Origin of the sequence: Roseibium sp. MMSF_3247 (assembly GCF_030733765.1) — a bacterium.
GTDB lineage: Bacteria > Pseudomonadota > Alphaproteobacteria > Rhizobiales > Stappiaceae > Roseibium.
In genome coordinates this window covers 57,003-287,688 of the sequence record NZ_JASHII010000003.1, presented here as the reverse complement: position 1 = coordinate 287,688, position 230,686 = coordinate 57,003, and the positions used below count along the sequence as shown (strand labels likewise).

General features: G+C 56.2%; 203 protein-coding genes, 1 pseudogene and 1 riboswitch (1 of these 205 running past the window's edge). Of the genes and pseudogenes, 108 read left to right on the top strand and 96 right to left on the bottom strand.

Annotation, left to right across the window (positions count from 1 at the left end; all coding sequences use genetic code 11):
* The 6 genes from RBB44_RS11695 to RBB44_RS11670 all read left to right on the top strand — a co-directional run.
* Positions 1-311: the final stretch of a hypothetical protein gene (locus RBB44_RS11695; protein ID WP_306147552.1), read on the top strand. Its footprint begins 1,192 nt before the window's first position; 311 of the gene's 1,503 nt are visible here — the last part of the coding sequence; its start codon lies off the left edge, out of view; the stop codon is at positions 309-311.
* Between the two features lie 156 nt (positions 312-467).
* Complete coding sequence (locus tag RBB44_RS11690; protein ID WP_306147551.1) at positions 468-2,648, top strand: caspase family protein; 2,181 nt, start codon at positions 468-470, stop codon at positions 2,646-2,648.
* Positions 2,649-2,693: 45 nt separating this feature from the next.
* A complete protein-coding gene (locus tag RBB44_RS11685; protein WP_306147550.1) occupies positions 2,694-4,646 on the top strand; it encodes an adenylate/guanylate cyclase domain-containing protein in 1,953 nt (650 codons plus the stop codon).
* A gap of 27 nt (positions 4,647-4,673) precedes the next feature.
* Positions 4,674-5,405 carry a hypothetical protein gene (locus RBB44_RS11680; protein ID WP_306147549.1) on the top strand — a complete coding sequence of 244 codons (732 nt, stop codon included), beginning with the start codon at positions 4,674-4,676 and terminating at the stop codon, positions 5,403-5,405.
* Between the two features lie 27 nt (positions 5,406-5,432).
* A complete protein-coding gene (locus RBB44_RS11675) occupies positions 5,433-7,907 on the top strand; it encodes a PAS-domain containing protein (RefSeq protein ID WP_306147548.1) in 2,475 nt (824 codons plus the stop codon).
* Positions 7,894-9,111 carry an EAL domain-containing protein gene (locus RBB44_RS11670; RefSeq protein ID WP_306147547.1) on the top strand — a complete coding sequence of 406 codons (1,218 nt, stop codon included), beginning with the start codon at positions 7,894-7,896 and terminating at the stop codon, positions 9,109-9,111. Before RBB44_RS11675 ends, RBB44_RS11670 begins: the two co-directional genes overlap by 14 nt.
* Before the next feature lie 15 nt (positions 9,112-9,126).
* Here RBB44_RS11670 and RBB44_RS11665 read toward each other — a convergent pair whose 3' ends face one another.
* The 6 genes from RBB44_RS11665 to RBB44_RS11640 form a co-directional block, all read right to left on the bottom strand.
* Positions 9,127-10,122, bottom strand: a complete 996-nt coding sequence (locus tag RBB44_RS11665) for an ABC transporter ATP-binding protein (protein WP_306147546.1) — start codon at positions 10,120-10,122, stop codon at positions 9,127-9,129.
* Positions 10,119-11,147, bottom strand: coding sequence for a Gfo/Idh/MocA family protein (locus RBB44_RS11660; protein WP_306147545.1), 1,029 nt, complete (start codon positions 11,145-11,147; stop codon positions 10,119-10,121). The genes RBB44_RS11665 and RBB44_RS11660 overlap by 4 nt, the downstream gene beginning before the upstream one ends.
* Positions 11,144-11,983, bottom strand: a complete 840-nt coding sequence (locus RBB44_RS11655) for a carbohydrate ABC transporter permease (protein ID WP_306147544.1) — start codon at positions 11,981-11,983, stop codon at positions 11,144-11,146. The genes RBB44_RS11660 and RBB44_RS11655 overlap by 4 nt, the downstream gene beginning before the upstream one ends.
* A 10-nt stretch (positions 11,984-11,993) precedes the next feature.
* A complete protein-coding gene (locus RBB44_RS11650; RefSeq protein WP_306147543.1) occupies positions 11,994-12,908 on the bottom strand; it encodes a carbohydrate ABC transporter permease in 915 nt (304 codons plus the stop codon).
* A gap of 67 nt (positions 12,909-12,975) precedes the next feature.
* A complete protein-coding gene (locus RBB44_RS11645; RefSeq protein ID WP_306147542.1) occupies positions 12,976-14,229 on the bottom strand; it encodes an ABC transporter substrate-binding protein in 1,254 nt (417 codons plus the stop codon).
* Positions 14,226-15,164, bottom strand: a complete 939-nt coding sequence (locus tag RBB44_RS11640) for an N-acetylmuramic acid 6-phosphate etherase (protein ID WP_306147541.1) — start codon at positions 15,162-15,164, stop codon at positions 14,226-14,228. Before RBB44_RS11640 ends, RBB44_RS11645 begins: the two co-directional genes overlap by 4 nt.
* A gap of 156 nt (positions 15,165-15,320) precedes the next feature.
* Between RBB44_RS11640 and RBB44_RS11635 the strand changes: the two genes are divergently transcribed.
* Genes RBB44_RS11635 through RBB44_RS11615 form a run of 5 tightly spaced genes read left to right on the top strand, consistent with a single transcriptional unit; the run spans position 15,321 to position 19,849 of the window.
* A complete protein-coding gene (locus RBB44_RS11635) occupies positions 15,321-16,199 on the top strand; it encodes a BadF/BadG/BcrA/BcrD ATPase family protein (RefSeq protein ID WP_306147540.1) in 879 nt (292 codons plus the stop codon).
* On the top strand, positions 16,193-16,948 hold the full coding sequence (locus tag RBB44_RS11630) for a GntR family transcriptional regulator (protein ID WP_306147539.1): 756 nt from the start codon (positions 16,193-16,195) through the stop codon (positions 16,946-16,948). The genes RBB44_RS11635 and RBB44_RS11630 overlap by 7 nt, the downstream gene beginning before the upstream one ends.
* Before the next feature lie 31 nt (positions 16,949-16,979).
* Positions 16,980-17,987: an SIS domain-containing protein gene (locus RBB44_RS11625; RefSeq protein ID WP_306147870.1), complete on the top strand. Its 1,008-nt coding sequence runs from the start codon at positions 16,980-16,982 to the stop codon at positions 17,985-17,987.
* Complete coding sequence (gene nagA, locus RBB44_RS11620; protein WP_306147538.1) at positions 17,984-19,123, top strand: N-acetylglucosamine-6-phosphate deacetylase; 1,140 nt, start codon at positions 17,984-17,986, stop codon at positions 19,121-19,123. The genes RBB44_RS11625 and nagA overlap by 4 nt, the downstream gene beginning before the upstream one ends.
* 9 nt (positions 19,124-19,132) lie before the next feature.
* Positions 19,133-19,849, top strand: a complete 717-nt coding sequence (locus RBB44_RS11615; RefSeq protein ID WP_306147537.1) for a copper homeostasis protein CutC — start codon at positions 19,133-19,135, stop codon at positions 19,847-19,849.
* A gap of 17 nt (positions 19,850-19,866) precedes the next feature.
* On the opposite strand, the gene RBB44_RS11610 is transcribed toward RBB44_RS11615, so the two are convergent.
* Positions 19,867-20,355 carry a MarR family winged helix-turn-helix transcriptional regulator gene (locus RBB44_RS11610; protein WP_306147536.1) on the bottom strand — a complete coding sequence of 163 codons (489 nt, stop codon included), beginning with the start codon at positions 20,353-20,355 and terminating at the stop codon, positions 19,867-19,869.
* 86 nt (positions 20,356-20,441) lie between these two features.
* On the opposite strand from RBB44_RS11610, the gene RBB44_RS11605 reads away from it, so the two are divergent.
* Genes RBB44_RS11605 through RBB44_RS11595 form a run of 3 tightly spaced genes read left to right on the top strand, consistent with a single transcriptional unit; the run spans position 20,442 to position 25,162 of the window.
* Positions 20,442-22,217, top strand: coding sequence for an N-acetylglutaminylglutamine amidotransferase (locus RBB44_RS11605; protein ID WP_306147535.1), 1,776 nt, complete (start codon positions 20,442-20,444; stop codon positions 22,215-22,217).
* Positions 22,218-22,220: 3 nt separating this feature from the next.
* Entirely contained in the window at positions 22,221-23,999 is a 1,779-nt protein-coding gene (gene ngg / locus RBB44_RS11600) for an N-acetylglutaminylglutamine synthetase (protein ID WP_306147534.1), read from the top strand.
* Positions 23,996-25,162 carry an osmoprotectant NAGGN system M42 family peptidase gene (locus tag RBB44_RS11595; RefSeq protein ID WP_306147533.1) on the top strand — a complete coding sequence of 389 codons (1,167 nt, stop codon included), beginning with the start codon at positions 23,996-23,998 and terminating at the stop codon, positions 25,160-25,162. Before ngg ends, RBB44_RS11595 begins: the two co-directional genes overlap by 4 nt.
* 22 nt (positions 25,163-25,184) lie before the next feature.
* Here the strand turns inward: RBB44_RS11595 and RBB44_RS11590 are convergent, their stop codons facing one another.
* The 4 genes from RBB44_RS11590 to RBB44_RS11575 are packed head-to-tail and all read right to left on the bottom strand — an operon-like array spanning position 25,185 to position 29,150.
* Entirely contained in the window at positions 25,185-26,021 is an 837-nt protein-coding gene (locus tag RBB44_RS11590) for a heme ABC transporter ATP-binding protein (protein ID WP_306147532.1), read from the bottom strand.
* Entirely contained in the window at positions 26,018-27,151 is a 1,134-nt protein-coding gene (locus tag RBB44_RS11585; RefSeq protein ID WP_306147531.1) for an iron ABC transporter permease, read from the bottom strand. The genes RBB44_RS11590 and RBB44_RS11585 overlap by 4 nt, the downstream gene beginning before the upstream one ends.
* 5 nt (positions 27,152-27,156) lie before the next feature.
* The gene (locus tag RBB44_RS11580; protein ID WP_306147530.1) at positions 27,157-28,041 is read right to left on the bottom strand and encodes a hemin ABC transporter substrate-binding protein; all 885 of its coding nucleotides are present in this window, start codon (positions 28,039-28,041) and stop codon (positions 27,157-27,159) included.
* Entirely contained in the window at positions 28,038-29,150 is a 1,113-nt protein-coding gene (locus RBB44_RS11575; protein ID WP_371932243.1) for a hemin-degrading factor, read from the bottom strand. The genes RBB44_RS11580 and RBB44_RS11575 overlap by 4 nt, the downstream gene beginning before the upstream one ends.
* A 238-nt stretch (positions 29,151-29,388) precedes the next feature.
* On the opposite strand from RBB44_RS11575, the gene RBB44_RS11570 reads away from it, so the two are divergent.
* The 5 genes from RBB44_RS11570 (at position 29,389) to RBB44_RS11550 (ending at position 34,096) form a co-directional block, all read left to right on the top strand.
* Positions 29,389-31,461, top strand: a complete 2,073-nt coding sequence (locus RBB44_RS11570) for a TonB-dependent receptor domain-containing protein (RefSeq protein ID WP_306147529.1) — start codon at positions 29,389-29,391, stop codon at positions 31,459-31,461.
* A gap of 86 nt (positions 31,462-31,547) precedes the next feature.
* Positions 31,548-32,237 (top strand): MotA/TolQ/ExbB proton channel family protein, encoded by a 690-nt coding sequence (locus RBB44_RS11565; RefSeq protein ID WP_306147528.1) that lies wholly within the window; start codon positions 31,548-31,550, stop codon positions 32,235-32,237.
* On the top strand, positions 32,227-32,613 hold the full coding sequence (locus tag RBB44_RS11560) for a biopolymer transporter ExbD (protein WP_306147527.1): 387 nt from the start codon (positions 32,227-32,229) through the stop codon (positions 32,611-32,613). The genes RBB44_RS11565 and RBB44_RS11560 overlap by 11 nt, the downstream gene beginning before the upstream one ends.
* Entirely contained in the window at positions 32,610-33,002 is a 393-nt protein-coding gene (locus tag RBB44_RS11555) for a biopolymer transporter ExbD (protein WP_306147526.1), read from the top strand. The genes RBB44_RS11560 and RBB44_RS11555 overlap by 4 nt, the downstream gene beginning before the upstream one ends.
* Entirely contained in the window at positions 32,999-34,096 is a 1,098-nt protein-coding gene (locus RBB44_RS11550; RefSeq protein WP_306147525.1) for an energy transducer TonB, read from the top strand. The genes RBB44_RS11555 and RBB44_RS11550 overlap by 4 nt, the downstream gene beginning before the upstream one ends.
* A 10-nt stretch (positions 34,097-34,106) precedes the next feature.
* On the opposite strand, the gene RBB44_RS11545 is transcribed toward RBB44_RS11550, so the two are convergent.
* The 10 genes from RBB44_RS11545 to RBB44_RS11500 form a co-directional block, all read right to left on the bottom strand.
* Positions 34,107-35,012, bottom strand: a complete 906-nt coding sequence (locus RBB44_RS11545; protein ID WP_306147524.1) for a crotonase/enoyl-CoA hydratase family protein — start codon at positions 35,010-35,012, stop codon at positions 34,107-34,109.
* Positions 35,013-35,110: 98 nt separating this feature from the next.
* Positions 35,111-35,662, bottom strand: a complete 552-nt coding sequence (locus RBB44_RS11540; RefSeq protein WP_306147523.1) for a TetR/AcrR family transcriptional regulator — start codon at positions 35,660-35,662, stop codon at positions 35,111-35,113.
* Positions 35,663-35,832: 170 nt separating this feature from the next.
* Positions 35,833-36,828: an ABC transporter ATP-binding protein gene (locus RBB44_RS11535; protein ID WP_306147522.1), complete on the bottom strand. Its 996-nt coding sequence runs from the start codon at positions 36,826-36,828 to the stop codon at positions 35,833-35,835.
* Positions 36,825-37,835 carry an ABC transporter ATP-binding protein gene (locus RBB44_RS11530; RefSeq protein WP_306147521.1) on the bottom strand — a complete coding sequence of 337 codons (1,011 nt, stop codon included), beginning with the start codon at positions 37,833-37,835 and terminating at the stop codon, positions 36,825-36,827. The genes RBB44_RS11535 and RBB44_RS11530 overlap by 4 nt, the downstream gene beginning before the upstream one ends.
* Positions 37,836-37,839: 4 nt before the next feature.
* Positions 37,840-38,814: an ABC transporter permease gene (locus RBB44_RS11525; protein ID WP_306147520.1), complete on the bottom strand. Its 975-nt coding sequence runs from the start codon at positions 38,812-38,814 to the stop codon at positions 37,840-37,842.
* A gap of 14 nt (positions 38,815-38,828) precedes the next feature.
* Positions 38,829-39,800 (bottom strand): ABC transporter permease, encoded by a 972-nt coding sequence (locus tag RBB44_RS11520; RefSeq protein ID WP_209174545.1) that lies wholly within the window; start codon positions 39,798-39,800, stop codon positions 38,829-38,831.
* Between the two features lie 220 nt (positions 39,801-40,020).
* Positions 40,021-41,604, bottom strand: coding sequence for an ABC transporter substrate-binding protein (locus RBB44_RS11515; RefSeq protein WP_306147519.1), 1,584 nt, complete (start codon positions 41,602-41,604; stop codon positions 40,021-40,023).
* Positions 41,605-41,950: 346 nt separating this feature from the next.
* On the bottom strand, positions 41,951-45,112 hold the full coding sequence (locus tag RBB44_RS11510) for an efflux RND transporter permease subunit (RefSeq protein WP_306147518.1): 3,162 nt from the start codon (positions 45,110-45,112) through the stop codon (positions 41,951-41,953).
* The gene (locus tag RBB44_RS11505) at positions 45,109-46,242 is read right to left on the bottom strand and encodes an efflux RND transporter periplasmic adaptor subunit (RefSeq protein WP_306147517.1); all 1,134 of its coding nucleotides are present in this window, start codon (positions 46,240-46,242) and stop codon (positions 45,109-45,111) included. The genes RBB44_RS11510 and RBB44_RS11505 overlap by 4 nt, the downstream gene beginning before the upstream one ends.
* A gap of 117 nt (positions 46,243-46,359) precedes the next feature.
* Positions 46,360-47,220, bottom strand: coding sequence for an ABC transporter six-transmembrane domain-containing protein (locus RBB44_RS11500; RefSeq protein ID WP_306147516.1), 861 nt, complete (start codon positions 47,218-47,220; stop codon positions 46,360-46,362).
* Between the two features lie 147 nt (positions 47,221-47,367).
* Here RBB44_RS11500 and RBB44_RS11495 point away from each other — a divergent pair, with 147 nt between their 5' ends.
* Positions 47,368-47,967, top strand: coding sequence for a TetR/AcrR family transcriptional regulator (locus RBB44_RS11495; protein ID WP_306147515.1), 600 nt, complete (start codon positions 47,368-47,370; stop codon positions 47,965-47,967).
* 18 nt (positions 47,968-47,985) lie between these two features.
* Here the strand turns inward: RBB44_RS11495 and RBB44_RS11490 are convergent, their stop codons facing one another.
* Together RBB44_RS11490 and RBB44_RS11485 are read right to left on the bottom strand one after the other, a co-directional pair.
* Positions 47,986-48,777 (bottom strand): creatininase family protein, encoded by a 792-nt coding sequence (locus RBB44_RS11490; protein ID WP_306147514.1) that lies wholly within the window; start codon positions 48,775-48,777, stop codon positions 47,986-47,988.
* 38 nt (positions 48,778-48,815) lie between these two features.
* Positions 48,816-49,205 carry a RidA family protein gene (locus RBB44_RS11485; RefSeq protein WP_371932250.1) on the bottom strand — a complete coding sequence of 130 codons (390 nt, stop codon included), beginning with the start codon at positions 49,203-49,205 and terminating at the stop codon, positions 48,816-48,818.
* A 321-nt stretch (positions 49,206-49,526) separates the two neighbouring features.
* On the opposite strand from RBB44_RS11485, the gene RBB44_RS11480 reads away from it, so the two are divergent.
* The 13 genes from RBB44_RS11480 (at position 49,527) to RBB44_RS11420 (ending at position 65,805) form a co-directional block, all read left to right on the top strand.
* Positions 49,527-50,537: an ABC transporter substrate-binding protein gene (locus RBB44_RS11480; protein WP_209174537.1), complete on the top strand. Its 1,011-nt coding sequence runs from the start codon at positions 49,527-49,529 to the stop codon at positions 50,535-50,537.
* A gap of 57 nt (positions 50,538-50,594) precedes the next feature.
* On the top strand, positions 50,595-51,410 hold the full coding sequence (locus tag RBB44_RS11475; protein WP_306147512.1) for an ABC transporter ATP-binding protein: 816 nt from the start codon (positions 50,595-50,597) through the stop codon (positions 51,408-51,410).
* Between the two features lie 43 nt (positions 51,411-51,453).
* Positions 51,454-52,332: an ABC transporter permease gene (locus RBB44_RS11470; protein ID WP_306147511.1), complete on the top strand. Its 879-nt coding sequence runs from the start codon at positions 51,454-51,456 to the stop codon at positions 52,330-52,332.
* The gene (locus tag RBB44_RS11465; RefSeq protein ID WP_306147510.1) at positions 52,333-53,652 is read left to right on the top strand and encodes a cytosine deaminase; all 1,320 of its coding nucleotides are present in this window, start codon (positions 52,333-52,335) and stop codon (positions 53,650-53,652) included.
* Positions 53,653-53,654: 2 nt separating this feature from the next.
* Complete coding sequence (locus tag RBB44_RS11460) at positions 53,655-55,061, top strand: FAD-binding oxidoreductase (protein ID WP_306147509.1); 1,407 nt, start codon at positions 53,655-53,657, stop codon at positions 55,059-55,061.
* A 63-nt stretch (positions 55,062-55,124) separates the two neighbouring features.
* The gene (locus tag RBB44_RS11455; protein WP_306147508.1) at positions 55,125-55,718 is read left to right on the top strand and encodes an NAD(P)H-dependent oxidoreductase; all 594 of its coding nucleotides are present in this window, start codon (positions 55,125-55,127) and stop codon (positions 55,716-55,718) included.
* Between the two features lie 411 nt (positions 55,719-56,129).
* Positions 56,130-57,188: a putative urea ABC transporter substrate-binding protein gene (locus RBB44_RS11450; protein WP_306147507.1), complete on the top strand. Its 1,059-nt coding sequence runs from the start codon at positions 56,130-56,132 to the stop codon at positions 57,186-57,188.
* Between the two features lie 72 nt (positions 57,189-57,260).
* Entirely contained in the window at positions 57,261-58,082 is an 822-nt protein-coding gene (locus tag RBB44_RS11445; RefSeq protein ID WP_306147506.1) for an ABC transporter permease, read from the top strand.
* Positions 58,079-58,900 (top strand): ATP-binding cassette domain-containing protein, encoded by an 822-nt coding sequence (locus RBB44_RS11440; RefSeq protein WP_306147505.1) that lies wholly within the window; start codon positions 58,079-58,081, stop codon positions 58,898-58,900. Before RBB44_RS11445 ends, RBB44_RS11440 begins: the two co-directional genes overlap by 4 nt.
* 8 nt (positions 58,901-58,908) lie before the next feature.
* On the top strand, positions 58,909-60,147 hold the full coding sequence (locus tag RBB44_RS11435) for an agmatinase family protein (protein WP_306147504.1): 1,239 nt from the start codon (positions 58,909-58,911) through the stop codon (positions 60,145-60,147).
* A 4-nt stretch (positions 60,148-60,151) separates the two neighbouring features.
* Positions 60,152-60,622, top strand: a complete 471-nt coding sequence (locus tag RBB44_RS11430) for a hypothetical protein (protein WP_306147503.1) — start codon at positions 60,152-60,154, stop codon at positions 60,620-60,622.
* Between the two features lie 310 nt (positions 60,623-60,932).
* Positions 60,933-61,238 carry a bacterioferritin-associated ferredoxin gene (locus RBB44_RS11425; protein ID WP_306147502.1) on the top strand — a complete coding sequence of 102 codons (306 nt, stop codon included), beginning with the start codon at positions 60,933-60,935 and terminating at the stop codon, positions 61,236-61,238.
* A 445-nt stretch (positions 61,239-61,683) separates the two neighbouring features.
* A complete protein-coding gene (locus RBB44_RS11420; protein ID WP_306147501.1) occupies positions 61,684-65,805 on the top strand; it encodes a hypothetical protein in 4,122 nt (1,373 codons plus the stop codon).
* Between the two features lie 147 nt (positions 65,806-65,952).
* Here RBB44_RS11420 and dld read toward each other — a convergent pair whose 3' ends face one another.
* The 3 genes from dld to RBB44_RS11405 all read right to left on the bottom strand — a co-directional run bounded on the left by dld (position 65,953) and on the right by RBB44_RS11405 (position 69,845).
* Positions 65,953-67,659, bottom strand: a complete 1,707-nt coding sequence (gene dld / locus RBB44_RS11415) for a D-lactate dehydrogenase (protein WP_306147500.1) — start codon at positions 67,657-67,659, stop codon at positions 65,953-65,955.
* A gap of 42 nt (positions 67,660-67,701) precedes the next feature.
* Positions 67,702-68,859: an alpha-hydroxy acid oxidase gene (locus RBB44_RS11410; protein ID WP_133953089.1), complete on the bottom strand. Its 1,158-nt coding sequence runs from the start codon at positions 68,857-68,859 to the stop codon at positions 67,702-67,704.
* Between the two features lie 335 nt (positions 68,860-69,194).
* On the bottom strand, positions 69,195-69,845 hold the full coding sequence (locus RBB44_RS11405; RefSeq protein WP_306147499.1) for a protein ligase: 651 nt from the start codon (positions 69,843-69,845) through the stop codon (positions 69,195-69,197).
* A gap of 292 nt (positions 69,846-70,137) precedes the next feature.
* On the opposite strand from RBB44_RS11405, the gene RBB44_RS11400 reads away from it, so the two are divergent.
* Complete coding sequence (locus RBB44_RS11400) at positions 70,138-71,559, top strand: amidase family protein (protein WP_306147498.1); 1,422 nt, start codon at positions 70,138-70,140, stop codon at positions 71,557-71,559.
* 89 nt (positions 71,560-71,648) lie between these two features.
* On the opposite strand, the gene RBB44_RS11395 is transcribed toward RBB44_RS11400, so the two are convergent.
* Together RBB44_RS11395 and hydA are read right to left on the bottom strand one after the other, a co-directional pair.
* Positions 71,649-74,168 carry a heavy metal translocating P-type ATPase gene (locus RBB44_RS11395; protein ID WP_306147497.1) on the bottom strand — a complete coding sequence of 840 codons (2,520 nt, stop codon included), beginning with the start codon at positions 74,166-74,168 and terminating at the stop codon, positions 71,649-71,651.
* Between the two features lie 232 nt (positions 74,169-74,400).
* A complete protein-coding gene (gene hydA / locus RBB44_RS11390) occupies positions 74,401-75,783 on the bottom strand; it encodes a dihydropyrimidinase (RefSeq protein WP_306147496.1) in 1,383 nt (460 codons plus the stop codon).
* Between the two features lie 92 nt (positions 75,784-75,875).
* On the opposite strand from hydA, the pseudogene RBB44_RS11385 reads away from it, so the two are divergent.
* The 14 genes and pseudogenes from RBB44_RS11385 to RBB44_RS11320 form a co-directional block, all read left to right on the top strand.
* Positions 75,876-76,067 (top strand): annotated as a pseudogene (locus RBB44_RS11385) (GntR family transcriptional regulator); the annotation flags it as partial.
* Positions 76,068-76,106: 39 nt separating this feature from the next.
* Positions 76,107-76,532 (top strand): GntR family transcriptional regulator, encoded by a 426-nt coding sequence (locus RBB44_RS11380; protein ID WP_306147868.1) that lies wholly within the window; start codon positions 76,107-76,109, stop codon positions 76,530-76,532.
* A 113-nt stretch (positions 76,533-76,645) separates the two neighbouring features.
* A complete protein-coding gene (locus RBB44_RS11375) occupies positions 76,646-77,047 on the top strand; it encodes a VOC family protein (RefSeq protein WP_306147495.1) in 402 nt (133 codons plus the stop codon).
* Positions 77,048-77,101: 54 nt separating this feature from the next.
* Positions 77,102-78,655, top strand: coding sequence for an ABC transporter substrate-binding protein (locus RBB44_RS11370; RefSeq protein WP_306147494.1), 1,554 nt, complete (start codon positions 77,102-77,104; stop codon positions 78,653-78,655).
* Between the two features lie 67 nt (positions 78,656-78,722).
* Complete coding sequence (locus RBB44_RS11365) at positions 78,723-79,688, top strand: ABC transporter permease (RefSeq protein ID WP_306147493.1); 966 nt, start codon at positions 78,723-78,725, stop codon at positions 79,686-79,688.
* A 1-nt stretch (position 79,689) separates the two neighbouring features.
* Positions 79,690-80,565, top strand: a complete 876-nt coding sequence (locus RBB44_RS11360; RefSeq protein WP_306147492.1) for an ABC transporter permease — start codon at positions 79,690-79,692, stop codon at positions 80,563-80,565.
* Positions 80,565-81,554: an ABC transporter ATP-binding protein gene (locus tag RBB44_RS11355; protein WP_306147491.1), complete on the top strand. Its 990-nt coding sequence runs from the start codon at positions 80,565-80,567 to the stop codon at positions 81,552-81,554. Before RBB44_RS11360 ends, RBB44_RS11355 begins: the two co-directional genes overlap by 1 nt.
* Positions 81,551-82,564, top strand: a complete 1,014-nt coding sequence (locus RBB44_RS11350; RefSeq protein WP_306147490.1) for an ABC transporter ATP-binding protein — start codon at positions 81,551-81,553, stop codon at positions 82,562-82,564. Before RBB44_RS11355 ends, RBB44_RS11350 begins: the two co-directional genes overlap by 4 nt.
* Entirely contained in the window at positions 82,561-83,997 is a 1,437-nt protein-coding gene (locus RBB44_RS11345; protein ID WP_306147489.1) for an ABC transporter substrate-binding protein, read from the top strand. The genes RBB44_RS11350 and RBB44_RS11345 overlap by 4 nt, the downstream gene beginning before the upstream one ends.
* The gene (locus RBB44_RS11340; RefSeq protein WP_306147488.1) at positions 83,990-85,429 is read left to right on the top strand and encodes an amidohydrolase family protein; all 1,440 of its coding nucleotides are present in this window, start codon (positions 83,990-83,992) and stop codon (positions 85,427-85,429) included. The genes RBB44_RS11345 and RBB44_RS11340 overlap by 8 nt, the downstream gene beginning before the upstream one ends.
* Complete coding sequence (locus RBB44_RS11335; protein WP_306147487.1) at positions 85,426-86,850, top strand: amidohydrolase family protein; 1,425 nt, start codon at positions 85,426-85,428, stop codon at positions 86,848-86,850. The genes RBB44_RS11340 and RBB44_RS11335 overlap by 4 nt, the downstream gene beginning before the upstream one ends.
* Positions 86,847-87,506 (top strand): aspartate/glutamate racemase family protein, encoded by a 660-nt coding sequence (locus tag RBB44_RS11330; protein WP_306147486.1) that lies wholly within the window; start codon positions 86,847-86,849, stop codon positions 87,504-87,506. The genes RBB44_RS11335 and RBB44_RS11330 overlap by 4 nt, the downstream gene beginning before the upstream one ends.
* Before the next feature lie 17 nt (positions 87,507-87,523).
* On the top strand, positions 87,524-88,447 hold the full coding sequence (locus RBB44_RS11325) for a dihydrodipicolinate synthase family protein (protein WP_306147485.1): 924 nt from the start codon (positions 87,524-87,526) through the stop codon (positions 88,445-88,447).
* A complete protein-coding gene (locus tag RBB44_RS11320) occupies positions 88,447-89,220 on the top strand; it encodes an SDR family oxidoreductase (RefSeq protein ID WP_306147484.1) in 774 nt (257 codons plus the stop codon). Before RBB44_RS11325 ends, RBB44_RS11320 begins: the two co-directional genes overlap by 1 nt.
* Before the next feature lie 162 nt (positions 89,221-89,382).
* Here the strand turns inward: RBB44_RS11320 and RBB44_RS11315 are convergent, their stop codons facing one another.
* The gene (locus tag RBB44_RS11315; RefSeq protein ID WP_306147483.1) at positions 89,383-90,345 is read right to left on the bottom strand and encodes a MurR/RpiR family transcriptional regulator; all 963 of its coding nucleotides are present in this window, start codon (positions 90,343-90,345) and stop codon (positions 89,383-89,385) included.
* Between the two features lie 158 nt (positions 90,346-90,503).
* On the opposite strand from RBB44_RS11315, the gene RBB44_RS11310 reads away from it, so the two are divergent.
* The 7 genes from RBB44_RS11310 to RBB44_RS11280 all read left to right on the top strand — a co-directional run bounded on the left by RBB44_RS11310 (position 90,504) and on the right by RBB44_RS11280 (position 97,314).
* On the top strand, positions 90,504-91,031 hold the full coding sequence (locus RBB44_RS11310) for a TRAP transporter small permease (RefSeq protein ID WP_306147482.1): 528 nt from the start codon (positions 90,504-90,506) through the stop codon (positions 91,029-91,031).
* Positions 91,028-92,311, top strand: a complete 1,284-nt coding sequence (locus RBB44_RS11305) for a TRAP transporter large permease (protein WP_306147481.1) — start codon at positions 91,028-91,030, stop codon at positions 92,309-92,311. The genes RBB44_RS11310 and RBB44_RS11305 overlap by 4 nt, the downstream gene beginning before the upstream one ends.
* 29 nt (positions 92,312-92,340) lie before the next feature.
* Entirely contained in the window at positions 92,341-93,381 is a 1,041-nt protein-coding gene (locus RBB44_RS11300) for a DctP family TRAP transporter solute-binding subunit (RefSeq protein ID WP_306147480.1), read from the top strand.
* 90 nt (positions 93,382-93,471) lie between these two features.
* Positions 93,472-94,938: a M81 family metallopeptidase gene (locus RBB44_RS11295; protein WP_306147479.1), complete on the top strand. Its 1,467-nt coding sequence runs from the start codon at positions 93,472-93,474 to the stop codon at positions 94,936-94,938.
* On the top strand, positions 94,935-95,990 hold the full coding sequence (locus tag RBB44_RS11290; protein WP_306147478.1) for a D-TA family PLP-dependent enzyme: 1,056 nt from the start codon (positions 94,935-94,937) through the stop codon (positions 95,988-95,990). The genes RBB44_RS11295 and RBB44_RS11290 overlap by 4 nt, the downstream gene beginning before the upstream one ends.
* Before the next feature lie 3 nt (positions 95,991-95,993).
* Positions 95,994-96,884: a sugar kinase gene (locus RBB44_RS11285; protein ID WP_306147477.1), complete on the top strand. Its 891-nt coding sequence runs from the start codon at positions 95,994-95,996 to the stop codon at positions 96,882-96,884.
* 22 nt (positions 96,885-96,906) lie between these two features.
* On the top strand, positions 96,907-97,314 hold the full coding sequence (locus tag RBB44_RS11280) for a RidA family protein (RefSeq protein ID WP_209174509.1): 408 nt from the start codon (positions 96,907-96,909) through the stop codon (positions 97,312-97,314).
* Between the two features lie 97 nt (positions 97,315-97,411).
* Here RBB44_RS11280 and RBB44_RS11275 read toward each other — a convergent pair whose 3' ends face one another.
* The 6 genes from RBB44_RS11275 to RBB44_RS11250 are packed head-to-tail and all read right to left on the bottom strand — an operon-like array spanning position 97,412 to position 102,811.
* Positions 97,412-97,789 (bottom strand): carboxymuconolactone decarboxylase family protein, encoded by a 378-nt coding sequence (locus tag RBB44_RS11275; protein ID WP_306147476.1) that lies wholly within the window; start codon positions 97,787-97,789, stop codon positions 97,412-97,414.
* On the bottom strand, positions 97,789-99,240 hold the full coding sequence (locus RBB44_RS11270; RefSeq protein WP_306147475.1) for an aldehyde dehydrogenase family protein: 1,452 nt from the start codon (positions 99,238-99,240) through the stop codon (positions 97,789-97,791). Before RBB44_RS11270 ends, RBB44_RS11275 begins: the two co-directional genes overlap by 1 nt.
* Positions 99,237-99,980, bottom strand: a complete 744-nt coding sequence (locus tag RBB44_RS11265) for a hypothetical protein (protein WP_306147474.1) — start codon at positions 99,978-99,980, stop codon at positions 99,237-99,239. Before RBB44_RS11265 ends, RBB44_RS11270 begins: the two co-directional genes overlap by 4 nt.
* The gene (locus tag RBB44_RS11260) at positions 99,973-100,827 is read right to left on the bottom strand and encodes a hypothetical protein (protein ID WP_306147473.1); all 855 of its coding nucleotides are present in this window, start codon (positions 100,825-100,827) and stop codon (positions 99,973-99,975) included. Before RBB44_RS11260 ends, RBB44_RS11265 begins: the two co-directional genes overlap by 8 nt.
* Positions 100,824-101,906 (bottom strand): aromatic ring-hydroxylating dioxygenase subunit alpha, encoded by a 1,083-nt coding sequence (locus RBB44_RS11255; RefSeq protein WP_306147472.1) that lies wholly within the window; start codon positions 101,904-101,906, stop codon positions 100,824-100,826. The genes RBB44_RS11260 and RBB44_RS11255 overlap by 4 nt, the downstream gene beginning before the upstream one ends.
* Positions 101,903-102,811: a MurR/RpiR family transcriptional regulator gene (locus RBB44_RS11250; RefSeq protein ID WP_008194337.1), complete on the bottom strand. Its 909-nt coding sequence runs from the start codon at positions 102,809-102,811 to the stop codon at positions 101,903-101,905. The genes RBB44_RS11255 and RBB44_RS11250 overlap by 4 nt, the downstream gene beginning before the upstream one ends.
* Positions 102,812-102,887: 76 nt before the next feature.
* On the opposite strand from RBB44_RS11250, the gene RBB44_RS11245 reads away from it, so the two are divergent.
* Genes RBB44_RS11245 through RBB44_RS11220 form a run of 6 tightly spaced genes read left to right on the top strand, consistent with a single transcriptional unit; the run spans position 102,888 to position 111,092 of the window.
* Complete coding sequence (locus RBB44_RS11245) at positions 102,888-105,365, top strand: FAD-dependent oxidoreductase (RefSeq protein ID WP_306147471.1); 2,478 nt, start codon at positions 102,888-102,890, stop codon at positions 105,363-105,365.
* Positions 105,362-106,456 carry an alcohol dehydrogenase family protein gene (locus RBB44_RS11240; RefSeq protein ID WP_306147470.1) on the top strand — a complete coding sequence of 365 codons (1,095 nt, stop codon included), beginning with the start codon at positions 105,362-105,364 and terminating at the stop codon, positions 106,454-106,456. The genes RBB44_RS11245 and RBB44_RS11240 overlap by 4 nt, the downstream gene beginning before the upstream one ends.
* A complete protein-coding gene (locus RBB44_RS11235; protein WP_306147469.1) occupies positions 106,453-107,565 on the top strand; it encodes a mandelate racemase/muconate lactonizing enzyme family protein in 1,113 nt (370 codons plus the stop codon). The genes RBB44_RS11240 and RBB44_RS11235 overlap by 4 nt, the downstream gene beginning before the upstream one ends.
* Positions 107,562-108,677 carry a mandelate racemase/muconate lactonizing enzyme family protein gene (locus RBB44_RS11230; protein WP_306147468.1) on the top strand — a complete coding sequence of 372 codons (1,116 nt, stop codon included), beginning with the start codon at positions 107,562-107,564 and terminating at the stop codon, positions 108,675-108,677. Before RBB44_RS11235 ends, RBB44_RS11230 begins: the two co-directional genes overlap by 4 nt.
* A complete protein-coding gene (locus RBB44_RS11225; RefSeq protein WP_306147467.1) occupies positions 108,674-109,798 on the top strand; it encodes a mandelate racemase/muconate lactonizing enzyme family protein in 1,125 nt (374 codons plus the stop codon). The genes RBB44_RS11230 and RBB44_RS11225 overlap by 4 nt, the downstream gene beginning before the upstream one ends.
* 22 nt (positions 109,799-109,820) lie before the next feature.
* Complete coding sequence (locus RBB44_RS11220; protein ID WP_306147466.1) at positions 109,821-111,092, top strand: aspartate aminotransferase family protein; 1,272 nt, start codon at positions 109,821-109,823, stop codon at positions 111,090-111,092.
* Between the two features lie 65 nt (positions 111,093-111,157).
* Here the strand turns inward: RBB44_RS11220 and RBB44_RS11215 are convergent, their stop codons facing one another.
* From RBB44_RS11215 to RBB44_RS11190, 6 genes are all read right to left on the bottom strand, one after another.
* Positions 111,158-112,213: an iron ABC transporter permease gene (locus tag RBB44_RS11215; RefSeq protein ID WP_306147465.1), complete on the bottom strand. Its 1,056-nt coding sequence runs from the start codon at positions 112,211-112,213 to the stop codon at positions 111,158-111,160.
* Positions 112,214-112,217: 4 nt separating this feature from the next.
* On the bottom strand, positions 112,218-113,153 hold the full coding sequence (locus tag RBB44_RS11210) for an ABC transporter substrate-binding protein (RefSeq protein ID WP_306147464.1): 936 nt from the start codon (positions 113,151-113,153) through the stop codon (positions 112,218-112,220).
* A gap of 3 nt (positions 113,154-113,156) precedes the next feature.
* Positions 113,157-113,951 carry an ABC transporter ATP-binding protein gene (locus RBB44_RS11205; RefSeq protein ID WP_306147463.1) on the bottom strand — a complete coding sequence of 265 codons (795 nt, stop codon included), beginning with the start codon at positions 113,949-113,951 and terminating at the stop codon, positions 113,157-113,159.
* Positions 113,948-114,343 (bottom strand): DUF1636 domain-containing protein, encoded by a 396-nt coding sequence (locus tag RBB44_RS11200; RefSeq protein WP_306147462.1) that lies wholly within the window; start codon positions 114,341-114,343, stop codon positions 113,948-113,950. Before RBB44_RS11200 ends, RBB44_RS11205 begins: the two co-directional genes overlap by 4 nt.
* A gap of 121 nt (positions 114,344-114,464) precedes the next feature.
* Positions 114,465-114,680: riboswitch (cobalamin riboswitch) on the bottom strand.
* A 141-nt stretch (positions 114,681-114,821) separates the two neighbouring features.
* Complete coding sequence (locus tag RBB44_RS11195) at positions 114,822-115,883, bottom strand: ABC transporter ATP-binding protein (protein WP_306147461.1); 1,062 nt, start codon at positions 115,881-115,883, stop codon at positions 114,822-114,824.
* A 28-nt stretch (positions 115,884-115,911) separates the two neighbouring features.
* Positions 115,912-116,691 carry an IclR family transcriptional regulator gene (locus RBB44_RS11190; protein ID WP_306147460.1) on the bottom strand — a complete coding sequence of 260 codons (780 nt, stop codon included), beginning with the start codon at positions 116,689-116,691 and terminating at the stop codon, positions 115,912-115,914.
* Positions 116,692-116,811: 120 nt separating this feature from the next.
* Here RBB44_RS11190 and RBB44_RS11185 point away from each other — a divergent pair, with 120 nt between their 5' ends.
* From RBB44_RS11185 to RBB44_RS11145, 9 genes are all read left to right on the top strand, one after another.
* Positions 116,812-118,074 (top strand): ABC transporter substrate-binding protein, encoded by a 1,263-nt coding sequence (locus tag RBB44_RS11185; protein WP_306147459.1) that lies wholly within the window; start codon positions 116,812-116,814, stop codon positions 118,072-118,074.
* Between the two features lie 102 nt (positions 118,075-118,176).
* On the top strand, positions 118,177-119,088 hold the full coding sequence (locus RBB44_RS11180; protein WP_306147458.1) for a carbohydrate ABC transporter permease: 912 nt from the start codon (positions 118,177-118,179) through the stop codon (positions 119,086-119,088).
* A 1-nt stretch (position 119,089) separates the two neighbouring features.
* On the top strand, positions 119,090-119,938 hold the full coding sequence (locus tag RBB44_RS11175; protein ID WP_306147457.1) for a carbohydrate ABC transporter permease: 849 nt from the start codon (positions 119,090-119,092) through the stop codon (positions 119,936-119,938).
* Complete coding sequence (locus tag RBB44_RS11170) at positions 119,935-122,016, top strand: alpha-galactosidase (protein WP_306147456.1); 2,082 nt, start codon at positions 119,935-119,937, stop codon at positions 122,014-122,016. The genes RBB44_RS11175 and RBB44_RS11170 overlap by 4 nt, the downstream gene beginning before the upstream one ends.
* Before the next feature lie 46 nt (positions 122,017-122,062).
* Positions 122,063-122,827 carry an SDR family NAD(P)-dependent oxidoreductase gene (locus RBB44_RS11165; RefSeq protein ID WP_306147455.1) on the top strand — a complete coding sequence of 255 codons (765 nt, stop codon included), beginning with the start codon at positions 122,063-122,065 and terminating at the stop codon, positions 122,825-122,827.
* A complete protein-coding gene (locus RBB44_RS11160) occupies positions 122,824-123,744 on the top strand; it encodes a 2-dehydro-3-deoxygalactonokinase (protein WP_306147454.1) in 921 nt (306 codons plus the stop codon). The genes RBB44_RS11165 and RBB44_RS11160 overlap by 4 nt, the downstream gene beginning before the upstream one ends.
* Positions 123,741-124,355, top strand: coding sequence for a 2-dehydro-3-deoxy-6-phosphogalactonate aldolase (locus tag RBB44_RS11155; RefSeq protein ID WP_306147453.1), 615 nt, complete (start codon positions 123,741-123,743; stop codon positions 124,353-124,355). Before RBB44_RS11160 ends, RBB44_RS11155 begins: the two co-directional genes overlap by 4 nt.
* A 4-nt stretch (positions 124,356-124,359) precedes the next feature.
* Positions 124,360-125,202 (top strand): SMP-30/gluconolactonase/LRE family protein, encoded by an 843-nt coding sequence (locus RBB44_RS11150; protein WP_306147452.1) that lies wholly within the window; start codon positions 124,360-124,362, stop codon positions 125,200-125,202.
* 8 nt (positions 125,203-125,210) lie between these two features.
* Positions 125,211-127,112 (top strand): beta-galactosidase, encoded by a 1,902-nt coding sequence (locus tag RBB44_RS11145; protein WP_306147451.1) that lies wholly within the window; start codon positions 125,211-125,213, stop codon positions 127,110-127,112.
* A gap of 56 nt (positions 127,113-127,168) precedes the next feature.
* Here the strand turns inward: RBB44_RS11145 and phnF are convergent, their stop codons facing one another.
* Positions 127,169-127,945, bottom strand: coding sequence for a phosphonate metabolism transcriptional regulator PhnF (gene phnF / locus RBB44_RS11140; protein ID WP_306147450.1), 777 nt, complete (start codon positions 127,943-127,945; stop codon positions 127,169-127,171).
* A 1-nt stretch (position 127,946) separates the two neighbouring features.
* Positions 127,947-129,092, bottom strand: a complete 1,146-nt coding sequence (locus RBB44_RS11135) for an alpha-D-ribose 1-methylphosphonate 5-triphosphate diphosphatase (protein WP_306147449.1) — start codon at positions 129,090-129,092, stop codon at positions 127,947-127,949.
* A 123-nt stretch (positions 129,093-129,215) separates the two neighbouring features.
* On the opposite strand from RBB44_RS11135, the gene RBB44_RS11130 reads away from it, so the two are divergent.
* The 3 genes from RBB44_RS11130 to phnE all read left to right on the top strand — a co-directional run bounded on the left by RBB44_RS11130 (position 129,216) and on the right by phnE (position 131,745).
* A complete protein-coding gene (locus RBB44_RS11130) occupies positions 129,216-130,067 on the top strand; it encodes a PhnD/SsuA/transferrin family substrate-binding protein (RefSeq protein WP_209174482.1) in 852 nt (283 codons plus the stop codon).
* Between the two features lie 104 nt (positions 130,068-130,171).
* Positions 130,172-130,948, top strand: coding sequence for a phosphonate ABC transporter ATP-binding protein (locus RBB44_RS11125; RefSeq protein WP_306147448.1), 777 nt, complete (start codon positions 130,172-130,174; stop codon positions 130,946-130,948).
* A complete protein-coding gene (phnE, locus tag RBB44_RS11120; protein WP_306147447.1) occupies positions 130,945-131,745 on the top strand; it encodes a phosphonate ABC transporter, permease protein PhnE in 801 nt (266 codons plus the stop codon). The genes RBB44_RS11125 and phnE overlap by 4 nt, the downstream gene beginning before the upstream one ends.
* Positions 131,746-131,943: 198 nt before the next feature.
* On the opposite strand, the gene RBB44_RS11115 is transcribed toward phnE, so the two are convergent.
* From RBB44_RS11115 to RBB44_RS11090, 6 genes are all read right to left on the bottom strand, one after another.
* Positions 131,944-133,368: a M20 family metallopeptidase gene (locus RBB44_RS11115; protein WP_306147446.1), complete on the bottom strand. Its 1,425-nt coding sequence runs from the start codon at positions 133,366-133,368 to the stop codon at positions 131,944-131,946.
* 91 nt (positions 133,369-133,459) lie between these two features.
* A complete protein-coding gene (locus RBB44_RS11110) occupies positions 133,460-134,458 on the bottom strand; it encodes an ABC transporter ATP-binding protein (protein WP_306147445.1) in 999 nt (332 codons plus the stop codon).
* Entirely contained in the window at positions 134,455-135,429 is a 975-nt protein-coding gene (locus RBB44_RS11105) for an ABC transporter ATP-binding protein (protein WP_306147444.1), read from the bottom strand. The genes RBB44_RS11110 and RBB44_RS11105 overlap by 4 nt, the downstream gene beginning before the upstream one ends.
* Positions 135,426-136,343, bottom strand: a complete 918-nt coding sequence (locus tag RBB44_RS11100) for an ABC transporter permease (RefSeq protein WP_306147443.1) — start codon at positions 136,341-136,343, stop codon at positions 135,426-135,428. The genes RBB44_RS11105 and RBB44_RS11100 overlap by 4 nt, the downstream gene beginning before the upstream one ends.
* Positions 136,340-137,317, bottom strand: a complete 978-nt coding sequence (locus tag RBB44_RS11095; RefSeq protein ID WP_133953187.1) for an ABC transporter permease — start codon at positions 137,315-137,317, stop codon at positions 136,340-136,342. The genes RBB44_RS11100 and RBB44_RS11095 overlap by 4 nt, the downstream gene beginning before the upstream one ends.
* A gap of 61 nt (positions 137,318-137,378) precedes the next feature.
* Positions 137,379-138,962 (bottom strand): ABC transporter substrate-binding protein, encoded by a 1,584-nt coding sequence (locus tag RBB44_RS11090; RefSeq protein ID WP_306147442.1) that lies wholly within the window; start codon positions 138,960-138,962, stop codon positions 137,379-137,381.
* A 171-nt stretch (positions 138,963-139,133) separates the two neighbouring features.
* Here RBB44_RS11090 and RBB44_RS11085 point away from each other — a divergent pair, with 171 nt between their 5' ends.
* A complete protein-coding gene (locus tag RBB44_RS11085; RefSeq protein ID WP_209002789.1) occupies positions 139,134-140,045 on the top strand; it encodes a LysR family transcriptional regulator in 912 nt (303 codons plus the stop codon).
* Positions 140,046-140,103: 58 nt separating this feature from the next.
* Entirely contained in the window at positions 140,104-141,501 is a 1,398-nt protein-coding gene (locus RBB44_RS11080) for a M20 family metallopeptidase (protein WP_306147441.1), read from the top strand.
* Positions 141,502-141,511: 10 nt separating this feature from the next.
* On the opposite strand, the gene RBB44_RS11075 is transcribed toward RBB44_RS11080, so the two are convergent.
* The 5 genes from RBB44_RS11075 to RBB44_RS11055 all read right to left on the bottom strand — a co-directional run bounded on the left by RBB44_RS11075 (position 141,512) and on the right by RBB44_RS11055 (position 147,413).
* Positions 141,512-142,669 (bottom strand): Gfo/Idh/MocA family protein, encoded by a 1,158-nt coding sequence (locus RBB44_RS11075; RefSeq protein ID WP_306147440.1) that lies wholly within the window; start codon positions 142,667-142,669, stop codon positions 141,512-141,514.
* 9 nt (positions 142,670-142,678) lie between these two features.
* Positions 142,679-143,734, bottom strand: a complete 1,056-nt coding sequence (locus RBB44_RS11070) for a sugar phosphate isomerase/epimerase (RefSeq protein ID WP_306147439.1) — start codon at positions 143,732-143,734, stop codon at positions 142,679-142,681.
* A 75-nt stretch (positions 143,735-143,809) separates the two neighbouring features.
* Positions 143,810-144,766, bottom strand: a complete 957-nt coding sequence (locus RBB44_RS11065) for a substrate-binding domain-containing protein (RefSeq protein ID WP_306147438.1) — start codon at positions 144,764-144,766, stop codon at positions 143,810-143,812.
* A 104-nt stretch (positions 144,767-144,870) separates the two neighbouring features.
* Positions 144,871-145,887, bottom strand: a complete 1,017-nt coding sequence (locus RBB44_RS11060) for an ABC transporter permease (protein ID WP_306147437.1) — start codon at positions 145,885-145,887, stop codon at positions 144,871-144,873.
* A 2-nt stretch (positions 145,888-145,889) separates the two neighbouring features.
* Positions 145,890-147,413: a sugar ABC transporter ATP-binding protein gene (locus tag RBB44_RS11055; RefSeq protein WP_306147436.1), complete on the bottom strand. Its 1,524-nt coding sequence runs from the start codon at positions 147,411-147,413 to the stop codon at positions 145,890-145,892.
* 203 nt (positions 147,414-147,616) lie between these two features.
* Here RBB44_RS11055 and RBB44_RS11050 point away from each other — a divergent pair, with 203 nt between their 5' ends.
* Positions 147,617-148,648 (top strand): LacI family DNA-binding transcriptional regulator, encoded by a 1,032-nt coding sequence (locus tag RBB44_RS11050; RefSeq protein ID WP_306147435.1) that lies wholly within the window; start codon positions 147,617-147,619, stop codon positions 148,646-148,648.
* Between the two features lie 82 nt (positions 148,649-148,730).
* Here RBB44_RS11050 and RBB44_RS11045 read toward each other — a convergent pair whose 3' ends face one another.
* The 8 genes from RBB44_RS11045 to RBB44_RS11010 all read right to left on the bottom strand — a co-directional run bounded on the left by RBB44_RS11045 (position 148,731) and on the right by RBB44_RS11010 (position 157,511).
* Positions 148,731-150,248, bottom strand: coding sequence for a mannitol dehydrogenase family protein (locus RBB44_RS11045; RefSeq protein WP_306147434.1), 1,518 nt, complete (start codon positions 150,246-150,248; stop codon positions 148,731-148,733).
* Positions 150,236-151,009 carry an L-iditol 2-dehydrogenase gene (locus RBB44_RS11040; protein ID WP_306147433.1) on the bottom strand — a complete coding sequence of 258 codons (774 nt, stop codon included), beginning with the start codon at positions 151,007-151,009 and terminating at the stop codon, positions 150,236-150,238. Before RBB44_RS11040 ends, RBB44_RS11045 begins: the two co-directional genes overlap by 13 nt.
* On the bottom strand, positions 151,006-152,010 hold the full coding sequence (locus RBB44_RS11035; protein WP_306147432.1) for an ABC transporter ATP-binding protein: 1,005 nt from the start codon (positions 152,008-152,010) through the stop codon (positions 151,006-151,008). Before RBB44_RS11035 ends, RBB44_RS11040 begins: the two co-directional genes overlap by 4 nt.
* Positions 152,011-152,021: 11 nt before the next feature.
* Entirely contained in the window at positions 152,022-152,852 is an 831-nt protein-coding gene (locus RBB44_RS11030; protein WP_306147431.1) for a carbohydrate ABC transporter permease, read from the bottom strand.
* Positions 152,853-152,863: 11 nt separating this feature from the next.
* The gene (locus tag RBB44_RS11025; RefSeq protein WP_306147430.1) at positions 152,864-153,742 is read right to left on the bottom strand and encodes a carbohydrate ABC transporter permease; all 879 of its coding nucleotides are present in this window, start codon (positions 153,740-153,742) and stop codon (positions 152,864-152,866) included.
* A 120-nt stretch (positions 153,743-153,862) separates the two neighbouring features.
* A complete protein-coding gene (locus RBB44_RS11020) occupies positions 153,863-155,167 on the bottom strand; it encodes a sugar ABC transporter substrate-binding protein (protein WP_133953215.1) in 1,305 nt (434 codons plus the stop codon).
* Positions 155,168-155,257: 90 nt separating this feature from the next.
* Positions 155,258-156,289, bottom strand: coding sequence for a LacI family DNA-binding transcriptional regulator (locus RBB44_RS11015; protein ID WP_209174464.1), 1,032 nt, complete (start codon positions 156,287-156,289; stop codon positions 155,258-155,260).
* A 298-nt stretch (positions 156,290-156,587) separates the two neighbouring features.
* Positions 156,588-157,511 (bottom strand): LysR family transcriptional regulator, encoded by a 924-nt coding sequence (locus RBB44_RS11010; RefSeq protein ID WP_306147429.1) that lies wholly within the window; start codon positions 157,509-157,511, stop codon positions 156,588-156,590.
* A 79-nt stretch (positions 157,512-157,590) separates the two neighbouring features.
* Here RBB44_RS11010 and tcuA point away from each other — a divergent pair, with 79 nt between their 5' ends.
* Both tcuA and tcuB read left to right on the top strand, forming a co-directional pair.
* Positions 157,591-158,976 (top strand): FAD-dependent tricarballylate dehydrogenase TcuA, encoded by a 1,386-nt coding sequence (gene tcuA / locus RBB44_RS11005; protein WP_306147428.1) that lies wholly within the window; start codon positions 157,591-157,593, stop codon positions 158,974-158,976.
* Positions 158,966-160,036, top strand: coding sequence for a tricarballylate utilization 4Fe-4S protein TcuB (gene tcuB, locus RBB44_RS11000; protein ID WP_306147427.1), 1,071 nt, complete (start codon positions 158,966-158,968; stop codon positions 160,034-160,036). The genes tcuA and tcuB overlap by 11 nt, the downstream gene beginning before the upstream one ends.
* On the opposite strand, the gene RBB44_RS10995 is transcribed toward tcuB, so the two are convergent.
* The gene (locus RBB44_RS10995; protein WP_306147426.1) at positions 159,999-161,429 is read right to left on the bottom strand and encodes a sensor histidine kinase; all 1,431 of its coding nucleotides are present in this window, start codon (positions 161,427-161,429) and stop codon (positions 159,999-160,001) included. The two genes, tcuB and RBB44_RS10995, sit on opposite strands and share 38 nt — an antisense overlap.
* The gene (locus RBB44_RS10990) at positions 161,429-162,097 is read right to left on the bottom strand and encodes a response regulator transcription factor (protein WP_209174459.1); all 669 of its coding nucleotides are present in this window, start codon (positions 162,095-162,097) and stop codon (positions 161,429-161,431) included. Before RBB44_RS10990 ends, RBB44_RS10995 begins: the two co-directional genes overlap by 1 nt.
* A gap of 133 nt (positions 162,098-162,230) precedes the next feature.
* On the opposite strand from RBB44_RS10990, the gene RBB44_RS10985 reads away from it, so the two are divergent.
* The 4 genes from RBB44_RS10985 to RBB44_RS10970 all read left to right on the top strand — a co-directional run bounded on the left by RBB44_RS10985 (position 162,231) and on the right by RBB44_RS10970 (position 167,686).
* Complete coding sequence (locus RBB44_RS10985) at positions 162,231-163,337, top strand: tricarboxylate transporter (protein ID WP_286183337.1); 1,107 nt, start codon at positions 162,231-162,233, stop codon at positions 163,335-163,337.
* A 74-nt stretch (positions 163,338-163,411) separates the two neighbouring features.
* Positions 163,412-165,439: a tripartite tricarboxylate transporter permease gene (locus RBB44_RS10980; RefSeq protein ID WP_306147425.1), complete on the top strand. Its 2,028-nt coding sequence runs from the start codon at positions 163,412-163,414 to the stop codon at positions 165,437-165,439.
* Positions 165,440-165,571: 132 nt separating this feature from the next.
* Positions 165,572-166,663 carry a 4-oxalomesaconate tautomerase gene (locus RBB44_RS10975; RefSeq protein ID WP_306147424.1) on the top strand — a complete coding sequence of 364 codons (1,092 nt, stop codon included), beginning with the start codon at positions 165,572-165,574 and terminating at the stop codon, positions 166,661-166,663.
* A gap of 54 nt (positions 166,664-166,717) precedes the next feature.
* Positions 166,718-167,686, top strand: coding sequence for a D-2-hydroxyacid dehydrogenase family protein (locus tag RBB44_RS10970; protein ID WP_306147423.1), 969 nt, complete (start codon positions 166,718-166,720; stop codon positions 167,684-167,686).
* A 28-nt stretch (positions 167,687-167,714) separates the two neighbouring features.
* Here RBB44_RS10970 and RBB44_RS10965 read toward each other — a convergent pair whose 3' ends face one another.
* From RBB44_RS10965 to RBB44_RS10930, 8 genes are all read right to left on the bottom strand, one after another.
* Positions 167,715-168,821, bottom strand: coding sequence for an isocitrate/isopropylmalate dehydrogenase family protein (locus tag RBB44_RS10965; RefSeq protein WP_306147422.1), 1,107 nt, complete (start codon positions 168,819-168,821; stop codon positions 167,715-167,717).
* A gap of 12 nt (positions 168,822-168,833) precedes the next feature.
* On the bottom strand, positions 168,834-169,481 hold the full coding sequence (otnC, locus tag RBB44_RS10960; protein ID WP_306147421.1) for a 3-oxo-tetronate 4-phosphate decarboxylase: 648 nt from the start codon (positions 169,479-169,481) through the stop codon (positions 168,834-168,836).
* Positions 169,478-170,722, bottom strand: a complete 1,245-nt coding sequence (gene otnK, locus RBB44_RS10955) for a 3-oxo-tetronate kinase (RefSeq protein ID WP_306147420.1) — start codon at positions 170,720-170,722, stop codon at positions 169,478-169,480. The genes otnC and otnK overlap by 4 nt, the downstream gene beginning before the upstream one ends.
* The gene (locus RBB44_RS10950; RefSeq protein ID WP_306147419.1) at positions 170,719-171,516 is read right to left on the bottom strand and encodes an N-acyl homoserine lactonase family protein; all 798 of its coding nucleotides are present in this window, start codon (positions 171,514-171,516) and stop codon (positions 170,719-170,721) included. The genes otnK and RBB44_RS10950 overlap by 4 nt, the downstream gene beginning before the upstream one ends.
* Positions 171,513-171,803 (bottom strand): putative quinol monooxygenase, encoded by a 291-nt coding sequence (locus RBB44_RS10945; RefSeq protein WP_306147418.1) that lies wholly within the window; start codon positions 171,801-171,803, stop codon positions 171,513-171,515. Before RBB44_RS10945 ends, RBB44_RS10950 begins: the two co-directional genes overlap by 4 nt.
* A 16-nt stretch (positions 171,804-171,819) precedes the next feature.
* Positions 171,820-173,103 (bottom strand): TRAP transporter large permease, encoded by a 1,284-nt coding sequence (locus RBB44_RS10940; protein ID WP_306147417.1) that lies wholly within the window; start codon positions 173,101-173,103, stop codon positions 171,820-171,822.
* Positions 173,100-173,645, bottom strand: coding sequence for a TRAP transporter small permease (locus RBB44_RS10935; protein ID WP_306147416.1), 546 nt, complete (start codon positions 173,643-173,645; stop codon positions 173,100-173,102). Before RBB44_RS10935 ends, RBB44_RS10940 begins: the two co-directional genes overlap by 4 nt.
* A gap of 64 nt (positions 173,646-173,709) precedes the next feature.
* Positions 173,710-174,723, bottom strand: a complete 1,014-nt coding sequence (locus RBB44_RS10930; protein WP_306147415.1) for a TRAP transporter substrate-binding protein — start codon at positions 174,721-174,723, stop codon at positions 173,710-173,712.
* A gap of 174 nt (positions 174,724-174,897) precedes the next feature.
* On the opposite strand from RBB44_RS10930, the gene RBB44_RS10925 reads away from it, so the two are divergent.
* Both RBB44_RS10925 and RBB44_RS10920 read left to right on the top strand, forming a co-directional pair.
* A complete protein-coding gene (locus tag RBB44_RS10925; RefSeq protein ID WP_306147414.1) occupies positions 174,898-175,944 on the top strand; it encodes a Gfo/Idh/MocA family protein in 1,047 nt (348 codons plus the stop codon).
* On the top strand, positions 175,937-176,611 hold the full coding sequence (locus RBB44_RS10920; RefSeq protein WP_133953251.1) for a GntR family transcriptional regulator: 675 nt from the start codon (positions 175,937-175,939) through the stop codon (positions 176,609-176,611). Before RBB44_RS10925 ends, RBB44_RS10920 begins: the two co-directional genes overlap by 8 nt.
* 103 nt (positions 176,612-176,714) lie before the next feature.
* Here RBB44_RS10920 and RBB44_RS10915 read toward each other — a convergent pair whose 3' ends face one another.
* A complete protein-coding gene (locus RBB44_RS10915) occupies positions 176,715-177,554 on the bottom strand; it encodes a LysR family transcriptional regulator (RefSeq protein ID WP_306147413.1) in 840 nt (279 codons plus the stop codon).
* Between the two features lie 119 nt (positions 177,555-177,673).
* On the opposite strand from RBB44_RS10915, the gene RBB44_RS10910 reads away from it, so the two are divergent.
* The 5 genes from RBB44_RS10910 to RBB44_RS10890 are packed head-to-tail and all read left to right on the top strand — an operon-like array spanning position 177,674 to position 182,459.
* Positions 177,674-178,273: an amino acid synthesis family protein gene (locus RBB44_RS10910; RefSeq protein WP_306147412.1), complete on the top strand. Its 600-nt coding sequence runs from the start codon at positions 177,674-177,676 to the stop codon at positions 178,271-178,273.
* The gene (locus tag RBB44_RS10905; protein ID WP_306147411.1) at positions 178,245-179,024 is read left to right on the top strand and encodes an alpha/beta fold hydrolase; all 780 of its coding nucleotides are present in this window, start codon (positions 178,245-178,247) and stop codon (positions 179,022-179,024) included. The genes RBB44_RS10910 and RBB44_RS10905 overlap by 29 nt, the downstream gene beginning before the upstream one ends.
* Positions 179,021-179,944, top strand: a complete 924-nt coding sequence (locus tag RBB44_RS10900) for a flavin reductase family protein (RefSeq protein WP_306147410.1) — start codon at positions 179,021-179,023, stop codon at positions 179,942-179,944. Before RBB44_RS10905 ends, RBB44_RS10900 begins: the two co-directional genes overlap by 4 nt.
* A 2-nt stretch (positions 179,945-179,946) precedes the next feature.
* Positions 179,947-180,981, top strand: coding sequence for an LLM class flavin-dependent oxidoreductase (locus tag RBB44_RS10895; protein WP_306147409.1), 1,035 nt, complete (start codon positions 179,947-179,949; stop codon positions 180,979-180,981).
* Positions 180,982-180,989: 8 nt separating this feature from the next.
* A complete protein-coding gene (locus RBB44_RS10890; protein WP_306147408.1) occupies positions 180,990-182,459 on the top strand; it encodes an aldehyde dehydrogenase in 1,470 nt (489 codons plus the stop codon).
* 55 nt (positions 182,460-182,514) lie between these two features.
* Here RBB44_RS10890 and iolG read toward each other — a convergent pair whose 3' ends face one another.
* The 5 genes from iolG to iolD all read right to left on the bottom strand — a co-directional run bounded on the left by iolG (position 182,515) and on the right by iolD (position 188,150).
* Positions 182,515-183,501: an inositol 2-dehydrogenase gene (iolG, locus tag RBB44_RS10885; RefSeq protein WP_306147407.1), complete on the bottom strand. Its 987-nt coding sequence runs from the start codon at positions 183,499-183,501 to the stop codon at positions 182,515-182,517.
* Between the two features lie 3 nt (positions 183,502-183,504).
* Positions 183,505-184,356, bottom strand: coding sequence for a class II fructose-bisphosphate aldolase (locus tag RBB44_RS10880; RefSeq protein ID WP_306147406.1), 852 nt, complete (start codon positions 184,354-184,356; stop codon positions 183,505-183,507).
* Entirely contained in the window at positions 184,353-185,195 is an 843-nt protein-coding gene (locus tag RBB44_RS10875; RefSeq protein ID WP_306147405.1) for a 5-deoxy-glucuronate isomerase, read from the bottom strand. Before RBB44_RS10875 ends, RBB44_RS10880 begins: the two co-directional genes overlap by 4 nt.
* A gap of 103 nt (positions 185,196-185,298) precedes the next feature.
* Positions 185,299-186,285, bottom strand: a complete 987-nt coding sequence (gene iolC / locus RBB44_RS10870) for a 5-dehydro-2-deoxygluconokinase (protein ID WP_306147404.1) — start codon at positions 186,283-186,285, stop codon at positions 185,299-185,301.
* Positions 186,285-188,150, bottom strand: coding sequence for a 3D-(3,5/4)-trihydroxycyclohexane-1,2-dione acylhydrolase (decyclizing) (gene iolD / locus RBB44_RS10865; protein ID WP_306147403.1), 1,866 nt, complete (start codon positions 188,148-188,150; stop codon positions 186,285-186,287). The genes iolC and iolD overlap by 1 nt, the downstream gene beginning before the upstream one ends.
* Before the next feature lie 143 nt (positions 188,151-188,293).
* Between iolD and RBB44_RS10860 the strand changes: the two genes are divergently transcribed.
* The 3 genes from RBB44_RS10860 to RBB44_RS10850 are packed head-to-tail and all read left to right on the top strand — an operon-like array spanning position 188,294 to position 191,485.
* Positions 188,294-189,397 (top strand): Gfo/Idh/MocA family protein, encoded by a 1,104-nt coding sequence (locus RBB44_RS10860; protein ID WP_306147402.1) that lies wholly within the window; start codon positions 188,294-188,296, stop codon positions 189,395-189,397.
* 25 nt (positions 189,398-189,422) lie between these two features.
* Entirely contained in the window at positions 189,423-190,316 is an 894-nt protein-coding gene (locus RBB44_RS10855) for a TIM barrel protein (protein ID WP_306147401.1), read from the top strand.
* Between the two features lie 11 nt (positions 190,317-190,327).
* On the top strand, positions 190,328-191,485 hold the full coding sequence (locus RBB44_RS10850; protein WP_306147400.1) for a Gfo/Idh/MocA family protein: 1,158 nt from the start codon (positions 190,328-190,330) through the stop codon (positions 191,483-191,485).
* Positions 191,486-191,525: 40 nt separating this feature from the next.
* Here the strand turns inward: RBB44_RS10850 and RBB44_RS10845 are convergent, their stop codons facing one another.
* Positions 191,526-192,527 (bottom strand): LacI family DNA-binding transcriptional regulator, encoded by a 1,002-nt coding sequence (locus tag RBB44_RS10845; protein WP_306147399.1) that lies wholly within the window; start codon positions 192,525-192,527, stop codon positions 191,526-191,528.
* Between the two features lie 184 nt (positions 192,528-192,711).
* Between RBB44_RS10845 and RBB44_RS10840 the strand changes: the two genes are divergently transcribed.
* The 3 genes from RBB44_RS10840 (at position 192,712) to RBB44_RS10830 (ending at position 195,654) form a co-directional block, all read left to right on the top strand.
* Entirely contained in the window at positions 192,712-193,662 is a 951-nt protein-coding gene (locus RBB44_RS10840; RefSeq protein WP_306147398.1) for a sugar ABC transporter substrate-binding protein, read from the top strand.
* Between the two features lie 80 nt (positions 193,663-193,742).
* Entirely contained in the window at positions 193,743-194,864 is a 1,122-nt protein-coding gene (locus tag RBB44_RS10835) for an ABC transporter permease (RefSeq protein ID WP_133953285.1), read from the top strand.
* Positions 194,865-194,895: 31 nt separating this feature from the next.
* Positions 194,896-195,654: an ATP-binding cassette domain-containing protein gene (locus RBB44_RS10830; protein WP_371932249.1), complete on the top strand. Its 759-nt coding sequence runs from the start codon at positions 194,896-194,898 to the stop codon at positions 195,652-195,654.
* 272 nt (positions 195,655-195,926) lie between these two features.
* On the opposite strand, the gene RBB44_RS10825 is transcribed toward RBB44_RS10830, so the two are convergent.
* From RBB44_RS10825 to RBB44_RS10805, 5 genes are all read right to left on the bottom strand, one after another.
* Complete coding sequence (locus tag RBB44_RS10825; protein ID WP_306147396.1) at positions 195,927-196,661, bottom strand: alpha/beta fold hydrolase; 735 nt, start codon at positions 196,659-196,661, stop codon at positions 195,927-195,929.
* A complete protein-coding gene (locus tag RBB44_RS10820) occupies positions 196,658-198,199 on the bottom strand; it encodes an ABC transporter permease subunit (protein WP_306147395.1) in 1,542 nt (513 codons plus the stop codon). Before RBB44_RS10820 ends, RBB44_RS10825 begins: the two co-directional genes overlap by 4 nt.
* Complete coding sequence (locus tag RBB44_RS10815; RefSeq protein WP_306147394.1) at positions 198,196-199,251, bottom strand: glycine betaine/L-proline ABC transporter ATP-binding protein; 1,056 nt, start codon at positions 199,249-199,251, stop codon at positions 198,196-198,198. The genes RBB44_RS10820 and RBB44_RS10815 overlap by 4 nt, the downstream gene beginning before the upstream one ends.
* Before the next feature lie 94 nt (positions 199,252-199,345).
* The gene (locus RBB44_RS10810; RefSeq protein WP_133953293.1) at positions 199,346-200,311 is read right to left on the bottom strand and encodes a glycine betaine ABC transporter substrate-binding protein; all 966 of its coding nucleotides are present in this window, start codon (positions 200,309-200,311) and stop codon (positions 199,346-199,348) included.
* 69 nt (positions 200,312-200,380) lie between these two features.
* A complete protein-coding gene (locus tag RBB44_RS10805) occupies positions 200,381-201,424 on the bottom strand; it encodes a D-cysteine desulfhydrase (RefSeq protein ID WP_306147393.1) in 1,044 nt (347 codons plus the stop codon).
* 107 nt (positions 201,425-201,531) lie between these two features.
* Here RBB44_RS10805 and RBB44_RS10800 point away from each other — a divergent pair, with 107 nt between their 5' ends.
* Positions 201,532-202,467 (top strand): LysR family transcriptional regulator, encoded by a 936-nt coding sequence (locus RBB44_RS10800; RefSeq protein ID WP_306147392.1) that lies wholly within the window; start codon positions 201,532-201,534, stop codon positions 202,465-202,467.
* Between the two features lie 209 nt (positions 202,468-202,676).
* Here RBB44_RS10800 and RBB44_RS10795 read toward each other — a convergent pair whose 3' ends face one another.
* Both RBB44_RS10795 and RBB44_RS10790 read right to left on the bottom strand, forming a co-directional pair.
* Complete coding sequence (locus tag RBB44_RS10795) at positions 202,677-203,675, bottom strand: aldo/keto reductase (RefSeq protein ID WP_306147391.1); 999 nt, start codon at positions 203,673-203,675, stop codon at positions 202,677-202,679.
* An 86-nt stretch (positions 203,676-203,761) separates the two neighbouring features.
* Positions 203,762-204,925, bottom strand: a complete 1,164-nt coding sequence (locus tag RBB44_RS10790) for a mandelate racemase/muconate lactonizing enzyme family protein (RefSeq protein ID WP_306147390.1) — start codon at positions 204,923-204,925, stop codon at positions 203,762-203,764.
* A gap of 148 nt (positions 204,926-205,073) precedes the next feature.
* On the opposite strand from RBB44_RS10790, the gene RBB44_RS10785 reads away from it, so the two are divergent.
* The 5 genes from RBB44_RS10785 (at position 205,074) to RBB44_RS10765 (ending at position 210,753) form a co-directional block, all read left to right on the top strand.
* Complete coding sequence (locus RBB44_RS10785; protein ID WP_306147867.1) at positions 205,074-205,985, top strand: hydroxyacid dehydrogenase; 912 nt, start codon at positions 205,074-205,076, stop codon at positions 205,983-205,985.
* A 107-nt stretch (positions 205,986-206,092) separates the two neighbouring features.
* Positions 206,093-207,043, top strand: a complete 951-nt coding sequence (locus RBB44_RS10780; protein WP_306147389.1) for a tripartite tricarboxylate transporter substrate binding protein — start codon at positions 206,093-206,095, stop codon at positions 207,041-207,043.
* Between the two features lie 75 nt (positions 207,044-207,118).
* Positions 207,119-209,074: a tripartite tricarboxylate transporter permease gene (locus RBB44_RS10775; RefSeq protein WP_306147388.1), complete on the top strand. Its 1,956-nt coding sequence runs from the start codon at positions 207,119-207,121 to the stop codon at positions 209,072-209,074.
* Positions 209,075-209,178: 104 nt separating this feature from the next.
* Positions 209,179-209,355, top strand: coding sequence for a hypothetical protein (locus RBB44_RS10770; RefSeq protein WP_306147387.1), 177 nt, complete (start codon positions 209,179-209,181; stop codon positions 209,353-209,355).
* A gap of 201 nt (positions 209,356-209,556) precedes the next feature.
* Complete coding sequence (locus RBB44_RS10765; protein WP_306147386.1) at positions 209,557-210,753, top strand: hydantoinase/carbamoylase family amidase; 1,197 nt, start codon at positions 209,557-209,559, stop codon at positions 210,751-210,753.
* Positions 210,754-211,126: 373 nt separating this feature from the next.
* Here the strand turns inward: RBB44_RS10765 and RBB44_RS10760 are convergent, their stop codons facing one another.
* On the bottom strand, positions 211,127-211,864 hold the full coding sequence (locus RBB44_RS10760; RefSeq protein WP_306147385.1) for a GntR family transcriptional regulator: 738 nt from the start codon (positions 211,862-211,864) through the stop codon (positions 211,127-211,129).
* A gap of 250 nt (positions 211,865-212,114) precedes the next feature.
* Here RBB44_RS10760 and RBB44_RS10755 point away from each other — a divergent pair, with 250 nt between their 5' ends.
* The 6 genes from RBB44_RS10755 (at position 212,115) to RBB44_RS10730 (ending at position 218,212) form a co-directional block, all read left to right on the top strand.
* Positions 212,115-213,107 carry an ABC transporter ATP-binding protein gene (locus RBB44_RS10755; protein ID WP_306147384.1) on the top strand — a complete coding sequence of 331 codons (993 nt, stop codon included), beginning with the start codon at positions 212,115-212,117 and terminating at the stop codon, positions 213,105-213,107.
* 68 nt (positions 213,108-213,175) lie between these two features.
* Positions 213,176-214,468, top strand: coding sequence for a PotD/PotF family extracellular solute-binding protein (locus tag RBB44_RS10750; RefSeq protein WP_306147383.1), 1,293 nt, complete (start codon positions 213,176-213,178; stop codon positions 214,466-214,468).
* A gap of 69 nt (positions 214,469-214,537) precedes the next feature.
* On the top strand, positions 214,538-215,473 hold the full coding sequence (locus RBB44_RS10745) for an ABC transporter permease (protein ID WP_306147382.1): 936 nt from the start codon (positions 214,538-214,540) through the stop codon (positions 215,471-215,473).
* Positions 215,474-215,476: 3 nt separating this feature from the next.
* Positions 215,477-216,316 (top strand): ABC transporter permease, encoded by an 840-nt coding sequence (locus RBB44_RS10740; protein WP_306147381.1) that lies wholly within the window; start codon positions 215,477-215,479, stop codon positions 216,314-216,316.
* A gap of 13 nt (positions 216,317-216,329) precedes the next feature.
* Complete coding sequence (locus RBB44_RS10735) at positions 216,330-216,992, top strand: aspartate/glutamate racemase family protein (RefSeq protein WP_306147380.1); 663 nt, start codon at positions 216,330-216,332, stop codon at positions 216,990-216,992.
* 446 nt (positions 216,993-217,438) lie between these two features.
* Positions 217,439-218,212 (top strand): hypothetical protein, encoded by a 774-nt coding sequence (locus RBB44_RS10730; protein WP_306147379.1) that lies wholly within the window; start codon positions 217,439-217,441, stop codon positions 218,210-218,212.
* On the opposite strand, the gene RBB44_RS10725 is transcribed toward RBB44_RS10730, so the two are convergent.
* From RBB44_RS10725 to RBB44_RS10695, 7 genes are all read right to left on the bottom strand, one after another.
* Positions 218,209-219,147: a site-specific integrase gene (locus tag RBB44_RS10725; RefSeq protein WP_306147378.1), complete on the bottom strand. Its 939-nt coding sequence runs from the start codon at positions 219,145-219,147 to the stop codon at positions 218,209-218,211. The two genes, RBB44_RS10730 and RBB44_RS10725, sit on opposite strands and share 4 nt — an antisense overlap.
* A 309-nt stretch (positions 219,148-219,456) precedes the next feature.
* Complete coding sequence (gene hisD, locus RBB44_RS10720) at positions 219,457-220,788, bottom strand: histidinol dehydrogenase (RefSeq protein ID WP_306147377.1); 1,332 nt, start codon at positions 220,786-220,788, stop codon at positions 219,457-219,459.
* A 43-nt stretch (positions 220,789-220,831) separates the two neighbouring features.
* Positions 220,832-221,797 carry an ABC transporter permease gene (locus tag RBB44_RS10715; protein WP_306147376.1) on the bottom strand — a complete coding sequence of 322 codons (966 nt, stop codon included), beginning with the start codon at positions 221,795-221,797 and terminating at the stop codon, positions 220,832-220,834.
* Positions 221,794-222,744, bottom strand: coding sequence for an ABC transporter permease (locus tag RBB44_RS10710; RefSeq protein ID WP_306147375.1), 951 nt, complete (start codon positions 222,742-222,744; stop codon positions 221,794-221,796). Before RBB44_RS10710 ends, RBB44_RS10715 begins: the two co-directional genes overlap by 4 nt.
* 12 nt (positions 222,745-222,756) lie before the next feature.
* Complete coding sequence (locus RBB44_RS10705) at positions 222,757-224,244, bottom strand: sugar ABC transporter ATP-binding protein (RefSeq protein ID WP_306147374.1); 1,488 nt, start codon at positions 224,242-224,244, stop codon at positions 222,757-222,759.
* Between the two features lie 150 nt (positions 224,245-224,394).
* Positions 224,395-225,537, bottom strand: coding sequence for a substrate-binding domain-containing protein (locus RBB44_RS10700; protein ID WP_306147373.1), 1,143 nt, complete (start codon positions 225,535-225,537; stop codon positions 224,395-224,397).
* A gap of 62 nt (positions 225,538-225,599) precedes the next feature.
* Positions 225,600-227,462 (bottom strand): thiamine pyrophosphate-binding protein, encoded by a 1,863-nt coding sequence (locus RBB44_RS10695; RefSeq protein ID WP_306147372.1) that lies wholly within the window; start codon positions 227,460-227,462, stop codon positions 225,600-225,602.
* Positions 227,463-227,677: 215 nt separating this feature from the next.
* Between RBB44_RS10695 and RBB44_RS10690 the strand changes: the two genes are divergently transcribed.
* On the top strand, positions 227,678-228,703 hold the full coding sequence (locus RBB44_RS10690; protein WP_306147371.1) for a LacI family DNA-binding transcriptional regulator: 1,026 nt from the start codon (positions 227,678-227,680) through the stop codon (positions 228,701-228,703).
* 299 nt (positions 228,704-229,002) lie between these two features.
* On the opposite strand, the gene RBB44_RS10685 is transcribed toward RBB44_RS10690, so the two are convergent.
* Together RBB44_RS10685 and RBB44_RS10680 are read right to left on the bottom strand one after the other, a co-directional pair.
* Positions 229,003-229,755 carry a DUF6065 family protein gene (locus RBB44_RS10685; protein WP_306147370.1) on the bottom strand — a complete coding sequence of 251 codons (753 nt, stop codon included), beginning with the start codon at positions 229,753-229,755 and terminating at the stop codon, positions 229,003-229,005.
* Positions 229,756-229,919: 164 nt separating this feature from the next.
* Entirely contained in the window at positions 229,920-230,060 is a 141-nt protein-coding gene (locus RBB44_RS10680) for a hypothetical protein (RefSeq protein ID WP_155189197.1), read from the bottom strand.
* Between the last annotated feature and the right edge of the window lie 626 nt (positions 230,061-230,686).

Here is a 230,686-nt window from a genome sequence, read left to right as displayed (position 1 = left end):
ATCCTGTCCTCGTTGATGACCGCGCTGCTCGGCCGGCAGGACGATTCTTTTTGCAGGGCGGAGATTTGTGGCGTCCGGTCCAGGATTGCCGAAACGGCTATGGAGCGGCACTCGCCTTTGCCCGCGTCGACGAATTAAGTCCGACAACGTTTCAGCAGTCGGTTCATGAAACGCTGACACCAGGACCGTTGTGGCCTGGACGCAAATTGCATACTCTGAATAAGGCGGGTGACCTGGAGGTTATTGACGGGTGCGCTTACCATCCAAAATCAGAACTCGCTGCGAAAACGAAAGCGTTTTTCAATAGATAGAGTCCTGAGACAAAGCATGAGCTGTCGGCTCAACACAGTTGGCGGATCGGTTGATGTCGAATTTTAAAAAGGTCGGGCACTGCAGGCGCCTACAATTGACGTTACGTTCTTTCTCATATCAAATTATCGGAACATATCCGTCAACGGAGGCGTGAGATGGCCCTGACATTGCCGGGAAGTCTTTTTAAAAACACCATGTTTCTGGCGTTTGTGCTTGTTCTGACCATATGCGGTTCTGCAGGTGCAAGTGAGCGGCACGCGTTAGTCATTGGTAATGCCGATTATGACAGTAAGACACTGACTGCGTTGAAAAACCCGGCAAATGATGCTGCGCTCGTAGCGGACAGCCTCAGATCCGCCGGGTTTACGGTAGAGCTCGTGTTGAATGCCAACTTGCGCACCATGAAACGCTCGGTCCGGGACTTTTCCGACAAACTGAAAGCAGCGCCGAAGGGCTCCCTGTCGGCATTTTATTATTCTGGGCACGGGTTTGAAGCGGGTGGAAAGAACTATCTAGCGCCGCTTGAAGCGGATTTGCGGGATGAAGTTGATGCTGAGTTCGAGGCTCTTTCAGTCGACTGGGTGCTCACCGCAGTTGAGAGCTCACATGAAGGCGCAAACATCGTCATCCTGGATGCGTGCCGCAACACAGCTCTGACACGCTCTGCGGGCGGGACCGCCGGTGGTTTTTCCCTTCTGACCAGCACACCGCGCGGAAGCTTCATTTCCTTTGCGACAGCCCCTGGAAGTACCGCGACAGACGGAGCTGGATTGAACAGCCCTTACACCGCTGCAATTGCCCGGGAAATGCTTGTTCCTGGCGCGTCGATTGAAACGGTCTTCAAGCGCGTTCGCCAGCAAGTGGTCGAAGCAACGGGCGGTGAACAGGTGCCGTGGGATCACTCATCTTTGACGCAGGATATTGTGCTGCTGCCTGGCGGAACAACGCAGGACACCGGGGCACAATCGGCCGCGCCGCTCAGTGCTGATGCCATTCAGGTCGAACTGCAGTTCTGGAACGATGTGAAGGACTCTGATGACCGCCAGCAGATCCAGGCCTATCTGGACCGGTTCCCGCAAGGAGCGTTCTCTGAAATTGCCAAGGCAAGGCTTGCCCAAATCGGCTCAGGAGCGTCTGGAGACATCGAGCAGCTATTTGCCAAGATCCAGAGCCGGTCGTTGCTGGTCGAAAATCCGCAGCGTCCGCATGAGTTTTACGCCAATGCGCGTCTGCGGGAGATCAAAGGCGATTATCCCAAAGCACGTCAGGATTATCTGAAGTATTTTGCGTTCGGCGAACCGCAAGTCGATCCGCATGTCCGATTCCAGTCGGTGTTGAAAATCCAGGAGGGGCGGGCAGGCGCGCGCGAAGTCTATAATGCCTTTTCGCAAGGCCGGCGCGACCCGACAACACTCTTTGCCGAAATCTTGCTGGAAGAGCGTGAGGAACGCGTTCGTCGGCTCGCCACATTCATTGATGCATATCCGGATTTCACACCTGCCTACTACGCTCTGAGCCAGGATTTTTCTGCGGCGCGGGTTGGTCAGCAATCGCTCGCCGACAAGACGCAGGAACTGGAGCTGTTGCAGAAATTTCAGGAACGCGTCGATGAAGGACGGTTCTTGAGGTACTTCATCGACCAGCAGATGGCGGCCCAATGGCAGGAAGATGCCAAGACACGGTTGGCGGCTTTATCGGTCATGAACACCGCTGCCCTCAGCAATCCGGTTAAAATCAATGCTATGCGCAGCAATCAGGGTTGGATGATCAATCTGGCGATTGCCGACCGTACGCAAGAGATCTTCGTCAAACTGCCGGATCAGGATTTCAAGTCGACCGGTTTCATGGCGAATTCCATGGATCCAACGACTGGCCGGCCGATCGCTTATCCGATGATCGAGCTCCCCGGGAACGCTGGCGAAATGGATATTGCGGTTAAATACACCGACATTCGCGGCGAAGAACAAGGACCGTTCCAGATCAAGTTCAGTCCGGGCCTGGCCCTCATCGCAGGGCAAAAAGATATCTTGGAACGGATGCCGAATGGTTGGCTCAGCTACCGGGACTATGACGGCAAGCGGCTGGTCTATTTCACCCATTTGATCAGTTACCGGTGCGCCATTGATGAAGTGCGTTATGGATTGGATACGGATGCGCCGGATCAGACGTTTGAGATCGGTGCTTGCGATCCTGACAATCCGCATGCAATCCCTTCCAGCGGGCCTGGGTCGACCGTTCATGCGACCATTCCGAAGCCGACGCAGTTCATATCTGTGCAGTTGACTTATGCTGATGGCACGCAATCAGAAGTCCAACGATTTGATGCACCGAACTAAGGTGTTCTCAGCTGTCGACTGGCAAAACACATTTGGCGGCGCACGATGACAACCTCGTCGCCGCCCGGCAGACCTGAAACCAGTTTTCTGGGGCGATGGGGCAGTGCAGTTTGCGCAGCGCTGCTTGCAGTGCTGATTGCGATACCGGTTGCTAGCCGGCTAGACCCGATAGTTGGTGACCTTTCCGTCTTGGAGTTCATGCCCAGCGAGCAAGTCTCCGATACGGATATTGTGATTGTTACGATCACAGAAGATACGTTGGCCTCTTTCCCTTACCGCTCTCCAATAGACCGCAGGTTTCTGGCCGAATTGCTGGTCACACTCGACGCGGCCAAACCGGCAGGGATCGGTGTTGATGTATTGCTGGACAGTCCGAGTGAACCTGAAAAAGACGTCCGGCTGTTTCAGGTTCTCGATGATTTGGCGACCCCTGTTGTACTGGCGACGGTCCCCGCCAGTCTTCTGACAGAAAAACAAGCTGCTTATCTGTCATCTGTGGTGGAACGCCGGCAACCGGGATCTGTGATTTTGCAGAGAGACGATGCAGATGGCATTCTGCGGCATCTGCCAGTCAACGAAGGCGATACACCGCTATTCACCGAGGCACTTGCAAATCAGCGTTTTGAAAAGACACCTTTTGACAACCGGATCCTGTATCCCGCGCTTTCGGCTGATGAGGCGGGGCGGTTCCCTCGCTACCCCGCCCATACCGTCGCTTTGCTTCCTAAAGACTGGTTTTCCGGCAAATATGTTCTGATCGGAACGGATCTTCCGGGCACTGATCGGCATGCGACGCCTTTAGCCTCCGTTCAGGGTGTCGAGGCTGGGGACCTGCCAGGCATCGAGATCCATGCTCATGTGCTGGCGCAATTGTTGTCCGGACGCGCGCTTGCCGTCCCGACCTTTACCCAGTCAATAGGATTGCTTGTCCTTTTCGCCGGCGTTTCGGCTCTTGTTTTTACAATCTTCCGGCAGCCAAAGGTGTTTTTCACAGGTTTCGTAATTTGCCTCAGTTTTTATGGGGTGGTGGCTTGGGGATTGATGCAGGCGAGGGTCGCTTTGCTCCCGGTTCTCGGCCCTGTAACCACAGCATCGGCAAGTGTTTTCCTGCTGGCTCTTGTGCGATGGCGGCAGGACCGGCTGGAGCGTGCGTTCGTGGTGTCGGCTTTTGAGAAATACGTCAGTCCGGAAGTCGTCAGACGTTTGGCTACGGGTGAAGTTGAACTTGCGCTGGGCGGTGAGAAGCGCTTGGTCACGTACGTATTCACAGACCTGGCCGGGTTTACAACCCTGTCAGAGGAGTTGCCACCGGATCGCGTCGCAGAAATCCTGAATGGATATCTGGATGAAGTCTGTGACGTTGTTTTCCGTCACGGGGCAACGCTCGACAAGCTCATTGGTGATGCAGTTGTCTGCTTCCTGGGCGCACCCGAAGACGATCCTTCGCAAGCGAAAAACGCAGTTGCCCTTGCTGTCGAGCTGGATCAAACCGCGGAACGGTATCGGATATCCTTGTTGGAACAGGGTGTGTCGCTGGGCGTGACCCGCATCGGGGCGCATTGCGGCGAAGCGGTGATCGGGAATTTCGGTGGTCACCGTTTCTTCGATTACACCGGGATTGGAGATACGGTGAACACAGCGGCTCGATTGGAAGGCGCCAACAAATATCTTGGCTCTCGCATCTGCGTTAGTCAGACTGTTCTGGACCGGCTTAAAGGGAGTACTGATTTTGTTTTCCGGCCCCTCGGCGAAGTTGTTCTGAAGGGGCGCCAGCAGACCCTTGGCTGTTTCGAACCAAGTCCCAAAAGCGTCTCTGAGGAAATCTGGTTTAAGGATTACATCGCTGCTTACGATCAGCTGAACGAAGATTCAGAGGTTGCAAAAACCCTTTTTGAACGGGTTTTGACTATCAAGTCAGATGACGGGCCGTCCCGGTTTCATTTGGACCGGCTGGAAAAAGGACTGTCCGGTACGAAAGTTGTCTTGTCGGAGAAGTGACGCTTCACCTGAGCCCGAGGAGTGAAGATGGCGAAAAGACTTTGGATTTGCCTGTCGGTATTGGCGATGATGTTGCTGCCAGCACGTGCGGAAATCATTGTTGTCGCGGTCAGTGGCACAGACGAAATCGCGCCTGGAACGAGATTGGCATCTGGGCAGTCGATCAGTTTGCCGGAGGGCGCAAGACTAACGCTTTTATCCCAAGCCGGAGAAATGCAGGTCCTCGAAGGGCCATACTCCGGCGAACCGACGGCAAAGAATGGGACCTCCACTCAAAACACTGACGCTGCGAGTTGGTCGGCGGTCCTTGCGCTTGTCGGCGACCCGGATGCCAGGTCCGACGTCATGGGTGCATCGCGTGTCACCGATGGTGCGTTCATGGTACCGCCAAGCATCTGGCATATCAGCGTCGACAGTTCCGGACCGCGCTGCACCTTGCCGGACACCGTAGCCTTGTGGCGCCGGGATGCAGGGCAGGGCACAGATGTATCTATTCGCAGCAGCGCGGGCCGCCTGACAGATGTCGTTTGGCCGGCGAAGGAGCACATGTTCTCGCTGCCGAACGAATTCGCGGCGGATGGAAGATTGATGGTTTCCATCGACAGTGAGCTCAGGGAACTGACGTTGATCGTTGCGCCGGAAGACCTGCGGCAAGCCGGGCCTGGTGCCGTTTTCACGTGGCTGATGGAGCACAAATGTCAACGCCAGGCGCTGGCGTTGATCGAACGCGTCCATGCTGGGTTGAGCCTGACGGATTGATCGAATGGGGCATTAGGGAGCATGCGGATGAACAGGGACGGACTGCTCGAAAGCGTACTCTCCAGCATGATCCAGGGCGTTGCTGTGTTCGACGAGGAGCTGAAGCTTCTCGCCTGGAACCAGAAGTTCCGCGACATGCGCCATTACCCTGACGAGCTGGTTTTCGAAGGCCAAAGCGTCGAAGCTCTCATTCGTTTTGACGCCGAGCACGGTGAGTTCGGGCCTGGAAAAGTGGACGAGATTGTTCAGTGCTTGATGCAGAAAGTGCGGTGTTTCGAGGAACATGCCTTTGAACGCGCCCGACCGGACGGCAGCTACATGGAGGTCAAGGGCGGACCGTTGCCGGGCGGTGGGTTCGTCAGCACCTATTCCGACATTACCGAACGGGTTGCGGCGCGGCATCAGCTGCTTCGGCAAATGGAAGAGCTGAAAGAGGCGCGTCAGGCCACACTGGACATGATGGAAAAGGCCGAGGCGAACCGCAAGCGAGCTGAGGAGCTTCGGGAAAAGGCCGAAAGTGCCACAAAGGCCAAGGATATATTTCTGGCTGCCATGAGCCACGAAATCCGCACACCCATGAATGGTGTTGTCGGTATGATTGACCTTTTGACCCATACCGATCTCGACGACGATCAGAGGCAAATGGCCTCGACCATTCGGGATTCTGCCTTTGCGCTTCTGACCATCATCAATGACATCCTTGATTTCTCCAAGATCGAGGCTGGCAAGATGGATCTGGAAATGATCCCCATGTCCATCCTTGATGTGGTAGAGGGCGTCGGTGAAACCATGGGGCCGAATGCCTGTGCAAAAGGGCTCGATTTCATCGCCTACTGCGATCCGAGGATCCCGGCTGAAGTTGCAGGAGATCAGGTCCGGCTGCGCCAGATCCTGTTTAACCTCCTCGGCAACGCGGTGAAGTTTACCGAAGCTGGCCAGGTCACGCTGCGGGTCGATTTGCATGAAGTTTCGGAAGGCCACGCTACCGTCCGGTATCAGGTGCAAGATCACGGGATCGGTATGACCCCGGAACAGACGGCAAACCTCTTCCAACCATTTCAGCAGGCCGATGTGTCCACCACCCGCCGGTTTGGCGGCACGGGCCTGGGGCTCACTATTGTGCGGCGCTTGGTTGACATGATGGGGGGAACAATCGACGTGGAGAGTGTTCCAGGGGACGGCAGCACATTCACAGTCACGTTGACACACGAGATCGTAGAAGAGGCAGGTGTCGAAACTGGCCATGATCTGGCGGGAGTGAGGGTTTTGGCACTTGTGCCTGATGACCCAACACGGAGGACTCTTGTTGAGACCTACCTTGGTTGCTCAGGCATTTCCGTTGACGTCGTGAGCGAGCCGGAACTTCTTTTTCAAAGCGCAATTCAGGCGCATGAAAAGTTGGCTCCATATGACACCGTCTTGTTAGGTCTGGGGTATGAGGAAACGGCCCGAGCGGATCTTCGGGAACTTTTCCGCGCCGATGATCATCTCAAGCAGACGCGGTTTTTGCTCGAACGCCGGATGGCCGATCTCGGAACGCCGATAGAGTTGCCGGATACGACGGTGGTGCCATCCACCCCGCTTACCCGCCGAAACTTATTGAATGCTCTTTGTGTTGCGATGGGCCGGGCCTCAACCAGCGCTATCAGACATGCTCCATCTGTTGAGGCGGGCGGATGCGTCGCGCCGAGCGCAGACGAAGCTATGGCAAACGGTGAATTGGTTCTGGTGATTGAGGACAACAAGACAAACCAGGATGTCATCCAGCGGCAGTTGCGGCTTCTTGGCTACCAATGCGAGGTTGCGGAAGACGGTGAGGCTGGGCTGGCAGCGATGCGATCCGGCCGTTTCGGCATTGTCTTGTCTGATGTGCACATGCCGAAGCTCGACGGATTGGAAATGACACGGCAATTCCGTGCGCACCAGACTAATGGATCACCCCGGGTTCCAATCATCGCGATTACCGCCAATGCGCTTCAAGGAGAAGCCGACCGGTGTCTTGAAGCCGGCATGGATGATTTTCTACCCAAACCGCTTGAGATGAAAAAACTCAAGGACATGCTGAAGCGCTGGCTGCCGCACGCAGCGGTCAATCGTGTTGATGTGGTTGCAGAAATTGGCTGCCAAGACGGTGAGGCTGCCGCCGTCGTTTCACCAATAAACACCGCCGCACATGCGCCGATTGATCTGTCGCCGTTGGAAGAGATCTTTGGCGATGACCGCAAAACTATCCATGAGGTTTTGGCTGATTTTGTTGATCCTGCCTGGCATGTTGTTGAAGAAATTGCAGACGCGGTTGAAGCACAGGATGCGGCCGCAGTTGGTGCGGCCGGCCATAAACTCAAATCCTCTGCGCGGGCCGTCGGCGCTAATGAACTCGCTGATCTTAGTCTCAGCCTGGAGAAGGCTGGAAAATCCGACGATTGGGCCGCCATTAACGTGGAGTTTCCAAAGCTTCGGCCAATAATGCAGCAGATTGCGGCCCACATTGCCGACCTTTGACGAGAACTGGACCCCTGATATGGGCATGGCCAAGGTTTTGATCGTCGATGATGACCCGTTCATCACGACCTTAACGACCAAGATACTGACCAGAATTGGATATGACACGGTCCTGTCGGCGGAGGACGGAGCCAAGGGATTGGAGGCTGTGGAAGCCCATGCGCCCGATGTCATTCTCTGCGATCTCAACATGCCGGGCATGGACGGTCTTGAGTTTCTGCGGCACCTAGCCGAACGGGATGCGCCCTGCGCGATCATCCTTGTCAGCGGTGAGGACAAGCGGATCCTGCAAACAGCAACGCAACTCGCTGAGGCGCATCGCCTCAAGGTTCTTGGGGCCATTCAAAAGCCGATCAAACCCGATCCGCTTAAGGCTTTGCTCGACAAGCACGTTGCCCAACAAACAGCTGCGAGACGCGGACCGATTGAAAGTCTTCCGCTTGATACAATCAAAGCTGGGTTGGAGAGCGGAGCGATAGATGTCTTTTTCCAGCCGAAGGTCGCAGTACCGGACCGGAAATTGATAGGTGTTGAAGCATTGGTCCGCTGGCGCGGTGAAAATGGAAAGCTGATCCCACCGATTGCGTTTGTTCCGGTGATTGAGGAACACGGTCTCATTGACGAAATGACGCGTCAGGTGTTCGAAAAGTCGATGGTTACTTCTGCCGCCTGGCAAGAAGAGGGGCTCGACATCAAGGTGGCGGTGAATTTTTCCGTCGATTCCTTGACGCGTTACGAGGTGTTCGATCTGGTCATCGCGGCGATCGCAAAAGAAGGCATCGATCCGCATTCCGTCATCATCGAGGTAACCGAAAGCCGGATTATGGAGGATGTTGCAGCGCCGCTCGAGATCCTTACGCGTTTACGGATGAAGGGCGTCGGACTTGCCATAGACGACTACGGCACCGGCGCTTCGTCAATGCAGCAGTTAAAACGCATCCCGTTCACCGAGCTGAAGATCGACCGGGCGTTCGTTGACGGCGCTCCCCAAGACGAAGAAGCCCGCGCAATGCTCGAATCCAGCGTGTCATTGGCGCAGAAGCTGGGCCTTTCCACGGTCGCTGAAGGTGTCGAAACACAGGCGGAATGGGACCTCATTGCTGAGTTGGGTGTGAACGTTGTTCAGGGCTATTTCATCGCGAAGCCAATGCCATCTGACGAGCTTTTGGTATGGGCACGTCAGAATGGCGATCTCGCCAGCTGATGAAGACCGCTCCGGTTAAGTTTGGCGCATGCCGTTCGCATCGAAGTAGCGGGCCTTCTCTTGCGCAAACCCGAGTGCGACCTGCTGGCCTGCGGGTATGTCATGCTGTCCAAAGAACCGTGCGGTGATCTGTTTGTCGCCAGTCATGGCGATGACATTGGTGTCTCCGCCGAGATGCTCGACATGCTGAACCGTCGCCTTGATCGGGCCTTCTGCGGACAGAACCAGATCTTCCGGCCGTATCCCGAGCGTCCGGGTGTCACCGGGTGTCACGGTTTCTGCTGGCAGGAAGTTCATTGACGGAGACCCAAGGAAACCTGCCACAAACTGGTTGACCGGATTGTTGTAGAGCTCCATCGGGCTGCCGATCTGTTCCACGCGCCCGGCCCGGAGAACCACGATTTTGTCGGCAAGTGTCATTGCTTCGGTCTGGTCATGCGTCACGTAGACGATGGAAGTCCCGAGCTGCTGGTGCAGGTTGGCAATCTCCAGCCGCGTGTTCATCCGCAGTGCGGCATCGAGGTTTGAAAGCGGTTCATCAAACAGGAACAACTTCGGCTGGCGGACAATCGCCCGCCCAATGGCCACACGCTGACGCTGGCCGCCGGAGAGTTCTGATGGATACCGGTCGAGATAGTCTTCCAGATTGAGCATACGGCTTGCTTCCGTAATTCGGCTCGTGATCTCTGCCTTGCTATGGCCTTCCTGCTTCAAGGCAAGAGACATGTTCCCGCGCACGTTGAGATGCGGGTAAAGCGCGTAGCTTTGGAACACCATGGCGATGCCGCGCTTCGAGGGCGGGGTGGTGTTGACGACACTCCCGCCGATGTTCACCTCGCCTGAGCTGGCGTCTTCCAATCCGGCGATAATCCGCAGCAACGTGGATTTGCCGCAACCGGATGGACCGACAAAAACAACAAACTCGCCTTCTTCAACCTCAATGTTGATGTCCTTGAGAACCTCAACAGCGCCAAAGGATTTGTAGACATTTTTGAGAGAAAGAGCGGTCATTGCGCTGTTCCTAAGGTGATCGGTTGGCCCGTGCGGATGCTTTCGTCCGCCGCTAGGCAAATGGCGAGGGATTGAACAGCGTCCTGCATGTGACGCGTCAGGTCGATGTTTTCTGTAATGGCACGCACCATGTAGGCTTGCTCTGCATCACAAAGCTCCTGGTGCCCGGGTTCATCAGGCATATCGATGGACACATCCCCGTCTGGCCGGTGCACCAAAATGCTGCCGACCTTGGTATGGCCGTCGATATCTGCGGAAGCGCCCTTGTTGCCGTCGGTAATGGAGACCGAGCCGTTTGGTGAGACAATGTCTTTCACAAAGAAGGCGGTTTCCGACATCATCGGTCCCCAGCCAGCTTCATACCAGCCAACGGATCCGTCGTCGAAGACCACCTGAAACTGCCCGTAATTGTACATGTCCTCGGCGATTTCATTGGAGAGCCTTACGCCCATGCCATGGACACGAAGCGGTTTGCCGTCGGTGATCTGGCACATGACATCGACATAATGCACACCGCAATCCACGATCGGACTTGTGGTCTGCATTAAGGCCTTGTGGGTTTCCCATTCCGCGCCGGAAGACTGCTGATTGAGATTGAGCCGAAAGACGAAGGGACCACCGAGGCCGCGGGCTTCCTTTATCAGACGGATCCAGGATGGATGGTGACGCAGGATGTAACCAACCACCAATTTGCGGCCTGTCTCTTTCGCCTTGGCAACAACCCGCTCGGCATCGGACACCCTTGTGGCCAAAGGTTTTTCAACGAACACATGCGCACCGGCTTCCATGGCCGCACAAGCATAGTCTGCGTGACTGTCGGAGTAGGTGGCGATCACGACGAGATCTGGTTTTAGTTCCAGTCCTGCTGAGAAGCTTTTCAGGCGCGGGTAGGGCTGCAGCTCCTCAGGAAGCTCGACCTCAGAGCGGTTGACGAGGCCAACGATTTCCACGTCGGGAAGACTGTGAAGAGCAAGCGCGTGGGACAGGCCCATGTTGCCGAGGCCCGCAATGACAGCACGGATCATTTAACTGCTCCAGATGTTAAGCCGCGGATCAACTGGCGAGAGAAGATCACATAGAGGATAAGTACCGGAAGGATTGCCATGGACAGGGCGGAGAGAACCGCGTTCCAGTCGGTTACGAACTGCCCGATAAACACCTGGCTGCCCAGCGTCAGCGTCTTGGTCTCTTCCGCAGGTGCCAAGATCAAGGGGAACCAGAGATCATTCCAGATCGGGATCATGTTGAAAACCGCGACCGTTGCCAAGGCCGGCCGGACCAGCGGCAGCACCAGCCGAAAGAAGATCGTGTATTCGCTGAGGCCATCCACACGAGCAGCATTTTTCAGGTCGTCCGACACCTGGCGCATGAACTCGGTCAGAATGAAGACCGCGAGCGGCAGACCTTGGGCCGTGTACACAAGGATCAGCGCCCAGAGCGTGTTGACCAGCCCGGAGGAGACCATCATTTCAAGGATTGCGACAGTGCCGATCCGGATCGGCACCATGATTCCGAGCGCCAAATAGAGCCCAAGGATCATGTTGCCGCGGAATCGGTATTCGCTGAGGGCAAAGGCGGCCATCGCACCGAAGAGCAAAATGAAGAACAGCGATGCCACGGTGACGATCATTGAGTTCTGGAAGTAGAGAAAGAAATCTCCCTGTTTGATGACCGTCTGGTAGCCGATCATTGAAAAGCTCTCGGCGTTTGGCAGGGCCAGGGGCTCCCGGAAGATGAATTTCCGGCTTTTGAAGCTGTTGATCAGAATAATGAATACTGGGAAGAGCGCGATCAGCGTGTAGAGGATCAACGCGCCGTGCATGGCTGCAGAATTGAACGGATTTGTGCGGGCCTGGCTCATGGTCTTGACCTCACAACTGATACCGGCGGAGCCGGGTCTGAATGCCAAAGAGGTAGACACAGACTCCGACGAGAATGATGGCGAACATGGCACTCGCAACGGCTGCACCCATATGCGGATCGCCGAGCTGAAGCTGGAAGCCGAAGAAAGTCCGGTAGAAGAATGTGCCGAGGATATCGGTCGAGAAATCCGGGCCGGCGAGGGCACCTTGCGAGGCGTAGATCAAGTCGAACGCGTTGAAATTGCCGACAAATGTGAGGATTGAGATGATCCCGATCGATGGCAAGATCAATGGCAGCTTGATTTTCCAAAAGGCGTTCATTCCCGTGATGCCGTCAATCTCACCAGCTTCCAGAATCTCTTCCGGGATGGTTAGAAGCGCTGCGTAGATCAGCATCATGGGGATGCCGACAAACTGCCAGACCGAGATCAGCGACAGGGTTGTCAGCGCATACTCTTCCTTGCCGAGCCAAGGTTGGTACAAGAAACCGAGACCGACAGAACTCAGCATTGTCGGGGCGATGCCCCAGATTGGCGACAGGATGAGTTTCCACGCAAAGCCAACGATCACGAATGAGAGGATGGTCGGGATAAAGATTGCGGAACGATAGAGCGCTGCAAAACGGAGTTTGGGATGAGACAGCATCGCTGCAAGTGCAATCCCGATCGGATTCTGCACCAGCATGTGGATCACGAAGAACCAGACATTGTTGCCGAGTGCATTCCAGAACTGGTCCGCCCAGACCGGATCGCCAAACAGCGTCATGAAGTTTTGCAGGCCGACGAAAATCCGCTCCTGGTCGATCCGGCTGTAGAGCGCCAGACGCAGGGTGTTGAACAGCGGCAAGATCATGATTGTCGTATAGACCAGCACAGCGGGTGCCAGGAAAACGGCAATATGCCAGCGTATGCGGGGGCGGTTCATGCGGCCTCCGGTTCCGATCCGGGTAGCTAGATGGCTACCCGGATTGTTTGATTAGAAGGGGACAGGCTTATTGGTGCGGTGCGTACCAGCTGGATAGGCCTTCCTGAAGCTTCGCTCCTAGCGCCTCTGGTGTCTCGGTCCCCTTGATAGCAGCCACGCTTGCGCCCCAGGTTTCGTTTTCCAGGTTCGGCGTCCCGCGCGACAGGATCTGGTAAGTCGATCGGATGGTGGACTCACACTCTCCGCGCCAGCTTGCAAACTCTTGCGCAAGCGGATCTTCCAGTTCGACAGGTGTTTTCGACAAGGGGAAGAAACCCGGCAGAGCGTTACCGAAGATCGATGCGAATTCGGGGCTGGCAACCCAAGCCAGGAACGTCTTTGCGGCATCGGCATTCGGACTTGCTGCATTGAGACCAATTCCGATGTCCGTGTGATCCGAGATGTAGCAGGTGTCGCCGTCAGCCTTCACAGGTGCCTTGAACGCGCCCATTTCAAAATCAGCCTGTGTGTTGAAGCCTGCAATTTCCCAGCTGCCGGCAGGGTAAATCGCTGCGCGGCCCAGAGTGAACAGGTTTTGGCTGTCGGGGTAGGTTTGTGCCTCGTAGCCGAACCCAAGATAAGGTTGCCATTTGGCAAGCGTTGCGTAAGGGGCAACCCATTGCTCATCGGTCAGTTTCTGCTCGCCCTTGATCAGTGCGAGACGGCCTTCTTCGCCCTTCCAATAGTTTGGGCCAATGTTGTTGTAGCCCATGGTGGCTGCTTCCCACTGGTCATTGGTGCCCATGGCCATCGGGATATAGCTGCCGTCGTCCTTGATCTTATCCAGAACCGCGAAAAACTCGGCTTCCGTGGTTGGAACCTCAAGGCCAAGCTCTTCAAAAGCATCTTTGTTATAGATGAACCCGTGAATGACGGAGGCCATCGGAACGCAGAACGACGCCGAGGCGTCGTCGGTCTGCCAGGCGGACTTTGCAACATCGGAGAAGTTGGACATTGCGTCCAAGTCATCAAGCGCAGAGAGGTGACCGGCTTCGTAAAGTGCGAGGGAGGCATCAAATGGGCGGCAGGTGATCAGGTCGCCCGCGCTGCCAGCTTCGAGTTTTGAATTCAGCGCCGCATTGTATTCGGTCGGAGCCGTCGGCGAGAAAACGACCTTGATGCCAGGATTGTCCTTTTCGAAGGCAGGGATGATCTTGTCCTGCCAAAGTGTAAGATCATCTGTCCGCCAGCTTTCAATTGTCAGCGTGACATCTTCGGCCATCGCGGCAGTTGTCATCAGTGCGGTGCTTGCAAGTGCAATGCCCAGGGTTCTCAATTTCATGATGCTTTCCCCTCTGTTTGAAGAAATGGTTTGTTCTTCCGGGTCTCCGCCCGGATTTGTTCCAGCGCTGGGCGCAGATGCCCGCGAGTTTTTTCTAAAAGATTGAGTGCGTGCTCGATCGAACTCGCGCCAGCGGCCAAAAGGCAGGCTGTCTTGACATTGCCATCCGCTGACTTGAGTGCACCGGCGGCAACTTCATCAGAAGTTCCAGTGATCGTTGTCACCATTCGCACGGCACGATCCCGGAGTTTGATGTTGTCAGCGCGCAAGTTCACCATCATGCCGTCGTAGATGTGACCCAGATTCAGGGCCATCAGTGTCGAAAGCGCATTCAAAGCGATCTTTTGGGCCGTTCCTGCTCCCATGCGGGTCGAACCGGAGACGACTTCGGGTGCGGTTGGCAGATAAATGGCGTGCTTGCTCAATGCAAAAAGCGGCGCGTTCGGGTTGTTGGCCATCGCGATGACCGTCGCGCCGGCTTCTTTTCCAAGACGTGCTGCCTCAAGTGTGTATGGCGTGGAGCCACTGGCAGAGACCACAATAATCGTGTCGTTTTTCGAAAGTGTTGCGAGATCTGCTGCCAAGCTGGCCGTCGCATCTTCCGTGTCGCCCGGCATATGCGCGGATGTGGGAATGCCGCCTGCCATAAGGATTTGGACCTGATGCTCCGGAATGCCGAACGTGCCGCCAAGTTCCATCGCGTCAGCCGCCGCCATCAAGCCTGACGAGCCTGCTGCGACATAGTAGAGGGCTCCGCCGGTGCTTATTGAAGTGGCCATGTCGCAAGCAGCTGCGGCGATGAGTTCCGTTGCTGCAGAGGTTGCCTGAGCGGCCGAGACCTGACCATCAATAAGGATCGCTGCAACGTCCTCTGAAGGACGTGAATCCAACCCAGAAGCAAGATTGTGCAGTTTTTCCGTGGCTGCCTCAGGCACGCGATCCTCCGTAAATTTTCGCTATAATACCTTTATAATACCATTTGTCCAGAAGTTAATCGAAATTAGTGGGTAGGCAGGCGAATCTAAATCCAATTTGGAGTTTGGTATCTCTTTTTATGTTGATTTTATCTAAAGGTATTATATAGGTATTATATGATTGATTTCGCGGATCAGTGGGTTTTGGCGGTTGATGGCGGCGGTACGCGCTGCCGTTTGGCGTTGAGTTCGCCAGCTGCGGATATCCGTGTCGAAGTCGGCTCTGCCAATGTGACAACGGACATTTATGCAGCGCTCTCGGAGATCAACGTTGGATTGAAGGCTCTCGCAGGCAAAGCAGATCTTGCTCCGGGCGAACTTGCCCGTGTTCCCGCCTATTTCGCTTTGGCTGGCTATCAGGCGGACCGAGACCGCGAACGGTTGCTAGACGGTGTTCCGCTTAGGCGCATAAAGGTTGAAGATGATCGGCCGGCAGCATTGCGGGGCGCTCTTGGGCTGCTGGATGGTGCCTTGATCCACAGTGGGACGGGCTCTTTTTTTGGTGTCCAAGCTGATGCAAAGAAGAGATTTTCCGGCGGTTGGGGGGCGGTCCTTGGCGACTTCGGATCGGCGGCATGGTTCGGTAAATCCGCACTGGCTCTCGTACTTGATGCTGAAGATGGCCTTATTGAGCAGACTGTCCTGACCAAGACGTTAAAGGATCGGTATGGGGGAGCCGCTGGAATACTGGCGTTTGCAAACAGAGCAAGGCCTGCTGAATTTGGCGCTCTGGCGCCAGAAGTTCTCTCGCAATCCGATGATCCAATATCTGAGCGCCTGATAGACCAGGCAGCGGTGCATTTTGAGGGAAATCTTCTGCATCTCGGATGGTCAGGGGGAATGCCTGTGTGTTTGACGGGGGGTCTTGCACCTCACCTGGCGCCATTTCTCACCGAACCTGTTCGAAAGAATCTACGCTCAGCAGCCGGGTCGCCGATCGATGGTGCAATTGCCATCGCGCGGGAGTTTGCAAAAGAGGTGCAGGTTGCATGCTGAATGATTTCCTGATGCCTGATCAGTGGTTTTCTCAAAATGCCGGGCCGAGATACGTGCAACTGCGGCATCGACTTGAAGAAGCTATCGAAACCGGGCTGCTTCCGGCCAACAGTTCGTTGCCGCCAGAGCGGGAAATCGCAGAACTAACAGGTTTTTCCCGGGTGACGGTGCGCAAGGCCATTCAGGAAATGGTCAAGGATGGGGCGATCGAGCAGCGCCAGGGCTCTGGCTCTTTTGTTCGGGAAACAACGCAACGGGTTGAGCAGTCCCTTTCCCATCTAACCTCCTTCACTGAGGATATGGCCAACCGCGGCATGCAAACGACTTCCAGATGGCTGGAGCGCGGGGTCTTCATGCCAAATGCGGAAGAGATCGCGACCTTGTCTCTGACACCGGACGATCAAGTGGCGCGCATTTACCGTCTGCGGGAGGCGGGTGGTCAGCCGATGGCATTGGAGCGCGCAGCTCTGCCTCTGGATATTTTGCCCAATCCTCTCGAGGTGGTCACGTCGCTTTACGAGGTGCTTGCAAAGCATGGCCATCGTCCCGTTCGGGCTGTCCAAAAAATCGCCGCCGTCAACCTTGAGCCCACTGACGCTCACCTCTTGAGCGTTCCAGAAGGCACGGCAGGTCTTCGGATCCAGCGAATTTCTTACCTGGAGGGCGGACGGGTCGCGGAATTTACACAATCTATCTATCGCGGAGACGCCTATGACTTTGTTGCAGAGCTCCGGCTGTCTGATCGATGAGGACCCGCCAGTGATATCTCTTCCTACAAAAATGAAACAGGAGATCGCGGAAATTCCCACCGCAGTCGATCGCCTGCTGACATCCGGGGATGCAGATATCAAGCGAATTTCTTCGAAGGTGCGAGACAGCGACCTGCGCTGCCTTCTGTCTGTTGCGCGGGGGTCTTCCGATCATGCTTGCACATATCTAAAGTATGCTGCCGAGTTGCTTCTGGGTCTGCCAATGGCATCTGTCGGGCCATCACTTGCTTCTGTCTACGGATCCAGTCTCAAGGCAGACGACATGCTGTGTTTTTCGGTGTCTCAGTCCGGCAAAAGCCCGGACATCACCCGAATGACCCGGTCCTTGACCAAGTCAGGCGCAACCACGCTGGCCATCACCAACCATCCGGGATCGCCCTTGAGTGAAGCAGCAAGCGCGACTGTTCCGATTCACGCCGGGCCGGAACTGTCAGTCGCTGCGACCAAGACGTTTGTCACATCGCTGGTTGCCGGCCTGTGGTTGCTTGCTGAGCTCAAGGCGGACACGGGCCTCTTGGCTGCAATCCGGAACTTGCCAGCGCATTTGAAGGACGCCGTTGCTTGCGATTGGCGTGAAGCTGCGCCGGAAAATGACATCGGATCATTGTTCACGTTGGGGCGCGGCCCCTCATGGGCTGTTTCCAACGAGGCGGCTCTGAAGTTCAAGGAAACTTGCCAGATCCATGCAGAAAGCTATTCCTCAGCAGAAGTCATGCATGGCCCTGTTTCCATTGTATCCTATGGTTTTCCGGTCATTGTGTTTGCCGCCGCCGATGCCGCCGAGCAAGCGGTTGTTGATGTTGCTGATCAACTGTCGCAGATGGGAGCGGCTGTCTTTGTCAATAGTGAAAAAGCGCAGCGGGCGAATGTCTTGCCTATCGTCCGCACAGATCACTGGCTAACCGATCCGATTGCGTCGATTGTGTCATTCTATGGCTTGGTGGAGCATGTTGCCGCGCTCCAGGGTATCAACCCGGATGCCCCTCGGCATTTGAACAAGGTCACGGAAACCGTATGACACATGCCAGCGTTTTCAAGGCGGCCGCGGTTTTTGACGGGGTCAACCTTCATGAGGGCGCCGCTATCCGGTTTGGCCCGGACGGGGGTGAGTCAATTGGTGCCGGTGATGAGATTTTTAGTGGCGCTAAAGTCATTGATCTTGGTAGTGAGATCATCTCTCCGGGATTCGTTGATCTTCAGGTGAATGGCGGCGGCGGTGTCATGCTCAACGATGATCCAAGTGTTGAAACCGTTCGCCGGATTGCCGAAGCGCATTGGTCTTTGGGCACTCGGGCTTTTTTGCCGACTTTGATCACGGACACGCGTGAAAAAACCAAGGCGGCAATTGCAGCGGTAACTCAGGCTGTCGAGAAATGCGTTCCTGGGGTGGCTGGATTGCATTTGGAAGGGCCGCATTTGTCTGTTGCCCGAAAAGGGGCGCATGATGCTGCCTATATCCGCCCGATGGACGATGAGGACCTCGACTTCCTCTTGGCAGCGGCCCGTTTGCTCCCGGCTCTGCTTTTGACCGTTGCACCGGAAAACACAACTCTCGAGCAGGTTCGACAGCTGAGCCAGGCGGGTGCGCTCGTTTCAATTGGTCATTCGGATGCTGATTATGCAACTGTTCAAGCCTATGCCGCGGCTGGTGCCAAGTGCGTCACACATCTCTTCAATGCGATGAGCCAAATGGGCAACCGGGAGCCCGGTGTCGTTGGGGCGGCTCTTGGGACAGGGGCCTTGTCCGCCGGTCTTATTGCTGATGGGGTCCATGTTCATCCGGAAATGATGCGGATTGCATTATCCGCAAAAAGCGGCCCGCGAGAGGTGTTTCTGGTTAGCGATGCCATGGCGGTTGCCGGAACATCTGAGACTTCGTTCGAGCTGGATGGGCGAAAAATTCTCCGATCAGATGGGAGGCTGACCCTCGAGGACGGGACGTTGGCAGGTGCGGATCTGGATCTATTGACCGCTGTCAGGGTTTTGGTTGACCAGGTTGACATTCCGCTGGCTGATGCCCTGCGTGCCGCTACAAAAACGCCGGCGGAGCTGATTGATGGAAAGCCATTCAACCTTTTGGGCAGGTCTAAAGACAGCTTTATCCGCATCTCCAAGGATCTTCACTCTCTCAGTCCATTGGCCGAAACCGGATAAGCAGATCGCATGTTGCTCGAAGTCTGTGTTGATACGATGGAAGGTGCCAGGGCTGCTGTTCGTGGTGGGGCCGGGCGTATCGAACTCTGCTCTGCTTTGTCTGAAGGCGGACTGACGCCGTCCGCAGGACTGATGCGAGCTGCTGCCCAATTACCTGTTCCGGTCTACGCCATGATCCGTCCGCGTGCCGGTCTCTTTCATTTTTCTGAAAATGAAGAGCAGATCATGGCCAGTGATATTGATCTGGCTAAAGGCTTTGGACTTGCTGGTGTTGTCCTGGGTGCGCAGCGCGGAGATCATACGCTGGACCGGGAGCTGCTGGCACGTTTGTCAGACCGGGCATCCGCTATGGGGCGGACGCTCCACCGTGTGATCGATGTTGTGCCGGACCCGTTTGCCGCGCTGGAAACGGCGATTGATCTGGGGTTCGAGCGGGTTCTCACATCAGGAGGTCAAGCTACGGCTGATGCTGGGCGGGCCGTTATTCAAGAAATGAACGCGACTGCCGGCGGCCGCACGAGCATCATGCCGGGTGCAGGCCTGCGGCCCGACATGGTGGCCAGCATCATCCAGTCGACGGGTGTCACTGAAGTTCATGCATCGTGTTCGGTCATTGTGATAGATGAGGATGCCGGTGGGCTGTTTTGTCCCCCGGGCGGATGCAGGGAAACATCAGAGGATCTCGTCAAGCAAATGGTCGCCGCCATGGGTAATTCTGGCTACTAGAGAACCGCTTTTCACTCTTAAGACGTGATTTCGTTCGTAACCTGGCCGGTGGTGAGAATTGGCGCAGCATCCAGTTTGTGGGCGTTTAGCATTTCAGCTATTTCGGAAATGCTCTCCACCAGTCTGATCTTGTCTTTATCCGTCAGTTTATCGAACTTTGCTTCGAATTCGTCATGAAGAAGCCCGGGCAGCGAGGCGACTGTTTCCTTGCCACGTTCCGTGAGCATGGTGTGAACGATGCGCCGGTCGGAGGGAGATCTGTAACGCTCGATCAGCTTTTTCTCTTCCAGCTTGTCCAGGATTGTCACAACCGTCGCAGAACTTAGGTCTGCATGGTCTGAGAGAACCTTTGTTGTCACCTCTCCCAAATCATTGACGCCCTGTAGAACGACGATCTGCGGAATTGTCAGTCCGGATACTCTCGCAACTTCCCGGGATCGCAGGTCAATGGCCCTGACGATCCGCCGAATGGACTTGAAAATCTGAGCTGCTTCGCTGGCATTCATAATTTTAGCTCTGATCATTTGAACTCTAATGATAAGAAGTCTATATACCTCCTACCAGCGAACTGGAAAGAGGAATTTTTAGATTTATGTGTGGCATTTGCGGTGAAGTTGTTTTCTCGTCAGGGCAAGCCGATACAAGCCGGGTCGACCGAATGGCGCAAGCAATGGCCGCTCGCGGTCCCGATGCGATGGGTGTTACCATGCGCGGACGGGTCGCGTTCGGACACCGGCGTTTGAAAATCATTGATTTGAGTGACCAGGGCGCGCAACCGATGCAAGATCCGGAACTGGGTCTTTCGCTAGTCTTCAATGGTTGCGTCTACAATTATCAAGAGCTGCGGGCGGAGCTGACCGGAAAAGGCTACCGGTTTTTCTCTACCAGTGACACAGAGGTCATTCTGAAGTCATGGAAGGAGTGGGGTCCTGACTGTTTCACAAGATTCCACGGCATGTTTGCCGTTGCCATCCACGAACATGACAGCGGCCGCATTCACTTGGCTCGCGACCGTTTTGGCATCAAGCCCCTTTATGTTTCAGAGGCCGACGGCCGTTTGGCATTCGCCTCGTCGCTTCCGGCACTGCTGAAGGGCGGAAACATCGATCGATCGATCGATAAGGTTGCGCTTCAGCATTACATGAGCTGGCACTCGGTCGTCCCGGCTCCGCGGACCGTTTTGAATGGTGTGCGGAAGTTGGGCCCTGCGACCGTGCGGACATACGAGACAGACGGATCTTTTAAAGATGCAGTCTATTGGGAGCCGGACTTCCGCAAGTCAGAAGAAGATGTAAACCGGTCGGCAGACGACTGGCGCGACCTTGTTCTTGAAGGTTTGCGCAAAGCGGTCCGCCGCCGGATGGTCGCGGACGTCCCGGTCGGCGTCTTGCTGTCAGGCGGGGTCGACTCCAGCTTGATTGTTAGTCTTCTGGCAGAGGAGGGCCAGAAGGATCTCGCGACGTTCTCGATCGGCTTCGAGGAAGCGAATGGAGAAAAGGGCGACGAATTTCAGTATTCGGACCTAATCGCCAATCACTACGGGACTAACCACAACAAGATCTTCATTCCGTCGTCTGAGCTTTTGGACAATCTGCCGGGCGCCATTGGCGCGATGTCGGAGCCGATGGTGTCATATGACAACATCGGATTCTATTTGCTGTCTCGCGAAGTCTCCAAACACATCAAGGTTGTTCAATCGGGGCAGGGCGCGGACGAGGTGTTCGGCGGATATCACTGGTATCCGAAACTGACCGGGTCGAACCAGCCAGTTGCCGACTATGCCGACGCGTTTTTTGACCGGTCCGAAGAACAATTGAACGAAGCAATTTCGCCGGACTATCACTGCGACCGCAATGAGAGTATCGCGTTCGTTGAAAGTCACTTCAGCTTACCAGGTGCTGATGATCCGGTGGACAAGGCTTTGCGCCTCGACACCAATGTCATGCTGGTCGATGATCCGGTGAAGCGCGTTGACAATCACTCCATGGCTTGGGGACTTGAGGCTCGCGTGCCGTTTCTCGACCATGAACTGGTTGAACTGGCAGGGCGCATTCCGTCAGAGCACAAGCTTGCCCAGGACGGCAAAGGCGTTCTGAAGGAAGCTGCGCGTCTTGTCGTACCATCTGAAGTTATCGACCGTCCGAAGGGGTACTTCCCTGTACCCGCGCTCAAATACATTCAGGGTCCCTATCTGGAAATGGTGCGTGAAACGCTAACGAACGGCAAAGCCAAAGGTCGGGGGTTGTTCAACCCGGCCTATCTCGAAAAGCTGTTCGAGAACCCGACACAATACATCACTAAGCTGCGGGGCTCTGAGCTCTGGCAGGTTGCTCTGCTGGAAATGTGGCTGCAGGAGCAGGAGGCCTAACGCGTGTCAGAAAAAACACCGTCCCGGGTCAAGGGGGCACTTGAGCACCGTCTCAAGCGGATGCGGGATCACGGCATGAAACCGGAGTACCGCGCCGATGAGACGGATATGCCTGTCAACCAAACCATCAATTGCGGATGGGGACGTTTGTTGTTCGGAAATACTTTCGCTGAGCCGGAAGCGCTTGTGGAGGCGCTTCGCGATGAGCGCCCGGACAGGCGGGATATCGCGTTTTATGTGCGCGATCCGCATGTGGTGGTTGGGCTTGCGCCTCAGGAGCTGTTCCTCGATCCTTCACATACCTACCGGTTGAACTTATCTACCTACCGATCAGCAAAAGACACTCGGCGGGGCTTCACGGTTCGCCGGTTGTCCTCACGCAGTGACGCGGAGCAAATCAACGCGCTCTATGCGAGCCGGGGCATGGTGCCGGTTTCTGAAGACTTCTTTTGGTCACAGCTTGATCCACGGGAAATCACTGTACTCGTCGCGGAGGAAGATGAAACCGGCAACATCGTCGGGACGGCAATGGGCGTTGATCACCAACGCGCGACAAGTGGTGCGGAGCTCGGGTCATCACTTTGGTGCCTTGCGGTCTCTGCCCAGGCGCGCTTTCCCGGTATCGGAGAAGCGTTGGTCCGCAGGCTCGCCGAAGTGTTTCAGGCGCGGGGCAACCCGCACATGGATCTTTCGGTAATGCACGACAATGACATGGCTATTGCGCTTTACGAAAAGCTCGGCTTTGAACGGGTTCCGGTCTTTACCGTGAAGCTCAAGAACCCGATCAACGAAGCGCTTTACGCGGGGCCCGCGACGGAAGAAAAACTCAATCCTTATGCAACATTGATCGTCAATGAAGCACGCCGCCGTGGGATCAATGCCCAGATCATTGATGCAGAAGGCGGCTTCTTCCGGTTGTCTTACGGCGGCCGATCAGTGCGCTGCCGGGAATCCTTGAGTGAATTTACCACCGCAGTTGCCATGTCGATCTGCGACGACAAGGCTTCTACACGGCGCATCGTGGAGGCCGCAGGTCTGTCCGTTCCGGATCAGATGACAGTGGGCGAGGGCGACTTGAAAGCGTTTTTGCAGCGGCATGGTTCTGTGGTTGTGAAGCCGACCCGTGGTGAGCAAGGCAAGGGCATCGCCATAGGTCTGGAAACGCTTGAAGATGTCGAAGCTGCGATCGATGTTGCCCGAACCTTTTCCAATGAGGTGCTGGTCGAAGAATGCGTTCAAGGATCTGATCTCAGGCTCGTGGTGATTGACTACAAGGTGGTGGCGGCGGCAATCCGCAAACCGGCTGAAATCATGGGCAACGGCAAAAGCACCGTGAGGGATCTCATTCATGCGCAATCCCGCCGGCGTGCGGCCGCTACAGGCGGGGAATCCCGCATTCTGATTGACGAAGAAGCCGAGCGGTGTTTGGCATCAGCCGGTTTGACGCTGGAAGATGTCCTGCCCGACGGGCAGCGTTTGGCGGTCCGACGGACGGCCAATTTGCACACCGGCGGAACTATTCATGATGTTACCGGCGAAACGCACAGCACCTTGATTGAGGCGGCTGTGCGGGCGGCAAAGGCAATTCAGATCCCAGTGACGGGGATTGACCTGATGGTGAAAAGCCCACGGGAGCCGGAGTACAACTTCATTGAAGCCAATGAACGTCCGGGTCTGGCAAATCATGAACCGCAGCCAACGGCTGAACGCTTTGTCGATTTCCTGTTTCCGCTATCCATGCCAAAGCCGGCACGGGATACCTTGCAACGTGAGTTTTCATGACATTGCTTACCATCGATATCGATTATCTGGCCAAGACGCTGAAAAACCTGCTCGGGATCCCGAGCCCGACGGGATACACGGACGAGTTGGCGCGGTTTGTTTCCAAAGAGCTTGAGCGTCTCGGGGTCTTTTATGAGGTGACGCGGCGCGGCGCCATCCGAGCACGTCTGGATGGTGCAAAATCCAAGCCTGCCCGGGCTTTCGTGGCACACTTGGACACCCTCGGTGCCCAAGTTAAAACGCTGAAGGAAAACGGGCGGCTTGAGCTGGTGCCCATCGGTCACTGGTCTGCACGCTTTGCAGAAGGTGCCCGGACGACGATCTTCTCTGAAAGCGGTGCCTACACCGGAACGATCCTGCCATTAAAGGCATCGGGCCATACGTTTAATGAAGGCATCGACAATCTTCCGGTCGGCTGGGATTACGTTGAGCTGAGAGTTGATGCCTATTCGAAATCAGCTGACGACCTGCACCGCCTTGGGATCGACATTGGTGATATCGTTGCCATCGATCCAGCCCCGGAGTTTCTCGAAAACGGCTTCATCGTCTCCCGGCACTTGGACAACAAAGCCGGGGTCGCAGTGATGCTGGCAGCACTCAAGGCCATGGTGGAATCCGAGACGAAGCCGACGGTCGATATTTTTTGGCTGTTCACAATCGCGGAAGAGACAGGGCACGGCGCGACTTCGATTTTGACGCCGGACATTGCATCCCTCGTTGCCATCGACAACGGAACATCCGCACCGGGGCAAAACTCCGATGAATTCGGCGTAACGATTGCGATGGCTGATCAAACCGGTCCGTTTGACTACCATCTGACCCGCAAAATGGCTCAGCTGTGCCGGGACAACGAGATAAAATTCCAAAAGGATGTCTTTCGGTACTATCGGTCTGACGCAGCTTCTGCGATTGAAGCTGGCGCAGATGTGCGCACGGCTCTGATCACCTTCGGCGTTGATGCAAGCCACGGCTACGAGCGGATCCATATGCACGCGCTTCGCTCTCTCGCCGAACTATGTACCGGTTATGCGCTCAGCCCTGTTGAAATCGCACGGGATGCGCGGGAATTCGCGGGAATGAAAGGCTTCACGACACAACCGACCGAAGATGCCGATCAGGACCTTAGCCCGGAAACCGAAGAGCCTGGCGCTGAGGCGTCATAGATTCTGCGCAGGCTTCCACATATCAAACGAGCTCGGCCAATTGAGGGGTCACTTGAAACGTTCCCTCCTTTGACCGGGTGATTGCCAGCGGCATTTCGAAGGTCGGGGTCAGTGTCTTTTCCGAAAAGACACTCTCAAGTGAACCGTGCTGCACCTTCGACCCATTCTTGATGACAAGGATCTTGTCTGCAAAAGCGGCCGTCAGGTTCAGGTCATGCATCACTGCGATTACACCGCCGCCGCGCCGGGCATAGTCTTTTGCAAGTTTCATGATCTGATACTGATGCTTGATATCGAGGCTCGACACCGGCTCATCCAGGAATAGCCAGCGCGGCGTTCCATCTTCCGCGACCGGATCCCAAACCTGGCAGAGTACACGGGCCAATTGCGCCCGTTGTTGTTCACCGCCGGACAAGTCTTGGTAGGTACGGGCCTCAAAACCCGGAAGACCAACAAGGGCCAAGGCTTCGGCAATACGGTGAGCCCGTGCTAGGCGGCCTTGCCTCCGGTCCAGAATGCCGAGGCCAATAACTTCCGAAACGGTGAGCGGAAACGACAGGTGGCTCGCCTGGGGCAAAACCCCTCGTGCCAGCGCTTGAGTTTCCGGCGACAGGCTTGCAACTTCGTGTCCGCCCAACTGAATGCTGCCTGAATAAGGCCGTTCTCCTGTGATGGCCTTTAACAGTGTGGTCTTGCCCGACCCGCTGGGTCCTATGATGGCCAACATCTCTCCAGGGTGCGCACTGAAGGACATATCGTTTACAATGCAGCTGCTACCCAAGGTGATCTGCACGTCCCTGACGTCCAAAGCTTGGGCAGAGGTGAGTAATTCTTCAGCGAGGATTGAAGTGTTGGTCATAAGCCCGTCAATCCTCTGTTCCGCAATAATATCCATAGGAAAAATGGTGCGCCAACAAAGGCGGTGATGATTCCGATCGGCAGTTCTGCAGGGGCAACGATTGTCCGCGCCAGAGTGTCCGCGCCAATCAACAAGATAGCTCCAAGCAGCGCGGCTGCGGGCAGGAGGAATTTGTGATCCGGACCAATCGATAGCCGCAACAGATGTGGCACGACGATCCCGACAAATCCGATCCCCCCGCTTACGGCGACCGATGCACCGGTCGCCGCTGCGACTAGAAGAATGCTGATATTTTTGAGCCGCTGAACCCGGATGCCAATGTGAGCGGCCGCTGCTTCGCCCAGTGTCAGCGCATTGAGGCCTCTGGCAAGGAAGGGTGTCGCCAAGAGCATGGTCAGGATGATCGGTGCAGAGGAAGCCACTTTTTCCCAGTTTGCTCCGGCAAGAGAACCAAGCCCCCAAAACTGCAGATCGCGCAGCTGATTGTCGTCGGCCACATAGACGAGAAGGCCGGTGATCGCACCGGTCAATGCGCCAAGAGCGATGCCGGCGAGCAGGAGTGTGGCAACAGATGTAAAGCCGCCACTTGTGCCAATCCGGTAGAGCAGCAAAGTGTTGATCAGGCCGCCTGCAAACGCGGCAAACGGGATTGCATAGATACCGAGGACCGCCATGGCTGGCGCCAGTGCGGCATTGCCCAAAACAATGAACAGAGCAGCGCCTAAACCAGCGCCGGCAGAGACACCGACAATTCCCGGATCGGCTAGTGGGTTGCGAAACAACCCTTGCATCACTGCACCGGAGACCGCGAGCGCCGCACCGATCAGCGCGCCGAGAGTGATCCTTGGCAACCGAATGTCCATCACAACGATCCAGTCCCGTGCGGACACAATCTCCGGCAACGGTGCAGACGGATCCGCCAGATGGCTCGGGATATGAGGCAGTAGATCAAATACCGGAACCGGGATGGGCCCGGTTGCCAAGCTGCCGATCATCGTTGCGATCAACAGAGCAGCGAGTGCTGCAATCACCCAACGGGCAACGCTTGCCCGGTCTCCGTGTTTCGAGGCTGTGAGCCCAAAAATGGCGGCCAGTCCACCCTCTTGCCGCGGCAAAAACGCATCGGTCATCCCGCCTAACTCCGTATTTCAGAAAGGTTCTGAGCAAGATCCTGGATTGCGTCCGCGGTGCGTGGTCCGAAACCAAGCAGGTAGTCTCCCGGCATTTTTAAGAGACGGTTGGCCTTGCCTGCAGGTGTTTGCGCAAGAGCTGGGTGAGAGAAGAGGTCATCTGCCGACGCGCTGTGATCTCCTTCCCGATCCATCATCAAGACGACGTCCGGCATCGCGCTCAGGATCGCCTCGTCGCTAAGCTGCTTGTAACCGGAGAATTCGCTGACTGCGTTCTTTGCGCCTGCCAGGGTAATAATGCCGTCAGCCGCAGTATCAGCTCCACCAGCCATGATCCGCCCGCCGCGCGTAGACAAAACAAAAAGGACGCGGACGTTTTCATTCCGGCCAGCGGCTTGTTCTTGCGCAGTTTTGAGGTCGGTTTCAATCTTCTGCGTAAGAGCGTTGGCTTTTTTCGGAACGCCAAGGGCCGCACCAACTGTCCGTATTTTGGCTACGATACCTTCTGGCGTGAATTCGTTCGGAATGTTGGCAATTGCGATCCCTGATTTCTCCAAGACGTCAACCGCCTCCTGCGGGCCACTGCCGTCCAGCATTAAAAGCAGATCGGGATCAACGGAGAGGACTCCCTCCGGCGACAGCGCGCGGATGTAACCGATATCGGGCAAATCATGGGCTTCTTGCGGATGAACGCTTGTCGAATCTCTGGCAACAAGACGGCGCTCTTCTCCCAAAGCGAACACCACTTCGGTCACAGATCCTCCGACGGCAACCACCCGTTTCGAGGCCTCGTCCGCAGAGAGTGGATGGATTGTAAGAACAAGTGCGGTCGCAGTAAGGAGCGTCGCGGCCAGGCACTCAAGGTAGAGAGAACGAAGTCTGGTGATCATTCGGCGGCTCCTAACGTGATAGCGTGATCGAGTTTTGGGAGGTTTTCGGCAAGGCCGCGCCAGTCGGATCGTTCGGCATTTTCTTCGCCGCGCACTCCGAAGAACTGGATGATTTGTTGACCGTCGCTGTCATAAGCTTCAATTGAAGTTACATGCCCGATATCTGCGGGTTTTCGAACGGCCCAGACATCATGAATGTGATCGGTTCGAAGATGCAGATGGAACGTCGGGTCCATGATGTTGATCCATGGTCCCTTTTCCAGGACATTTGCGATTTGGCCCGAGTGGATCTGGATGCATCCGCGGTTGCCAACGAAGCACATGATCGGGATTTGCTCTGAGGCTGCCAGGCGCAGCAGAGCTGGAACTGAACCTTTATCGAGTGGCCATGCCCAGCTTTCACCGGCAAGTTCAAAGGCACTTAACCGGTCCAGTTCGAGGTCTTTCAAAATGCCATGGAACTGGTGGGGATCTGTCATGGATTGCCAGCGGTCGCGGAGATGCATCTCCGCGTGAACAGTCGGCAATTTTCGTGAAAAGACCGGAGCCGGCGTGATATCCGGCAAGATCTCTGGCTGTTGATCTGGAAGCGTTAGAAGTGCGACGAGCTGATCCCAAGCGTCTTTGTTTGTGTCTGGCCGAGCATGGATCTTTTGGACCGCATCGCCGTGGGCATCAAAGAATTGCAGGGAACGACGGACATCCTCGCCCTCTCTTTTCTCAACGGCAAATCCGTGGACCCAATTTGCAGGAAACATACGCGTGTCGATTTGCTCTCCCAGCATGAGTGCAGCGCGCTTCCCATTTATGAATTTTTCAAACTCGCCAATTTTCTCATGTACGGCGCTTTCGTTCCGCGTGAGAGCCATAACGGGCCCGACATTTTGAAGCCCGGCAAAAAGATCATCGAACCTCGGATCAATCCGGCTGGTGCCATGACCAACGAAGCTCGCAACCAGTTCAGCTTCGGAAACACCAATGGTCCGAGCCAGATCCCTTTCCCGCATTTTGGATGCGTGCGCACGGGCTTTTCTGATCTCGGCTGCAGTGGGTCGAGAGGCGCTTTCTAAGCCATCTGCCGTCATCTGAATTTCCTCTTTCTTTGCCATAGACGTTCGATCCATCTGGCCCGTCTTGAATGTGGTGGCGTGACTAAGTGTCTGTCTCTGTTTCAAAAATTAGAACCTTTCCAAAGAAGTTCTTTTTCGATTCAGGCTTAGTCTGATACTTGACTCCACTACTCATGTTTTATAGTGAACGCAATACCTGAGTCACTGACTCAAGTTAAAAATGCTGTTTGGCAGACAGCATAAAAGGACGCGAAAACGCGCACTCTTGGAGAAATTTATGGGGCTCAGAAATACCCTTCGCGCCGATCTATTGGGCGGTGTTGCACTGTGGATGTTTGCTTTTGGTGGGGCGGCGTTTGCACAAGATGAAGTGGCAACGCCACTCCAGCGGATCGTGCTTGGAACAGGTGTTGAGAAAGTTGCAATTGACACACCGCAAGCGGTGACGGTTCTGGATCAGGACGCGATTGACAACGAACAGGCCGCGACGATCGGCGAGTTGTTCCGGGATATTCCGGGTGTGACGGTCATCGGCAGTGATCGCATCGGCGGGCAGTCTTTCAACATTCGCGGGATCGGCGATCTTGCGTCGTCCGATGAGTCCAAAATCATTGTGACCGTGGACGGTGCGACCAAGTTTTATGAGCAATACCGGCTCGGGTCCTTCTTCTCCGACCCAGAGCTTTACAAACAGGTTGAGGTGTTGAGAGGTCCTGCCTCATCAACGCTCTATGGTGCGGGCGCACTGGGTGGCGTGATCAACTTCACCACCAAGGATCCGAGCGACTTTCTGAAACCGGAAGATACAGCTGTCTTGCGGCTGAAGGGCATGTACGACTCCAACAAGTGGGGCTTCATGACCTCGGCTGTGGGCGCGGTGCGCCTTTCAGAAAACACCGAGTTTCTGGTCAACGGTATCTTCCGGAAATCGAACGACATTGAGGACGGGCACGGGATTGAAATCCCCGGATCTGCGTTTTCTTCGTTCTCTGGTCTGGCCAAGGTTGTCCACCATTTCGGCGAGGATAAGGAACAGGCTGTCCGCTTGTCTTACCAACGCTGGCAAAGCGACGCCGACGATACCCAATACTCACAAACCAACACTGCGGGTTTCGGTACGATCGATCGGGATATCACTGACCAGACTGTTGTCCTGAACTATGAAAATCCGGCGAGCGACAATCCCTATCTCGACTTGGCTGTGAACCTGTCCTTTTCGGATACACAAGTTGAGCAGAAAAACTCGTCGCTCGGGGCGTTCTCACCATCTCAGCTCTTTGAAGATGGAAAGTACGGTTATCGTACCTGGCAGGGAAAGGTCGAGAACACATTCGAGCATTCTGGATCAGCCTTTGAGAACTTCCTGACTGTCGGGACCCAGCTCTCTTATCAAGAGCGCACGGCACAGACGAGAAGCGGTGCCATCGGATTTCATCCGGAAGGCACAGATACCAAGTTTGGGGTTTACGTACAGGACGAATTCATTTGGCAGGACCGGTTGACCCTCATTCCTGGTGTCCGCGTGGATTCGATCAACCTGTCGCCAGACAGTATGATTGATGGCGCATCGGATCAATCCGAGGTTGCTTTCTCGCCAAAACTTGCTGCGCTTTACAAGTTCAACGACACGTTCTCCATTTTCGGATCGGTTGCCCATACCGAACGTGCCCCGACTTTGGATGAGATGTTCTCCACATCCGGTGCCACAAGCACGTATCCGGGCGGCCGGCTTGCGAGTCTGAATCTTGACAAGGAACAGTCGAACGCCGTTGAAGCCGGGTTTTCCGTATCAGCCTATGATCTCGTTCAGGACGGCGACGGTCTGCAGCTGAAGACCACGGCCTTCTACAACGACCTGAAAGACCTGATTTCGACCAATCCCGACCGGGGCCAGACCACGCCGGTCCGCTACTACGTCAATATCGATGAGGCAGAGATCTATGGTGTCGAGATGGAGGCGGCCTATAACTCCGAGTACGTTTACAGCACCGTCGCCTTCAGCATTGTCCGGGGTGAAGACAAGGCTACCGGCGAAACGCTGACGTCCATTCCGGCTGACACGCTTGCCGTGACGCTGGGCGGACGTGTGCCGCAGTATGATCTTGATTTTGGATGGCGCGGACTTTTTGCAGCCAGCATCGACACAGGCGCGACCGCAGGGCCCTTTGCCGGCTATGCCGTTCACGATGTCTTTGCCAGCTGGAAGCCCCAGGAAGGGCACTTCGCCGGCATGGAGCTGCGGGCGGCGGTCGAGAACATCTTTGACAAGTCTTATCAAAACAATCTGGCCGGCGACAGAGGCCGCGGCCGGACCTTCAAACTCACCCTGAACAAGGAAATCAGCTGGTGAGGTAATTGTTGGCCAGCTCAGCATCTCCGGTCGACGAATTGTTGCGGAAGATGCTGAGCTGGGCTCACTCTAGAAAGGTTGACGGCATGATCTCAGAACTAACACATCAAATCGCATCGTTTCTTCAGCTTGGCGGGCCCGTGGTTACCGTCATTGCTGGATTGTCAGTGATCGCTTTGGCTTTAATCCTGGTCAAAGCGTTTGAGTTTTTGGTTTTGGGTGTCGGGTCGAGCCGCCGTGCCAAGGCAGGGGTAAAGCTTTGGTTGGCACACAGGCCAGGGGACGCACTCGCGGCGATCGGTGTGCCGAAAAGTGCGGCTGACAAGGCCGTCCTGACTGCCTGCAAGCTCCTGGAAAGCCGGAACAGAAAATCGGAAATAGAGGAGCGGATCGGGGTCCAGGCAGCCGGCGACTTGCACCACTTTGCAAAGGGTGTTCGTGCCCTTGAGGCCATTGCACAGGTCGCACCACTCATTGGTCTATTCGGGACGGTGCTTGGCATGATCGAGGCCTTTCAAGCATTGCAATCTGCCGGTAGCAACGTTGACCCATCCGCGCTTGCCGGTGGAATTTGGGTTGCCCTCATGACCACGGCAGCCGGGCTTGCCGTTGCTATGCCCGTGTCGCTGGTTGTGACGTGGTTGGAAGGGCGCCTGGAAGCCGAGCGTGTCGCAATTGAAACACTGACATCCGCGTTGCTTCTGCCCTCGTTGGATCACGGCGTTGAGGAAGCGGACGGTATGCCGGCAGGAGCTGCGCTTTCTTATGCGCGTTGAGCCGCTTCCTAAAAAACACCGTGCAATCTCACTTACGCCTTTGGTGGACGTGATTTTCCTCTTGCTGTTGTTTTTCATGCTGTCATCCACGTTTACCCAGTTTGGGCAATTGGAGATTGGTGCGCCTGCAGCTGCAGGCGGATCGAAGGCCTTGCCAAAGGCGATTTTGACGGTCGAGCCGGACCGTTTGCGTCTCAATGGGACAGTTGTCGCGCAAGACGATCTTGCAGCTGAAGTCTCTGCTCTCACTGAGACCGGCAACGACAACCTTCTTGTTTACATTCAAGGATCGAGCAGCACGCAGCGGCTTGTTACGGTCATGTCGGACTTGAAATCGGTGTCCGGGCTGAACGCTACTGTTGCAGGGCCCAAATGATCACACTGCCCCGGAAATCCGAGAAGCGACCGCTTGAGACCACGATCTCATTGATCAACATCGTGTTTTTGATGCTGATCTTCTTTCTGGTCGCCGGACAATTGGCACCGCCTTTGGACGGGCAAGTCGACCTGGCAAAGTCTGAGAAGGCTCCGCCTTTGCCGCCGCCTGATGCGCTTTACGCTCGGGCCGATGGAATTCTGGTTTATCGAGACGAGGAGATCAGTGCAGAAGCATTTCTGGGGCGCCAGGCCCCGACCGGAGACGGGATTGTGCGTCTGGGCGCAGATGCGGCATTGCCAGCAGATATACTGCTAAACCATGTCGCGGCGCTCTACGCGGCGGGGGCGGTCAAGGTGCTGATTGTCACCCGCAAGGCTGATCCATGAGCTCCTTTCGAAACGCGCTCGGGATTGCGATCTGTGCGTCCCTGGCAATTCATGTCGGCGCGGTCGCCCTGACACTCAACCCAAAGCCGGAGTTGGAGGTTGCCGGGGCCGGCGAATCGATCACGATCACGCTTGGGAACGCCCCCATCAGCACGATCTCGGCAGGTTCAAAGCCGCAAGTCGAAGCGACACTGCCGGCCGAGCCAGCTGTCGAAATGGCAACTCCGGTTCAGTCTGTCCCCGTTTCTGAGGTCGTACAACCGCCTGAACCTGTTTCCGTGCCGGAGATAGAGCCAGCACCGCCAGTTGATACTGCACCAGCAGTAGAGGCCGTTCCGATCGCAGAGGTAAATGGCAACTTTCAAGCGGTGACAGAACAGAAACCAGTTGCTGAAATCACCGATGAGCCTGCTCCCGAAAGGACCCGGGTCAAGGCTGTCGACTTAGAAGCCGAACCGCTACAGAGCGACATTGTGGCGGTTCCTAAGGACCCTGTCAAAGCAGTCCCCGTAAACGGCACGCAGACCAAAAAGGAAGTTGATCCGGTACCCGATGTGGTAACCCCGGCAGAGCAGGCAAAGCCGGTTGAAGCGTCTGAAACCGCTGTTTCACCGCCACGGCGAAAACCTTCGCCGCCAAAGACACAGGTTGCCAAGGCACAAAAAAAACCTGCAAAGCAAGCAGCAAAAAAGCTTGCGAAAGTTAAGCAGGAAAAGGCGCAAACGGCACGCCGGGCAGGTGCGGGGGGGCAATCCAATCGAACGGCGCAAAAGGGTGGATCAGCGCGCAAAGGAAAAGCGAAGGCGGCCGGGAATTCAGAGGTTACCAACTATCCGGCCAAGGTCCATCGCAAGGTATTACGCTCCGTGCGCACACCGCGTAGCCTTGGACGGTTGGCGAAGGACGCTCAGGTCCGTTTCACGGTCAAAGCCAATGGCAGTGTTACTGGCGTGCGCCTGGTCAGATCTTCTGGAAACAAAACGTTCGACCAGGCAGCCCTCAAGTCCGTGCAACGTGCTGCGCCTTATCCCGCGATACCGTCAGCCGCCAAACGCGCCTCTTGGACGTTCACCTTGCCAATTGGAGCACGTTGAACCAGGTCGGCTATCGGGCCCGCAGTTTTTCGTCCATTTCACGGATGAGCGCTCGGGCTTCATCGCCCTCGGGGATTGGGCGGCCGCTGTCACGCCATTCGATTGCCGCCTTGAAACCTTCTGTTTGCGCGTAGCGCCGGAACCACAGGCCTTCCGGATTGTGCCGGGTGATGCCGTCAAAGATCGTTGCTGACATCTGAGCCTGTTCAAGTCCCATTGTCAGCATGATCTGATTGACGACCATCTTGTGCATGGCAAGGTGGCCGGATGGAACGCCTGCGATCCGTGCCGCGAGCGCATTTGTTTTTTCATCCAACTGGACCGACGGACACGAGATGTTTGCCAGTCCCCAGTCGGTAGCCGTTGTGCCTGTGATCAAGTCACCGGTGAACATCAACTGTTTGGCTCGTGCCGGACCAAGTCGGTAAGTCCACATTGCGGTGGTCGGACATCCCCAGACGCGGGTCGGCATATACCCGATGCGGGCATCCTCTGCCATGACCAGCAAATCGCAGCACAGTGCGATGTCGCTGCCACCGGCAACGGCGGAGCCGTGGACTTTGGCAATCGTCGGCTTTCTGCAGCGCCAAAGCGACATGAAGTCTTCTGTGTTCCGCTTCATCACCGCATAATCGACCATCGGATCCCAGGGATCGCTCTCCTGCTGACAGGGGTGGTCGACTTCATTTTCAGCATAGTGTGTCAGATCGTAGCCACCGCAAAAGCCCTTGCCCGCGCCCTCAACAATAACGACATGGACGTCCTTGTTACTCTCAGCCCACTCGACAGCAGCGCGGATTTCCCGGGGGGTGTCATCGTTGATTGCATTGAACCGCTCCGGCCGGTTCAACAGCAGCCTGGCAACACGTTCATTTGCCGGACACAGGTCAATACTCAGTGTCGAAAACGCGGGCATGTAATCCTCCTCCCAAGACCGTAGAGCAGGTTCCATATTTGCAACTGAGATAAAAGCAGTCAACGCTGACTGTTTATTTTGGTTTTGGGTCTAACCGGCTATGTGCGATCTGCAGCCAGCAGGTTTCTGAGGGTCTCGATCCAGTCTTCGATCAACTGATTGCGGAGGGTTTGGTCATTCCTAAGCAGGGAGGAAAGGGTGAGGCCCCGGATAAATTCGATCGTCAAACCGATTGCCTTCTCGGCTCCAGGCTGATCAAGCAGCCCCTCAAAAAGCTGTGTGAGGACGCGATCGCGGTCTGCGATGGCATCTTGTTCTGCAGATCTTAGAGCGGTGCGGAGCGCTGGGTCCGCGCGGGAGGCAATCCAGAGTTCCAGTTCTGCAAGAAAGGAAGGATGCGCGTAGGCGTTGGCCAGGGTGCGTACGGATCTTGTGAGTGGGTCGGCTACATCTTTGAGCTTTTCAGCTTCGCTCCAGACCGCGTTCTCATTGAGTTCAATCAACCGGCTGATCGTCATGGACAACAGATCGGCGTGTGTTGGGAAATGGTGCAGAAACGCGCCACGACTGACACCAGCGCGTTTTTGGACTTCCAAGGTTGTTGTTTTGGAAAGGCCGAGTTCGATGAGAACCTCGACAGCAGCGCACAATATTTTGGTGCGGGTTACCGCACTTCTTTTCTGCTGAAGCGGTTTCTTGGTAGCGGCTTGGTTGTGTGCGTCAGATTGAATGATCAGGCCTTCGTCATTCTGCTTGGAGGTTAGACTAGCTGAAAAACAGCTTAGCTCTCAAGAAAACGGAATGCGAAGGCCTGTGCAAGTTAAGCGGTGCAGAGGTGGCAAGCAACTTTGGCCTTGCCATTGTCGAACTCGCGCACGGCCGGACGTTCCTGACGGCAGCGGTCCTCGGTCAACGTGCACCGGGGATGGAAGCTGCACCCCGAAGGTTTGTTGATCGGATCCGGGATTTCTCCAGACACAATCTCCGCCGTTCGTCCGAACGCGTCGATATGCGGGGCGGCATCCATAAGCATGCGCGTGTAGGGATGACGCGGGTTTTCGAACAGCGAGTCACGGTCCGCAACTTCGACCAGTCGGCCGAGATACAAGACACCAATTTCATCGGCCATGTACCGGATCACGGAAAGATCGTGACTGATGAAGAGATAAGTCAGGCCGAGTTCCCGCTGCAGTGTTTTCATCAGGTTCAAGACCTGACTTTGCACAGACACATCAAGCGCGGATGTCGGTTCGTCGCAGACGATGAATTCCGGATTGGATGCAAGCGCTCGCGCGATCGCAATCCGCTGACGCTGGCCGCCGGAAAACTCGTGCGGGAACTTCTCGCCATCGGATTTCGCGAGACCCACCTGATCAAGCAACTCTGTGACCCGTTTGTCGACTTCGCTTGCTGGCATCAGCTCAAAGGCCCGGATCGGTTCACCGATGATATGACGGACACGCCAGCGCGGGTTGAGCGAGGCGTACGGGCTCTGGAAGATCATCTGGATGCGGCGGCGCATGGCCAGCTTGCGCTTTTGGTCCTTGATGGCGAAAAAATCTTCCCCGTCGATCAAAACCTGGCCGCTGGTTGGTTTTTGCAAACCAACGATCATCCGCCCAATGGTTGATTTACCCGATCCACTCTCACCCACCAAGGCAAAAGTCTTGCCCTTCGGTATGTCGAAATCAACGGTGTCGACTGCCGTCAGAAATCGCTTGGATTCCATCGCCAGCATCCGGTTCAGCCATGGCTTGGACACGTCAAAAACTGCGCCCAGGCTCCGCGCACTGATCAAAGGGGTGTCGCCGGTCATTCAGACGCTCCGGAGATTTCTTTTTCGATTTGTTTGTAGGCCGGGTCGTAGAGCCAGCAGGCGACTTCACTGCCATTCACGGGTTCGAGAACCGGAATGTCATTGAAACAGGCCGAAATGGCTTTGGTGCACCGCTGATTAAACGCGCAACCGTTCGGAATGGCCCGAAGGTTCGGCATGGAGCCGGGGATTTGGCTGAGCGTTTGTAACGATCCGGTTGTCGATGGTGTGGAGGCCATCAAGCCGACAGTGTAGGGGTGCGATGGCGCGCTCAATACGTTCCGGGTCGGCCCTATTTCCGCGATCCGGCCTGCATAAAGAACAGCAACGCGGTCTGTTGTTTCCGCGATCACGCCCATGTCGTGCGTGATCAGAATAACCGCAGTCCCACGTTCCCGGCAGAGGCGCTTGAGCAGCGCCATGATCTGCGCTTGAACGGATACATCAAGCGCTGTCGTTGGTTCGTCCGCAATGATGAGTTCCGGCTCTGCTGCCAGAGCGAGTGAAATCACCACACGCTGGCGCATACCACCAGAGAATTGGTGCGGGTAAGCGTCAATCCGTGTCGCCGCAGCCGGAATGCCCACTTCTTCAAGCAGCGCAATGGCCTTCGCTCGAGCATCGTTTTGCGAAAGGGGCAGGTGGGTGCGGATGGTTTGGATCAGCTGCTGGCCGACCGTCATCAAGGGATTGAGGCTGGTCAGCGGGTCCTGGAAGACCATGGCGATCTTCTTGCCCCGGATGCGGCGCATGCGCTCTTCGGGAAGATTGTCGATGCGCTCACCATCAAGGTGAATTTCACCGCCGCTGATCCGGCCAGGACGATCGATCAGGCCGATGATCGCAGAACCGCACATGGATTTACCGGCGCCGCTCTCACCAACGAGACCCAGGATCTCGCCAGCGCGCACTTCGAACCCGACCCGGTCGACGGGACGCAACACGCCATTGCGGGTTGGAAACTCGACGATGAGGTCGGAGACTTTGAGGAGTGGAGTATCTGACACTGGATTATCGCAATTTCGGGTTCAACACATCGCGCAGCCAGTCGCCGAAAAGGTTCACGGAAAGCGCAAGAGCCAGAAGGGTGAGTGACGGGAACAGCAGGATCCACCATTCACCGGAGAGAATGTACTGCCGGCCGACATTGATCAGCGTGCCAAGAGATGGCTGTGTTTTCGGCGCACCCACTCCGAGGAAGCTCAGAGTTGCTTCTGCAATGATGGCCAGTGCCAGGCTGATCGTCGCGATCACGAGGATCGGTCCTGTGACATTCGGCAGAATGTGGCGGACCATGATGCTCCAGCGCTTAAGGCCTATCAGGTGACCCGCCTGAACATATTCCTTCTGCCGCTCCACCATGGTGGCACCGCGGACGGTCCGGGCAAACTGTACCCACTCAGAAAGACCAATGGAGATGATCAAGACCCAGATGGCCATTTCATCCCGCAGATCCGGCGGGATCAGGCCCTTGCCGATCCCGTAAAGCAGCATGGCAACCATGATGGACGGGAAAGTCATCTGGATGTCGGCAACACGCATGATGATGCCGTCTACCCATCCGCCGACATATCCGGACAGAAGACCAAGGATCACTCCGAGGGTCATCGCAAACAGGACCGCGACCAAGCCTACAAACAAGGAGATGCGCAATCCGAAGAGGATGGTTGAGAAAACGTCGCGACCCTGATCATCGGTACCAAGAAAGAAGTAGTCACCGGTGAAATCGTTGGCTGAGAAGGGCTTTGTAAAGCCGTTCATCAGATTGAGACTGGATGGGTCAAACGGTGTGTAGGGTGACAAAAACGGCGAAAAGATCGCTCCGAGGACAAGCGTAACAAACACGAGTGACGAAACGACGATCACCGGTTTGGACTTGTAGGAGTGCCATATATCGGAATCCATCCAACGTTGCCAGGTTGATGTGGCAACTTTTTCTGTAAACTCCGGGCGGGCGCTTGCGCCCTTGGGGGATTGGGTTTCCATGATGCCTCTTGTCCTCAGTTGCTGCCCACACTGAGACGCGGGTCGATGGTGAAATAGAGCAGGTCGACGATCAGGTTGATGGTCACGAAAATGACGGCAACAAGCAGCAGATACGCTGACATGACCGGGATATCGACAAAGTTCACCGCATTGATGAAGAGAAGGCCAACACCTGGCCACTGGAACACGCTTTCCGTGATGATTGCAAAGGCGACAATCGAACCGAACTGAAGTCCGGTCACGGTAATGACCGGAACCATGGTGTTCTTCATGGCATGACCGAAATTGACAGTCTTCTGGCTCAGTCCGCGGGCCCTTGCAAACCGAATGTAGTCTGTTCTCAAGACCTCAAGCATTTCTGAGCGTACCAGACGCATGATCAAGGTCATCTGATAAAGACCAAGCGTGATCGCCGGCAGGATCATGGACTTCAACCCGTCCACGGTCAGAATAGCGAGGTCGACCCCGAACAAGCTGCGGGTGTCGCCGCGCCCGAAGGAAGGCAGCCAGCCAAGATTAACCGCAAACAGCCAGATCAGGAAAACGCCGATCAAGAAGGTTGGAAGCGAAACACCGATCAGCGAGGCGGTCATAATGAAGTTGGCGACATAGCCATCTCGTCGGATGGCTGTGTAGACCCCCAAAACGAAACCGAGCGATATCGCAATGACGCCTGATAGGAAGGCCAATTCGAGCGTTGCGGGGAGGCGCTCCAGGATGACCTCTCCAACCGGCAAGCCTACACGGTAGGACACGCCGAAATCGCCGGACATGGCTCGTTGGAAGTAGCGGACATATTGAACGATGATCGGATCATTCAGTCCGAGCCGCTCCTCAAGTTCCGCGCGGTCGGCAGCTGTCGCTTCCTGACCGAGCATGTTCTCCACGGGGTCGCCCATGAATTTGAACATGGCAAATGAAACAAAACCGACGGCCATCAGGACTAGAAGTGCCTGGCCGAGGCGGCGAATGATGAATGCGAGCATTTTTCAAGCCAATCGAGAGACTGTGGCGTCCGCGACAGTCTGCTAAGTCTTCCGATAAGGACGTGCTTATACTTGCGCGATGCGCAGAGTCTACCGTTTTTCCACTGTTTCAACAGTGATGCTGGCGGGAAAAGCCGTAAAACTCATTTGGCTGACAAGCTAAAAACATCACCACCGTACCGGATGAACTTCAAACGGTACGGTGGTGAGAGCGCGAGACTTAGTTAAAAGTCAGGAACTTAAAGTGCGGCTGATCTTCCGGCTGTACTGCGAAGTTGATCTTGTCAGCCATGCCCCAGTTCAAGACCTGGTTGTGGATCGGCAGGTACAGGTTTTCAGACTTCACCGTTTCCCAGATTTCAGCAATCGTGGCGTTACGGACTTCCTGATCTGTTTCAGATGCGAGGCTTTTGATTTTCGCATCGAGCTCCGGGTTGGAGTAGCCGGTCGCATTCCAGGAACCGAGCTTGTCGGTTGAGGTGTGCGTCAGGAAGTTGAAGATGTACTCAGAGTCGAACGTCGGAACGCCCCAGCCGAGCATGTAGAAGTCTGTTTCCTTGTTCTGGATCAGCGGGAAGTGCTGTGCCTTCGGCTTTGCGTCCAGGTTAACTTTGACACCGATCTGGCCGAGCATGCCAACGGCAGCCTGACAGATGCCTTCGTCGTTGACATAGCGATCGTTCGGGCAGTTCAGCGTGATGCCGAAACCGTCGCCGTAGCCAGCTTCTTCCATCAATGCCTTTGCTTTCGCAACGTCATACTCCGGATATGCGTCCAGTGCTTCGGTCCAGCCGTTTACGAACGGAGGCATGATCACACCGGTCGGAGCAGACTGATCGCGCATAACGATCTTTTTGATCGCATCACGGTTGAGAGCGATGTTCATCGCTTCACGAACGCGGTTGTCGGCGAGCGGGTTTTTGCCGTCGACCGTGTCGCTTGTCAGGTCGTCAGCGCCCTGGTTCATACCGAAGAAGATTGTCCGGTTCTGAGCTGCAGTGTTGAGCTTCAAGCCGTCGGTCCGCTCAACGATCGGCAAATCCTGCACCGGAACGTCCTGAATCAGGTCAACTTCACCAGACAGAAGAGCGGACACGCGGGTCGCGCCTTCCTGGATCGGTGTGTAGATGATTTCAGTAACTTCCAGCGGGAACTCGCCTTTGCCCCAATAGTTCGGGTTCTGCTTCAGGATTGTTTCGGAATCCTGCTTGCGGCTCTCCAGAACAAATGCGCCGGTTCCGTTGACTGCGCGCACACACGGGTTGTCGCCGCCATTCGCAATGTCTTGCGGTGCTTCACAGCCGTTGTCAGTTGCCCAGCCGGAATCCATGATGAACAGGTTCGTCATGTTGTTCGGCAGAAGCGGGTTCGGGCCATCTGTCTCGAAATGGACAGTGTAATCGTCGACCTTGCGCACATCCTTGATGGAGTTCAGCAACTCTTTCATCGCTGATGTCGGCATCATGGCGCGCTTAAAGGAGAAGACAACGTCGTCAGCAGTGAAGTCTTCGCCGCCATGGAACTTCACACCTTCACGGAGCTTGAATTCCCAAACGGTCGGATCTTCGGTCGGCTCCCAGCTGGTTGCGAGTGCCGGAATGATCTGTGCTTCCATGTCGCGCTGCAGGAGCGGCTCATACATCTGGTGCGCAAGCGTGTGGGTCGGGCCCTCGTTCTGAGCATGCGGGTCCAGAGTGAGAGAGTCGCCAGCACGCGCCCAGCGAAGTGTTTCAGCGTTTACTGCGCTCAGCCCGGCACAAAGGGCCACACTTGCAGCAGTCAATTTCAGGAAAGTCTTCGTCATATTTTTCCCCTTCGGTTGTCACTGGGGCCGTTTCCCGGCGTGATCTTATGATGATCCCCAGTTTGCCTGTACGGACTTACTCGCAAGGTCATAGGTCAGTTGGCATTAAGCGCCAGCCACCCTGCGGCATCCTGGCGGTAACAGACCCCTATGGCTGGTGGGAGTCAAGGGTTAAGTAGATCTACGAAGTGGTTCAAATTATGCATTTTCCGACATGACGCAGCGTCTTTCCTGTTTCCATTGCCGATAGGACCAAGAGTGCATCACAGCCACTTGCGCATCAGCCGTGAAATTGGCTGGGTGCGAACAACTTGAGACACACTCTTGGGTTACTTCTTGAGCTCCCTCAGTAATTTGTTGGCGTGATTGCTTGGCTTTTCGTGAGGCTGCGTTTTGGTCGTCTGAAGCCGTTGGCCGGGCTAAATAGCTTGCGGATGTCATTGCCAATGGACAGCAAAACCGGGATGAGGATGAGGGTGATGAGTGTCGCGAAGACTTCTCCGTATGCGAGGGAGACAGCAGCTGGGATCAAGTAGCGCGCCTGTTCGGACGTCTCGCTCATGAGGGGAACGAGGCCAACTACTGTGGTGGCCGTCGTCAGGAAGATGGCCTGAAAGCGTGCAACGCCGCAGTTGAAGACAGCATCTTCATGCTCGGCTCCTTCCTCGCGCGCCTGCACGTAGTGGGTCATCATCACCAGAGAATCGTTGACCACGACCCCAATCAAGGCGAGCACGCCAAAAAACGACAGCAAAGAAAAGGGCAGATCCATCACTGCGTGCCCGAGTACCGCGCCAACGAAACCAAACGGAATCACGGACATGATGATGACCGGCTTCCAGTAGGATTTCAGCGGCACTGCCATCAGGATATAAATCAAGAGACTGGCGATCAGAAAGGCGCGCAAAAGCCCGCCGCGCATCTCGCCGATTTCCTCCAACTCCCCACCTGCATCGATCTTCAGGCCTGGGTATTTGGCTTCAAGGTCTCGGGAGAACTCTCCAAAGATGGTTTCCGCGACCTCTTCAGGCGCCGCGATATTCCGGTTGATGTCCGCCATGACGGTCGTGATCAAGGAGCCGTTGCGCCTTAGGATTTGGTCCGGAACATAGCTGGGCGTGATCTCAGCGACAGTCGAGAGAGGGATCCACTGGCCTTTGGTGCTTTTGAGCTGCATCTCCATCAGGTCTTCAATGCGATCCCGAGCGGTCAATGCGTTGCGGACGACCACACGGACTTCGGCATCACCCCTTTGGATCCGTTGAGCTTCTCCGCCGCCGAAAGCATATCCGATCTGACGCGCGAGGCTCTCGGACGTAAAGCCCAGCGACTTTGCCTCTGGCCTTAGGCGCAACCGCAGCTCCGGCTGGCCGGTGAGCAGACTGTCCCGGGTGTTGGAAACTCCGCTGATACGGTCAAGCCGGTCACGGACCTCAAGACTTGCGGCCTCCAGCATCTTTTGATCCTTTGCCATAAGGCGGATCCGGAAACCGCCACCAAAGTTTTCAAATGCAGAAAAGGTGATTTCCGAGACGCCTTCCAGAGGAGCAACACGCGACTTCCATGCTTCCAGGATGTCGTTGGTGCTCAGGTAACGGCGGTCGGCAGACGGTATCACTTCCATATAGAGCTCAGCCGTTGTCGCGCCGGTTACAAACGCAAACACATGCGCAACGGCTCCACTGCCATTGGCCGTGATCAGCTCCGGATCCTGGTTGAGCGCCACGGCAGCTTCTTCAAGGAGCGCAACGTTTTTCCGGGTGAGTGCAGCCGGTGCTCTCTGATCCATTTGAAGGGACACCGAGATCACTTGGCCCGGCACGTTCGGGAAGAAAACAGACTTGATCTGACCTTTCGCCATGAGCCCAAAAACCAAGGCCGCCGCGGCAACAAATGTGATGAAAACAGCGTAACGATTTAGAAGTGCCCATTTCAGGATCGGGGTGTAGATACGATCACGGAAGCCCAGCAATCCGGACCTGGCACCTTTTTGAAGCCAGCCCCAACTGCGGGTCATCCTTCCGCTTCTATCATCGGGGATTGGATTTATGTGGGCCAGGTGCGCTGGCAGGATGAGCTTGCTTTCAACAAGGGAAAACAGCAGTGCCAGAATGACAACGCCTGCAAATCCTGAAAGAACCTTGCCCAAGGGGCTCGTGATAAGAAGGAGCGGAAAGAACGCGGCAACTGTGGTCAGCACACCGAAGACAGTTGCAACGGACACTTTTTCCACGCCGACTGCCGTGCCCTTGATCGGATCGGCGAATTTCTTCCGTTGCTCGTGCACACTTTCGCCAACAACCACAGCGTCGTCGACCAAGATACCGAGCACGATGATAAAGCCGAATGTCGTGATGTCATTGAGGGAATAGTCGACCCACCCGCTTGTAGAGACCGCAAAGGCACCAGCCAAAGAAATCGGAATGCCCATTGCGACCCAGAAGGCAAGCCGCACGTTCAGGAACAGCGCGAGCATCAACGCTACCAGGATCAATCCCTGGACAGCGCTGCTGGATAACAGTTGAAGTCGGTCAGATATGTAGTCGCGTGAGTTGCCCCAGATCGCAATCTGGACACTTTCTGGCAAGCTTTCCTGCGTTTTGGCGACAATGGCCTCTGCAGCATCCGAAACCAGCAAAAGATTGTCCTTGCGCCCAATCAGAACCTCCATCCCGACAGAGGGTCTCTGGTTGAAACGTGTCTCGATCGGAGTTTCGTCGAAACCGTCTGTAATTGTCGCGAGCTCACCGAGCGATGTGGTTGTTCCATCTGGCCATGTCGCAACGGGGATCTTTTCGAAGTCGCGAACAGAATAAGCCTGACTGTCTGCGCGCAGGGTGATGTCACCGCCCTCTGTTCTCAGCGTTCCGCCTTGGAAGAAAAGAGACGATTGTTGAATGCGTTCCATGACGTCTGAAATCGTCAAATCATGACGTTGCAGCGCGCCCGGCGTGAATTCGATCGAGATTTCCTGCGTCCGCAGCCCCCAATCATTGACCCTGGTTATTTCAGGGCTTGCCAAGAGATCGGCGCGTAGGTCGCGGGCAGTCTTTTGGAGGGATTTAAGGTCAATGTCTCCGTAGATCTGGATGTAGAGCGCGGGAAGGTCGAAGTCGTTCGTTTCGATCACGGGGCGCCGGGCATCCTTTGGCAAATCGTAGATGCCATCGACTTTCAACCGAACGTCGTCGAGAAGCTTGGTAAGCTTTGTGCCGTCGGTTTTCTGGATCGATATCACTGAGAGGCCCGGCTGAGATTGGGACCTGATCGATTTCACCCCCTCCAGACCCTCGACAGCTTTCTCAACCTTGCGCGTGATCTGCTCATCCACCTGGGCGGTGTGCGCATTTGGCAAGGATGTTGCCACTGTAACCGTGTCGGCCGGGATCTTAGGGAAGCCTTCAATCCGCACGGTGAAGACAGATGTGATGCCGGCGAAGAGGATGAACACCATCAAAAGATTGGCGGCGACAGGGTTACGAATGAACCAGTTTGTGAGCCAAGTCATTTGCCTTGCTCCAGATCCATCGGTGCAACCTTTCGTCCGGGCAAAAACGAGCTCATCGGAAACGCAACGATCCGGAGGCCGGTTTCTTGCGCGAGCTCTTCCGGAGCGGCGACCACGACGTCTCCTATGTCGCGGAAAAGAGGCTGTGCCGCGAAGCGTTGCAGCCGATTGCCGCGATCAACATGCCAAACGAAATCATTCTGGGTGAGAGCGCTTTCGGGAATCCGCAGAGTGTTTCCGATAGCGCGGACGGGCAGGCGCAGCTCCACAAAAGCTCCAGGTAGAATGCGCCCTTCTTCCAACGGCTTTACCTCTAGAAAAAGCTGGTGTTTCCGCGATTGCGGATCCAGGAAGCCGCCGCTTTCTCGAACTCCTGCAGTGCCGATTTTTACGCCACGCTCATCAAAGACGCCCACGGACAGGTCAGACCAGTCCTTGGACAGCAGTGCCCACTCATGTGGGCCCACCGATGCTTGAGTATCCAGCAGGCTGTCGTCCAGGATCTGAAAGAGAACATCCCCTTCATGGACCGTTGCGCCGGGGCTGACGTTGCGCCGGGTCACGATGCCGTCAAAAGGGGCCCGCAGTGTGGTGGAGCGCAGGTCATATTCGGATGCCGCGACGCGCGCTTCTGTTGCTTTCAAGGCGCGATCGGCAACATGAACTTGCGGCAGGTGAACGGCCATTTCCGGGGGTGTTTCTCCGGGTTTGGCTGCCGTCCAGTCCTTCAAAGCGATGCGGTGCTTGTTTTGGGCCTTTCGAAGATCGAGTTTCGAGCTTTCGTAAGCCGATCGTGCATCCGCTACGTTGGCCACGTAAGGGGCATCTTCCAATTGCAGGAGGACGTCCCCCTTTGATACTCGGGATCCGGCGAGAGCGGGGGGCGTTTGATTGCTGACAACACCTGATATGCGGGATCGCAGATCGACTTGCCAACGCGGAGTAACCTCTGCGAACACCGTAACCGCCCCGGTATGAGTGCCAATTTCAGCATTCACTACCGTCACTGGAGGAAGTGGTTGCGGGACTGATGTCAATTTGACATCAGCTGTGTCTTCCAACTCGCTCAACGCCCCGGCCACGGCAAGCAGTGCCATGAAGGCGAGTGCAATCCAGATGCCTTTTCTCATGATTTGCTGGCCTTTTTTAACGCAATTTTCGCGACCGGCTGCGTTGGCATTTTGATAGCTTGGCAGCGCCCGGCCTCCTCGCAGGTGCCAATGCCTGGTGGGGATTGAAACGGGAACTCAGCCAAGGGAAAGGTCTCCGTTTGAGTTGATCCTGCGCGTGATTTCGCTCAATCGGGACCAGCTTTGCAGAGCGATTGGAAGGGTGAGGGCCGCTTCCACAAATTCCCAAGAGTAGCTTGCGATTGAAAAGATGCGTCCTGCGGTGATGCCGGCCAGCCCTGCTGCCTGGTAAAGATTGAAAACTATGAAACCGACCTGAAGCAGGAAAATGCCGCCATAAACAAATGCCTCGGTATCCGAAATTGCGACTTCATGCCGGCGCAGGGCGCGCAGGTGACGGAAGATTCCGAGCCGCTCGCCCCGTGTGAGGACATCCACTTGCTGTTCGCGCTGCTCGTTGAGTTGCCGGTTGACGTTGTAGAAGCGCCTGTGAAAGCAGGCGTAAACCAGAAGCATCCCGGCCAGCACCAACAGCGATGAGAGACCGAGCGACACATCGAAATAGGTCAGAATGGTCAGGCTCACGCTCAGTTGTATGAGCGCTGCGATCAGTTGTGGAGCTTCATGCTCCAAAAAGTCGACCAGTTCGCGGGACATGTCGATCCGGGCATTTCGTCTCGAAACATGCAGCGAGGAGCATCGCTGATGGAGTTCGTCTCCAAGATGCAGCCGTATTGTGCCGTAGGCACGGGTGTCGTAAATCCGGCGTCCGACAGCCAGGAAACAAAGGCCACACAATACGGCCATCATCCAGCCGAGTTCGGAAAGCCGGCCTGCAAGCAAGCCGTCAATCGATATACCGATCAACAACGGGATCAGGGCAATCAGGCAGTTTTCGGCAAATACAATTGTCCAAGTGATTGCAATTTTCGCCCTGAACATCTGGAAGATATAAGCTAGATCAATCGCCATCCGCATTTTACGGTCATTTCCCAAAAGGTGCTCGAATTCAGATTTGAGAGGTCGCTAACAAACAAGTCTGTTTCGAATAAAAAATCGAGTGAACGTTCGTTCGCTGAATTAAATAATCGGATTTTGAAGAAATGCAATGGAGCCGATACAGGAATGAGTGAAAAACCGACCCGGGAAGAGACGACAAATGCGCGGCGGAAACACATCGTGGAGGTCGCAGCTGCGTGTTTTATTGCGAAGGGGTTTCACCAAACCAGCATTCGGGACATCGCGCGCAGCGCCGGGGTTTCCTTAGGAAACATCTATAATCACTTCCCCGGAAAGACTGAGATCATTGCTGAAATTGCGAGCCTCGAAGCGGCGCAAATCGATGCCTTTGGATCGATGTTTGAGAAAAACGGCAAGGATCCGAACAAGGCGCTTGATCAATTCTTGAAAGCATACTTGAAGACCTGCAGCGCCCCCAGCCATGCCGCGTTGACGCTTGAAATTCTAGCAGAAGCCATCCGGCAGCCGGAGATAACGGTCGGTTTCATGGAAAACCGTGAGAAGCTTTTGGCAGGTTTGGAGGGCCTGATCGGCCAACTGAGAAACAGCGAGAGGGCTGAGAGTAATCTTTCGGATCGTGACGCAGCTGAGTTTGTCTTGGATCTGATTGAAGGTGTTGGGATGCGGGTGTTCTTTGAAGAGCGGAAACCTGCAAAGCGGGATCACCAGAAGCTGCATCTGGCAATCAGCAAGCTGTGTAGCTGAGTTGTTGAAGGTCTAACCTTAATCAAAATGCGCCAAGTCAAAGGCATGCACGTCTTGCAACAGTTCAACAAACCCTCTTGCAGCGTGATCCAGCGAGGCTTTGCCCTTTTCTGCGGTCGCGATTGAGGCGTCCCCCACCGTTCCAGCCGGATTGAGATCCTGAGCCTTCCAGCCAAAAGCATGAGGGCCGTGCGCTCGAAGATGCTTGAACATGGAGGCAAAGTCCTCCTGTGCAGATCTAAAGTTCCGAGCCTTGTCCATGTTTACGAGGTCAGGCCGGAGGTGCAGCATGATTGAAGTCTCGACGTCTCCGCCATGGATGCCGAAGGTCAGTTCGTGATCTGAAAACACGCCGTCGGGTTGGCCAAAAGCTGCCCAGGCTGTTCCGACGGCCAGCATATTGTGCCGGACACGCAATTCGCGCGTTAGAATGCCAATCAGGGGAACGTTGCCGCCGTGGGAGTTGACCACAACAACCTTGCGCACGCCAGCTCTGAGGATGCTGTCGCCTAGCTCAAGCCACGCCTGTAAGGCCGTTTCCCAGGTCATTGTCAGTGTGCCGGCGGACGAAATGTGTTCGTTGGATTTGCCGACCGCCTGGATCGGCAAGAAGCTGGCCGGAATATCATTTGGAAGCAGTTCTATGACTCGGCTAATCTGCCCTTCCGCGATCGCGGTGTCGGTATAGACCGGGAGGTGAGGCCCATGCTGCTCGATTGCTGCAACTGGCAGAACGGCTATCCAATCCTTTACGTCAGGATGATCGAAATCCGTTGTTGTCATATCTTGCCAATAGGGTTTCGGCAGCATTATTCGTCTTCCTAATAACTTGTATTTGCTATCTATGCCTAGTCGGCAGCGGCAACGACTTCAATCTCAACCACGAACTCTTCGCGTGCAAATCCGGACACAATCATGAGCGTGGAAGCCGGTGGCGGGTCAGTGATGAATTGGTCTCTGGTTTTCATATAGCCCGGCAAATGTTCTCGGCCGGTTACATAGGCGTTGATGCGCACAATATCCGCCAAAGTCATGCCCGCTGATGCCAGAATTGCCCGAATGTTTTCAAAACAGAGCGCTGTTTGGCCCTCAACGCCGGTCGGTATTTGATCCTCGGCATCAATGCCGAGTTGGCCAGAGGCAAATAGAAGGCGATGCCCAGGTGGAACTTCCACCGCATGGCTGTAGCGTGCAAACGGCGGCCGAATGTCCGGCGGTGTGTGGGTCTTTTTCAATATAATGCTCCGTGAAGAATTGCGCAGGAGCCTATCCCGCGGCCTAGGCAGACGCAATTTCCCGCTCTGCGTAATTTGCAAGCTTCTGCATAAATTGAAAGCATGTCTATTTTTTGAGCTGACAGGCTGTGGGATATATGCAAGTCTATTTTTGCTGACCGGAGCAAACTTCCTGGTAGCAATTTAAGCGGGCCATGATCTTAATATAAAGGCTCACTTCTTGCCTGTTCCGCTCTCAGGGCTTTCGAGCACAGCGGCAGAGCATTCGGCCTGTGGTGGGCGGATTGACCTGCGTGGTGTGTGATGAAAACGGGGAACGCGGAAATGGATTTGTCTCGGAAAATTGGACTTGCAACGCTCGCTGTCATGGCGTCGACAAGTGCGCATGCGCTTGAGAAGGTAACATTCGGTACCAACTGGGTCGCTCAGGCCGAGCACGGCGGATATTATCAGGCTGTTGCCGACGGCACTTACGAAGCCTGCGGGATCGAAGTGGAAATCAAGCCCGGCGGACCTCAGGCGAACAATCGGATTTTGTTGCCTGTCGGCAAGATCGATTTCCTGATGGGCGGCAATATGCTGCAAGCGTTCTCAGCTGTTGAGCAGGGCATTCCGACGACTGTGGTGGCTGCGCACTTCCAAAAAGAGCCGCAAATTCTGATGACCCACCCGGATCAGGGCCTCGACACCTGGGAAAGCCTAAAAGATATCAATCTCCTCATCGGTAAGGGTGGCCTCAATTCCTATTTTCAATGGATGAAAGCTGAGTTCGGCTTCAAGGATGAGCAGGTTCGGCCCTATACCTATAACTCTGCGCCGTTCCTTGCAGACAAGAAGCTTGGCCAGCAGGGCTACATTACCTCTGAGCCCTATGCGATCGAGACCGAAGGCGGATTTGAACCCAACATTTTCCTGATCGCAGACTATGGGTACGACACCTATTCCACCACCGTTGAGACCCGGCTCGATCTCATCGAAACCAAGCCAGAGGTTGTGAAGTGTTTCGTTGATGGGTCTGCCATCGGTTGGGTCAATTTCCTTTATGGAGATAATTCTAAAGCCTTGGAGCTGATCAAAAAAGACAATCCGGGTATGACCGACGGACAGCTGGCGTTCTCCATCGACAAGCTGAAGTCTTACGGTATCGTGGACAGCGGGGATGCGCTCACCATGGGGATTGGTGCGATGACCGACGAGCGCAACAAATCCTTCTTTGAGAAGATGGTCGCTGCCGGTGTGGTGAATGGAGATGTCGATTACACCAAGTCGTACACGCTTCAGTTCGTCAACCAAGGGGTCGGAGTGGACCTCAAGAAAGAACTTGCTGGAAACTGAGGCGGACCTGTTTCGTGTTTCATGGGAATGTTGCAACCATGGCCGGAGATTGATGCAATGACGGCCATGGTAAATACAAATATGCAATCAGATATCGTTTCGAGTTCGCCGATTGTTTCGTTGAAGGGCATTTCAAAAACCTTCTCCAACGGAACGGTAGCGCTCAACAACATGTCGCTCGACATACGCCAAGGGGAATTCGTTTCGCTGCTCGGGCCCTCCGGATGCGGAAAGTCGACGGCCTTGCGGATCATCACCAGCCTGACTAGTCCAACGACGGGCCGGGTTGAATGGCCGCTCGAAGAAAGCAAGCAAAAGGAACATGAACTAAGTTTCGTGTTCCAGGAACCGACGCTGATGCCGTGGGCAACGGTTTTCGGCAATGTCTGGCTGCCCCTCCGCTTGAAGGGTGTTTCCAAAAAAGCGGCGCATGACCGGGTTATGGAAGCCTTGCAGGGGGTCGGGCTGGAGCAATTCGCCGACAGCTACCCGCGCGAGCTGTCTGGCGGCATGAAAATGCGGGTCTCCATCGCCCGTGCGCTTGTCACGAAGCCCAAGTTGCTCTTGATGGATGAGCCCTTTGCTGCGCTTGACGAGATCACACGCTTCAAACTGAACAATGATCTTTTGCGCCTTTGGGAAACCTTTGGATGGACCGTCATCTTCGTTACGCACTCTGTATTTGAGTCTGTCTATCTGTCCAACCGGATCGTGGTGATGGCGGCGCGGCCGGGCCGTGTGGTCAACGATATGGCGATCGACGCGCCTTACCCAAGGGACGAGTCCTTCCGGACATCTCCCGTTTATGCAGGATTTTGCCGGGATGTTTCGGATGCGCTGCATAAGGCAATGATTGTGGGAGATCATCTTTGATGTGTCTGCCCCGATACATACTGAACAAAGGCGGTAGTAGATCATGACACTCGAGATCGCCGACAAGCACGCCATTGCACCTGCCCCGCAGTCTGTTCCACTTGATGCGGAGGAACTCAAACGGGCGCGCGCGGCACGGCGGGAGGCTGTTGGTCGTTGGGTCCTGCCGATCGTTATCCTCGTTTTGTCGGTATATTTCTGGGACAGGCTGTGTGTCTGGAATGAGATACCCCACTATATCCTGCCGCGCCCGGGGCTTGTTTTTGAAACGCTTCTTGCTGATTGGGGCATCTTGAGCATTGCTTTGATCAACACGCTCAAGATCACGTTTGGTGCGCTTTTGATCGCCACGCTCGGTGGGCTTGGTTTGGCGGTCCTCTTCACTCAGTCCAAGTGGATTGAGATTTCGTTTTTTCCGTTCGCTGTCATCTTGCAAGTTACCCCGATCATCGCGATCGCGCCTTTAATCCTCATCTACGTGGATTCAATCACAGCCGGACTTCTGATTTGTGCGTGGATTGTTGCGTTTTTTCCGATCCTTTCCAACACGACTTTGGGCTTGAATTCAGCCGATCACAATCTTCAAAACCTGTTCCGCCTTTATGGCGCGAGCCGGTGGCAAACACTGCGCTTCTTGAGATTGCCTGCATCCATGCCGTACTTTTTGGGCGGTTTGAAAATTGCCGGTGGCTTGTCCTTAATCGGAGCCATTGTTGCCGAATTTGTCGCCGGGTCAGCGGGGTCAGGATCCGGTCTTGCCAACCAAATCCTTGAGGCGAGCTATCGTCTCAACATGCCGCGCATGTTTGCTGCGCTGATCCTGATTTCCGTGACCGGTATATTGATATTCCTTTCCATGAACCTTCTGTCGCATTTGCTTCTGCGCAAGTGGCACGAAAGCGCGTTGAAGCGGGAGATGTAGATGAAGCCGGGGTGGGGCGCCGGGTTTAAAGGGACCGGCATCATCAGAAATGCGACTGTGCCCGTATGTCTTCTGGAGGGTGTGCAGCAAACCTCGGTCTCGGAGCTGACGGCTCGTGATATCGTGTTCGAGAATGGAAAGCTCACACAGATTGCTCCGGCTGGGACGCTGCCGGAAGGCGCGGGCGGCCTTGATCTCGATGGCGGGCTTATCCTGCCGACACTGGTGGATGTTCACACACATCTGGACAAGGGGCATATCTGGCCGCGCGAGCCCAATCCGGACGGGACCTTTCAAGGTGCACTTCAAGCGGTGGGAAGAGACCGGAGCGCTTACTGGTGTGCCGAGGATGTCAGGGCCCGGATGGATTTCTCACTAAAGTGTGCCTACGCCCATGGGACGGGTGCGATCCGCACCCACCTAGACAGTCTTCCCCCACAAGATGACATCACGTGGCCGATCTTTGCGGAAATACGCTCTGAGTGGGCCGGACGAATTGAGCTTCAAGGTGTGTGCCTGTTCGGCATTGACCGGCTGGCCGAAGACAATGGTTACCTTCACAGCATTGCCGATCGTGTTTCAGCTGCCGGCGGGGTCTTGGGGGCTGTTACATACATGGTGCCGGATGTGGATCAGCATCTGGAATCCGTTTTTAAAGCGGCAATGGATCGCGGGCTGGATCTTGATTTTCATGTCGATGAAACGCTTGATCCGGCGGCGGACACTTTACGCCGGATCGCCGAAGTCGCGCTGCGCTTGGGGTTTGATGGCAAGATCCTCTGCGGACACTGCTGCTCCTTGTCGGTGCATTGCGATGACGACATTTCCAGAACTCTGGACCTGGTCGCAAAAGCTGGGATTTCAGTCGTCTCGCTGCCGATGTGCAACATGTATTTGCAGGACCGGACGCAAGGCCGGACACCGCGCAAGCGCGGCGTGACATTGCTGCATGAAATGCGCGCACGCGGCATTCAGGTGTGTGTTGCCTCAGATAACACGCGCGATCCGTTTTATGCCTATGGCGATATGGATCTTGTTGAAGTGTTCACTCAGGCAACCCGTATCCTGCATCTTGATCATCCCGTCGGCGATTGGATCCGCGCGGTTACGGAAACGCCGGCAAATATTACGGGTTTGCCAATTGCTCGAATTGGCGTTGGTGGGCCCGCGGATCTTTTGCTGTTTCATGCGCGGAACTGGAATGAGCTTCTGTCCCGCCCAGCCGGCCCGCGCCGCGTGCTGAGAGCAGGGTGCAGCATTGATCAGACCTTGCCCGACTATCGTGAACTCGATCGACTTCTTCAGAAAGGGACCTCCTGACCATGAGCGCCATTGCCGCTTTGATAGCCGATCTCGATGGGATCAAGATCGAGGACAACCCGCAAATCGTAAAGCAAAAGAGCCGGGACTTTTTCTGGTATTCACCAGTGCTAAAGGCTCAACTTGAAAACGTCACCGGCGATCTGATTGTGACACCTAAGTCCGAGGACGAGGTCATCCGGATCCTCAAGGCGTGTTTTGCGGCTGATGTTCCTGTTACGACACGCGGTGCCGGGACTGGAAACTATGGCCAAGCCATGCCGTTGTCGGGTGGGGTCGTTCTCAACCTTGCGGAAATGACTGCGGTGAAGGAAGTGCGGACCGGATCTGTCGTTGCCGAGGCTGGTGCCATAATAGCGGATATTGATGCGATCACCCGAGCCCAGACCGGACAGGAATTGCGGATGCATCCATCAACTTACCGGACCGCGACGATCGGCGGGTTTATTGCGGGCGGGTCGGGCGGCGTTGGGTCGATCAACTGGGGTGGCTTGAGGGATCTCGGAAACGTCATTCGTTTGCGAGTTGTCACGATGGAGGCTGAGCCGCAGGTTCTTGAAATGACGGGCGATGAACTGCAGAAAGTGATGCACGCCTATGGCACGAACGGCATTATCACCGAAGTCGAGATGTCTTTGACCGCCAGTTACGACTGGGTGGATGTTTTGGTCGGGTTTGACGACTTTATGGATGCGGTGCGGTTTTCAGATGAACTGGCCAATCTGGATGGTTTGCTGACGAAGAACATTGCGCCGATCGCAGCACCAGTTCCTCATGACTATTTCCTCCGGCACCAGAAATTCATCCGTAGGGACCAGTCCGTTGCTGTTTTGATGGTCGCCCCTTTCGCGATGGCTGCATTCGATGCGTTCATGGAGCGGCAGTCCAAGGGGGAGGTGCTCTATCGGTCGGACAAAGCGTCAGACGAAGATCTGAAACGCCTCCCGCCGGCTTACGAGCTTTCGTGGAACCACACGACCTTGCGGGGGCTCCGGGTGGATCCCTCGATCACCTATCTCCAGGTTCTTTATCCATTTCCCAATCAGGTCGAGCTGGTTGGCGAGATGCATGAGATGTTTGGAGATGAGGTTCCGGGCCATCTCGAATACGTGCGGTTTGATGGCAACGTCACATGCTTCGGCCTGCCGATTGTCCGCTATTCCAACGAGGCCCGGCTCGAAGAAATCATCCGTCTTCACGAAGACAATGGCTGCCCGATTTTCAACCCACACCGGTATACGCTTGAAGAGGGGGGGATGAAGCAGACGGATGCAGTCCAGCTCGCTTTCAAAAAGCAGGCCGATCCGAAAGGGTTGCTCAATCCGGGCAAGATGATTGCCTGGGAAAATCCGGATTATGATTTCGAAAGCGGTCAGGTGTTCCTGTTTCCGGGTCTGCAACGGGCCTGACACCAAGTTTCAGTTCAAATGCCGGCCGTGCTCCGGCAAAAAGCGATGTAAAAGGCCAAACGCATGCGCGTTCTCGTGGTTTTCTGTCACCCTTGCGAAGAAAGTTTCAATGCGGCGCTGTGTACAGCTGTTGTCGAGACGCTCGAGGCGGGCGGTCATGACATACGGTTGACGGATCTTTATTCCAAAGGCTTTGACCCTGTCATGAGCGCGCAGGAGCGGCGCGGCTATCATACGCCTCAGGCCAACACCATCCCCGTCGCCGATGATTTGGCAGACATCAAGTGGTGTGAAGCAATTGTCTTTGTCTATCCGACTTGGTGGTTCGGTTTGCCTGCCATGTTGAAAGGGTGGCTGGAGCGAGTCTGGGTGCCGCACGAAACCTTCATCATGCCAACGGACACGAAGGGGCTGCAGCCCAACATGCAGAACATTTCCCGCATCGCGATCGTAACGACCTGCGGGGCCAGTTGGTGGGTGTCCAAGCTGGTGGGCGAACCCGGGCGCAAGACTATCATGCGCGGCATCAAATTGCTTGCCAAACCGGGATGCAAAACCCGGTACTTGGCGCACTACAAGATGGACAGTTCAACACTGGAAAGCCGCACGAATTATATTGAGACGGTCAAAGAAAAGGTTACCGCTTTTCTGAAATGACGCGTTTGCGTCTCTTTCTCTTCTGCCTGTTTCTCGCTCATTGATGCCTGATTTTTAACCGTGCATATGATTTTAGCATTTAGTCCATTGAGGCCATGCGATCTGCAACCTGCCTAATGTGCTGTTTTTATTTATATATCTTAAATTTTACCGTACTTGGCACCGCCCTTGCTTTGTTGTGAATGTGCAGCGCGCCTAGGGATCCGGTCAGATGACGCAGGACCGAGAGGTGCAAGCCGGGCGAGCAGATCGTGAGGATCTCACATAGCCTGGTGACACGGCGGGACAAAAACCCGGGAGACAACTGCACGAGGTTTCGCGCGCGCGAACCTTCCTCCCGGACGTGCGCAAAAAGCCTCATGACGGAAGCCCTCGGGATCTCCAAGGGCCCAAGACAGGAGACGCGCACAGATGCTGAAATCAATCGCCAAGGCTTCCCTGCTAGCTGCAGCGCTTTCAATGCCCCTCTCATTTTCCGCGCAAGCGGAAGTCAAGACTGACTTCAAAGTCTGTTGGTCGATCTATGTTGGCTGGATGCCCTGGGGCTATCTGCAGGACAGCGGCATCATGAAGAAGTGGGCCGATAAATACGGAATTGATGTCGAGATCGTGCAGATCAACGACTATGTGGAATCCATCAACCAATATACTGCGGGTGAATATGATGGCTGCTCCATGACGAACATGGACGCGCTCTCTATCCCGGCAGGCGGTGGTGTCGACACGACGGCGCTGATTGTTGGTGACTACTCCAACGGCAATGATGGGATCATCCTGAAGGACAAGACTGAGCTTGCCGAGATCAAGGGGCAAACGGTCAACCTGGTCGAGCTTTCAGTTTCCCATTACCTGCTCGCGCGGGCTCTTGACACCGTGGGGCTAACCGAGCGGGATCTGACTGTCGTTAACACCTCCGACGCTGACATGATCGCAGCTTATGCAACGCCGGATGTGACGTCTGTTGTCACCTGGAACCCGCTTTTGTCTGAGATCGAAGCGCAGCCCAACGCAACCAAGGTGTTCGACAGTGCCGGGATCCCGGGCGAAATCATCGACATCATGATGGTCAACACGGAAACATTGGCGGACAATCCGGCCTTCGGCAAAGCACTCACCGGTGCCTGGTACGAAGTGATGGATCTCATGGCAGAGGGCGATGAAGCAGCCTTGACCGCGATGGCTGAAGCTTCCGGGACCGACCTTGCGGGCTACAAGGCGCAACTCGCGACAACGAAGATGTTCTACACGCCAGCCGAAGCTGTGGAGTTCGCCAAGTCAGCTGAGCTGCCAAAGACGATGAAATTCGTCGCCGAATTCCTGTTTGACAAGGGCATCCTGGGCGAGGGGGCTCCAAGCCCGGAGTTTGTTGGTGTCTCCTTTGCCGATGGTTCGGTTTATGGCGACAGCAACAACGTGAAACTCCGCTTCGATCCGAGCTTCATGGAAATGGCTGCAAGCGGCTCGCTCTAAGGCCGTCTTAACCTGTCCCGGTTTTTGCCGGGACAGGTTCTCAAGTTCCTCCGTCCGGCTTCGAGACCCTTCATGCGCCTCATAAACCGAACTCCGTCGCGGTTTACCGCTGTTGCCTTGGGACTGCTTCCCTTTGTGGCGACGATCGTGACTTACGCGATTGCCAGTCACTACAGGCGGCTCGACAATCCGGCCGACAAGCTTTTGCCCTCCCTTGAGAGCATGGGGCAGGCGTTCTGGCGGATGGCTGCTGTTCCGGATAGGCGCTCCGGCGATCTGTTGTTGTGGATCGACACTTTCGACAGTCTGATGCGCCTTGGAACCGGAATGGCGGTCTCCACGCTCCTAGCAATCCTCTTTGGGATAGGCATTGGGTTCATTCCGCACATACGAAGTGCTCTTGCCCCTTACCTCGCAACGTTTTCACTCATTCCGCCGATTACGATACTGCCGATCCTTTTCATCACGTTTGGACTTGGAGAGGTGTCGAAGATTGCTCTGATCGTGATCGGGACTGCGCCGGTGATGATCCGTGCGACTGCGCAAGCTGTGCTCGACATACCCCGTGAAATGATCATCAAGGCCGAGACCCTTGGCGCTTCGGTTTGGCAGATGATTACCCGGCTAGTGTTGCCGCAAGTCCTTCCAAAGCTGATCACCGCCTTGCGCCTCGGGCTCGTGCCGGCCTGGATCTTCCTCATTTCTGCAGAGGCGATCGCGTCCACTACGGGTCTTGGTTACCGCATTTTCCTGGTTCGGCGTTATCTCGCGATGGATGTCATCCTTCCATATGTCGTCTGGATCACGCTGCTGGCATTCATACTGGACCGGCTGCTGCTAATCCTGTCCAAGCGGGCCTTCCGCTGGAACCATATGGGAGGTGCCGCTCTATGACCGCCCTTGCAAAACTCTCCGTTCAAGGGTTGTCGAAATACTATGACGGCAACCCCGTCCTGGAGCGGATCGCGCTTGATGTGGATGCCGGATCGTTTTGCACGATCGTGGGCGCGTCCGGTTGCGGCAAATCCACGTTCTTGAGGATGTTGCTTTCTCAGGAGCATCCGACCCATGGAGAAATCCTGCTCGACGGGACGCTGCTGCCCAAGGAGCCAACCCCGGATCGCGGCATCGTTTTCCAAAAATACTCGGTCTTTACCCACCTGAGTGTCGTTGAAAACCTGATCCTGGCCCAGGAGTTTGAACAAGCACCGCGCATTGGCAAACTGTTTGGTGCCCGCCGGAAGGTGGCCATTGAGGAGATTGAAGATGTCCTTGAGCGGATCGGTCTGGCAGCGGCGAGAGATAAATACCCGGCGCAGCTGTCCGGAGGGATGCAGCAGCGTCTCGCCATCGCGCAGGCCTTGATCAAGAAGCCCTCAATTTTGCTGTTGGATGAGCCGTTTGGCGCACTCGACCCCGGTATCCGCCTCGACATGCACGACCTTCTGATTGGTCTTTGGAAAGAGACAGGCATGACGATTTTCATGGTGACCCACGACATCCATGAGGCCTTCAAGCTCGGCACACGGCTGCTCGTTTTCGACAAGATCCGACATGACCCGCAAGCACCAGAAGCCTACGGGGCAACCATCACCTACGACCTTCCACTCTCCGACCAATCCGGCGGCGAGAAAAACGCACCGGCTGATATCGCGAGCACCATCCGATCGGCCCCGAAACCCGACATTCAGATTTCACAAAAGACGCATTGAGGAACGCCATGAGCATCTTTCGTCCAGATGGGCCGTCTACCCGGCAACGCGCAGCCGGAGTATTGGAACGCGCCAAAACCGCACGCCACCACCATCCTGATTTCGACAAGCTCCAGTTGCGCGGCTGGAAGGCAGCGGAAAAAGAGGGACTGCTGCCCTCAGCTGCCTGGGAAAAGGAAAAGGCATGGGCATTGCGCATGGGTCTGACCGGCTCAGACAGTCTCACAGACAAGTCCATTCCAACGTTTGCACGGGGGGAGCTGCCGCACTATGCCGGCATCAACACATTCCTGAAAGCGCCTTACATCGAAGACGTCACGCAGGTTGGTGCCTATGATGCCGCGGTCATCGGAATTCCGTTTGATGGCGGTACCACCTACCGGCCGGGAACCCGGTTCGGCCCGCAAGGCGTCCGTAAAATCTCTGCGCTTTACACGCCTTACAATTACGAGATGGGTGTCGATCTCCGCGAGCAAATGACGCTGTGCGATGTCGGCGATATCTTCACGATCCCCGCCAATATCGAAAAGACCTTCGACCAGATTACCCGGGCCGTGTCGCACGTTGCCTCATCAGGTGCGTTACCGATCATGATTGGCGGCGATCATTCCATCGGCTTCCCGTGTGTTCGAGGCATTGCCCAGTGCACCTCCAAGCGCATCGGCATTGTCCACTTCGACCGGCATATCGATATCCAAGAAAAGGATCTTGATGAACGCATGCACACCACGCCGTGGTTCCATGCAACGGATCTCGTCAATGTGCCTGCGGTCAATCTTGTCCAGATCGGCATCGGCGGCTGGCAAGTCCCGCGTGAAGGTGTCGAAGTTGCCCGCGACCGCAACACCAACATCTTCACGATGCGCGATGTTGAGGAACTTGGTTTGGCGGAAACCGCAGCAAGGGCTTTGGAGCTCGCCTGGAAAGATGCGGACGCCGTCTACATTTCCTTTGATATCGACAGTGTCGACTGCGGATTTGTTCCCGGAACCGGCTGGCCGGAGCCGGGCGGCTTCCTGCCGCGGGAGGCGCTGGAATTGGTTTCCCTCGTTGCCAAGGAAGGCATTTGCGGGCTTGAGGTCGTTGAGGTCTCGCCGCCTTACGATTGCTCCGACATCACCGCGCTATTGGCCACGCGCGTGATCGTCGATGTGCTGGGCACTCTCGTCTCTCACGGCAAGATGGGGTCGCATAAATCCATCATCGACAAGCCGGTTTCGATCCCGGCCGGACCGGACGTGGAGTAACGACATGGGTCACAGCCATTCACATCGCGGCCATCACCACCACCATGATCACGATCATACGCATCCGCACGATCATAATCATGGGGGCCCGGATCATCTGCATTCCCATGTCCACGGGACGTCTGCGTCTGAACGCGCTGAGGAATTGCAAACGCTGTCAGCGAGTTTCATCGACGGTTTCCGGCAAGCCGAGGACAAGACAAGTTATCTCAGGATTGCCGGTATCCCGTTTCAAAAGGAAGGTGCTGACGGCTTAGTGCAGCATCTTGTCGATGCGCAGATCGTCAGCAATTGGCAGATCGGCACTGCCTCGCCTGCCTTCGCGTCGCGCGAACTGGTCTACATGCCGTTCCCCGGTGCCATGGTCGAGCAGCGTGAAACCATGACATTCACGTATGTCTCGCTGACCGAACGGGCGGACATCGATCTGCTAACGTTGTTGTCCCATCGTCTTGAAGCTGGAGCTGGCGAGTAGGCCTCGGTGCAAGATCCGAATTGAGGCCGGTCTCGTGTTCGCCAGAACTCAAGTGATTGCATGATATTGACAAGCAATTCTGCAATCACTTGGGTGAAGCCCGTTCTGGAGTGTTGGTCTCGTTTGCTCTCCAACCAAATGACACCAGCATCTGATGTCCAAGTAGTCTGCCAAACACTCTGAACCATTTGTGCCCCACGGTTAATGCCGGTTATTCATCTTTGATTTCAGAAAACTTGACTCGCAGGCTCCGGATAATAGAGTGCTCCTATAACCTGAAGGCAAAACTCAGATTATAGAGTCCTCAGACATGCTTGTTTGCAGTTGCAACGTTATCTCAAAGTCGGCAGTTGAAAATGTCATCCAGAGCTTGCTTGATGAGGATCAGTGGCAGTTGATCACGCCGGGCCGGGTGTATCACGCCATGAAGAAGCGCGGCCAATGCTGCAGTTGTTTTCCAAACATCATAAATATTATTGTCGCCGAGACTGAAAAGTATCATCGTCAGGCCGAGACACCTGAAGCGGAAATTATCCCGTTTATTGCCAAGATCCGGTCTGAATACGATCGTACCCAAGCGGTTCGGAACCAACTCTCAGATGTGCGCAGCGCTTGATAATTCTTAACAGTTTCCGAGACCCATAAGGACGGTTGAGCTGCCCGTTCTAGGCGCCGCCAATCCTCGTCTTTCGGTTGCTTGACACAATGGCAGTGGCTTTGGGACCTCGTTTTTTCTAAATTCTTGCTGCCGCTGGATTGCAGACGATGATCGCCCGAGCCGAGTATGGGTTTCACGATAATATACGCAACTCGGTGTTTACCTTCCTGATACGTCGGTCCCCGATACTCCTTTACTAGCAAACAGTGATTTGGATGCGGATGGTACACTGTCGGCAAGTGATGTTCCGTGTGCAGTTCGAGCGCAAGGACGTCAGTTTCCGAAAAGGCACCTCAAGTAGGGAAGAGCATTGGATGACGCTTATGACTGAGCGCCAGATAGGGATTTAAAGCGATTTTTTAAAAACCTTAGATACCAACGCCGGGAAGAATTGGAGCTTATTATGACTGCCCTCAATATCAGTCTGACAGAGACACTTACAACCAAGCTCACCAATCCCGGCGCTTATGCGTATGCCGTTTACTTCGCACCAGGAACAGATGGGACAATCCAACCCTTCTGGACAACACTCATCAACAATGGGGTTGTCAATGGAGTGAGCTCTGTCGAAGGGCAGTCAGGATACTCTGCAACACTGGATCTTCCAGAGCCTTATAATGGGGGCAAAGTCTACGTTCTTGTTCAAAGCCAATCACCTACCGCAACGCAGACCGATCTCACAAATATCATCACCAAAGAAAGCGACATAAACTGGGAGAATGCGCAAACCAACCAGTACCGCGTCGACAGTTTTGAAGTGTCCCTGCTTAATCAGACAGGGGATGCTGGAAACCTCACCTCTGTGCAGGGCTTCGGGCTGCCGATGGAGCTCTACATCCCATATGGACAGGACAGTTCCGGGGCACTGATCACGCAGAGCAGAGGGTACGATGTAGACGGCGAGACGATTTTCACGTCAGTTTCGGATATCCACGCAAATGCTGTTGAAAAATTCACAACCGGGCCGCTGGCCGGGACTTATCGCGCTGCGATTTCGCCAGCTGAGGCGGTTGCTCTGGCCGAGCAAAACCAGATTCCGGATGTCTTTTCCCAATCCGACTGGACTGCTTATGTCGACAGCTTGAAAAAAGACACAGGCATTATGCTGTCGGGGTTCTTCAACGGAGCTGCCGATGCCAACGGGATTTATCACAATGGCGGCTTTTTCGGATACGAGCTGGAGTGGTCTGCAACAGATAACGCGTTCTGGCTGAACCCGGTTGCTGAAAGTCATATCAAGGGCTCGATAAAGATCACTGCTGAGCAACTTGCCAACAGCATCTATTCGACCCTCGGCGATGTCGAAATCTATTCAAACCGCGACGATGCAACGCCTTACACAATCCAAGGCGCCTCTAGCGCGGAGATGAACACCGGGGCCAACAATCAATGGGGTGAAGTTCTTACAGAGTTTCTGACGGGGTTTACCGCTGGCTACTACGGTACATCAGGCAAATCGCTCAATTCCAATGTCACCGACAGCATTGATCTGAACAAGAATTGGAATTGGGATCCGACCTACGCCTTCGGCAAAAACCTCTCCGGTGATGCTGCAGTCTTCCAGGATCCGTACGCAGAACTCTTTTTCTTCCAGTCGAATTCATACGGATCCGGTTACTCTGACAATCTGATGAGCGCCTATGCGGAAGGCGGGCCACTCATCCCGGTCTATTACAATGGCGCCAATGTCCAGACGATTGATCTGACCATTTACGATGATAGTGAGACACCGTCCGGGTACACCCAGCCTGTCATTTATAATTACATCGCCCCGCCCGGACACAGCGATCTGTTTCGTGACCAGTTCGATGAAACATCCTATTCGCCTGCTGATTTAAGTAACCTAAAAGGCGCAAACATAAGCCTCAATTTTTTCAATCAAAACATCATATTGAAGGATGATACCCCTGTTGCCCTAAAAGTGTTTGTTGGCAATGAGGACGGTATTCCGACGTTCCGCACGATTGAGTTTCAACCAGGCGCCAACGAAACGCTCTGGCAGAATTGGACGATTACAGAAAACACCACAACGGGAGCATGGGAGGCTCAATCCGGTCCGGCACAGACTGATGGGGCCATGGTCATCTCCAACATGCCCATCGCTGAAAATGGGACGGTTTGGTATCAGCTGGTTATCGGGTCGGGAGATACTGCAAAGACAGTCAATGTCTATGCAGAGACACAGGACAGCCTGTTTCTGAATCCTGCAGTCTCCGGACAAAGTGGCAGCGTCGCAGCTGATGGCCTGGTCATGGTTTCACCGGAAACGTCAACAGCGGACACGATCGTCAATTTTGCTTTGGACTTCCTTTATAGCGGCAGCACGACGTTGCACCCTTCCCTGTTTACCTGGAACTCTAATCAAACCCATCTTTCACAGCTGGCTGAGCCGACCGCGGTAGTTGCCGGTGTCTTGGGCGAAAGTGGTTTCGAGGCAATCGCTGGGCAAACCAGTGTCGATACGAATGCTGTGACAACCAACCAGGCAAGCTTGGTGTTTGGCTGGACCGGGGAGAACCCGAATGCCTCGTCTGGAACAAATGAGTGGTTGAAGAATTACACCAACAAGATCAGCGCGCAAAACCTGGCGCAAATCACCTTTAAGCAGACCGGCAGTCCAGACCTCGCACCGGTCCTCGCCACTGCAGATATCGACGGCCGTTGGAGCACAGATACTGGCAAGGCGCTCGGCAACGGCATCTACACGGTGCTGATGACCGAATACTTCAACACGGACAATCAAGTCGGCAGCCAGATTGGCCGGACGTCGAAGGAACTCACAGTCACGGTTGCTCTGGATGAGTTGTCTCTCGTGCAGTCATCGACCAATGCCGGCTTGACCTTTGAGACCGTGTCAAATCCTGACAGCCAATCCGCCGGCAATTGGGTTGAGTTTACCCTTGGCGCGCAAGGTCCAGCGTCCGGCTCGGCCGTTCTGCTATATGTGGTGGATGCATCTGGCAATTATGTCGGCCGTGATGGTTCAACAGGTGGAGATGTCACCTTGGCGGAGGCCATCCGGGGTGTTCTGGGTGCCGGGCAATCGGGAGCGGCTGCAGCCCAGCAATCTGTTTATCTGGAGATGGGGCAGGAGATCCGCTTCGCCCAACTGACCGGTCAAGACACGGTCGACACCACCGTGGCAGCTGCGTTCCAGGCCGCCGGCGGTGGCGGATATGACATTACCTTCGGTGATGTCACGCTCAGTGCGACAGTCCAAAACACCCTAGATGAAGCAGCGATCCTCGCCGACGCTCAGCGGCAAACCGACATTCCGCTGGTATATCTGGAACAGGGCACACTCCATGATATCACCGCGTCGGGAACCAGCACTTCGCAACATAAGTTCGGTTTTGTACGCGTCGATGTTGGAACCGACGGCAGCTTGAAGATTGACGGAAAAACGCTGGCCGAAGTCCGGGCATTGGGGGCCAAAGCCAAAGACCTTTTGGATGGCGGTTTTGAATATCTCTATTCAGGCTCGGCTGCGACGGCGGCCTTGACTGTATCGGGTGCAACAGGATTCTATGCGCCGATCTTCTTTGCCGACGATGGGTCGCCGTATTTCATCGGTGACAGCACGCTGGATGGCGCTGGCCAGATCCGGATCTTGGGAGAGAACACGTTCGGTCTTGAAAACGGCTCCGGAACAAGCGGGTCTGACGCGGATTATGCAGATCTTGTCATCGCGTTTGACACAGGCCGGAGCGCGACCGGAAACGATTTGGTCGCCGGCAGCGGCAATGATGATATCCTTCTTGGCAGCTCCGCCAACTACGCGCTGAATGGCGGCAACAAACTGGACACTGTTGTCTATAACCGCACGACGGATGACGTGGGACTGTCGGGCACCCGAAGCGGGGTCACAGTTACGGATGGGGATGGCACAGACACGCTGGTCGCGGTTGAATTGGTTGTATTTACTGGCGCGAACGGAACCGGTCAGGACCGGGTTCTGGTCATCAATCCTGACAGTTCAACGGTAACCGGAACCTATGGATTTAACGAGGCGGCTTACCTGAGCAGCCATGCGGATGTTGCAGCAGCTGTTGCAGCAGGTGCGTTTTCAAGTGGTGCGCAACACTATGCGTTGCATGGCAATTCTGAGGCCCGTGCCGCGGACCTTCTGTTCGATGCTGAGTTTTATCTCGCGGACAATGCGGATGTCGCTGCCGCGGTCGCTGCCGGTATTTTTTCCTCGGCTTCAGAGCATTACGAGTTGTTCGGTTCTTCCGAGAACCGGTCCGTCAATCCGCTTTTTGATGCTGAGTATTATTTGGCGCAAAACACCGATGTTGCTCAAGCGATTGTCAACGGTGTGTTCGTCAGCGCTTATCAGCATTTCCTTAATCACGGCGATCAGGAAGGCAGAGCTGCGTCGATCCATTTTGACACTGCCGCGTACCGGACCGAGCAAGGGCTTGATAGCGGCACCAATGCGCTGGAGCATTTCCTGCTAATCGGCCTCCCACAAGGCATTACGGCTCCCACTGCAGCGGATTTCAGTGCTAGCGGGCTGGTTTGACTTATGGGCAACGGGTTCGCGGTTTATTGCCAATTTGCATAAGATACTGATGCTAATGCGCCGGTTTTAAATGATTGAAAAGCCAGTAACAGCTGCGCTTGTGCGGGCTGCGTCGGAGCACTGGAAAATTATCTAGCGTCCCAGTTTTTAGTGGTAGCACTTGCGCCGCGACATCTTTCCAATGCCCGGATTGAGCGTGTTCGTCGGATCGCAACGCATGTAGTGATCAGCCAAGTCCGGCTTGGCCTTGTAAAGATGCCCGACGTTGTGCTCTGCCGGATATTCTGCTCCGCGCTGATCGAGGATTTTCAGCATCTTTTCTTTCAGCGCTTTTGGGTCGTGGCCCTTCTTGACGATGTAATCCTGGTGGAGGACATGGCAGAAGAAATGGCCATAATAGAGTTTGTGTACCAGGCCGTCTTCGATGTCCTTGGGCAATTGTTCAAACCAGTCTCGATCATCGCGGCGTAAGGCGATATCGAGCGCTAGGATGTCCTCAACTTGGTTGGAGTGAACCGCCTGATAGCGAACCGCAGCGCCGGCTGCGGCAAACCTGTGCAAGCCGGCAATTTTGCCCTCTCGAGGGGTGCAGGAGAAGTAGCTGCCTTCTTCTTTCTGAAAGAAGGTTTCCAGAAACGCCTCTGCCTCTGCAACGCCACCATCTCGCATTTTTAGGATGAGATGGTGCTCGTAGTCGTTTCGAAATCTTTCCATGCGATCGGGTAGAACATTCGGCCAGAGTTTGGTCACGACCTGCATGAAGCGATCAGTCAAATTTGAGGGGAGCAGCGGGATTTTCGACAATCGTGCGTCAACCCAACCCTTCATGGCGAAAATGCCCGGTAAGCGGTCCGTGCCCAACTTGTCGATCAGGACCAGGGTATCTTTGCCGTAGTTTTTGGAGATGTCGTAGATCTCCGAGTGCATGTACTCGCCTGACACGGGCAGATTTTCAAATTCCGCCAAGATATGTCGGCGCAGTCTAGTCAGAACCTGTGTGTCGTTGGTTCCGATATAGAAAACGGCTTCTGCTTTGGGCTTTGGATAGGTATCCAGCCGGGCCGCAAAAACTGCGAGCTTGCCTGCGCAACCTGATGCCTCGTGGAGCCGTCTTTTGTCTGCGTTGAAACGAGCCGGGCTTGGGCTATCGATTTCGCGAACCCGGCTGTGATATTCGGTATCGGATGCTTTGAGGTTTGTGTCCTCGATATCTTTATCCGAGTAGTCGCCGGCCTCGAGACGGCTAAGGATTGTTTCCGGATCGTCACCAAGTGAAATGCCAAGGTGATTGACGAGTTCCAGAGTCCCGTCCTCACGGATTTGAGCAAACAGGGCCAATTCCGTATACGAAGGACCGCGTTCGACCAGAGACCCGCCCGAATTGTTGCACACGCCGCCAATAATTGACGCCCCGATGCAGGACGAGCCGATGACTGAATGCGGTTCCCGATCAAGGGGTGCCATCAGCTTTTCCAGGGAGAACAAAGTCGCGCCGGGGAAGCTGACGATCTGCTTACCCCCGTCGATAAGCTGTATCTTGTCCATGCGCTTGGTGCTCAGCACAACGGCTTCGCGGTCATATTCTCCCTTAGGGGTCGACCCCTCGGTCAATCCGGTATTGGCTGCTTGCATGATGACGATCTTGTCGGCTTCAACACAGGCCTTCAAAACATGCCACTGTTCGAGGAGTGTGCCGGGCTGGACCACTGCAAGGGCGGTACCTTCGCCGGACCGGAAGCCTTTACAAAAGCGCTCCATCGACCGCGGGTTTGTGATCACATGCCGGTTGCCGACAATAGCCTTGAGTTTGGCAACCAGCTGCTCGCCGTTTCCCGCAGTTTCACTCGCCTGCATTATCGTCTCCTGAATTCAGGTCCGGTCCGGGTAATCATCTTATCAAGCTGTTTCGCGAAACCGAAGGTTTTCCCGGCTCAGCTGGTCCAGGCTTGTGATACCCATGAGCTTCATGTCCCGTTCGATCTCAGTGCGCAGGTTTCCAAGTGCGCGTTCAACACCTGGCTGCCCAGCTGCCGCGAGGGCGTAAAGATAGAGCCTTCCGCCGGAACAAGCCTTGGCACCAACCGAGAGGGCTTTGAGAACGTGTGTGCCGCGCTGAATGCCGCCCTCACAAATCACATCGATCTTGTCGCCAACCGCATCAACGATCTCGGCCAATTGGTCAAAGGGACTGCGGGAACCGTCCAGTTGCCGGCCGCCATGGTTGGAAACCATGATCCCTGTACAGCCAATATCAACGGCACGTTTGGCATCCTCAACGCTCATGATGCCTTTAAGGGCGAACTGCCCGTTCCACTTTGCACACAATTCTTCCGCATCCTTCCAGTTCATCGACTGGTCCAGCATGGTCGAGAAGTAATTGCCGACAGAAACGGCAACGTTCGTTCCTTCGCTCACGTACCCAGACAAGTGAGGCATGTCGAACTTGGGCTTCGTGTAGAAGTTCCAGGCCCACATGGGATGCATGGCAAAGCTCATCAGCGAGCCGAGTGTGAGTTTTGGAGGTGAGGTGAAGCCGGTTCTGAGGTCGCGCTCGCGGTTGCCGCCGGTGATGGTATCGACCGTGAGGGCCATGACTTCGAAGTTTGCTTCGCGCGCTCTTTCCAAAAGCGCATCATTCAATCCGCGATCTTTATGGAAATAGAACTGGAACATCTTTGGTGTGTTGGCGATTTGGGCAATTTCCTCAACTGTGACGGTCGCCAGTGATGATACACCAAACATTGTGCCGTATTTTGTTGCTGCACGAGCAACGGCCCGCTCACCGTCGTGGTGGAACAACCGCTGCAGCGCCGTTGGCGCGCAGTAAATCGGCATATCGAGTTTTTGTCCCATAACCTCGACACTCATGTCGACATTCTCAACACCTGCGAGCACGTTCGGCACCAGATCACAGGATTCATAAGCCTCTGTGTTCCGCCGGTAGGTCACCTCATCGTCGGCAGCCCCATCGATGTAGTTGAAAATGGGTCCGGGGAGGCGCTTCTTTGCGAGTTTCCGGAAATCTTGAAAATTATGGCAATCGCTCAGTCTCACACCGGAACTCCCCATGTCCTAAATTGGTAATTCATTATTGGTATATTTTTCTTACCAATTTGAATGCATGCATTCAAGGCGACCTTTTGCCTAGAAGTCGAGTTGTGGTGGTTATGGGGCTGTTCTTGATGATGGTTCTTTTGAAAAAGTACTTGTTATCAATATTTTGATTGAATTGGCTCTCAGGTTTCTGGCTATCGCAGCATTGAAAGTGCAAAACATCTTTTCCAAAAATGACGGCTAAATCGAGCCGTAATGCTCCTTTGAACCAACCGCGGCTGCGTCTGAACTGCTGAGGTAGAGCCAATGCTGGTCGTGCTTCGGGGTAAAAGACTCTATGTTTGCGCGTAGAAAGCATCTTTCAGGGCGCTTACGAAGTCAGACTTGTCGTAACCAGCAGGCAGACTTGCATGAGCGTCTGGATCGATCTGTCTGTCTTCTTCCAGTAATCGCAAAAACCGATTGATTGCGGCAATCGCATCAAGAGACACAGGATCAATCAACATGATCGCGTGAGCAAGGACTGCACTGCGGGTTCTGTCCGCCTTTCCGCGGCGGATGCGCATGGCAGTACCAGCGAATTTCCGGCCGTTGAACTGGACGTTGAATTCCCCGTCGCAGAATGCACCCGGTTGCCATCCCCGGCTTGCCCCGTTGCCCAGGGCTTGTTCAATCGGAGAGCATAAGCGATCGTATTCTTTCTTTAGATCAACTGCTTTTCCAGGCTGTGTCGCGTAAACATGGGTCACATTTAAGATGCCCGCGCCCTGAGGTGTGACGTCACCGCCCGTGCTGCGCAAATTGATCGGCCAGCCTTCGTTTTCGAGCTGACGCGAAGCTTCATCGAAGTTTGTTTTGTTGCCGAGGCTTTTGGGGGAGACGAGACACTGTGGGCTTTCCCAAAACCACAAATGCCGGCGATCCGGATTGTGGCTTACGTCATCCAGTAGCTCCATTTCGTGCGCCAAAGCGTCCGCTGCGTTCATGAAGTCGATCAAGTGTTACCCTTCGCTCATTCGAACATTTTGCCGACCATCTGGATCTAACGGAACGCTGATTGGAACACAACTCGAGCGCAATCAACCTGCTGGAAGTTGAATTCGCTAACGTAGGCTTTCAACATCTTCGAGCTATTTCGGCTGCTCACCCCAACAGCTTGGCCATTTGGAACCGTGCACCTACGGTGTTGTTTCAAACGGTTGGCTTCACTACCAATTGGCAAAAGCAGCTTTTCCAACGGATCGGTTGCAAATGTCCGTTGTGAGTGGGAGCCCAAGGATGGCGGAAAAACCAGTCTGGCAATTGAGCGCAAGCGAACTTGTCGCGGAAATCATCAATGGCCAAATCTCGGCTGAAGCGGCCACGGCGGCCACCATCGATCGCATGCGGACCGTGAACGGTCATCTCAATGCCGTCGTCGATGATATGGGCGATGCGGCACTTGAGCGTGCGCGCGCTCTTGATGCGCACATGGAAAGCTCCGGACCGGTCGGGCCGCTTCACGGCGTGCCGGTGACCATCAAGGTCAATGTCGACCAGAAGGACAAGGCAACCACGAATGGCGTGAAAGCATTCTCCGAGGTTATGGCGCCAGATGATGCGCCGTTCGTCAAAAACCTGACCAATGCTGGCGCAATCGTTATCGGCCGGACGAACACGCCGGAATTTTCGTTTAGGGCAACAACGACAAACGACCTGTATGGCCGCACGTTTAGCCCCTGGAACGACTGGGCTTCATCCGGCGGGTCATCCGGTGGCGCATCCACAGCTGTCATGAGCGGGATGGGCCCCATCGCCCACGGCAATGACATCGGCGGCTCTTTGAGGTTTCCCTCTGCAGCCACGGGTGCGGTGACGGTCAAGCCGGGGCTCGGCCGTACACCTGCCTGGAACCCCTCGCAAAGTGCCGAACGCGGTCTGCTTGCGCAACTGATGTCTGTCCAGGGTGTCATTTGCCGGGAGGTGCGGGACGTTCGCCTCGCCATGAAGTCCGCCATCGCATATGACCCGCATGATCCCTGGCAGGTCCCCGTACCATTTGAGGGACCCGCCCTGGACCAGCCAATTCGCGTCGGCTTTACGAAAAACACCTATCAGTTCGAGGCACATCCTGCAGTCACGACAGCCTTGGATGCGGCACGCGATTGTCTGGTTGATGCAGGTTATGACGTCGTTGAGATCGAAACGCCGGACATTGGAGAGATCGGCGAGACCGGATACCGCGCGCTGATGGGCGAGATCAATGTCCTGATGCTGAACGATATCCGGACCTACGGCAGCTCCGAAATCAATCGCATGTTCGACGAGTACTTCGAACTCTTTCCTCCGTTTGAGGGGGAGGAGCTGCTCCGCCAAATGGCGCGGCGCTCGCATTTCATCCGCCAGTGGAACCTCTTGCTTGAGGATTACCCGCTTGTGCTGACCCCATTCCTGCCCTCACCGACCTATGCCTGGAACCGGGATGCGGAGGGCAAGGATGGCATTATGGAAGTGCTCGGCTGCGGGATCTGGTCCTTTGCCATGAATTATATGGGCCTGCCGGCCGGCATCGTGTCGCCCAGCATGCATGACGGACTTCCGGTTGCCGTTCAGATGGTCGGCCGGCGCTTTCGCGAGGACATGATCCTTGACGCACTGGAAGCGATCGAAACGCGCACTGGCATCATGGCGCACAAGCTGTTTGACCGTGAGCGGGCTTAACCAGATCTCATCACATGAAACGCCGGTGAGGCTGGTTCTAATGCTTGACGGGGCACGACTTGGCGCTGCGCCCCGTCTCAATCATCGTTCTATTCCGCTGGCGCGACCTTCAGAGCTCCGGCATTTGCGCTGCTGCTGAAGGCAACCGGCATCTTCGGTGCCCAGGATCTGAGCCGCAGAGCATTGGCGAGGACAAAAACGGAGCTGAGCGCCATCGCGCCTGCTGCGAAAACTGGCGACATGAGAATGCCGAAGGCCGGATACAAAATCCCTGCCGCCACCGGGACCAAGGCCGTGTTGTAGGCAAAGGCCCAGAAGAGGTTTTGCTTGATGTTGCGGATTGTCGCCTTGGAAAGGGCGATCGCGTTCGACACACCGGCGAGCGAGCCGGACACCAAAATGACGTCCGCCGCCTCGATCGCCACATCCGTTCCGGTCCCGATCGCAAGGCCGACATCGGCCTCGGCCAAGGCTGGCGCGTCGTTGATCCCGTCACCGACAAATGCAAGCTGGCCATGCGCGGCCTTCAGCGCTCTGACCGCTTCCAGCTTGCCCTCCGGCAGAACTTCTGCGATGACATCGTCAATGCCAAGCCGGTTTGCAATTGCGTGTGCCGTGCGGCTGTTGTCCCCGGTGATCATTGCAACCTTGAGACCGAGCGCATGCAGGGCGTTTATTGCGGCGGGGGTGGTCGGCTTGATCGGGTCGGACACGGCGATAATGGCGGCAAGCTGGCCGTCCAGCGCGGCATAAAGCGGGGATTTGCCCTCATGGCCAAGACGTTCGGCAATGTCATCAAAGACCGACACATCCTGTCCGAGTTCGGCCATGTACCTGTCCGCGCCGATTTGAACCATTCGCCCACCTGCATTTGCAGCAACACCAATACCGGTCAGGCTTTCGAAATCACGCACAGACGGTAATGCCAGACCTTGTGCTTCGGCGGCTTCCACAATCGCTTGTGCGATCGGGTGTTCCGACTTTGCTTCGACAGCTGCGATATGGGACAGCACCGTTTGAGCATCGAAGCCGTTCGTGACCTCAAGGTCGGTCAGGCTCGGTGCCCCTTCGGTGAGTGTTCCTGTCTTGTCAAAGGCAACGACGCGCACTTCCTTCAAGACCTGCAGGGCTTCGCCCCGGCGGAACAAAACCCCCATTTCGGCGCCCCGTCCTGTCCCGACCATGATTGACGTTGGTGTCGCAAGGCCCATCGCACAGGGGCAAGCGATAATGAGGACGGCAACGGCGTTCACCAGACCAAACGTCAAAGCGGGATCCGGCCCGAACACAATCCAGACACCGAAGGTGAGAAGAGCCAGCGTGATGACTGCCGGCACGAAGTACATGGTGACCTTGTCCACCATCGCCTGGATTGGCAACTTACCGCCTTGAGCCTCTTCTACAAGCTGGATGATTTGGGCAAGCATCGTGTCGGTGCCGACAGCAGTAGCACGAAACACAAGGCTTCCGGTCTGGTTGATCGTCCCGCCGATGACGTTTGCCCCAGGTTCTTTTGAAACCGGTACAGGTTCGCCCGTGATCATGCTCTCGTCGACAAACGTTGCCCCTTCGATCACTTCGCCATCCACCGGGAGTCTTTCGCCGGGACGCACTTCGATGATCTCACCGGCTGCAACGCTGGAGACCTCGACCTCAACAGTCTTGCCGTCCCGCCGGACGCGCGCCGTCTTTGGAGCAAGTTTCACCAGCCGTTGGATTGCTTCTGAGGTGCGTCCCTTGGCCCGCGCCTCCATCCACCGTCCGATCAAAATGAGCGTTACTATGACGGCAGCCGCCTCATAATAGACGTTGACCGTTCCAACGGGCAGAAGGGATGGTGCAAACGTCGCGACCACCGAAAAGAAATAGGCGGCGGCTGTCCCGACAGCCACGAGGCTGTTCATGTCGGGAGCGCCCTTCAAGAGGGCCGGTAGGCCTTGCCGGTAGAAGGACTGGCCTGGACCGAACAGCACCGCACTGGTAAGCGCAAACTGCACCAGCCAGCTGGCCTGAATGCCAATCGTCTGCGCGACCAGGTAATGCATGCCCGGGATCAGATGACTGCCCATCTCAAGGATGAGCACCGGCAAGGTCAGCAGTCCGGCGACCATCACCCGGGTCTTCAGGTGACGCGTTTCATCGTCCCGTTTCGATGCCGTATCTTGCGCGGGATGGTCGTCTTGGCCGATCTGGCGTGCGGATTTGCCGGTCTCTGAGACCGCTGCAATGAGTGTTGCGATATCGACGTTTCCGGTCACTGTTGCTCGTTCTGTGGCAAGGTTCACGCTTGCCGCAGACACGCCTGGAATAGAAAGCAGCGCTTGTTCCACCCGCCGGACGCAACCGGCGCAGGTCATTCCATCAATCGCAAGATGGCTTGTTTGCCTCGGGACCTCGTACCCCAAGCCCTCGATCGTGGCGATCAGAGTTTGGGTTTCAACTGCGCCGTCAAAGCGAACCTGCGCGCGTTCGGTAGCAAGATTGACATTGGCATCCGCAACGCCAGGAACATTTTTCAAGACCTGCTCGACACGGCCAACGCAGGACGCGCAATGCATGCCTTCTATTGGTAGAGATATGGATTTTTGAAAACTGGAATCGGCCGCCATGACGCGCCATCCTTCATCTTTGAATTGGTTATTGAAACCAAGATGGAGCTTCTAGTCGCTGGAAGGTCAAGGTCCGGTTTTCTACATATCCGGCCAGTGGGAGAACATCACTCTGTCGGCGATTGGGTATGATGTTTTTTGTAGCATCGCGGCGTTAGAGGGCTATGCGTTCTGAAAGTTGAACTGAAGCAAACACGATCTTCTTCGGTAACTCTTCGAAAACCTCTACTGATCACCGCACGGCGGTCATGTTCAAAAGCTGGCCGGTTCCGGGCCGTGTTAAAAGCTCGCCATTATCGACGACGATTTCGCCGCGTCTTAGGACTTTCTCCGGATATCCCTTGAGCATTTCGCCGGCAAAGGGGTTATAGCCAACGTTGTCATGCAGCGCGTCGGGGAGTTTGTGTTTCCGTTCCGGATCCCAAATCACAAAGTCTGCGTCTTTGCCGATGCCCAAAGAGCCTTTAGTTTTGAGACCAAAAACTCTCGCGGGCGCTGCCGATGTGAGTTCGACAAACTTGTCCAAACCACCCCGGCCGTTCGACACTATCGCGTCGAACAAGAGAGGCAGGCGCAGCTCCAATCCTGGCTGACCGTTTGCGATTTTCGGGAAGGGGGCATCTGGCCCGTGCCGGAACTTGCCACTTTCATCCATTCGGTAAGGGGCGTGATCGGAGGTTACGAGCTCGAGCTCTTGGCCGAGTGCGGCCCACAGGGCGTCCTGATCTTCTTTCTGTCTTTGCGGCGGGCTGCAGAGGAATTTTGCGCTGTCCGGCCGATCAAGAATCTCTTCAGTTTGAAAGAGGTAATGCGTGCAGGTTTCGGCGTGGATGTTGGCACCGCGTGCTTTTGCCTTGCGGACGATCTCGACACCTTCTTGTGTCGAGATGTGGAAAATCATCACCCGCGCACCGGTGAATTCCGAGAACCGGCACATGCGCTCGATTGCCTCGATTTCCGCAAGCCGCGGGTGAGACTGGGCATGGTACCGCGGCGCGGTTTTGCCCTCCGCTAGAAGGGTGGCTGTGGCATCGCGGATCATGGCGTCGTTTTCCGCATGCACACACACCAGCGCGCCCGCATCCCTTGCCGCGCGTAAAGTGGTGAGGATTTCGCTATCCTGAAGGCGGACCTTGTCATAGGTGGTGAAGATCTTGATAGATCGATGCCCGTTAGCGATGGCTGTCTTCAGATCGCTGACGTTCTCGCCCGACGTATCTGCAACAATCATGTGAAAGGCGTAATCCGTCATCGCCCCAGCAGCGGCAAGTTTGCTGTAGTCGGCCAGGACATCGCGAATGCGCATGCCCGGGTGCTGCGCGGCAAAGGACACTGTGGTTGTTGTGCCGCCATGGAGAGCCGACCGGGTTGCTGTTTCGAAGGTGTCGGCATTCATCACGCCGGCTCCGGACATCTGTTCGATGTGGCAGTGGGTATCCACGCCACCAGGCAAGACAATGCGCCCCCGGGCGTCGATTTCCGTGTTTCCTTTGGGTAAGTTGAGGCCGGTTGCTGCAATACGCCCATTCACAATGGCAATATCACCCTCGGCGTGCCCTAGTGAATCTCCAAGGATACCATTGCGGATCACTGTGTCGTAAACGGGTGGGGTCATGCATCGCTCCTCTTTGCAAAATTAGAATACGCTTGGTATACCAAGGATGCAAACACGACCTGTAAAAGGCGCTATTTAGGTGTAGGAAACTCATGCCGGTACAACAGGCAGCAGAGCCAAATTTAACAGAGCATACCTTGGAGCGGCTTCGCAAGATGATCCTTTGTGGTGATCTCGCGGCTGGTACGCCTTTGCAAGAGCGTGCCTTTGCGGAGCGTCTCGGTGTGTCGCGTACACCGCTCCGGGAAGCGATAACCCGCTTGATCACGGAAGGTCTTGTCACACGGAGCGCGCGGGGAACGCCGACTGTTTCCCGGATTTCGGTGTCCGAAATCGTTGAGATATTGCACGTGCGGCGTTTGTTGGAATGCGAGGCGGCGCGGCAGGCAGCCAGCGTCAACTCGGCCCCCGAGGATTGGTTGAACTTTAAGGCTGCGATCGAGAAATTCCTTGCAAATGATCGACCAGATGCCGTCACTCATGCCGATTTTGATTTTGATTTACACATGCATATTGCTAAAATCGCCGGATCCAAACTGCTGGCAGAGATGATCCAAGGCCTGAAACTTAAAACCCGTATTTTCGATCAGGGGGAGATCCCGTCGCGTTTTGAGCCTGGTGCCCGTGAGCACCTTGAAATTATAGACGCAATTCTTGCTCGCGACCCGGATGCAGCCGAAGCCGCCATGCGTCGGCATATCGAAAATGCCCGCGAAGCGATCCTGGCACACATTCATCGACTTTCCTGACTAAATATTAGTCAAACCCAGTTTTTGACCCGCGCAAGTCTCTTGCGCGGGTTTTTGCTGCATTGACACCTGGAGTTCCATTGGTATACCAATGGTGTTCGAGAGGATTTTTTATGTTGTTTACCCTTGAGATGCCGGCCGCGCCGGAGCTTCAAATCACGTTCTTGTATTTCCATGATGTGCCGCGCGCGCAGGAGTTCTATGAGCGTGTGCTGGGCGCAAGGCTTGCCATCGATCAGGGCTGGTCAAAGATTTATCAGCTGGCCGGCGCAGCTCATGTTGGTCTGGTCGACCAATCGCGCGGTGCCAAGCGGGCAAGTGTCGACAAGCCGGTGCAGATCTGCCTCCGGGTTCCCGATGTTGATGCTTGGCATGATTGGGTGCGGGCCCAAAAGGTTGCAGCGTTGACTGAGCCGCGCGACAGCGCCGAGCTCGGGATCCGAGCGTTCGTTTTCGATGATCCGGAAGGCTATCAGATTGAGATTCAGTCCGTCCTCAAAAAGGCGGCTGCATAACCAGAAGGGCGGTCAACGCCTGTCACCCTACCAGAACCCAGAGGGGACAAAGATATGTCTACAGTTAATACAGCGCTTCGGGCGTTGGCAGCGTCCGTGTGTCTAGCGGCTCTTACAGTTGGGGCGGCCTCGGCCGAAAAGAGCCTGACCATTGGCTTGACCTCGGATGCGACCCACATGGATCCGCAGGCCGGGGAGGAGCTGTCCTCCAACATCATGTTTTATCATATTTACGACCCACTCGTCCGCCGCACGCCGGATCTGACCTTTGAGCCCGGCCTGGCCGAAAGCTGGGAGCTGATTGACGACACGACCTGGCATTTCAAGTTGCGCGACGGCGTCAAGTTCCACGATGGTGACGAGCTGAAGGCCACTGATGTCGTCTACACGCTCAACCGTCTCAAGGAATCTCTGATGGTCAATCTTGCGGCCAATATCGAGAGCTTTAAAGCGATTGACGATCGCACGGTTGAGATCAAGACGCCGGCACCATATGCGGCGCTTCCCAATGATCTTGCAGCGATTTTGATCCTGTCCGAAGACCATGTGAACAAGGTCGGCAACGATGGTCTGGAACAGAATCCGATGGGAACCGGGCCGTACAAACTCGTAGATTGGGTCCGTGAGGACAAGGTCGAGCTCGAGGCCTTTGACGATTACTACATGGGTGAGGCTGAGATCGAGAACGTGACGTTCCGCCCGATAACCAACCCGGCAACCCGGACTGCGGCTCTGCTGACCGGTGAAGTCGATATTGTCCAGGACCTCGCCGTCCGTGATGTTGAGCGCGTCAAGGGCGAAGACGGTTTTGAGGTGGTCACGCGTCCCTCTCTCCTGAATCTCGTCCTTGCGCTCGACATGAGGGAAAACAGCCCGACCATTGACGGTGAAAACCCGATGACAGATCGCCGGGTGCGCGAAGCTATGGCCCGTGCAATCGATGTCACGGCTCTTCAGCGTGCGATCATGGGCGGCCTGTCCACGCCTTCCGAACAGTATGTTCCATCCAGCCATGTGGGATTTGTCGATGGCCTGAACTTCCGCGAAATATACCCCTATGACCTTGAAAAAGCGAAAGCGTTGATGGCGGACGCTGGTGTTAATGGCTTCACCCTGACACTGGACGCAACCAACAACCGTTATGTCAACGATGCCCAAATTGCCCAGGCACTTGCGGGCATGCTCGCCAAAATCGGTGTCAATGTTGAGCTCAACGTGATGCCGAAGTCCAACTTCTGGGGCTACATCCGCGTTCCAACGGAAAATTCCAGCTTCATCATGTCCGGCTGGGACGTACCTTCCGGAGATGCGGGTTCCATGTACGGCGCGCTTTTCTACAGCCGGGATAAGCGCGAAGGCTATGGTCAGGTCAATCGTGGCAGCTATTCCAATGCGGAAGTGGATGCTCTGATCGACAAGGCAGACAGCACGGCCAAGGTTGAAGAGCGGGACGCGCATCTTCAAGAGGCTACCAAGATCCTTATGCGCGAAATCCCGATGATCCCGGTTCACTACGAACAGGACATTTACGGTGCGCGCGACGGGGTCGAGTTCACCCCGCGCACGGACAAATTCTTGTGGGCCTACGACATGGATGTTGCCCAATAAAACGCAGCTGCGGGGTGCTTGTTGCATCCCGCATCTTCTCTAGGGGAATTGGGGGAGGTCCGCCAACGTGCTGGGCTATATCATCAAGCGGCTCATTCAGATGCTGATAGTGCTCTGGGCCGTGTCTATCATCGTGTTTTTGATGATGAGTTTCACCGGCGACCCGGTGTTCATGGTTGTGCCGATTGACGCGACCGATGCCGAGATCGAACAGGCCCGCCGTATTCTCGGGCTCGATCGCTCGCTGCCGGAACAGTATCTTATTTTTGTGAAGAACATGCTCCAGGGAGACTTCGGCCGCTCCTACGTCTTTCGTGAACCGGCTCTCGACCTGATCCTGGAGCGCTTACCCGCGACCCTCGAATTGGTGCTCGTTGCCATGGCGATGTCGGCGCTTGTCGCCATCCCTCTGGGGGTATTTGCCGGGGCGAATCCGGGCCGGTTTTCCAGCCGATCGATCATGTCTGGGTCGCTGCTCGGGATTTCCTTGCCGAGCTTCTGGGTCGGCATGATGCTGATCTTCCTGTTTGCGGTGAAGTGGCGGATTTTCCCGTCTTCCGGGCGCGGTGACACTGAAGCGTTCCTTGGTGTGCAATGGTCCATTCTGACTGCCGATGGGTGGGGCCATGTGATCTTGCCGTCTCTGACGCTGTCTCTTGCGACCATGGCGATGTTGTTGCGCATCACTCGCGCCGGCATGATGGAAGTGACCCGGCAGGACTACATGAAATTCGCAAGGGCCAAGGGTGTCTCCCGGCGTGGTGTTCTTTATGGGCACGGTCTGCGCAATGCCCTGATCCCGGTTGTGACGATATTCGGGATTCAGCTGGGCGATCTGATTGCCTTTGCCACCATCACGGAGACCATTTTTGCCTGGCCGGGTCTCGGCAAACTCCTAATCGATTCCATCTACCGTGCGGACCGCCCGGTAATCGTTGTCTACCTGATGCTGGTGGCGGTGATATTCGTGGTGATCAATCTCATTGTCGACATCGTCTACACGCTGATCGACCCGCGCATCACGGTGAAATGACATGATGACCGCGTTTTTCTCCTCCGAGTTTTTTTCAAATTACCGCCGCAACGCATCGGCAATCGCTGGAAGCCTGATCCTTGTCTGCTTCTTTGTCATCGTCCTGTTTGGGCCGTTTCTGGTGGCGCAGGATCCTTATGATATCGCAGCTCTGGATCTGATGGACAGTTACAAACCCCCGGCCTGGCTGCCGGGTGGAGATCCCCGTTTCCTGCTCGGCACGGATGGTCAGGGAAGGGACGTTCTGGCAGCGATCTTCTATGGCACACGCATCTCCGTGATGATTGGTGTCACCGCGATGGTGTGTTCGCTGATGCTCGGGACGTTGGTTGGCCTGCTGGCCGGTTATTTCGGCGGACGCGTGGATGCTTTCATGATGCGGGTGGCCGACATACAGCTGTCCTTTCCGTCCATGCTGATCGCCTTGTTCCTGATGTCCGCATTCGGCACCGGCATCGACAAGGTCCTGATCGCCCTGACGGCGGTTGGCTGGGTGGTCTATGCACGGACGGTCCGTGGGCAAACCCTCTCGGAAGTTGGCCGCGAGTACGTGCAAGCTGCCCGGGTGTCCGGACTGCGCGACGGCAAGATCATTGGCCGTCATATTCTCCCAAACGTGACGACACCTTTGATTGTTGTTGCCACCGTTCAGGTCGGCACATTCATCCTGATTGAAGCGAGCCTGTCGTTTCTGGGGGTCGGCGTACCCATCACCCAGCCGTCCCTCGGTCTCCTGATCAAAAATGGTTTTGATGTTCTGTTTTCAGGGCTCTGGTGGGTTTCCGTATTCCCGGGACTGTTCATCATGGCTCTGGTGTTCGGCATCAATCTGTTCGGCGACTTTCTGCGTGACGAACTCAACCCGAGGCTGAAGTGATGGAACACACGCAAGAACCACTTCTCAAGGTCGCGGATCTGCGGACGCACTTCCACACCTTTGCCGGAACGGTAAAGGCCGTTGACGGCGTTTCGTTCCAGATCGGCAAGGGCGAAATCATGGGTCTCGTCGGCGAATCTGGTGGCGGCAAATCCGTGGTCGGGTTTTCCATACTCGGTCTGATTGATCCGCCTGGCCGGATCGAAAGCGGGCAGATCGCGTTTGACGGCGAAAATCTGGCCGGGGCTTCGGAAGACCGGTTGCGTCAGATCCGGGGCAAGGAGATCGCAATGATCTTCCAGGATCCGATGACGTCGCTCAATCCGCTGCACACCATCGGCCGGCAAATGGACGAAATGCTGCGCCTTCATACGGACCTGGACAAGTCCGCGCGCCGCAAGCGCTGCATTCAGATGCTCGAGGATGTGGGGATCAGTCAGGCCGCCGACCGCCTGTCTTCCTATCCGCACCAGTTTTCAGGGGGCATGCGCCAGCGGGTGGTGATCGCGATTGCCATGCTCGCCGAACCGCGTCTGATCGTTGCCGATGAGCCGACGACTGCGCTGGATGTCACCATACAGGCCCAAATCCTGAAGCTGATCAAGCGACAGGTGCGCGAGCGTGGAGCGTCGATGATCCTTGTGACCCACGATCTGGCCGTTGTCGCCGAAATGGCGGACCACATCACGGTGCTCTATTGCGGCAAGGTCGTTGAACGCGGCCCGACCCGCGCGGTCATCGATACGCCGCGGCACCCATATACAGCAGGCCTGATTGCGTCGATTCCGGATCCATCGGATCGCAAGCACCGGCTGGATCAGATCCCCGGAGCCGTTCCCGACATTCGCAAACTGCCGAGAGGCTGTAATTTCCAGGACCGGTGCCCACGGGCACAGGCGCGCTGCGCAGAGATCGAGCCGGTTTTGGCAGAGCAGGACAAGGACCGGTTAACCGCCTGTCATTTTCCAGTCGAAGGAGAACCGGCATGACGGCGATGTTGCAAGTCAAAGGCCTTGAGCAGCGGTTCGATATTGGCGGCGGGCTTCTGGACCGGCTGAAATTTGAGAAAGGCCGGTTGCGCGCACCCAAGCGGGTGGTTCATGCGGTCAATGGCGTGTCTTTTGAAGTGAAGGAAGGCGAGGTGCTTGCTCTTGTCGGGGAGTCTGGTTGTGGCAAGTCGACGGTCGCCAAGACCATCGCCCGCATTCACACGCCGACAGCTGGAACCGTCAGTATTGAAGGCGAAGACATCCAAGACCTGTCACCAAAGGAGCTGCTGCCGGTTCGCTCGAAAATGCAGATGATCTTTCAGGATCCCTATGCGTCCTTGAACCCGCGGCAGAAGGTCCGCGACATCGTTGCAGAACCGCTAGCCGAACAAACCGGCAGCTGGGCCCAAGCGCATGCACGAACGGAAGAGCTGTTGGCGCGTGTGGGGCTCAACGCCGAGCACGCGGGACGCTATCCTCACCAATTCTCCGGCGGTCAGCGCCAGCGGATTGGCATTGCCCGGGCTCTGTCGGTTAATCCGAAGTTGATTATTGCGGATGAACCCGTCTCTGCGCTTGATGTGTCCATCCAGGCGCAGATCCTTAACTTGATGATGGATCTCCGGGATGAATTTGGGCTGGCCTATCTGTTCATCAGTCACGACCTGAGTGTCGTCCATCACATCGCCGACAGGGTCGCGGTGATGTATCTGGGGTTTATTGTTGAAACAGCCCCTCGCGACCGAATTTTTTCAGCCCCCAGTCATCCCTACACACGTGCGCTCCTGTCGGCGGCACCGTCCCTAGATCCCGACGAAAAGCCGACCCAGCTGGATCTGAAAGGGGAAGTGCCGTCCGCACTGTCTTTGCCGTCCGGATGTTGCTTTCGGACGCGCTGTCCGTTTGCCTGGGAGCGGTGTGCTGCCGAACGCCCGGTCTTGACGGAAAATGGGGCCGGGCAGCAGATCGCCTGTCATCTGATTGATGAGCCTGCGCGGGACGTGGCATGAGCGTGACGATTCTCCAGGCCCGCACCCCCTTGGGCGATCCTCACGACTGTACGGACGCAGCCGACGAGTTGAGCGTATTGGGCGCAATTTACGACACCTTGGTGCGACGTGAGGGAACAAAGTTTGTTCCTGGTCTTGCAGAGTGCTGGCAAGTGTCCGGCGGCGGACGCATCTGGCGGTTTTTCCTTCGCAGCGGCGTGACCTTCCACGATGGAACGGAATGCGATGCCGCCGCCGTTCAGGCCTCGCTTGAACGGATGGCGCGGGAGGACAAGGGCTACACGCTCGGCTCACCAGCCGTTTGGCGCCAATATCTTGAAGGGGCGGTGTATGCGGCGTCTGGTCTTGCTCTTACCGTCACACTTGCTGAGCCCATGGCGGACTTTTGTGATGTCTTGGTTCAAGCGTTTGTTGTTGCCCCAAGTGCATTTGAGGCATTGGATGCCGGCGACCGAAGCGCCCATTGCGGCACCGGTCCTTTCCGGCTTGCGGGGCGCTCGGAAGACACGCTGGTGCTGGAGGTATCTGGTGTGCGTCACTGGCCCAAGCCGCAAAACACGTCCCTTTGTATCGTCCGCGAGCCCGACGCTGACAAGCGTTTGGCGGCTGTTGCGGCGGGCGAGGCACTGATGGCCGCAGCCATCCCCCCTCATGCAGAAAGGCACGGTGTTGCGCTTCACACCTACCGGGCGCCGGTCGCGATCATCTATCTCTTGAATGCTGAAAAGGGACCCTTGCGCGATCCGAGAGTGCGCAAGGCACTGAGCCTTGCGGTTGACCGGGACGCTGTCGTTCAGGGCGTTCTTGGAGGCGCGGGCGAACCGCTCCATGGGTTTGTCAGTCCCGCGCACTTTGGAGCGGATGCTGCACAACGTGTGCCGCACGATCCGGATACTGCCCGCCAATTGCTCTGTGATGCCGGATACAAAGATGGACTGGAGCTTGCCGTTGATTGTCCGACACGCCTGCCGGATGAGGCGCAAATCCTGACAGACGTGTTGGCCGAACAGCTCGCCAATGTCAGGATCCAGTTGTGCGTTCATATCCATGAAGATCGTGAAGCTTATGCCCACATGGTCCGGCGCAAGGAAATCCGGGATCTATGCGTGTTTGATTCCAGTCCGATGTCCATATTCCGGGTGCTCTATGAGAAGATCGACAGCCGGATTGCCGGGGCCTGGTGGCAGGGATACCGCAACACTGCTGTTGAAGCTTTAATCGACCGGGGACGCGAGACCGAAAATTCTGCGGAACGCGAGACAATTTACCGGGAGGCGTTCCGTCTTCTTCAACAAGACCCGGCGTGGCTGACACTCTACAATCCACTGCGTGCCGTTGCATTTTCCAGAGATTTCAAGGGGTTTTCCATGCCGGTTGATGGTGTACCAGACTTGCGCGCACTTCCCCGTTTGACAGGAGCCGCGCATGGCTGACCTCTTAATCCTTGGTGGCACCGTAATCCCGGTCGACCCGGAGCGCCGGATCATTGACGACGGGGCAATCGCGATTGAGGACGGCAAGATCCTTGCCGTTGGCACGCGCGAAGAGGTGACGTCGCAACATGATGCGCCCCGGACAATCGATGCAACGGGAAAGGTCATCATTCCCGGCTTGATTGACGTGCACGCCCATGCCGGACATGCGCTCATCAAGACCATGTCCATGCATGACGGTGATGCCTGGGAGGCACTGTGCGGAGAAGTCTATACAACCGGCTCGACCCCTGAGTTCTGGAATGCCGAGGCGCGCCTTGCCGTACTGGAACGCATCCGTTTTGGGGTAACCTGCGGTGTGTCGCTTCTCGGGGGCGGCGATACAATCATGCGGACCGACACGCCGGAGTATGGTGATGCCCATATGGAAGGCGTGTGCGCGCTCGGCGGACGCACGGTCATGGCTGTCGGCCCAACCCGTGCGCCACACCCGTTGGTGTATTCCGATGGCGGTAAAGACCCGCATCCGGTGGATTTTGATACGCAGCTTGGAACCAGCCTCGACCTGCTGTCCCGATGGCATGGCGCAGACACCGGGCGTCTCAACGTTGCGCTGCTTTATCCGGTACTGCGGGACGAACACGAAAACACAATGCCTGTTGATGTTTATGTGACGGCCTGCAAACAATCGCAGCGCGTTGCACAGGCTGCACGGGAAGCCGATGTCGTCTTTACTCAGGACGGGCATCAGGGCGGGTCCATCCGAAGGGCTCAGAAACTCGGGCTTTTGGGTGAGAATGCGCTGCTGTCCCATGCAGTCAACCTGCATGACGACGAGGTTTTTCTATGTGCGGATACCGGAACAAAAATCGCCCATAATCCATCGGCCGTTGCCTCCATCATGGGCCGATGTCCGGCAATCGAATTGATGGATCAAGGTGTGACCGTCGCGCTGGGCTCTGACGCAACCGCACCAGACCGGTCCTCGGACATGTTCCGCCACATGCAACAGGCGATGCACTATCATCGCCGCCATTTCCGCGACCCAAGTGTGCTTCCACCGGGCCGGGCACTAGAAATGGCAACGATAGAAGGCGCGCGGGCGCTTGGACTTGAAGACCGGATCGGATCGCTTGAACCCGGTAAGGATGCCGATATCGTGCTGGTGGATATGCGCCGTCCGCATCTTTATCCGCCGAACATGTCGGCACATCGGCTGGTCTGTTTTGCAAACGGCAACGATGTTGACACGGTGCTGGTTCGGGGCGAAGTCGTTCTTGAAGCTGGAAAGGCCACCAAGGCTTGCGAGGAGGCGATCTTGCGGGATGCTGCCCTGGAGGCCGAGCGCATGATCGACCGGACAAACAGCACATCCGCGCTGACTGTCCCGAAGGGCTTTTGGTCCTCACAACGCTACGGAGCAAGCGCATGAGCGTGACGGTTATCCGCAAGGCTTCTTGGGTGGTTCGGTGGGAAGGCGGCAAGCATGTCTACGGGCGGGACCTGGACGTCGCCTTTGACAACAGCGGGCTCCTGCATGTGGGGCCTGTGTGGCAAGGCGCTGCGGATCTTGAAGTGGATGGGCGCAATCGGCTTATCATGCCGGGTTTGGTCAATATACATTGCCATTCCGGAGACGAGCCGCTCGCGAAGGGGCTTTTCGATGACACCGGAACACCGCAGCTTTGGGGCAATGCCCTTTACGAGTTCTCGACCCTGATCGACTCGGATGCCGATGCGAAGGCCGCGTGTCAGACCTTGATGCTGTCGGAACTTCTCGCCTCGGGCGTGACCTCCTGCCTCGACATAGCGGGTGATCATCCCCGTTGGCTCGGCATTGCCGCGGAAAGCGGCCTCAGGGTCTGGCTTGCTCCTGGATTCCGTCAGGCCCGCTGGCGTCTGGCGGACGAAAAGGCGCTGAACTATGAGTGGGATGAAGCCGCAGGAGAATCCGCACGCGATGAAGCCCTGTCGGTTCTCGACCGAGTGACAGAGGACGGAAGTGGCCGGTTGACCGGCGTGGTGGCACCGTCCCAGATCGATACGTGCCATCCGGATTTTCTGGTCCGGGCTCTAGATGAAGCCAGATCCCGCAAATTGCGGCTGACGGTTCACGCTGCCCAAACGATGGCGGAGGTCACGGAACTCTATCGCCGCCATGGCAAGGGGCCCGTTTCCTTGCTGCAGGAAATCGGTGTTCTTGGCCCGGATGTGATCGTGGGGCATGGCATCTGTCTGGATCATCATACCCTGACCCGCGCGCGGACGGCAACGGACCTTGAAACGCTGGCGGCGACAGGGACTAATATTGCTCATTGCCCTGTGACTTTCGCACGCTCCGGACAGGGTATGGAAAGTCTCGGCCGGTACTTGAGAGCAGGGGTCAATGTGGGAATCGGAACCGACACCATTCCGTTCAACATGCTCGAGGAAATGCGCGAGGCCATAATTCAGTCGCGGTGCCGGTCCGGCGATTTCGCGGACATCAATACGGCCGAGGTGTTCCATGCAGCAACTGTTCGCGGTGCACAGGCGCTTGGTCGAAGTGATCTTGGCCGGTTGTTCCCCGGAGCCGCGGCTGATGTTGTTTCCGTCGACCTAACGATTCCATCGATGCGGCCGGTGCACGATCCCTTGCGCAGCCTGATTTATGCAGGGGCTGAGCGGGCAGTTCGGGATGTCTGGGTTGCCGGCCGGCATGTGCTGGACAATGGTAAGCCTATAGGGCTCGATACTGCCGGGGCATTGGCCGAGATTGATGCGGCACAAGCGCGGGCGATCAGGGTCGCGGAGAATACAAAAGGGCGCAGTTTTGATGCAATCGCGCCCCGGTGCCTGGAGATGCCCGCATGACCATTTATGTGATCAATCCCAACAGTTCAGAACATGTCACAGACGGGATTTATGATGCCATTGCTCCAATGTTTCAGATATCACCGGTTCCGATTTCCTGCCTCACCCTCAAGGAGGGTCCTCCAGGGATTGAAACGCAGGCACATGTCGATGGCGTTGTTGGTCCCCTCCTGAAGCTCGCCAGCGGCTTACAAGGAGACGCATCTGCTTTTGTGGTTGCTTGTTTCTCAGACCCCGGTCTGGCGGCGCTTCGGGAGGCGCAGACCGTACCGGTTCTTGGCATTGCGGAAAGCGCCTATCTCCAGGCCATGATGCTTGGTCAACGTTTTGGGATCTTGTCTCTGGGCCGTGCTTCCATTCAGCGGCATATACGGTATCTCGGGGCTCTTGGCGTTCGGGACCGGCTGGCCGCAGATCTGCCGCTCGGGCTTGGTGTTCTGGATCTCGCGGATGCGGACAGAACCATCGCCCGATTGGCAGAGGTTGGCGGAAAGCTGAGAGATCAGTTTGGCGCCGATGTCCTCATCACGGGATGTGCGGGGATGGTGCAATATCGAACACTGCTTGAAGAAAAGACAGGTTTGCCGGTTGTCGATCCGTGCCAGGCAGCAACAGCTGCCGCGATCGGTCAACTTGCGCTGAGAACCTGCGCATAAAAAGGGGAGGATCGGGCATGACCCGACTGACGGAAGAGGCGCAGGGCGTCTACGTGATCGCTGTGACGCCGTTCAACGATAATGGCGCTCTCGATTTGGAAAGTGTCGACCGGATGGTGGATTTCTATCTGGAGGCCGGTGCGACTGGATTGACGGCGCTGGGCATGATGGGAGAGGCGCCCAAGCTGACAACAGCGGAGTCCCTTGAGGTTGTTGAAAGGATCCTTGCTCGTTTGAACGGGCGTATCCCTTTGGTCGTAGGCGTTTCGGCACCAGGGTTCGCTCAGATGGCGGAACTCAGCAAAGCGTCGATGGATGCTGGTGCAGGCGGGGTGATGATTGCGCCGCCTGGCAACCTCAAGACCGATGCCCAGATCGTCACATATTACACTCAGGCAGCGGAATTCATTGGCGATGTGCCGTTTGTCTTGCAGGATTTCCCGTTGGCAACGGGGGTGCATATTCCGGTAAGCGCCATTGCCAGGATCGTGCAAAACGTCCCAACCTGTGTGTGCCTCAAACATGAGGACTGGCCGGGTCTGGAAAAGATCTCCGCGCTCCGTGCGGAAGGAACGCTGACCCGGCGGATCTCCATCCTGTGCGGCAATGGCGGTTTGTTCCTGCCGGAGGAAATGGACCGTGGAGCAGACGGCGCTATGACCGGCTTTTGTTATCCAGAAATGATGCGGGACGTTGTGCGCTATACGCACGCCGGAGACGCTGCGCGGGCGCGCGACCTTTTCAACGCTTATTTGCCGCTGGCCCGTTACGAGCAGCAGCCGGGTCTTGGCCTGGCCGTGCGGAAATACGTGCTTGCCAAGCGGGGTGTGATTGGCAGCGCTGCCTTGCGGCGGCCAGGTGCCGGGCTCACCAAAGCGGCGCAGGCCGAAGTCGATGCGCTCTTGGCGCGTCAAGAAGAAAGACTGAAGGAACTAAACTGATGGATCTTGGGATCAAAGGAAAACGGGCGCTTGTTCTTGGTGCTAGCCGTGGTTTGGGGGCCGCCATTGCGAAGAGCCTGGCGGCAGAAGGCGCCGATGTGATCGCCGCGGCCCGGAATGCGGATGCGATCACAGAGTGGGCAAAGACGACAGATGGCTCTGTCACGGCTCAAAAGCTGGACGTGTCGAATGCCGCTGAAGTCGATGCGGTACTGGACAGCCTGCTGGAAGCTGGAAACATAGATATTCTGGTGAATAATGCGGGTGGCCCACCTCCGGGACGCAGCACGGATCCGGCGCGTGCCGACTGGATGGCACATTTCGAGACCATGGTCGCCAACCTGATCCATATTGCCAACCGGTGTCTGCCGGGCATGGAAGAAGCCGGCTGGGGCCGGATCGTGACAATCTCCTCGTCCGGTGTTGAGCAGCCGATCCCGAACCTGGTCCTGTCCAATGGCCTTCGGTCGGCGCTTGTCGGCTGGTCCAAGACACTGTCCACCGAAGTCGCGTCGAAAGGGATCACCGTCAATATCGCAATGCCCGGGCGCATTCATACGACCCGTGTCGATGAATTGGATGCAGCGGCGGCCAAACGCCTTGGCAAGAGCGTCGAGGACGTTGCAACACAGTCGGCAGCCGCCATACCGGCAGGGCGTTATGGCCGGCCGGATGAATTTGCGGATGTCGTCACCTTCCTCTGTTCAGAGCGTGCGTCCTATGTGACGGGCAGCAAGATCCGGATTGACGGCGGCAGCATTCGCGGGATTTAGAACGTTTGGTTATTGGTTGATATCTCAGTTGCCCGCGGCTGATTGGGAGCGCATTTAGGTACGCGTTCCCAATGTCAGCTACGGGGACGAAAGCTTCAGCTCCAGTTGCGCCTTGCTGAAGACACCTTGCAGATCTCCAGAAGCGAAACGCCAGACCGTGCCTTAGTCACCCAGTGGTTGTGGTCCGGTACGGCCGTGATAGGCGGTGAGGGAGGCGCGGATACGGCGGAGGTTTTCTTTCGTCGTGTCCGCAGACTCCTGCGCCACTGCGGTCGCCAATGCATCGATCACCACCAAATGGACATATCGCGAAGCTGTCGGTTTGAAGATCGCGCGATCCTCGGGGACGTCGATGAGGATCGGGATTTTGGCTGCGGCTGCGAGCCGGGTTCCCGATCTTGTAATGCAGATGGTAGTCGCGCCATAACCATTTGCAATTTCTGCAGCTCCGACAATGGCATCTGCCTCACCGCTGGCCGAGACCAGAAAGAGCGTATCTCCCGGACCGAGCGTTGCGGCCCGCATCTGGAGCAGATAGCTGTCACTTACATGGAAGGACGGAATACCAAGGCGGAAAAACCGGTTTGCCGCTTCTTGCGTGATCATGGACGAGCCGCCGCCGATGCCGGCAAAGAGGATTTGCCTTGTATTCAGGATAACCTCCTTGGCTGCATCCAGCATGTCCGTCTCGACTTGCTTCCGAAGAGTGTCGACAGAGGCATAAAGCGCGCCGATCACCTGGTCGATGGCCGTGTTGGTGTCTGGAACGTCGGGTATTGTGTTCACGCTCATGTATTGTGCGCTCACAGCCAGGTTCTGCACCAGGCGCAGCTTGAAGTCCCGGAAACCTGAACATCCCAGACTGCGGCAGAACCGAATGACCGTCGGTTTGCTGACCTCACAGTGATCGGCCAAATCACCGATTGTCATGTTGCTGATCGCATCAAGGTGGTTCTTGACATAGGTCGCGACCCTTTGCTCCTGGGCAGCAAAGTTCCCATCCAGATTGTTCAGTGCGGACAGCACGTCAAAAACACCCGGTCCGCCTTTTTGAGGAGGTCGCATGGGAGCGTCGACCGCATCAGGTGTTTCAGTTTCAAGTGTAACTTCAGGGTCATTTGTCATGAAACTAAGTTACATATCTCTGTCTAAACAATCAAGAAACTCTGAATAATCAAGCGAAACGAAACTAGAATTGTAACTAAATTTCATTTTAGCGTTGATTCTGAGGTCTTTCGATGTCATAAACGTAACTGAGTTACAGGCCGCACTCTGGGAGGAAGATGTTGGTTCAGGATTGGGCAGCCATAACAAGCGAGCGGGTGAACAAGGTTGTTGAGTTTGTTGTTGCGGGTTTGATGCTCGCGCTTGTGCTCGACGTCTGGCTTGGCGTCGCCGACCGCTACTATTTACGCTGGCAGTTGCCCTGGCCGGAAACGCTGGCCCGCTATCTGATGATCTGGGCAGCGATGCTCGCTGTGTCCTCCGGCATCGCACGGCGCGATCATATTGGACTCACGGCCTTTGTCATGATCTTTCCGGTTTCCGTCAGGCGTCTGGTGCTGATCGCGGTTGATCTGCTGTCGCTGGCGCTCTTCCTCTATGTCGCCTGGTATGGAATTGCCTTTGCCCAAAGCGGTGCTCCACGGCACGCCATGATCTTTGGCATGAGTCTGGCGCCCTTCTATGCGGCGATTCCCGTCTCCGCGGCGCTGTGTTCGGTTCAGCTTGTTCTCGTGCTGTTGCGGGACCTCGGTGGTCATCTCGATAAACCCGTGTTTTCCGAACCTGTATTGGAGGACGGCCAATGATCGTCGCCATCTCATTTGTCGTTCTGATCCTTTTTGGCATGCCGATCGGATTTGCCATTGGTCTTGCCGGTGTCATCGGTCTGATCGATGTGGGCGGCGGCTCGTTCCTGGCGATTGGGCCGAGCAAAATCTTCAACGGACTGAACATCTTTCCGTTCCTTGCCATGCCGTTTTTCATTCTGGCCGGTGAGATCATGAACGGGACGGGCATAACAACCCGTTTGGTGAAACTCGCTCAGGTCCTGGTTGGTCGCTTTCGCGGTGGTCTTGCCCACACGAACATGCTGGCATCCGTCTTCTTTGCCGGTCTGACCGGATCTGCAACCGCTGATGCCGCTGCGTTCGGGCGGACGCTCGTGCCGGCCATGGTCAAGGAAGGTTACAAGCGGGACTACGCCTGCGCTGTCACAGCCGCCGGCTCGATCATTGGCCCAACCATTCCGCCATCCGGTCTGATGGTGGTCTATGGTTCCCTTATGGGGGTCTCGATCGCGGGGCTGTTTGCGGCTGGCATCCTTCCGGGCCTCGTGATCTGCGCCGTTTGCATGGGCGTCATCGTAGTCGGGGGCAAGCGGGAAAACCTGCCGCAAGCCTTGCGCGGGGCCAGCCTCAAGGAAGTCTGGCAGACATTCGTCTCCTCCCTGACGGCGCTCGCCATGCCGGTTATCATCCTTGGCGGAATTCTTGGCGGTATCGTTACGCCGACAGAGGCAGCTTCCATTGCCGTTGCCTACGCGCTCTTCATTGGTGCGATCGTCTACCGCACGCTGACCTTCAAGAATTTCTATTCGATGCTGGTCCGCACTGCACGGATCACTGGTGTCATCTTCGTCATCATCGCCTTTGCCAGCGTGCTGGGCTGGTGGATGAGCTTTGAACGTATTCCGCAACTCATGGCGGAGACGGTCCTGAGCCTTTCAGGCAACCGCTATGCCGTCATCGCCATCATCATCTGTCTTTTGCTGGTTGTCGGCATGGTCATGGATATCACCGCAATCCTGATCATCCTTGCGCCAGTGCTTGTGCCTTTGACCGAGCAGGTTGGTCTCGAGCCGATCCACGCCGGAATCATCTTCGTTCTTGCGCTGAACATTTCGCTGATGACGCCGCCCGTCGGCGCCTGTCTGTTTGTTCTTTCCTCCGTGACCGGAGAACGCCTGGAACGCATCTCGGTGAAGTTGATGCCGTTCCTGATCGCCGAGGTCGCCATTCTCTTCATCTTCGCTTTCTGGGAGGACGCCGCCCTGCTCCTGCCCAGACTCCTTGGCTTTGCCAACTAACCAAAACAAACACCAGAGAGGGTAATCACATGAAACGGACTGCACTATCTGCGGCGCTTGCCGCCACCTTGATCGCCAGCACCGCCTATGCGGACGGAGGCGTCATTCGCTTCGGTCACGACAACAAGACCGACCCGTTTGAAAATCCGGCTCATGCTTGCACTGCCGTCTTTGACAACCTCGTCACCTCCGGCACCAACGGCAGTGTTTCTGTCGAAGTCTTCGGCTCCAACCAGCTTGGTTCGGCAGCGGAACATGTTCAGCAGGTGCGTGATGGCCTGCTTCAGGCGACGCTGACGTCTACGGGCGCGCTTGCCAGCTATTATCCGCGCATTGATGTTCTGAACCTGCCGTTCGCCTTCAACGGCAATGCTGCGACCTATGAAGTCTTCGACGGAGATTTCGGTAAGGCGCTTGCCGCAGACATCGAGGCTGAACTCGGTGATGTTGTAGTGCTCGGTTTCCCCGACACTGGCGGTTTCTTTGCCGTTACGAACTCGCAGCGCGAGATTGCCAACCTGGCCGATTTTGACGGCATCCGCATCCGCACGATGACCTTGCCGTCGCACCAGACTATTGTGAAAGCTCTTGGCGCAGAAGCTTATCCGCTGTCTTGGGGCGAGGTCTATTCTGGCCTGCAAACCGGCGTGATTGATGGTCAGATGAACCCGGTCCCGATCATCTCCTTCGCGAACTTCGCAGAGGTTCAGGAATATCTGACGCTAACCAATCATCTGTTCTCACCGTACACGTTCTTGATGAACCGTGCCTTCTACGAAGGCCTGTCCGACAGCGAGAAAGCCACCGTGCACACCGCAGCCGAGAACTGTGTGGCAGCCAGCCGGGGCCTTTCCCGCATCATTGAAGCTTCCGACCGCGGTCTTGCAGGGCTCGCCGATGACATCAAGGTCACCGCGCTCAGCGATGACCAGCGGGCGGAGATGGCAGCAGCCACACAGCCGGCATTCGAAACGCATGTTGCGGAAAATCTCGACCCGAAGGCCAATGAGCTGCTGGTGAAGTTCCGCGATGCAGTCAACAAGGCAAACGAAGCCTCCTATCTGAACTGATCGGCACGGCCGGACGGCCGTCTGAAGAACTTGCCGGAGGCCGCCAAATGGTCTCCGGCATATAACAAGAACCCGGACAGGACCCAATCCATGCGGATCTTCTGTGCATCGCTCGCCACAGAGACAAACACGTTTTCGCCTCTGCGGACGGACTTTTCTGACTTCAAACAGAGTTTTTATGCAGCTCCCGGTGCTCATCCGGAAACGCCAACTCTGTGCAGCGGCGTTTTCCCCGCGCTTCGCCGGGCATCTCAGGACCTTGATTTCGACCTTATAGAGGGCACTGCCACCTGGGCCGAGCCTGGGGGGCTTTTGAACGCCGGGACCTGGGTCTATTTGCGGGACGAGATCCTGGAGCAGGTCCGTGAAGCCTTGCCGCTGGATGGCGTTGTTCTGGGCCTGCATGGCGCGATGATCGCAGATGGTTGCACCGATTGCGAAGGTGCTCTGCTGGAAGCCGTCCGGGGCATTGTCGGACCAGAGACGATCATCGGTGTCACTTTTGATCCGCACAGTCACCTTAGTCAGAAGCGGGTCGACAATGCGGACATCATCACGGTGTTCAAGGAATTCCCGCATACGGATTTTGCCGAAACGGGCGAAGCCTGTGTCGCACTTGTCTTGCGGGCCTTGAGGGGTGAAATCAAACCGGTCGTATCCGCCTACGATGTGCGTATGATCGATATCCTGCCGACCAGTCAGGCTCCAATGCGCGGTTTTGTCGACCGGATGAAAGCGTTGGAAGAAGACGGAACCGTCCTTTCCGTGTCGGCCATTCATGGGTTCATGGCCGGAGATTCTCCGGACCTCGGAGCCAAGATCGTTGTTGTGACCGACAATGATCGGTCAAAGGGGACTGAAATTGCGACGCGCCTGGGCCAGGAATTGTTTTCCTTCCGGGGGCAGACGAAACCTCAGTTTTTGACAGCATCGGCTGCTTTGGCCAAGGCTGCCAGAGCGGACAAGGGCCCGGTGGTCGTTGCGGATGTCTGGGACAATCCAGGTGGTGGCGTTGCCGGTGATTCCACCTTGATGTTACGCGAAGCTATGGCCCAGGACCTCCAATCGGCGGCGTTTGGCACCATTTGGGACCCGATGGCTGTGCGGCTCTGTCATGCTGCCGGGGAGGGGGCACGTCTTAACCTGCGTTTCGGCGGCAAGACGTCCTCGACAGCTGGCGATCCGGTGGACGCGACCGTCACTGTGCTCAAAAACCAGCGGGAGGCGGTACAAAGCTTCGGCACATCGATTGTTCCGCTGGGCGACTGTTCTGTCATCCGACTTGGCGGCATAGATGTGGTGCTGAACTCCAATCGCAGCCAGGCATTTTCGCCGGATCTGTTCACCAATCTCGGCATCGACATCACGGCCAAAAAAGTTCTGGTGGTGAAGTCGACCAACCACTTCTACGGTGCATTTTCAAAGACTGCGGCGGAGGTCCTTTATGCCTCTGTTGACGGTCCTTACCCCAATGACCCGAAAACGACGCCCTATACCCGTTTGACGCGCCCGCTGTGGCCGATCGTCTCCAACCCCTTCGAAATGGCCCTTGCATGAGTTTTGAAGATATCCAAACGCCGACAGTTCTCGTTGATCTCGACATCGCCGAGGCAAACATCGACGCTTATCAGGCCTATTGCACGAAACATGGTCTTGCCCTGCGCCCGCATATCAAGACCCACAAACTGCCGTTTCTGGCAAAGCGCCAGCTTGAGGCGGGAGCAATTGGCATCACATGCCAAAAGATCAGCGAAGCCGAAGCGATGATCGCGGACGGTGGCATTGATGATGTCTTGATCACATTCAATATCCTGGGAGCAGAGAAGCTGGAGCGGCTGAAGGCGCTGGCCGGGACGGTCCGCCTGAGTGTCGTCGCGGATAACACTTCAACCGTGAAGGGGTTGTCGGACGCTTTTTCAGACACAGCCAGCGGGCTCACAGTGCTAGTTGAATGCGACACCGGCGCAGAGAGGTGCGGTGTCACCAGTCCGGAAGCGGCGCGAGATCTGGCGCAAATCATAAACCAGAGCCCCGGCCTCACCTTCGGCGGGCTGATGACCTATCCGCCAGCTGGTAAGGAAGCAGAGGTGCAGGACTGGCTCACCAAGGCGCGGGACCTGATCGAGGCTGATGGTCCGAAGGTCGCCGTGATCTCGAACGGTGGATCACCTGGAATGTGGCGGGCGGAAAACGTACCGGGTGCGACCGAGTACCGGATCGGCACATACGTTTACAACGACCGCTCCCTGGTGAGCCGGGGTGTTTGTGACTGGGGCGACTGCGCTTTGACGGTGCTTGCAACTGTTGTCTCTGTGCCAGCCCCAAACCGGGCCGTCATTGATGCCGGTACTAAGGTCCTGACCTCGGATCTCCTCGGACTGAACGGCCATGGCCACGTTCTTGGCCGCCCGGACATAACCGTTGATGCCTTGTCGGAAGAGCACGGAGTGCTGCGCGCCGAAACCATTGGCCTTGAGGTGGGTGACCGGATCCGGATCGTGCCCAATCACGCCTGCGTGGTCAGCAATATGGTGGATGAGGTTCAGCTTGTCCGAGGTGAACACGGTTTGGGGACTTCCACCGTTTCTGCCCGTGGCAAGGTGGTCTGACCTATGGTCGATATACTGTGTATCGGGGAACCGCTTTTTGAACTCAATGAGCAACCGGACGGCTCTTTCTTGCCCGGGTGGGGCGGAGATGTCTCCAATGTCTGTATCGCGGCAGCGCGCCAGCAGGCTTATGTCGGATTGATCGCCAATATCGGCGCAGACACCTTTGGTGAAAGCCTTCAGGAAACCTGGCGGCGCGAAGGTGTGTCAACGAAGCACGTAACGTCAAAGCCGGGCGAGGATACTGGGATTTATTTTGTCCAGCATGACGCGAATGGGCACAAGTTTCTCTACCGCCGCAAGGGCTCGGCTGCATCCCGTATGACTCGAGAAGACATTCCACAATCCGCCATCGCGGACGCTTCGCTGGTTTATGCCTCGGGCATCAGCCTTGCGGTATCGGATGATATGCGGGACGCCACGCGCCACGCGATTGAAGTCGCTGTCGCAAACGGCCGGACAGTGGCCTTTGATCCGAATTTAAGGACCGCGCTCTGGTCGCTGGACGAAGCCCGCGCGGTGACGCATGAGGTCATGAAACACTGCGATATCGCCTTGCCGGGCCTTGAGGATGCCCGTGCGCTGACCGGGCACACAAGCCCAGAAGAGATCGTCCGGTTCTACCACAGTCTCGGCGCGCGGATCGTTGCCCTGACGCTCGGTGCGGATGGCGTTGCCGTCTCTTGCGGGGACGGTGTTCAGACGATCCCGGGTGAAGCCGTGGAGACGGTAGACGCGACCGGTGCCGGAGACTGTTTCAACGGTGTCTTCATGGCCGCGTGGCTGCGTTCTGGTAATGCAGTCGAAGCTGCAGACATTGCCAATCGCGCCGCTGCGCACTCGACCACTGCCTTCGGTGCTGTCACCGCACCGAACATGACCCTTTCCTCTTAAAAACCAAAAAGGATGCTTGAACATGAGCCAAGCCACGATTGAACGTTTCGGCGGCGGCAAAACGGGTGCCGGCGGACAACCTCTTCCCTTTGCAACAGCCGTACGCGCTGGGGACTTTGTTTTCATTTCCGGCCAGGTCGCCATGAAGGAAAATGGCGAGATCGAACCGGGCGGCGTGGAAAGCCAAACCAAACGCACCATGGAAAACGTCATCGCGGCGCTCGCCCTTGCGGACTGCACGCTCGATGATGTCGTGAAGGTCGGCGTCTGGCTGGACGACACCCGGGACTTCTGGACCTTCAACAAGGTGTACGCCAGCTATTTCCCGAATGGTGGTCCGGCCCGCTCAACGGTTCGTTCCCAGCTGATGGTCGACGCAAAGGTCGAGATCGATGCGGTCGCGTACAAACCGCGCCCAATAGCCGACTGATTTAGAGTGGAGACCGGGGCTATCGGCTCCCGGTCTCTCATAAGGTTCAATGATCGCGAGAAAGTCGCAGGTTTTCAAACGCGTTTATGCGGCGTTATCAGAGCCCCGCTTCTTCCAGTACTTTCTTGGCCACCCGGAAGCACTCCAGGGCCTGGGGGACGCCGCAATAGATGCCGATCACATGGATGATGGCGCGGATCTCCTCCTTGGAAACGCCATTGGTGACAGCGCCGCGGCAATGGGTTTCCCACTCGGTCATCTTGCCGAGCGCCCCGATCATGGCGAGGTTCATCATGGAGCGGGTCTTGGCGTCGATCACATCATCGCCCCAGCCAAAACCCCAGCACCAGGCCGTCATTGCCTCTTGAAACGGCCGTGTAAAATCATCGGCGGCCGCAAGGTTCTTCTCCACATACTCCGCGCCAAGGGTTGCCTTGCGTTGCGCAAGTCCTTTTTCAAATAGATCCTGATCCATCAGCCTATCCTGATTGCAATGTTTTTGGTCTGAACGTAGTTGAGCAGAGCCTCACGGCCCTTTTCCCGGCCATAGCCGGATTTGCCAAAGCCGCCGAACGGCGTTTCGACCCCGCCAGCGTACCATTCATTGACGAACACCTGACCTGCCCGGAGCTGCCGTGAAGCGCGCATGGCTCGGTCGACATTGGCCGTGAAGACCCCGGCCACCAGGCCATAGGGTGTTCCGTTGGCGATCTCGAGCGCTTCGCGTTCGTCCCGTGCTTTCAGGACCGACAGCACCGGACCGAAAACTTCATCGCTCGCAATTGTCATGTCAGGTGAAACATCGGTCAGAACCGTCGGCTCGAGAAAGTAACCTGGGCGGTTCATGCGGCGGCCGCCGGTCGCAACCCGGGCTCCTTCGCGTTCAGCTTGAGAGACCATGCCTGCCGCCCGCTGGCATTGGCCTTCAGAGATCATCGGGCCCATGTTGTTGCCAAATTCCGGAAACTCGAGACCCGGACCGACCTTGAGGCCTTCCGCCATACCGACGATGCCGTCCACCAACCTGTCATGGATGGCTTCATGGGCAATGACGCGGGACATGGCCGAACACACTTGGCCTGCGTTGAAGTAGATGCCCCAGCGAACATCCGAAAGGAACCCGTCGAGATCGGCGTCATCGTAGACGATCGCAGCCGATTTCCCTCCAAGTTCAAGTACACAGGGCACGACGTTCCGGGCCGCGGCCGTCGCAATGGCCGAGCCTGTAGCAACAGACCCGGTAAAGACGATCTGATTGATGTCAGTGTGGGCGGACAAAGCTGCTCCTGCCTCCTTGCCAAGACCGCAGAGGATGTTCAATGCCCCTGCCGGCAGGCCGCAGGCGAGGGCCGCATCCGCGAAGTATTTATTCGTGAGCGGGTCAAGTTCCGGCGTCTTGACAACGACAGCGCATCCCACCGCAAGCGCGGCCGAGACCGAGCGAGCCGTCATCTCCATCGGATAGTTCCACGGAATGATTTGGGCGGAAACGGCAAAAGGCTCGTGGACGGTAAAGTCGAAATACCCGCCGCCCAAAGGGATCGACCGTCCTTCCATGGTTTCGGCTTGGTTGCCGTAGTATTCGAAATACCGGGCTGCGCCCTCGATTTCGAGCTTCGCTTCCCAGAGTGGCTTTCCTGCTTCCCGGGTCAGGATTGGGGCGATTTCATCGATGCGATCCAGAAGGTAATCACCCATTTTGCGGACAATCCGTCCTCGCTCTACAGGGCGAAGATCCATCCACGTGCGGCTATCGCTGACTCGTTTAGCAGCCTTGACCGCGCGGTCTACATCAGCGGCATCCGCCAGCGCCTGCTCGGCAAGTTTCTCTCCGGTTCCCGGATCGAGAACGTCGAGCCGTCCTCCGCCACCGTCCACAAACGCGCCGTCGATGAAGTTTTGCCAGTAAGCTGGTACTTGGGTCACGAGGGTATAATCCTGTTGGCGTAGAGCCGGTCGTAATGCGGCTTCATGCGTTTGTGGACATGCTGGACCCTTGCTGGAGCCTCTGAAATGTCCACGTATTTCCTCTTTTGGGTTGTCAGGCCTGTGGACCGCTTCAGGTTCTCATGAAACGACCCGCCATCCCACCAGCTGTATTGTCCAGTGTCGGCACCCGGCTCCCAAGACAAGGCTTCCTTTATGAACGGAATGCCGACGGCTTCACAAAAGGCTTCGACCGTTTTCTCCGGCGTTTCAAGCAAGTCATTGCTGTCAATCACCGGCGGAGGTGTGCCGTTCAAGGCCGTGAGCAGATCGTAGAGGGCCCGTTGTTCTGGGAACCCGACTTCGGCGGCGTCGAAATCCGGCCACTTGTCATACATCGAGGTGATGGTGAGGGCTGGATCGCGGATCAGGAAGGCATGGGTGAAGTTGGAAAGAAACTCTGCATCCCACATATGGTTCACATAATGGGGGAAGTCCTTGATGAATACCGGGCCTTTTTCAGCGCGCTGTTGAATGTCCTGCCAAACGCTTTGCAGAGTAAGCCCCGCCGTTGTCTTGTCGCCAGGTGTCCACCTCGGCCAAAACGGGTCTTCTCCCTGATACCAGGCTTCGCCAAAGGGTTCGTGGAGACAATCCAGATCTCCCCTTTGGCGCATCATCCATTCAAAGGCTGTGGAGGTCGAGCGCGGCACGGCCCATAGAGCAATGATCTTATGCATTCAGAGACCTCAAGAGTTGCCCGTTCTCGCCAGCCGGAGCCAACTCCAATGATTTGAAAATCCGCCAGTAAAGTGCCGTGTCGTGCGCGATTACCGGTTTGCCAAGGCGGTCTTCAAGCATGCTTGTGAGGTGCAGCATCCGTTGCGGTTGCTGGTTGGGACCTGTGCGGAAATTGACCATGCCGTTGGCAAGGTAGGCATCTGCCTGCGGGGCCTTTTCGGCGATGTAATCGAAGCTTTTTGCTGCAAGGTCACCATCAAAGATCCACCGTTGTTTGTTGACATCGTCCTGAGTGGAAAACCAGCCCTGGTCCACGAAATTGCCTGCCCAAAGCACATCGAACCCGGCTTGTTTCAAGAACCCAACTGTGCCCTGCCACCACTTTGGCCAGTGATAGACTGCGTTCAAGGCCACCTTTTCAACGTTCATGGCACGCAAGGCTTCGACCATCGCATAGCCAGCCATGTGAAACGCGAGACCATGTCTATCGCTCATCTTTTTGCAGAAGTCAGATATACCCTCAACGCCCAAGCCAGAGGCGTGCACCCAGTTGGACCCCACCTGACCGCACACGTCCGCACCATTGTTTGCCATCAGCGCGGCAAATTCCTCCAGCATTGCAAAGTTTTGCTTCCGCTGGTCGAGTTGGTGATCGTAGTTCGGCGCATGGAGCATCCATCCGTGCACTCCAACTGAGGGGGGGGCGATGCGCAGAAAGTCTGATGGGGCGGCATCCCAGTCCCGGGGCGGACAGGTAAACCCAACCTGATGCGGAAACAGCTTCTGATCAGCCGTCCAGACGTCCGGCATGTGCCAGGAAGCCTTGGACGCTGTTTCGCTCGTCATGCTTCACGCATCCAGCTTTGGAGTGCCTGTACCGAGTGTTCGGAATGCACACCGCAGGCTGGATCCAGCACCAGAGGTCCGGGTTTGTATCCGCGGCTTTTGAGACCGCGCTGTACCGATTCCACAAGGTAAATGTCTTCTTCGACCGTGGTCGAGCGGTCCTGTACGGCAAGACGGCGCACCACTTCACTGTCGACACCGTCGATGGTGTACCAACCGCGCCAGACTACGACGTGATCCACATCGACCGCACGCCAATGATAGGTGTTCAGAATGTTTCCCGGGTAGACCTGGAAGGAGAACAACGGCCATAAGAACCAGGAAGAATAGTCTCCCGCATGTTCGTTGGAATCGAGGTCGATCTCATAGGTCATGCGCTCCAGATTTTGACATTCTGTTGTGTGGCGCAGGCAATACCCTTGCGGCTGGATGTCATAGGTTTCTGGCTTGATGACACCGGTCGCGAAAGTCGGGTGGTTGATGGGGCAGTGATAACACTCGGAATAGTTTTCGACCGAGACTTTCCAATTGCAGTTTTCTTCGATTTCCACCCACTCGAGCGGCTGTAGCCGATCGATATGCGGAACAAAGGATCTCAACTCTTCCCGAACATTGGGAAACCAATCGTCCATGGGCTTGGCATTGGGATCCAGGTTTACAAACAGGAAGCCGCAGAAATCCTCAATTTGGACGGTGCTCAGGCAAATCTGGTTGCGGTCGAATCCTGGGACTGATTTGACATTGGGTCCGGACCGCAGACCGCCCGTGAGTTCATAAGTCCAGCTGTGATAAGGGCACACCAGCAGCTTGGTGTTGCCTTCGCCTTGAACCAGCTGATGGGCCCGGTGCTGACAAACGTTAAAATAGGCGCGCAGCACACCCTCGCGATCCTTCAGGCAGACAATACTTTCACCGGCGATATCGATCGTGAAGTAATCGCCTGGTTTTTGCAGCAAAGACGCATGTCCTGCAAATTGCCACGTTCGTGCCAGCAGGCCGTCCTTCTCCCGCTCAAAGTGAGCAGGGTCGGTGTAGTACCGCGCTTCGAGCGAATGGATCAGCTGGCTGTGAACGTTCATGAGCGGTCCTTCCATTCTTCCTGATAGAGCCCCATGGCATGGCGGCGGGTGTGGAACTTCTCAATGTTTGCAACGACATCGGGTGGTGCGTCGGCAATGACAAAGGCAAGCAGCGTTTCCAACAACGCGATCGTTGACACGGACGAGGGAAAAAACTGCGGAGTTTCGGCGTCGATGATGAAGGCGTGATCGCTGCCGACCACGATTGGGGAAGCCGGGCTGTCGGAGATTGCGACGATTGTCAGGCCCTGTTCGCGTGCGACCTCAACGGCTTCAATCACGTCGGTTCGATACGGTTTGCAGGTCATGGCGAGCAACACATCGCGTTTGTCTGCCCGGGCCAAGTCGTCTGTTGCGACAGACCCCATACGCGGGATCGTCCAAATCGTGTCAACGGCCATGTCTGCAAGGTAGGTAAAGTTGCGGGCGTTGGAGTTGTTGACGCCAACGCCGAGCACATAGGTGTGCCGCGCATTCACGATCGCATCGGCGGCCGCTTTCATGGCATTCGCATCGGTTGCCGCAAAAGTGTTCTCGATGTTCGAGATTGCACAGGCCGCCATTTCGGCAAAGAGCTCACCCAATTGGCCGCCTTTGGATAGGGACTGCAGCCAACGCGCCCTGTCCGGAAAATCTGTACCTCTGCTGCGGATCGCTTCGCGGAACGGCTGCCGGAAGTCCTCATAGCCTTCAAAACCCACAGACCGTGCCATGCGCACAAATGTGTTGGGTTTTACCCCGGCAGCATCTGCGATCTCGCGGATTGAGCTGACGCCGACATCATTCGGATTTTCAAGCACATAGCTTGCCGCCTTGCGCAGCTCTGGGGTCAACACCTCAAGCTCGGCAGCCAGGTCGTCCAGCACAGTCTGCGGCGCCTTCAAATCAGATTTTGGTACATTCATGTCATTCATGATTGACGAGAGTACATTTGTACAATTACGCTGTCCATCGAAAAATCACGGTCCATGGAGATGCGACGTGTCAGAACTTGGAGCTACGAAACTGCCGTCTTCGGCACGTGTTGTCATTGTTGGCGGCGGTATCATGGGATGCGGCCTTGCCTACCATCTGGCGCATGAAGGCTGGTCCGATGTTGTGCTTTTGGAAAAGGCGGAATTGACATCCGGGTCGACCTGGCACGCGGCGGGCCAGATCACGCATTCCACTTCCAGCTTCGGTCTTGGAAAATGCGTCGGCTACAACATTGATCTCTATTCCGGGCAGCTGGAAGAAGAGACCGGCCAATCCGTAACCTGGCATGGCTGTGGATCTTTCCGTCTCGCCTATACGGAAGACGAAATGGATTGGCTGCGCCATACCATGAGCGTTGGCCGGGCGCTTCAATTTCCGATGGAACTTGTGGGGCCGGACCGGATCCGGGAGTTGCATCCCTACTACAATCTCGACGGCGTTCTCGGCGCGCTCCACACGCCGGATGACGGGCACGCGGATCCGTCCGGTGTGACCCAGGCGCTGGCCATTGGTGCGCGGAAGTTGGGTGTGAAGATCATTCGCCGCTGCCGGGCAAAGGACATCAAGCAGCTGCCGACGGGCGAGTGGAAGGTGTTTACCGAGCTTGGCGACATCACCTGTGAACATGTGGTGAATGCTGGCGGCACATATGCGCGCCAGATGGGTGAATGGAGTGACCTGCAACTGCCGATGACCTCCATGACCCACCACTACATCGTCACCGACACGGTTCCGGAGTTCCTGGAGTTAGATAAAGAACTCCCGGTCATACGCGACGACAAGCTGGTCTCCGGCTACATCCGCATGGAGCAGAAATCCGGCCTGATCGGAATTTACGAGAAGGAAAACCCGAACACGGTTTGGGAAGATCATTGCCCTTGGGAAGCGGAAAACGAGCTGTTTGACGCCGACTACGACCGGATCATGCCCTGGCTGGAAAACGCCATGGACCGGATGCCGATTTTTGCAGAGCTCGGCATCAAGCGGGAAGTTCACGGTGCGATTTCGCACCCGCCGGACGGAAATCCGCTGATTGGCCCTGCACCAGGTGTCAAGAATTACTGGTGCTGCTGCGGCACCCAGATCGGCATCGGTTGGGGCCCGGGTCTGACACGCGAACTGGCCAGATGGATGGTGCATGGCGCCGCCGACATTTCCATGCGCGAGTTTGATCCACGCCGGTTCGGCGACTATGCCGACAAGGATTGGCAGGTGATCAAGGCCAAGGAAGACTATTGCCTGCGCCACGAAATTCCGTTCCCGCACTTCAACCGCCTGGAAGGCCGGCCGATCAAACCCAGCCCGCTTTATGAGCGTTTGAAAGACAAGGGTGCGGTTTACGAAGAAGTCTATGGTCATGAACGGCCGCGCTGGTTCGCAAAGGACGGTCTGGAGCAGCGTGATTATTATTCCTTCAACCGGCCTGAGTGGCATGGCGTCGTGGCGAAGGAAATGAAAGCCGTGCGGGACACTGCCGGCATCATGGATATCTCGGCTTTCACCAAGATCGAAGTGTCCGGTCCGGACGCAGAAGCCTATCTCGATCGTCTCGTTGCCAACAAGCTTCCCAAAAAGGTTGGCGGCATCGCCTTGACCCATATGCTCAACCGGCGTGGCCGGATTGAGCTGGAGCTGACCGTGGTGCGGCTTGGCCCGGACCGGTTCTATCTCGTCTGCGCGGCGTTCTTCGAACAGCGTCTCCTTGATCACTTGGCCCAACACCTTGACGGTGAGACCGTAACGGTCCGAAACCTCTCGACCGACTGGGGGGCGATGGCGCTGAACGGGCCGCGGGCCCGCGATATTCTGGCTCCCAATACCCCGGCCGCTCTGGACAATGCGTCGTTCCGGTGGTTGACGGCACAAGAAATCGAAGTGGCAGGCCGCAAACTGTGGGCCTTCCGCATGTCCTATGCAGGCGAGCTTGGTTGGGAATTCCATGTTCCCCGGGAAGACATGCTGGCGGTGTACGACGCACTTTGGGCGACCGGGGAAAGTCTGGGTCTCGTGGACTACGGGTCCTTTGCGATGAATGCTCTGCGGCTCGAAAAAGGCTTCAAAGGCGCTGGTGAACTGACAAACGAAGTCACTTTGCCGGAAGCGGATGTGATGCGCTTCGTCAAACTGGACAAGGGTGACTTCCTCGGCCGTGAAGAAACCGCAAAGAGCGCGGAAAGCGCACTTCCCTGGGTCTGTGTTTATCTTGAAGTGGAACCGGATGGCGTTGCTGATGGCCATGGCGGCGAAGCCGTCCTGATGAACGGTAAGGTCGTCGGAGCGACAAGCTCGATTGCCTACGGTCATTCAGTCGGCAAGATCCTGGCTTTTGCCTACGTCAAACCGGAGGCTGCGAACGCGGGAACCGAACTGGAAGTCGTCGTCATGAACGGGACGAGGGCTGCAAGAGTTCTCGATGTCCCGGCGTATGATCCGGACAGCATTTTACCGCGCACAGATGCGCCGGTCGGGGTGGCCGCGGAATGAGCATTCCCGCCACAATGAAAGCGATGGTTCTGGAGGGGCATGGCGGTCTGGACAAGATCGTCTGGCATGAGGACTGGCCGACACCAGAGCCGGGACCCGGGCAAGTCCTCATCAGAGTCGGAGCTTGCGGCCTCAACAACACCGACGTGAACACCCGCTCCGGCTGGTATTCAAAAACAGTCTCCGAGGCGACCACAGGCGGGGCCTATCAGGAAGTCGCAGAGGAAGACCCGACGTGGGGCGGGAGACCTATTACCTTCCCGCGGATTCAAGGCGCCGATACGGTTGGCACGATCGTCGCGTTGGGAGATGGAGTTTCTGAAGACCTCCTGAACAGGCGCGTCATGGTCGACTGCTGGCTGCGCGACTGGTCCGATCCGGACAACATGGACAAGACCGGCTATTTCGGCTCCGAGTGCAACGGCGGCTTTGCCGAATACACGGTTGTTGATGCCCGGAATGTCGGCCCCATCGTCAGCACACTTTCTGATGCAGAACTGGCAACATTTTCCTGTTCCTACACAACCGCAGAAGGGATGCTCAGCCGCGCCAATGTCGGTGCAAAGGATACGGTTCTGGTGACTGGTGCCTCGGGCGGTGTTGGATCGGCCCTGGTCCAACTCGCCAAACGTCGGGGCGCGACTGTTATTGCTCTGGCGTCGCCCGCCAAACATGCAGAAGTTAAGGCGCTCGGCGCGGATCACGTTCTTGAACGCGCACCGGCGGATCTCAAAGCCGCTTTGAATGCAGCGACCGGCAAAGACACGGTTTCCGTTGTGGCTGATATTGTTGGCGGGACCTATTGGGGCACCTTGATCAATGTCTTGAAACGTGGCGGCCGGTACACGTGCTCCGGCGCCATTGCGGGCCCGATCGTGGAGCTCGATCTGAGGACCTTCTACCTGCGTGACCTGACATTTACCGGCTCGACTGTCATTGCTCCGCCTATCTTCTCAGACATCGTCGGGTACATTGAGCGGGGTGAAATCAAACCGGCTTTGGCTGCAACCTATCCGCTGAAGGATTTTCACGCGGCACAAACCGCGTTCATTGAGAAGAAGCACACGGGCAACATAGTGGTGACCCCATGAAGATCACCCGCATCCGTGTCTACAAGACAGATCTTCCCTATGTCGATGGCGCATACGGCTGGGGAGCGGGCAATGCCATTACAGTGGCAAAGGCCTCGGTTGTCGTGATCGACACGGATGCGGGTGTGCAAGGCTGCGGCGAGTTCACGCCCTGCGGCGAGAACTACATGGTCGCCCATTCTGAGGGGGTTGAAGCGCTCGCGCGGTTGGTAGCGCCGGTTCTGATCGGAGAAGATCCGAGGCAGGTGGCCCGAATCGAGCAGATCCTCGATCACACCATTCAGGGCCACGGCTATGCCAAGGCCCCGTTTGACGCCGCGTGCTGGGATATTCTTGGAAAGTCTCTCGATGCGCCGGTTTGGCTTCTTCTCGGCGGAAAACTGACGGACGGCGCGCCCATGTACCGTGTCGCGCCGCATAGAGGAACCGAAGAGACGGTCGCCGAGCTGGACCGGCACCGGGCTGCGGGATACCGGCAATTCCAGATCAAGGTCGGTGCGGACTGGTCCAGCGACATAGACCGCATCCGCGCAACCGTTCCGCTTCTGAAACCCGGCGAAAAAGCGATGGCCGATGCCAATCAGGGCTGGCGCGTCGACAATGCGCTCCGGGTGGCCCGGGCAACACGGGATCTCGACTTCATCTTCGAACAGCCCTGCCGGACTTATGAGGAGTGCCTTCAGGTCCGTCGGCGGATCGATCTGCCAATGAAGCTCGACGAATGCGTGACCGGCATGCGGGCCGCACAACGGATTGTTACCGATCAGGGTGCGGATCTGGTGTGCCTGAAAATATCGAACCTTGGAGGCTTGTCGAAGGCTCGGCGGATTCGGGACTTTTTCCTCGACAACCGGATCCCGGTTGTTGCCGAAGATACATGGGGCGGCGAAATCGCAACCGCAACGCTCGCCCATTTCGCAGCGTCTACTCCAGCGGATTACCTGCAAAACACAACAGACCTGTGCAACTACAACACTCGTTCGACAGGAACACCGGCCCCAAAGACGAAGGATGGAAAGCTCTTCGCCTCTGACATGCCGGGGCTTGGGGTCTCACCGGATTTTCCGGCCCTTGGAGATCCGGTCGCCACCTATGGAGAGGCCGCATGAAGATCACAAAGATCTCGGTCTGGCAGATCGATCTGCCGCTCTCCAAACCCTACTGGCTTTCCGGTGGGCGGCTGAAGTTTGAAATGCTCGACAGCACCTTTGTGCGCATTGAAACCGACGAAGGTTTCACCGGCTGGGGGGAAGGGTGCCCGTGGGGTCATACTTACCTGCCAGCCCATGGTTCGGGTTTGCGCGCGGCTCTTAAGCTCTTGGCACCTGCCTTGATCGGCAAGGACCCGCGGGCGGTGGAAACGGTCAATCGGGCGATGGATCTGCAATTGCCCGGACATCCCTACGCAAAAGCACCTTTGGACATTGCCTGCTGGGACATCCTTGGCAAATCAAGCGGCTCCCCTCTTTGGCGGCTCTTTGGTACGGAAAATCCAGCAGAGGTCGCGATCAATTCGTCAATTTCAACTGGTACGCCAGACGAAATGATCGCGGATATTCAGGCCGCCAGTGCCAAGGGCTACAAGACCCACTCAGCCAAGGTCGGTGGCAGCAACTTCAAGGCCGACATCGAACGCATTGAGGCAATCTCAGCGGCGTTAGCGCCGGACGAACAGGTGACCTTCGATGTGAACCGGGCCTGGACACCAGGTGTCGCTCTACAGGTGCTGAACTCGGTTTCGGCCCGCGACTGGATCGAGCAGCCGTGTGAAACGCTTGCGGAGTGTGCGCTTGTGGCCGCCAAAGTGCCTCAGCCAATCATGCTGGATGAATGTCTGCATTCTTTTGCAGATCATCTTGATGCCTGGAAGGCGGGCATCTGTCAGGGCGTCAAGGTCAAGCCGAACCGTGTCGGTGGACTGACCAAGGCGAAACAGATCCGGGATTTGGGCATCTCGGTCGGTTGGCAGATGCACATAGAAGACACGGGCGGAACCGCGTTCGCGGACACAGCCGCCTTACATCTGGCGGCTGCAACGCCGGAGGCCAACAGACTGGCAAGCTGGCTGTGCCATGCGCATCTTGCTGTTGATCCAGTTCCCGGCCAGGGCGCGCGCAATGTCGAAGGCTCGGTTCATTTCGACCAGAGCCCTGGCATCGGTGTCGAACCTGATCCTGAAATTTTTGGCGACCCGATCGCGGTATATGGAGAAGCCGCATGAAAAACGTGCCCGATCTTGAAATCTCGGGTCTGTCCTTGTGGCGGGTTCCACTGACAAGCCACGAGACCTACTACATGGCATCCGGCAAGGCTTGTGCCACTGTGGACAGCATGGTTGTCCGGATCGAGACCAAACAAGGCGTCTCCGGTTGGGGCGAAGTCTGCCCGATTCCTCATTATTTGCCCGCCTATGCCAACGGTGTTGCTCCGGCCCTTGAAGAACTCGCACCCGTTCTGATTGGGCGGAGCCCGATTGGCGCGGAGGCTGCGATGGCGGCCTGCAACAAGCACCTGATCGGTCATGTCTATGCAAAATCTGCCATCGACATTGCGCTGTGGGATTTGACCGGAAAGGCCTGCGGGCTGCCGATCTACACCCTACTTGGCGGATTGCAGACAGATGAACTCCCGCTCTATCACTCCATCACCTGTATCGCGCCGGATGATATGGTCCGGATCGCAAAAGACGCGATTGCAGCCGGCATGACCCAGATCCAGGTCAAACTTGGCGCGGACGATGATTGGCAAGCAGACGTTGCCCGCTTGCGGCTCGTTCGCGAAGCAGTTGGTCCTGGCCCGATCGTCTATGGCGACTGGAATTGCGGTGCGACCCGGATGGACGCAACCCGCGTCGGGCGTGCCGTTGCCGACCTCGACATAATGCTGGAACAACCGTGCCAAACGCTGGAAGAGTGCGCTGCAGTCAGAGCAGCCACAGGTTTGCCGATGAAGCTCGATGAAAACGCCCATGACACTACCAGCCTTTTGAAGGCCTATGAACTTGGCTGCATGGATGCGGTGGCTCTGAAACTTTCCAAGTTCGGTGGCATTACCGAACTCCGGAAGGCCCGGGATCTGTGTCTTTATGCCGGCGCGCGCATGTGTGTTGAGGATACCTGGGGTTCGGACATCGCAACAGCTGCAGCGCTTCATGTCGCCGCCGCAACTCCCCGCCAGGGCATCATGAATGTCTGCGATTTGTCCGGCTATGTTGCACCCAGAATTGATCCCGCAGCGCCATCGCGGACCGGTGGTTTCATTTCTCCTCCAAGTGGTCCGGGATTGGGCGTATCGCCCAATCCGGATGTGCTCGGAGATCCAATTCTCGACCTAGTGGCATAAGGCCAGCCTGAGAGGCACGCCCATGAAAACGAATATCTCGCAATCCGATTGGAAAAACCGTGCAGCAGAAGTCCTGCCTGCGGCCGGATTTGGAAATTTCGATCCGTCTTTGATCTTGCGCGAAGGCAAGGGCTCGCGAGTTTGGGACGAAGATGGCAAAGAGTACATCGACTATCTGATCGGGTCCGGCCCCATGATCCTGGGTCACGGTCATCCGGAAGTTCTGGACGCGGTGCAAGAACAGCTTGGCAAGGGCATGACGTTCTTCACCAACAATGCAGCCGGCATTGAGCTTGCTGAAGTCTTGGTCGAGGCCATGGCCTGCGCCGAGCAGGTCCGGTACGTGTCGACGGGCGGAGAAGCGGACATGTACGCCATGCGGCTCGCCCGCGCCTTTACGGGGAAAGACAAAATCCTCAAATTCGAGGGTGGCTACCACGGCATGTCCGGCGAAGCCTTGATGAGCCTTTCGCCGAAGACGCTTGTCAATTTCCCGCAGGCCGTTCCAGATTCCGCCGGAATCCCGGAAAGCGTGCGTGACAACATGCTGATTGCACCGTTCAACGACGCAGATTTCGTCACGTCTCTGGTTGAGGAATATGCCGGCGAAATCGCCTGTATCATTGTGGAGCCTTTGCAACGGTTGATCCCGCCTGCACCTGGGTTTCTGCAGACCTTGCGAGATCTGGCAACCAAGCATGAAACCGTTCTGATCTTTGATGAAGTGGTGACCGGCTTCCGGTTCGCTTATGGCGGTGCGCAGGAGTACTACGGCGTCGTGCCGGACCTGTGCACGCTCGGCAAAATCATTGGCGGCGGTTTTCCGCTCGCCGCGATTGCGGGCAGATCTGAGATTATGGCCCATTTCGACAAGGCCGTTGTCGGCGACAAGAGTTTTACGTTTCAGGTCGGAACACTAAGCGGCAACCCCGTTGCCAGTGTGGCGGGCTTGAAGACGCTGGAAGTCCTGCGCCGTCCGGGCGCCTACGAGGAGATTAAGAAAAACGGTGAGCGGTTGATGCAAAGTTACGCGACGCATCTTTCGACCGCAGGCGTTCCTCACCAGATCGTTGGCGAACCCATGTTGTTCGATGTCGTCTTTACCGAAGACCCGGTGCGCGACTACCGTGATACGCTGAAGAACAACGCGGCGCAGGCCAAGGCGTTCAACGCATCGCTGCGCCAAAGCGGGATCTTGAAACCCGACAGCAAGCTCTACGCACACCTGGCGCTTTCAGCTGAGGATTTACAGCAAACCGACGAAGCAATCGCCACCGCAGCAGGGCAACTGTAAATACCTGGGCACCGCATTCTGATGATTGCGCGGCCGAGATCGAATGTTAGAAAGAGCGGCGTTCCTTATGCCGCTCTTTTTCCCCGCAAGAGCCAAACAAAGAAGACGCCCCCGACCAGACCAGTGACAATACCGATGGGCATGTCTTCCGGTGCCATGACGGTCCTGGCTGCAATGTCGGCCCAAAGAAGAAAGACCGCGCCAATCAGCGCGGAGCCCGGCAAAACACGGCGATAGTCGCCACCAACAATCAGTCTGACAACATGCGGGACCATCAGGCCGACAAAGCCGATGATGCCGGAGAACGCGACCATCACGCCGGTAATCAAGGCCCCGACAACAAACACGATGAGACGGAAGCGGGCGACCGGAATGCCGAGGGTGGAGGCTGTTTCGTCGCCGACCGTCATGGCATTCAGAGCTGCCGCCTGCGACATCAACCAGGCGCCGCATACAAACAGGATGATGAGCGGGTAGACAAGCTGGCTCCACTGGGCGAGTCCCAGACCTCCCAACATCCAGAACACAACCGTATGAGTTGCGCGAGGATCGCCTAGGAAAATCAACCCGTTTGCCGCTGCCATGACAATGAAGGACACAGCCACACCTGCGAGCACCAAACGGTCCGCGCTTGTCGCATCGGCAAAACGCGAAACACCCAACACAATGGCGGTAGCTCCCAAAGCACCCAGAAATGCAAACAGCGGGACCGTAAATAAACCAATGAACAAACCGGTATGAAGCAGGGCTAGAATTGCGCCAAAAGCGCCACCAGAAGAAATCCCCAAGAGGTGAGGGTCCGCCAGCGGATTGCGGGTTACGGCCTGGAGACTTGCTCCGACGATGGCCAGCCCCGCGCCCACCATCATCGCAAGGAGGGCTCTTGGAAAACGGATTTCCCAGACAATCGCTTCACGGCCTTGCGACCAAGTCTGTTCAATCATTCCAGGAGACAGTTTGTTGAGGAATACGCCCCAAACGGTTCCAAGTTCGATCTGAACAGCGCCCACCGAAACCGCGAAAGAGAGTGAGACAAGGAGCAGCACAAGCCCGCCAAGACCAGCTATCAGCTTGTTTCCAGACAATAGCGATTTTGCTTGAACAGTCCTCGTCTCGCTCACGGGTTCACTCGCTCCAGAAGGCTTCGGCGAGTCTTTTGATCGCTCTGATGTTACGCGGTCCTGGCGTTGCCTCGACATACTCCAGCGTGACAAAGCGGTCGTTCTTGACGGCATCAAGATCTGCAAAAGCTGGATTGGACATCATGAACGCACGTTTCTGGTCTGCAGTGACTTCGCCGTAGTTGACGATCACGACGACTTCCGGGTTGCGTTCAACCACTTCTTCCCATGTGACGGTGGCCCAGCTTTTTTCAAAATCATCCATGATGTTCTTGCCGCCCGCAGCTTCGATGAGCGCGGTCGGCATGGCGTAGCGCCCGGCGGTAAACGGAGTGTCTTCGCCGCTGTCATAAACGAACACCCGCAGCGGTTCGCCTGTTTTGAGGTCCTGCTTGAACGCGGCAAGATCCGAGCGATAACCCTCCACGAGGTCTTCGGCACGCTCGTCAACGTCAAAGATACGTCCCAAATTCAACAGGTCAGCATACATGTCCTCGATGCTGGCTTTGTCCTTGTCCATAATGTGGGTGCACGATTCAGTAAGCTCATAAACCTTTACGCCAAAAGGTTCGAGCGTCTCCGGCGTGACCTCACCACCGACTTTCATTCCGTAGTTCCAGCCGGCAAAGAAGAAGTCGGCATCCGCTCCAATGATCACTTCCTTGGACGGATATTTGGACGACAGCTCCGGAAGTTCCTGGACACCTGCTCGCATTTCTTCATCAAGCGTTTTCCAGCCCGAGATGCCGGTATAGCCCACCATTCGGTCCTCAAGACCGAGGACCAGCATCATCTCTGTCAAATTCACGTCGTTGGATATGGCGCGTTGCGGTGGCGCATCGAAGGTCACCACACGGTCGCAGCTCTGGACGCTGGTTTCTGCGGCCGCAATCCCAGCAGAAAGAGCGACTGCCAAACCGGTCAGCAGTGTTTTCTTCATGAGTTAAATTCCCTGTTTTTGAATATGAAAAGTTAGATGATCATTGTTGCTTGGGGTGAGGCGCTCACGCCGGGCATCAACCTGGAAGGCCTGGGAAACAGCCGTTTCCGTCAAAACATCGGCAGGGGATCCGAACCCGAGTTGATGGCCCGATTGGAGAAGCACAACATCGTCGCATAACCCAGAAGCAAGGTTCAGATCGTGCAGCGAGGTGACGATCGTCAGGGGCAAACTGCGAATGAGATCCAGAACTTCCAGCTGATGACGGATGTCGAGGTGGTTTGTTGGTTCATCCAGGATCAACAGCCGAGGTTGTTGCGCCAAGGCGCGGGTCACCATGACACGCTGACGCTCTCCGCCTGAGAGGGTTCCAAGTTGGCGGCCGGCCAGTCCGTGCAAGTCCAGCCGGTCCAAGGCGTTCTCGATGATGTCCCGGTCATGGGCGCCTGTCGCCCCGGCAAACCCGCGCCGGTGCGGTGTCCGGCCAAGTGCCACGATCTCACCGACAGTGAGTGCAAAGTCACTTGGCTGTTCCTGCAAGACGGCGGCAATCCGCTGTGCAGTCTCGCGCGCGGAGAGGCTCCAGATGTCCTCACCGTCAACCAGAACCTGACCTGTGACCGGTCGATAAAACCGGTAAAGCAGTCTGAGCAGGGTCGTTTTGCCGGCACCGTTCGGTCCAACAATTCCAAGCACACGGCCCGCTTCAAGATGAAAGCTAGTCGATCGCAGCAGGATGTCACCATGGTGCTTTGGCGACCAAGACAGGTCTTTGGCGGTGAGGGTTGCCGCGGTCACGAAGCGCGTGCCTTCTGCTCTTCGAGTGCCGAGCCGGTGGCGGGTATCCGCGCTAGCGTAGACTTCCGCAACTTGCCTGGACGGTCGACAGACGAACACCATCCGTCGCCGAGACAGGCGTATTGTTTTGCAAACGCGACGAGATCGTCGACATCGGCCTCGGGATCAATGTCCCCGAAAAGATAGGAAGCCTTGCTCGTGCCGTGATAGGCGATCGTACACGGCCGATCGCACCCCGCCATGCAGGCGACACCTGAAACGTCGAAGGTTTCGGGCATTGTGTCGTCAGCAGCAAGTAGGGCGTTTCGGAGCCGTTCAATCAGCTCAAAACCCGGACGCGTTTCCGTGCCCTTTCGCCGGCAGGATGTGCAAACAGTTATACGATGGTTCATTTGGCCCTCCGCCACAAAGAAGGGCGCGCCAAACAAAACGACGTGGTGGCGGTGGTGACCGCTTTGCCATCATATGCTCCGAGCCGGGCGCCCCGCCCGCATCAAGTTGAAGATCCGGCGCAGCAACTGCACCGGTGATGGCAGGTCTCCTGACTCGCGGGTCGTAACTCTCCCGAACCTTCCCGGACAATGTGTCCAGTGGTGTCTTTCGGGGTCGCTCACCGCTCACAGTTGCGGGGGCAGTCACGGATTTGGTGCCTACTGGCTACGCCGCACCGTGTTCCCTTTTCATCTCGTCGGCCTTGGGCGTCTGAGAACCATCATCGCTAAAAAAGCCGATGGCTGTCGGCCGGTCAACTTAAAAAGATTGACTTGAGGCTTGTGATCACAAGCAAATTTTCAGTTTGACGCCTCGGCGTTAAAGCCACTGACTATTGACGTCTTCCATCAGAAAATTCGCAGAGCGCAAAACTTACACTCAACGGAGCCGTTGTTCGGTGTTGGCATCGAAGAAAAAGGCGTTGGCTGGATCGAACGTGATTGCAACGGTGCTGTCCGGTCTCGGGACGTCTTCGCCCTTTGTTTCAATGATGACGCGTTCTCCCGTTTGGCAAACAAGATAGGAGTACGCGACACCGCCCAGTTGTTCGGAAAGATCTACCTTCGCGCCCTCGTCCGTCTCGCTGATCACCAGATGCTGCGGGCGGAGGCCGACCAGAACCTTGTCGCCATTTTCGGGAAGTGCAACGGATGGTTCGACCGTCAAACCACCAAATGCCGGAATGGCAACGCTGCCATCTTGCACGGTCCCCTCAATGAAATTCATCGACGGTGAGCCAATAAAACCGGCGACGAACTTGTTGTCCGGATCGGAATAGAGGGTCATCGGGGAGCCGACCTGCTCGATCCGCCCGGCGCGCAGAACCACGATCTTGTCGGCTAGGGTCATAGCCTCGACCTGATCGTGGGTCACATAGATCATGGTGGCGCCGATGTCCTTGTGCAGCCGGGCAATCTCGACCCGCATATCAACGCGCAGCTCCGCATCTAGGTTCGACAGCGGCTCATCGAAAAGGAAGACTTCCGGTCCGCGAACAATGGCGCGTCCAATGGCAACACGCTGGCGCTGGCCGCCCGAAAGGGCCTTTGGTTTGCGCGCCAAATAAGGCTCGAGTTTCAAAATTCGCGCCGCTTCGCCGACCTTCTCCTTGATCTCTGCTTTCGGGTGCCCGTTCATTTTCAGCCCGAAGCCCATGTTTTCCTCGACCGTCATGTGCGGATAAAGGGCGTAGGTCTGGAACACCATTGCGACACCGCGTTCCGCCGGATCGGATTTGGTCACGTCCCTCTGGCCGATGGAAATTTTTCCGCCGGTGGTTTCCTCAAGGCCCGCAATCATGCGCAAGAGTGTGGATTTTCCGCAGCCGGACGGTCCGACAAATACACAGAACTCACCATGTTCAATCTGAAGATCGACACCGTGAATGACCTGAACCTCACCGTATTTTTTAACGGCTCCGTCTAAGGTGACACCAGACATGAAGTTCTTCTCCCCTCCCTGGGAACAATTATCCTGGAAACTGCCAGTCCGAGACAGCTGCGGCAATTTCAGATGCAGCCTTCAAAAGCGCAGGCTTCGCTTCGTTCAATTCATCAAGGCTTTTGCGCCGGGTGGATGTTGTCACCGAAAGCGCGCCAATCGGACGGCCCTTTGGTGACAAGATCGGTGCTGCGATACAGATGATTTCCGGCTCATGCTCTTCCCGGTCGTAAGCAATTCCCTCTTGGCGGATAGTGTCCAAATCAGCACGCAGAGAGGCTTCGTCGGCCAGCGTTGCCGGGGTGTAGCGATAGAAGGATTGTTTGGCGATCACCTGATCGAGTTCACCTGGCTCGAGAAACGCCATCAGGACCTTGCCGACCCCCGTGCAGTATCCAGGGCCGACCTTTCCCGCTTGGGAATACATGTCGATCGGATCTTTTGCGTTGCGTTTATCGACATAAAGCACTTGCCCGTTGTCCAATTGCGCAAGGTGCACCGTTTCACCGACGGTCTCTGACAAAGCGGAAACGATGGGCCGCGCAATTGGTGCAATGGAACTTTGGCGCCAGGCCTGATGAGCAAGCCGGACAAGGCGGATACCCAACGCATAGGTCTGCTGCTCATCGCCGTAGGAGAGCATGCCTTGGCTCACCAGGGTTTGCAGCAGCCGGTAGAGCGTTGCCTTGGGCAGGGGGCTTTCATTGAGCAATTCGGAGAACCGGACCGGCCGCCCCTTGGCTGACACCATCTCCAGCACATCAAGTGCTTTGCCGACCGTCCCATCTCCGGTGGCGTGTTTGTTCATGTGAGCTCTCCTCCTGACCCGTTTCTTATCGCCGAGCCTGTTGACAACGTAACCGCTCACCCGCAAGGTATCAATATACAAAACTAAGTTTCAAATAATGGAACCTTAAGGGAGGAAACCATGCGTTCCATGTTGAAGACGTCCGCGGCGGCTCTTGCATTTTTTGCAACGGCGACCGGCGGCGCATTTGCTGACGGCCTGACCGGTGATCTCAAGATCTTTCTGGACACATCCAACCCGGCTCCCCGGGCGACGATGGAAAAGATGATTGCCGATTTTCAGGCAGACAATCCGGATCTCAAGATTGAGACCACAGTGATTGACCGGGAAGCTTACAAGACCCAGATCCGCAACTTCCTGACGGCGAACGCTCCGGATGTTGCGACCTGGTATGCGGCCAACCGGATGCGTCCCTATGTCGAAGCTGGGCTGTTCGAAGATGTTTCCGATCTGTGGGACGGCACCGAAATCGGTGAAAATCTTGCATCCACAAAAGGTGCGCTGACCATCGATGGCAAGCAGTGGGGTGTGCCTTACACCTACTATCAATGGGGTGTTTACTACCGCAAAGACATCTTCGACGAGCTGGGCCTTTCTGAGCCGACCACTTGGGACGAGGAAAAAGCCAACTGCCAGAAGATCATTGATGCTGGCAAAAAGTGCTACACGATCGGCACCAAGTTCCTTTGGACGGCCGGTGGCTGGTTCGACTACCTGAACATGCGCACCAATGGCTTCGATTTCCACATGGACCTGCTGCAGGGCAAGGAAAAGTGGGATTCTGATAAGGTCCGGGCGACATTCGCCAATTGGCGCGAGCTCATCGACATGGGCGCCTTCATCGACAATCACCAGACCTACAGCTGGCAGGAAGCTTTGCCGTTCATGGTTCAGGGCGATGCTGCAGCCTACCTGATGGGCAACTTCGCCGTTGCACCGCTGCGCGATGCTGGCCTCACCGATGATCAGCTGGATTTCTACCAGTTTGTCGAAATCACGCCGGGTATTGAAAAGGCCGAGGATGCGCCAACCGATACCTTTCACATTCCGGCCAATGCGCAGAACAAAGAAAATGCCCGCGAGTTCCTGAAATATGTGGTGTCTCCGGACGTCCAAACATGGATCAACGACGGTAAGAACCTTGGGCAGCTTCCGGTAAACGCCAAATCCTCCGTCGATCAGGACAAGTTCCTGGAGCAGGGATTTGAAATGCTGTCGACAAACTCGCCAGGCGGTGTCGCGCAGTTCTTCGATCGGGATGCTCCGGCTGAAATGGCAAAAGTTGCCATGGAAGGCATGCAGGAGTTCATGGTCAAGCCGGACAATTTGGACAAGATCCTGGCCCGTTTGGACCGGTCGGCCAAGCGCATCTACAAGGACTAACTCCGATCTGATGAAACGGGCAGGGTGTTTCGGCACCCTGCCTTAACCTGCTGTTCTGCCAGCCGGCAGAGCCAGAGACGATTTCTTCCAACGAGTTTCCGAATGGCCTACACGACAGACGGCCACCAGACATCTTGGTGGCACAGGAACCAGCAACAGTTGACGCCTTGGCTCTTTCTAGCCCCGGGAATCCTGTTTTTCCTGTTTTACGTCATCTTTCCGATCTTCCAGTCCTTCAACTTGTCGCTTTACGAGTGGGATGGACTTGGAGAAGCGGAGTTCGTTGGCCTTTACAATTACGAAGAGCTCTATTGGGATGACGCGTTTTACACGTCCCTCAAGAACAATGTTATTTGGCTCGTTCTCTATCTGGCCGCGATCCCTGCCGGCCTTTTCATTGCGTTGTTTTTGAACCAGACAGTGACTGGTATCCGGCTTTACAAGTCGCTGTTTTTCTTTCCCTTCGTGATTTCTCAAGTGGTCGTCGGACTGGTCTTCACTTGGTTCTACGACCCAACCTTCGGCATCTTGAACGTTTTGCTCGGTTCCGTCGGTCTCCCGCCGATCAATGTTCTGGGGGATGAGAACTGGGTAACCATCGGGATCATTGTTGCCGGGCTCTGGCCGCAAACCGCCTATTGCATGATCCTGTATCTGACGGGGCTCAATGCGGTTGACCCGGAACAGATCGAAGCGGGGCGTCTTGATGGTGCCAAAGGCTGGCGGATGCTTTGGTACATCATCATTCCCCAGCTGCGTCCGGCAACCTTCATTGCCTTTGTCGTGACCATTATCGGTGCGCTCCGGTCCTTTGACCTGATCTCGATCATGACCAACGGCGGACCGTTTGGCGCAAGCCGCGTGCTTAGCTTCTACATGTTCGAGGTTGCCCTGTCTGAATACGGTTTCCGGATGGGATATGGCGCGGCAATTGCGGTTGTCCTTTTCCTGATCATGCTGATGTTCATCGCCTACTTCCTATGGTCGATGTACAAGGAAGAAAAGGCGCGCTGAGATGTTTCCGACACCCATCGAACGCACACCGCGCTCTTGGCAGATTACCTATCAGACCTTGTTGCCGCTTGCGCTGATCTTCTGGCTGCTGCCCCTGATCGCCGTCGCCATTTTCTCGGTCAAACCTGACGCTGATTTTGCGAATGCCAACTATTGGGGCTGGCCGTCATCTTTTGAGGGCTTCACTAATTACGGTCTGGTTTTCACCGGATCGGACATGCCGCAATATCTCCTGAACTCGTTCAAGATCACGATCCCGACTGTGATCGGTGCGGTCGCGCTGTCCTGCATGACCGGCTTCGCGCTCGGTATCTATAAGTTCAGAGCCAACATCTGGATCTTCTTCATGTTCGTCGCCGGCAACTTTGTGCCGTTCCAGATCCTCATGGTCCCGGTCCGCGATCTCACGCTGCAGTTGGGGCTCTACAACACGATCACCGGCTTGGTTCTGTTCCACATCGCTTTCCAGACCGGATTCTGTACGCTTTTCATGCGCAATTTCATCCGCGCCCTGCCGTTTGAGTTGATCGAAGCAGCAAGGGTAGAAGGCGTAGCAGAATGGCGGATCTTCTGGTTTGTCGTCCTGCCCCTGATGAAGCCCGCTATCGCCGCGCTCTCAGTGCTGATCTTCACCTTCATTTGGAACGATTACTTCTGGGCGATTGTGCTGACCCAAGGCGTTGAAAGCCAGCCGGTCACCGCGGGGATCACCTCGTTCAATGCCCAATACCGGGCCGCCTATCACCTGATGAGCGCGGGCTCCATCGTCGCAGCTCTGCCCCCGGTTGCCATGTTCTTCATGATGCAAAAGCATTTCATCGCCGGTTTGACGCTTGGGGCCGTGAAATGATTAAGACCTGGCATCTTGGCGACCAGCATCAGAGTCTGGTCCTGGCATGCCGTAATGCTGGTCTGCCGGAGGTTGTCTACTGGGGTCCGGCCCTGCCGGAGAGCGAAAACCTGCAGGTTCTGGCGGAAGCCTCGGTCATGGATGTGACCGGCGGCATGGTGGATGAAAATGCGCCAATCAGTTTGAACCCGGAAGCTTCAAGAACCTTTCCTGGACAGCCAGGGCTTACAGCACGAGACGCTGCGGGGAAGGTTTTGGCCCCACGCTTCAGCTTTCAATCGGAAGAGCAGTCCGACAAAGAGTTGTCACTGGTTTACTCCGATGAAGTCTGCGGTCTGTCGCTGACATTTGGTTTCAGCCTGACAGCTGACACCTCGCTCCTGAAACTGCATAGCCATCTTCGCAGCAATGACGGCATCGTTGTCGAGTGGCTGGCCGCGCCTGTCCTGCCGGTTCCGGCGTACACCGGCGAGATGATTGAGTTTTCCGGCCGCTGGTGCTCGGAATTCCTGACCAACCGCCTGCCGTTTGCCCCCGGCGCACGCGTCCGGGACAATCGGACGGGCCGAACCGACCATGCCCATTTTCCGGGCTTGATCGTGTGTAATTCTGGAACCTCCAATACCACTGGTGATGCCTATGCTTTTCACTATGGCTGGTCCGGAGGCCATAAAATGGTCGCGGAGGAATTGGCGGATGGCCGGCGGCAGATCCAGTTCGGACACGCCTCGGCCAGCCTTCGCAAGGCCACGTCGTTTGAGACAGCGCCGCTTTATGCGACCTACTCTGGCGATGGCTTCAATGGGGCTGCGGTCCGGTTTCAGCGGCATGTCCGCACGCACATCGTCAAGGACGCGCGGACGCCGCGCCCCGTGCACTACAACTGTTGGGAAGCCGTCTATTTCGACCATAAACTCGATGAGCTGAAAGCCATCGCTGACCGGGCTGCGGAGCTTGGTGCGGAACGCTTCGTTCTTGACGACGGCTGGTTCGGCAAACGCGACGATGACACGTCCTCTCTTGGGGACTGGACGATTGATCCGCGCAAATACCCGGAGGGCCTCACTCCGCTCATTGACCACATCACGTCTTTGGGCATGGAATTCGGCATCTGGTACGAGCCGGAAATGGTCAATGAGGACAGCGATCTCTACCGCGCCCATCCGGACTGGATCCTGGGACTTGAAGACCAGACACGCGGCCGCCAGCAGCTCGTGCTCGACATGGGCCGGCAGGACGTTCGCAGATATCTCTTTGACCAGATGTCGGCAGTTCTTGGCAGCCATGCCGTTGGCTATGTCAAATGGGATCACAACCGGGTTCTGCCCGTTGTCGATGCGGCACAGACTGAGGGTGTTTACGCCCTGTTAGATCAGCTGCGCACGGCCTTCCCGAATGTTGAATTTGAGAGCTGCTCGTCCGGCGGAGGCCGGATCGATTTTGGCATTTTGGAACGCACGCAGCGGGTCTGGCTATCCGACAGCAACGACGCTCTGGAGCGTCAACGTATTCAGCACGATGCAGCGCATTTCCTGCCAGCGTCCGTGACCGGATCACATGTCGGCCCGCGCCACTGTCACACTTCCGGCCGTGTGATCGGCATGTCGATGCGTGCCTGGACCGCAGCCCAGCGGCACATGGGTTTTGAAATGGACCCACGCGAGCTGACCGATGACGAAGCACGGACGTTGAAGGCCGTAACCGACTGGTGGAAGGCCAACCGGGACTGGTTGATGGAGGCGGACATCCTGCGTCTCGATACGACCGATCCGGCAATCATCGCGGAGATACAGGTGGCGGAAACCGGGGACCGGTTTGCAGCTTTCGCCGCCCTGATCCGGCCTTCCGACCAGATCCTGCCGCATCCGATCCGTTTGACGGGTCTGGACCCAGATGCAGTTTACACGATAACGCTGGCAAACCGCGACGAGGCGCCCGGCTTGTCCCGCGGCTCGCCGCTCTTGAAGCATCAAGATCTCACGGTCAGCGGTCGGTATTTGATGTCGCACGGTCTGACACTGCCCTGGCGGTTCCCAGAGACACTCTGGGTCATCGTAGGCCAGCGTCTGCCAAATTGAGCAAATCACTTTGGCATTTCGAGCCACAAACACAGAGGACCCACTGATGTACGCGAATTTTCCGGATCTCAAAGACAGCTCGGTTTTCATCACCGGCGGTGGGTCCGGCATCGGCGCCTCTCTGACGGATGGTTTCTTGGCGCAAGGGGCCAAGGTCGCCTTCGTGCAGCGGTCCGATGCGACTGCTTTTTGCGATGAAATGGAAGAAAAACATGGCAACCGGCCGGTGTTTTTGCCGTGCGATATCACCGACATGAGTGCGCTCAAGGCCTCAATGGATGCGGCCGTGAAGGCGAACGGGCCGATCTCGGTCCTTGTCAACAACGCGGCCAATGACAAGCGCCACACCACGGAAGAGGTTGATGAGGACTTTTGGGATTGGTCCCAGGCGATCAACCTGAAGGCCTATTTCTTTGCGTGCCAGCACGTCGTCGACGGCATGCGAGCAGCGGGCGGCGGATCGATCATCAATTTCACATCGATTTCCTACATGATGGGCAACGCTGGATACCCGGCCTATACCACAGCCAACTCCGGCATCAACGGATTGACCCGGAGCCTGGCGCGGGAGTTTGGCCCGGACCGTATTCGCGTCAATGCTGTAGCTCCCGGCTGGGTTCTCACCCAAAAGCAAAAGGATATGTGGGTAACGCCGGAAGGCCTTGCTGCTCATATCGATCGCCAGTGCCTCAAGGAGGAGTTGGTGCCTGAAGACATGGTCGACCCGGTGCTGTTCCTTGCCTCAAAAGCCAGCAAGGCAATGACCGGTCAATCTCTCGTAGTCGATGGCGGGGTTGTGGTAACCGGATGAGTGGAGAGGATGACATTGCCTGGATCGCCGCTGATTGGGGAACGACCAATCTGCGGATTTGGGCGCTCGACGCTGCAAATCATACGGTTTTGCACAAAGCGTCGGCCAGAGGAATGAGTACACTCGCGCCGGAAGACTTTGAAGGCGCTCTTCTGGAGCTGATCTGCGAGTGCTTGCCCGAGAACCGAACAATTCCGGTCATAATTTGCGGTATGGCCGGGTCGCGGCAAGGTTGGCGGGAAGCGCCTTATAGGGAGACACCTTGCGCGCCTCCCGGTGTCAGCAACGCGACAATCGTGGAGCCGGTCGATCCACGGCTCTCGGTCTATATCCTTCCAGGCATCAAACAGATGGCACCGGCAGATGTGATGCGCGGCGAAGAAACCCAGATTGCCGGGTTTCTGTCTGACCATCCCTCATTTACCGGTCTGATCTGCCTGCCTGGGACCCATACCAAGTGGGTGGTATTGGAGGAGGGGACCATCACCAGGTTTCGCACGTGTATGACGGGCGAAGTCTTCGCCCTTTTGAAAGAGAAGTCCGTCCTGCAGCATAGCCTGGCGCAGGATGGATTTTGCGACACAAGCTTTGAGGCTGCAGTCAAAGAGATCACCAGGTCGCCTGAGCGACTGACAAGTGAACTCTTCGGCATTCGCGCCTCCAGTCTGATTGCAGGGCAAACTCCCGAAGCCGCGACTGGTCGCCTTTCAGGTCTGCTTATCGGAGCTGAACTTGCCGCAGTCGCATCAGAGTTTGATCTAAAGACAACAGCAATCTTGGGCAAGGATCAGCTCTCGCGAGTTTATAGAGCAGCGCTTGGTATCCTCGGGCACCAGAGCGCGTTGCTCGACGCTGAAAGTTATACGGTCAAGGGTCTAAGCTTGGCCTATGAAGCACACCTGAAAGAAACAAAATGAGCCGACACATCATCGCGATCCTGCGGGGACTAACGCCTTCTGAGGCCTTGCCGGTTACAGAGGTTTTAATAGAGGCCGGCATCACCAAGATCGAGGTTCCTCTCAATTCACCGGAGCCGCTCAAGAGTATTGAGGCCATGGCGAAAGCCTATTCCGAGCGAGCTGAAATCGGTGCTGGAACTGTTCTGGAAGCTGAGCAGGTTCATCAGGTTAAAACCGCCGGAGGCACATTGATCGTCTCGCCGGATTGCAATCCGGACGTCATCCGCATCACAAAGGCGGAGGGCATGTCATCCTTTCCGGGTGTGATGACACCCACAGAATGTTTCAGCGCGCTCCGCAACGGAGCTGATGGTTTGAAGTTTTTCCCAGCCACGCTTATCGGGCCGGAAGGTCTCGGTGCCATGCGCGCCGTCTTGCCGAAGGGAACGAAGACCTACGCAGTTGGTGGAGCAGGGCCGGACAATTTCGATCATTGGCTAAAAGCTGGCGCGACCGGTTTTGGAATTGGGACGGCACTGTTCAAGCCGGGATTTACGGTTGATGAGATCAAAGCCCGGGCTGAGGCCATCGTCACTGCGTATGATGCTGCCGTAACATCGCATGAGTAGGGACATGACGTCGATCTACGATCATAGGCAATGCCTTTTGGGGGAAGGACCGATCTGGCATCCTCAGCGCCAGCAGTTGTTTTGGTTCGACATTCTCAACAACAAACTGCTGAGCCGGAGCGGCGATGAAGAACTCTCATGGCGGTTTCCGGAACATGTTTCTGTCGCTGGGTGGATCAGTGAACATGCCCTGGTGATCGCCAGTGAAAGCAAGCTCTTTCTGTTCGACCTGGAAACCGGGGCCGAGCAGATGTTGTGCCCGTTGGAGGCAGACAATCCGGTGACCCGGTCCAACGACGGCCGCGCAGACCCCTATGGCGGGTTTTGGATCGGAACCATGGGAAAACGTGCTGAAACTGGTGCAGGCAGTATCTACCGGTACTTTCGCGGAGAGTTGCGTCAGCTTTATTCCGATTTGACGATCACCAATTCGATCTGCTTTTCCCCCGATGGTGAGACTGCCTATTTCACCGACACGATAACGGGCATAATTCAGAAAACCATGCTCGATCCTTATGGCTGGCCGGTGGGCGAGCCAACCGTCTTTGTCGATCTTAGAACCGAGGAGTTGAATCCCGACGGTTCGGTCGTCGATGCGGACGGATATCTCTGGAATGCCCAATGGGGTGCCCACCGGGTCGCCCGCTATGCGCCGGACGGATCCTTTGTCGAGGCAATTGAATATCCGGCAGAACAGGTCTCCTGCCCGGCCTTTGGTGGCGAGGGTCTGCAAACCCTGTTCGCGACAACCGCGACCGAAGGCGGGCTGACTGGTGACAGCGACGGCAAGACCTTTGCCGCTGAGACATCGACCAGGGGGCAAGCGGAACACCGCGTCCGGCTTTAGAGCAAATCATGAAACGCACACTTGGCACATGTTATTATCCGGAACACTGGCCCGAGGAAATCTGGGAGGCCGATGCCCGCCGGATGAAGGATGCCGGGCTGACGTGGGTTCGCATCGGTGAATTTGCCTGGTCGCGGCTGGAGCCCACGCCGGAGGACCTTCAGTTCGACTGGCTGGACCGGGCCATCGACACACTCGGAACCGCCGGCCTGAAAGTTGTCCTGGGTACACCGACCGCAACACCGCCACGCTGGGTTGTCGACAAGCATCCGGACATGACCGCCATTGACGCAAGCGGCAAGCCGCGCAGGTTCGGCTCCCGGCGTCACTATTGCTTTTCCCATGAGGCCTTCCGGGCCGAAAGCGACCGCATCGTCACACTAATTGCCGAGCGCTATGGCCGCAATCCGCATGTCGCGGCCTGGCAAACCGACAATGAATACGGCTGTCACGACACCACGATTTCCTATTCCGCCGCTGCCCGTGATGCATTCCGGGTGTGGCTGGAACAACGTTATGGCACCATCGGTGCGCTCAACCGCGCCTGGGGCAATGTCTTTTGGTCCATGGAGTACCGCACCTTTGCCGAGATTGATCTGCCGAACCTGACAGTAACCGAGCCGAACCCGTCTCATGCGCTCGCGTTCCGGCGGTTTTCGTCGGACCAAGTGGTCAGTTTCAACAAGCGGCAGGTTGAGATCATCCGGGCGAATTCCGATGCTCCGATCAGCCACAACTACATGGGCAGGATCACGGATTTCGATCACTTCAAGGTGGGTGACGATCTGGAAATCGCCACCTGGGACAGTTACCCGCTCGGGTTCCTTGAGGACCGGGTCGGGGTATCGGACGAGCATCAGCGCACCTATGCCCGTCAGGGAGATCCCGACTTTCAGGCTTTCCATCACGACCTTTACCGCGCCGTGGGCAAGGGCCGATGGTGGGTCATGGAACAGCAGCCGGGACCGGTCAACTGGGCGCCTTACAATCCGGCACCGCTGCCGGGCATGATGCGGCTTTGGGCCTGGGAGGCCTACGCCCATGGGGCGGAAGCTGTCTGTTATTTCCGCTGGCGGCAGGCCCCGTTTGCCCAGGAGCAGATGCACGCCGGCATGTTGCGGCCGGACAATGCCGATGCTCCCGCACTGATCGAGGCCCGGCAGGTCGCTAACGAATTGCGGGCCGCACCGGATGTGTCTGTGCGCCAAGCGCCGGTTGCCCTGATCTTCGACTATGACGCCGACTTTGCCTGGGCCACCCAGCCGCATGGTGCCGGACTCAGCTACTTCCAGCTGGTGTTCGACGCCTACAAGGCACTGCGCAAGCTCGGGCTCTCCATAGATATTTTGCGTCCTGAAACCCGCGACTTCAGCGGCTACACAATCATCGCCGTGCCCGGCATGATCACCATGCCGAACGATCTGAAGACCGCCCTTGCAGAGTGTGACGCGGAAGTGGTTCTCGGTCCCCGGACAGCCGCACGAGATGCGGATATGGTCATACCGGTTCCCCTGCCGCCGGACATGCCGGGTCTGGATGTCACCGTTGCACGGGTCGAAAGCCTGCGTCCGGACATGCCAATGCCCCTCAAGGGGGGCGGGGTCTTTACCGGGTACCGCGAGGAACTGGAAAGTGCTGCCGAAGCGTTGTTCGAACTGGAAACCGGGGAACCGGCTGCTGTCAGCTCCGATTATCTCACATACGTTGGCGGATGGTGTGATGATGCGGCCTGGCGCCGGCTTTTTGAGCACCTTTGCGCAAAGGCGGACATACCGACCTTCGATTTGAAAGATGGCGTCCGGTGCCGCGATATCGAAGGCGTGCGGATCTGGACCAACTATGGTTCAAAGGCTGCTGAAACGCCGGCCGGTCCAATCGCGGCTGCAGGGGTTCTGTTTGAAAAACTCTAGCAAACTAAAGATGGCAGCCGATCGCTAACCCAACCGTCGAGAGATTGCCAATACAATCAAGCCTTGGTGGGTGCCGCGCCTGGAAACACAATTTCGACGCTAGAGAGTGGCCAGCAGCCAGCATTGTATTCGATTGGTGTGCCGGTTGGATCGCAATTGATCGCAATCACTTCCAAAACGGGCGTGCGCGGACTGAGGTTCAGCCCATCCGCTTGCCGCGCCGTTGCAAATCCGCCCGCAATTCTTGTTTCGGCGCGCTCGTAGCGTTCGACACCGTGCGTTTTGTAGACCTCTGTAACGGAACCTGTTTCGTTGTAGACGGCTTCGAAGTCCGGAAACCTGGCTGCCGGGAACTCTTTGGCGGTCAGATAAATCGGCTCGCCATCCAAAATGCGGCGCCTGAGCAACTGAATAACTTGGGTTCCGGCTGGCAGTGCAAGGGCAACTCCGCCTTCAAACGAAACATCGCCGCGTGTGAGGTGCAATGTCTCGGTGGTCACCCGATCGCGGGCGACCTTGAAACCGTCGGCAAACCTCATGTTGCTTTCAACTTCATACCGTTCAGGTCTCTGACGGACAAAGACGCCAACACCTTTTCTGGCGTGAAGATGACCTTCCTGCTGCAACTTGGAGAGCGCCCGGCGGATGGTGATCCGGCTGACTTGAAAGACTTCGGCGAGATGAATTTCTCCGGGAAGCTTTATGCCGGGTGCCAGCTCGCCATTTTCATATGCGAACTGAAGACGGTCACATATCTGCAGCCAGATGGCTTTTTCGCCTTTGGCTTGATAGGGTTCGCGCGCGAGAGTTCGAAACAATTCCAGATCGGTCACATCACACCTGGTGGCATTGATTTCCTGAATTGAAGGTATATTTCACCTGGCCGTTGGCAATCACCATCCGGATTCTGCGGGTCTTTTTGTCCACCAGAATGCAATCCGCCCGCATGCCTTCTGCTATCTCGCCGCGATCTGCCAGTTTTGCCGCCGCCGCTGCGTTTTTGGAGATGAGGTTCCATGCCTTCTCCAGCGGAAGAACACCGTCATCAACCAGTTTGAACGCAGCTGCCAATGGAGCTGGGTAATAGTAGTCCGAAGCCAGAACGGTGCAGTGGCCGGACGCCACACTCTCCCTTGCGTCGATGGCGTTGTTCTGGGAGCCGCCGCGTACGATATTGGGAGCGCCCAAAACCACGTGTTCACCTTCTTCGGCCGCGCTTTTGGCGGTTGCAATGGTCATAGGGAACTCGGACACGGAGACGCCCAGACGGCGGTGTTCCGTGCGGGTTTCCGGGGTTAGCTCGTCATGTGCGAAGACGGAGCAGCCCGCATCCCGAGCTCCTGCGCAGATGGTTTCGATCGCAGCTGGGACCTCGTTTCGCCGTTCCCATACCTGGTTGATCAGGGTCTTGCACTGGTCTTCTGAAAGGCCGGATCTGCCGGCCATCCGGCTGATCTTCGATGAGGTTTTCGGCAGGTCGAGATAGGCGGTCGTGTGATCGTTGAGTGACAGAACGGACTTGGGGTTGTCCTGAACCCAGTCAATCATGTCCTGGACATGGTTCAGTGCAAAGGTTTCCCACCGGATGTTCAGATGCATGTCTGAGGCAAACGTCGTCCGCAGGGCTTTCAGGTGCATTCGGAAATCGGCGGCAGCCTCATAGCTGCGCAAGCCCGGTTCCCAGGAAACAGTCAGCCCATGATAAGCGGTGGTAATGCCATTGGAGATCAATTGCCGGTCAACATCCGCCAGCGCAATTGGAAGCGGGAAGTCGACATTCGGGCGCGGTTGTATTGACCTCTCAAAAGCATCCCCGTGTACATCTATGATGCCCGGGAGGATATAGCAGTCCGCTGCGTCAATTGTTTCGCTAAATCTCTTTGATGAATCAACGAAAACGCCTGAGTGAATGTTAACCGGCTCATAAATGAATTCATTATTTTTCAGAGCGTCACCGCCGAAAATACTTATGGAAGTCAATTTTGAACCCTCGATTATTTCAAGAATGGTGCGGCTGCGTCATGAAACCGTTATCGACGGAGATCTATAGGGAGGCTGTATGACACTCCTGTGTACACAGGAATAGCCATTGGAGAATTCAACATGCTTCGTTCTGCCATTGCTGCAGCTGCAATGATTTTCGCGCTCCCTGTTGCCGCTGAACCTGTTCGGTTTGCGGTCACCGACATCGAAGGCCTGGAAGCCCTGCAGCAGGAATTTTCTGCCTTTGAAAAGGCTCTGGAAGACACAACGGGTTTGGACATCGAACTGTTTCCGGTCAGCTCCCGCACGTCCGCCGTTGAGTCGATGAACCAGAATAAGGTCGATCTGGTTCTGACAGGTCCGGCTGAATATGTCGTAATGAAAGAACTGACCAACGCGGAAATCGTGGTTGCTTGGCAGCGCCCAAACTACTTCGCCCAGATCGTGGTGATGGCAGAAGGTGAGATTGACGGGCCACAGGACCTCAAGGGCAAGACCGTGACTTTCGGTAGTGTCGGCTCAACATCTCAGCACCTTGGCCCGGCGCAGGTTCTCGCTGACTTCGGTCTTGCTTACGGCACCGATTACACGCCGCAGATTATTTCCCGGAACGTGGCCATCGAAGCTCTGATCCGCGGCGATGTGCAGGCTGTTGGCATGAACGACAGCCACTTGCGCCGCATTCGCGACGCGTTTCCTGGCGAAGCTTTCAAGGTCATTGCCCGGGGCCGTGATCTTCCGAACGACATTCTGGTCGCTCGCCCGGACATGGATCGTGATGCTTTGGAAAAAATCAAGACTGCGTTTCTGGAAAACAGCGGAGCGCTGATGGCTGCTGTTCTGAAGGGCGAAGACAACCAAAAGTATGGTGGTGGCTTCTTCCTGACCGGCGTGAACGATGAGAACTACAACTACGTTCGCGACATGTACCAGACCATTGGTGTCGACACCTCTTCATTCGTTGGTGACTAACCTCCTCCTGAAGATGCCGGGAGCGCGGGTGATCGCGCTCCTTTCCGGTGCTGTCGCTGTGTCTTGCACCGAAAATTGACACGAAGAATCCTGAGGACCGCGCGGTGCTTCACACGCCTCTCGCCGATACCAAAGATGTTGCGATTGCAACGTCGGCACTTAAGAAACAGTACAAGAATGGCCAGTTTCCGGTCCTGAAGGGCGTCAACTTGACCATCCGCCACGGCGAGCGTGTCGCATTGATCGGCTCCAATGGCAGCGGCAAATCGACTTTGTTGAAGTGCCTTATCGGGCTGCATGCTGTCAACGAGGGATCAGTCCAGACACTGGGTGAAACCTTTGGCTCCATGCCGACCGCTGCACAGCGCGCACAATTGCGCAAGCAGACAGGTTTTGTTTTTCAAAAACACTGTCTGGTGAAACGGCACTCGGTTTTAAGCAATGTTGTCCACGGCATGCTGGGTTTGCCTGGCAGTTGGCGCGCTTTCACTCAGGCGACAGCGCCTTCTAGGTGGCGTGCGAAGGCCATGTCTGCGCTTGAGGATGTTAATCTGGCCGACAGGGCGCGGAGCCGGGCCGATGCGTTGTCAGGAGGGCAGCAACAGCGCGTCGCAATTGCGCGCGCAATCGTGCGTGGGCCACGGCTGATTATTGCCGATGAGCCAGCCGCCAGCCTTGATCCAGTATCTGGCACCGAGGTCATGCGCCTATTTTCGGAACTTGCTCAGGCGCACGGGATTACCTTGCTCTTCACCAGCCACGACATGGAACACGCTGCGGCTTATTCCGATCGTATCGTCGCTCTGAAGAATGGGCAGATCCTGTTCGACAAGGCCTCGCGCGAAGTCTCTGACCAAGATCTTCGGGACACATTCCAATGAGTGGCGTGTCCCCGGACCTCCGGTCCCGTTTTTCGGGAATGTCATCGATCAATTTCGTACTGATCCTTGTTGTTGCCGCGATTGTTCTGAGTTCCATCAACTCCGTTGCGCCATCCGTCGGCCAATTGGCGGATGGGTTGCCGAGTATGATCAACCTGCTTGACCGTATGTGGCCGCCCAACACGGACGCCAATTTCCTGACGCGGGTTGGAATGCGCCTCGTCGAGACATTTCAAATTGCCTTGGCGGGTGCCGCGATCGGGATTGCTCTCAGTCTTCCGATTGGGTGGCTGGCTGCGAAAAAAGTGTCTCCCATCGGTCCGGCATCCTGGCTGGTAAAAGCTATCATTTCTCTACTTCGGACCATCCCCGATCTGGTTTGGGCGCTTTTGTTTGTAGTGACTGTCGGGCTTGGGGCCGTTGCGGGCACCATGACCATCGTTGTCGACACAATCGGGTTTTGTGGCCGGTTTTTCGCGGAAGCCATGGAAGACGCCGACAAGGAGCCGCAAGAAGCGCTCGCAGCGATCGGGGCCAACAAGGTGTCTATCCTTATGGGTGGAATATTGCCGGATGCCGCACCATCAATGATCAACACAGCCCTGTTTGCGTTGGAAAAAGCTGTCCGGTCGTCCGTTGTTCTCGGTCTTGTCGGTGCTGGTGGGATCGGTCAGGAATTGAAGGCGGCCTTCGATCTCTTCCAGTACAAGAATGCGTCCGCGATTATCATGGTGATCTTCGTGATCGTGCTCGTGATGGAATTCATAACCGACTGGCTGCGCAGCAAATTGCAATAGATCTGCTTTGTCTTCAGGGGCATTCCAAATCCTATTCGATGCCAAGCGCAAACTGCTCGGAAACATGAACCTGCTGCTAGGGACTCCATCTAGTGAGGATGTTCTGTCCCAACGGTTTTTTGATTGCCGCTGGCCGGATGTGTTTCGCATAGAAGCAAGACAATTGCCGACCAGCGCTTACAGAGTGTCTGTTTGGACCTACTGATTGCTCATGGCTTTCAGCGGAGGTCCAACCTCATCCGGGATTGGGCAGGCATAGGGGTCTTTGGCCAGCGTCGCCTTGTGTGCGTCAATGGCCTGGCTCAAAACGCCAGCGTCCTCAAAGAGATCGACGGCCGTGCCTGCCATGATCTTTGCAGCGTGGACCATGCCCTTGTGTGCAGCCGGTGCCTTTCCTTGTGCGGTCAGCTGCCATGTGTGGAACGGAGTGCCAACTGCACAGGTGGCAACGCGGGCTTGAACGGTCGGCACAGCCCAGCTGACATCGCCAACATCGGTTGAACCTTCCCCGCCCTCGCTTTGGCGATCCAGCGGGGCAACGAAATCACACAGCGCGAGATCTGGATCAACTTCTGCCCCAATGCGGCGGAACGAGACGTTGATATTGTCCTCACTGAGCGTCTCACGGATCTTGTTTGCAAAGATGCGGTCCGTTTCATCGAAATTAGGGGCGCCCAAGCGGTCCAGATTGCGCTGCATGGTTTCTTCCAAAGGGCGGTTGCCAAGCAGATTGGAGACACCGCTAACGACACTGCTCTCGACCGTTGTCTCGGTCATAAGCGCTGCACCTTCGGCAATTTTGCGCACCCGCCCGATCAGGTCGCGCAGTTCCTTAAGGTTCCGCGCCCGAACCAGCTGCCGCACGGTTGCCTTGGACTGGACGACGTTCGGCGCAATCCCGCCGGCATCGAGATAGGCGTAATGTACCCGGGCATCGTCCGGCATGTGTTCGCGCATGTAATTTACGCCCACATTCATGAGTTCGATTGCATCGAGAGCGCTGCGGCCAAGTTCAGGGGCACCGGCCGCATGAGCCGCGCGGCCATGGAAAGTGAAATCGATCCGCGTGTTTGCAAGGGACTTGGCTTCGTTGACCCCGGTGAAGGTAGCCGGATGCCATGAGATTGCTGCATCGACGTCGTCGAACAGGCCTTCGCGAACCATGAAGGTCTTGGCCGCGCCGCCTTCTTCGGCGGGGCACCCGTAATAACGTACACGCCCTTTGAGCCCGCGTTCTGTCAGGTAATCTTTCACAGCGGACGCTGCCATCAAAGCTGCAGAGCCGAGAAGATTGTGCCCGCACCCATGCCCGGGACCGCCAGCCTCGACCGGCTGATGTTCGGCAACACCAGCAACCTGACCAAGTTCGGGAAGGGCGTCGAACTCGCCCAAAATGGCAATGACCGGACCTTCGTCGCCTGCTTCGCCCATGATCGCCGTTGGAATGCCGGCGACACCTTCGGTGATCTTGAACCCTTCCTGTTCAAGCATTTTCTTATGCTCAGCAACGGACTTGAATTCGGTATAAGCAATTTCCGGCAGGTCAAAGACACGGTCGGAGAGGCCGATGTAGTCCTCCCGGCGGCTGTCGACCAAATCCCACACGCGATCCGTATTTTTCATTTTGTCCTCCCAAAAGGTCAGCAGGACCCCGTCGCGCCGCACATATGCGGCACGGGGCACGTCTTCATGTTTGCAATCCCGACTGCCGGGATCAGAGCGTCTTCCAGTAGTGGCAGGCGACCGAATGGCCGTCGCCGAAAGTCTCAAGGCCCGGCTGCTCCTGGCGGCAGAGGTCCTGTGCATGTGGACAGCGCGGATTGAAGAAACATCCTTTCGGCGGATCCAGAGGAGACGGGATTTCGCCCTCAATCGGCGCAAAGTCCCGCTTTCGTTGATCCAGCCGGGGTGCTTCTGCAAGCAGGGCTTTTGTGTAGGGGTGTTTAGGCGCGCTGAAGATCTCTTCGGTCGAGGCGCTTTCGACAATCCTGCCGAGATACATGATCGCGACCCGGTCCGCGATGTGTTCGACAACGCTGAGATCGTGGCTGATGAAAAGATAGGTCAGACCAAACTCCTCGCGCAGATCCATGAAGAGGTTGATGACCTGAGCCTGGATCGACACGTCGAGGGCCGCAATCGCTTCGTCGCAGACGAGGAATTTCGGTTTGACCGCAAGTGCCCGCGCGATGCCGATGCGCTGACGCTGGCCTCCAGAAAACTGGTGCGCGTATCGCCGTTTCAAAGATGGATCCAGGCCGACCTTTTTCATGATGTCGTCGACATAGTCAGAGGCTTCTGACCTTGAAACGACACCGTGGACTTGCGGCGCTTCGCCAATGATGTCTTCTACCCGCATGCGCGGATTGAGACTGGCGAAGGGGTCCTGAAAAATCATCTGGATGGCGAGTGTTGCCGCTTTCCTTTCAGCGCGCGACATCGTGGCGACGTCCTTGCCTTGAAACAGCAGTTGCCCGGAGCTCGGGGCATGAATGCCTGCAACAACACGGCCAAGAGTGGATTTGCCACAGCCAGATTCGCCCACAAGACCCAGCACTTCACCTTCCTTGACGGTGAGGTTCACTTCATCGACTGCGTGGACGATTTCTTCCCGGATGCCAGCGCCCAGTTTTTGCGCGACTTTTTCGGCAATATCGAGGCGTTTGGCAAAACGTTTTGAGACGTCTTTGATCTCAACAAGTGGCGCGTTCATTCGGCTGCAGCCTGTGCCTGAGGATTGAAACAGCGGATATCCCGGTTCGCGACATGAGTGATCGGCGGCGGGGCTTTGCAGGCTGAACTTGCTGATCTGCACCGCGGGGCAAAGGCACAGCCTTCGGGGAGGGCCAGCATGTTCGGCGTCATACCTTCAATCTGGAACAATCGTTCGCCGCGCTTGTTTGCGGTTGGAACAGATCCGAGGAGCCCGACCGTGTAGGGATGCAGCGGGCGGTCGATGACATCGTCGGTCAGACCCTGCTCGACGATCCGGCCCGCGTACATCACAGAGATCCGGTTGGCGAGGCCCGCGACGACGGCGAGATCGTGCGTGATCCAGATCATCGCAGTGCCCGTCTGGCGCGTCAGTTTCTGTGCTTCGTGGATGATTTGTGCCTGGATCGTGACATCCAGTGCCGTCGTTGGCTCGTCAGCGATGATCAGATCCGGTTTGTTGAGGAATGCGATCGCGATCGATACCCGTTGGCGCATGCCACCGGACAGCTGGTGCGGATAGGCTTTTAGCCGCTCTTCGGGGGAGGGGATGCCGACAAGGCCCAGTGCATCCCGCGACCGTTCCCAGGCTTCTTTCTTAGACACTTTCTCGTGTGCAAAGATCGCTTCCATCATCTGGGAATCGATGCGCAGAACCGGGTTCAGCGTCATCATAGGATCCTGAAAGATCATCGATATCCGATTGCCGCGGATGGATTTCAGCGTCTCCTCCGGTGCATTGGCAATCTCATCGCCATTGAAGCGGATCGAGCCTTCGACGATCCGCCCTGGTTGATCAATCAGGCCAAGGATTGAGAAGCCTGTGATGGACTTGCCAGACCCCGATTCCCCGACGAGACCCATGACCTCGCCCTTGTTGACGGTGAAATCAACGCCATCCACGGCTTTGACGACACCCGCGTGGGTGAAGAAATGCGTCTTCAGCCCGGCAACTTCGAGAACCGCCGTCATTTCTTCATCCTCGGATTGAGAACGTCGCGCAGCTGATCGCCGACGAGATTGATCGAGGCAACGGTCAGTAGAAGCGCAATCCCGGGAAAGACAGAGATCCAATACCGGCCCGACAGCATGTACTCAAAACCGTTGGCGATCAGGACGCCAAGTGACGGTTCGGTTTGCGGCAGACCCACCCCAAGGAAAGAGAGTGTTGCTTCCAGCGAAACCGCATGCGCTGTCTGCACTGTCCCAACCACGATCAGGGGGGCGAGGCAGTTCGGCAGGATGTGGCGGAAGACAACCCGTGTCTTGGAAAGCCCGAGACATTGCGCTGCTTCGACGTACTCCTTGCCACGCTCAACCAGGGCCGTGGCGCGAACAGTTCGCGCGTAGTAGGCCCATTGGGCAACAACAAGCGCAAGGATGATCTTGTCGATGCCTTTGCCCAATGCGGCCACCAGCATCAGGGCCACCAAGGCTGCCGGGAACGACAATTGAAGGTCGACAACCCGCATGATGACGGCTTCCGTTCTGCCGCCGGCATAAGCGGCGATCAAGCCAACGACCATCCCGACAAACAATGCGATCACGCCGGATGCCAAGCCCACAGAGATGGAAATCCTGAGTCCATAAAGAATGGCTGAATAAAGATCCCGGCCCGCGCCATCGGAGCCCAGCCACATGGTATATCCGGCGAATGCTTCCGATCCGGGCGGCAGCCGTCCGTCCAGAACATCGACCTGCGCCAGGTCATAGGGGTTTTGCGGCGTAATCCAGGGCGCAAGTATGGCCAGGGCCATGATGATCACGAGGACGAAGAACGCCGTTGCCGCAATTCGGCTTTCGAAAAACTCAGCCCTGAACCGTTGAAACGGTGTCTCAACCTTCACTTTGGCGGGCGCTGGAGATTGCAGTGTTGTATCGCTCATGCGCCCTGATCCTGCAAACGGACACGTGGGTCCAGAATTGAATAGAGGATGTCAACGACCAGGTTGATGACCACGAAGAACAGCACCATGATCATCAGGTAGGCAACGACGACGGGCCGGTCGAGTTGAAGAATGGCATCGATCAGCAACTTGCCCATTCCTGGCCAGGCAAAGATCGTTTCTGTCACAACAGAGAAACCGATGAGGCTGCCGAATTCCAGGCCCATGACTGTCACAACAGGGATCATGATGTTCTTCATCACATGGACAAAGATGATCCGCCTGGTCGAAATGCCCTTGGCCCTTGCGTATTTCACATAGTCTTGGCTCATCGCTTCCCGCACACCGGCCCGCGTCAAGCGGATGGCAAGCGAGATTTTCAGAAGTGCCAGGTTCAAGGCCGGCAAGAAAATGTGCCGTAGACCGTCCCAGGTCGCCAAACTGGTCTCAATCCCGAAAATCGTGGCCGTGTCGCCTCGCCCTGTTGAGGGCAGCCATCCGAGTTCAACGGCGAACAGCAATATGAGCATCAAGCCGACCCAGAATGTCGGCAGGGAAAACCCGAGAATGGATCCGGCCATGATGCCCTTGGAAATCGGGTTGTCCGGATAAAGCCCGGAAAACAGACCAAGCGGGATGCCAATGACAATGGCAAGCATCAACGCACTGAATGCAAGCTCCAGTGTGGCTGGCATGTGGTGCAGGATCAGCTTCAGGGCTGGTTCGCCGAAGATAAAGGAATCGCCCAGATTGCCTTGGGCTGCCCCTTTCAAGAACAGCAGATATTGATCCCAGATCGGACGGTCGAGACCAAGCCGGCGGATTGCGGCCTCGATGTCGGCCTGATCGGCATCAGGGCTGACCAGCATATAGACCGGGTCGCCAACAATGTTCACACCGAAGAAGACGATCACCGACATGAGAAACACGACGAGGAACGCCTGCATCAGCCGGCGGATGACAAAAACAGACATAAGGAGTTCCAGGTTCAGGGAAATTCCGGGCCGCTGAGATCAGCGGCCCGGAAATCGCTGGTTATTCCTTCACGACACCCATGGCGAGCGTGTACTCGTCGGTGCGGGGAATATACTTCAGGCCCTTCTTGGCCGCCCAGGTGTTGACCTGGAAGTGGGTCGGGATGATCGCGACATCATTGATGGCCATCTCGGTGGCTTCCGCGAGCAGGTCCTGACGCTTTTCATCATCAACGGTCCTCAATGCTTCTTCGATCTTCGCATCGATTTCCGCATTGGAGTGGCGCCCACGGTTTGATGACCCGAAGCCCTTGTCCTTGTCGTATGTGTGGATCAGGGACTTCAGCGGAGATGAAGCTTCGCCCGAACCGGCACCCCAGCCGACCAGGATGAAGCTGAACTCCGGTTGACCATCGGCACCGCCACGGGACGCGCGGCCGAAATAGACGGAACGCGGCATGGTTTCGACGGCCGTCTTGATGCCAACACGTGTCAGCATCTGACCAATCGCCTCGGCGATTTTCGCATCATTGATGTAGCGATCGTTCGGGCCGTGAATGGTCAATTGGAAGCCGTCCGGATACCCGGCTTCTGCCAATAGTTCCTTCGCACCATTCGGGTCGTAATCAATCGGCTGCAGGTTTTCCGAAACGCCAAAGAAACCCTCCGGCAACAGCTGACCGGCCGGCAGTGCCACGCCTTCCATCACCCGGTCGACGATCGCATTCCGGTTGATCGACTTGGAGATCGCCAGACGCACGCGCTGGTCAAGAAGCGGATTTTTGATGTCGCCGCCGTCAGCGCCCTTCACAAAGGGGGAGTTCTCGCGGAACTGGTCCAAATGGAGATAGATGACCCGGTTGGAAACACCCTGGCTGAGCTGGATCTCGTCCTTGCCTTCAAGCACGCCGATATCTGTCGTCGGAACGCTTGCAATCATATCGACATCACCAGCAAGCAGAGCGGCGACACGGCTCGGACCTGATTTGATCGGGCGGAAGTCGACTTCACTCCAGATCGGAGCGTCGCCCCAGTAGTCATCGTTGCGCACCATGGTGATGCTTTCACCCGGCTTGTAGCTTCCGAACTTGAACGGACCGGTGCCAATCGCAGCGGTCCCAGTGTTGAAGTCTTCTGTCGCCGCGCCACATCCCGCGCTGTCCGAGATCACCGGGATCGTCGAAATGTCGTTCGCCATCAGCGGATATGGCGTTTCGGTGGAGATGTGGACCGTGTAGTCGTCGATTTTCTTGAAGGTTTTGCCCTTCAAATAGGTGCCGAATCCAGATGGCGAGTTCGGGACATCAGGAGCCCGCTCCATGGTGCAAATGACGTCGTCGGCATTGAAGTCGCTGCCATCATGGAATTTCACGCCTTCGCGCAGTTTGAATTCCCATGTCAGCTCGTCGATCGGTTGCCACGAAACGGCAAGGCCCGGCGACAAACGTTGCTTTTCGTCTTGTGCAATCAGGCGATCAAACAGGTGATACGAGATTGCGTTGTTCGGACCCAAATTGTGGAAATGAGGATCCATTGCTGTCGGCTCGGAAGCCAACCCAATGGTCAGTTTTTCTGCGGATGCTGCCCCGGTCAACAAGGCAAACACGCTTACAGACACCGCGGCTGCGGCAGTAAGTTTTCTCATGACAATATAACTCCCTCGGAAGGCGCGGTGTCCTTTTGCCGGACCTTTTTGCCGCACGCTGAAAAGGATGGTAGCTTGCAGAAAATTCATTGCCAACAGTGAATTTAATCCATTTTTGCATAGATTAATTCATCTTGTAGGCATGACCATTTATAAGGCAGATCTCAACCTATGGCAGAGCCACGGCACCGACTGAGGGAAATGGAAGCGCTCCGTGCGCTCGTAACCACCGGCACGACAATTGGTGCTGCGCGGCGCCTCGGTGTTTCGCAGTCGTCTGTCAGTCGCGCGTTGGGGCAATTGGAGCAGCGTGTTGGCCGGACTTTGTTTTTGCGGAGCGCAGGCAAGATCGAACCTACCGCTGCCGCGCTCAGGCTCAACGAACAGCTCGATCCGCTTTTTGAAACGCTCGCTCTGATTGAAGGCGCGGAATGGGCGGAGGCCGATGAAGAGCCCCTGCGCCTCATTGTTCCGCCCACACTTGCCCATAACTTCATCATAACAAGAGTGGCCGCGTTCCTGAAACAGAACCCGGGCAAGAACCTGCAGCTGGATATTCAGGCAACCGATGTGCTGGTCTCTGGTATCCTGGATCTGCGCTATGACCTGGGTCTGACCAGCGCGATGATTCAGCGCTCTGGTGTCACTCTTGTGCCGTGGCTCCGCTCTCATGTGGTTTGCGCAATGCCCAAAGGGCATCCGCTTGAAGCGAAGGAAATCGTCACTCCCGCCGATCTGGAAGGCGTGGAGTTGATCGAATTTCTAAGGCGGCTCGGCACCCGCGCGATCACAGAACAGTTGTTTGCCCGCTCTGGTGTCAAACCCCGGACGGTTGCGGAAACGGCGACGAACATGGCCGCACTGGAGCTTGTCCGTGAAGGGCTGGGTGTGACCGTACTTAATCCCTTTCCCGTACTTTCCGTCGGCGTGCCGAACATCTCTGTCCGGCCATTCGATGCACCCATCACTTATGACACCAGCTTCGTGTTGCCCGCGGGGCGCCAACCGTCAGAGCTTGCCCAGCAGTTCATGGAGTACATCAAATCAACCACACCGGCCGATGACTACTCAGAGGCCGTTTGATCGGCAATCAGCCACGGCGAACAATTGCAAACAAAGAGATACAGACAAGGGATTAGGCATGACACAACGCAGTGCAGCGATTGGGGCGGCGGCGAAGAGTTTCGAAGATGGCAGTTTTCAAAAGGATCTAACTGCGCTGGTCGCTGTCCAAACATCCAGCCGGGAGGAGGAGCGCCGGCCCGACCTGATGCGCTATCTGGAGACAGAGATGCGCAAGCGGTTCGAAGCGATGGGATTTGCGGTCGACATCCACCCCAATGAAATGCTCGACCGGGCGCCCTTTCTCGTTGCCAGGCGGATCGAAGATCCAAGTCTGCCTACACTGTTTTGCTACGGACACGGGGACACGGTTCCTGGAGAAGAAGGCCGCTGGAGCGAGGACCGGGATCCCTGGACGCTGGATGTCGCGCAAACCCCGTCTGGTCCCCGCTGGTATGGCCGCGGCACTGCCGACAACAAGGCACAGCATGCCATCAATATGGAAGCCATGCGCCATGTGATCGATACGCGTGGCCGTCTTGGTTACAACGCCACGTTCCTGATCGAGATGGCAGAAGAGATGGGCTCGCCTGGGCTCTATGAATTTTGCCGGGACAACCGGGACATGCTGGCGGCCGATCTACTGATTGCATCGGACGGTCCGCGGTTTTCGACAGATGCGCCGGATATCAAGCTTGGCACGCGAGGCGGTCTGAACCTGAGGTTCCGTCTGGAATACCGGGAAGGTGGCCACCATTCCGGCAACTGGGGAGGACTCCTTGCCAATCCGGCCATCGTGCTCATGCATGCGCTCACGACCCTGGTCAGCCGGACCGGTGAGATCCTTCATTCTGGCCTGAAACCTGCCCATATCAAGAATTCCGTGCGCGACGCGCTTGCCAAGGTAACGGTCACATCCGGACCGGATGATCCGGAGATTGATCCCTGGTGGGGAGAGCCGGGCTTGAGCGGCGCAGAGAAAGTCTTCGGCTGGAACACATTTGAAGTCCTCTCCTTCATTGCAGGGGATCCGGAGAAACCGCAAAACGCTGTTCCCCCCTTTGCCGAAGCCATCTGCCAGATCCGCTTTGTGGTGGATACGGACCCCGACACTTTCCTGCCCCTGATCCGCCAGCATCTGAAGGACCAAGGGTTTGATGGTATCACTGTGGAACCTGCCCGGATGTCAATGCTGCGCGCTTCACGGCTCGATCCGGAACATTCGGCCGTTGGCTGGGCTGTCACTTCAATTGAAAAGACGACTGGCAAGCCGGTCACCGTTATCCCGAATGCGGGAGGCTCTCTGCCAAACGACATCTTTCTCAACACCATCGGCATGCCAACGCTCTGGGTTCCACACAGCTACGCCGGCTGTTCCCAGCACGCCCCGAACGAACACGTCCTGCCTCATCTGATGAAAGAAGGACTGGAGATGATGACAGGCTTGTTCTGGGACCTGGGAGACGGATTTCCCTAACGTTCAGATGTCACCCTAGCTTCACCCAAGCCGCATTTCTGGTTGATGATCTTACGCATGCGTCGACAAATTCCACGCCTGCGAGGCCTTCCTTGATCCCGGGCAGCAGTGTTTGCGTGCTCTTGCCCTCCCTGTGTGCCCTGATTGCGTCGGCAGCTTCCCGGTAGAGGTTGGCAAAGCCTTCCAGATAGCCTTCCGGATGTCCGGGCGGGATCCGTGTTGTCGGCGCGATGCTCTCCAGCATGCCCGCGCCGCCTCTTGTTAGGCGCTGGGCTGGTTCTCCGAACGGTGAATACTGCAGATAGTTCGGATTTTCCTGATGCCATTCAATGCCGGCCTTGTCGCCATAGACCCGGAGCTTGAGATTGTTCTCATTGCCCGGTGCGACCTGTGAACACCAGAGCATGCCGCGCGCCCCGCCGTCAAAGCGCAGCATGACGTGACCGTTGTCATCAACCTGCCGGCCCGGAACAAAGGACTGCAAATCGGCGGCAAGGCTTTCGGCGCGCAGGCCGGTCACAAAGCAAGCCAGATTATAGGCATGGGTGCCAATATCTCCTGTCGCCCCCCCCAATCCGGACCGGGCAGGATCCGTGCGCCAGTCGGCTTGCTTGTTGTGCTGTTCGACCGTCAGCCAATCCTGCGGGTACTCGACCTGTATGACCCGGATTGTTCCAAGATCGCCGTTTTGAACCATCTCCCGTGCCTGGCGGATCATCGGATAGCCGGTGTAATTGTGCGTGAGAATAAATAGAGCTGGTGATGCCGCGGCCGCCTTGGCCATCTTTTTGGCGTCTGCCAGCGTCGAGGTCATCGGCTTGTCGCAGATCACGTGAATGCCGCGCTTCAAGAATGCCTTGGCAGCCGGATAGTGAACATGGTTCGGCGTCACGATAGCAACGGCCTCGATCCCGTCCTTCAGCCGGGCCTCCCGTTTGGCCATGTCTTCAAAGGAACTATAGATCCGGTCTGCCTTGAGGCCGAGAGCCTGCCCGGACGCAATGGCCTTGTCCGGTGTTGAGGACAAGGCGCCTGCGACCAGTTCAAAACTGTTGTCCAGCCGTGCTGCGATCCGGTGAACTGCGCCGATGAACGCATCCTTGCCGCCGCCGACCATGCCGAGGCGGAGCGGGCGTTGGAATGTGTTTTCCTTTCCTTCGATGGTCATGCCTTGCTCCTATCCAATGCCCAGCATCTTGCGGTTGGCCGCGTCATCGGTCCCGCCGTCGGCAAAGTCATCAAAGGCTTTTTCAGTGACGCGGATGATATGTTCGGCAACAAACTGGGCACCCTCCCGGGCACCGTCTTCCGGGTGCTTCAGGCAACATTCCCATTCGACGACCGCCCAGCCATCGAAGTCGTTGGCTGCCATCTTGGAAAAGATGGCTCCGAAATCGACCTGCCCGTCGCCCAAGGAGCGGAACCGCCCAGCCCGGTCAACCCAGGGCTGATAGCCGCTGTAAACGCCCTGGCGGCCGGTCGGATTGAACTCGGCATCCTTGACGTGGAACATGCCGATCCGGTCCTTGTAGATGTCGATGTTGTCGAGATAGTCGAGACACTGAAGCACGTAGTGCGACGGATCGTAGAGCATCTTTGCGCGGGCATGATTGTCAACGCGTTCCAGGAACATCTCATACGTCGCGCCATCATGAAGATCCTCACCGGGATGGATCTCGTAGCAAACATCCACGCCCATATCGTCCGCATAATCCAGAATTGGCCGCCAGCGTTTGGCAAGTTCGTCAAACGCGGTCTCAACAAGTCCAGCCGGTCGCTGCGGCCAGGGATAGATGTAAGGCCACGCCAGAGCGCCGGAAAACGTCGCATGAGCGGTGATGCCAAGGTTGCGGCTGGCCGTTAACGCCTGCTTGACCTGATCAACCGCCCAGGCTTGGCGCGCGGCCGGATTGCCGCGGACTTCCGGAGCTGCAAAACCGTCAAAAGCTGTGTCATAGGCCGGGTGGACGGCCACCAGCTGGCCTTGCAGATGGGTTGAGAGCTCGGTGACCTCAACGCCGTTCTCTCGGGCTTGTCCGGCAAAGTCGTCGCAGTATCCCTTCGAGCTGGCGGCTTTTTCCAGGTCAATGAGCCGGCCGTCCCAACTTGGGACCTGCACCCCCTTGTATCCGCAATCGGCGGCCCACTTCGTAATTGCGTCCCAGGAATGGAACGGCGCCTCATCTCCCGCAAACTGCGCTAGAAACAGCGCTGGACCCTTTATCGTTTTCATGACGACCTCTTGAATGAAAAAGAAAATTGAGGGCCGGGATACGTGACTGAATCCCGGCCCGCACGAAGCGACGTCTTAGAAAGGCGACTCTGGGAAGTAGTAGCTTTCAGCGTTTTCACGGGTGATCAGTGTCGCACCGAGAATGTACCGGCCGGCCACCGGGCCATTCGACTTGAAAGCGTTGACCGTTGCATCCATCGCAGTTGCAATCATTGCCGGCGGGTAGAGGACGTTTACAGGGATCAGCTCGTCGCCATCCATGATGCCTTTGATGATTTCCTTCATACCAGCACCTCCGACAACGAACATGCCGTTGCCATCGCGGCCTGCCTGTTTCAAAGCAGCGACCACTCCGATCGCGATATCGTCGTCTTGTGCCCACACCGCATCAATGTCCGGGAATCGGGACAGAAAATCCTGCATGACTTCAAAACCGTCGTCCCGGTTCCAGTTGGCATGCTTGTGATCCAGAACGTTGATACCCGAGCCTTCGATTTCCGCCATGAACGCATCAAAGCGTTCGTTGTCGATCACGGTTGGAATGCCGCGCAAGACAACGATGTTGTCACCGTCCTTAAGGCGGCCCTTCATGTACTGGGCAGACACGCGGCCAAGCTCAGGGTTGTTGCCAGCAACATAGAGGTCTTCAATGCCCGGTTGGCTGAGACCACGATCGACAACGGTGATCCAGGCTCCGGATTTCTTGACGTTCAGGACCGGATCGGTGAGCGGTTCGGACTCAAACGGTAGAACAACAAGTGCGTCGATCTGATGGACCGATACGAGATCTTCCAGCGCACTTGCCTGTGCTCCTGGATCCGGAGAGTTCACGAGGATCAGGTCCACGTCCGGATAAAGAGCCTCCAGACGTTTTTCGGCCTGCTCGGCATGCCAGTTCATCCCGGCAGCCCAGGCGTGGGTCGGTGTTGGGTAGCTGACACCGATCTTGATTTTTTCTTCTGCCGCTGCCGTCCCGCTGAGGGCGATCAGCCCCGTCAGTGCCATCGCACCCAGTGTTTTTCTTCCTAGCATTGTTTCCTCCTCCGATGCTGTCTTCAAGGCGCACCTCTCCCGTCCGGTGCGAACCGGTTCAAATTGGGGACGGGTCCCTATTCCGTGGATTTAATGGGCCGTGCTCAGCCGTTCTTTTTGAGTTTCCAGTCACTGCGCTGCAGCAGCACAGCAACGATGATGATCAACCCCTGCATGGTTCCATTGAGGTAGTTTGAGATCATGTCCGTGAAGTTCAGGATGTTGCCGATCGTGGTAAGAATGAGCGCGCCCAGGATCGTGCCGCCAATCCGTCCGTAACCGCCCTTCAGGACCGTTCCGCCAATGATCACGGCCGCGATGGCTTCCAGCTCCCATAACACGCCGGTTGATGCTGAGGCAGAACCAAGGCGGGGGACATAAATGATGGTCGCGAAGGACACACACAGACCTTGGATGATGTATGTCAGCGTCTTGACCCGATCGACATTGATTGCCGAGTACTTGGCGACGGCTTCATTTGATCCGATAGCCGTGCAGTAGCGTCCGAACGCTGTCCGGTTCAAGAGCAGCCAGCCACAGATGGCGACCGCGATGAAGACCCAGACCGGGATCGGCAGTCCCAGAAAACTGTCATAGTAGACCGGCCGGTACGTGCCCCGAATATCGAAGTTGAGCGACAGGGTGCCGCCGTCCGCGAAATAGGTCACCAAAGACCGATAGATCCCCATGGTACCCAGCGTCACGATAAACGCCTCGATCTTCCCCTTGGTGGTCAGCGCACCGTTGATCCAGCCTGCGCCGATGCCGAGGAGGATCGCCAAGCCACACCCAAACAGGACAGTTGGCACACCGGTCCCGAGCGTTTCAACGGCATTGTTCATGACAATGATCATCACGCCGGAAATGGCCGCTGCCATTGAGCCCACCGACAAGTCGATCCCGCCAGCGGTGATGACGAAGGTCGCGCCCACCGCAATAATGCCGATAAACGCTGACCGCGTCAGCAAGTTGGTCAGGTTGCCTTCACTCACGAAGGCGGGGTTGAGTAGGAAACCAATCACGCACAGCAGGAGAAGAGCTAACGCTGGCCCCAGCGTCTTGAAGTCAACCGAGATGCGCTTGGGTGTCTTTTCCGCGTTGTTTTCCGATACGCTCGACATGGTCAATGGAGTTCCTCCCGTTTTAGCCCGGCGGCATAGCGCATGATTTCGTTTTCGTTGATGTGATCTCCGGTCAGTACTCCGGTGATCTGGCCTTCCCGCATGACTACAACACGGTGGCAAATTCCGATGATTTCCGGCATCTCTGAGGAGATCACCACGACGGAAACACCTTCCGCTGCCAGCGCAGCGATGAAATGATAAATCTGTTGTTTGGTTCCGACATCGATCCCGCGGGTGGGTTCATCAATGACAACGATCTTCGGATCGCATTCCATGATTTTCGCGAGCAGCAATTTCTGCTGATTGCCACCGGAGAGCTTTCCGACAACGATCTCCTGGTCCCGTGCCCGGACATCGAAGCGCCGGATAGCGCGTTCGAGCGCATTGGCTTCAGCGGTGCTGTCGAGGGTGAAGTTTTTGATGAATTTCGGCAAGGCAAACAGGGTCAGATTGGGCTGCATCTTCTTGTCCAGAAGCAACCCTTTCTCCTTCCGGTCCTTCGTCAGGTAGGCAAGCCCTGCGTCTCTTGCTGCGGCAACGGACAGGGCGCTTACTTCGGTTCCAAAGAGCCGGATCCGGCCGCCCTCGACAGGCGCTAAGCCGCATATGGCTTCAAAGACCGCTGTTCGGCCTGACCCGATCAATCCCGAAAACCCCAGGATTTCACCCTTGCGCAGGTTGAAGCTGACATTGTGTGCGCCGGGCGTTGAAAGATTTTGAACCTCCAGGACCAAGTCTGCGTCCACATCCGCTTCGTGCATCGGCGGATAAAGATCAGAGAGTTCCCGGCCGACCATCATCTGGGCCATAGCATCTGGGGTCAGTTCGTTCGCTAGGCGCGTGTCGATCCATTGGCCATCGCGCAGGACGGTCACCCGGTCCGCAATCGCTTTAACTTCGTTCAGCTTGTGCGACACGAACACAATGCCAACGCCAGTTTGTTTCAGCTTCTGAACTTGCCGGAAGAAGATTTCCGTTTCCTCTTCCGTCAGAACGGCTGTCGGCTCGTCCATAATGAGGATGCGTGCGTTCCTGCTGACAGCTTTGACGATTTCAACCATTTGCTTTTGTGCAATTGTGAGATCTGAAATTCGGTCAGAAGGGGAGATGTCGAGACCGACATCATCCAGGTACTTTTGGACAAGAGATCTCATGCCCGCCCGGTCCAGAAATCCTCTTGATTTCAGTTCCCGACCGAGAAAGACGTTCTCTTCGACCGTCATCTGTTCTGCAAGATTGAGTTCCTGGTGGATCAGAACGATGCCAAGTTTTTCTGCAGCGCCATTGGGAGGGAGTTCGGTCGTCGTGCCGTCGAGCTTGATGTGACCGGTTGTCGGGTCGTGGAAGCCGGACAGGATCTTCATCAAGGTTGACTTGCCCGCGCCATTCTCGCCGATCAGCGCATGAACCTCGCCCGCCCGGATGTCCATGCTGACGCTGAACAACACTGGCACCGGCCCAAAGGATTTGCTGATGTTGACGGCCTCAATCACCGCCTCCATCGGGGGCGAATGGTGTTGCATTTCAGAGTTCCTCCCAGACAGCCGTATTCTTTTTTGCTTCGCTGTCATGAAGTTATGTAAACGTTTTCAATTATGATGTAAACCTTTACATTTTAGATTGTAAACCTTTTCAAAGGGCATGGAAGAACCTATACAGCGTAGAGAGGTGTGGAATTTCATGAGGTTAATGAAACGTCGCACCGCAACAAAATCGGGGTAAAATAATGGATGATCCGGGCAGCCGGCCGGCGACCATTGAAGACGTCGCAAAGCTTGCGGGCGTGTCTATCGCGACAGTCAGTCGTGCGCTCCGGTCCCCGGAAAAGGTTGCCGAGAGTACCCGGAAAAAAGTAACGGCGGCCATTGCAAGAACCGGTTACACCGCCAACGCGATGGCGCAGAACCTTCGTATGCAGCGCTCTCAGATGGTGTTGGTGCTGGCTTCTGCGATTGCTGATCCAAACTTCGCCGGCATTCTGACAGGCTTGGAAAAAGCAGCCAATGACAGAGGGTACGGAGTGCTTATCGGTAACACCGAGGGAACAACGGGTCTTGAGCAGAACTATCTGCGCTTCCTGTCAACAGGCATGGCAGACGGTCTCATTCTGTTGACGGGACATATTCCCGTTGCTGGTGAACCGCAAACACCTCTGACAGCTCTTCCGCAAATTGTCGCGACTGAACGGCCTGTTGACCGGGGGGACATCAGTTATGTCGGTGTTGATGATGTCGCCAGTGCAAAGATGGCGACCGAATACCTGATTTCTCTCGGCCACCGCCGGATTGTTTTCATTTCCGGCGGTCCTGGCGATGTGCGCAGCGATCTGAGGCATTCCGGTTATCAGAAGGGCTTAATGGAGTCTGCTGTTTCCTTACGAGATTGGCGCCTGGAAGGGGACGGGTCAGCGGAAAGTGGCCGGGCAGCTGTCGAGCGCTTGTTCATCAAGGATGACCTTCCGACTGCGTTTTTCTGTTTCAACGACAATACGGCCATCGGTGTGATTTCAGCATTGCAGATGCGCGGGTACCGCGTGCCGGAAGAATTTTCAGTCCTGGGATTTGACGACATTCCTTTTGCCAACAATTTTACACCTGGCCTCACAACGATTCGCCAACCCCGCCAGCACATTGGCGAGATGGCAATGTCCCTCTTGCTAGATCGATTGGCCAATCGCACCCTCTCAGTTCAGACACATCTCCTTCACGGCGATCTCATCGTCCGAGAAAGCTGCGCGGGCGTTCGAAAGGACCGTTGACTTTTTGTTGGGACAGAACCGGTTGCCCCTTCGAACCAATGAGTCGTGCCCCATTTTAACCGTATCAGATGGATGCCTGGATTTAGCCAGGGTTGCTAGCAGTCCTTGCGGTCGCGGTCTGGGCTATTTGCAGATACTCGCGCAGTGCGGTCTCGCAACCGTCTGACCAGATGCGCCCAAGCCACTGTTCGAATGCAGCGGCAAACCGTTGGTTTGCGGCAATCTCGCCATAGACGTCGGACTGTTCCAGCCAGGCGAGCGATCTTAGGCGCGCGTTTTGCGCTGCGTCCGTGCGCTGTGACCAAAAGGGGTCGTTGGGCTCTATCGGCGACCCATCTTCTCTCGACCCTTCGCACATTCTGGCCCAAAGGGCTTCCACGAGGGCCAATCCCTCAACTGGCGTGCCGTTCTCAAGACCATCTCGTATAGCCGGCAGCACAAAGCCTGTGTGTCGGGACGACCCATCAAAGGCAACGCGCCGCGTGGTGTCCAAGACGGCCGGGTTTGAGAAACGGCTCCGAATGAGGTCGACATATTGGGCAGGGGTCATGTTCGGAACCGCAGAAACGTGCGGTACAATTTCGTCTTTCAGGACTTTTGAGAACAGTTCTGAAATCAGAGGATGCGCCATGCAGTCTGCTATGGTGCTCAGTGACAGGATCTCTCCGGCGTTTGCAATGACCTGATGTCCAGCATTCAGCAGCCGCAACTTCATCATCTCGTAGCCGTGGACATCGTCGGTAAATGTTGCCCCGACTTTCTCCCAATCGGGACGGCCCGCGCAAAACCTGTCTTCCAAAACCCACTGGCGGAAGGTTTCGTGAGAGACGGGTGCCTGGTCATCCAGGCCGAACTCGCGGGCAAGTGCGATCTCCCGAGGGCCGGTTGCTGGAACAATGCAATCGACCATGGAGTTTGGAAAGGTACAGTTCGCGTCAATCCAGTCCGCCAGATCCGGATCCGAAAGACGGGCGAGTCCCAGCACGGTCTGACGCAGGATCTGGCCATTGGCCAAGAGATTGTCGCAACTTAGTCCGGTAAAAGGGCCGTGCCCCTGATCTCGCCGGCGTTTTAAGGCTGCGACCAAAGCGCCAAATGCGGTTTTTGGCGTTTCCGGATGCTGCGCATCGTGCTGGATGTCCACGTGCCGGGCATCGAATTCCTTCGTGACCGGATCGGTGTAGTAACCGCCTTCGGTGACCGTTAAGGCAACGATGCGTATCGCCGGGTCAGCCAATTTCTGAATGAGGGGTTTGTTGTCCGCGGTAATCGGCAAGTAATCGATCATGGATCCAACGATTTCAGCAGACGTTTTCGAAGGGTTCAGTTCAACCAGCGTCGTCAGACAATCTTGGGCAATGAGCTTGTCCCGCATGGCCGCATCATACGGCCGAACGCCTGCACCGATGATTGCCCAGTCGTGGGCGTGCCCTTCCTGCATCAAGCGATGCAGATACCAGGCCTGATGAGCCCGATGGAAATTGCCGACACCGACATGGACAATTCCAGGTGTCAGGGCGGTGCGATCATATCCTGGCTTGGTGACCCCGGACGAAATCGCGGTCAACGTCGCATCTGAAAGAGGGATCAGCTCATCCATTGCCCGCCATCCACATTGTACGTCTGTGCAAGGATGTAATTGGCATCTTCACTGGCGAGAAACACTGCCATGCCCGTGAGGTCTTCTGCCGTTCCCATCCGGCCAAAGGGGACAGCCTCGCCGACTTCCTTTTTCTTTTGGCCTGGCGCCTTGTTTTCATATTTGGCAAAGAACGCATCCACGCCATCCCAGTGCTCGCCGTCGACAACGCCCGGTGCGATTGCGTTCACATTGATGCCATGCTCGATCAGATTGAGGGCCGCCGACTGGGTTAGGCTGATGATGGCGGCTTTGCTCGCACAGTAAACCGCAACCAGCGGCTCGCCCCGGCGGCCTGCCTGGCTCGCCATATTGATGATTTTGCCACCGCCGCCGCGCTCAATCATATGCCTGGCCACCGCCTGTAGGGTGAACAGGGTTCCGGCGACATTGATGTCAAAAACCCTGGCGAAGTCAGCGCGATCAATCTCGACGACGGGCGCCGCTGAGAAAATCGCTGCGTTGTTGATCAGGATATCGATTTGGCCGAGTTGCGACACTGTCTCGCTGACAGCCGTATCGATGCTTTCCTGCCGGGTAACATCCATTTCTACGGCGATTGCTGCTGGTCCCAGGTCTGCTGCCACCTGATGGGCTCGGGCGCTGTCAATGTCCGCAATGGCCACCCTCGCGCCTTCGGCAACATAGGCCTTAGCAAAGGCGAGGCCGATCCCACGGGCTGCGCCCGTGATCAGAGCGGTTTTACCGTCCAGCCGTTTCATGGAAGCCTCAACCCGTTGGCATCGAACTTGTGAATGACATCGTCGCGTGGGGTCATATGGATCCGGTCTCCATGACGGAACCCGACTTCTCCATCGGCCCGCACCGTTATGCTGTCTGCCAGTCCGGTGTTGTGAACATGAAAGAAGGTATCGGAGCCCAGGTGTTCGGAGACGCTCACGACGCCGGACCACAAGCCTTCAGTCTCGGAAACCGAAATATGTTCCGGCCGAATGCCAATGGTGTGGGCACCGTGCTTGGCGGCCTCTTCGCCTTCAATGAAGTTCATTTTCGGTGAGCCGATGAACCCGGCTACAAACTGGTTGCGCGGGTTTTTGTAAAGCTCAAGTGGAGACCCGACTTGCTCGATGTTCCCGGCGCGCAAAACAACAATCTTGTCCGCCATGGTCATGGCTTCCACCTGATCGTGGGTCACGTAAATCATCGTTGTCTTCAGACGTTCGTGCAGTTCAGATATTTCCAGCCGCATGCCAACCCGCAGAGCCGCATCAAGGTTCGACAAGGGTTCGTCAAAGAGGAAAGCGGATGGTTCGCGGACAATTGCCCGGCCGATTGCAACGCGCTGGCGCTGCCCGCCGGAGAGTTGGCCGGGGCGCCGGTCGAGATAATCGGTGAGGTTCAGGACAGCGGCGGCCTGTTCGACCCTGCGGTCTTGTTCGGCCTTGTCGAGCTTTGCCATGCGCAGGGGAAACGCAATGTTCTTGCGGACCGACATATGCGGATAAAGCGCATAGGATTGGAAGACCATCGCCAGACCCCGTTTGGCCGGTGGGACGCTGGTCGCGTCCTGCCCGTCGATCAGGATCTGTCCGGAGGTGATGTCTTCCAGACCGGCAATCAGCCGGAGCAATGTTGATTTGCCGCATCCGGATGGGCCGACAAAGACCGTGAATTCTCCGTCCCCGATTTCGAGATCGAGCGAGGGAATGACTTCGACGTTGCCGAACCTCTTGGTCACCTGCTTGAGTGTGATTTGTCCCATGACAGTGTTCCCTACTTAACCGCGCCGAATGTCAGGCCGCGAACGAGTTGTTTTTGACTGAACCAGCCAAGGATCAGGATGGGGGCAATCGCCATGGTCGAGGCCGCACTGAGTTTGGCGAAAAACAGACCCTCGGGGCTCGAATAGCTCGCGATAAACGCCGTCAACGGTGCCGCATTGACGGCCGTCAGGTTGAGCGTCCAGAAGGCTTCGTTCCAGGCCAGGATGAAGTTCAACAACATGGTCGACGCAATGCCCGGTATGGCCATGGGGGTGAGAATGTAAAGGAGTTCTTCCTTCAGGCCCGCGCCATCCATCCGGGCGGCTTCCAGGATCTCGCCAGGGATTTCCTTGAAGTACGTGTAGAGCATCCAGACTATGATCGGCAGGTTGATCAGCATCAGGACGATTGTCAGTCCGATGCGGCTGTCAAGAAGGCCCAACTGGATGAAGAGCAGGTAGATCGGGTAGAGCACGCCAACTGCCGGTAACATCTTGGTGGACAGCATCCACAGCAGGATGTCCTTTGTGCGTTTTGAAGGCACGAAGGCCATCGACCAAGCAGCCGGAACTGCAATGATAAGTCCCAAAATCGTGGAGCCGCCAGCCAGGAATATGGAGTTCCAAAGGAAACGCATGTAGTTCGAGCGCTCCTGTACCACCGAATAGTTCTCTAGGGTCCAATCAAAGAACAAAAATATCGGCGGATCGGCGATTGCTTGCGCTTCGGTTTTGAAGCTGGTGAGGATCGTCCAGAGGATCGGAAAGAAAATCAGCATACCTATCAACCAGGCGACGGCTGTGTTGATCATTTTCCGGTTTGTTGTAACTGCGCGGGCCATTTGATTACTCCTCACGCGTCAAGGTTTTTGCCGACGATGCGCATCAGGAAGATCGCAACGATATTGGCGAGGATAATGGCGTAGACACCACCTGCAGAGCCGAGACCTACGTTCTGGCTTTCCAGCACCCGCTGGAAGATCAGGTAAGACAATGTCTTGGTGCCAAAGGCACCGCCGGTGGTGACAAAGATTTCCGCGAAAATCGCCAGCAAAAAGATGGTCTGGATCAAGGTCACGATGGTGATCGCCCGCGCCAGATGCGGAAGAACGATGAAAAAGAAGCGTTTGTGGACTGGGGCGCCGTCCATTTCAGCGGCCTCTAGCTGCTCACTATCGAGAGACTGAATAGCAGTCAGCAAGATCAGCGTCGCGAATGGCAGCCACTGCCAGGAGACGATCATGATCAGCGATGGCAGGGACGCCTGGCTCAACCATTGTATCGGTTCGGTGCCAAAAAACTTCCAGAGATGTGCCAGGATGCCGTTGACCGGATCCATGAACATGTTTTTCCAGACCAGCGCGGATACGGTCGGCATCACAAAGAAGGGCGCAATAACCAGAATTCGGACAACGCCCTGACCCCACATTGGCTGATCGAGCAAGATCGCCAATGCAATTCCCAAGGCAATTGTGATGACCAGAACGCCTCCGACAATGATCAGCGTGGTCTGAATGCTGGGCCAAAACGAGCTTGAACTCACGAACCTGATATAGTTGGTAAATCCGACCCACTCCAACCCGTTGGCCATGGAGTCGCCGCGCAGCGGCAGGTATTTCTTGAAGGAAAAGAACAGCGTCATGCACAACGGGATCAGCATCCAGCCCAAGAGCAGAACGACTGCAGGTGCCATCATCATCCGGGCGGCAGAACGTGATTGCTGAGTGGCCATGACACATCTCCTCTGTTGACGGACGCTGGTCCGTCTCGAAATATATCTTTAAAATGAAATGGCAGAAGGAGGCCGAAGGACGGGCGAACCCGCCCTCCGGTACTGGAAGTTACCGCGAGCTTATCGGTAGCCGGCGGCTTCCATTGCATCGTTGGTCAGAGCTTGAGCTTTGGCCAATGCCTCTTCGACGGTCTGTTGACCTGCATAGGCAGCCGAGAACTCCTGGCTCACTTCAGTTGCGATACCGGCAAACTCCGGAATAGCAGCGAACTGGATGCCAACGTATGGGCTCGGTTCGACGGTCGAGTTGTTCGGATCAGCTGACAGGATTGAATCCAAGGTCATCTTGGCGAACGGTACGGCCTGATACTCTGGGGTCTCGTACAGAGACGTCCGTGCACCTGGAGGAACGTTGGCCCAACCTTCTTTGGCAGCTACGAGTTCGATGTAGGATTTGGACGTAGCCCATTCGATGAACTCTTTTGCAGCTGCTTCCTTTTGAGTCCCGGCAGGAATTGCCAGCGCCCAGGCCCACAGCCAGTTCGAACGTTTGCCAAGCCCTGTATCAGGGGCCAAAGCGAAGCCGACAGAGTCGGCCACGGTCGAGTCGTTTGGATTTGTTACAAAGGATGCTGCCACCGTGGCATCAATCCACATGCCGCATTTGCCCTGCTGGAAGAGCGACAGGTTTTCATTAAAGCCGTTGGTCGCATAGCCCGGAGGGCCGGAGGCATCCATCATGTCTTTGTAAAAGTTCAGCGTATTGGCCCATTGTTCGGTATCGAACTGAGCGTTCCAGTCCATGTCGAACCAACGTGCACCGAACGAGTTCGACATCGCTGTGATGAATGCGCCGCCTTCACCCCAACCAGCCTTGCCGCGAAGGCAGATGCCGTTGATTTCGTTGTCACGGTCAGTCATAGCCGCCGCTGCTTCTCTGACGAAATCCCAAGTCGGCGCGTCTGGCATTTCCAGACCGGCTTTTGCCATGAGGTCTGTACGGTACATAATCATGGAGCTTTCGCCATAAAACGGAGCGGCATAAAGCGTTCCGTCGTGGCTCAGACCACCAGCCATAGCGGGCAGGATGTCAGCGGCATCATATTCTTCGGAGAGATCGTCAAGTGGAACGAGCCAGCCGTTGGCACCCCAGATTGGCGTTTCGTACATGCCAATGGTCATGATGTCGAAAGCGCCGCCCTTCGTTGAAATGTCGGTGGTCACGCGCTGACGCAGTACGTTTTCCTCCAAAGTGACCCACTCGACGGTATGACCAGTCTTTGCAGTGAAATCGTCGGTGTAACCCTGCATGCGGATCATATCACCGTTGTTCACAGTAGCGATGGTGAGTGTTTCTGCTTGCGCTGCCGCTGCGGTCAACACGACAAGCGCAGTCGTCGCACAAAGTGCGTTCTTTATGTACATCCGATCTCCTCCCTTGGCTGGATGTTGGGCCAACCCTAAGCGCTACCGTAACGGCGAGTCAATAAAAAATTTACGCGCGTAAAATTTTTGCTACGCAGAACTGCGTAAGACCAGGCGCGCTGAGAAGACGGTTTCTTCACGGCGTGCAAATCGCCCGCCCGCTTCTATGAGATTGTTGAGGGTCTTAAAGGCGTGGTCCGAAACGCTGTCATAATCATGGGCAGCCGTTGTCAAAGACGGGCAGGTGAACTTTGAAAATGGGTGGTCGTCATGAGAGGCGACCCTTAAGGCGCAGCCAGCGCCGCGCCCGACCCGCAAGCCTTTCTCATAACAGGCGGATAGCAGGCCGATCGCCAGGCGATCGTTGCTGCACAATACGGTGTTGGTCGGAAACCCGCCGGTTTCCAAAATGCGAAGCGCACCGTCCCGCCCAATTTGTTCGAACGCCCAGCCCTCACCCTCGATCTTCAGAATGCGCGGTTCGAGATTGCGCTCGGCCATCAACTGCTCATATGCCGCCCGCCGTTTGTTGGCGTTCGGGTTGGCTGGTGTGCGCATTTCAAAGAAACTCGGTGGCTCACCCGTTCGGGTAAGATAGTCGACAGTCTGGGAGACAAAGCTGAAATTGTCAGATCCCACAAAGGCTTCTCCGATGCCTTCAATGTTACTGTCAAACAGAACTGTCGGAACATCCTGGCAGAATTTTTCAACGGACAGTTTGTCTGACGCCCGGCCGAGCGGTGCGAGCAGGACCCCGGCCGGTTTCAAAGACCGAAGGCTATCAAGGATTTCATTCTCAAGCTGCTGTTGGCCGTGGGCACTATAAAGGGTTGGGTGAAACCCGGCCTCTAGACAGCGTTGCTCCAACTTCCTTGCTATTTCCGTGAAGAACGGGTCGGCAAGGAAAGGGACCACAATGCCGACATTCTTGGTCAGCTTGCGGTTCTGGTTCATCGCGAAAATGTTTGGCCTGAAATCGTATTTTTGCAGGGCGTCTTCGATGCGCAACCGTGTCGTTTGGCGGACGCTCTCGGGATTGTTGAAATACTTTGAGAGCGTTGGCCTAGAGATGCCGCTAACAGCTGCAAACTCCTCCATGTTCTTCAGCTTCCGCTCGACCACTTGTTCTGCCTTTCCAGTCCATCCACATTATGAGCCGCTGGTTTTCGGAAAAGGACATCTGCATTTGTTTCCGCGCGACAATTTTTGACATTACATTAGTTTGCGTAGCTGAAATTGGTCAAGCGAATGACAACAGTACGTCTGGAAATGAGTTCGCTGCCTTGATCAACGATGCAATCCCGGTTCTGAAAGCATCATTACGTAAGAACTATTCAAGGGGGCAGGCTGGATGATTGTTCATGTTCGTTTGGAGGAACGCAGCTACGTTTGAATACCAGCGAATAGGTTTCTGGCCCGCCTAAGGTCGCCGTCTTAGATCAGCTGCACAGCTGTTTAGGGCTGTTTTCAGTTCAGCAACAGTTGGGCTGTCGGAGCCTGATAACCGTGACAATAGACCAACTGGGCGCTTAACGGTCGGGCTGCGAAGGTTTTTGAAATCAAGTTGTTTTCCTATTCCTGAATACATCCCGGTACGCGGCAACAGCGCCAATCCGAGACCCTCGCGTGCGAGCTCCATAGCAGTGGTTGTTCGGCCAACTTCATACGTCCAAGCGGCCGAAAGCCTGTTTTCTGCCATTGCATCGTCGATCAAGAGTCGGTTGCCTGTTCCGCGGGCCGGTAGAATTAGCGGTTCACGATGCAGATCTGACCACAAGACATGCACACGGCCTGCAAATCTGTGATCGGGAGGTATTGCAACGGAAATCTCGTCTTCGAAAAGGGGTTCAAAAAGCGTGTTGGGTTCTGCCACGCCCGCCGAACACACGCCAAAATCGGCGTCACCCTGCGCGACGGCTTCTGCAACTTGATTTGCGGCATGATCCAGAACTCGAACACGTGGATCGAGGCCTTTTGCCTGAACCAGCCGCAGTGCAGGAAGAAGAAGGGGAACAATCAATGTCGGGATCATTGCCAGCGTTACCACAGCATTTCGTTGATGAGAGAAAGCGACACTCTCATCCCGCATTGCACGTGTTGCTTCCTCGGCACCATCCAATATCGCTTCGGCGCGTGGAAAAAGGCGTTTGGCCGCGAGCGTCGGTTTCACAAGCCGCGTGGTTCGCTCGAATAAGGGGGAGCCGAGAACCTCTTCCAGCTTTTGAACGCGACGGGTGATCGCTGACTGCGAAAGGTTCAAACGCTCAGCGGCATGATGAAAAGATGCGGTTTCCATCACTGCCAAAAAGGCTTCCAAGTCAGTAAAATCGTAATTGATGCGCATTGCGCAATAATCGTGATATTATCATCATTAGTCAAATCAATGTCTGCTGTCCTACTCTAGGCGGGAAAGGGCATCTGACATGAAGCATAGCTATGATCTGGCTGTAATTGGCGGAGGGAACGCTGCTTTGTGCGCCGCAATCACGGCCGCTGAATTGGGCGCGCGCGTCGTCATTTTCGAGACTGCGCCAAAGGCTTATCGAGGCGGCAACTCCCGGCACACGCGCAACTTCCGTTGCATGCATTCAGGCCCGCTTGGCCCGCTTGTCGAAGACTATTTTGAAGAAGAGTATTTTGAAGACCTTCTAAAAGTGACCGACGGAAAAACAGATGAGCATCTTGCTCGGCTAGCCATCCGAACTTCGGAAGAGTGCTTGCCTTGGATGGAAGAGCACGGCGTTCGGTTTCAGCCCTCTTTGTCAGGTACCTTGTCGCTTGCACGCACCAACGCGTTTTTTCTGGGGGGCGGCAAGTCACTGGTGAATGCATATTACCGGACCGCCGAAGAACTTAGCGTTGAAGTTCTTTACGAGGCCAATGTCACGCATCTTGAATTGGACGGGAACCGGATAGCGCATCTCGACTATGAGCATGAGGGAGAGAGCAAGCGGATCGCCCCCAAGGCCATCGTTGTCGCATCTGGTGGATTCCAGGCAGACACGGACTGGCTCACGCGTGCGTGGGGGCCGCCTGCGAAGAATTTCCTGATCCGGGGAACGCCTTATAACCGGGGTGTTGTTCTTGCAGATTTACTGGACCAGGGCGTTCAATCAGTTGGTGATCCGACCCAATGTCATGCCGTGGCAATCGATGGACGGGCGCCAAAATTTGACGGCGGTATCGTAACGCGTCTGGACTGTGTTCCGTTTTCCATCGTGGTCAACAAGAATGCCGAACGGTTTTATGACGAGGGCGAGGACGTCTGGCCGAAACGTTATGCGATTTGGGGGCGACTGATCGCCAATCAGCCGGACCAGGTGGGCTATGTGATCATCGATTCCAAGTCTTTGGACTTGTTCATGCCGTCCGTCTTTCCGCCAATCAAGGCCGATACGCTTGAAGAACTGGCCGAAAAGTTGGGTCTGCCACCTGTGCAGCTGAAAGACACGGTTGAGACTTTCAATGCGGCATGCGGAGACACGGCGAAGTTTCATCCGACTGAATTGGACGGGGTAAAGACCACCGGCATCAACCCGCCGAAAACGAATTGGGCCCGGCCGATCGATGAGCCCCCATACTACGGATACAGCCTCAAGACCGGTGTGACCTTCACCTATCTCGGCCTCAAGGTCGACGAGAACGCGCAATGCAGCACACAAGATGGCCCTATCACAAATCTTTGGGCAGCCGGTGAAACCATGGCCGGCTCCATCCTGGGGCAGGGGTACCTCGCCGGTTTCGGCATGACCATTGGGACGGTCTTCGGACGCATTGCCGGAAGGGAGGCAGCAAACTATGCAAACTGATCTTCTCCAGGAAGCACGCCGCCAAGCGGAAATCTGCAATGCATGCCGATACTGCGAGGGGTATTGCTCCGTCTTTCCCGCGCTCCATCAACAGCGGTTTTTTACAGACGGTAATCTCACGCAGCTTGCAAACCTCTGTCACAACTGCCGGGGCTGCTATTATGCCTGCCAGTACACTGCGCCGCACGAGTTCGATCTTAATCTTCCGAAGGCCTTGGCCGAAGTTCGTCAGGACAGTTGGGAGAGCTTTGCCTGGCCTGGTCCACTGGCGCAAATCTTTCAAAAAAACGGTGTGATGATCGCTGTCGCCACTGTTCTGGGATTTGCGGTTTTGTTTCTCGCGATGCGGACGCTTGGGTCTACCGGCGGCGACGGGTTTTATGCAGTGCTTTCCCACAATGCGATGGTGGCGATCTTCTTGCCGGCATTTCTGTTTCCGCTTTTCAGCATTGCGATCGGTCTTCGGAGATATTGGCAAGGCACGGACGGAACACGTATCACGCTGGCTCACATCGTCGGTGCGTTTGGATCGGCAGCCAACATGAAAAACCTGGCTGGTGGACACGGTGATGGCTGCAATTTCGAGGACGAAGACAAGTTTTCCAACGCGCGGAGACTGGCGCATCAGGCGGTGATGTATGGCTTTCTTCTTTGCTTTGCAGCCACATCGGCCGGGACCATTCTTCACTATGCCTTTAATATGCCGGCACCTTACCCGCTCTGGTCGCTTCCCAAATTACTCGGTGTACCAGGTGGTATCTTGATGGTTCTCGGAACGGTGGAGCTTGCGCGCCTTAAATTGAAGGCGGACAGGAACCTTGGAGCGTCGTCAGCCTGGGGCGGGGAAATGGGCTTCGTCCTTCTTCTTTTCCTGGTGGCTCTGAGTGGTCTGCTGCTGTACTGGCTTGGCGGAACGCAAATCATGCCGCTGATGCTTGCAATTCACCTCGGATCGGTGCTCAGCTTTTTCTTACTGACGCCCTACACAAAAATGGCCCACGGGTTTTACCGGCTGGCTGCGCTCATTCGGGATGAGCAACGGAAAGCTGCGTCGGAGTGAGGTCAGTGGGCTGACTGGAAGAGGCGCAAGTCCCGACAGAGATAGTCATACGCACCACAAGCCCCGGGTTTTGATCCTTAAGCTCCAACCGGCCACCGTGACGTTCAGCGACCCGTTCCACAATTGGAAGACCCAAGCCGCTCCCACCGCTGTTTTCGGATACTTGCCCGAACCGCATGCGAGCGGTGCGGATCTGGTCTGGCGTTAGACCTACCCCGTTGTCAGCAATGGTAATCGAAAGGTCTGGGCCCAGTCGTTCAAAGCCAACAGTGATGGTGTCGAGCTTTGGTCCGCCATGCCGGAAGGCGTTGTCGATGAGATTGGACACAGCTTCACGGATCATTGTCCGGTCACCGGTAATGCGAACGTCTTCCGTAGCTGGTGTCCAGATGATCTCGACGTCCGGCGGGAAACGGTTCCGGTACTCTGACACCAGAGGGTCAAGCAACTTATTGACCGAGAAAGCTTCTTCCAGCGACGTTTGGTCAATGGCCTTTGCGCGTTCGTAAGTGAGCAGTTTTTGAGCGAGAAGACTTGTGTCTTTTACAGCGTTGACGAGGTCTTCCGCCCTTTCACGCATTGCGTCTTCCGATTTGGCGGATCTCACGGCTTCAGCAAGTGCCAACACACCAGCGATGGGGTTGCGCAGTTGGTGCGCGGCATTCGAGATGAATTCGTTTTGAGTTGCCATCGCTTCCGAAACCTGCCCCAGCAGCCGGTTTAGCGTTTGCACGATGCCTTGCACTTCCACCGGTACCGGGCGCCGGATCGGTTTGAGATCTTCACCTGATCTCAAGTCGATGGCCTGCTGTAAATCACTGAGCGGCCATAAACCGATACGAATGCCAAACCAGACGATCAATGCGAGTGACAGGATAATTGATGAAATCACCGCGAGGGACCTCAAGGTCAGATCCCGGACGAATGCAGCGCGTATTGAGACATCCTGCCAAACAGTCGTCGTGAAAACTCCGCTGAAACCATCGACCTGCATTCGGGTCCGCATGCGGTACCCGCGCACTTCCCGTCCGAGATACTCACCATTGAAGTAAACCGGGCTGAGGTCACCATCTGCACTGGTCGGGATGCCAACTGGAGGCGTCGCATAGCCTGCCACTATCACGCCATCCGGCGCGTAGACGTGATAGTAAACCCGCCCGCCGGACGTATCCGAAAGGATTTTTCGGGTGTTGGCAACCAAGGCATCGCCGCCGGAAAGCGCGACGTCGTTGGTAACGGCAAGCGCAGCAGATTGCAGACTGCGGTCGAATACATCGCTCGCCGTTGAACGCGCATTATTCAGCTGCCAGACGCCGGCGAGCCCCGCGACCAACAAAAGGGGCAGGAGGATGATCAGGGTCAGCCGCAGACGTAGGGAATAAGACCGTTTCATTAAGACGCTCTGTTCAACGAATATCCAATTCCGCGGTGAACCTGGATGTTGATGTCGAACGGCGAAAGCCGTTTTCTCAGCCGCGAGACATAAACTTCGATCACCTTTTCATCGGTTTCGCTTCCGGCTCCGTAAAGCTGATCCAGCAGACTGGCCTTTGACAGGGTTCGTCCGTTTGCCTGGATCAAAGCGGAGAGCAAGGACAGTTCCCGTCTTGGAATCTCAAGTGCAACATCACCGTCAAACAACTGCATGCTGCCCGCGTCGAATTTCAGAGGTCCCAGGTTCACGAGTGACGGCGATACGGCCGTGTTTCTACGCCCAAGTGCGCGGATCCGAGCGGCCAATTCTTCCATTTCGAAAGGTTTTACAAGGTAGTCGTCTGCGCCTGCATCCAAACCCTTCACCCGATCCTGTGTTTCAGACCGGGCAGTCAGCAAGATGACCGGCCGCGGGTCACTCCGTTCCCGGAGATCTGCAAGAAGATCCAAGCCGCTTTTGCCAGGTAAGTTGATATCCAAAATAACGAGATCGCCCGTTTCCTGTCTGAGGAAAGTATCGGCATCGTCGCCGTGGTGAAGCACATCAACAGAGTGCCCGGCGTCCCGGAGTTGATAGGCAATTCCCTTTGCAAGGCTGACATTGTCTTCGACGAGGGCAATCCGCATCACTTGTTTCTTTTTCTTTTCGATGAAAGCTTATTGCAAGCTTCGCAGGGAAATCTGAGGGCATCAAGCTGCTTTTGAGTGGCCTGAATGTGCGGCAGTCAAACCAAAACTGCTGCGCCATTGGGAGGAAATTATGGTTTTGAAGAAGCTTACACAGCGCCTCGCGCTGAGTGTGGCATTTGCTACCTGCGCCCTTGCCCCTTCTCAGGTGCTCGCGGAAGGTCTCGATCTCACCGGAAAAACCGTTGAGTGGGTTATCCCGTTTTCTGAAACGGGTGGGTCCGCAAAATGGGCAAACTTCTACGCACCGCTTTTGAGTGAAGCGCTGCCCGGACAGCCAACCGTGGTTGTCAAGTTCATGCCAGGAGCCGGATCCACAAAAGGTGCCAACTGGTTCCAGGGACAAGACTACTCCGACAGTGACGGAACGCTGATTTTCGGGTCTTCAGGCTCAACGCAGTTTCCCTATCTGCTTGGCGATCCGCGTGTCCGGTACGAGTACAAGGATTGGAACGTGGTTCTCGCATCAGGCACAGGTGGCGTTGCCTACCTGCCGCCGGATCTTGCTGAAAAGATGAACGGCAACGATGCGAGCGCGCTACGCGAAACAGACTTCATCTATGGATCACAAGGCGCTACCCGTCTTGATCTCGTGCCCCTTCTCGCCTGGGAAATGCTGGGCCTGAATGTTGAGCCAGTGTTCGGTATCAAAGGGCGCGGCGACGGCCGTTTGATGTTCGAGCGGGGCGAAGCCAACATCGACTACCAAACGTCCTCATCCTACCTTAAAGGCGTGACGCCTCTCGTTGAAGCTGGAACAGCCGTTCCGATGATGAGCTGGGGTGCCTTGGATGATGAGGGCAATATTGTCCGAGATCCGACCTTCCCGGACATGCCGACTTTCAAGGAAGTCTGCGAGGCAACCGATGGCTGCGAAACGAGCGGTGAAAAGTGGGATGCCTGGAAGGCGTTCTTCATCGCAGGTTTCCCTGCACAGAAAATGGTGTTCTTGCCGAACGGAGCATCAGAGGACGCGATCAACACCTATGCCAAGGCGTTTGAAGCTGTCAAAGCGCGCGGTGATTTCGCCGAAATCTCCGCTGGGCGTCTGGGCAAGTATCCGCAGATGACAGGGGCCAAAGCGGATGCAGCACTCAAAAGTGCAACTGAAGTGCCGACCAGCGCGAAAGAATTTGTCGTTGGATGGCTCCAAGATCGCTACGGCGTATCTTTGAAATAACGGCGCTTTTCCAAATACCCGCCCGGTTGTGATCGGGCGGGCTCATTTCCCAAATTAAAATCAGAGACGATCCAGTGGACATTCTCGGTACCGCTATGCCTGCGCTCGCCCAGGCGTCTGCGATGATTTTCCAACCTGCGGTTCTCGGCTACCTGGTTCTCGGTGTGGTCATGGGCCTCTGTATCGGCGTTTTCCCGGGTCTTGGCGGTATTGCGGGACTGTCGCTGCTGCTGCCCTTCATGTTCGGGATGGATCCGGTTTTGGGGCTTGCGCTCATGATCGGCATGGTCGCCGTGGTTCCCACGTCCGATACGTTCGCGTCGGTGTTGATGGGCATTCCCGGATCGTCCGCGTCGCAAGCAACAGTTCTCGACGGATTTCCGCTTGCAAAGAAAGGGGAGGCGGCGCGTGCCTTGTCCGCTGCCTTCGCATCTTCGTTGTTCGGCGGATTGGTCGGGGCTGCGTTTCTGACTGTTTTCATACTTGTTGCCCGACCCGTTGTTCTGGAATTTCGCACTCCTGAACTTCTGATGATCACCCTGTTCGGGCTGTCCATGGTCGGCATTCTGGCAGGGCAAGTTGCAATCAAAGGCATCGTTGCTGCAGGCCTCGGGTTGATGGTTGGCACCATCGGCGAAGGCGACAGCGCCGGGGCGTTACGGATGGCAACCTACGACATGCCCTATCTGACGGACGGGTTGAAGCTCGTCATCGTTGGCCTTGGCATCTTCGCGATACCCGAAATTGTTGCCCTGCTGCGCCAGGATCGGGCAATTTCTGAACGGTCCATGCTCGGTGGTGGCTGGCTCCATGGTGTGCGTGACTGGTTTTCAAACATCTGGCTCAGCATTAGGTGTTCGTTGATCGGTGTGACCGTCGGCGTCATTCCTGGCCTTGGCGGGTCTGTCGTGGATTGGATCGCCTACGGCCACACGGTGCAGACATCGAAGGACAAATCCAAGTTCGGCAAGGGTGACATCCGGGGCGTGATCGGTCCGGAAAGCTCCAACAATGCCAAAGAGGGTGGCGGTCTTGTGCCGACGCTTCTGTTCGGCATCCCGGGGTCTGGATCCATGGCCGTTTTCATCGGGGCCGTTGCTTTGCTCGGATCCGGGCAGATTGAAGTCGGGCCGTCGATGCTCAAGAACAATCTTGATGTCACCTATGCGATCGTCTGGCTGCTCGCACTCGCCAACGTGGTTGGAACAATTATCTGCATTGGGGGATCCGGGGTGATTGCGCGCCTTACAACGATCCCGTTCGCATTGCTTGCGCCGTTCCTTTTCATGATCATCTCGTTTGCCGCGTTTCAATCCGGCCAGAACCTGATGGATCTCGTGGCACTGTTTGCCATTGGCCTTCTCGGCATCTTGATGCGGCGGTTCGACTGGTCTCGCCCGGCGTTTCTGATCGGGTTTGTTCTGTCAAATCCGGCTGAGACCTACACAAACCAGGCTGTCCAGATCGCGGCCTCCCGGTTCCGGAAAGGGTTCTCGGAGGGGATCGACTACATCTTCTCGCCCATTGTGATCATTTTGATCATCATTACCGTCGTCTCTGTTGTCGTCGGTCTTAAGCAGTCAAAGAATATCCGCGCAGAGGGCGATATCCCGAACGGAACCAAGCGAGCACCGCTCATCTTCCTTTTGGCGGTTCTGGGTTACCTGGTCTTTGCTTTCACCAATGCCTCGCTCATACCGGACTATGCGTCCGCTGACCGGGTCTTCCCGCAGTTCGTCGGCCTCGTTTCCATTGTCGGCTGTGTGATCCTGCTTTTCCAGATGCGTTTCCGGTCGGAAACCGATCCTCTCTTTTGTGATGGCGAAGTAGGCAACGCAGATGGCAATCAGCGAGGTCTCTGGCAGACACTCGCCTGGTTTGCAGGGCTCTTGCTGCTTACGTCCCTGGTCGGTTTCATCCTTGCCCTCAGCGCGTTTCTTGTTGCGTTCATTCGCCTTAGAGCCGGTCGAAACTGGGTCTATGCGATTGGCTACGCCGCCTGCGGAATCGCGTTCATGTGCGGCATGGCCTGGCTGCTGAACCGGGACTTCCCGCCGGGACTGCTTCAGTCCGTGGTGAAGCTTCCGTGGCCTCTGACATGAGTTTCATCCAACCCAAAGGCGTCCTTCGGAACAGGCCTTTATTGGCCAGATCCGCTGACGCTTATGGCCGCCAGCACGCCCAGGCATCCGCATTCCAAAGAACTGTCATCTATCTCATGAGGAGGTGAGGTCATGATGCAAACTTCCACCCCATTCATTTTCATGCGTGGAGGGTCTTCCCGCGGTCCTTACCTTAAGCGAAGCGATCTGCCGGAAAGTCTGGATGACCTTTCCAACGTTCTGACATCGATTGTTGGTGCTGGGCATCCGTTCAACATCGACGGCATCGGCGGCGGAACTGCCGTGACTACGAAAATCGCGATGTTGTCGAAATCTGACGACGATTGGGCCGACGTCGACTACTTTTTTGCTCAGGTTGGTGTTGAGGAAAAACTGGTCGACTACAAGCCGTCCTGCGGCAACATTCTGGTCGGTGTAGGACCTGCAGCCATAGAAATGGGTCTTGTGGAACCAACCGGTGATGTCACCGAAGTGCGGATCCGTGCCGTCAATACGGGGACGCTGGTTTCCGAACTTGTGCAAACACCTGGCGGCGTTGTGCAGTATGATGGCAATGCCGCAATCGATGGTGTGCCCGGTACTGCGGCGCCAATCCAGTTGCGTTTCATGAAGGTCGAAGGCAGCCTGACAGGCGCTCTTTTTCCCACCGGCAGCAGGACGGAAGTCATCAATGGTGTGACCGTTTCGTGCATGGATGTCGCCATGCCGATGGTGATCGGCCTTGCATCCGATTTCGGGATCACCGGATATGAAAGTGCCGCGGACCTTGATTCCAACAGAGACCTTTTTGCCAAGATGGAGGCTATTCGCCTGATTGCGGGTGAACGTATGGGCCTCGGGGATGTGACCAAATCAGTTACGCCGAAATTCGGCCTGCTTGCTCCGTCCAAGGGCGGTGGTTCGGCCTGTGTCCGGTATTTCATGCCTTGGAAATGTCATCCGACCCTGGCAGTCACCGGGTCGCAGTGTCTTGCTGCCTGTCTTTTGGCGCCTGGCACAGTTGCGGAAGGTTTGTTGGAACCGCGCCCAGGTGCACCAGCTGACCTCAAACTGGAGCACCCAATGGGTATGATGGAAGTTGTGATTGACTACAAAGATGAAAACGGTCGCTTTGAAGTCATCTCTGCTGGTCTTTTGAGGACCGCGCGCAAGCTTGCGACCGGCGAAGTCTTCATTCCCGGGTCTGTATGGCAGAGAAATTGACCAATTTGATCCCGGAACAACAGAATTGAGCTTTTTGTTTGGAGCGTGACATCAATGAAAGTGCACATACTGGATGACTGGTTCGATACGCTGCGCGGTTTGCCTTGTTTTCAAAAACTGAAAGAACACGAGGTCACTGTCTGGACCGACCATGTCGAAGACGTTGGTGCGCTTTCCGACAGGCTCCAGGAAGCTGATGCAGTCGTTCTGTTTCGCGAACGCACCAAAATAACTGCTGATTTGCTGGAGCGGTTGCCGAACCTGAAATTGATATCGCAGCGCAGTGTCTATCCGCACATCGATGTTGAGGCCTGCACTGCAAACGGCGTTCTCTTATGTTCCAACATGCATTCCGGAACACCGTCTTACGCTGCTGCAGAGATGACTTTGGCGTTGATTTTGGCAAGTTATCGCCAGATCCCACAGCAGGTGGCGTCGATCCGTGCCGGAGAATGGCAAATGGGTGTCGGACGAACTCTGCGGGGTAGAACGCTCGGGCTCTATGGCTATGGCCGGATTGCCAAAGCCGTTGCAGGCTATGCTAAAGCCATCGGAATGGATGTCCAATGGTGGGCATCAGATGCCGGCCGCGAGCGCGCGATCAAGGATGGTGCAAGGGTTGCCGAAAGCCGGGAGGTGTTTTTCAACTCATCAGATATTGTCAGCTTGCATGTTCGCTTGAAGCCGGAAACGCGCGGCATTATTACGGAGGCCGACCTTGCGAACATGCAACCCCGCGCGCTCCTTGTGAATACCTCACGATCCGGCCTTATTGCCCCGGGGGTTCTTGAAGCAGAAGTCGCCCGTGGGCGGATTTTTGCATCCGTTGATGTCTTCGACCAGGAGCCGCTACGCGATCAAGATAACGTGCTTCTGGCCCATCCAAACGTGTTGCCGACACCGCATATCGGTTATGTCACCGAAGACGAGTTCGATTTGCAATTTTCGGATATTTTCGATCAGGTCAACGCCTACGCGGCTGGCGCCCCAATTCATATGATAAACCCCGAAACCCATTCGTAGCCAGCAAGCTGATGATCACCGCGGCTGATTATTGCGCGGCGATCTGGCGGCTTTCGGACACGGTATCGATAACAACCTGTGTGATCGCGTGGGTTCCCATGTCGCCGCCGAACTCAATGGGACGCAAACGGTTGTTGCGGAACCCATCGTCAACTGCGTGGTTTATCAGATCGGCTGCGTCTGAAAGGTGGGGATTGCCCAGTTTTTCGGCAAGGTAATCGAGCATCAGAGCACCGCTCAGGATTGCTGCAAGGGGATTGGCCTTGTCTTGTCCCATGATGTCCGGCGCGCTGCCATGGGCCGGCTGGAACAGTCCCGTGTGGTCGCCGATCTCCGCACAGGCGGCCATTCCCATTCCGCCAACAAGCCCGCCGGCGAGGTCGGAAAGAATGTCACCAAACATGTTTTCGGTCACCAGCACATCAAAGTCCCAGGGCTTGCGCACCAGATCCAAGGCCTGGGCGTCCACATAATTGTAGCCGACCGGAACATCCGGATAGTCTGTTTTCACCTCATCGAAGATCTGGCGAAAAAAGGCGAGCGAGGTAAAAACATTCGCCTTGTCGACGCAAGTGAGGCGGCCTTGAAAGCCTTTCTTCTGGCGTTTGCGGGCAAGATCGAAGGCAAACCGGTGCAGCTTCGTCGTGGTCTTTCGTGTTATCCGCAGAATGTCCTGAACTTCGTCATCGTTCACAACAAGAGAGCGTTTGTGTGCTGCCGCAGAATAAAACAGACCTTCGGTGGACTCGCGCAAGATGATGAGATCGATTCCCGCTGCCCTTGGATCGGCAAGTCGTTGCGGGGCATTGGGATAGGCTTTGACCGGGCGAACACCAGCATAAAGACCAAAGCGATCGCGCAGCCTTAAATGCGGAGAGATTTCCGTTCCATCCGCGTGCCGAATGGATGGCAATCCAATGGCGCCCAGGAAGATGGCATCTGCAGCTTCAGCCCTGTCTTCTCCGTCGGCCTCTATATCCTGGCCAGTTTCCTGGAAATACGCTGCGCCAGCATGAATTTCGTCCAACTCAGGTTTCGGTTGTCCGGTTTTTTGAAGTGCAGCCTCGAGCACAGCCATTGCAGCGCCCGCGACGTCGACGCCGATCCCGTCCCCTTTGATAAGCGCAATTTTCATGAGTACGGTTCCTTACGTCCAATCAACATCAAAACGGGTGACGATTTGCGATATCTGTTCCGGGTCCAGAAGTGTGGGAGATGTCCCGCGCAGCAACAGAGCCAGCTTTGCTGTCGCCTCCAACTCTTCCATGGCGCAGACGGCAGCCTCAAGGTCCTTGGCCGCAACGCAAGGGCCATGATTGGCGAGAATAATGGCTGATCGTTTGCCAGCCAGCCCGCGAACGGCGTTGCCCATGGCTGGGTCGCCGGGGACAAAAAACGGCAACAGTTTCACTTTGCCGAGCAGCATGATCCCGTAGGCTGTGAGGGGAGGCAGGACATTGTCCTGATCAATTTCCGGCAGCAAAGACAAGGCCACTGAATGGCACGAATGCAGATGCACAACGGCACCGGTCGCCCCTCGGGTTTCATAAAATGCCGTATGCAACGGTATTTCCTTTGTCGGCGCATCTCCGGACAGCAACGCCCAAGTCTCCGACAGATGGCTGATGCAGGCCGGATCAAGAAAGCCCATGGATGAGCCTGTCGGCGTGACCAGATAAGTGCCGTCATCCAGACGCATAGAGATGTTGCCGGTCGATCCGTGGGTCAGGCCTCGGTCATAAAGTGATTTGGCCATTACGGCGATCTGCTCGCGGGCTTTGGAGAGAGCGCTCATGAGCCTGCACCCAGAACGTGGAGGGCGTCTTTGAAAAAGTCAGGTCCGCCAAAGTTGCCGGATTTGAGAGCGAGGGCTAGCGGCTGGCCCGCGACTCTCAAAGCCGGAACGCCAGGGGCGATCCGAGGGCCGATTTCAAGAGTGGATGCCTTGATCCCGGATACGACAGCGCCTGACGTTTCCCCACCTGCGACCACGATGCGTTCAACACCAGCGACAACAAGAGCTGCAGCAAGACCGGAAAACAGGTTTTCTATGGCAGATGCACTCTTTTCCCGACCGAACCGTTGCTGGACCTGACTGACGGTTTCTGGGTCTGCCGAAGAATAGAGAAGTGGCGGCTCGTCTTGGCTGATGGTCCATTCAACCAACTCTTCCATCGATAACCAACCCCCGATCACATCCTCAACCATGATTTCACGGCTGGGGGCTCTTTGCTTGTAGTGTTTCACTTGGCCACGTGTTGCCGACGAACAGGATCCGGACAACACCACTGCTTTACCGTTTGTTCCAGTCCATGCCTGATGATGCGGAGTGACACCAAAATTGGCCGGCAGACCGATTGCGATCCCGGACCCTCCGGTAACAAGACGGCGGCACGCTGCGGCTTTTCCGATCGCAATGAGATCCTCATCGGTGATTGCATCGACGATTGCCATCGAGCCCGTTTCGGTCTTGGCTGCGTCAAGAATAGATGCCGCTCCCAGCCGGACGGTCTTATGAGGAATATGCGAAACGGGCCAAGTCGTTTGCCTGGAAAGAACCCGTCGAATGTCCGGATCGCGCATGGGGGTGAGCGGGTGGTTTTGCATTCCGCTTTCACTCAAGAGCGTGTCTCCCACGAACAAATGCCCCTGATAGACCGTGCGTCCATTTTCTGGAAAAGCCGGGCATACAAGGACAGTTTGTTCTCCAAGGCGCTCGGCGAGAGCCTGGGTCACAGGGCCAATGTTGCCTTCATCCGTTGAGTCGAACGTCGAGCAAACCTTGAAAACGATTTGCTCGCATCCTTGCGAGATCAGCCAGTCCGATGCGGCCAGCGAGTGCCTGATTGCATCTTCGGCGGGCTCCGTCCGGGATTTTAGGCTGATGACGCCAGCATCACAGTTGATGCCAGAGCCGAATAGACTGTTTGAAGCTGGTACGCCGACAAATTGCACCGTTCGCATGCCGGCCTCAGACAGCATCAGTGCGATATCAGACGCCCCTGTGAAATCATCTGCGATGACGCCGAGTTTCATTTTCCGGCCTCCTCAGATGGTCCCTGGTCAAGGCGCAAGATGTGATCTGCGCCAAAAACTGGGAACGTTTTGCGCACCAAAGGATCGTGGCCCGGGATAACCAGTCGGTCATCGCTCGCCAGCGTACGGATACGCCTGAAACCGTTGAGCATTTCCTGCAGGTCTACGACGATCGGAAATGGCTTTTCACTGAGAAAGTTTTCATAGTAATGCGCCGCGTCCGATGCCAGACACAGCCAACCGGCACTGGTTAGCACCCGGACCGCTTGTAAGCCTTTGCTGTGGCCGCCAATCCGGTGAACAGTTACCCCTTCAGCGACTTCACCATCGCCTTCGTGAAACGTCACCCGGCCTGAATAAAGTCTGAGGACAGCTTCGCAGACATGTTCGCCGGTGAAGGGGGCCTTCAAAACCGGATGGCACATGCAGGGACCGGTTGCGTATGCCATTTCTGCCGCTTGCAGATGGATGGTCGCGTTTGGAAAGTGTTTCAGGCCGCCAGCATGGTCATAGTGAAGGTGCGTTACGATGATGGTCGTGACTTTATCCGGTGAGATGCCGAGCGGGAGAAGGGCTTCCCGTGGATCTTTTAGAACAGGCCGTCCCCGCCGATCGGCTTCTTCGTGATCATATCCGGTATCAACCAGAATGAGCTCATCACCCCGGCGCAGAACCCAGACGAAATAGTCCATGTCATGCGGCTGATCGTGATTGTCGTCAAACAGGAAACTGTCCCGGCGTGTCCTGGAGTTTCGCTCGGCATATTTGACGGCGTAGACTTCCCATGGGGTCATTGAACGACCCCCTTGTAAGTCTTGACTGTCTTCTCCGAGATCATCTCTGCCACATCCGCGTCAAACTTCAGGAAGTGCGGCGTTTTCAAGTGCGTCTTGAATGCCGCTTCATCATCGTAGGCCTCGTAAAGAAAAACCTCTTCGGGCCGGGTTTCATCGGTGCAGACATCAAACTGCCGGCATCCATCCTCTGTTGTGAGTGAGGCCTGCGCATTTTGGACCATCAACGGCAAGAACGCCTCGAACTGATCCGGTTTGATCTGAAATGTGACTGTCACAACAAACATCGATTGGTCCTTGCAATTACCTGAACAACCCAACCATACCCATAGTGAAGATCGGGAAATAGGTGACGAGCAGAAGCGCAAAAATCGCTGCCAGGTAAAGGTGAAGCATGCGGCGTGCGATGGACAGGACCCCCACGCCGGAGATGCGGGATGCGACATAGAGCGTTGCCCCGACCGGCGGAGTGAAAAGCCCGACTGCCACGTTACAGGTCATGATCACCCCAAGATGCACCGGATCTACCCCAAAGATTTTGGCGGTTGGCAGGAACAGGGGGGCGGTCAGCAAGATCGCCGGGACAGGATCGAGAACCAGTCCAAGGACAAGCAGAACGATGTTCACGAGAAGCAGGAACATCCATGGGCCGGTTGAGAACTCCTGTACGAAGCCGACCAGGATCTGAGGCATCTGCTCCAAAGTAATCAACCAGCCGAGTACTGTGGTGGCTCCGATAACAACCATGACTACAGAGCTGGTGACAAAGGAGTCGATCAGAAGGCGCGGCAGGTCCTTGATGTTGAAATCGCGATAGACGACTGTTGTCACCAAAAGCCCGTAGATCACGGCGAGCGCTGCAGATTCAGTCGGCGTGACCCAGCCGGTGAAAATGCCGCCCAGGATAAGCACCGGCATGAAGAGAGCTGGAGCTGTTCCGATGAACGACGAGGTCAGCTCCTTGAGGGTAGTTGTCCGGCCGCCGGGGTCGCAATTGGTTGATTTTCCAACATAATAGCACACGCCCATAAAGAAGGCGCCGAACAGAATGCCAGGCACCATGCCCCCAATGAAAAGGTCTGCGACCGAGACATTTCCGACAAAGCCGTAGATGAGCATCGGGATGGATGGTGGAATGATGATCCCGATGGTTCCAGCCGCTGCGACGAGACCAGCAGCGAAGGCTTTGTCGTAGCCCTCTCGGGACATGTTCTTGATCATTACCGAACCGATGGCCGCTGAATCGGCAATGGCAGAACCCGAAATGCCGCCAAAGATCATTGAAGCACCGACAACAACCATGCCGAGGCCACCCGCCATGAACCCGAAGGCAGCTCTTGCAAATCCAATGATCCTGAGCCCAACACCGCCGCGGCTCATCATTTCGCCCGCAACAATGAAGAGAGGGATTGCCAGGAAATGGTTCGGTTCCACGCCGCCAATGAAGTTCAGGAACAGCGCCTGAAGCGGGTATCCGAGATCGAATACGATTATTGGCAGGACTGCCGTAATCAGGATGGCCCAGACAAGGGGAATTCCAAGAAACACGGTGCTCAGAAAAACCGCGACGACAAACAACAGGATCATAGCAAGGCCTCGCCGCCATCAGAATGGGTGGAGTGGGGCACGACCGGATTCCGGATGTCGAACACCATGTTGAAGAGGTGGAAAATCAACGTCAGCGACATGCCGACCGGCATGGATGCGTAAAGCAGACCGACCGGCCAGTAGAGCACTGTTGTTTTTTGCGCCCATGTATGGATGGAGATGTTGTAGCCGGTGTAGATCAGGCTGATCAGGAGGCAGGTGATGATCACATCGATCCCGATCGACAAAACCCGTTGCATATGCACAGGCAACAGGTTTTCAACGATTTCGGTAACCCGCATGTGCGCCCCACGCGCAATCGCCGCGGCGCATCCGATAAAGGTGCTCCAAAGCAGCAGAAAGCTTGTCACTTCCAACGACCAGGCAAGGTCGAAGCCTGCAAACCCGCGCAAAGAGGCGTTGCAAAAGACCAGGGTGACGATGGCAAAACCGGCAAGCGCCAGGCAAAAGTCCACCATATGGCTGAGCCAGCGCAGCGCAGCCGGATAATGATCTCGGTAGTCCAAGGCAAAGTCTTTCAAGAGAGCGCCGGAACCGAAGCAACGTGTGCTTCAAGTTCCGGCCAGTTGACACCCAAAGGCTTGATCAGTTTTGGGCGGGAAGGGCTTCGCGGATGGCTGCTGCATCACCAAGAATGTTGTCAACGGCTTCTGTGCCGTAGACGTCCTTGGCCTTGGCATAAACCGATTGTACTGCCTCACGGAACGGGCCGATTTCCGGTACGCTCACGGTGGCACCTGCTTCCTGCATTTCCGTCAATTGGCTGTCGACCGAGCTTTGAACGAGTTGTCGGCTGAAAGCGGCAGATTCCGTGGCAGCTTTAAGGACCGCTGCCTGATCTTCTTCAGAGAAGGATTGCCAGGTCTTTTCGGCAACGGTCAGCGGAAGCGGGCTGTAAACATGACGGGTCAAGGTGATGTTTGGCGCCACTTCGTAGAACCGCAGCGATTTGATGGTGTCCACCGGGTTTTCCTGGCCGTTCACAATGCCCTGCTGGATCGCGAGGTAAACATCGGTGATCGGCATCACGACGGTCTGGAAACCGATGGCTTCCATGGACCAGCGGATCATGTCGTTCGGAAAGACCCGCATTTTCATGGATTCGGCATCTTTCGGAGATGTCAGGGGTTCGTTTGTCGTGAAGCTGCGGAAGCCGGCTTCCCACGTCGACAAAACGCGGAAACCCTTTTCCGGGAGTTTCTGGAACTCGCCTTGAAGCCACTCTGAGTTGTCATAGAGCTCCCAGCCTTGTTCGTACGTGTCGACAAGGAACGGCATGGCCGTAAGGTTCAGGCTGGGCAGATGGGTTGCGTAACTGCCGGTCGCTGACACCGTAAAATCAATACCGCCGAGCTGGAGGAGCTCGATTGCTTTCGGGTCGTTTGCGAGCTGCCCGGACGGGTAAATCTGCACTTCGTAACGGCCATCGGTGTATTCCGCGACTTTCTCGGCAAACAGTTCTGCAGCGGCCTGACGAGATCCACCTGGGTTGTCAGTGTGGCTGAAACGCAGCTTTTCCGCCGCATGCGCGCTGCTCAGTCCGATAGCCGCAACGGCAACGCCAGCCAGTAGCCGCCTCAAGAATTTCTTTTCCAACATTTCGGTCTCCTCCCGCGGCTCTCCTCAAGCCGTATTGGTTTGCACATTCATTTGCGTATACGCAATGCAATCCCTTGTCAACTTCACTCGTGTCGACTATCAAAAATACGGTGTGGCGGAGGTGACGCATTCAGGTGTCAACGTTTCAGTCGCGCTGGGCGGAGTGGATTGACAATGAACCAGAAGAAAAAAGAGACGCGGGGCCTACGGGTCGCTTGCCTGGGCGCTGGGTACTTCGCGCAGTTCCACTATGATGCCTGGCGCCGCACAGGCCGCGTGGCTCTTGTCGGTGCGTGTGATCAGGACTTGGAGAAGGCCAAGGAAACGGGGCTTGCAGCGTTTAAGGATCTCGCTGTGATGTTGAAAATGACATGTCCGGACCTTCTGGATATCATCACACCGCCTCCCACCCACATGGCAGCCATCAAGGCAGGAATTACACAGGGCGTGCGTGCAATTATCTGCCAAAAACCGTTTTGCACGTCACTTGAAGAGGCTGAGGAGGCAACCCGGCTTGCAGAGAAGGCCGGGGCAACTCTCGTCATTCACGAGAATTTTCGCTTTCAACCGTGGTACAGGACGTTCAAACACGCTTTGGACAGCGGGGTGCTTGGTGACGTCTTGCAACTGACCTTCCGCCTTCGGACAGGAGATGGACAAGGCCCGCGCGCCTATCTGGACCGACAGCCATATTTTCAGGACATGCCTCAGCTGTTGATCCATGAGACCGGCGTCCACTGGGTCGACACTTTTCGATATCTGCTTGGTGAACCGGAGGCGGTTTATGCGGACCTGCGGCGGCTCAATCCCGTCATCAAGGGAGAAGATGCAGGATTTTTCGTATTCGACTATCCGAGCGGTGTGCGGGCATTGTTTGATGGCAACCGCTTGCTGGATCACGCGGCTGAAAACTGCCGGACAACGCTCGGCGAAGCCAGCCTTGAGGGCACGGCCGGAACACTAACCCTGTCAGGAGATGGCAGTGTGACACTCCGCCCGTTTGGCAATTTGAAGGAAACGGTTCTTCTTCAACCGCAGCCTTGGCAAGGATTTGGTGGGGATTGCGTCAAGAACCTGATCACCCATGTCGTTGACGGGGTGCTCGACGGAAAACCACTTGAAAATGAGGCGAGAGACTACCTAAAGGTGATTGCGCTCGAAAAGATGATCTACGAGGCTGACCGCCAGGGCCGAAAAATCCGAGACGTTGCATATGCTTGACCCATCGAAACCGAAAACCATCACCACTCAGGCCATGGAGAAGATCCGTCAATTGATCTTCGACGGCGAACTCGCTGCCGGATCCGATCACCTGGAAAGTGAGTTGGCAGGCCGTTTGGGGATGTCACGGACGCCGGTTCGGGAAGCCACCTTGATGCTCGCGCAACAGGGGCTGTTGGAGGTACGCCCAAGAAAAGGCGTGCGGATTGCGACCTTGTCCCTGACAGATATGGAAGAGATCTATGCGGTTTTGACGGAACTGGAGAGCCTGGCGGCGGAAGAAGCTGCAAGGAAGCACTACTCCAAGGCGGATCTGGCTGACCTAAAAGCGTCTATTGAGGCGATGGACAAGGCTTTGAGCGATGAGGATCGTGATGCCTGGGCCGAAGCGGATGACGCTTTCCATACAGAACTGGTGCGTTTGGGAGGGAATTCACGCGTACAGAACATCGTTTCAATGATGGCGAACCAGGTGCGCCGGGCGCGGGCGATGACGCTCTACATCCGGCCACTCCCGATCAAATCCAACCAGGACCACAGGGCTGTCTATGATGCGATCCGGACGGGTGACGCTGCAAACGCCCGTGAACAGCACCGCCTCCACCGGCGTCACGCCCGAGAAGTCCTGATCGATCTCTTGAAAAAGCATCGTCTCTTCCAGCTTTGAACGTCAAGGCAAAGGAGTTGTTTTTTTCAGCTTTCGTCTCCGACCAACTCCGGTTGGATTGCATGTTGAGTTTGCGTTGGAGCCACGAAGGCTACTCGCCATCTCAGACAGTGCTTTCGAGCCATTTCCTGAATGTTTCTGCATCTTGTGATGCGGGGTTTGTTTCAACGAAATAGGCTTCGTTGGCATCGATGGTGATTGGGCTAACTGGGACAACAGACCCGGACTGAACAGCTTGCCGGGCGAGGGTTTCGTTTACGAGGCATATGCCGTTTCCGTTGCTTGAAAGATCCAGAGCGGCGCCGTAGGAGTCCACATAAATGGACGGCTCAGCACAGCTGATGCCCGTTGCCGTCCTCCACTTGGACCAACCGCCTGAAATCCCGACTGCGTCGATGACCGGGCTCGTGTCCCATGATGTGACCATCTGGCTGGGTGCGAGTGCAATCAGTTTGTCGCTGCCAAGCAGTGCGGCATTGGGTCCTGCCTGTTTCCGTGAGCCGAAACTGATGATGACATCCGCAAGCGAGCGGCTGAATTCATCGGGCCAAATGGCCCCAATAAACCGCAGCGCAGTGTCCGGATGTGCGGCCCGAAAGGCTGGGAGCGTTGGGCCGATCACCCATTGAAGCACACTAACGGAAACGGAAACTGTCAAAAGCTTCTTCGGTTGATCGGGAATGAAAGATTGTGTGGCGGCCGTTAGCGTGTCTAAAGCCGCATCGACTTGGGGAAGCAGCCGCCGGCCATCATCGGTCAATGCCAAACCTCTGGCTTTCCTCTCGAACAACGGCACACCCAACTTGGTTTCCAGCGCCTTGATCTGTTGACTGACAGCGGATTGGGTCATGCCGATTTCATCCGCCGCCGCCGTAAAACTAAGGTGCCGGGCTGAGGCTTCAAATGCGCGAAACCAGTTCAGCGGAGGCAGTGCAGTGGCCATGTATAACATATCCATAAGTCGAACTAATACCTAAGCCTCAAAATCATTCGTTTGTGCCGATTGTCAAGCATCAGGATACTTCCGGCTCACCACCGAGAGTGTGGACGGGAGGGCCTTGGATGCAGCCGGAAATCCGGAAAATCGTTGCTTATGAAGAAGAGATCCTGATCGAGGGGTTCAGGGCAACCGAACGACCATGGCACGTGTTCGCGGTTGCCGCGGTGGTCAAGAACCCGTGGGCCGGCCGGTTTGTTGAGGATCTGAAACCGGAGGTTTTGGCGTTTGGCCCTGTCCTCGGTGAATTGCTCACCGACCGGATCCTGAAGCTCGGCGGCAGCGGAGAAGCAATCGAAGCCTACGGAAAGGCAGCCGTTGTTGGCCTTGACGGAGAAATCGAACATGCATCCGGGCTGATCCATACGCTGAGGTTCGGCAATTTTTATCGGGAAGCAGTCGGCGCCAAATCCTATCTCGCCTTCAGCAATACCCGGGGACCGGCAAACGCTCCGATCATGATCCCGCTCATGGACAAGAACGATGCGGGAAGGCGGTCCCACTATCTGACAATCCAGTTTTCGATCCCCGACGCCCCGCGCGCCGATGAGGTTGTGGTTGCGCTCGGTGGAGCAACATCGGGCCGTCCGTTCCACCGGATCGGTGACCGGTATCAGGATTTGAAGGAGATGGGCCGTGATCTGGACAACCCGGCCGCGGTCTGATCAGGGCGGACTGGCCTGCATCAAGGAAGGCGAGGGGCCTCGTGTCCTTCTTCTCCACGGTGTCGGTTTGCAGGCCGATGCCTGGGCGGCCCAAGTGCCTGATCTTAAGTCCCGTTTTCAGGTGATAGCACCGGATATGCCAGGCCACGGCCATAGTGGCCACCTGGAAGGACCAGCCGCCTTATCAGACTATTCGGACGCGGTTGCCCAATTGATGGATAGGCCCACCGTTGTGGTCGGACACTCCATGGGGGCCATGATCGCTCTCGACATGGCTGCGCGTCATCCGGAATTGGTCGCAGGCGTCGCCGCAGTGAATGCCATCTACCGGCGCTCTGATGCCGCCAAACAAGCAGTTCTGCATCGCGCGGAAAATTTGGGGTCTGAAACAGTTCCAAATCCGGAGCCGACACTTGATCGCTGGTTCGGGATAGAGCCATCGGAAGCCCGCAATGCTTGCGAGGCCTGGCTGCAAGGTGCCGATCTTCACGGTTACCGGACTGCATATGAGGTGTTTGCCAGGGAAGATGGACCGTCTGATCAGGCACTCATATCTCTCAAGTGTCCGGCATTTTTCATGACCGGCAGCCTTGAGCCGAATTCCACACCCGCGATGTCACAGGCCATGGCCGCCTTGGCTCCGAAGGGGCGCGTGCAGGTGGTCGAAGACGCGGCCCACATGATGCCGATGACGCACCATGACGAAGTGACCCGGGCTTTGCTGGCTTTTGCAACGGAGTGCCATTCATGAAACCGATCGACCCGAAAGAACTGCGCGGCGCCTTTGGCCGTTTCATGACCGGGGTTACGGTGGTGACTACCCGCAGGGCTGACGGAACGCCTGTCGGGTTCACCGCGAACTCCTTCACTTCCGTGTCACTGGACCCGCCATTGCTGCTTGTTTGCCCTGGCAAGTTCCTCTCAAGTTACGACGCATTTGCGGAGTGCGAGCAGTTTTGTGTCAGCATTCTTGAGGAAGGCCAGACTGAGGTTGCAAACACCTTTGCCGGATACAAGGGAGACCGTTTTGCCAAAACGCCGCATGACTTTGATGCCGACGGCATACCCTTTCCGGTTGGCGCACTCGCGCGGTTTTCATGCAAGACCCGCCAAACGGTTCCCGCCGGCGACCATGTGATCCTGATTGGTGAGGTCATCGGTTTTGCGCAAAAGCCCGGTCAAGGGCTTGGGTACGCCGATGGTCAGTTCTTCAGTCTCGGTTGGGAGCGCTGCGCGCGCGACCCGGCCGCAAGAGTGAATATCGCCGGGGCACTTGTCCGCCATGAGGGGCGGGTCTTGCTTGAAAAGACACCAGACGGTTACCGGCTGCCGGAATGTTCCGTTCCGGACAAGACCGGCCTTCGCAAAGCTCTTCAGGCCACACTTCAAGACAACGGCGTTTCAGCAAGTTTTGGCGCTGTCTACTCCGTTTTTGATGATGCGGATGCATCGATGCATTTTGCCTATCTGCTGGCGCAGGCAACCCATGTTGCTCCAGACACGAAACTGACCGCGGTGCCTCCCGAAGAGTTGGCTGCTCTGACGTATGCCAGTCCGCCGCTTGCGAGCATGATGGCCCGTTATGCCCGGGAATGCGCAACAGGCAATCTCAATTGTTATCTCGGGGACGCCATGACCGGAGAAATTCACACGCTTTCGGAGGGAGTCTGAACATGGAATTTTCCCTGTTTGCTCACATGGAGCGGCTTACGCCGCAACAGCCGCATGAGATCCTCTATGAGGAGTTTGTGTCTCTATGCAAACTGGCGGATGAGGGCGGTATGCGCGCCATCTGGACCGGTGAGCACCATGGCATGGAATTCACGATTGCACCCAACCCGTTTTTAACACTCGTGGACCTGGCGCATCATACGAAGAATGCACGCCTTGGAACCGGAACCGTCATTGCACCGTTCTGGCATCCCATCAAACTGGCGGGGGAGGCCGCAGCGGCCGACTTGATGACCGGCGGCCGGATCGAGCTGGGTATTGCTCGTGGTGCTTATTCCTATGAATATGAGCGATTGATGCCGGGCCTCGACCCTTGGGAGGCAGGGCAACGCATGCGGGAGACAGCCCCGCTGCTTCGTCCCTTGTGGCAAGGCGATTGCGCGCATGACGGCGGCTACTATGCGTTCCCTCCAACCACGTCTGCGCCAAAGCCTCTGCAGGAAAACGGCCCGCCAATCTGGATTGCAGCTAGAGACCCGAACAGCCATGAGTTCGGTGTGCATCAAGGCTTCAATATTCAGGTGACACCGCTTTGGCAGGGCATGGAGGAGATCGAAACACTGATGGGCCGGTTCAATGACGCATGCACAAGTCATGACGGTCCGAGGCCCAAGATCATGTTGTTGCACCACAGTTATGTGGCGTCTGATTCTGAGGATGCAGTTCTGGCAGCCAAGGAACTCTCGCGGTTCTACTGCTATTTCGGCGCCTGGTTTCAGAACAAGCGTGCTGTTTCCCAAGGATTGATTGAAAACCTTTCTGAAGATGAATTAGCTGCCAACAAGATGATGGCCCCGGAGAACATGGCCCGGGATTTGACAATCGGTACGGCGCAGGACGTCATCGACCGCATCAAACGCTATGAAGATCTGGGATACGATGAATATTCGTTCTGGATCGACAGCGGCATGAGTTTTGAACGCAAGCAGCTCTCGCTGCGGCGGTTCATTGACGACGTCATGCCAGCGTTCGGTTAGGAGAGAACATGCAGCACTATCAGCTTTTTATCGATGGCCAGCGCTGTGAGGGCTCCAACGGTCAAATCCTGCATACTGAGAACCCGGCGACGGGTGAGCCATGGGCCTCGTTCGCCTGCGCGGATACAAGGGATGTGAACCGAGCCGTTGGAGCTGCCCGAAGAGCTTTGGAGGATCCTGCATGGCGTGACCTCACCCAGACACAGCGCGGCAAGTTGCTGTTCAGGCTGGCGGAATTGGTTGAGGCCCACGCGGAAGACCTCGGGAGACTGGAAACAACCGACAGCGGAAAGCTGCTCGCCGAAACCCTCTCGCAGACACAGTATGTCGGCGATTTTTATCGGTACTATGCAGGGCTCGCGGACAAGATCGAAGGATCTGTGCTTCCTATCGATAAACCGGACATGCATGTGTTCACCAAACGGGAGCCGGTTGGGGTTGTTGCTGCTGTCGTCCCCTGGAACGCCCAGATGTTCTTAACGGCAACCAAACTCGGGCCGGCACTTGCTGCAGGGTGCACCGTAGTTTTGAAGGCTTCGGAAATCGCGCCCATACCCATGCTGGAGTTTGCCTCACTGATCGATAAAGCAGGATTTCCGCCGGGGGTTGTCTCCGTCATTACGGGAGATGCTGAGAACTGTGCCATTCCGTTGACCCGGCACCCGGATGTCGACCGGATTGCCTTTACCGGCGGACCGGAAACAGCCCGGCATGTTGTGCGCAATTCAGCTGAAAATTTTGCAGTCACCAGTCTGGAACTCGGCGGCAAGTCTCCGGTTCTGGTGTTTGACGATGCGGATCTTGATGGCGCCGCAAACGGCTTGATTGCCGGAAATTTTGGTGCATCGGGTCAAAGCTGTGTAGCCGGATCCCGTGCGCTGGTGCAACGGACGGTGTTTGAAGCACTGATCGACAAGATCACGGAAAAGGCAGCCCACATCTCGGTTGGTGATCCTCTCGAGGCTGCAACACATGTCGGCCCGCTTTGCACAAATGCGCAGATTGAAAAGATCAAGGTCACGCTGAACAAGGCAATAGAACAAGGTGCCGAAATCCGCCTTGGCGGTGCGCCGCTTGAGCGCTCGGGCAATTACATGGCACCGACGCTGGTGGCCTGCCCGAACCCGGACATCGAAACACTGAAGGTGGAGATGTTCGGGCCGGTCATGTCGCTCTTGCCGTTCGACACGGAAGACGAGGCTATCGCGCTTGCAAATGACACGCCGTATGGCCTTGCGTCTGGAATCTTCACGCGGGACGTTGCCCGCGCACATCGCGTGTCATCCAGCCTGCGGGCGGGGATCTGCTGGGTCAACACCTATAGAGCGATTTCGCCAATCGCCCCGTTCGGTGGGTTCAATCAATCCGGATACGGACGCGAAGCGGGCATTGAGGCCGTCCTGGACTACACCCGTACAAAGACCGTCTGGATCAACACCTCCGGTGAACCGATGGCCAATCCGTTCGTCATGCGTTGACGGTAGAAACTTACCATTTACCGGTGTGATGAGAGTCCCGGCGGGCAAACGATCGTCAAACTGACACCGGTCTGCCGGTTTCGAGTGACTTAGCCGCCGCATCTGCCAGGATCTGCGCGCGCAGACCGTCCTCAATGCTGGGTGATGGCTCTCTTCCGTTGTTCAGACAGTCAATGAAGTGGGTGACTTCCGCCAGATAAGCCGCTTCATACCGCTCTAGAAAGAAATGCTGGGCAGGAGCTCTTGCAAAGCCAGTTTGGGTTGCCATCTCGACCGTGTTTTCCAGGATGTTTTCTGCCCTCAGCATGCCTTTTGAACCGTGCACTTCCAGACGCTGGTCATAGCCGTATGCTGCCCGCCGCGAGTTTGAAATCTGGCAGATCTTTCCGCTTTCCGTTGTCAGCGTGACTGCCGCGGTATCCACATCACCCGCCTTGCCAATTTCCGGATCGACCAGGGAGGAGCCAACCGCGAAGACCGTGACGGGCTCTTCGCCGAGGATAAACCGGGCCATGTCGAGGTCATGGATCATCATATCCCGGAACAGGCCGCCAGATGTTCTGATGTAGTCGATCGGCGGCGGGGAGGGATCGCGGGACAAAATGGTGACCAGCTCGACATCGCCAATGTCACCACCGGCAATCCGGCTTTGCAAGTGTGCAAAGTTGGGGTCGAACCGGCGATTGAAGGCCGTCAGGAACATGACGCCGTTTTCGTTGACCACCTCAACGCAGTCTCGCACCCGCACAGAGGACAGGTCGACCGGTTTTTCGCAGAAGATCGCTTTCTTCGCCCGTGCTGCCTGATGGATCAGGTCGTAGTGGGTCGTCGTTGGCGTGCCGATGATGACGGCGTCAATGTCATCGCTTTCGATGATGGCGGTGGCCTCACTCACCTCTGCGCCGGTTGTTGTCGCAAGCGCCTGAGCGGGTGCGTCGAACGCATCTGCCACCGCCACCAGCTTCGCGTCCGCAGACGCCTGAATGGCGCGTGCGTGCACCTGGCCGATGCGCCCGCATCCGAGCAAACCAAATCTCACCATTTCTTATTCCTTGGGCTCGTTCTTGGATGGGCCACCGAAGGCCTTGAGAACAGTGCGGGTCGCTGCGACCATCGGATCATGTGTTTCTGATAAGATCGTCACCCGGTCAAACCGGTCCGGATCGCGATTGACTGCGTCCCGCATCGCAGTTCCGAAGGCCTTTCGCAGCTCGGTACCGATGTTGAATTTGCAGATGTTCGTGTTTCTGGCGAGCTTTTGCCGCTGATCGACAGGGACACCGGAGCCCCCATGGATGACCAGCGGGACTGTGGTTCGCGCCTGGATCGCGCTGATGCGAGCCTCGTCCAGTCCGCCTTCCTTGTTTTCCTGAAGATGAACATTGCCGACCGAGATCGCCATGGCGTCCACGCCGCTGTCTACCGCGAATTTTTCAGCATCCGCAGGGTCCGTGCCTTCAGAAGCATCCCCTTGCGCATATCCGACAAAGCCGATTTCCCCCTCGCACGATATCCCGGCGGAGTGCGCTAGTTCCGCAATCCGCGCGGTTTCGTCGATGTTCTGGGAAAGCGGTTTGCGCGAGCCGTCATACATCAGCGATGTGAAACCACTGTCGAGCGCTTGCTGGCATTCCTCGAATGTGTAGCCGTGATCAAGATGTGCCACCACGGGAATGGTTGCCCCTTCCGCAAGATGCCGGAACATCGCCCCCAAAACGGGAAGAGGAGTGTGCTTGCGGCAAGAGGGGCCTGCCTGCAAGATCACCGGAACACCTTCTTCTTCGGCGGCGGCCACATAGGCGCGCATGTCTTCCCAGCCGAGCGTCACCAGACCGGCGACGGCATAACCGTCTTTCAAGGCCGGTTGAAGGACTTGGCTCAGTGTTGCCAGTGTCATTTGAACTTGGCCACCATGTCCTTGATCCCGGGGATCGTCTCGACCTGATAGGCATGGGTCGGTTGGAAATACTGCACCAGTGAACGTTGGCTAAGGCCGCCCAGAATTGTGAAGTAATACATCTCGTACCCGGGCATGACGGCGCAGGGGTGGTAACCCTTGTCGATCATGAAGGTCGAGCCGTCCATCAGCTGATAGGCTTCTCCGGGAACACCCTCTTCGCGCTGAAGGATCTGAACACCTGAGCCGTGTTTTGGCCGGAAGCGGAAGTTGTAGGTCTCGTCGTGCCGTGTTTCATGCGGCAGACGGTCGGTGTCGTGTTTGTGGGCCGGAAAGCCGGACCAGCCGCCCTGGCCAACGGTGAAAAGTTCGCTGACCAGCAAACGGCCCACCTTGCCGTGTTGTTTTTGTCCAAGGATGTGCTTGATCTTGCGGTGGGTCTTGGTGTCGTCCGAGCCGTACTGGACAAGGTCGATGCCATCGACGCGCACATCGAACGGCTCCAGCACTTCGTCGTACCTTGCGCCCGCGATGAATGTCTCCGTTTCATCGGAGGTGCAAATGATCGTCACCTTGGCCCCAACAGGGATGTAGACGCCTTCAGGCTCCCCGTCCCAGACATCTTCGCCGCGGTTGCCGAGCTTGTCGAATGTGACGCCCTCGACCTCAACGGTCACCGTACCGGTCGCAGGCACGATGCAGGTTTCATAGCCGGGCACCTGATAGTGGAACGCCTCGCCTTTCTTGAGCTTGACGATGTTGAAGTAGTTCAGCGGAACGGTCGGATTGTCGATGTCCACGATCGGCTTGTTCTGGTTGTCATGCGGCGCGATATGCATGGAATGGTCCTTTCAGACTGGATCAGCGGGCGAGAAATCGGGATCGAATTCACGCCTGAAGCTGTTCGCACTTAAAGTGGTCGAGCATCTTTGAGCGTTTTCATCAAAACGTCCGATGCTCTTGTGTCGGGCCAGGATGCGAGGTCAAGAAGGCCTCCAGCTCGGCTTTGTTCGGCATGGCGGGAGCGCAACCGGGTTTGGCAACAACAATAGATGCACAAGCGGACCCGCGGAGAATGGCTTCCTTGAGCTCAAAACCATCTGCGATGGACGTCATGAGGCCGCTCATGAAACTGTCGCCCGCGCCATTGGGTTTGAGAGCCTCAACGGGGTAGATGCCCGTTCTGAACTCGCCATCGCGGGTGATGGTGATCGCTCCAGCTTCACCCATCTTGTAGATCACCAGCTCGGCTGTTGTGCGCACGAGTTCCCGGGCTTTCTCCAGTCCCTTGTCATAATCTCCGGCCATGAAGCCAAACTCCTCGTCGTTGCCGACGATCATGTCGCATTGCGCGGCTGCACGCGACAGAACATCAGCGGCGACGTCGGCCGACGGCCAGGAGTAAGGCCGATAGTCGACATCAAAGATCAGGGGCAGGTTTGCAGCCTTTGCAAGGTCAAAGGCCTTGAAGGTCGCGCTTCGCGAAGGCTCTGCCGCAAAGACAGTGCCGGCGGTGATCAGCGCGCCATATTTTCCGTAATCAACGCGGCTTACATCGTGCTCATCCATTTGAAAGTCGGCTGCACCATTGCGGTAGATGACATTGCGGTGCCCTTCCACCACAGACTCGTAGAAAGCAAGCGAATTGCGGTATTCACCGCCAACAGGCGTGACGTGCTCCGTATCAACGCCGTAGTGCTTCAGCTGCCCAATGCAGTAGCTGCCAACGCTGTCGTCCGAGACCCGGGTCACCAGTGCAGCCTGGCCGCCAAGCTTGCAGATGCCGGCGCCTATATTGGCGGCTGATCCGCCGAGACCGACGCCGAGCCGCTCAGCATCTTCAGCCCGCACCCCGGCATCGGTGAAAAAGTCGATCCCGGCGCGTCCCACCACAACGAAATTGTTCCGGGCAATCGCTTCAAGAAGCATCAGACCCCCCGGCGCTGTTTCGGGCGCGTGGACTCCCAGTCCTCATGTGCAGCCCGCACATTGTCGCTCGATGTCACATGCGGGGTTCCAACCTCCCACCAAGTATGTCCTTCGGCTGTCCAGCCTTCATAGGCATCAACCTTCATGCAAATGACGTAGGTTTTATTGGCTGCCTTGGCCCGCTTGAAGGCCTCCCCAAGTTCACCCGGATTGGACACCGTTTCCGCGTGCGCGCCCATGGACGCAGCGTGGGCCTCAAAGTCGACGGCGAATGGTTCTGGAACGGTTGGACAATCCGCAATGAGATTGTTGAAGCTCTCATTGCCGGTGTTGTTTTGCAGTTTGTTGATTACCGCAAACCCGCCGTTGTCGAGCACCAGAACGATCAATTTTTTGCCGGTCAAAACGGATGAGTAGATATCCGAGTTCATCAGCAGATAAGAGCCGTCACCGGTAAAGATGATCGTGTCCTTGTCCGGTTCGCGCTCGGACTGGGCAATGCGTGCGCCCCAGCCACCGGCAATCTCGTATCCCATGCAGGAATAGCCAAATTCGACATCAACTGTGCCGATGTCGAGGGTTCTCCAATTGGCCGTTACTTCCGCCGGCAGGCCGCCGGCCGCGGCAACAACGCGATCCCGGGGATCGCAGAGTTCGTTGACCACACCAATTGCCTGGGCATAGGAGTTTGGACGATTGCCATAAGACACGTTGTCAGCAACGTATGCGTCCCAGGCTTTCCGTTCTTCACCCGCAGTCCCGGTCCAGTCCGAAGGTGTCTTGTAGTCCGCACAAGCCTCACCCAAGGCCAAAAGTCCGAGTTTTGCGTCGCCGACAACAGGGGTCGACATGTGTTTGCCAGCGTCATGGCGGGCTGCGTTGATCGAAATGAAACGGGCCTCGTGGGCAAAAGCGGTCCAGGATCCTGTGGTGAAATCCTGAAGGCGGGTGCCAATCGCAAGAATGACATCTGCTTGTTCCGCCAGATTGTTAGCGCTGTTTGATCCTGTTACGCCAATCGGGCCGGCGTTCAAGGGATGCGTTGCCAGGAGATTGGCGCGGCCAGCAATGGTCTCGACCACCGGGATCTGGTGCTTTTCCGCAAACGCCGTGAGTTCGCTGACCGCGCAACTGTATTGGACGCCGCCACCGGCAATGATCAGCGGGCGCTTGGCCGTCTTCAGCAGGGCTGCCGCATCGACAATTTCCCGCTCGTCGGGGGAACTCCGGCGGATGCGATGTACCCGCCGCTCAAAAAAGCTTTCCGGATAGTCATAGGTCCAGCCTTGCACATCCTGGGGAAGGCCGAGAAATGCAGGGCCGCAGTCGCCCGGATCCAGCATCGTCGCAAGAGCGGCGGGGAGCGACTGAATGACCTGCGCCGGATGCGTGATCCGGTCCCAATAGCGGGTTACCGCCTTGAACGCATCATTGACGCCAAGTGTCGGGTTGTTGAAGTGCTCAAGCTGCTGCAGCACCGGGTCGGGCAGGCGGGTGAGAAAGGCATCACCGCACAACATCAGCATGGGCAAGCGGTTGGCATGGGCCAGCGCGGCAGAACTGAGAAGGTTCGACGTGCCAGGGCCAGCACTGGCTGTGCAGAACATGAACCGCTGCCGCAGCCACTGCTTGGCGTAGGCGGCTGCAGCAAACCCCATGCTCTGCTCGTTTTGTCCACGATAGAGGGGTAGCTCTTCCTGGTGATTGTAAAGGGCCTCACCAAGGCAGGTCACGTTACCATGGCCGAAAATGCCAAAGCCGCCGCCGCAAATACGTATGTCCTTGCCGTCGACCTCGATAAACTGATTTGCCAGGTAGCGGACAATGGCCTGCGCAGTTGTGAGCTGAACCGTCTTGGAGCTCATCCAGGTCTCTCCCTGTAACGTGTTTTCTCGCAAGGCATTCGATTGATGCTTGCGCGTTGTTGGTTCTCAAGATACAAATTTTGCAACCGGTTGCAAATCTTTTTCGAAAGAGGCAAAACGAAAACCGGAAACGGGAGTGAGGCATGGCGGAAATCGGGATCGGTATCCTGGGCGGAGGCTACATGGGAAAGGCGCATGCCGTTGCCATGTCTGCCGTCGGTGCTGTTTTCAACACCGCGTTGCGGCCGCGGCTTGAAATGGTTGGTGCAAGTTCACTCGCGTCTGCTGAAAAGTATCGTGATGCCTTCGGTTTCAACCGCGCTGCCGCCAATTGGCAGGAGCTTGTCGAAGATCCAAGGGTCGAAGCGATTGTAATCGCATCCCCACAGTCCACTCACCGGGATATCGCCGAAGCCGCATTTTCGTTGAACAAGCCTGCTCTGTGCGAAAAGCCAATGGGCGCAAGCCTGGAGGATTCGGAGGCCATGGTCGCAGCTGCGGAGAAAAGCGGCTGTGTGAATATGGTCGCCTACAACTATATCCGCACGCCAGCGAGCCAGTACGCCCGCAAACTTATCGCAGATGGTGTCATTGGCGACATCACATGGTTTCGCGGTGAGCATACCGAGGATTTCTACGCGGACCCGAAAGCTCCGGCGTCCTGGCGCACAGAGGGTGATGCGAACGGAACCATGGGCGATCTCGCACCCCACATGATCAACGCTGCGCTTGCGCTGGTTGGCCCGGTGCGCAGCGTCATGGCGGAAATCGAACGGGTTCATGAAAATCGTCCTGGCGGCAAGGTAACGAACGACGACCACGGTCAGATGATGACGCGCTTCGAAAACGGAGCGATGGGACACATGTACTTCAGCCGGATCGCGACTGGCCGGAAGATGGGCTACGCCTACGAAATCACAGGAACAAAAGGGGCTATCCGTTTCGATCAGGAAGACCAGAATGCTCTTTGGCTGTATCTCATGGATGACAAGGAAGCGGACCGCGGATTCCGCAAGATCCTAACGGGCCCTGCGCATCCAGATTACGAACCCTTTTGCCAAGGTCCTGGGCACGGCACGGGCTATCAAGACCAGATCATTATTGAAGCCAAGGATTTTCTGGAGGCGATCCACTCGGGCACATCGGTATGGCCAACCTTCCGGGATGGTCTGGCCGTTAAACACATTGTGGAAGCGGCCATGGAATCCTCGCGGACCAAAAGCTGGCAACCCTTGGAAAGAACTTAAAATCACTGTTTGAAAGGCTCGCAAGATGAGCATTAGAATTGGCAATGCGCCGTGTTCATGGGGCGTTGAGTTTCCTGACGATCCACGCAATCCGGCCTGGAAGGCGGTGCTGGAGGAGTGCTCTGGAGCGGGATACAAGGGCATTGAACTGGGACCTGTCGGATTTATGCCGGAAGACCCTGCAGTCCTTTCGGAAGCCCTTGCGCAGTACGACCTGGAGCTGATTGGCGGCGTCGTGTTCCGGCCATTTCATGACCCGGATGCCTGGGAGAACGTTCTTGATGGAACGCACCGGACGGCCAAGGCGCTGGTGGCGCATGGCGCCCAGCATATGGTTCTGATCGACTCCATTTCCCCGCGTCGCGCCCCGACGGCTGGACGGCCAGAAGAAGCTGAGCAGATGGATGCTTCCGAATGGGCCGCTTATCGGGACCGTATCGCTGAAGCGGCCAAAATAGGCACCGAAGACTATGGCCTGACCGTCGGAATTCATGCGCACGCGGCTGGTTTCATGGACTTCGAGCCGGAACTTGAACGGCTGTTGGACGAGGTCGATGAGAAGTATCTGAAGATTTGTTTTGACACCGGCCACCATTCTTATGCCGGGTTTGACCCCGTCGCGTTCATGGAGCGCAACATCGGGCGTATCTCCTACGTGCACTTCAAGGACATCGACCCGAAAGTTAAGGCCGATGTGGTCGCCAAACGGACAGGCTTCTACGATGCCTGCGGGCAGGGCATCTTCTGCAATCTCGGCGACGGGGATGTCGACTTTCCAAAGGTGCGACAGATCCTTCTCGATAACGGGTTCCAGGGATGGTGCACTGTGGAGCAGGATTGCGACCCGACGCTCGATGTGTCGCCGATCAACGATGCTCGGGCGAACCGCGAGTACCTGGAATCCATCGGTTTCAATTGAGGGCAGGACCAATGGCACGATTGAATTGGGGCATGATTGGCGGCGGTGAAGGCAGCCAGATCGGACCAGCGCATCGGCTTGGGGCCGGGCTTGATGGCGCGTTTTCCTTTGTTGCAGGTGCGCTGGATCACCGGCCAGAAGCGGGCCGGGAATATGGTCAGCGGTTGGGGTTGGCGACTGATCGTGCCTATGGCGACTGGCGGGAAATGCTGGACGGCGAAAAGCGGCGCGACGACCGAGTCGATCTGGTCACAGTGGCAACTCCGAACGCAACCCATTTCGAAATCACCAAGGCTTTCCTTGAGAACGGGTTTCATGTCCTTTGCGAAAAACCGATGACCATGACGGTCGAGGAGGGTGAGGAAATTGTCCGGATTTCCAAAGGAACCGGGAACATCTGCGCGGTCAACTATGGCTATACCGGCTATTCACTGGTCCGGCATATGAGGGCCATGGTCGCGCGCGGAGATCTTGGAAAAATCCGTCTGGTCAAGGCGGAATTTGCACACGGGCACCATGCTGACGCGTCCGATGCTGACAACCCACGCGTTCGGTGGCGGTATGACCCGGCCCAGGCCGGGGTTTCGGCGCAATTCGCCGATTGCGGCATTCATGCGCTTCACATGGCGTCGTTTGTGGCGGGGCAGGAAGTGGAACGGTTATCCGCGGATACTGTGTCCTGCATTTCTAGCCGTGAGCTTGAAGATGATGCCATGGTGAACTTCCGAATGGACGGCGGAGCGGTTGGCCGGCTCTGGACGTCCTCTGTCGCGATTGGCCAGCAACACGGACTGACCCTTCAGATCTTTGGCGAAAAGGGCGGATTGCGGTGGTCCCAGGAGCAGCCCAACCAGCTCTACTGGATGCCGCTCAACGGTCGTTTAGAGATCATCGAGCGGGGGGAAGGGGGATTGTCGCCCGAGGCCGACAGGACATCGCGGGTAACCATCGGACATGCAGAAGGCATGCCGCTGGCATTCGCCAACATTTACACGGATCTCGCCGAAGCCATTCAGGCGCGGAAGGATGGGAGGGTTATGGATCCGGCTGCAGATCTTTATCCGCGGGCCGAAGATGGCCTGCGTTCAATGGCTGCGGTTTTTGCGGTCGCGGACAGCGGAAAACGGGAGGGCGTTTGGGTGGACGCCCGCCCGCCCATGTTCAGGTAAGCCTGCGATGCCTGCGTTTCTTGCGTCCGGTTTTATACAGTTAGGACACCGGGCGCAGGGTGCCGCGTTCGATCACTTCGCAAGGGAACAGCCGGGCTTCCGGATACCTGGCCGGGTCTTCGAGCATTGAGACAATCAGTTCCACAGAGGAATTGATGATTTGTTGAACCGGTTGGCGGATCGTCGTCAGATTGATGTTCTGCCAACCTGCCATTTCCATGTCGTTCAGGCCAATGATGCCGATATCGCCGGGAACATTCAGGCCGGCATCCTCAATCGCGCTCAACACCCCAATCGACAGAACATCATCGCCGCAAAAATAGGCTTCGGCGAGTGGGCGGATATCAAGAAGGCGCTGCATTTCCTCCCGGCCGGCCTCAAAGGAATAGGCCTTCGCGTAGCTCACTGTCATTTCCATGTCTGGATGCCGGGAAATCTCTTCGGAGAAGCCTTTGAATCTGTCCTGCGTAGATGTTGCCGTGTCTGGACCGCCGAGAAACGCGACATGCTTGTAGCCACGTTTGGCGAGTTCCAGTGCTGCCATCCGGCCGCATTCTACATTGTCGATGCCGACCACATGGAATTCAGGTGCGGTCGAATAACGTCCGAAGCTGTTCACCACAGGCACTCCGGCATCCTTGAAAGCCTTGGAAAACCCTGGTGGCAGGGTGGACGAGGCAACGACCACGCCGTCGACTGAGTACTGCCGGAGCATGCGCACGGATGCTTCCGGGTCGGTCTCATCGGACAGATTTACCAGAAGCGGCCGCAATCCCACGCCCTGAAGCTTGCGCGTAAACTGGTCGAAGACTTCCAGAAAGATCGGATTGTGAAAGTTGTTGGAAACCAGGCCGATTAGTTTTGTGCGTCTGGTGGTCAGTCCACGGGCCAGAATGTTCGGCGTATAGCCAAGCTTTGTGGCCGCTTTCTCAACTTTGCGGCGGGTCTTGTCTGAAACGGATGCGCCGTCAGTGAAGGTGCGCGATACCGCAGAGCGTGACACGCCTGCAAGTTCGGCAACTTCTTTCAAGGTAACGGTCATCGGTCCATCAATCCAAACAGTTAGATTAGGTGTCTTACCTCAACAGGCCTCAGCGATCAGTATGAATTTTCGATTTCCATTTTGCAACCGGTTGCAAAATGGGTCGGATCATGTTTTTCTGAAAATGAGAGAGGGCTTCAAGCCGCTCTTTGACCATGAAAATGGCAATCCTTGGGAGGAAGGAATGAAATCTACCCTTAAGTCGCTGCTGCTTGCCGCAGCGGTCATTGCTGCTCCGCTTGCCGGGGCTCAAGTCGCATCAGCCGAAGGTGAAAAGTATATTCTCGTCAGCCACGCGCCGGACAGCGACAGCTGGTGGAACACCATCAAGAACGGCATCGCCCTTGCCGGCGATCAGATGGGCGTTGAAGTCGAGTACCGCAATCCACCGACCGGTGACCTTGCGGATATGGCACGCATCATCGAGCAAGCCGCGGCTTCAGGGCCGAATGGTATCATCACGACATTGTCCGATCCGGACGTTTTGTCCGGGCCAATCAAGGACGCTGTGGCATCTGGCATTGATGTCATCATCATGAATTCCGGCACACCGGACCAGGCCCGTGAAGTCGGAGCCTTGATGTATGTCGGTCAACCGGAATATGACGCCGGCCATGCAGCGGGCCTGCGCGCCAAGGGAGATGGCGTGACAAGCTTCCTGTGTGTGAACCACTACATCAGCTCGCCGTCTTCGACTGAGCGCTGCCAGGGATTTGCGGATGGACTTGGTGTGGAGCTGGGTGATCAGATGATCGACAGCGGCCAGGATCCGGCTGAAATCAAGAACCGTGTTCTCGCTTACCTCAATGCTAACCCGGATACCGATGCCGTTTTGACGCTTGGTCCGACCAGTGCGGATCCGACCTTGCTGGCGCTGGATGAGAACGGCATGGCCGGCGACATCTACTTCGGTACATTCGACCTTGGTGAGAACATCGTTGAGGGCATCAAAAGCGGTGTCATCAACTGGGGGATCGATCAGCAACCGTTCCTGCAGGCTTACCTGCCGGTCGTGGTTCTGACTAATTACCATCGCTATGGCGTTCTGCCGGGCAACAACATCAACTCCGGCCCGGGTTTCGTGACCAAAGACGGGCTGACCCTCGTTGAGAAGTTTGCCGGCGAATACCGCTGATTTCCGTAGGTATAGGGTGGCGCGTTGCGCCGCCCTTTTTCACGAACATCAAATCAAAAAATTGAGCCGGGGAGGGCCACATGACCGAGGCCAACGTGGCAGCGACTGCTGATGAGCGGGTAAAGCAGCAATCCAGCTTGCAAAAAGCCCTTATCCGCCCGGAGCTCGGCGGGATTTGCGGCACGATAATCGTATTTGCCTTGTTTCTTATTTTTGCCGGCGACAGCGGTATGTTCAGCGCTCAAGGGGTGATGAACTGGTCAACTGTTTCCGCGCAATTCATGATCATTGCCGTTGGCGCCTGTCTTTTGATGATTGCAGGCGAGTTTGATCTGTCGGTCGGGTCTATGATCGGCTTTTCCGGCATGATGATCGCCATCTTTACAGTGACGCTTGAGTGGCCTGTTTGGCAGGCGATCCTTGCCACCTTTGTCATGGCGCTCGCGATCGGAGCGTTGAACGGGTACATCGTGGTACGCACCGGACTGCCGAGCTTCATCGTAACACTTGCATTTCTGTTTATCCTACGCGGCTTCACCATCTATCTACCGCAAATCATCGAGCGCAAGACCATCATCGGCGGGGTCGACCGTGCGGCCGAGGGCGACTGGTTCGCAGCCCTGTTCGGCGGCAAGATCTTGACCGGTTTTTTCGCTTGGATGGGCGACGCTGGCATCATCGATGTGTTTGAGCGCGGCTCGCGCGCTGGGCAGCCGGTTGTCGAAGGCATCCCAATGCTGATCGTCTGGGCGATCGCATTGGTCATCGTTGGCCACATTATTTTGACCCGCACCCAATTCGGAAACTGGATCTTTGCAGCGGGCGGCGATGCGCAAGCAGCGCGCTATGTGGGAGTTCCGGTCAACCGCGTCAAAATCCTGATGTTTATGTTCACAGCCTTTTGCGCCACTGTCTTTGCAACGTGCCAGGTCATGGAATTCGGGTCGGCCGGGGCTGACCGTGGCCTACTAAAGGAGTTTGAGGCCATCATTGCAGTCGTGATTGGTGGCGCACTCCTGACCGGCGGCTACGGGTCGGTGATCGGAGCCGCGCTGGGCGCCTTGATTTTTGGCGTGGTCCAGCAAGGGCTCTTCTTTGCAGGCGTAGAGAGTTCGCTATTCCGGGTGTTTCTCGGCGTGATTTTGCTCTTTGCGGTGATCCTGAACACCTACATCCGCCGCATCATCACAGGGGAGAGATAAGATGACGTCCTCGCACGCTCCCATCATTCAAATGCAGGGGATTGAGAAGCATTTCGGTTCGGTGATCGCGCTGGCCGGTGTCTCGGTCGACATTTATCCGGGCGAATGCCATTGCCTGCTCGGCGACAACGGTGCCGGCAAGTCGACATTCATTAAGACCATGTCCGGTGTTCACAAGCCGACAAAAGGGGAAATCCTCTTCGAGGGACGGCCAATGCATTTTGCCGATCCGAGAGATGCAATCTCGGCCGGTATTGCGACCGTGTATCAGGATCTCGCGATGATCCCGCTTATGTCTGTCAGCCGGAACTTCTTTATGGGCAATGAGCCGATCCGCCGCCTCGGTCCGCTGAAGCTTTTCGATCATGACTACGCGAACCGGGTCACCATGGAAGAGATGCGCAAGATGGGCATCAATCTGCGCGGTCCGGATCAGGCAGTTGGAACCTTGTCCGGAGGTGAACGCCAGACCGTTGCCATCGCGCGCGCAGTTCATTTCGGAGCCAAGGTCCTGATCCTTGATGAGCCAACGTCAGCGCTGGGTGTCCGTCAGACGGCAAATGTCCTTGCGACCATCGACAAGGTGCGCAAACAGGACATAGCGGTTGTTTTCATCACCCATAACGTCCGCCATGCGCTTGCCGTTGGAGACCGGTTCACGGTGCTGAACCGCGGTCAAACGCTGGGAACGGCGCAGCGCGGCCAGATCACCCCGGATGAACTCCAGGACATGATGGCTGGCGGGCAAGAACTGGTTGCCTTGGAGGATTCTTTAGGGGGAACAGTTTAGTAGCGGCAGTCCCGGTAATCGACCGGTGGCGGTCTTTCTAGGAGGCACTACGGTCCTAAAGATATGAGTGCAAGGCAGCTTGCACAAGCTCGTCGTGTTTTCAGTATCTTGTCCAGGCTCCGCATGTGCCGTTGATCGTAACCTTCGAGTTCATTCTGATCATTCTGTTCATTCAAGTTCATGATAAGAAGAGGTATCGGACGGGCTGCGAACGGCGGCGGGCGCTTTTTTACGGGGCAGTGGAGAATTCAGGCTCAAAACCAATCGATGTTTCAATCAATTTGGTCGCCCTCATAAATGAACCGCTCCAGGAGGTGATTAAAAATTTGGGGTTCCTCAAGATGAACAGCGTGAGCGCAGCCGGGAATGACAGCCAGACTGCTTTCGGGGACTGATTGCCAAAGGGTCTGTATTTGCGGCCAGGGATAGGTACGGTCCTGATCACCCCAGATGATCAATGTCGGGGCGCTTATGGAGCTTAGGGAGCGTTCTCCGGACCAATCGCGCATGGCTTCAAGGCCTGCCTGGATTGCGTCAGGGCTGCTGCATTCGGCGATTGCTGCGCACGCGGGATAGGCTTTGGCATTTTCGCGGTGCAGGAACCAGGTCGCAGAAATCCGGCGCGCCGTTGCTTGGGCACCGTCGTCTTTTGCCCGTTGCATGGACGTTTCGATCGGCTCAAACCGGCCCGGCAATAGACCAAGGGCTCCGGTGCTGTAAAGCACCAACCGCGCCACGCGATCTGGTGCCTGCCGGATCATATCCTGAACCACCATGCCTCCCATGGAATGCCCAAGAAGTAAAAAGCGCTCAACGCCCTGGTCCGTCAGCTCGTTCAGAACCCAGCGCGCCAATTTCTCAATGGAGTTTATTGGGGCCAGGTGCGCGTTTTTACCAAAGCCAGGAAGATCGACTGCGATCAACGGAACCGTGTTCTTCAAAGGGGACTGCGGTTCCCATTGATCACTCCCGCCCATGAAGCCATGGACCAGAACCAACGGGATCACTTGCGGGCCCCTTGTACAATGCGGTCCAGGATCATGGCGCAAAACAGGATGGAGAAACCGGCCAGAATACCTTGCCCGACGTTTGCGTATTGCAACGCTTCCAGGACGTCTTCACCAAGACCCTTGGCGCCGATTAGAGACGCAACCACCACCATGGCCAAGGACAGCATGATCGTCTGGTTGATGCCGGCTCGGATCGAGGGGCTTGCCAAGGGAAGGTCCACTTTCGTCAGCAAGTACCACTTGTTGGCGCCAAAGGCGATCGCCGCCTCACGCACACTTTCCGGAACGCCGCGCAGACCCAGTACGGTCAAACGCACAACTGGCGTGCCGCCGAAGATCATGGTGGTGACGACGGCCGCCGGTTTGCCTGTTCCAAAAAAAGCGATTACCGGGATCATGAAAACAAAGGCTGGCATCGTCTGCATGAAATCCATGATCGGCTGGATCACGGCATAAAACCGCGGCCGGCGCGCTGCGAACATCCCGAGCGGGATCCCGATCGCAATCGACAGGCAGGCCGCAGTGCCGAGCAAGGCCAGTGTCGTCATCGCCTTGTCCCAAAATCCGAGGAGGCCCATGTAGGCGAGGAACGCGCCGGACCAGATGGCTGTGCGGACGCCCGCCGTCAGCCATGTGAGGAGAATGATCAGGCTGGCGACCACAATCCAGGGCGTGCTGACAAAGACAAGCTCGAGAGTGTCGAGCAGCAACCGAATTCCATAGGTGATGGCGTCGAAGAGGGCCTCCCCGTTAGCGACACAGAAGGCAAAGAACCTTTCCACGGCATCAATGCTGACAAGACGAATATCCGGGTCGGTCGGGAAGGCGGACAAAAGTGAAAAGCGATCCGGAAAACTGTAGTGCAGGACAGACGCCAGCACGATGACAAACATGAAGACAGCGCTGAACGCGATCTGCGAGCCGGGCATCCCGGACCGGATCGTACTGTCAGACAGCCATTCGGAAAATCTTGACTCCAATGCCGAGTTCGCGACCACGGCTTCGACGGCCTTCACCAGAATGAGAAGTACCACGCCTGCAAGGGCGATCCAGATCCCCTGGTCGGCGAGTGCTTGGGCTTCTGCCCGAATGCCGCCGATGTTGGCTTCCAGAGACGCGACCGTGCGCTGATAGACCTCCACCTTGTCAGATCCGCTTTCAATCGCCGCGGCAAGCTGTTTGCGGCGCAGTTCCAGCGTGCCTTCGATAGACGCGATCCGTGCCATTGCCTCGGCGGCAAGGTCTCCGAACAGTCCCCGCGCGATTTGAACGATCGCCACTGTTTCAAGGATCAGGAAGGGCAGCGCCCAGGACCACAGCCCGCGAGCGCCAAACCAGACCGGGCCAAACAGCCCCGCCATGAGGTTCAGTGTCGGGGTGAAGCGGGATCGGGCGCCGATCCGGTTGAAATTCTCTATGTAATAGTCAGGGTTGGTGCGGACGAATTTGGCAATGTTTTGTCGCCGTTCTTCGTCATAGATTCGGGCCGCTTCGGCTTCGGCATCTTCTATCGAGGTGTTGAGCTGATCCATCATGATACCTCCGTCCCCTCGATCACCGTCCTCAAAATGTCGGCTCGTGTGATTACCCCAACAAGTGTGCCTTGGTCCTCAACCAGAATGGCATCGCCCGTATCGATAGCCATGTTGATCAGCGTACTGAGAGTTTCTCCCTCATCAACGCGCGGCGCGCCTTCCGGTACCGGCCCATGGTCGGTTTCGTATTCAGAGATTGGCCGCATTACAGCGTGCGCACGGACCACCTTGAGCCTTGAAATGCCGGCGACAAAGTCGGCCACATAATCATCGGCCGGATGCATCACAATGTCCTCGGCTGTGCCCATTTGCACGACGCGGCCGTCCCGCATGATCGCAATTCGGTCCCCGATGCGCACGGCTTCATCCAAGTCATGGGTGATGAACACCGTCGTTTTCTTCAAGATCTTGCTCAGCCGGATAAATTCGTCTTGCAGTTGCCGCCGGATAAGTGGATCCAGGGCACTGAACGGCTCATCCATCAGAAGCACATCCGGATTTGCTGCCAGGGCCCGCGCCAGTCCTACCCGCTGTTGCATTCCTCCTGAGAGCTCATGGGCATATTTTGCGCCCCAGGCGCCGAGCTCGACGATATCAAGAAAGGAAGCTGCTTGGCGCATCCGCTCGTTCTTGGGAACACCGCGGATTTCAAGCGGCATGGCAACATTATCGAGCACCGAACGGTGCGGCATCAGGGCAAAGTTTTGAAACACCATGCCGATCTTCCGGTTACGGAACGACTGCAGGTCTGCCGGTCCAAGCCCGACGACATCTGTTCCCTCGATCAGTATTTTCCCATCGGTCGGTTCCAGAAGGCGATTGAAGTGCCGTACCAGGGTTGACTTGCCGCTGCCTGACAAACCCATGATGCAGAAAATCTCACCCCGATTGATCGACAGGCTGACATCCGCGACACCCACAACCGCGTTCCACCGATCCAAAACCTCGGCTTTGGACAATCCTTCATCGCGGACCGCGGACAAGGCGGCGTCCGAGTTTGCGCCGAAGATTTTCCAGACATTGGAGATTTCAATGACGGTGTCGCCGTTCATATCTGGTCAGGTCCTGAATTGTTGACGCCAATTGCGATGCTAGAAAGCTGATGGTGCCGGCTGAGCCGGCACCATGAATATCAAGCTTGGCGGTTCAAAGACCCAGCCATTCATCAACCCGGTCCGGGTTTGCCTCGACCCATTCCTTCGCTACTTCTGCGGGCTCGCGGCCCTTGCCGCTGATCTCATATGCGAAATTGCTGACATCGTCGGCATTCAACGAAAAGTTGGCAAAAAACTCGGCTATCGCCGGGGATCTGTCCGCCAGGGAATTCGACCAGGCTATTTGGACCTTCTTCAAGGCATCTTTGGTGGCCACATTTGACTTGCTGAACCAGTCCGCGTCATCGGAGGGTTGAACCATGACATATTTCGCCGGGTCGTAAGCCGGCTCTGTCAGCATCTTGACGTCAAACATGTACCAGATGGCGTGTGGCTTATAGCAATAGAAAGCATAGCCTTCGCCCTTTGCAATGGAGTCCTTGACCCGTGCAGTCTTAACGCTCTCTTCTGCTCGGATTGGCTCGATGAAATCCATCAGGCCATAGTCGCGCACCTTGACTTCATTCACATTCGCAGAAGCCCAGCCGGGCGCGCCGATCCACATTTCTCCCTTGCCGTTGCCATCACTGTCCATCATTGCTGCAACGTCTGGGCGGCCAAGGTCGGCAATATCCGTGATGTTGTTGGCCTCACCAAAATCCTTGGAAACGCAGAAGCCCTGATTGCCTTCGTAAGGGTTTGAAGAAAGGGTCACCGTTCCCGCTTCATCGACATATTTCTTGGTAAAGCTCTCCTGATTTGGCAGCCAGACATCCGGGTGAACGTCAATGTCTCCCTTGCCCTGGTCCATAGCCTGGAAAATGGTCGCATTGTTGCCTGGGACCATTTCAGCCTTACCGCCAATCCGCATCTCCACCACAGCGCCCAAAAGGTGCGCTATCGCTTGAGCTCCGGTCCAGCTCGGGACACCAATCTTTACTTCCTCGGCCGCAAATGCGGGCAGCGTCATGACGCTGATTGCCGTGGCCAACGTGATGCTTTTTAAACTCGTGTTCATGTTCAACTCCTCTGGTGAAAGGTGCCGGTACTTTGCGGCTTTTTGTTCATCGGGCTCCGGTTTTTCCGGTTATCCCATGCTCCCAAGTATCTGATCTTCATAGGCGAACAGGGATGTCGAGCCGCCTGTGTGCAAAAAAAGGACATTGTCATCAGATGAGAAGAAGCCCTGCCTGATGAGGCCGATTAGGCCGGCCATGCCCTTGGCCGAATAGACCGGGTCCAGAAGGATCCCTTCCTGACGTGCGGTCAGGTGAATGGCCTCAAGGGTGGTTTCTGCTGGCAGGCCGTAGCCTTCTCCGACGTACCCATCGTCGACGAGGATTTTCTCTTTTTCGATGGAGGTGCCGCCCAGTTTTTCGAGTGTTTTTTCCGTTGTGGCATGCACGGCAGTGACTTGCCGCTCGTGTGGCTGGCGAACACTGACACCCATAACGGGGAGGTCGTATCCCAGAACGTGAAATCCTGCGACCAGGCCGGCTTGCGTGCCCGAGCTTCCCGTGCCCATGACCAGCCACTGAAAGGAGTGACCCGTTTCTGCGCACTGGTCCGCGATTTCCTGAGCGCAGCTGGCATAACCCAGAGCGCCGATTGCATTCGATCCTCCTCCGGGGATGAAGTAAGGCCGTCGGCCTTCCGCACGCAGACGCTCCGTGACGGCCTCCGCTTCCGCGTTCATGTCAAGGCCATCAGGGCGAAACTCGTAGGTGACGCCAAACAGCTTGTCGAGAAAGACATTCCCTGTCTCCTCGTAGGCGGGATCCCGGTCTGGGACACGGCGCTCCAAAAGAACGTGGCAATCCAGGCCCAATCGGCACGCAGCGGCAGCGGTTTGGCGGACATGATTGGATTGGACGGCACCTTGAGTAACGACCAAATCGGCGTCTACACGGAGAGCATCTCCCATCAAGAACTCGAGCTTGCGGGTTTTGTTGCCCCCTGTTGCAAGTCCGGTGCAATCATCTCGTTTGATGAACAGTTTGGGTCCATTCAGATGAGCCGTCAGGCGTGGCATTTCCTCAATCGGCGTTGGTTGGTGGCATAGGCTGATGCGTGGAAACTGCTCAAAATCAATACGTGGCTTGGTCTTGAAATTTATTGTGGCAACGGACATTGGCTCGACCTGCTTAGTTTTTCCTCACGATCAAGAATGAGGCAATAAAAAGTGGTCGTCCAATTTTATGGTTGCATTACATTATGCAATTTTTGCATGGTCCCGGTATGGATCTCTATCTTTTCCGGGACCTTCTTCGCCTGAGCCAGACCGGTAACTTCTCCCAGGCCGCACAACTGTGCAATCTGAGTCAGTCAGCATTCAGCCGACGCATTCGTTCGCTTGAAGCCTGGGTCGGCGTGACATTGGTCGATAGATCCCGTCAGCCCGTGCGATTAACACCGGCCGGGTTGCAGATGCTGGAAGCGGGCACACAGGCGCTGGACCGGGTCGAGCACGAACGGAGCCAGTTGCTTGAGGCCCAGTCCTTACCCGACAAGTATGTTGTGACTTTCGGCGCCCAGCATTCCATCGGATGGCGGTTTTATCCCACTTGGCTGCAGAGTTTTGAGGAAACTTATGGTCCTATCATGTCACGCCTTCGGGCGGACGATTTGCCAAACTGCCTGCGGGATCTGCAAAATGGCGATGTCGATTTTGTAATCGCTTATGAGAGTGCGCACGTCCGCTATTGTGACACTGGCCGCCGAATGGCACGCAGCAACGCACTGCCGCTTGAGACTCTGAAAATCGGTCAGGACACGTTGATCCCAGTGTCGAAACCGACGCCTGACGGTGCCCCGCTCTTCGATCTGAATTCAGGCCTTTTAGAATTGCCGTTTCTACGCTTTGGTGACGAGGCGCCAATCGGCCAACACCTTGGGTCTTTGTTCCGGCAAGAAAAATTCCAGGACCGTTTGCGGGTCGTTTATGAAAACGCCATGGCAGGTGCATTAAGGATCCGCGCGCGCGACGGGATGGGGGTCGCCTGGTTGCCTGAAACCCTTGTCGCACAGGATATCCGGTCCGGAGCACTGGTGCAGACTGGGCGGCCTGAATGGTCTGTTCCATTGGAAATCACGTTGTTCCGGAATGACAAGCACACCAATCGACTGACCCGCTCAATATGGTCTTTTTTGGAGACGCGACATCCGATTATGTAGTGGCCGGTTGCCGCTACTTCTTATGTCTACAGAACCTGGAAGGCAGCGGCTTCTTAGAGCTTCCCATGTCTCACAGTATCCGAAGAAGGGTACCTACAGAACAGCACTCTAAGCTTGTTGTTTTGCCGACGGCGTCAAGCTCCGACTGCCATGCCTATGTAACTCTGATCTCCATCAGATCCTCAGGCATTTGCCGAAGCTGTCCTTCTTCAACAATATCGTTCTGGCCCGATCCATTGGGCATCTGAATAGCGATCGCCGTGGGCCCATCCAACTGGGAGAACGGTTTCGATACGGTCCAGATCAGCTGCGGAGAGGACGAGGGATGCCCCGGATACGCATTCCTTCAAGTGATCTACTGATCGTGTGCCCGGGATCGGGATCACATGCGCTCCGCGTGTCAAAAGCCAAGCATTGGCTAGACCCGCCGCTGTTGTGCCCATCTCAGCTGCGAGGTTCTGAAAATCCTCCAAGATCCTGAGATTTTCTGAAAGGTTTGGCTCCATAAAACGCGGGTTTCCGGCGAGAAATGGCAGATCTGGAATGCGGTCGCTTGGGATCGGGTTGTCCGTCAACAGCGAGCGGCCAACCGGAGAAAAGGCAACCATGGCCACCCCGAGTTCAGCGCAGGTTTGAACCAGTCCGAGGTCTGGAAACCGGGTTGAAAGGGAATACTCCGATTGCACGGCGGCAATTGGAAAGGCTTTCATGGCGCGCCGCAGGGTCGATGGTGCCACTTCCGACAAGCCGATTGCGCGGGCTTTGCCCTTTTCTACCAGCCGGCCAAGATTGATAGCCGTTTCTTCCGGGCTGAAGCGTGGATCACGGCGATGGGCGTAGAACAGGTCCACGTACTCCAGACCGAGCCGCTTTAGAGACTTGTCCAGTTCACTTTCCAGGTGCTCTGCCGAATTGTCGAAACTCCGGTTCCCATCTGGATCGCGGGTGATGCTGGCTTTAGTTGCGATAACAAATTCGTCCCGCGTGCCGGGATTGGCTTTCAGATAAGTGCCAATCGCCGTTTCCGATTTCCCCATGCCGTAGACATTTGCGGTGTCCAGGTGAGTTACACCAAGGTCACGGCAGGCGTCGAGAATGGCATGGCTTTCTCTTTCATTCGTTGGTCCGTACATGTCGGAGAACGACATGGCTCCAAAACCGATTGCGCCTATTTCCGGCCCATTGGCCCCCAGTTTCCGTTTTTCCACTTTGCCCTATCCCCACTCGAAACCCCGACTTGGCCTTTTTAAGCGCTTGTCTTGAAAGATCAAAGATCTGGATCTTGGTAATGGGCTCATTCAGCGAGATCCCGCATAACCGTAATCAGATCTGACTTGCCCTCAAATCCGATGCCGGGCAGTTCAGGCATGATGATATGTCCATCAATCACATCAACTCCGTCTGGAAATCCGCCGTAGGGTTGAAAGAGATCCGGGTAACTTTCGTTGCCGCCAAGACCCAGCCCTGCCGCGATGTTCAGCGACATCTGATGTCCGCCATGGGGGATGCATCGCGCTGGTGACCAGCCGTGCTCCCGCAATACGTCGAGCGTGCGGAGATACTCCACGAGGCCATAGGACAATGCGCAATCGAATTGCAGCCAGTCACGGTCGGGGCGCATGCCGCCATACCGCAACAAGTTGCGAGCATCCTGGTGGGAGAACAGGTTCTCTCCGGTTGCCATCGGTGCCGGGTAAAACTCGGTCATTGCCGCCTGAAGCTGGTAGTCCAGTGGATCACCGATCTCCTCATACCAAAACAACGGATAGCGCCGCAGCATCTTGGCGTAGGCAATCGCCGTTTCCAGATCGAACCGGCCATTCGCGTCAACGGCGAGTTGGGCATCGCCTTCAATCTCATTGAGTACGGATTCGATCCGGCGTTGGTCTTCTTCAATCGATGCACCGCCGATCTTCATTTTTACAACGGTGTAACCCCGATCAACGTAGCTGCGCATTTCCGCGCGCAACGCAGCATCATCCTTTCCGGGGTAGTAGTATCCACCCGCTGCATAAACGAAGACCTTTGGATCGGCTTGACGCCCTTTTTGGTTTGCAAGCAAGCGGAAAAGCGGCTTTTCCTCGATCTTCGCAACCGCGTCCCAAACCGCCATGTCGATCGTGCCGACAGCAACAGATCGTTCTCCATGGCCTCCAGGCTTTTCATTTTGCATCATCGTTGCCCAGATGGCATGAGGATCGAAGTTGGTGCCGTCTTGGTTGAGGAGTTGTTTTGGCTCGGCCTCGAGAATGCGGTTGCGGAAACGCTCGCGGATCAGTCCGCCCTGTCCATAGCGGCCATTTGAATTGAAACCGTATCCGACGACGCGCCTGCCATTCCGTTCGACATCTGTGATGACGGCCACAAGGCTCGCGGTCATTTTGCTGAAATCAATGTAAGCATTTCTGATCGGCGAAGAGATTGGCTTGGTCACTTCTCGGATATCGACGATGCGCAATTGAGATCTCCCTGTCCTTGAATACGCGGGTGGCCTGGCCGGTCTGGCCTTGGTCGCCTTTGATGTACCGGTTTATATGGGTCGGTCGCCAACGCGGGGGATGAGGAGGGAAGCGCAATTGGAAAAAAAAGTTGTTGTTTCAGAGTTCATGGATGAAGCCGCCCTTCAGAAATTCGGGCCTGCATTCCAAGTGTTCTATGATCCGTCGTTGGTTGATGATGAAGAAAGGCTGTTTCAGAAACTTGCTGATGCCGACGCCTTGATCGTGCGGAACCGGACGCAGGTCAGCGCTCGCCTCCTGGATGCCGCGCCAAATTTGCGTGTGATTGGTCGGCTGGGCGTGGGGCTGGAGAATATCGACCTTGAGGAGTGCACCAAAAGGGGTGTCAGTGTCAGACCCGCGACCGGTGCCAACACGCAATCGGTCGTGGAGTATGTTTTTGGGGCTATGCTGTTTTTGCGGCGCGGTGCCTTCACCTCAAATCAGCAAATGCTGGATGGGAATTGGCCTCGCACTGCACTTGGTGCGGGCGGCGAAGTCCAGGGGCTGACGCTCGGCCTCGTTGGGTTTGGTGAAATTGCTCAGGCAGTCGCTCAGGTTGGGCGTGCATTTAGCATGAACATCATCGCCTTCGATCCTTACCTCGCCGATACGGACCCTGCGTGGACCCACGTCCAATCCTGCGATCTTGAGAACCTTCTCGCAAGAGCAGACGTCGTGTCCTTGCACGTTCCGTTGACCCCTGCCACGGATGGGCTGATTGGTGCGAGCGAGCTCTCAAAGATGAAATCCAGTGCGTTGCTCATCAACACGGCGCGCGGTGAAATTGTAGACGAACACGCGCTTGCCACCGCACTGAAGGCGGGGCGGTTGGCTGGGGCCGCAATAGATGTATTTGCACAGGAGCCCCTCGACGGTGCCGCAGCCGCCGGCTTCAAGGACTGTCCAAATCTTATTCTGACACCGCATATTGCCGGTGTAACGAGGCAGGCGAATGTACGTGTCAGTCAGGTGACTGTAGAAAATGTATTGAAAGCTTTGACCGAAGAAGGAACATGATTTTTTCCGGCTCCCTTACGTAAAAACACGTGACGAGAGCGATGTTGAATGCCTAAGATCAAAAAAAAGATCAAAAATACATGCATTTCAACAGGGAGGAAATAAGCATGAAACTTAAGTCTGCCTTATTGGCGGCGACACTGGCGGTGTTTGCCGGCGCTGCATCTGCGGAAGAATTTCCGAGCGGAAGTGTCGATTACATCATTCCGTTTGGCCCGGGTGGAGAATCCGACATAACCGCGCGTTTCCAGCAGCCCTTCTTTGAGAAGCTCTACGGCGAACAAATGGTTGTCAATTACCAGCCAGGTGGGGGTGGCGCCGTTGGCTGGTCGCAACTGAACAACATGGCTGGCGACGGATCCGTCATTATGGGGATCAACCTTCCCCATATCATTATCAAGCCAAAACAAGGTGATGTCGGGTTTCAAACAGAGGACCTGGCTGCAGTTTACATGTTCCACTACACGCCGGATGCCATCGTGGTTACGGCGGACAGCCCGTACATGACGCTTCAGGACCTCATCGATGATGCCAAGGCCAACCCTAAGCAGGTCATTTTTTCCGGCTCAGGAAAAGGGACTGCCAACCATCTGGCACAAGTCCAGTTTGATGAGATGGCAGGAATGGAGAGCACATATGTCTCCTTTAAAGGAACGGGCGCGTCTGTAACGGCTCTTCTTGGCAAGCAGGTAAAGGCGGCTTGGGGTTACACCACCGTTGGCGCTGCGCAGGGAGACAAGGTCCGCCTTCTGGCTGTTGCAATGGAAGACCGCCACCCGGCGTTTCCTGATGTCCCGACCTTTCGCGAGCTGGGCTACGATATGGTGTCCGGTGCCTACCGCGGTATAGCCGTGCCGAACTCTGCTTCTGAAGAGGTCCGGATGCAGGTGTCTGATGCAATCAAGGCCATCAACGCAGATCCGGATTTCCAAAAACAGATGCTTGATGGCGGCTTTGCGCTCGTGGACGTTGGCTACGGGGCTGATATGGACGCCTTCATTTCCGATAAGGCCGAAGGGTATCTGAACGCGGCACGTTCGGCTGGCATTATCGATTGATAATACTGATGAAGGCGCTGTTTGCGCCTTCATCCTCACACCTGTGACGTTCCGCGTCTCTCCCGGGAGGAATTCATGCTCGAGTTTATCATCGGTGCTTTGTCACCGCTGAACCTGCTGCTTGCCCTGTTGGGTGTGGCTGCGGGAACGATCATTGGTTCCATTCCAGGATTGACTGCAACCATGGCAGTCGCCGTGCTTGTGCCGCTGACATTCACGATGTCGGCGGACAGCGCTCTCATTCTCATGGGGGCGATTTACACCGGGGCGATCTATGGCGGCGCTTATGCCGCCATCTTGTTGAACACGCCCGGAACACCGTCGGCAATTGCGACCACCTTCGACGGCTATCCAATGGCCAAACGGGGCGATGGTGATCTCGCCGTATCAGTCGCATGTATCTCGTCGGTGATCGGCGGGCTCGTCGGCGCTTTGGCGCTCTTGTTCTTGGCGCCGCCATTGGCAGAAGCCGCCTTGGCATTCGGTCCTGTGGAGTATTTCTGGCTGGCAGTCTTTGGTCTGTCGCTGATTGCAGCGTTGTCGACAGGGGATTTTCTGAAAGGTGTGATTGGAGCCTGCTTCGGGCTGTTGCTCGCCATGATCGGGATCTCTGAAACGAGTGCTGAGGTTCGTTTCACATTTGGGTCAAATGTGCTGCTGGGCGGAGTTGAGACAGTATCGGCCCTAATTGGTCTATACTGCATTCCGGTGCTCATCGATTTGGTTGCGACGCCGGACCGGCACCTCAAGGCGCCGGAGCAAACACGTGGCTTCCGTTTGCCAGAAGCATTCGGCCTCCTTTTGAAGAACAAAATCAATGTGATGCGCAGCTCGGTCATTGGCACGATGGTTGGAGCGCTTCCAGGGGCAGGTGGCTCGATCGCGGGCCTCGTTGCGTATTCAGAGGCACGGCGCACCAACAAGGGCAAACCGCCTTATGGCGAGGGCAACCCGGGCGGGATCGTCGCGACGGAATCGGCCAACAACGCAACGGTTGGCGGTGGCTTTATTCCAACCCTGGTCCTGGGCATCCCTGGAACCCCGCCGGACGCGGTCATCTTGGGGGCGCTGCTGGTTCAAGGTGTGCGGACGGGGCCAAGCCTTTTCGCTGACGGTGCCAATATCGTTTATACCTTTATCTTTGGCCTTTTGCTTGCAACGGTCTTGATGTTGCCCGTCGGACTGATGATCGGCCGTTTCGCTTACGGTGCCATCGTGCGGGCCCCGAAAGCCGCACTCGTTCCAATCGTCGCCTTCATGACGGTGATTGGCACGTTCGCGATCCGCAACAGCTTGTCCGATATCGCAATCATGATTGTGCTCGGCATTGTCGGCTGGGTTGCCGGCAAGCGCGGGTTTTCCGTCTCGCCCATCGTTCTTGGGTTGATCCTCGGCCGGATTGCAGAGCAGGGCTTTGTCCAAAGCTGGACGATCGGCGACGCGATTGGAAATCTTTGGGGACAATTCTTTGGGCGGCCGCTGTCAATGGCCATCATTGCACTGACACTTCTGACCTTCTTCTATCCGTTCCTGCCGCGTTTGAAACAACTCGTTTCCAAAAGCACCGTGACGCCGGCAGATGAACGCGAATGCGCGCCTAAACCCGCTGTCCTCCGGGATTTGCTTGGGCTGCTGATTGCCGGTGGTATTGCGCTGCTGGCTCTGCAGCAATCGGCCAGTCTGAACCCTGAAGCTGCCGTCTTTCCCAGGACGATTGCCATGGCAATGGCTGTCATTGTCGGCCTGGCCCTTTTGAGGTTGTTCGTGACCAGGCATGTGACCGAGTTTGCGGTGGAAGGATCATGGGTCCGCATGACAGCGCTGCCCTTGGCAATGTTGGGCGCCGTTTTTTTGTTTCCGCTTCTCGGGTTTGGCGCAACAGCGGTTCTCCTAGGCCTCGTATTGACCGTTGTTGCTCAGCATGACCGGTTTTCATTGAAAAACTGGGCAATCCTGCTCGTGAGCGTGGCCGCTGTCATTGTCGCCTGCACGCTGCTTTTCAGCGAAGTTCTGTCCGTACGTTTGCCATAGGTCCTGCATTCGAGCAGGGTGTAAGGACAAAAAGGGCTGAAATGCTCGTCGATCTCTAATCCGCCGTGTTTATGTTCGACGTGGTGAATGAACTCGAGGGCGTTATGGCTGGAAAAAACCTGCGGCTCGGCAACGCGAAGAACCGATTTGGCGCGTATACCGGACAATACTTTTATTATGCGGACTATGCGAAGACCAGATATCGCCACCTTGTGATCGCCTTTGCGGCGGTTGCTGTGCGTTTCGACCCTGCTATGGCGAACGAGAGCTTTTGTTCGTAGCCTTTAGGGGAGCACCAGCCGGCGCAGCTGAATGGACCAGTTGGAAAATAGAAGCCAGGATCCGTTTGACGTTGTGGCCTTCCGGCAAACTCATAAATGAAATGCCTTGAACGACGCGCAATTGGGTTGCAGCATCGACAAAGGTTGTTGAAATGCGGAAAGTCTCAGGCTTTCGTTTTTTATGAGTTTGGAAAGGTCAGCATGCAGGTTCAGCCAGATAGGTTTTTGCAAGATCTTCACACCTTACGATCCTTCGGCGCGAGTGGTGTGGGCAAGGGCGTGGTGCGCCCGGCTTTTTCGGATCCAGATGTTTCGGCCCGGACGTGGCTGTTCGACCAGTTGGCGGCGGCCGGTCTTGCACCGCATGTGGACCCGGCGGGCAACGTTTTTGGTCTGGCTGAAGAACCATCCATTCTTCTGGGGTCTCACAGCGATACCCAACCTGAAGGCGGTTGGCTGGATGGGGCCTTGGGAGTCATTGCCGCTTTGGAGGTCGCGCGGGCGGCAAAAGAAACAGGCGGTCCTTCCGTTTCTGTCGTGAATTTTCAGGACGAGGAAGGGCGCTTCGGGGCTCTGACAGGTTCCAGCATTTATTCAGGCAAGACACCGCTGGCCGAAGCTGACACCTTCACGGACGTAAACGGAACTTCCTTCCGCGAGGCACGGTCTGCCATCGCGGGGCTTACCAGGGGTGTCGTACCGCACACGCACTTCTCTGGGTTCATCGAATTGCATATCGAACAGGGCAGCACGCTGGACGAGGCAGGGGAGGCGATTGGTGTTGTCACGGACATCGTCGGATCCCGGCAGCTGCAAGTGACTTTGACCGGTCAGCAAAACCACGCCGGAACAACACTCATGCACCAGCGGAAGGATGCGTTCCAAGCTCTGTCGGCGTTCAACAACGCTCTCAACGACCGTCTTCGAAACATTGTAACGCCTCGCACAGTCTGGACGATTGGACGGGTACACTTGCGGCCCAACGCGCCCTCCATCGTGCCAGGCGAAGTCACGTTCGACGTGCAATGGCGCGATGTTGATGACGATCGGCTTGCCCGTATGGAAGCCCTCATTCGGGATCTTGTATCTGCAGTCGCTGAAGAATATGGGATGACGCCGGACGTAGTGCCCATCAAGGCACTGCAGCCGGTACCTATGGATTCGACCTTACGAGCGGCCCTTTGTGCCGGAGCTGAGGCGCGGGCCTCTGGCAAATGGCGCGAGATGCCGTCCGGCGCCTTACACGATGCCTCGAACATGGCCAGCATGATGCCGGCGGCCATGTTGTTTGTCCCGTCGATCGGAGGGATCAGCCACGATTTTGCCGAAGACACCAATGAGGAAGACCTGATCATCGGTCTTCGGGTTCTGGCGGATGCCATCAGCCGACTAAGCTGAAACAGTCATCAAATAATCGAATTCAGTCCACGGATATCGTCTTTTCGAGTAAAGTGTACCCGTCAATCATCGATATTGTCGGCAGGCGGTCTAAGCATCTATGTCACGGACCATAGTATTCTGTGTCTTGAGCGTTCGAAAACCTTGCCCGTTGTCTGTCGACTGCTCAAGCCAGAGATAGGGGTGTCCTCATAACACGCTCCCGATCTTGTACGCTCAAAAATAACACAAGGTAATTATTACAAGGTTTGGAACTCCCAGAAGCGGGAGGTTGCGATATGCTTCGCGTGTTTCCTTCGACTGCTCACCTCGCTCTGCCAGTACTCTGGCGTTCATATGCGTTCCATATACGAACCGGTCCTCCAGCATCTCCCTAACTGCGCGGACCGAGTGCGTCGCGCAAGGATCGGTTCAAGACCTGTTCTCCGCGCAGGTCTAGACCAGAGTGCAAATCGATGATGTGACTTTTCTGGACCTGTTCGGCCTCGGCCCCGTCCCGTTTTTCAAATGCGTCCAAGAGGGCATGATGTGAATGGCTTTCACAGGCGGTGTCTGACCTCTTCCAATAAAGCGCAATGATAAGTGACGATCGGGAAATCAGTGACCGAACCATGCCAGTGAATATCCGATGATCGGCGATTTCTGCGATTGCCGTATGAAACGAACCCGACAGCATCAGCGCACGACCCATATCTGCGGCGTGGATGGCTGCGTGTTCCGCGTCCAGATGTGCTTTCAGATCTGCCAGCTGTGTTTCCGTAATTGCATCGGCGGCAAGGCGCGCAACTGCAGGCTCAATCAGGGCCCTGGCCTGAAACACTTCGTGGGCTTCCCGTATGGTCGGTTTAGCAACGTAAGCGCCTCGGTTCTTGATCATGCTGATCAGACCGGAATGCGCCAGGGCTTGCAGGGCCGCCCTGACGACAGTGCGGCTTGCCCCGTAGATTTCGCCGACCTCATCTTCAGATAGTTTTACGCCAGGAGCCAGCTTGTGCTCCAAAATCGCAGCCTGAATGTTGAGGCAAATTTCCAGTGTCCGCCCCGGGGGCAGCGCAAATACCTCATGCAAGGTCGTTTGGGATGTATCGGAAGCGGTCACAGAAATCGTCATGTTTGTGTTGCCCGGTGCGGCATTTGGTTGACCTTACCTGTTCAGGTCGGACACAGCAATCGCAGACTGTATACAATATTTAATCATAATGTATTTTATTTGACTGATAATTGTGCACATTTTTGATGCCGTTTTATCCCCTCGCGGTCAAAGTATGACAGAAACCGCAGAAATCCGCTGATATCCATCCTTGGCACGCCGTTTGCGTGGACAGGTCTCCAATCGCAATGTGTGAAGGAGATCCTCGCAAATGGCACAATCCCTGGAGCTGGAACTGGCCGCTGTCACCAAGGCCTATGGTGCCACGATTGCGGTTGATGCCATCGATCACAAGTTTTCCGCGGGGTCCTACTCGTGCCTGCTTGGCCCCTCTGGATGCGGAAAGTCTTCAACGTTGCGCATGATCGCTGGCCATGAAGGCGTCTCAGCCGGCGATATCATCTTTGGTGGTACGAATGTCACCGACCTGCCTCCGGCAAAACGGGGCACGGCTATGATGTTTCAGAACTATGCGCTTTTCCCGCATTTGTCGGTCCTCGACAATGTCGGATTTTCCCAAAAGATGCGCGGCGTAGGTCTGGCAGAGCGCAACAAGAAGGCCTTCCAGTTGCTGGAGCTGGTCGATATGGCCGATTATGCAGCGCGCCTGCCGGCTCAGTTATCCGGCGGTCAGCAGCAGCGGGTTGCTCTTGCCCGGGCCCTCATCACCGAACCCTCGGTTCTTCTGCTCGATGAGCCATTGTCAGCGCTTGATCCGTTTTTGAGGATCAAGATGCGGCTTGAGCTGAAACGGCTGCAGCGTGAGCTCGGAATTTCCTTCATTCATGTCACTCACAGTCAGGACGAGGCCCTTGCGCTTGCCGATGACATTATCGTCATGAACAACGGCAGGATTGAACAGGCAGGCAGTCCACGAGCTGTCTTCAATACGCCGACCACTGAATTTGTCGCCAGGTTTATCGGTGGCCATAACGTGCTTCGGCACCAGAATGCACGCGTCGCCTTAAGGGTGGACAGATTACAGGTCCTCAAATCGGCCCCGCAAGAAGCTGATCACCTCACAGCCAGCGTGGTGGATGTCGAGTATCTCGGATCAACCGTCAATTTGGCGCTCGACGCAGACGGCGCCGGAGATTTGACGGCCGCTCTCAGCGAAGAAACGTTCTTTCAAGACCCTATCGAAATCGGGACAACCGTCTTCCTCAAATGGAAGCCGGAAGATGTCCACCAATTGGCCGCCTGACGGTTGCCGATCACGCCCTTCTTGCAAAGGGCCAACACGACTCCAAGAGGGGTAACAGGAGTAGGACCATGACAGACAGACTGGACAAAAAAGGTATCAGCCGGCGGAGCATTCTCAAAGGGGGCGCGGCCGCAACCGGCGCGGCGCTTGGCTCTGGAGCGATCACCGGGTTTCCAACCATTTGGGCGCAGAACATCAAGGACGTTACGCTCCGCCAGTTCGGAACCGGCGTTTCCAACCTCAACGAGGTTGCTGCAAAAGTTAAGGAAGACCTCGGTTTTACTCTGGAAATGACGGCGCTGGACAGTGATGCCGTCACCCAGCGCGCGGCCACACAGCCGGACAGCTTCGACATCGCCGACATTGAATACTGGATCTGCAAAAAGGTCTGGCCGACCGGCAACCTCCAGGCGATGGATACGTCGAAAATCAAAAACTATGACAAAATCGTCGGTATTTTCCGAAACGGGAAACTGACGCCGGAAAGCACGATCGCGCAAGGCACAGCGCCGCATACGGTCGGTTTTGTGGAAGGTGTTGACGGCAAAACGTTCGTCGACAACGAAAGCGGCTGGATGACGTTGATCCCGACCATCTACAACGCCGATACCCTGGGCATTCGTCCTGATCTGATCGGTCGGCCGATCTCCAACTGGTCTGAGCTGCTTAATCCGGAATTCAAAGGCAAGGCATCGATCCTCGATATCTCGTCGATCGGCATCATGGACATGGCAATGGTTGTGGAGTCCATGGGGGAATACAAATACCCGGACAAGGGCAACATGACCAAGGAAGAGATCGATCTGACCCTTGGTATCTTCACCGAAGCCAAGAAAAATGGCCAGTTCCGGGCCTTCTGGAAGACATTCGACGAAAGCGTCAACCTCATGGCGTCCGGTGAAGTCGTCATCCAGTCCATGTGGTCTCCGGCCATCACGGCTGTTCGCTCACAGGGTATCCCGTGTGTCTATCAGCCGCTTGAAGAAGGCTACCGCAGCTGGGGCGGCGGCATCGGTCTGTCCAAGAGCCTTAGCGGTCTCGAGCTTGATGCAGCCTACGAATACATCAATTGGTATCTCGATGGCTGGGTCGGCGGCTTCCTCATGCGCCAAGGCTATTACTCTGCAGTTCCGGAAACGTCTAAGAAGTTCATGTCCGAAGACGAGTGGGGCTTCTGGTTTGAAGGGAAGGCTGCCGAAGGCGACATCACGAACCCGTTTGGAACGGTCATGGAAAAGGCCGGCGCTGTTCGCGATGGCGGGTCGTTCTACGACCGCATGGGGGCTGTTGCCTGCTGGAACGCGGTCATGGACGAGAACCAGTACATGGTCCGCAAGTGGAACGAGTTCATCGCGTCCTAAGCCTGTTTCCAAAATCGGTGTCCGGGGTTCCCCGGGCACTTCCTGTGATGTTTAACGGACAAAGGCTCCATGACGGACCAAAGCCATCTATTTCTACATTCCCGGACAGCGGCAGCCGCGGGCAAACAGGCGAGGCCGTCGTTTCAGTGGAGTCGTTTGCCGAACAATCTAACTGGTTGGCTGCTGTCCCTACCGCTCACAGTCGTTTTGTTTTTTTTCCTGGTGCTTCCGATTTGCATGATTGTTGTCGTCAGCTTTTGGGGGGCGACCGAGTTTTCGATCTATCCGGCGTTCCAGTTTGACAATTACGAGTTCCTGCTGACATCGCCGGTCACCTATCAAGTGTTCTGGAACACCCTTAAATATGCCTTGATTACCTGGTTTTTCACTTTGGTAATCGGCTTCACCGTTTCCTACTTCCTGGCATTCCATGTGCGTTCACTAACTTGGCAGATCGTGTTGTTTCTGCTTTGCACTATCCCGTTTTGGACGTCCAACATCATCCGCATGATTTCCTGGATCCCCTTTCTGGGGCGGAACGGGATTGCCAATTCCACCTTGATGTCCATGGGCGTCATCGATGAGCCATTGGAATGGCTGCTTTTTTCAGATTTCTCGGTGATCCTGGCCTTCGTGCACCTGTACACGCTGTTCATGGTTGTGCCGATCTTCAACACCATGATGCGGATCGACATATCCCTGATCGAAGCGGCGCGGGATACCGGCGCATCGGGTTATCAGACCCTTACGAACGTCATTATTCCACTCACCAAACCCGGCATCATGATCGGGTCCATTTTCGTGATCACGCTTGTGATGGGAGACTTCATCACAGTCCGATTCATGTCCGGCAGCCAGAAGGCTAATGTCGGCCGTCTGATTTCCAATGACATCGCGCTTTTGCAGTATCCGTCAGCCGCCGCAACCGCTGTGATTCTTCTGATTACGGTGCTTTTGGTGATTTCGATCCTGCTGCGCTTTGTCGATATTCGAAAGGAGCTGTGATCCATGGAAAAACGCAGCCGATCCTTTTATGTACTCGCCACGTTCTTTGCGCTGTTCCTGGTGTTTCTTTATGGTCCAACGCTCACCATCGGCATTCTGAGTTTTCAAGGTCCGGGCGGTGGACTGACATTTCCGATGCGCGGCGTGTCGATCTATTGGTTCCGCGATCTGTTTGAACAGCAGGCTGTTGGAGACATCTGGGGCAGCTTCTTCCGGTCCATCACGCTTGGGCTGATGGTGATGGTGACGACGGTGATTGTCTCGGTGATGGGCGGATTGGCATTCCGCAAACGCTTTGCTGGCTCAAGCGTTCTCTTTTATCTGATCATCACGTCCCTGGTGATCCCATCCGTTCTGATCTCCCTTGGCGTAGGTCTGATTTTCTCCCAAGCCGGGTTGGCTGTGCATTGGTCGACCTCCGGATATGGATCTCAACTCACTTGGACCCTGCCGTTCGGGCTGCTCATCATGTTTGCGGTCTTCAACCGCTTCGACAAATCCTATGAGGAAGCTGCGCGGGATCAAGGTGCGTCTGCCTGGCAGACCATCCGCTACGTGGTGTTGCCGATCATAGCCCCTATGCTCATTGGCGTGGCGCTTTTTGGTTTCACCCTGTCCTACGACGAATTTGCCCGCACGCTTCTCACCGCGGGCAGCTACAACACGCTGCCCCTTGAAATCTATGGCATGACGACGAACGTCACGACGCCGGTCATCTTCGCGCTGGGAACGCTGACAACGCTGTTCTCCTTCGGGATCATCGGGATCTTTTTGACAGTCGTGTTGCTGATCAACCGGCGGCGATCCAGGCACGGATCGGATGCCGGTAAAGGCATGGTCTAGTGGCAGTGACCCGATGACACATCACCACATACTCGTCATCAATCCGAACACGACGGTTTCGATGACGGAAAAGATTGCCGTGGCCGCCCGTCAGGTAGCTTCCCCGGCAACCAGAGTTACGGCTGTCAACCCTGCGGACGGCCCAAAGGTCATCCAGGGGCCAGATGATGGCGCTGCTGCATTGCCAGGACTGTTTGATCTCTTTGACCGGACACTGCAAGCCAATCCGAAGATTACTGCCGTTGTGATCGCCTGTTTTGACGACACCGGTTTGTTTGAGTTGAAAAAACGATCACCGGTACCGGTGATTGGGATCGGTGAGGCTGCCTATCACCTGGCCTCCATCACCGCGCTGAAATTCTCCGTTGTGACAACTCTTTCCGTTTCTGTTCCCGTTCTGGAGGATAACCTCCGCCGCCTTGGCCTTGCCAATCGATGTACAAAGGTCCGGGCCTCAGAAGTGCCCGTTCTGGCACTGGAGGATCCACTTAGTGATGCCCGTCATCGGATAGAACGCGAGATAGAGACCGCACTGGAAGAAGATGATATCGGCGCTATCGCACTGGGGTGCGCCGGAATGGCTGACCTTGCCAAAGATCTGTCGAAGCGCTTCAGAGTTCCGGTCATCGACGGTGTGGCGTCTGCGGTGAAGCTGTCGGAGATTATCGTTCGGTAAGTTTTCGGCGCCGATATGAGTATCTGAACAGGTCATCACTCGAACCGGCCTCGACCTTCTCCGATCCCCCAGCATCGCTATCATCTTTGCACTGTGGCCTGTCTCGCTTCGATCCGGGCCAGGTTGGTTTTCAGATGCATAATAAAGGTCGGGTAGTCATCGCTGAGTTTCTGGAAGGGTATGGGTGACCTTCAGCGTAAGTTTTATCCGACGCATTACAGATGGATACCACTTGATTGCGGAACCTCAGCGGGCTGACCTGGGTAAGAATTTATAGGCTTGGAGAAGTGGTAGCGGGAGAGGGACTCGAACCCCCGACACGCGGATTATGATTCCAACGGAAAAGCTTTGAATCTTATCGCTTTGAGATGACATTGAGCTTGCATGAGGCGGCGTTGTAGTTGTAACCAAGTTATGGTTTTTGATCTTCTGGTTACGGTTCTTCCATGATTGCTCTTCTTGTAGCTCGCGGCTTTCCACGCTCGGTCCAGCCCGTAGATTTGAGCTTTGATCCATCTGCGCGGTTTCAATTGACGTGTTTGCAAGACGCAGTCAGCGCTGCGAATAAGGAAATAACCGCGCAAGTCGCACTGGGCGTCGGCGTGGATGAGCGGATCGAAGCGAACCATCCAGCGCTTAGAATAGCGTTCGTTCAGTCTGTCAGAACGCGGCAGCGCACTGTGATCGACAATGTGGCACGTCTCTTCGACAATCATGACTGGGAGAGCGCTTTGGCTTTCCAAACGGCCATGCGGAAATCGACCATCAGCGTGTATTGCGCGCTGCATACTACATATTTGGAAAGGCTCGACCCAAAAACGCTTCGTGTTCTTATCTTAGATCGTCTGCATCAGAGCAGGGAGCGTCAGGCGGTCAGCGAATTTCGAAAGATGCTTCAGAAGCAGCGTGTTCGAGCGAAGCCAAAGGTTTCCGCGGAAACTCCGTCACAAACCAAAGAGAGACTGGCGTCCTATGATGACGCGTTTATAAGTCTGCAAATACACAAGATCTGTAGTGATTGGATTAAAGCAGACCTTTCGCCTCCGTTTACTGTCAGAGCAATTGTGGACGGATTGAATGAAAAAGGCATTCAGACCCAACGCGGCAGACCCTGGACATCGCCCAATCTCAGAAAGTTCTTGCGAACCAAGCGTAAGGCAAGCCCAGAAAACGTCCTGTTTGAATGGATCAAGTTGCCTGATACGCAGAGCGCTAACTAAGCCGCCTCCAGATCTGCTTCGAGTTTCGCGAACAGGGCGACATCATCCTCGGCGTTGTCAAACAGGTGCCCGTAGACGTCGAAGGTCACGGTGATCGAGGCATGTCCCAGAAGCGTCTGGATCTTCTTCGCGGGCCAACCTTGTTCGATGTACAGCGAGGCAGCGGCATGACGCAGGGCGTGGAACGAGAACTTCGGTTTACCCTCTGCAGTGACAATTCCAGCGTCTTTCAAAAGCGGGTAGAGAACCCGGTTTGAGATATTCGACGGGCTTTCCACGTTGCCTATGCCGTTTGGAAAGACAAGATCGAGCTCGCCGGTTGGGCAGTCCGCTTTCCAGGACATCAGCACCTTCTTCACACTTGGTGCCATGGGAATGTCACGACGGCCCGACTTCGACTTGGGCTTGCCGATCTGATTGAAGCGATCAGCGCGTTGACGGACGCGAATGATCGACTTTTGAAAATCAACATCTTCCCAACGCAGACCACGCAGCTCCGACATGCGCATGCCTGTGTAGATCGCAGTCGTGATGAGCGGGCGCTGCTTGTCTGGAACTGTCTCCAGCATCGCCTTGATTTCAGCCTTAGTCGGGATGATGCGATCTGGAGCGTTCCTTGATGCCCTGCGCAGCTTCACGGACAGCGCCACGTTGTTGTCGATCCACTCGCGATCCAGGGCCTCACTTAGAGCTGAGCGCAAAGAGCGCAGTACCTTGTCGGTCATCGCCCTGGAATTCTTGTCCAGCATGTCATCCATGAAATCGCGCACGTGTGAGCGGGTGAGGCTGCTTAGCTCCCGATCGCCAATGGCTGGCTCGATGTGGTGATCAACGTGCTTGCGGTATGAGCGCAGGGTTGCGCGTTCCAGCTCATCGCGCTCACAGCGCTTGATCCAGGCTTTGCATGCGTCACTGATTGTCTTGTTGTTTGTCATTCTGCTCGTCCAAGTCTTCGATTTACAAAAGTGTAGGACGGGCGGAAGACGGTGTCGGGTGTTATTCCAGTCGGGTAGATGGAAAAGTACCGGCGCATATCAGTGCCGGATGGAAGTCCTAGAGTCACCGCGACAAAGCTTGGGGGATGCCTCATGGGGTCGGCAGCTCGGCCGCGCCAAACCCCGGAAGACTTCACTTTGGGTATTAGCACTTGCCGGTTTGAGGTGATTGTTCGGATAAGAGTTGAAACGCGGGACGAATGCTCGTCTGCAATAGAGCGCCGGCTCGACCGGCGCTCTATGGTGCATTTATTCGGCGGCTTCTCGGTAGGGTGCGCCTTCTCCGTAAGGGACGTTTACGCCGCCATATCGGCGGACCCTGACGTTGCATTGTTCTGCATGGCCGACAAAACCTTCAAGCATACACAAGCGTGAACCGTATTCACCGACCATTGTTGCAGCTTCATCGGTGACCACTTTTTGGTAGCTGTGGGTCTTGATATACTTACCCACCCATAGTCCGCCCGTGTAGCGACCTGCTTTCTTGGTCGGGAGCGTGTGATTGGTTCCGATGACCTTGTCTCCGTTGGCAACATTGGTGCGGGGGCCAAGGAACAAGGCACCATAGCTGTGCATGTTATCGAGGAACCAGTCGTCGCGATCCGTCATGACTTGCACATGCTCTGAAGCGATGTCGTTCGCAACATCCAGCATTTCGTCATATGTGTCACAGACAATGATCTCACCGTAAGTCTCCCAGCTCGCGCGGGCAGTGTCTGCGGTCGGGAGAATGCTCAACAGACGGTCGATTTCCGCAAGCGTGTCTTCTGCCAACTTGCGGGAGTTGGTGAGAAGGACGCATGGGCTGTTGTAGCCGTGTTCGGCTTGGCCCAAGAGGTCTGTTGCGCACATCTCTGCGTCCGAGGCGGTATCATCGGCGATCACCATTGTTTCGGTTGGACCGGCAAAAAGATCAATTCCGACGCGCCCATAGAGTTGGCGCTTGGCTTCGGCGACAAAGGCATTGCCTGGGCCAACGAGCATATGAACCGGGTCGATTGTATCCGTGCCGAGAGCCATGGCGCCGATCGCCTGAATGCCGCCGAGAACATAAATCTCATGCGCGCCGCCCATTTTTATTGCCGCAATCACACCTGGATTCGGTTCTCCCTTGAACGGAGGGGTGGCCGCGATGATACGTGGAACCTGCGCAACCTTGGCAGTTGCGACAGACATGTGCGCTGACGCAACCATCGGAAATTTGCCACCCGGAACGTAGCAGCCAACAGACTGAACCGGGATGTTTCGATGACCGAGAATGACCCCGGGCAGTGTTTCCACCTCAATGTCCAGCATGGAGTCTCGTTGCGCCTGAGCGAACTTGACGACCTGATCGTGAGCGAACTGGATGTCCGCCATTTCTCTCGTTGAAACCTTAGACGTGATGGCTTCGATTTCGCTGTCGGTAAGTTTGAACGCTGGTGGTGAGTAGTTATCGAACTTTTCGCTGAGTTCGCGAATGGCGACATCGCCACGAGCCTCGATGTCTTTCAATGTGGCTTCCACGACAGCGCGGGTCTTAGCATCATCCTCTGCGCGTTCATCCACGGGTTTCCCACGTTTGAGATACGTGACGGTCATATCTTTGCGTCCTTTCGATATTGGAATGAGGTTTGTGGAGCCATCATCTCAGGCTCTTTGCGAAGTACGCTGCGGCAGCAACAATGATGACGCCCTTGATCACCATCTGGGCCTGGACCGGCAATCCAACGATAATGACGAGATTGAAGATTAGGACCAAAATCAGAGCGCCTAAAACGGCTCCGAGAAGGTTTCCTTTTCCTCCACTGAGAGCGACGCCGCCGACCACGGCTGCAACGATGGAATCCAGCTCATAACCGCGACCGACAAAGTTATCGACTGATCCCACGTATCCGACCAGCAGCAGTCCGGCGATCCCCGCCAGAACAGAACAGATCACGTAGCAAAGGATCGTGATGTTGTGGGAATTGATCCCGACCAGGTCTGCCGAGGAGGGGTTACCTCCCACCGTGTAAACCTTGCGTCCAAACACTGTGCGTTTCAGGACAAAGGAAAGCACAACAAACAAGATTGCGAAGCCGATGACGTTGACAGGAATTCCCAGGATTTGTCCGGTACCAAGGAAGCGAAAACCTTCCGGCAGAATTCCTGATGGAGCGCCCTTGGTGTAATAGAACCGCAAACCCTGTAGCACGATCATCATGGCTAGTGTTGCCAGGAACGGCGATACATTTCTCTTGGTCACCAGCCAGCCATTGGTAAAGCCAACGACCACGCAGAACGAGATTGCGGAGACGAAGATCACCGGGATCATAACATCATCTTGCGTATCGAAGGCGGTCGCGATTACGGCCACAGTTGCCATCAAGGAGGCGACCGAAAGGTCAAGTCCCCTCACCAGGATGACAAAGGTCTGACCGATCACCACGATCATGAGCGGGGCCGCTTGCGTCAGCACATCCTGCAAGTTGCTGACCGACAGAAAAGACGGCGAGATGATGGTTGCAATCGCGATGAGGCCAAGGAATGCACCGGGCAAGATCAGGCTCTTCAGCCGGTCCGGGGTGAGCAAGCCATTTCTGTTGAGAGTGACAGTCTCTGCGGTCATAGCTTCTTACTCCTGTCGACGTAGATGGCAACGGCAACGATGATGATCAGACCCTGGATGACCCATTGAATGAACGTGGACGTGTTCATGTAGTTGAGTAGGTTGTTGAGCAGAGAAATCATGGCCACACCAAGAAGGGCGCCAAGGATGTTGCCTCTTCCACCTCCGAGGATGATCCCGCCTACGATCACCGGTGTGATCGAGGCCAGCGTCAATGGCTCGCCGACAAGTGGGTCACCGATACCGGTCCGGCTCACGTAGTATGTCCCGGCGAGCGCTGCGAAAAATCCAGAGGCGGAATAAGCGAGCATTGTGATGCGATTGTTCCGGATTCCACTGAGGCGCGCGGCCTCCGGGTTACCGCCGACGGCATAGACCTGCCGGCCCGTCTGGCGATACTTCAGAAACAAGGCGACACCGATAAAACACGCCAGCATCACGAGCCCGGAAATCGGCATGCCGAGGATCCGGCCATAGGCAAATTCTTCGAACCAGAAGGGTACGCTCCCGGTCGGCTGCAGGGTGTACAGAAGAACAGCTCCCTGCAGCACTGATGCCGTCCCAAGGGTGACGATCAAAGGGTGCACCCCTGTGACTACCGTGATCCACCCATTGGCAAAGCCAAAGCACGCGCCGAAAGCCAGTACGATGACGATCGCAGGGATCATCATTGCATCATTGCCGCCAACAAGGGCTGCGAGCATTACGTTGGAGGCGGACACGACCGCACCAATGGAGAGGTCGATGCCGCCCACCAGAACCGTCAGCGATTGACCAATCGCAACAAACCCCAGCGGAGCGGCTTGTTCAAAAACGTTCAGGAAGTTCCGCGATGTGCCGAAACGTTCATTGACGAAAAAGCCGGTAACAACAATAACCGCGATAAGGGCGATCACCATGAACACCGCAGGTTCCGTCCGTCTGAGTTTAAAGACCAGTTGGCTCATTTGGAGATCTCCCTAGGCGGCTTCTTGAAGTGTTGCCAGGCGCATGATGGCTTTCTCGTTGACGTCCTCCCCGGAAAGCTCGCCGGTCATGACGCCTTCGCGCATCACCATCACACGCGAACAAAGCCCAACGATTTCCGGCAATTCTGAACTGATAACGAGGATAGAGATTCCCTCGTCCGCCAGCTCCCGGATCATCTTGTAGATCTCTACCTTGGCTCCGATATCGACACCCCGAGTGGGCTCATCGAGGATTAGGACGCGGTGGCAGACACGAGACCAGCGAGCGATCAGGATCTTTTGCTGGTTGCCACCTGAAAGCTGCCAGACACCATAATCCGGCCCTGGAACTGCTATGTTGAAACGCCGGATTTCGTCTTTGGCGATTTGGAATTCGTGTTTCCGATCGATGACCGAGTTGTTCGAAACTTCATTCAGGTTCGGGATCGTGATGTTCGCCGCTGTATCCAGCAAGGGAAGAAGCCCCTGGCCCTTGCGGTCCTCGGTCAGAAAACCAATGCCTCGATCGATCGACTCTCGCGGGTTAGGCTTGTTGTAGTGAGCCCCCATAACGGTAACTGAGCCTGTTTCACGCTCCATCGACCCAAAAATGGCGTGCGCAATTTCCGAACGTCCGGATCCGACCATGCCGGCCAGTCCGACAACTTCTCCTGGATAGAGTTCAAAACTGGCGGACTTGACCTTGGGCGCCATACGAAGGTCTTGAGCGGTGAGAACCGGGACATCATCCGTGCGAGAATTTTTCTCCGGATAGATATCGGAGAGCTCCCGCCCGACCATCATTTCCACCAGGCGGTCTTCGTTTATGTTGGCCGTGTTTTCAGTGCCGACATACTGGCCGTCCTTAAGCACACTCACACGATCCGCGATCTCGAAAATTTCCTCGAGACGGTGAGAGATGTAGATGATGCACACGCCCTGCTCCTTGAGCATGTTCACACGTTCAAACAACAAGGCAGCTTCGCGTCCGGAGATCACGGCGGTAGGCTCATCCAGAACCAGAAGTTTCGTATCGCCGACCAAAGCCTTGGCGATTTCGACCATCTGTTGGTCTGCAACGCTCAGGTTCTTCAGGATTTCCGAAGGATCCAGATGGTGGCCCAGACGATCTAAGATTTCTGTGGCCCGGCGGGTCATCTCCGGATAATCGATCCGGCCCCAACGACCGCGCGGCTCTTCCCCGATAAAGATGTTTTCAGCCACCGTCATTTCCGGGAAAAGCATCAGTTCCTGATAAATCACATGGATGCCTGCATCCATCGCCTGACGAGGCGATTCCCAGTTGCGTGCCTCACCGTCGTAGGTGATCTCACCTTCTTCGGGGATGTATGCCCCTGCCATGACCTTGATCAGGGTCGATTTGCCGGCTCCATTCTCACCTAGCAGCGCGTGGACCTCGCCAGCTTTTGCTTCAAAGGAAACGTTGTCGAGCGACTTAACGCCGGGAAAAACCTTGGTGATGTTTTTCAGGTTTATCATTCCCATGCTCCTGTCATCAGCCAACAATTGCTCTTAGGCTTTTCGAAACGGTCTGGATGCATGACGAACCGTTTTGAAAAGCCCCGGAAATTCATCCGGGGAGTTGGTGTCGCGGCTGGGCAAGACACTGCCGCGACACTGGTGGGAGGGTTAGTTGGGATAGTTCGCGGAGAAGTTCTCCGGATCGTAATCAGCACCAATGCCGTGACCCATGATGTAGGTGCCTGGCTTGTCGGGTTGGGCATAATCTGCCAGCGCAACAGTGCCTTGAATGGTCTCAGTGTTGTGACCTTCAGAGATGATGATCGGGGCAGGGACGTTGAACTGCTTCGGTACCGGCTTGCCGGACAGGATGTCCATAGCAAGATCAACACCGAACCCGCCGATTGACGGTGTGTAGTCGACGCCCGCGAACGGGAAGCCATGCTCCAGCGCAAGCAGATACATCCGGTTCATGTCGCCACCGGTGTGCGGTGGGATGTCTTCGGAGGCAAAACCTGCGCTCAGGAAGGCCTCAACGGAACCAGAACCCTGCAGGCCGGAGTCCGCCCAGACACCATCAATGTCCTTGCCGAAGCGCTGAATGACAGCTGACATGATCGACTTACCGTTGGCCGGGCTCCAGCCAGTATATTGGGTGTCGAGAATTTCGATGCCCGGGTATTTGGCAAAGATTTCACGCGCCGTTTCGAGGCGAGTTTCAGCTGGCGAAGCACCAGCCCGGCCCGGGAGCAAAACGATTTTGCCTTCACCGCCGAGATGCTCTGCAAGCCATGTCGCGCTGTGACAGGCCAGATATGTATCAGACGCGGTAGCAAAGGTGACGTAGTTGTCCTCGTTATTGACTGTGCGAGCAACACTTACGACCGGCACACCACGCCGCATCACGCGGCCCATGATCGGATCCAGAGAGTCAGCTGCTTGCGGGTTCACCATCAGCAGATCAATGTCCTGGTTCAAAAGATCCTGAATGTCGGAGATTTGCTTCGTCGCATCCCCGTTGGCATCCGTGATAATGAATTTCTGCAGTTTATCGGCATGCTTTTCCGCACCGTTTTCAACGGTATGGAAAAAGGTGCGTAGCCAGCCGTCGCGCAATTCCGCATTGGAGAAACCAATCGTATATGGCGGTTCTTTTTTGAACTGTGACGTGTCCATCGTTTCGGATGCTGCCGGTGCGCATTCAGGTGCAGCAGCAGCGGCAGGTGAAACCAGGCCCAAAGCGGATGCGGAGACCAGTGCGCCAACCGCGATTGTGGCTTTGGCACCGAAAATGAAAGCAGAACGGTTCATTGCAGTTTCCTTCCTATTCGAGTTTAAGTGACTGTTTTTGTTTATTTGTTTTGGGTAGAAGATCAGCCTACCGCGCCTTCCGCCTTGACGATCTTCACGTTTGACGTATCGCGACCCTGATGTTGTTCGGCTGCGAAACCAGCGGCGTAATCGTCGCGGACCGCTTGCGGAGCGGTCGGCACTGGCGGGAAGTCCCACCACCCAACGACATTCGATGCTGCGATGCTGACGTCCCTGGTGATCGGAACTTCGACAAGTGCAGGTCCACCGCTTTCGAGCGCCGCCTTGATCGTTGATCCGATTTCATCAACACGCTGAACCTGGGTTGCGAAGTCGAACCCGAAGGACTTTGCGAGCGCTGGAAACTTCACCGAGTAGGGCTCGGAGTTTTCGCCTGGCATTGAGAACTCGGAAATGATGTTCCGCCCCATCAACGCATCCTGACCGTCCCGGATAGAGATGTAGCCGGAGTTGTTCAGAACCAGGAAGACGACCGGGATGTTGTAGGCCACACAGGTCGCGAGTTCCTGCATGCACATCATGAAGTCACCGTCCCCGATGATGCAGACCACCGGAGCATCAGGCTTGGCAAGCTTTGCGCCGATCGCCGCCGGAAGGGCGAAGCCCATCGGTGAATAACTGCCGGGAGTAATGTGTGTACGCGGCTCGTAAATCGGGAAGTCTTGCTTGGTCGAGCTCTGCGGGTGCCCGGAGCCCACCGTGACAATCCCGTTGCGCGGAAGAACTTTCCGCAATTCCCGCAAGGTGCGAAGCATGGTCGTCGGGATCTTGTCGTGAGAGCGGCGTGGCTCTTGGATTTCATCCCATTCCGCCCAAAGCCGAACGAGTTTGTCGTGATGAGCAGATCTGCGCTCATAGGCCTTTCGGGCCTGCTCGTCCGAGATGCCGGCGTCGATATCTTCCAAAGCCAAGGAGATATCTGAAACGACCCCAACTTCAACCGGATAGTTCTTGCCGATTTCCCGGGGATCAATGTCTACATGGATGAGCTTGGACTCAGGTATGGAGAAGCTCACGCCTTTGCGCCAAGAAGACGCTGACCAGTCAGTGAACCGGCATCCAAGCGACATGACCACATCAGCAGTGCTTGCCAACGTATTCCCCGGAAGGGAGCCGGGCCAACCGACAGTACCAGCATTCATCGGGTGGTCTTCAGGCAGGGCACCTTTGCCGTTCCACGTAAAGACAACCGGAATACCAAGGCGTTCGACGAGACGCTTGAGAGCGGGGCTGGCGTTTGAAGTAATTGCTCCACCCCCTGCGACGATGCACGGGCGCTCTGCGTTTAGGAGTAATTCGATCGCCGCCTCAATAGCCTGGCTATCTGCTCTTTGTCTGCCAGTAGGCAGGCGTTTTTCAAGGTCTTGCACATCGATATCGGTATTGGCCGATTGAACATCGAGCGGAATGTCGACGTGCACAGGTCCTGGACGCCCGGTCATCATCGCATTGAATGCGCGATGCATGATAAAGGGAGCAGAGTCCGGAGTAATCATGTCGAAGTTGCGTTTGGTTACCTGCTCCGTGACCTTTGTGAAGTCCGGAGTGTTTTCCCGGTCCATTTCCTGCATGACGCCGTGCCCACGCATGTGGGTGGACGCAGCGCCCGTAATCAACATCAGTGCAGTTGAATCGCAGTGCGCGTTGGCCAGCCCCATGATCGTGTTGGCGGCGCCTGGTCCAATGGATGTGCAAGCTGCGATCGGTTGACCGGTCACCCGGTAATGGGCATCCGCGATGTGGACCGCTGCCTGCTCGTGCATCGTTTGAACGATAGGTATATCGGAACCTGGATCGTTGAACGCATCGATGAGGTTCCAGTTTCCATGTCCGGGTAAGCCGGTGATGTATGGCACGCCATAGGCTTTCAGCGCCCGGCCGATAAGGTGACCGACGGTTTTCATGCCGCAATTTCCTCCCTTTGCGCAATATTTCCGAAATATTTCCGGAATAAATTGCGCAAGTCAACGGAAAATTGCGGTTGGTAAGCCGCATTCCGATGCGGAAGCTGCTAACAAGTTGAACAAACAACAGAATGCCGATAAAAATATTTTTCGATGTTTATAGTTTTCCGGGCCACCAGTGTCCTTTCCCGGAAAGTTTCGGAAAAAGGTGATGCTTGTCCGGCAAAATAACGCTTAGAGATGTTGCGAAAGCTGCGCAGGTGGCTGAATCGACCGCGTCGCGCGCCTTGGCTGGCAGTGGCCAATTGTCTGAAGATACCCGTCAGAGAATTTTGAATGCCGCGGCAAGCCTCGGCTATGAAGTCTCCGCAAGGGCGCCGACTGTATCTGTTACCAAGTCCGGACGCCGCGGCGTGATTGGCGTGGTCGTCGCGGCCCTGCACAACTCATTCTATCCGTACCTTCTCGATCGTCTTCATAATGAGCTCGATGATCTCGGGTTCGATATGGTGCTGATCATTGATGAGATCACGCGCGACCGGGCAGGCCGTAAACTGCGGTCTTTGCTGGATATTCTTGATGGTGTGATTGTTACCACTGCCATGATCGATTCCCCCATGGTTGAATTTCTGAAAGACCGTGAAATGCCTACGGTTCTCGCGATCCGTTCGAACCAGAAGGGGGACGTGCATGTTGTCGAGAGCGACAATTACTCTGCAGGAGCGGAGGCAATGTCTCATCTTTTGTCGCTCGGTCATCGCCGGATCGGATTTCTCATGGGACCGGACACGACATCAACGACAGCCGGTCGCCTTGAGGGGGCGAAGGCTGTGCTTAAGAATGCCGGGGTTCCTTTTGAAACTGATCTGATGCACCATACGGAATTCACGCACGAAGGCGGCTATTCAGGCTGCATCCATTTGCTGCGATCAGAAACTCCGCCCACAGCCATTTTTTGCGCAAACGATGTGATTGCGATCGGTGCTCTGGATGCCGCGCAAAAGATCGGTCTGAAGGTTCCAGAAGATGTCTCTATTATTGGCGTTGACGACATACCCATGGCCAGCTGGAGCATGATTTCGCTGACGACAGTCCGGCAGCCCATCGGCGAAATCGGTTCGATGGCCGCAAAACTGATTTCTGAGGCGGTGAGGGATGGCGGCGATGCCAAGGCTAAGCATCATATTCTGCCGACTAGCCTCGTAATGCGCGCGACGACTGGGGTGGCAAAGGAAGGTTAAGTAGCATCAAAAACTAATTGTTCGCGCAAAAGGATATCGCTCATTTGGCTTTGTCCCTGCTTAGACAGTTTTACCATGCAGGGTGAGATTTTTCGGAGAAGAAAGCGCTGTGAATGGCAGTATTTGTTCGTTCTCCGAAACCAATGGATGGAAGTCCTAGAGAAACCGCAATGACGCTTTGGGGATGCCTCATGGGGTCGGCTGCTCGGCCGTGCCAAACCACGGAAGAAGGCGGAGGTGATGATATCAGTTTACTGCTCGAGACGGACATCCCGTGAGGCGGTCACGGCTTCCTTTGCCTAAACCGCTCCCGGCGTTGCTGGCGGGTTCCGGTGATCCCGTTCGCGGCGCGCGACCGCATACCTTCCGCGTGGATGCGGTTCACTGTGCACGGTGTCGGTGAACCGTTCCCAGGGAAACTCAGAAGAAACACTCTCGGCCTGTTCGATGTAGGCCACCCGCTTTTGGTCTTCAGTGTATACCTGACGGGGGACAAGTTGAACCTGCGCAAGCGGAACGTTGAAGGGCAGTCGAATTTCGCGGTTTGTTTCCGTGATGCGGATATTCACGAAGATGGGACATGGTTTGAATTCGTCCGTCTCAACCATGCCTTCGTAGACCTGGAATGGGCCGCGTGGCGTGTTGGCGGGTGCACGCACCAGAACACTCCACCCCGGCGCGGTTTCCACGAAGTGGCCAGTGAAGATCTGGAGGGTGCTTGGCAGCGGGACGGGTCTGAGGAACGCCGGGAAATGGCGCTTTAAACTATCCGGCGCAAGATTTTCCCATTCCTTCTTGAAACCGTCATTCAGATATTCGCTCTTCACGAGAACCCATTCACCTTCCAGATAGGCATAAACAATGTCCTCGCTAACCGTCAGCGTGAGCGTTTTGGGCGGATAGACGTACCAACCGAAGGAAGAGGCGGTGCGCATGGCCTCACAATAGCGAAACGCATCCGTTGGCATGCTTCCATATGCTGACGGGTCGGCCGGTATGATGGCCGGAACACCATCGAACATCTTGTAGAACTTTATGAGGTGCTCGGACATTCGGATCTCGGTTTTGCAGGAGGTCCCCTATCAGGGGAGTGGCTGATCGAACGGGAGAGCTTTGAGAGACTTGCAAGCTGCCGTCACTTTAGCTGGATGCCCGGAACACTGAAACGACCGCAGCGCAGTTTGACTGCGCCGCATGGCCGTTCGGCTTTTGCAGGCTAGAAACAATCCCGCATGATCCTGCGCCCGGCCGGCGTTTGAACAACGCGCGGCATCAAGTTGTAAGACGCCCCAACGGCGGTCGGAGCAGCCTTGCGGACCGTGGGCAGTTTATCGATTTTCCGGTGTTCCGTTTTCATCTGTTTCTCCTTCTTGTCTTGGCTTGGTCGAAAGACTCCAACGCGGGCCGCTAAGGGTTTCAAAAGGGATCAAAGCGAGGGATGTTGGCTTTTCGACCCTCGGCGATCTCAAATGTATTTGCGAACCCGTCCGAAATGTCCCGCAAACTCTCGGTCATACCGGCCGTTGGCTGTCAGCAGTTCCAGCCTGTGGGGCAGGCCAATTCCTGTGATGTGCCAAGTACTCCAGACATCTCCAAAATTACTGCTGAAGCGATTATGGCGATTGCAATGACGCCGTATGCGGATAGATGTTTTTTCACATTATTCATTTAAAGTCCTCCCGGTTTCTAATCACAGGTAACTGTATGTCCAGATATTGCTTGACTTTTATTTGGGAGGGAGAATTTGATATTACAAATTAATGATATGTAATGGATCTCTCCCGATTTAATTGGATGAACGTGTTCGCTTTACGCTATCGGGGCATCTTCTGACAAAAGACGTTCTGCCCTTTGAGCTTTGACCAAGCAGCTTTTGCGGCAGACCGTATGGATAATGTCAGACGCGCGAGCCGTCCGCTCCCAGCCCGAGCGTGGTTTGGTCGAAAACGGCCCTAAGCGGACATTGGATGAATGGGTACAATT

What these genes read in the sequence shown, in the direction of transcription:
- RBB44_RS11340 (WP_306147488.1), top strand. Translation starts at nt 83,990, where the DNA reads ATGGCTGACCTCTTAATCCTTGGTGGCACCGTAATCCCGGTCGACCCG.
- RBB44_RS11055 (WP_306147436.1), bottom strand. Translation starts at nt 147,413, where the DNA reads ATGCAACACCATTCGCCCCCGATGGAGGCGGTGATTGAGGCCGTCAAC.
- RBB44_RS11100 (WP_306147443.1), bottom strand. Translation starts at nt 136,343, where the DNA reads ATGAGCGATACAACACTGCAATCTCCAGCGCCCGCCAAAGTGAAGGTT.
- RBB44_RS10750 (WP_306147383.1), top strand. Translation starts at nt 213,176, where the DNA reads ATGACAGACAGACTGGACAAAAAAGGTATCAGCCGGCGGAGCATTCTC.
- iolG (WP_306147407.1), bottom strand. Translation starts at nt 183,501, where the DNA reads ATGGTGAGATTTGGTTTGCTCGGATGCGGGCGCATCGGCCAGGTGCAC.
- RBB44_RS10800 (WP_306147392.1), top strand. Translation starts at nt 201,532, where the DNA reads ATGGATCTCTATCTTTTCCGGGACCTTCTTCGCCTGAGCCAGACCGGT.
- RBB44_RS10995 (WP_306147426.1), bottom strand. Translation starts at nt 161,429, where the DNA reads ATGAAACGGTCTTATTCCCTACGTCTGCGGCTGACCCTGATCATCCTC.
- RBB44_RS11265 (WP_306147474.1), bottom strand. Translation starts at nt 99,980, where the DNA reads ATGCATAAGATCATTGCTCTATGGGCCGTGCCGCGCTCGACCTCCACA.
- RBB44_RS11375 (WP_306147495.1), top strand. Translation starts at nt 76,646, where the DNA reads ATGTTGTTTACCCTTGAGATGCCGGCCGCGCCGGAGCTTCAAATCACG.
- RBB44_RS11285 (WP_306147477.1), top strand. Translation starts at nt 95,994, where the DNA reads ATGGTCGATATACTGTGTATCGGGGAACCGCTTTTTGAACTCAATGAG.
- RBB44_RS11025 (WP_306147430.1), bottom strand. Translation starts at nt 153,742, where the DNA reads ATGGCCACTCAGCAATCACGTTCTGCCGCCCGGATGATGATGGCACCT.
- RBB44_RS10880 (WP_306147406.1), bottom strand. Translation starts at nt 184,356, where the DNA reads ATGACACTGGCAACACTGAGCCAAGTCCTTCAACCGGCCTTGAAAGAC.
- RBB44_RS11645 (WP_306147542.1), bottom strand. Translation starts at nt 14,229, where the DNA reads ATGAAATTGAGAACCCTGGGCATTGCACTTGCAAGCACCGCACTGATG.
- RBB44_RS11010 (WP_306147429.1), bottom strand. Translation starts at nt 157,511, where the DNA reads ATGCGCATCAATTACGATTTTACTGACTTGGAAGCCTTTTTGGCAGTG.
- RBB44_RS11250 (WP_008194337.1), bottom strand. Translation starts at nt 102,811, where the DNA reads ATGAATGTACCAAAATCTGATTTGAAGGCGCCGCAGACTGTGCTGGAC.
- RBB44_RS11475 (WP_306147512.1), top strand. Translation starts at nt 50,595, where the DNA reads ATGACGGCCATGGTAAATACAAATATGCAATCAGATATCGTTTCGAGT.
- RBB44_RS11345 (WP_306147489.1), top strand. Translation starts at nt 82,561, where the DNA reads ATGAGCGTGACGATTCTCCAGGCCCGCACCCCCTTGGGCGATCCTCAC.
- iolC (WP_306147404.1), bottom strand. Translation starts at nt 186,285, where the DNA reads ATGCTTCTTGAAGCGATTGCCCGGAACAATTTCGTTGTGGTGGGACGC.
- RBB44_RS11480 (WP_209174537.1), top strand. Translation starts at nt 49,527, where the DNA reads ATGGATTTGTCTCGGAAAATTGGACTTGCAACGCTCGCTGTCATGGCG.
- RBB44_RS11445 (WP_306147506.1), top strand. Translation starts at nt 57,261, where the DNA reads ATGCGCCTCATAAACCGAACTCCGTCGCGGTTTACCGCTGTTGCCTTG.
- RBB44_RS10710 (WP_306147375.1), bottom strand. Translation starts at nt 222,744, where the DNA reads ATGAGCCAACTGGTCTTTAAACTCAGACGGACGGAACCTGCGGTGTTC.
- RBB44_RS10715 (WP_306147376.1), bottom strand. Translation starts at nt 221,797, where the DNA reads ATGACCGCAGAGACTGTCACTCTCAACAGAAATGGCTTGCTCACCCCG.
- RBB44_RS10760 (WP_306147385.1), bottom strand. Translation starts at nt 211,864, where the DNA reads ATGACGATTTCTGTGACCGCTTCCGATACATCCCAAACGACCTTGCAT.
- RBB44_RS11430 (WP_306147503.1), top strand. Translation starts at nt 60,152, where the DNA reads ATGGGTCACAGCCATTCACATCGCGGCCATCACCACCACCATGATCAC.
- nagA (WP_306147538.1), top strand. Translation starts at nt 17,984, where the DNA reads ATGACACATGCCAGCGTTTTCAAGGCGGCCGCGGTTTTTGACGGGGTC.
- hisD (WP_306147377.1), bottom strand. Translation starts at nt 220,788, where the DNA reads ATGACCGTCACGTATCTCAAACGTGGGAAACCCGTGGATGAACGCGCA.
- RBB44_RS11435 (WP_306147504.1), top strand. Translation starts at nt 58,909, where the DNA reads ATGAGCATCTTTCGTCCAGATGGGCCGTCTACCCGGCAACGCGCAGCC.
- RBB44_RS11450 (WP_306147507.1), top strand. Translation starts at nt 56,130, where the DNA reads ATGCTGAAATCAATCGCCAAGGCTTCCCTGCTAGCTGCAGCGCTTTCA.
- RBB44_RS11165 (WP_306147455.1), top strand. Translation starts at nt 122,063, where the DNA reads ATGTACGCGAATTTTCCGGATCTCAAAGACAGCTCGGTTTTCATCACC.
- RBB44_RS10940 (WP_306147417.1), bottom strand. Translation starts at nt 173,103, where the DNA reads ATGATCCTGTTGTTTGTCGTCGCGGTTTTTCTGAGCACCGTGTTTCTT.
- RBB44_RS11290 (WP_306147478.1), top strand. Translation starts at nt 94,935, where the DNA reads ATGAGTTTTGAAGATATCCAAACGCCGACAGTTCTCGTTGATCTCGAC.
- RBB44_RS11145 (WP_306147451.1), top strand. Translation starts at nt 125,211, where the DNA reads ATGAAACGCACACTTGGCACATGTTATTATCCGGAACACTGGCCCGAG.
- RBB44_RS10945 (WP_306147418.1), bottom strand. Translation starts at nt 171,803, where the DNA reads ATGTTTGTTGTGACAGTCACATTTCAGATCAAACCGGATCAGTTCGAG.
- RBB44_RS10735 (WP_306147380.1), top strand. Translation starts at nt 216,330, where the DNA reads ATGACACATCACCACATACTCGTCATCAATCCGAACACGACGGTTTCG.
- RBB44_RS11185 (WP_306147459.1), top strand. Translation starts at nt 116,812, where the DNA reads ATGCGTTCCATGTTGAAGACGTCCGCGGCGGCTCTTGCATTTTTTGCA.
- RBB44_RS11630 (WP_306147539.1), top strand. Translation starts at nt 16,193, where the DNA reads ATGCTGAATGATTTCCTGATGCCTGATCAGTGGTTTTCTCAAAATGCC.
- RBB44_RS10950 (WP_306147419.1), bottom strand. Translation starts at nt 171,516, where the DNA reads ATGACCCCATGGGAAGTCTACGCCGTCAAATATGCCGAGCGAAACTCC.
- RBB44_RS10970 (WP_306147423.1), top strand. Translation starts at nt 166,718, where the DNA reads ATGAAAGTGCACATACTGGATGACTGGTTCGATACGCTGCGCGGTTTG.
- RBB44_RS11505 (WP_306147517.1), bottom strand. Translation starts at nt 46,242, where the DNA reads ATGAGAAAAGGCATCTGGATTGCACTCGCCTTCATGGCACTGCTTGCC.
- phnE (WP_306147447.1), top strand. Translation starts at nt 130,945, where the DNA reads ATGAGTGGCGTGTCCCCGGACCTCCGGTCCCGTTTTTCGGGAATGTCA.
- RBB44_RS11300 (WP_306147480.1), top strand. Translation starts at nt 92,341, where the DNA reads ATGAAACGGACTGCACTATCTGCGGCGCTTGCCGCCACCTTGATCGCC.
- RBB44_RS11225 (WP_306147467.1), top strand. Translation starts at nt 108,674, where the DNA reads ATGAAAAACGTGCCCGATCTTGAAATCTCGGGTCTGTCCTTGTGGCGG.
- RBB44_RS11580 (WP_306147530.1), bottom strand. Translation starts at nt 28,041, where the DNA reads ATGATCACCAGACTTCGTTCTCTCTACCTTGAGTGCCTGGCCGCGACG.
- RBB44_RS11585 (WP_306147531.1), bottom strand. Translation starts at nt 27,151, where the DNA reads ATGACCGATGCGTTTTTGCCGCGGCAAGAGGGTGGACTGGCCGCCATT.
- RBB44_RS11020 (WP_133953215.1), bottom strand. Translation starts at nt 155,167, where the DNA reads ATGTACATAAAGAACGCACTTTGTGCGACGACTGCGCTTGTCGTGTTG.
- RBB44_RS11570 (WP_306147529.1), top strand. Translation starts at nt 29,389, where the DNA reads ATGGGGCTCAGAAATACCCTTCGCGCCGATCTATTGGGCGGTGTTGCA.
- RBB44_RS11420 (WP_306147501.1), top strand. Translation starts at nt 61,684, where the DNA reads ATGACTGCCCTCAATATCAGTCTGACAGAGACACTTACAACCAAGCTC.
- RBB44_RS10745 (WP_306147382.1), top strand. Translation starts at nt 214,538, where the DNA reads ATGACGGACCAAAGCCATCTATTTCTACATTCCCGGACAGCGGCAGCC.
- RBB44_RS11170 (WP_306147456.1), top strand. Translation starts at nt 119,935, where the DNA reads ATGATTAAGACCTGGCATCTTGGCGACCAGCATCAGAGTCTGGTCCTG.
- RBB44_RS11090 (WP_306147442.1), bottom strand. Translation starts at nt 138,962, where the DNA reads ATGAGAAAACTTACTGCCGCAGCCGCGGTGTCTGTAAGCGTGTTTGCC.
- RBB44_RS11315 (WP_306147483.1), bottom strand. Translation starts at nt 90,345, where the DNA reads ATGACAAATGACCCTGAAGTTACACTTGAAACTGAAACACCTGATGCG.
- RBB44_RS11555 (WP_306147526.1), top strand. Translation starts at nt 32,610, where the DNA reads ATGATCACACTGCCCCGGAAATCCGAGAAGCGACCGCTTGAGACCACG.
- RBB44_RS11425 (WP_306147502.1), top strand. Translation starts at nt 60,933, where the DNA reads ATGCTTGTTTGCAGTTGCAACGTTATCTCAAAGTCGGCAGTTGAAAAT.
- RBB44_RS10780 (WP_306147389.1), top strand. Translation starts at nt 206,093, where the DNA reads ATGAAACTTAAGTCTGCCTTATTGGCGGCGACACTGGCGGTGTTTGCC.
- RBB44_RS11575 (WP_371932243.1), bottom strand. Translation starts at nt 29,150, where the DNA reads ATGGCAAAGAAAGAGGAAATTCAGATGACGGCAGATGGCTTAGAAAGC.
- RBB44_RS10965 (WP_306147422.1), bottom strand. Translation starts at nt 168,821, where the DNA reads ATGAAAATTGCGCTTATCAAAGGGGACGGGATCGGCGTCGACGTCGCG.
- RBB44_RS11560 (WP_306147527.1), top strand. Translation starts at nt 32,227, where the DNA reads ATGCGCGTTGAGCCGCTTCCTAAAAAACACCGTGCAATCTCACTTACG.
- RBB44_RS10770 (WP_306147387.1), top strand. Translation starts at nt 209,179, where the DNA reads ATGGCTGGAAAAAACCTGCGGCTCGGCAACGCGAAGAACCGATTTGGC.
- dld (WP_306147500.1), bottom strand. Translation starts at nt 67,659, where the DNA reads ATGCAGGCGAGTGAAACTGCGGGAAACGGCGAGCAGCTGGTTGCCAAA.
- RBB44_RS10810 (WP_133953293.1), bottom strand. Translation starts at nt 200,311, where the DNA reads ATGAACACGAGTTTAAAAAGCATCACGTTGGCCACGGCAATCAGCGTC.
- RBB44_RS11160 (WP_306147454.1), top strand. Translation starts at nt 122,824, where the DNA reads ATGAGTGGAGAGGATGACATTGCCTGGATCGCCGCTGATTGGGGAACG.
- RBB44_RS11455 (WP_306147508.1), top strand. Translation starts at nt 55,125, where the DNA reads ATGCGCGTTCTCGTGGTTTTCTGTCACCCTTGCGAAGAAAGTTTCAAT.
- RBB44_RS11130 (WP_209174482.1), top strand. Translation starts at nt 129,216, where the DNA reads ATGCTTCGTTCTGCCATTGCTGCAGCTGCAATGATTTTCGCGCTCCCT.
- RBB44_RS11335 (WP_306147487.1), top strand. Translation starts at nt 85,426, where the DNA reads ATGAGCGTGACGGTTATCCGCAAGGCTTCTTGGGTGGTTCGGTGGGAA.
- RBB44_RS11675 (WP_306147548.1), top strand. Translation starts at nt 5,433, where the DNA reads ATGAACAGGGACGGACTGCTCGAAAGCGTACTCTCCAGCATGATCCAG.
- RBB44_RS11260 (WP_306147473.1), bottom strand. Translation starts at nt 100,827, where the DNA reads ATGACGAGCGAAACAGCGTCCAAGGCTTCCTGGCACATGCCGGACGTC.
- RBB44_RS11070 (WP_306147439.1), bottom strand. Translation starts at nt 143,734, where the DNA reads ATGAAAACGATAAAGGGTCCAGCGCTGTTTCTAGCGCAGTTTGCGGGA.
- RBB44_RS11180 (WP_306147458.1), top strand. Translation starts at nt 118,177, where the DNA reads ATGGCCTACACGACAGACGGCCACCAGACATCTTGGTGGCACAGGAAC.
- tcuA (WP_306147428.1), top strand. Translation starts at nt 157,591, where the DNA reads ATGAAGCATAGCTATGATCTGGCTGTAATTGGCGGAGGGAACGCTGCT.
- RBB44_RS10685 (WP_306147370.1), bottom strand. Translation starts at nt 229,755, where the DNA reads ATGTCCGAGCACCTCATAAAGTTCTACAAGATGTTCGATGGTGTTCCG.
- RBB44_RS11525 (WP_306147520.1), bottom strand. Translation starts at nt 38,814, where the DNA reads ATGGAAACCCAATCCCCCAAGGGCGCAAGCGCCCGCCCGGAGTTTACA.
- RBB44_RS10680 (WP_155189197.1), bottom strand. Translation starts at nt 230,060, where the DNA reads ATGAAAACGGAACACCGGAAAATCGATAAACTGCCCACGGTCCGCAAG.
- RBB44_RS11240 (WP_306147470.1), top strand. Translation starts at nt 105,362, where the DNA reads ATGAGCATTCCCGCCACAATGAAAGCGATGGTTCTGGAGGGGCATGGC.
- RBB44_RS11320 (WP_306147484.1), top strand. Translation starts at nt 88,447, where the DNA reads ATGGATCTTGGGATCAAAGGAAAACGGGCGCTTGTTCTTGGTGCTAGC.
- RBB44_RS10740 (WP_306147381.1), top strand. Translation starts at nt 215,477, where the DNA reads ATGGAAAAACGCAGCCGATCCTTTTATGTACTCGCCACGTTCTTTGCG.
- RBB44_RS11195 (WP_306147461.1), bottom strand. Translation starts at nt 115,883, where the DNA reads ATGTCTGGTGTCACCTTAGACGGAGCCGTTAAAAAATACGGTGAGGTT.
- RBB44_RS11305 (WP_306147481.1), top strand. Translation starts at nt 91,028, where the DNA reads ATGATCGTCGCCATCTCATTTGTCGTTCTGATCCTTTTTGGCATGCCG.
- RBB44_RS10805 (WP_306147393.1), bottom strand. Translation starts at nt 201,424, where the DNA reads ATGTCCGTTGCCACAATAAATTTCAAGACCAAGCCACGTATTGATTTT.
- tcuB (WP_306147427.1), top strand. Translation starts at nt 158,966, where the DNA reads ATGCAAACTGATCTTCTCCAGGAAGCACGCCGCCAAGCGGAAATCTGC.
- RBB44_RS10830 (WP_371932249.1), top strand. Translation starts at nt 194,896, where the DNA reads ATGCAGGGGATTGAGAAGCATTTCGGTTCGGTGATCGCGCTGGCCGGT.
- RBB44_RS11325 (WP_306147485.1), top strand. Translation starts at nt 87,524, where the DNA reads ATGACCCGACTGACGGAAGAGGCGCAGGGCGTCTACGTGATCGCTGTG.
- RBB44_RS11230 (WP_306147468.1), top strand. Translation starts at nt 107,562, where the DNA reads ATGAAGATCACAAAGATCTCGGTCTGGCAGATCGATCTGCCGCTCTCC.
- RBB44_RS10915 (WP_306147413.1), bottom strand. Translation starts at nt 177,554, where the DNA reads ATGGCCACTGCACTGCCTCCGCTGAACTGGTTTCGCGCATTTGAAGCC.
- RBB44_RS10840 (WP_306147398.1), top strand. Translation starts at nt 192,712, where the DNA reads ATGAAATCTACCCTTAAGTCGCTGCTGCTTGCCGCAGCGGTCATTGCT.
- RBB44_RS11280 (WP_209174509.1), top strand. Translation starts at nt 96,907, where the DNA reads ATGAGCCAAGCCACGATTGAACGTTTCGGCGGCGGCAAAACGGGTGCC.
- otnK (WP_306147420.1), bottom strand. Translation starts at nt 170,722, where the DNA reads ATGAAACTCGGCGTCATCGCAGATGATTTCACAGGGGCGTCTGATATC.
- RBB44_RS10700 (WP_306147373.1), bottom strand. Translation starts at nt 225,537, where the DNA reads ATGAACCGTTCTGCTTTCATTTTCGGTGCCAAAGCCACAATCGCGGTT.
- RBB44_RS11545 (WP_306147524.1), bottom strand. Translation starts at nt 35,012, where the DNA reads ATGCCCGCGTTTTCGACACTGAGTATTGACCTGTGTCCGGCAAATGAA.
- RBB44_RS11610 (WP_306147536.1), bottom strand. Translation starts at nt 20,355, where the DNA reads ATGAATGCCAGCGAAGCAGCTCAGATTTTCAAGTCCATTCGGCGGATC.
- RBB44_RS10860 (WP_306147402.1), top strand. Translation starts at nt 188,294, where the DNA reads ATGGCGGAAATCGGGATCGGTATCCTGGGCGGAGGCTACATGGGAAAG.
- RBB44_RS11510 (WP_306147518.1), bottom strand. Translation starts at nt 45,112, where the DNA reads ATGACTTGGCTCACAAACTGGTTCATTCGTAACCCTGTCGCCGCCAAT.
- RBB44_RS10895 (WP_306147409.1), top strand. Translation starts at nt 179,947, where the DNA reads ATGGAATTTTCCCTGTTTGCTCACATGGAGCGGCTTACGCCGCAACAG.
- RBB44_RS11235 (WP_306147469.1), top strand. Translation starts at nt 106,453, where the DNA reads ATGAAGATCACCCGCATCCGTGTCTACAAGACAGATCTTCCCTATGTC.
- RBB44_RS11490 (WP_306147514.1), bottom strand. Translation starts at nt 48,777, where the DNA reads ATGCTGCCGAAACCCTATTGGCAAGATATGACAACAACGGATTTCGAT.
- RBB44_RS10820 (WP_306147395.1), bottom strand. Translation starts at nt 198,199, where the DNA reads ATGATGGATCAGCTCAACACCTCGATAGAAGATGCCGAAGCCGAAGCG.
- RBB44_RS10785 (WP_306147867.1), top strand. Translation starts at nt 205,074, where the DNA reads ATGGATGAAGCCGCCCTTCAGAAATTCGGGCCTGCATTCCAAGTGTTC.
- RBB44_RS10775 (WP_306147388.1), top strand. Translation starts at nt 207,119, where the DNA reads ATGCTCGAGTTTATCATCGGTGCTTTGTCACCGCTGAACCTGCTGCTT.
- RBB44_RS11310 (WP_306147482.1), top strand. Translation starts at nt 90,504, where the DNA reads ATGTTGGTTCAGGATTGGGCAGCCATAACAAGCGAGCGGGTGAACAAG.
- RBB44_RS11595 (WP_306147533.1), top strand. Translation starts at nt 23,996, where the DNA reads ATGACATTGCTTACCATCGATATCGATTATCTGGCCAAGACGCTGAAA.
- RBB44_RS10990 (WP_209174459.1), bottom strand. Translation starts at nt 162,097, where the DNA reads ATGCGGATTGCCCTCGTCGAAGACAATGTCAGCCTTGCAAAGGGAATT.
- RBB44_RS11075 (WP_306147440.1), bottom strand. Translation starts at nt 142,669, where the DNA reads ATGACCATCGAAGGAAAGGAAAACACATTCCAACGCCCGCTCCGCCTC.
- RBB44_RS10875 (WP_306147405.1), bottom strand. Translation starts at nt 185,195, where the DNA reads ATGCATATCGCGCCGCATGACAACCAGAACAAGCCGATCGTGGACATC.
- RBB44_RS10890 (WP_306147408.1), top strand. Translation starts at nt 180,990, where the DNA reads ATGCAGCACTATCAGCTTTTTATCGATGGCCAGCGCTGTGAGGGCTCC.
- RBB44_RS11515 (WP_306147519.1), bottom strand. Translation starts at nt 41,604, where the DNA reads ATGACGAAGACTTTCCTGAAATTGACTGCTGCAAGTGTGGCCCTTTGT.
- RBB44_RS11395 (WP_306147497.1), bottom strand. Translation starts at nt 74,168, where the DNA reads ATGGCGGCCGATTCCAGTTTTCAAAAATCCATATCTCTACCAATAGAA.
- otnC (WP_306147421.1), bottom strand. Translation starts at nt 169,481, where the DNA reads ATGAGCGCTCTCTCCAAAGCCCGCGAGCAGATCGCCGTAATGGCCAAA.
- RBB44_RS11650 (WP_306147543.1), bottom strand. Translation starts at nt 12,908, where the DNA reads ATGAACCGCCCCCGCATACGCTGGCATATTGCCGTTTTCCTGGCACCC.
- RBB44_RS11200 (WP_306147462.1), bottom strand. Translation starts at nt 114,343, where the DNA reads ATGAACCATCGTATAACTGTTTGCACATCCTGCCGGCGAAAGGGCACG.
- RBB44_RS11355 (WP_306147491.1), top strand. Translation starts at nt 80,565, where the DNA reads ATGGAACACACGCAAGAACCACTTCTCAAGGTCGCGGATCTGCGGACG.
- RBB44_RS11085 (WP_209002789.1), top strand. Translation starts at nt 139,134, where the DNA reads ATGGCAGAGCCACGGCACCGACTGAGGGAAATGGAAGCGCTCCGTGCG.
- RBB44_RS11080 (WP_306147441.1), top strand. Translation starts at nt 140,104, where the DNA reads ATGACACAACGCAGTGCAGCGATTGGGGCGGCGGCGAAGAGTTTCGAA.
- RBB44_RS10930 (WP_306147415.1), bottom strand. Translation starts at nt 174,723, where the DNA reads ATGTTGGAAAAGAAATTCTTGAGGCGGCTACTGGCTGGCGTTGCCGTT.
- RBB44_RS11440 (WP_306147505.1), top strand. Translation starts at nt 58,079, where the DNA reads ATGACCGCCCTTGCAAAACTCTCCGTTCAAGGGTTGTCGAAATACTAT.
- RBB44_RS10695 (WP_306147372.1), bottom strand. Translation starts at nt 227,462, where the DNA reads ATGAAAACCGTCGGTCACCTTATCGGCCGGGCGCTGAAAGCCTATGGC.
- RBB44_RS11045 (WP_306147434.1), bottom strand. Translation starts at nt 150,248, where the DNA reads ATGGATGAGCTGATCCCTCTTTCAGATGCGACGTTGACCGCGATTTCG.
- RBB44_RS11605 (WP_306147535.1), top strand. Translation starts at nt 20,442, where the DNA reads ATGTGTGGCATTTGCGGTGAAGTTGTTTTCTCGTCAGGGCAAGCCGAT.
- RBB44_RS11400 (WP_306147498.1), top strand. Translation starts at nt 70,138, where the DNA reads ATGGCGGAAAAACCAGTCTGGCAATTGAGCGCAAGCGAACTTGTCGCG.
- RBB44_RS11495 (WP_306147515.1), top strand. Translation starts at nt 47,368, where the DNA reads ATGAGTGAAAAACCGACCCGGGAAGAGACGACAAATGCGCGGCGGAAA.
- RBB44_RS11405 (WP_306147499.1), bottom strand. Translation starts at nt 69,845, where the DNA reads ATGAACGCAGCGGACGCTTTGGCGCACGAAATGGAGCTACTGGATGAC.
- RBB44_RS10730 (WP_306147379.1), top strand. Translation starts at nt 217,439, where the DNA reads ATGATTGCTCTTCTTGTAGCTCGCGGCTTTCCACGCTCGGTCCAGCCC.
- RBB44_RS11040 (WP_306147433.1), bottom strand. Translation starts at nt 151,009, where the DNA reads ATGAAACGGCTGGACGGTAAAACCGCTCTGATCACGGGCGCAGCCCGT.
- RBB44_RS10920 (WP_133953251.1), top strand. Translation starts at nt 175,937, where the DNA reads ATGCTTGACCCATCGAAACCGAAAACCATCACCACTCAGGCCATGGAG.
- RBB44_RS11105 (WP_306147444.1), bottom strand. Translation starts at nt 135,429, where the DNA reads ATGACGGCGGTTCTCGAAGTTGCCGGGCTGAAGACGCATTTCTTCACC.
- RBB44_RS11470 (WP_306147511.1), top strand. Translation starts at nt 51,454, where the DNA reads ATGACACTCGAGATCGCCGACAAGCACGCCATTGCACCTGCCCCGCAG.
- RBB44_RS11665 (WP_306147546.1), bottom strand. Translation starts at nt 10,122, where the DNA reads ATGACCGCTCTTTCTCTCAAAAATGTCTACAAATCCTTTGGCGCTGTT.
- RBB44_RS10985 (WP_286183337.1), top strand. Translation starts at nt 162,231, where the DNA reads ATGGTTTTGAAGAAGCTTACACAGCGCCTCGCGCTGAGTGTGGCATTT.
- RBB44_RS10755 (WP_306147384.1), top strand. Translation starts at nt 212,115, where the DNA reads ATGGCACAATCCCTGGAGCTGGAACTGGCCGCTGTCACCAAGGCCTAT.
- RBB44_RS11500 (WP_306147516.1), bottom strand. Translation starts at nt 47,220, where the DNA reads ATGCGGATGGCGATTGATCTAGCTTATATCTTCCAGATGTTCAGGGCG.
- RBB44_RS11625 (WP_306147870.1), top strand. Translation starts at nt 16,980, where the DNA reads ATGAAACAGGAGATCGCGGAAATTCCCACCGCAGTCGATCGCCTGCTG.
- RBB44_RS10850 (WP_306147400.1), top strand. Translation starts at nt 190,328, where the DNA reads ATGGCACGATTGAATTGGGGCATGATTGGCGGCGGTGAAGGCAGCCAG.
- RBB44_RS11110 (WP_306147445.1), bottom strand. Translation starts at nt 134,458, where the DNA reads ATGAACGCGCCACTTGTTGAGATCAAAGACGTCTCAAAACGTTTTGCC.
- RBB44_RS10910 (WP_306147412.1), top strand. Translation starts at nt 177,674, where the DNA reads ATGCAGCCGGAAATCCGGAAAATCGTTGCTTATGAAGAAGAGATCCTG.
- RBB44_RS11155 (WP_306147453.1), top strand. Translation starts at nt 123,741, where the DNA reads ATGAGCCGACACATCATCGCGATCCTGCGGGGACTAACGCCTTCTGAG.
- RBB44_RS11550 (WP_306147525.1), top strand. Translation starts at nt 32,999, where the DNA reads ATGAGCTCCTTTCGAAACGCGCTCGGGATTGCGATCTGTGCGTCCCTG.
- RBB44_RS10765 (WP_306147386.1), top strand. Translation starts at nt 209,557, where the DNA reads ATGCAGGTTCAGCCAGATAGGTTTTTGCAAGATCTTCACACCTTACGA.
- RBB44_RS11175 (WP_306147457.1), top strand. Translation starts at nt 119,090, where the DNA reads ATGTTTCCGACACCCATCGAACGCACACCGCGCTCTTGGCAGATTACC.
- RBB44_RS11350 (WP_306147490.1), top strand. Translation starts at nt 81,551, where the DNA reads ATGACGGCGATGTTGCAAGTCAAAGGCCTTGAGCAGCGGTTCGATATT.
- hydA (WP_306147496.1), bottom strand. Translation starts at nt 75,783, where the DNA reads ATGACCCCACCCGTTTACGACACAGTGATCCGCAATGGTATCCTTGGA.
- RBB44_RS11050 (WP_306147435.1), top strand. Translation starts at nt 147,617, where the DNA reads ATGGATGATCCGGGCAGCCGGCCGGCGACCATTGAAGACGTCGCAAAG.
- RBB44_RS10845 (WP_306147399.1), bottom strand. Translation starts at nt 192,527, where the DNA reads ATGACCGTTACCTTGAAAGAAGTTGCCGAACTTGCAGGCGTGTCACGC.
- iolD (WP_306147403.1), bottom strand. Translation starts at nt 188,150, where the DNA reads ATGAGCTCCAAGACGGTTCAGCTCACAACTGCGCAGGCCATTGTCCGC.
- RBB44_RS11565 (WP_306147528.1), top strand. Translation starts at nt 31,548, where the DNA reads ATGATCTCAGAACTAACACATCAAATCGCATCGTTTCTTCAGCTTGGC.
- RBB44_RS11635 (WP_306147540.1), top strand. Translation starts at nt 15,321, where the DNA reads ATGATTGATTTCGCGGATCAGTGGGTTTTGGCGGTTGATGGCGGCGGT.
- RBB44_RS11590 (WP_306147532.1), bottom strand. Translation starts at nt 26,021, where the DNA reads ATGACCAACACTTCAATCCTCGCTGAAGAATTACTCACCTCTGCCCAA.
- RBB44_RS11460 (WP_306147509.1), top strand. Translation starts at nt 53,655, where the DNA reads ATGAGCGCCATTGCCGCTTTGATAGCCGATCTCGATGGGATCAAGATC.
- RBB44_RS11210 (WP_306147464.1), bottom strand. Translation starts at nt 113,153, where the DNA reads ATGAAGAAAACACTGCTGACCGGTTTGGCAGTCGCTCTTTCTGCTGGG.
- RBB44_RS11680 (WP_306147549.1), top strand. Translation starts at nt 4,674, where the DNA reads ATGGCGAAAAGACTTTGGATTTGCCTGTCGGTATTGGCGATGATGTTG.
- RBB44_RS10975 (WP_306147424.1), top strand. Translation starts at nt 165,572, where the DNA reads ATGATGCAAACTTCCACCCCATTCATTTTCATGCGTGGAGGGTCTTCC.
- RBB44_RS11030 (WP_306147431.1), bottom strand. Translation starts at nt 152,852, where the DNA reads ATGGCCCGCGCAGTTACAACAAACCGGAAAATGATCAACACAGCCGTC.
- RBB44_RS11465 (WP_306147510.1), top strand. Translation starts at nt 52,333, where the DNA reads ATGAAGCCGGGGTGGGGCGCCGGGTTTAAAGGGACCGGCATCATCAGA.
- RBB44_RS10855 (WP_306147401.1), top strand. Translation starts at nt 189,423, where the DNA reads ATGAGCATTAGAATTGGCAATGCGCCGTGTTCATGGGGCGTTGAGTTT.
- RBB44_RS11535 (WP_306147522.1), bottom strand. Translation starts at nt 36,828, where the DNA reads ATGACCGGCGACACCCCTTTGATCAGTGCGCGGAGCCTGGGCGCAGTT.
- RBB44_RS11035 (WP_306147432.1), bottom strand. Translation starts at nt 152,010, where the DNA reads ATGGGACAAATCACACTCAAGCAGGTGACCAAGAGGTTCGGCAACGTC.
- RBB44_RS11275 (WP_306147476.1), bottom strand. Translation starts at nt 97,789, where the DNA reads ATGGATCAGGATCTATTTGAAAAAGGACTTGCGCAACGCAAGGCAACC.
- RBB44_RS11150 (WP_306147452.1), top strand. Translation starts at nt 124,360, where the DNA reads ATGACGTCGATCTACGATCATAGGCAATGCCTTTTGGGGGAAGGACCG.
- RBB44_RS11615 (WP_306147537.1), top strand. Translation starts at nt 19,133, where the DNA reads ATGTTGCTCGAAGTCTGTGTTGATACGATGGAAGGTGCCAGGGCTGCT.
- RBB44_RS10705 (WP_306147374.1), bottom strand. Translation starts at nt 224,244, where the DNA reads ATGATAAACCTGAAAAACATCACCAAGGTTTTTCCCGGCGTTAAGTCG.
- RBB44_RS11660 (WP_306147545.1), bottom strand. Translation starts at nt 11,147, where the DNA reads ATGATCCGTGCTGTCATTGCGGGCCTCGGCAACATGGGCCTGTCCCAC.
- RBB44_RS11065 (WP_306147438.1), bottom strand. Translation starts at nt 144,766, where the DNA reads ATGCTAGGAAGAAAAACACTGGGTGCGATGGCACTGACGGGGCTGATC.
- RBB44_RS10925 (WP_306147414.1), top strand. Translation starts at nt 174,898, where the DNA reads ATGAACCAGAAGAAAAAAGAGACGCGGGGCCTACGGGTCGCTTGCCTG.
- RBB44_RS11060 (WP_306147437.1), bottom strand. Translation starts at nt 145,887, where the DNA reads ATGTCGAGCGTATCGGAAAACAACGCGGAAAAGACACCCAAGCGCATC.
- RBB44_RS10725 (WP_306147378.1), bottom strand. Translation starts at nt 219,147, where the DNA reads ATGACAAACAACAAGACAATCAGTGACGCATGCAAAGCCTGGATCAAG.
- RBB44_RS11295 (WP_306147479.1), top strand. Translation starts at nt 93,472, where the DNA reads ATGCGGATCTTCTGTGCATCGCTCGCCACAGAGACAAACACGTTTTCG.
- RBB44_RS11255 (WP_306147472.1), bottom strand. Translation starts at nt 101,906, where the DNA reads ATGAACGTTCACAGCCAGCTGATCCATTCGCTCGAAGCGCGGTACTAC.
- RBB44_RS11685 (WP_306147550.1), top strand. Translation starts at nt 2,694, where the DNA reads ATGACAACCTCGTCGCCGCCCGGCAGACCTGAAACCAGTTTTCTGGGG.
- RBB44_RS11370 (WP_306147494.1), top strand. Translation starts at nt 77,102, where the DNA reads ATGTCTACAGTTAATACAGCGCTTCGGGCGTTGGCAGCGTCCGTGTGT.
- RBB44_RS11360 (WP_306147492.1), top strand. Translation starts at nt 79,690, where the DNA reads ATGATGACCGCGTTTTTCTCCTCCGAGTTTTTTTCAAATTACCGCCGC.
- RBB44_RS11520 (WP_209174545.1), bottom strand. Translation starts at nt 39,800, where the DNA reads ATGCTCGCATTCATCATTCGCCGCCTCGGCCAGGCACTTCTAGTCCTG.
- RBB44_RS11690 (WP_306147551.1), top strand. Translation starts at nt 468, where the DNA reads ATGGCCCTGACATTGCCGGGAAGTCTTTTTAAAAACACCATGTTTCTG.
- RBB44_RS11220 (WP_306147466.1), top strand. Translation starts at nt 109,821, where the DNA reads ATGAAAACGAATATCTCGCAATCCGATTGGAAAAACCGTGCAGCAGAA.
- RBB44_RS11095 (WP_133953187.1), bottom strand. Translation starts at nt 137,317, where the DNA reads ATGTCTGTTTTTGTCATCCGCCGGCTGATGCAGGCGTTCCTCGTCGTG.
- RBB44_RS10900 (WP_306147410.1), top strand. Translation starts at nt 179,021, where the DNA reads ATGAAACCGATCGACCCGAAAGAACTGCGCGGCGCCTTTGGCCGTTTC.
- RBB44_RS11115 (WP_306147446.1), bottom strand. Translation starts at nt 133,368, where the DNA reads ATGAAAAATACGGATCGCGTGTGGGATTTGGTCGACAGCCGCCGGGAG.
- RBB44_RS11190 (WP_306147460.1), bottom strand. Translation starts at nt 116,691, where the DNA reads ATGAACAAACACGCCACCGGAGATGGGACGGTCGGCAAAGCACTTGAT.
- RBB44_RS10835 (WP_133953285.1), top strand. Translation starts at nt 193,743, where the DNA reads ATGACCGAGGCCAACGTGGCAGCGACTGCTGATGAGCGGGTAAAGCAG.
- RBB44_RS10815 (WP_306147394.1), bottom strand. Translation starts at nt 199,251, where the DNA reads ATGAACGGCGACACCGTCATTGAAATCTCCAATGTCTGGAAAATCTTC.
- RBB44_RS11330 (WP_306147486.1), top strand. Translation starts at nt 86,847, where the DNA reads ATGACCATTTATGTGATCAATCCCAACAGTTCAGAACATGTCACAGAC.
- RBB44_RS11655 (WP_306147544.1), bottom strand. Translation starts at nt 11,983, where the DNA reads ATGAGCCAGGCCCGCACAAATCCGTTCAATTCTGCAGCCATGCACGGC.